The organism is Flavobacterium frigidimaris (assembly GCF_002217275.1).
Classification (GTDB): Bacteria; Bacteroidota; Bacteroidia; order Flavobacteriales; family Flavobacteriaceae; genus Flavobacterium; species Flavobacterium aquidurense.
Genome location: NZ_MUGV01000016.1, coordinates 1 through 230,686 on the forward strand (window position 1 = coordinate 1; position 230,686 = coordinate 230,686).

Consider the following 230,686-nt stretch of genomic DNA (forward strand, 5'->3'; position numbering starts at 1 on the left):
TTGAATGCTTCCCGCTACTAAGACAAAACTTCAGAGAAATCTGAAGCTTTTTTTGTTTTACACCACTTTGTTTAAACAAAATTGCGCAAAGTCTAAGAGACATTTGCGCCATTTCAAACAAATGTAATTGAAAAACGAAAACTTCTCAAAGTCTCCGACTTTAAAACTAAATCTAATATAAATTATAAAGAGTTATTGAACTCGGATCGAATACATTTACAATTCGATTATCAAATTTTTCAATTTGCAGCAATAGCCAATCATTATATACACGCAACGAAAATCTATCAATTAGCGGTAGTTTTTATTCTATTTTAAAGGTGTCGTTATCCTTGTCTTCAGTCCAGTTATATTCTATTTCAAATGCAATTCGCCTTGCGAATTCAATGCCGTGTCGGTCACTTATGAAACCCAATGCCATGTCTATTCCTGCACTTACACCAGATGATGTATAATATTTATCGTCAATTGTCCAACGTGCTTTTTTGTTCCAATTTACATTTATCCCATTTGTTATTACCCAGGCAAAAGCTCGTTTATTTGATGTTGCTGTTTTATTGTCTAAAAGTCCAGTCCTTGCAAGTAGCGCACTTCCTGTGCAAACTGTCAACACGAATTTGCTTACTGTTGCTATTTCTTTTATTTTGTCTATGAGTAATTTGTTTTCAATTTCTTTTCTTGTACCCAAGCCACCAGGAACTATAAATATTTCTAAATTGTCGCTGACGTCTTCCATTTTCTCGGTCAACACAGAAACTCCATGTCTGTTTTTTATTTGGCCACCATTTAACGAATAAAACTTAATAGTGTATAAGTCTACAAGTCGTCCAAAAACTTCTACTGGCCCATAAACATCTAAGGTTTCAAAGTCGTCAAATAGTAAAACTGCTATATTCATCGTCTGGTATCTTTTAAAATTATCTTTAACGTTCTGGAACTTGGTTAAGTTGGTGAAAAGAAGAATAATTTTTCGGTTAAATACAATTTTCCAAATAAAAAAATATCCCCGACTCTCCTTAGTGTTGCTTATTAACGCTGTGCAATACCGAAATCTTCGGGACTGATTTTGCACAGTTTTAAACAAATATAATTGAAAAAGGAAACCTGTCAAAGTCTCCGACTTTAAACTAAATTTTTAGAATGTTTTTCCTGTTTCTAAAAAGTCGTCCAAAACAATATTAAAGAACTAATCGTAAAGTTGGAAAATTTTTAGCAGTCTTATAATTAATTTAAGAAGCTCCGCTTTGTAGACAAGCGTAGAAATAAATAAGTCATAAAAGTGATTTTAACCTAAATCTCTTTTATTTTTGCCAAATGTTAGAAATTCTTTATCAAGACGAATATATTGTAGCAATCAACAAACCAAGTGGATTGTTAGTACACAAATCATTTTACGCACGCGATGCAAAAGTTTATGCTATTCAGGAATTGAGAAATCAAATAGGGCAACATGTTTATCCTGTTCATCGCTTAGATCGTAAAACATCGGGAGTATTATTATTTGCGTTGGATAAAGAGATTTTGAAAATTATGAATGATCTTTTTGCCACACGCGAAGTCGAAAAAAAATATTTAGCCATTTTACGTGGTTGGTCACCCGAAGAACTCACGATTGATTATGATCTAACCAATGATGATGATATTAAACAAAATGCAATTACATACTTTCATCGTTTACAAAATGCCGAAGTTGAATTAGAATTTAATAATCAACCAACATCACGTTACTGTTTGGTAGAAGCGATTCCTGAAACAGGACGTATGCATCAATTGCGAAAACATTTCAAACATATTTTTCATCCCATTTTAGGAAGTCGTCCACATGGTTGTAACAAACAAAATAAATTATGGCTGGAGAATTATGAACTGAAAGGAATGATGCTTCATGCACATCAATTAATTTTCAATCATCCAGTAAAAAAGGAACAACTAATCCTGAATGCAAAGATTAATGAAGAGTTTAGCAGAGTAGGTACTATTCTGAATCTAGATTTGAGTAAGTATAAATAGAATAATGATTTATCAAAAGCATGTTAGTTCAAATCTATTAATTCTCAAATCTAATTACTTATTTTCTTCAGCTCTTTATATCATCTATAAAACAAATTAAAAATTATTCTTTTAGGGCTAAGGTTTATAATTTCTCAGAAACAAAAAATGCGCAAAGTTCATATAGACATTTGCGCACCTTTTCATGAGAACTCTTTATAGAGTATAAAAGTATTAAAAAGCATCAACTGTTAATTTACATGATTATGATTTTCTATTAATTTCATAATTTAGTTCGATAATTAACAATCTTAACACATACATTCTCCGGTTTCATAACCGTCTACAACTACCGTACATTCGCGTTTGCATTTTGGTAATTTAGGTACGTACCCGCCATTTGTGTTTTTTTGCTCTTTTGTAGTTAATTCTTCAATTCCTTCTAATTTTAGAATGTTTTTTAACATGATTTAAGGTTTTAAGGTTTTGTTAATAACCAATCATTTAAAGACATTTGGTTTTATGTCTATCCTTGCGCAAGAATTTTTTATATATTTTAATAGCTATAATATATCGAACTGACACTGCTTTTATGACGCATAATTTTAGTTTACTCATGCAATAAGAGTAAATGATTAAATCTTTTAAACCCCTCTTTTTTAAAGACTACATACCTCCAATTAAATTTGTAATATGACTCGATTTACTTCAAGACATACCATCCTTCAATGGATTTATCACAATAAAATAACACCTTCACTTACAAATATCATTAAAAATAGTTAAATATTCTTACGTAAAACCACATTCCCAAAACTTTAACATTAGTGAGATATAAAAATAGGAGATGCTTGGAAAAGTAATTTTTTGCAAAAGACTACTATTTTTCCTCTTCTAACGACGAAAAAAAAATTTCATCCACAATCTCCTTTCGCATGGTACAAAAACATACATAGCAAGGCAGTTTTAAAGTGATTTACATTCTTAATTGAATAAAAAAACATACGAAATCAATACTATTTTGCTGTTTTACGCCATAATTTTTAAAAAAGTATAAGCTGTAAATACTCACAACTTATTAAATCATCAACTTTTCCTATTCTTTTTCAACGGATTAGAAATACAAAAGCCAAATCATCAATTTCAGAAGACACCTTAACAATTAAATAATATGTTTTCTTAAGAAGTAGGTTTGTATTCGTAAATGATTTTATAAATTTGCAGTCAAATTTTTAATACTATTTCGCAGTATTTAAGACCTGTTAACCAACTACTTTTCCAAGGCTTTACTTAAAAATAAATAATACCATAACTACAATTAAACACAATGCTTAAAAAAAACAAATCCCAAATTTTATTTTTTATTCTTTTTAATTTATTTTTTTCAATCAACTCCTTTGCTCAAAAAAGTCTTTATGCCGGAATTGAAATTGGACGAAGAGCTATAAAAGTTTCAGTCCTGGATGTCAATAATATCAGGAAAGCGGATTACGATATTTTGTACTTCGCAACGGAACGCTTTAGTTTTGCCGACCACATTACTGCCAACGGTGAACTTACGCAGGACGACATTGACAAAGCCAGCATTACAGTTGCTAATCAATTGAAAAAAATAAAAACAGATTTTAAGCTTCTTGAACAAAACATATTTATTGTTGCTGCCCCGGTCTTCTCATCTGCCCGCAACATTGATGTTTTAAAAAATAAAATTACTACTTTAACTAACAAAAATCTTGATATCCTTAATGTTAACGAAGAGCCTAAAACGTTAGTTAAAGGTGCGATTCCGCCTGTAGATTATGCAAACGCTTTCTTGCTTGACATTGGTGCTCAAACTACCAAAGGAGGATACATCGATGAACTTGAAGATGATAAATTAGCGTTTATACCTCTTGAGCTTGACTTCGGTACCATGACACTTACTGATGCTGTACAAAAAACGGTTGCCAACCAAAATCAGGTTAATGATATGTCAGTATATCAGGAAAAATCATTTGATTTTAACTCTGTACTGCGTAAAAAAATCAAAGATTTGCTTGACAAAAATCCTCTTTTATTAAAAAAAGATAAAATCTATTTATCAGGTGGAGCTGTGTGGGCATTTGCAACCTTGTATTATAATGAAAACGTTAAAGAGCACTATGTTTCTTTGAGTATGGAAGATGTTCTTAATTACGATGCAATCTTAAAAAATAATTTCATCAAGTTTACAACTCTTGCTAAAACAAATAAAGAAGCGGCCCGGGTTTTAAGCACGTATGACCAGAAATACCTTATTTCGGCAAATAATATACTTGTTAGCTGTCTGGAAAGCATTCCAAACTTAGAGACAAAAAAAATATACTTTGTAAAAGATGGGCAAACAATATGGCTTATCTCACACATTGCAGATCGTTCTAAAAAAGTAAATACTAATTTTTAAAGTATTAAACTAAAAAGTTCTATCAGACTACTACGTAAAAAAAACACCACTTGAAGTGGTGTTTTTTTTTACTTACAATCTTTTCTTTTAAGAATACACAATCCTAAAATCCTGATTTTTCAATACCAATTCAAAATACTGATAAAGATTACTCTCCAAAAACATTGACCCCTTTTCCTGTAGTTATGCGACTTAATAAACTTTCTTCTATAAGTTTTTTCCAGGCATTGGAGCAGTCTCCGTAACATTCAAATTCGGGAACCAAACCCAAATGACTAAAACGGACTTGCGTTTTATTATTTACTTCAGCAATTTCGAATACGATTTTTGTTCCTGTCCATTCTGTTTGGTCTTTCACAAAACTTAATTTACTATCTGTAATAAGCCATTTGATTTTCTCATTTGGAATAATCTCAATTATTTTTTGTTTTGAAAAATGAATACCAGGCACACTGTAACTAAATTCGTCATTTAGCACATTTGTATTTCCTTCTACTTCACCTTGCCACCAACTGCGAACATCATTAATTGCATTAAAAACTTCTTCTTTAGAATTATCGACCAGTAGGATGGTACTAAAATTTGATACTCCCATTTTATAGTTTTTTAAATTATTTAAGTAATCGCAGTTGTCCCAAGTGGTATTGCAAATGAGATGTTCTTGTTACGACAATATTCAATTTATTGCGATGTGGCTCTTTTTCGAAATCTTCGGCATTTACAGCTGTATGTTTTTCGAACCATTCTTCTGGTTTCAAGTTATCGAATTTTTGTTTTATCGCTTGAGACTGTTGTACCCAAAAGCTTCTCAATTCTGATACTGCGGGTAATTGTTGTACCGTTTTATCTGGGGATTTGATGAAGGGTTCATTTAATTCAGGATAGAGTTTTTCGCCCATATCCAATAGAACCAACAAATCATCATGTACCGCAATAAGATGTCCCAGCAAATAAATGCCACGATTTTTTCCAGGAGCTATTTCTTTTTGCAAAGTTTCGTCGCTTAAGGAATTTAATAATGTATCGCAATTTGCTATAGAGGCATCCCATCTGTCCAATATCATTTTTACAAATAACGCGGGTGCTATTGTTGTTGCTGTTGTTGTCATTTCATTTGTTTTAATAGTTATAAAATTTTTATGTATCAGGTATTTTTTGATTCGTAAACATAAATCTGAACTTCGTCGTCGCTAGCAAAAATCATTCTGTCAACTGCACATTGCTGTCCTATATCTGACTTAAAAGATTCCATCATTACTTCAAGAGAGTCAAAGTACAAATTGGCCACACGATAAACATCATTATGTCCGGTAAGCGATACTACAGGGCCATCATTAACTTCATATTTTAGTAATCCGGGCAATTGTTTTGCGAGCGGAACATGTACTTCAAAATAATGTTTTTCAAAAAATTCCTTATCCTTTGGTGTTGTGTAAATCACTGTCATTTTTGCCATACTCATTTTTTATTTAGATTGTTACAGATAATGCTGAGAAGTTTGGTTTTGTAAAATTACCACCTAATAATCAAAACATTGAGGTGTTTATTAGACATTGTGATGGGGCATTTTGGACAAAAACATTTATTATCTTTACTTAAAAATAAAAACAAAAACGATGAAACATCTTACCATTATAGTTCCAAATGGAGATAATAATCTTCCCAGCATCACGGGCGCTTACGAAATCTTTTGTAGAGCAAATGCCTATAATAAGGCTAATGGCAAAAAAGAGTTGTTTAAAATAGAATTAGCCGGAATTTCTGAAGAAATAGATTTTAATGGCGGATTATTTACTGTAAGACCACACCTTAACATCTCGTCAATTACTAAAACTGATCTTATCATTATACCTTCATTAAATCATAATTATAATGTAGCATTACAAGATAATGAACAATTGTTACCCTGGTTAAAAAAACAATATCAAACCGGTGCCGAAATTGCCACCATTTGTACCGGTGCATTTATGCTTGCAGCATCCGGATTATTAGACGGGAAAAATTGTTCTACCCATTGGTCTGTAACTGAGAATTTCAGGCAAATGTTTCCAAAAGTAAATTTACAAGTTGACGAATTAATTACGGATGAGCAAGGAATTTACACCAATGGCGGAGCCTATTCATTTCTTAATTTGATGATTTACCTGATTGAGAAATATTACGACAGAAATACTGCTATATACTGTTCAAAAGTATTTCAGATAGAAATGAACCGAAACACACAATCGCAATTTGCGATTTTCACAGGTCAAAAAAAGCACGATGACGAACTGGTTCAGCAAGTTCAGTTGTACATTGAAAAAAATATTGAAGAAAAAATATCGGTTAGCGAGTTATCTACGAAGTTCAATGTTGGAAGAAGAAATTTTGATCGACGATTTATAAAAGCTACCGGAAACACTCCAATTGAATATTCCCAAAGGGTTAAAATAGAAGCTGCTAAAAAAGCATTTGAAACAAATCGCAAAACAATTAATGAAATAATGTACGAAGTTGGTTATTCTGACGTAAAAGCATTTCGCGAAGTATTTAGAAAAATTACAGGTATGTCTCCGTTGGAATATAAAAAGAAATATTACAAAGATGCTGTTTTTGTAGCGTAATGCAAAAGCAAAAAAAACCGTTCTCACGAACGGTCTTTTTACTATTTTTAGTGTTATAAAAAGCTTACGCTCTAAACAAAGCGTATTTATTGTAGTTGAACAATACCTGATCATAAGGCACAAAAAGTGATTTTATTTTCTCTGAAGAAGCATTAAATGCGATTCCGTTATGTTTTCTGAACAAATAGATTTCTTTCAGACAGTTCGACAAACTTTGGTGTATTTCTGATGTAAAAGTTGGTAATTGTTTATCTCCTACTAATAAATCTATCTGATAATTAGAACTACTTTTAGACAAGTTATTTCCAATAATTCTTATTGTAAAAGTGGTCGCTTTTCCATGTTGTTCACCTTGATACTGTACTACCATAATTTTAGTATTAAAAGTTTTAAAATTAATTTTCTCATCACTTCAACCTAATTTCAGTTGAATCGAATATTAAAGTTATGAAAAAATATAAGTTGTTTTACAAACTGATCTTAAATTATCAATTTGAGACAAAGTTATATAAAATTCTATTTTCATAAATTCTTTATTCTCCTGTTTTAACAGAAATTTAATCCCACTTTCCAGCTAATACTTTATTGTGGATATCAGCAGCAAACAAAGGTGTTTCTTCATTATTATGCGCTTCAACATTTTGCAGCATCTGGCTCTTTACCATTTCCAGATTTTAAATATTAGCTTCTTTTAATATTGCTAAAAATTCAGGTGTTGAAGTGACCAAAACCTTATTTACAAACTCGCAGCTATTTGCTGTTACGGGAATAATTTTAATTTCCCAGGTTATTCCTAATTTAGTTATTCCCATATCAGAAATCGAATCTGAAACCGAATTAAGTTTACAATGATTTCGCTCACCAACTTCTTCAACATAATGTTGCACACTTCGAAATATCCAAAAAAAAAATACCAAAATTTACAGGCACAAAAAAAACCGTAATGACTTACGGTTTTCAGCAATTAACTAAATATATTTAATCAACTTGTTTAACGAGAGTAATTTTCATTCATAAGCACGATTAATTTTGGGTAACAATTGTAGTTTCTTTTTCAGTATTAATTTCTAATAAAAATGGGATTCCCTCTTCATCAAACATAGTCATATTAAGTGGATCTAATAAGGCCAGGTTTTTAGAAACTGTTCCTTTAAATTTATTATAAGAAAGATTCATTTCAGATAAATTATGTAATTTTTCAAGTCCTTTCGGAATTTCGCCTTCAAAACTATTATCAAACAAACTTAAGTTTTGCAAGGCATGAAAATTTATTATTTCAGTACTTAATGTTCCTGATAACTTATTACTGTTTAAAAGCAATACTTTCAATGTCGAAATTTGATATATCGAACCCGGTAAATCGCCCTGAATTTCATTATTAAATAATGAAAGCACTTCGAGTTGCTTTAATTTTCCAATCTCGACAGGCAATTTTCCCTGCAAATTATTTTTATGCAAATCGATAGTGACTAAATTTATCAGATCAAAGAATTCAGCAGGTATCTCTCCTACCAGATTATTATCTTCTAAATAAAGACCAATTACTTTTCCATTTTCTGCCTGAACACCGTACCAGGTTGACACAGAAAGAGATAAATCCCATTTAATTTTCCAATTTGCTCCATTTGTCGCATAGTAAAATTTAATTAAGGCATCTTTTTCTTTATCTGAAACGGTATCTGCATAAATATTCAATGAAAAAATAAAAGCTATAAAAAATGAGGTTAAGCTTTTCATAACAAAATTTGGGATTTGTTTACGGTTTAAAATTATACATTTTCCGGATATAAAGCAGTAAATGTCGATAAAGTGTTAATAAGTAAATATTTAACACTATTTATACTACTTAATAAAATCGACAAACTGAATTGTTTTTTGATTAAATTTGACCAACTAATTCTAAAAACCTCATATTATGGAAATTAACTTTATTGCATTATTACTTGCTGCAGTTGTCACGCTTGTCACTGGTTTTATTTGGTACAATCCAAAAGTCTTCGGAACCATCTGGATGAGGGAAAACAATTTCACACAAGAAGAACTTCGAACGGGAAATATGCTTAAAATCTTCGGATTTACGTACCTCTTTTCTTTGATGATTACCGTAATTTTGATGAGCTTAACCATCCATCAATCAGGCGCGGTTGGTATGGTAGGCGGGCCACCTTTGTTAGCAAATGCAAAACCTTCATTTGCCGCTTTTATGGCAGATTACGGAACGGCATACCGTACTTTTAAACACGGAGCACTTCATGGCTTCATGTCGGGTTTGTTTTTTGCACTTCCGATTATTGGTATTAATGGTTTATTCGAAAGAAAATCATGGAAATATATTTTTGTTCATGCCGGATACTGGATGTTAACACTTACTTTAATGGGAGGAATTATCTGCGCATTTGCATAAACTTACACATATAAAACCCGTTTGTTCTTCAATTTCAAACGGGTTTTTCTTAATAATAACTTAAACCAGATTAGTTATTATAATTATTATCTAATTTTGAAAAAATTAGCTCTCACTTTTGACTACAACTTATTCTTTCGAAATATACAATAGCGCATCATTACTGCCTCTGGAGTGGAATTCGCTAACAGCTGACAACATTTTTTTGACTCGGGAATATCTCACGGTTCTTGAAAATTCATGTCCTGTAAATATGATTTGCCATTTTATTGGAATTTTCGAAGAAGAAAAATTGGTTGGAATTACCATAACTCAATTTTTATTTGCAGAAAAACTAGAATCTTTTGGTGATCGTGATCAGTGTTTAAAAACTTCCGTTCGCAATTTTGCTTTTAAGAATTTTGCTTCACATGTCTTATTTGTTGGCAATAATATGCTAACAGGTCAGAATGCTTTCGCTTTTGCTGAAAATATCAAACAATCAAAAGCGATTAAAACACTTCACAAAGCGATTAATCAGCTTAAAAAAGAGTTGAAGGCAAAAGGAAAAAAAGTTCATATTACCAGTATAAAAGATTTTACCGAAACAGAAATTAAACCACTGCAAGCTGAATTCAAAAACAATTATACGTTTTCGACACAGCCCAATATGATTTTTGAAATTAATGAAAACTGGAAAACGGAACAAGATTATATTGATGCTTTATCTAAAAAATATCGTGATCAATACAAGCGCGCCCGCAAAAAAGCAGACGGAATTGTAAAACAGAAAATGTCTTTAACTGATATCTTAAAATATGAAGACATCATTTATGACCTATATTTTCATGTGGCAAAAAATGCCCCTTTTAATACTTTCTTTCTAGCCAGAAACCATTTTAGTTTTTTTAAAGAAATCATGAAAGATAATTTTTTACTGTACGGTTATTTTTTAGATGGAAAACTAATTGGCTTCAACACCTTAATAAAAAACGGAGCCATAATGGACACGTATTTTCTTGGTTATGACGAAAGTATTCAGCGAGAGAAAATGTTGTATTTAAACATGCTTTACGACATGATTGCATACTCTATTAATCAGGGCTTCCGAGAAATTGTTTTTGCCAGAACTGCACTTGAAATCAAAAGCTCTGTTGGTGCAAAACCACTAAAAATGTACGGTTTAATTACGCACAGCAATACTTTAATCAACCATAATATTGCCCGATTTTTTAATTACCTGGAACCTAAAACAGAATGGCAGGAACGTAATCCGTTCAAATAGTAACTTTGACAAAGTTTTTAAGGAATGGCAATTTTCATCTGCTTGTGCAGAATGTGAATTTCTAAGTCCGTTTGCGCTCCGCAATATTCTCCGTCAATTTGAAAACTCACCGGATAATCTGTCTTTATAGTAGCTTTTTCTGTTGAAATAATTACAACATCATCCGAATCAATTGGCATGTTACCCGTTATAATTTTTCCAATTAAAAATAAATCAAGATTTTTTAAAACGATTAACTCAAATTTCCCGTCATTCATAGCACCATTCGGATTGATAACCACACCCGTTCCGTATTTCTGAGAATTAGCAATCACAATCATTCTTGCCGTATGTTCGACAATTTCATTATTTGCCGAAATTGTGGCTAAAAAAGGTTCATTGGAATCTTTTAAAGTGGTAAAAGCCTGTAATGCATAACCCCAAATTCCACGTAAATCGCCCTCTTCATAATTCTTTACCAAATCAGCATTAAGACCAATATCGCTTAAATGAATACTTTTTTTACCGTTGATACAAATCATATCCATTTCGATATAACGATTCAAAAAAGCAATTTTAAGATTCTCTTCAATAGTTACAGGCAAATTCAAATCGACTGACAATCCGTTTGCAGAACCAGCGGGCAGAATTCCGATAATTACATCGAATTCTTCCATTGCTTCTGCGACCGTTTTTATGGTTCCGTCTCCGCCAGCCACCACAATTCGTTCCGGTTGGTATTGATTATAAAGCGCTTGTAGGTTTTTCTGATCACTTTTACCAGTAGTTTCATAAACCTCCAGTACAAAATGATTTGTTGTTGCAAATTCCTGAACAGCCTCGATCAAATCTGATTTATCAAGGTCTCCGGATATAGGGTTTACAACGAATATGATATTCTTTTTCAAAATTTTATTTTTAAAGTCAATTAAAATAATTAATTTACAACATATATAAATATACGTAATTAATGAAACCTATACTACAATTATATCGCGGTTATGCCAATGAAGAAGAATTAATTGTGATGGGGCATGTTTTCAAAAGAACGTATAACTATGATTTTCAAAAGAAAAACTTCAAAAATGCCCGTTCAATTATTAATCAGTTCAGGATCAAAACCCTTCAAAATTTTGATATTTATCTTAAACTTGGAGATCAGGAAATCCATACCAAAACGCTGGATGACGGTTATTTTAAGTTTTGTATTCCGCTTGAAAAAGAATTTGATTTTGGATGGATGGAATATGAAGTCTTTATAAAATACAAGTCCGAAATTATAACAGCAAAAGGCAGTTTTATAAAACCACACAAAGGAAATCTTGGAATCATTTCTGACATTGATGATACCTTCCTGATTTCTCACACCCAAAATTTCTTTAAAAAAATATACATCCTGCTTTTTAAAAATGTAAATGACAGAAAGGTTTTTAAAGATGTTGTACCACATTATCAAGCCCTAAGTTCAGCAGGTCGCCATAATAAAGAAGAAGAAAATGCCTTTTTTTATGTTTCAAGCAGTGAATGGAATCTGTATAGGTTTATTGTGAAATTTACCAAAATACATCACTTGCCAAGAGCGGTTATTCTACTGAAAGATATCAGACGCGGCATTACCGATTTTTTTATGAGTGGCCGTGGTAATCACGATCATAAATTTGATAAAATAAAACATGTTCTGGAATTCTATCCCAACCTTAAATACGTTTTGTTAGGAGATGATTCTCAGCACGATCCTATGTTGTATGAGAGAATTTGCAAAATTTTTCCCGTCACTGTAAAAGCTGTTTATATAAGACAAACAGGTAAATTTCAAAAAAAATCTACAAAAGCTATTTTGAAAAACTTAGAAAATTTAGAAGTTTCGGTTTGCTATTTTAAAGATAGCAGTCAGGCGATTATGCATTCTAAGTCTATTGGGATTATTAAGTAGTTTGTTTCAGGTTTCAGGTTTCAGGTTTCAGGTTTCAGGTTTCAGGTTTCAGGTTTCAGGCTACGATAGGAACCTGAAACTTGAAACCTGAAACAAAGAAAACTAAAAATTAAGCATTAAAATTATCGATCTCTTCCTGAACGATTTCCCAGTCTAAAAGTAATTGATCTAAATCTGCTTTCTTTTTATTGTATGCAGTAAAAAATGAAGCATCTTCGATATGTTTATCATAATTAGAAGCCAGCATTTTGTCATCGTGCTGAATGTCTTTTTCCAATTGTTTGATTTGACTTTCGATTTTGCTTAATCGGTTTTGAAGCGATTTTCCTTTTTTCTGATCTTCGTATGACGCTTTGTTCGTCTCCTTTGGAGCAGCTGCTTTGGCAACATCTTTTTTCTCGACTTCACGCATGTTTTCAAGGTTGCGCTGTTCTAAGAAATAGTTGATGTCACCCAAATATTCTTTGATTTTTTGATCTTTGAATTCGTACACGATATTCGACATTCCCTGAAGAAAATCCCTGTCGTGCGAAACCAGTAATAAAGTTCCGCCAAATTTTTGAAGTGCCGCTTTTAATACATTTTTAGATTTGATGTCCAGGTGATTTGTAGGCTCATCCATCAGCAAAACGTTGATTGGCTGTAGTAATAATTTACAAAGCGCCAAACGGTTACGTTCACCACCAGAAAGTACTTTTACCTTTTTCTCCACATCATCACCACGAAACAAAAATGAACCTAACATGTCGCGAACTTTAGAGCGGTTCGTGTCCATTGCAGCATCTTCCATTGTTTGCAACAAAGTAATTTCGCCATCCAGATATTCAGCCTGATTTTGAGCAAAATAACCTAACTGCACATTGTGTCCCAGTTTTATATTACCCTGATATTCAAATTCATTGACTATGGCTTTAATAAAAGTGGATTTTCCTTGACCATTCTGACCCACAAAAGCAATTTTACTTCCGCGTTCTACTAATAAATCAATATCTTTTAAAATAACTTTATCACCGTAAGCTTTTGTTACGTGTTCTGCTTCAACCACTACTCTTCCCGGTTCTTTTGAAACTGGAAAAGAAATATTCATTACCGAATTGTCGTCTTCATCAACTTCGATTCGTTCTACTTTATCTAATTTTTTAATCAATGATTGCGCCATAGAAGCTTTTGAAGCTTTTGCACGGAATTTCTCGATTAATTTTTCTGTTTCTTCAATTTTCTTAGCCTGATTCTTTTGAGTTGCCAATTGCTTTTCACGAATTTCGTGGCGTAACTCTAAATACTGAGAATAGGGCTTATTGAAATCATATGCTTTTCCTAATGAAATTTCAATCGTACGATTGGTAACATTGTCCAGGAACATTTTATCGTGCGATACAATTACCACAACTCCGGGATAATTACGAAGGAAACTCTCTAACCAGATGATACTCTCGATATCTAAGTGGTTGGTTGGCTCATCCAGAAGCAATACATCATTGGACTGTAATAATAATTTAGCCAACTCGATACGCATTCTCCAACCTCCTGAAAACGTTTCGGTTTGGTTATTAAAAACTTCTCTTTTGAAACCAAGTCCTAAAAGAATTTTCTCTGTATCTCCCACATAATTATAACCTCCAAGGAGGTCAAAACGATGGGTATAATCAGATAAATCTTCAATAATTTGACTATATTCTTCACTCTCATAATCGGTTCTGGTAACCAATTGATGATTGATTTCTTCTAGTTTTTTTTCTACAATCTTAATTTCAGTAAAAGCTTCATAGGCTTCTTCTAATACAGTTCTTCCTCGTTCAAAATCAATATCCTGACGTAAAAATCCCATTTTGATATCTTTCTCCTGAGAAATAACTCCAGAATCAGGAGCAAAATCTCTTGCTAACATTTTAAGCATTGTCGATTTACCCGCTCCGTTCTTACCAACAAGACCAACCCGGTCTCCGGCGCCCAAACGAAAAGTAACTTCTTCAAATAAATAGGTTCCACCAAAAGAAACTGAAAGATTGTGTATATTAAGCATAATTTGTGACTATTGTTACAAGCAGTAAAGGTTTAAAAAATGTACCTTTGTTTAAATTTTTTGCAAATGTTAAAAAAAGGATCCAAACTAAATAGTATTTTAACAGGAAGTTGTCCAAAATGTCAAAATGAGAGCATGTATTCGGACAAAAATCCGCTTCATTTGACTAAAGTTCTCAAAATGAACGAAAATTGCAGTCATTGCGGATTAAAATATCAAATCGAACCGTCGTTTTTTTATGGCGCAATGTATGTAAGTTATGGATTAAATGTTGCAGTAGGAATTGCAGCCTTTATTGTCTCATTTCTGTTTTTTGGAGCTTCTATAGAGCAATCCTTTTTAACAATCGTAATCGCTTTGATTGTATTATTTCCCTTCGTCTTACGACTTTCAAGAAACTTGTATATTAACATGTTTGTTTCGTACGATCCAAACGCCGGAAAAAAATAATCCTATTTCCTTTTTTTATAAAATCGTTCAATATCGATTGTAGGATCCAAAGGCTTATTATTTTCAATATAATCAAATAAGTCCTTTGCCATTGCAGGCCCAAGCATGACTCCACGGGTTCCTAAGCCATTTAATAAATGCAAAGGATGATACTTATGGTGTGTTCCGATAATAGGCCTTCTATCACGAACCGTTGGTCTTACACCTCCAAAATGAGAAACGATTTCAAAATCGCAGTTGATAATTTCCTGAATACGTTCAACTAATTCCGTTTTTCCTTCTTCCGTCGGATTATCTGTTTTGTCTTTCCAATTGTATGTCGCGCCAACTTTAAACAAATGATCCCCTAAAGGCAAAATAAAGACACTGGTATTGACAATTACATCTAAATCTAGTTCTGGTGCTTTTATAATAAAGAGTTCTCCTTTGGTACCATCTAAAGGCAAATCCTGAAAAAATGGATTTGCATGCAAACCAAAACCTTCTGCAAAAATTATGTGCCTGGCTTTAACACCTTTATATTCAACAAAATCATCGTTTATAATTAAAACATCATATAGAAACGATTCTTGCAGTAATAATTTATTTTCTATTAAATAATTCTGATACTGATCCAGCAAAAGTGAAGTGTCGACATAACCGGTATGCAAAACTTCGCCATAATCAAAAGGAGAATCTATTCCGAAATACTTTTTAAAGATTAATTTGGTTGAAAGAAACGGAGCCAGCAATGGTTTATCTGAAGCTGCAAACCAGTTATTCTGCTCTTCGATGGAGAAAAACTTTCTAAGAATAGGTAATTTAAAATTAACTTTCGTTTGCAGTTTAGCTTCAATCTGATGGTAAAAATCTTCCATTAAAACCAATTGTTCTTCTGCTTTCCAAACCTCACTAAAGCGCTTTAAAATAACAGGATTATATAGTCCGCCAGCAACTCTGGATGATATTTGAGATTTATCATCTATCACTAAAATAGATTTATTGTTTTTAAGGGCAATCTCAGCAAAAGAAATCCCAGCCAATCCAGATCCGACGATTATATAATCTAACATGTACTATAGGTAAAAAATAAAAAAACTCTTACTACAAAGGTACTAAGAGTTTTTGTTATAATGTAATTTACCTACTTAGTAGTTCCACATATCTTCTTCAAAATTACGAATCTTCTCTTTTACTCTTTCAGCTTCTAATAATTGGTTCTGTGCATTATCTTTCATGTATTCTTTGATCTCACGATCTCCATACATATTTTCCTCTTTGTAGATGATTGCATTAAAACGTCTGGAATTTAAAATCTGATCAAAAGAAATCGGCATCGCTGAATTACTATCATTAAACGCTTTCGCTTCATGAAGTACTTCTCTTGCATTAGGGAAGAAAACCCAAAATAACTCGATATAATCTTTTTCGTCACTGTTCATAGTATAGACATCAGGTGTTACGGGACAAATACCCAGTAAGCGATATTTTAATTCACTTTGACGTTTGTCAAAATACCAATATCCCTTAATTTTATATTGTGTAACATCCTGAGCTGTTAAATCTTGTTTTAAGATGTATTCTGAAGGAACTGTTCTTGACGCTCCCACTGTTTCATCAACATAAGTTACCACTTTCTTTTTGCCAGTACCCGTAACTACTTTTTTCTTCACAACGTGCGTTTTGTAATCATCCGGATATTGGTTGATGAGTTCTCTACCAGCATCAGTAGTATCGACACGAGACAAAGAGCCTTCGATATCTTTCATAGATTTTTTAGTGTTGAAATAACTGTCCGTATATACTTCAGTTACTTTACCACTTTTGATGGCTTTCGTCAAAACGTCATAGAGAGAACGTCTATCCGGACCAATATTAGCTGTATCTACTGGAAAATACAATGGGAAGTTAATTTTTTCATTCAAATCAATAATCTCCCAAGTTGTTTTTCCCATCAAAACATCTCTATCATCTACATAACCATAAGCCAAAGGCTTATCATTGTCCGAAATAAGTTGGGCTGGAGTCTTAATTCCAATCTGATCAGCTGTTTTTGCATTAAGCAGATTTGATTGCGCATTTGAAACTAAACCCGTTGCTATACTAGCAACTACAATTAAAAAATTCTTCACTTTCATCATTATATAATTTAAATAAACAAACGCGAATTTTTCTATTATATTATTATTTTTCCTACAATAATGTTTGTTAAAATCTAACCAATCCTGTATCAGTGATTATAGCTATCTTAAATCTCCTTACAACCTTTAAAGAACTGAAGCAAACACCATAAGTCTAACAACCGTTTTTAAAGATTTTTATAAAATAAAAAACTCTTACTACAAAGGTAGTAAGAGTTTCTGTTAAAATGTAATATAGAAACTTAGTAGTTCCACATATCTTGTTCAAAATTACGAATCTTCTCTTTTACTCTTTCAGATTCTAATAATTGGTTTTGTGCGTTATCTTTCATGTATTCTTTGATCTCACGATCTCCGTACAAGTTTTCTTCTTTGTAGATTACTGCATTAAAACGTCTTGAATTTAAGATCTGATCGAATGAGATTGGCAATGCTGAATTATTGTCGTTAAAAGCTTTTGCTTCATGTAACGCTTCTCTAGAATTAGGGAAGAAAACCCAGAATAACTCGATATAATCCTTCTCATCACTGTTCATTGTATAAACATCAGGAGTAACCGGACAAATTCCAAGTAAACGATATTTCAATTCACTTTGACGTTTGTCAAAGTACCAGTATCCTTTAATTTTGTATTGTGTAACATCCTGAGCTGTTAAATCTTGTTTCAAAATGTATTCTGAAGGAACTGTTCTTGATGCTCCAACTGTTTCATCAACATAAGTTACCACTTTCTTTTTACCAGTACCTGTAACTACTTTTTTCTTCACAACGTGAGTTTTGTAATCATCAGGATATTGGTTAATAAGTTCTCTACCAGCATCAGTTGTATCAATACGAGATAACGATCCTTCGATGTCTTTCATAGATTTTTTAGTATTGAAATAACTATCAGTATAAACTTCAGTTACTTTACCACTTTTGATGGCTTTCGTCAAAACATCGTAAAGCGAACGTCTATCAGAACCAATATTAGCTGTATCTACAGGAAAATATAATGGAAAGTTGATTTTTTCATTCAAATCAATGATCTCCCAAGTTGTTTTTCCCATCAAGACATCTCTATCATCTACGTAACCATAAGCTAAAGGCTTATCGTTGTCTGAGATAAGTTGTGCAGGAGTCTTAAGTCCTATCTGTGCCGGTGTTTTTGCATTAAGCAGATTCGATTGCGCATGAGAAGCAAAACCTCCAGCGATAGAAACAATAGCTATTAAAAAATTTCTTACTTTCATCATGATATCATTATAAGATATTGAATGTAGTCTTACCTACTTTATTATTGTATTTCGTAAATTACCGGAGCAGTACGTGGTAATAAATAACTACCAGCTCCAACAAGTTTAGTTTTAATTTCAGAAATAGTAACCTGATCACCTCTTCCAGCTTTAGCAAGAACTGATTTACATTGTGCACTTAATTTATTACCAGTAACAACAACTGTAGGCTGTCCTGCAATTTTTAAATTAAATCCAACAACATCTAAACCAACTTCAAAATCAAAATCAAGTAATTTAGCACCAATAGTAGCAATTTCTAAGTTAGATTTAGGTCCTTTAACAACACCCATTTCACCTCTAATTGTACCTGTTGGACCAGGAATACCTTTAATTCTGAATGATTTCTTATCTGTAACTTTGTCACCGTTTGGTAAAGTTCCAGTAACAGAAATAGTAGCTTCAGTACCTGAACCAGGGCTCATGTTATATTTACCAGGTTTTCCAGCAGAAGCCAGACCTGGAGCACTTGCAACAATTTTGTTAGCATCAACACCAGCAAATGAAACAGAGATTGGGTTAACAACACCTCTATAAACCACATTCATTTTATCAGCAGAAATAGTAGCTGAATTTGGTTTTGGTACTACAACGTAAGTTCCTTTAAATTTCAAAGGAATGTTTTTTCCATCCTCTAAGAACGTAAATTGTCCATTGATATCCTGTTCTCCAACACCACCAGCAGTTAATGAAATAACAGCTTGTCCGTTAACGATTTGTCCAGGACCCTGGAAAGAAGTTGGTTTAGTATTTTCATCATAACGACCTAAAACTACCTTACCTGTAACTTTCTCACCTTGGAAATAAGCATTTTTGTCTAAAACAACAATCGCTTGATAGTTACTGTAAGAAGCAGCAGCTACCGCAGCTTTTCCTAAAGCAGCACTGTATACATCAGATTCTGCTTTTTGAACGTCATTTTGCCAAGCCGAAAGTTTAGCTAATGAAGCAACTGCAGGGAAACCTTTAAAGTGGTAAGCTAAATACTTATCTTTTAAACCTTCTTTGTTTTTCACATCCGAAACATCAAATTTCTTTTCAATCTCAGCAACAATAGCAGCATATTTTTTATCTGCCAAAGCAGCTTTCATAGCAGCTTTATAAGCCTCAATATGTGCGATAATGTCATTTCCTTTAGCAGTATATCCCTCACCAGTAAACCAGTTGTCGATATTATCACCTTTGTCCATAGACTCATAAGGTAATTTTCCTGTTTCTTTATCAGATTCGAAACCTTTTAAAACATCACCTTTCAAAGATCCGATGTATGCATAAAATTCTTTCGAAGCTGTTTCAACTTTATGAGCTGTAACTGCAGCAATAGCGAATTCTCCTTTTGCTTCAGCAGCTTTTTGATCTAACGACATCAATAAACCAGCATTTGATTGTTCTGAAGATGTGTTAGCGCTTTCAAATTTTTCATTCATTAATCCAAAAGCAGATAAAACTTCTTTGGACATATTCATTGCTAACATTGCGATGAAAACCAGATACATCAGGTTAATCATCTTCTGTCTAGGGGTTAATTTTCCTCCTGCCATTTTTTTCTAATTAGTTCTTATTAATAATTTTAATATAATAGTTAAAAACTAATTATCCTTTGTTACTCATTGCAGAAAGCATACCACCATAAACACTGTTTAAAGAAGCAATGTTTGCAGTCATTGATTGCATTTGTTCTTTTAATTTAGAAGCATTATCAGCGATTTCGCTGTTTGCTTGTGCGTTTCTTGAAGCACTCTCTAATTGTACTTTATATAAGCTGTTTAATGATTCCATTTGTGCAGCAGCCATAGACATTTCTTCAGCATATTTCTTTTGTCCTGCGATAGAATCTACAGTTGGAGAAATTGCTTTAGCAGCTCCTTCGAAATTTTTGATGCTATTTCCTAAGCTTGACATTAATTCTCCGTCAATTTTAGCTTCTTTCAACATTGCATCTAATTTTTGAGACAACAACCCTTGGGCATCAGTTGGTGTTTCAACTTTGTCAGCTTTTTTTCTAGCCTGACCATTCGCTAATTCCGGGTAAACAAGAGTCCAGTCTAATTCTTCATCTACTGGTTCGAAAGCAGAAAGAGCAAAGATTAACGCCTCAGTTACTAATCCAACAGAAAGCATTAACGTTCCTGTTAATGGTCCGATTTCAAAGTGAGTAATTTTGAATAATGCTCCAATAATTACTACTGCCGCTCCCATACCATAAGCGAAATTCATTGCTTTTTTACTTAATAATGCCATAATACTTTTTTTTAGGTTTTAATAAAATAGATTGATTTGGATATTGAATTTAATTATAATTTACTTTTTCTTTTTGCTTCCTGTTACCTGAGTTCCCATGTAATCCTGTACAGTTCTGAAACCAATATAACTTCTTGCTGAGTCAGCATATTCGTGATCACGTGTACTTACCTGTAGGAAATAAGCAACATCTTTCCAAGATCCACCACGAACCACTTTTCTTTGATTGTTTCCATCAATTACGTTAGGGTTCATTGTAGAAACATATTCGTATGCATTTGGATTGTAAGCCGAGTCAGTCCATTCTGAAACATTTCCTGCCATGTTATATAATCCGTAACCATTTACTTCATAAGATTTAGCCTCAACAGTATACAAAGCCTCGTCAGCAGCATAGTCTCCTCTGCTTGGTTTGAAGTTTGCTAAGAAACAACCTCTGTCACTCTTAGTATAAGGACCTCCCCAAGGATAAGTTGCAGATTCCAGACCTCCTCTTGCAGCATACTCCCATTCCGCCTCTGTAGGTAATCTGAAAGCATTTACTAAGTCACGTCCTTTTTTCTTAGATTTAATATAACTGTTTTTGTTCAAAGTTCTCCATGCACAAAAAGCTTTAGCTTGTTTCCATGTAACACCAACTACAGGATAATCTCCGTAAGCTTTGTGCCAGAAATAATCATTGTGCATTGGCTCATTATAAGAATAAGCAAAATCTTTAATCCAAACTGTTGTGTCAGGATAAACACTTACCTGTTCTGTTTTAACGAAGTCTTTTCTTTTTCCTACTTTGGCTTTTGCAGCAGCCTGAATATCCATCCAAGAATAACGGAATTTCAATTTATTTACGTCAATTGTTCTTAAACCATTGTATGATTCTTCAATTGGCAAATACATAGAATCCATTACTTCAGTGTAATACTCATCCGGATAAGCTTTTGTATCTTTAATTAACTTAACTTTTTTGTTTAATTTTCTACCAGCATATGGATCATCTTTCGTTCCAACACTATAGTAGTTATCATACATGTATTTATCATAAGCCGTCATTTTATCTGGCTCAGAATCATTAAAGGCATAATCAGCGATACTACCGCCTTTTTTACCTTTATCACCAGTAGATTTTTGTCCTGTTTCATCAGCTAAAATAGCCAAACGAACTCTCATTGTAGAGTCTTTTACCCACTCTACAAACTGACGATATTCACTATTTGTGATCTCAGTCTCATCCATATAAAATGAACGAACAGTTACCGTTTTAGTAGGAGCGTCTTCTACATTAGCTAAATCAGCATCTGATTTACCCATAATAAAGGATCCACCAGGAACTAATGCCATTCCATAAGGTTTCTCAGGATGCCATTTCCCTCCTGTAACACCAACTAACTCACCCTTGTCACCTGACTTACCACAGCCGATTACTAGTGATAACATTGCTGCAAATGCAAAAAACTTCTTCATATAAATTTGGGATTATCTATTCATTATTATAAGTCCGTAAACGTATTTATTATTTATCTAAAAAACAATACTAGTTGCGAAATTTATTTTACTGTTCAAAAATAATGTTAAATAAAATAAAAAAAAAATATTTTATCGACAAACTAGCACAAAATATCGACGTAAAACGTTAAATTTTAGATTATATATTTATTTTCCTACTAAATTATCTTAAATTATTTTTGATAATTTCAAAAAATTAAGATTTTTTCTAAAATTATCTTTTATAAAGCATTTTTTCTTTGTGCTTTCCACCATCTTTCTGGCAATTCTTGATTACAAGCGCACAAATATTCGTCGTACGAACACGGTAATAACGTATTTCTTTTCAATTTATTGTTCCCATTCGACACAAACGGAATTTCGATCCACCAACGGTCTGTTTTATCACTTTTGTAAAAAATCAGTTCCTCATCTTCCAGTGGCACAATGTATTTCAAATAGTTAGTTCTGCTACCAAACGGATATTCTTTAGAACGATAATGATATCCTTCAATGAAATACCAAACAATCTGAGCAATCATAGCTGACTCATGTAAGGTACTATTGTGATTAAAGATTCCAAACGATGAAACTTTATCACTAATTCCTGCATATCTTGCTAAGGAACAAATCTCTTTTCCGTTAAAACCATTAGGTTCAAAAGTAACATTATTTCCTGAAGCTGAAGACTTTACCGAATTTAAATCAATACTTACCAAATCAGCATCTCTAAAAACGGGTTCAGCCAAAGCAATCTTATTCGAAATCTCACCTAAACGATACGCATCAAAAAACAACTTTTCAATCAAATCAATTTCTTCCTGCGAATTATAGTAGGTCTGATACCCTATATTACAATAGTTAAAAAGGTTATTTGGCTCATCTATAATGATTTTAGTCAGATAAGAATTAGCTGAAACCGTTTCATTTTCTTTTCCAAAATCAAATCGATTATCAACCGCCACCATGTTTACCATTTGCTCTAAATCATCGTAAGCACGATACAAAGCATAGGTCAAATCCTGCGAACCTCCCAGGACTATAGGAATCACTTTATTCTTAATTAAAGCGGCCGTTACCTTTTTTAATGCGAAGTAAGTATCGTCAACAGAATCACCTGCAAGTATATCGCCCAAATCAGCGACAGAAGCATCCCAGTTACCGGGAAACATACTATACAACTTTTTACGAACAGCCATAAGGTTAACTTCATTAACCATATTAATGTTCCTGCGATCTTCTAAAACACCTACTATAGCTATCTGCACCTTGCTAATATCAGGAAACTGATCCTGAGTATGCAAAACAATCTTGCTACCCAATTCTTGTGAAGACAACGAACTAATGAACTGTAAAATTCCGTCGTTAACTGGTTCTAGAAAATCAAATTCCATTTATTATTTCTTTTTAGCAGCTGGTTTTTTAGCCGGAGCTTTCTTTGCTGTTGTTGCTTTTTTTGCTGGTGTTTTTTTTGCCGGAGTCTTTTTGGCGATCATTTCCTGAACTTCAGCCAATGTTAATTTCGTTGCATCAACATCTTTGCTTAATTCAATTTTGATTTTACCTTTTGTAATAACAGAGCGCCCCCAACGTGCTTTCTCAACCAGAATTCCTTCGTCTTCCCAATTGTGAAGCACTTTATCTATGTTTTTCTGTAATTTATCTTCAATCAATTCCTCAACATCAGCCTGCGATAAATTATCAAAATTGTATTTTTTGCTCACATTTACAAAAAGACCATTCCATTTGATAAACGGACCAAAACGTCCCACACCTTTTTGAACTGATTCTCCTTTGTAAACTGCAATTGGCGCATCAGCAAGTGCTTTTTCATCAATTAACTCCTGAGCTCTTTCTTTTGTAACAGCTAATGGATCTTCCCCTCTTGGCAGTGAAATAAAAACACTTCCATGACGTACATAAGGTCCGTAGCGCCCATTACTTACTTCAACTTCTTCTCCTTTATATTCTCCTAAGTTTTTAGGTAATAAAAATAAATTTAAAGCATCTTCTAAAGTAATATTTCCAATATTTTGGTCTGCCATTAAGCTGGCGAACTTTTTATCTTCATCATCCGCTTCTCCAATTTGAGCCATTGGACCAAATTTTCCTAAGCGAACAGATACTTGTCTTCCATCTGCATCTTTACCCAGAATTCTTTCACCACTTTCTCTCTCAGCATTTGCTTCAACATCTTTAACATTTGGGTGAAATTTATCGTAGAATTCCTGCATCATGGTTGCCCAGTCAATATTTCCTTCTGCAATTTCGTCAAAATCCTGCTCTACTTTTGCAGTGAAATTATAATCAAGTATGTTTCCGAAATTCTTAACAAGGAAATCAGTAACAATTGTTCCGATATCTGTAGGAACCAATTTTCCTTTATCAGAACCTGTATTTTCTTTCAGCAACTTCTCACCAACTTTATCAGCCTGCAAAGTAAGTTGTGTATAATTACGTTCCTGACCTTCCAATGTTCCTTTTTCAACATAATTTCTGTTGATGATCGTCGAAATAGTTGGTGCGTACGTAGACGGACGTCCAATTCCTAATTCTTCTAATTTTTTCACCAAAGAAGCCTCTGTATAACGTGCCGGTGGTCTTGAATATCGTTCTGTAGCTGTAATATAGTTGTTAGCCAGTTTTTCGTTTACTTTCAACGCTGGCAACATTCCTTCTTGTTCTTCCTCGTCATCATCGTGTCCTTCAAGATATACTTTAAGAAAACCTTCAAAAAGTAAAACTTCTCCTGAAGCTGTAAAAATTTCACTGTGATTATTCGCTTCAATTTTTACGTTTGTTCTTTCTAATTGTGCATCGCTCATTTGAGAGGCCAATGTTCTTTTCCAGATCAAATCATACAAACGAGCCTGATCACGGTCAATGTTTACTGTGTGGCGCGACATATCAGTCGGACGAATTGCTTCGTGCGCTTCTTGTGCTCCTTTACTCTTGTTTGCAAAAGTTCTCGGTTTCGAAAATTCTTTCCCGTATGATTTTATAATTTCAGCTTCAGCGGCATCCATTGCATCTTTAGAAAGGTTCACACTATCCGTTCTCATATAAGTAATAAGTCCGGCTTCGTATAAACGTTGTGCAAGCTGCATGGTGATTCCTACTGGCAAATACAATTTTCGGGCTGCTTCCTGCTGAAGAGTTGAAGTTGTAAAAGGTGCTGTTGGAGATTTTTTGGTAGGTTTAGTTTCTAAATCGGCTACCTTATATTTAGATCCGATGTTTTGTTTTAAGAAATCTTCGGCTTCTTTTTTAGTATTGAAGTTTTTTGGCAATTTAGCTTTGAAAGCTTTTCCTGCTTCATTCACAAATTCTGCTACAATTGAATAACTCGCTATGGCTTTAAAATTCTGAATTTCACGTTCTCTCTCTACAATCAGACGAACAGAAACAGATTGTACACGTCCGGCAGAAAGTCCGCCTTTAATTTTTCTCCATAAAACCGGAGACAATTCGTAACCTACTAAACGGTCTAAAACACGACGTGCCTGTTGTGCGTTTACTAAGTTATAATCAATTTCTCTTGGATTGTCGATTGCTTTAAGAATAGCTGACTTGGTAATCTCGTGAAAAACAATTCTTTTGGTTTTTTTTATATCTAGTTTTAGTTCTTCCGCCAAGTGCCATGAAATAGCTTCTCCTTCGCGGTCCTCATCACTTGCCAACCAAACCATTTCGGCATTTTTAGATAGTGTTTTTAGTTTACTTACCAGGGCTTTTTTATCAGGAGAAACTTCGTATTTAGGTTTAAATCCATTCTCTACATCTACTCCTATTTCCTTTGATGGTAAGTCGGCTATATGTCCATAACTTGACTCGACCTGAAAATCACTTCCTAGAAATTTCTCTATCGTTTTCGCCTTTGCAGGTGATTCCACTATTACTAAATTCTTTGCCATTGATCTATTTTTCTGCAACAAAAGTAGAAGTTTTTTTTAAATATCAACCTTGATAATGCATTTTTGAGTTATTTTGATATTATGTTTCTAAAAATTGCAGATTTATCTGTATTCTCACCTATTATATATATAGGTATAATTTTAAATGGATTATGTATCAAGAATGTGCTTTTATTTAGAATTTTAGATTTCAGACTTTAGATTTTAGATTATTTAATCTACATGTATTTCGTGTAGTAAATTTAACCGCAAAGGTCGCAAGGGTTTACGCAAAGGTCGCCAAGCTTTAGTTAAACTGAACAATTTCAGAGGAGGAATTGCACAAAGCTTTGAGATGATTTTTACTTTTAATTTATGGATAAACATCTTAGATTTTAGGGTTATTTCTAGCCCAGATTGCAGTGGAAAGCCCGGAATAAAAAAAGCTGATTTTTCTTGCCATAAAACAGCGACCGGAGGAAGCTCGTTTTGTGGCTTAGAAAAATAGCTTGTTTTATGTCCCGATAACTATCGGGATGAAACGGAAAGCTGGAATAGCTTCTTAAATAAAAATTTAACCACAAAGTCCACAAAGATTTATACAAAGTTCGCTAAGTTTTAATTTAAGCTGAAAAGTTTCAGAGGAAATTCACAAAGCTTTGAGAATTACTTTGAGTTTTAATCTTCTGGTTAATATATTTTAAATTCCTTACTTACATTAAAAAAGATCTTTTGCGGCTCCTACAGGTAGATCTAAAATCTTAACTCTAAAATCTAAAATCTTTTCTCTGCCATCTTGTCATATTTATACCTTTTGCGTTATCTTTGCACTTTGAAATTATACAATGGAAAAGATTATTGAAGAAAGCAAACAGGGCGAAAGTCTTGTTTTAGAGAATAAACCTGAGAATACAAAGAAACTTTTTATAGAAAGTTACGGTTGTGCGATGAATTTTTCGGACAGTGAAGTCGTAGCTTCTATTTTATCAATAAACGGATATAACACTACACAAACCCTTGAAGATGCTGATTTAGTTTTAGTTAACACCTGCTCAATTCGAGATAAGGCGGAGCAGACTATTCGTAAGCGTCTGGAAAAATATAATGCGGTAAAACGTATTAACCCGAAAATGAAAGTAGGCGTTTTGGGCTGTATGGCCGAGCGTTTGAAAAGTCAGTTTCTGGAGGAAGAAAAAATAGTCGACCTTGTTGTTGGTCCTGATGCTTACAAAGATTTACCTAATTTATTGGCAGAAGTTGAAGAAGGCCGCGACGCCATCAATGTAATTTTATCAAAAGACGAAACGTACGGAGATATTTCGCCGGTTCGTTTGATGAGTAACGGAATTACCGCGTTGGTTTCGATCACACGTGGTTGCGATAATATGTGTACGTTTTGCGTTGTACCTTTTACACGTGGCCGTGAGCGTAGTCGTGAACCTCAAAGTATTATGACTGAAATTCAGGATTTATGGGATAAAGGTTTTAAGGAGATTACACTTTTAGGTCAAAACGTTGACAGTTATCTTTGGTACGGAGGCGGTTTGAAGAAGGATTTTGTAAATGCTTCTGAAATGCAAAAAGCAACTGCAGTTGATTTTGATCAATTGCTTGAAATGGTTGCGGTTGGTTTTCCTAAAATGCGCATAAGATTTTCGACTTCTAATCCGCAGGATATGCACGAAAGTGTTTTGCATGTTATTGCGAAATATCCAAATATCTGTAAACACATTCACTTGCCCGTTCAATCTGGAAGTAACAGAATTTTAAAAGAAATGAATCGTCTGCATACTCGTGAAGAATACATGACTTTGATTGATAAAATCAGGACTATTATTCCAAATGCTTCGATTTCGCAAGATATGATTGCCGGTTTCCCAACCGAAACGGAAGAAGATCACCAGGACACTATGAGTTTGATGGAATATGTAAAATATAATTTCGGTTATATGTATTCGTATTCTGAGCGCCCTGGAACTTTGGCAGGAAGAAAAATGGAAGATGATGTTCCGGAAGAAACCAAAGCCAGAAGATTACAGGAAATTGTCGACTTACAACAAAAACACGCCTGGTTTAGAAGTGAGGAATACGTTGGGCAAATTGTAGAAGTTTTGGTCGAAAAAGTTTCTAAAAAATCAAAAGATGAATTTTCAGGAAGAAACTCTCAAAGTATTACGGTTGTTTTTCCAAAAGAAAACTATAAAATTGGAGATTTCGTAAATGTAAAAATTATAAGTTGTACTAGTGGAACCTTAAAAGGTGAAGCTGTAGGGCTGAGTAGCATGAATTAATTTTTTTTGCCACAGATTTAACGATTAAAATGATTTTTTTGTATTATTTTTCTTATTTTAAATTTAATGGTAAAAATAAATTTATATATGCAATATTATAGAGAAAAAGAAACTTATAAGATTATTGGATTATGTATGGAGGTTCATAAAAATCTTGGACCTGGATTATTAGAAATAGTCTATAAAGATGCTTTAGAAATAGAATTTAGAGAAAACAACATTCCGTTTGAAAGAGAGAAGGAATATTCTATTGAATATAAAGGCAGAATCTTAACTCATAAATTTTATGCGGATTTCATAGTTAACGAAGACATTGTTCTAGAGGTAAAAGCGATAAAAGAATTTTCGAGTGAACATATTGCTCAGATTTTAAACTATATAAAATTGTCACATTCAGAATTAGGGTTACTTATTAACTTTCAAACAAAATCTCTTCAATATAAAAGATATATTTTATAATTTAGAGAATCTGAGTTAATCTTTTAATCTGTGGCAAAAGACAAAAAACATACATGGAAACAGTTCAAGCAATAAAACAACGATTTGAGATTATTGGCAATGACCCAAAATTAAATCGCGCCATCGAAAAAGCCATTCAGGTTGCTCCTACTGATATTTCGGTAATGGTGACTGGGGAAAGTGGTGTTGGTAAAGAAAATATTCCGAGAATTATCCATTCGCTTTCGCACAGAAAGCATGGCAAATATATCGCTGTAAACTGTGGAGCTATTCCGGAGGGAACAATTGACAGTGAACTTTTTGGCCACGAAAAAGGCGCTTTTACAGGAGCTACAAGCACCCGTGAAGGTTATTTTGAAGTAGCCGATGGCGGAACCATTTTTCTGGATGAAGTTGGAGAATTGCCATTGACAACTCAGGTTCGTTTGCTTCGTGTTCTTGAAAATGGAGAATTCATAAAAGTTGGTTCGTCTCAGGTTCAGAAAACGAACGTGAGAATTGTAGCAGCAACCAATGTGAATCTTTTTAATGCGATTGAAAAAGGAAAATTCCGCGAGGATTTGTATTATCGTTTAACGACTGTCGAAATCACTTTACCACCTTTACGTGAAAGAAATGAAGACATTCATTTGTTGTTCCGAAAGTTTGTAGCCGATTTTGCTCATAAATATAAAATGCCTCCGTTGAAATTGGATGATGATGCAGTTCAGCTTTTGCAAAAATTCAGATGGAACGGAAATATTCGTCAATTGCGAAATGTAGCCGAGCAAATTTCGGTTTTGGAAACGAATCGTGATATTACATTAGCTACTTTACGATCGTATTTACCTACTGAAGGAAGCAATTTACCTTCTGTAATTAGCGATAAGAAAAAAGATGATTTCAGTACAGAACGAGACATTCTGTATAAAGTTCTTTTTGATATGAAAAGTGATTTGAACGATTTGAAGAAGCTGACATTAGAATTAATGAAAAACGGTAATTCAAAAGTACAGGACATCAATCCGAATTTGATTCAGAAAATATACGGTTCTCAGGAAAATGACAGCGAAATTGATTTTGAAGAAGAACCAAGAACAGCGGTTATGACACCTGCAACACGCGAAGATAATTACCGCGTACAAGATGATAATAATTACTTAGATGCCGAAACCATTGAAGAAGAAGAAATTTTACGTTTAGAACAAAAAGAAATCGAAATGATTAAAAAATCATTAGAAAAAAATAAAGGAAAACGAAAAGCGGCGGCTGATGAATTAGGGATTTCGGAAAGAACTTTATATCGAAAAATTAAGCAATTTGACCTATAAATAGGAAATTCCAAAAAAATAAATTCCAAATTCCAACGCTTAAAAAAATCCAAAGAAGGAAAATCCAAATTCCAATTTTGAAACGGCAAACTTCAAAATAAATCCAATTTCAAATTAGTATATTTGAAAAAAAATAGATTCCAATTGGAATTTGGAATTTATAAATTGGAATTTCCTTCCAAAGATTGGAATTTCCCAACTATTGATTTATGAAAAAAATATATTCTTTATTAGCCTTTATCAGCCTCTTTTTATTAAGTGGTTGCAACGTTTACAACTTTACCGGAACCGGAACAATCGATGCCAAAACTTTTCAGGTTAACTTTTTTCAGAACAATGCTGATTTGATTGAGCCTGGAATTGACAGACAATTTACACTGGCTTTGCAGGATTTAATTATGAATCAAACCAACTTAAACCTGGTTAGTAATAGTGGTGACTTAACCTACGAAGGTGAAATTGTAGATTACAGAATTACGCCAATGACTGCGACTGCAGATCAGCAGGCGGCACAAAACCGTTTGACGATTCGTGTAAATGTCAGATTTTCGAACAGAAAAAAAGAAACTGATGATTTCGAGAAAACATTTGAATTTTATTACGACTTTCCCGGAGCATCACTGCCAACAGGTTCTGTTTTAAATACAGCGATTACGACTATTTTTGAAAGAATCACTCAGGATATTTTCAATGAGTCATTGGCTAAATGGTAAAGAAATGTTGATTTGTTGAATCGGTTAATCGTTAAATCGGTTTTAGAAAAAAACGATTCAACAGTTAAACAAATAAACGATTAAACAAAAAAGAAATGAATGTAACTGATTATACATACTTAATGAACAAACCCGATGCTATTACAGAAAAGCAGGCGGAAGCATTAGGCAATGTTTTGAATGAATTTCCGTATTTTCAAAGTGCACGGGCATTGCGATTAAAAGGTCTTTATAATCAAAATAGTTTCAAGTATAATTTTGCTTTAAAAGTTACAGCGGCTCACACAACAGATCGTACAGTCTTATTTGATTTTATTACTTCAGAGACTTTCACTTCTATTCAAGGTGAATATTATGATAAAAAACTTCAGGATCTTTTAAATATTACTGTTTTTGACAGCGAAATTGTCTTAGCAGAAGAAAAAAAGAAATTAGCCGAAGTTCGCGTTGATCCAATCGAGCAGTCCATTTTAAATTCTATTAAAGAAGCTACAGGAGTTACTTTTGAAGATCCTTCAAAAATAGAAGAAAATCTCATTGATCCTGTTATTGAAGAACCTTCTTTAGATTCTTTTAGAGAACCAACAAATGATACTGTTGAAGTTCCTCTAACAATTGAAGAAAACTCAGTTGATGCAGTTACAGAAGAACCAATTTTAGATTCTTTTACAGAAGCGACAAATGTTACTTTTGAAGAGCCTGTAAAAATTGAATACAAACCGATTGATACAATTATACCTACTTTAGATTCTTTTGAAGAAGTAGTTACTATTACCGCTGAAGAACCTGTAGAAGTTGAAGAAAACCCAATTGAAACAGTTACGGAGCAAGCTATTTTAGATTCTTTTAAAGAAGTAACAGCAGTTACACTTGAAGAATCTTTAGAAGTTGAAGAAAAAATAATTGAGGCGATTATCGAACAGCCGACTTTAGATTCTTTTGAAGAAGTGGCACCCACTACTTTTGAAGAACCTTTAAAAGTGGACGAAAAACCGATCGAGCTGGTTATCGAAGAGCCGACTTTAGATTCTTTTGAGGAAGCAACGCCAACTATTGAAGATACTCCAATTATTGAAACGAATCCAATTATTGAAACTACACCTATTATAAAGGAACCGACTCCAACTTTCTTTGATGAAATTGTAGAGGAAGAAATACCGAGCATAAGAGTTGAGCCAATTGAAGAGTCCACATATAATTCACTACAAGAAGCTACGACAGTTGTTTTTGAAGAGGTACCTGTAATTGACGAACCACAAGCGAGTGAAGAGCCAGAAGAAATAGAAGTTTCAGAAACAGTAAAAACAGCCGAAGAAAATCTGGAAATCGGAAAACCTTTGGATTTTTCTGCTAATGAAAAACACTCTTTTCAGGAATGGCTTCAGTTAGCCAAAACAGAACCTATTGACCGGACAAAAGACGCTCCTGAAGAAGCAGAATCAATTGAAAAAGTAGAAAACACGATTGAAAATGTAACTGAATCTGAAACAATTGACGAAGAGAAGAAGAAAAAAGCAGAAATAATCAATAAATTTATTGAGGCAAACCCGAAAATTTCTCCGATAAGACAGACTGCAATAACGCCAGCGGTACAATTAGACAGTGATAAAGAAGAGAATTCTTACCTAATGACTGAAACTTTGGCCAGAGTATATTTGGAACAAAAAAAATATACAAAAGCCATACAAGCATATGAAATATTAATTTTGAAATATCCAGAAAAAATTAGTTTCTTTGCAGACCGTATTTCGGATATTAAGATTTTACAACAAAATAACAATAATAATTAAGCAATGAGCACATTTTCAATTTTTTTAGTTTTAATCACAATAGTTTGTTTTCTATTGATCGTAGTAATCATGGTTCAAAACCCTAAAGGAGGCGGATTATCGTCTACAATTAGCGGAACTCAAATGTTAGGTGGAGTACAAAAAACAACTGACTTTTTAGATAAAAGTACCTGGACACTAGCTACTATTCTGATTGCTTTAATTTTGCTTTCAAGCTTAAGTTTCACAGGATCATTAAGTGATACTGATTCTAAACTTATTGAAAAAACAGAAGCTCCTGCAACTACACCAGCTGCACCAGTTCAACAAACTCCTGCTCCGGCAACGCCAGCAGCGAAATAATAGTTTTGAAATAAAATATACAATGCCAGCCTGTCAAAGCTGGCATTTTTTTTAAGAAATAATGTCAGTTTTACTAGCATGGCACAATTTCTGAAAGTTTATTGAACATTAAAAAACGTATAACTTATAACATTATAAAATCATGGCCTTAAACATTAAACCGCTTTCAGATCGCGTACTTATTGAGCCTGTTGCAGCTGAAACAAAAACTGCGTCAGGTATTTTTATTCCAGATACTGCCAAAGAAAAACCACAAAAAGGAACTGTTGTGGCAGTAGGAAACGGATCTAAAGATCATACAATGACCGTAAAAGTTGGCGATACTGTACTTTATGGTAAATATGCAGGAACAGAATTAAAATTGGAAGGAACTGATTATTTGATTATGCGCGAGGATGACATTCTTGCAATAATATAGCCCCCTAACCCCCAAAGGGGGAACAAAAAACTTGAAACTTGAAACTTTCAAACTTGAAACATAATAAAACAAAAAACAAAAATGGCAAAAGATATAAAATTTGATATTGAAGCACGTGACGGATTAAAACGTGGTGTTGATGCATTAGCAAATGCTGTAAAAGTAACTCTTGGACCAAAAGGTCGTAACGTAATTATCGGAAAATCATTTGGTGGACCAACTGTTACTAAAGATGGTGTTTCTGTTGCAAAAGAAATCGAATTAAAAGACCCATTAGAAAACATGGGTGCGCAAATGGTTAAAGAAGTAGCTTCTAAAACGAATGATTTGGCGGGTGACGGAACTACAACTGCTACAGTTTTAGCTCAGGCAATCGTTAAAGAAGGTTTGAAGAACGTTGCTGCAGGTGCAAATCCAATGGATTTGAAACGTGGTATCGATAAAGCGGTTGAAGCTATCGTTGCTGACTTAGCTAAACAAGCTAAAGTGGTTGGAAGTGATTCTGATAAAATCAAACAAATTGCTTCTATCTCTGCAAATAACGACGAAGTGATTGGGGAACTAATCGCTACAGCTTTCGCTAAAGTAGGAAAAGAAGGTGTTATCACTGTTGAAGAAGCTAAAGGAACAGACACATACGTGGACGTTGTTGAAGGTATGCAGTTTGACAGAGGATATCTTTCTCCTTACTTCGTAACAAACCCAGAGAAAATGGAAGTTGAATTAGACTCTCCATACATCTTATTATACGACAAAAAAGTTTCTTCTTTAAAAGAATTACTTCCGGTTTTAGAGCCAGTTGCACAATCAGGAAAACCATTATTGATTATTGCTGAAGATGTTGACGGAGAAGCTCTTTCTACTTTGGTAGTAAACAAATTAAGAGGTGCTTTGAAAATTGCTGCTGTAAAAGCTCCTGGTTTTGGAGACAGAAGAAAAGCAATGTTAGAAGATATCGCAATCTTAACTGGTGGAACTGTAATCTCTGAAGAAAGAGGATACACTCTTGAAAATACAACTATCGAAATGTTAGGAACTGCAAAAAAAGTTTCTATCGATAAAGACAATACTACAATTGTAAGTGGTGCTGGCGAAGCTGACATCATCAAAAACAGAGTAAACCAAATTAAAGCTCAGATGGAAACTACTACATCTGATTATGATAAAGAAAAATTGCAGGAGCGTTTGGCTAAATTAGCTGGTGGTGTTGCCGTTCTTTATGTTGGTGCTGCTTCTGAAGTTGAAATGAAAGAGAAAAAAGACAGAGTTGACGATGCGTTACACGCAACTCGTGCTGCTGTTGAAGAAGGAATTGTTGCTGGTGGTGGTGTTGCTTTATTAAGAGCAAAAGCGGCGCTAGCAGATCTTAAAGCAGATAATGCTGACGAAGCAACCGGAATTCAAATCGTAGCTCGTGCTGTTGAATCTCCATTAAGAACTATTGTTGAAAATGCAGGTCTTGAAGGTTCTGTAGTAGTAGCAAAAGTTGGTGAAGGTTCTGGTGATTTTGGATACAATGCTAAAACTGACGAATATGTAGACATGCTAAAAGCTGGAATTATCGATCCTAAAAAAGTAACTCGTGTTGCATTAGAAAATGCTGCATCTGTTTCTGGAATGATCCTTACTACAGAATGTGCATTAATTGATATTAAAGAAGAAAGTGCTGGCGGAATGCCAATGGGTGGCGGTATGCCAGGAATGATGTAATCGTTCTTTTCTTAAAACTTAAAACGCCAGATTTTTATCTGGCGTTTTTTTTAGCCACGAATTCACGAATTAAGTATTCAAATCTTTGTGCTTAATTTTTTGTGCTACAGATTACACAGATTATAATCCTTTTAATCTGTGAAATCTGTGGCTACTAATTTTTTTCAAACAAAGCATTTGCAAAAAATTCGTGAATTCGTGGCTATTTTTTTATTTAACATTCTCTTTTTCTTTAAAAAATCTCTTATCTCTACCTTTGCGGTTCTATTAAAATTGCAAAATGAGAAAATTCACTACTCACCTATTATCTTTTACTTTATTACTTCTTTCCACTTTTTCTTATTCACAATCCAGTAAAGACGCGTATGTCGTTTTGGTTTCGATGGATGGATTTCGTTGGGATTATGCCAAACATTTTAAGCTTCACAACCTCAATAAAATAGCCAAAGAAGGTGTTCACGCCAAATCAATGAGACCTTCTTATCCAAGCAAAACTTTTCCGAATCATTATGCGATTGTAACGGGACTTTATCCGGATCATCATGGGATCATTAATAATGTTTTTTATGATAGCGCTTTGAATGAATCATTTTCATTGTCGACAAATGCTAAAAATGATTCCCGTTTTTATGGAGGAAATCCGATTTGGAATGTAGCGGAACAACAAGGCGTAAAAAGTGCTTCTTTCTTTTGGCCGGGATCAGATACGGATAAAAAAAGACCGGGTATTTACAAAAACTATGATGATAAGATTCCGTACGGAAACAGAATTGATACCGTCATAAAATGGTTAGAACTTCCTGAAAAACAACGCCCGCATTTGATTACTTTATATTTTGACGAACCAGATCATACAGGACATAATTTTGGACCACTTTCTCCAGAAAACGAAAAAATGGTCATCAAAATGGATTCGGTTATGGGACAATTATCATCCAAACTGGATCAATTGGCCATTGGAAAACAAATTAATTTAATTATTGTTTCTGATCACGGAATGGCTGATATCAGCAATGATAAAAAAGTAGCCATTTTAGATTATCTAAAACCGGAATGGCTGGGTTACAAAGACGTAATTAACCCAATTATGAGTTTACAGGTAAAACCGGGCTTTCAGGATTCGATTGCTAAAGCCCTGAAAAAAGTACCGCATATCAAATTCTGGAGATCCACCGAAGTACCGAAGAGATTGCACTACGGAACAAATCCGCGTGTGCATGATTTTGTTATTGAAGCCAAAAAAGGATACAGTTTAGTAAACAAGAAGACGCAAAACATAAAAGGCGGAACCCACGGTTACGACAATAAAGAAAAAGACATGCACGCTATTTTCTATGCAAAAGGCCCGGCGTTCAAAGTAGATAAAGAAGTTAAAACCTTTCAAAACGTTTCAGTCTATCCTTTAATTGCACATATTTTGGGATTAAAAATCGAAGAAGTTGATGGTAAGTTCAGTGAAGTGAGCAACATGCTTACAAATTAGATAATGTGCCAATTAGATAATTAGATAATTATTATACGCAATCTATAGCATTATCCAATTACTACATTGACAAATTAAGATTGGCATCTAATTTTTATACTCTTATTTACTACTACATTTTAATAATATTTAAAAGCATTATATATTTTTTTAACTATTACAGATTAATATTATAGCTAAATTTATAACTTTAATTACAATATCAAAATTGCCTTTAATATTTTCTCTGTATGAAATTAATCATCACGTTTTTTAGTTTTCTATACTGTTTACAATCTTTCGCACAGACTACTTCCAATCAGGATAAAATTACTAAATACCTTAATGATTATTTCTTTCAGGACCGTGAGATTATCCATATACAATTCAACAAAAGCCTTTTTACAAATGATGAAGATATTGCCTTTAAAGGATACATTCTCAGTAAAAACAATAATATCCCAAACAGCAACACTACTAATGTTCAATTAGTTGTTTATAATGAAGAAGACCAAATCGTTGAGAAACAACTACTCTTTGCACAATATGGCGTTTTTTCTGGTGGGATTCATTTAAATGAAAAATTTAAGTCTGGTAAATATCACTTTCATTTCTATACAAACTGGATGAATAATTTTAAAGAAGATGATTCCTTTAATCAGACGATTGAAATTATTGATAAAAAAACACGCTATACATTTGAAACCAAAGAACCTGATTGGAAAACAGCAGAAATAAGCTTATTCCCCGAAGGCGGAATTATATTAAATGATATCGTTAATACGATTGGTATTAAGATTACAGACTGCAATAAAACAGGTATAGAAATAGCGGATGGTATTATTTTGGATTCCAAATCAAATGAAATTACGCACTTTCATACCAACCAAATGGGATACGGAGTTTTTTATCTAAAAGCCGATTTAAGCGAAAAATACACTCTTAAAATTAATAATGACAAATTAAAAATAACACAACCTCTGGGGAAAATTGCAGAAACTGGACTTATTTTAAGTGCTCCTAATAATCCGGCAAACCTCAATTTACTTGTTATTCTAAAGACAAATGAAAAAGGGCGTCAATCTTATCAAAATAAAAAATTTACAGTCCTTATTCAACAAAATGGAAATTCGATGCAGCAGGAAGTTACCTTCAACAATAACAAAACGGAACAACCATTTTATTTTGACAAAAAATATTTATCAAATGGAGTAAATGCCATTAGGGTATTGGATGAAGATCTAAATGAAATCACAGAAAGGTTAACGTATATTGAGGAGGGGGGAAATCCGTCTACGACATTAAATGCAAAAACAATGTCTAACGACAGCATTATATTATCCGGAAAAGCTGACGTGAATAAAGCATATTTAAGCATTAGTGTTCTTCCTGAAAAGAGCGTCTGCCTCAACCTAAAAAAAACAATTTTAGGCACTTTTTACCTAAATGCCTATTTAGAAAAACCAGAACCCGATACTTATTTTTATTTTAATCCGGACAATAAAACCCGAAGAAAAGACATAGAGCTATTATTGCTTAATCAGAACAAAGGGAAATATTTATGGGAGAATATTAAATCAGGGCCGCCAAAAATCAGTTTTGAATTTGAAAAAGGAGTTACTATAAATGGCAAAGTAGAGAAAGAACTAAAGCCGAATTCTAATAACAAAATTTCTCTTGTTGCATTAAAAAATAATCTATTTGAGCAAACAACTATCGATCAGAATAATGATTTTAAATTTGAACATTTTTTTGTTCAGGATTCGACTGTTTTAGCTTTACAAATGACGAATGAAAAAAACATTACTGTAACAACTAAAATAGAAGCCCGAATTGCCCGAAATGAACCTCGATTTGTTTTGGGACCATCATTCGAAAAAACATTTTGTCCTGTAATAAAAAGCGCTGATAATGTTTTTGATTTCCAGCCACCTAAAGTAAAAGCTAGTGAATTAAAAGAAGTAGCAATAAAAAATACCTTCAAAAAAGAAGTTTTTACTCATAAATCGGACATGAGTCTTATGGCTAAAGCCTTTAAATTTGATGGCAAAGAATACAGAAGTGTCTTGAGTTTTCTGTCTTCAAATGGCTATAATGCAGGTGTTAGCCCAACTGACTTTACTGTATATGTAAAAGAGAAGAGAAGTTCTTTTCTTGGTGAATCAGCGAGTTCTCCAAATATTTACATTGACAATTTTCTGGTATTCGATTTTAATCAGCTTTTCAATATAACGTTAGATCAGGTAGATGAAATCTACATTGATCAGACTGGAAGTTCTGATACTTCAATTACAGGGCATGGAACAATTAAAATTTTCATGAAAACCGGACAAAGTAACAATTATTTCAAACCAAAATTTACAACGCTAATCGTAACAAAAGGTTTCGCAAAAAACCTCAATTACAAAACTGCTCCATTTGAAAATCAGGATGAATTTAATTATTTCGGCACATTGAACTGGTCGCCAAACATCGAGCTAAACGACCATCAGGACTTTCAAATTAAAATTCCAAAGAATCAGCAAAAAGAAATACAGGTTTTAATTGAAGGTTTTACTAATGATGGACAATTAATATCAGAAGTTAAAAAAGTTTCGGTTGGAGGAATTTTTTGATTTATCAATTAAAAATTAAGAAACCACTTTATACGTAGGATCTTCGATCACATTTACTTGTATAACTGCTTCGGCATTTTTGAGTAAGGTTCTGCAGTCTTCACTTAGATGTTTGAGTTCGACAACTTTATTAAGCTGATTGTATTTCTTAGTTAAATTGTTCAATGCTTCTATGGCCGACATATCAGCAATGCGACTTTCTTTGAAGTCTATAATAATATGATTTGGGTCGTTTTGTATGTCGAATTTCTCCATAAAGGCGGCAATCGAACCAAAAAACAACGGTCCATAAATTTCATAATGTTTGATTCCGGCTTCATCGATAAAATGACGTGCACGGATTCTTTTTGCACTTTCCCACGCAAAAACCAAAGCTGAAATTATCACTCCAATTAATACTGCCAAAGCCAAATTGTGAAGTAAGATAGTCACAACTGCAACCAGGATTCCAACGAAAATATCGTGTTTTGGCATTTTGTTGATGACTTTGAAACTCGCCCATTCAAAAGTTGTAATCGCTACCATCATCATAACGCCCACCAACGCTGCCATAGGTAATTTTCCGATTATTGGCGCTCCAAAAAGGATAATCAATAAAATAGTCAACGCAGCAATAATTCCCGAAAGTCTGGCTCTTGAACCTGCTCCAAGATTTACTAAAGTCTGTGCGATCATTGGACAACCTCCCATTCCGAAGAAGAAACCGTTTAAGATATTTGAACTTCCCTGCGCAATACATTCTCTGTTGCTGTTTCCACGAGTTCCGGTGATTTCATCAACTAAATTCAGCGTAAGCAAACCTTCTGTTAAACCAACCGCAGCAACGATTACAGAATAAGGAAATATCACTTTAAAAGTTTCAAAAGAAACTGGAATATCCGGAATATGAAAAGGTGGAAAACCGCCTTGAACAGAAGCAATGTCTTCAACAGTTTTAGTTTCGATATTAAAGATAATAACCAAAGCAAAAACAACCATAATTGCCACTAAAGACGCTGGAACTGCTTTTGTTATTTTAGGAAAAATCAAAACAATTGCAATCGTCAGCGCGACCAGTCCCAACATAATATAGAGTGGTGTTCCCTGAAGCCACGAAACCTGACCGTTCACAATGGTTTTAAACTGCTCCAGCTGCGACATAAAAATCACAACTGCCAAACCGTTTACAAAGCCAAACATTACAGGCTGCGGAACCAACCGAATAAATTTTCCGAGTTTAAAAAGTCCGATGCAAATTTGCACTACGCCGCCCACCGCAACGGCTGCAAAAACATATTCAATTCCGTGCGATTTCATCAAAGCAATCAAAACAATCACAGTTGCTCCTGCTCCTCCCGAAATCATTCCTGGTCTTCCTCCAAAAATTGCTGTTACCAAACCCGCAATAAAAGCGGCATACAAACCCACCAAAGGCGGAAATCCAGCCAAAATAGCAAACGACAATGATTCTGGAATCATGGTCATGGCAACAGTTAATCCGGCTAAAATTTCGTTTTTATAATTGACTTTTTGGGTAAAGTCGAAGAGTTGGAAAGCTTTTTTCATAAGTCGCAAATTTAGGGAATTTGGGAATTAGAAAATAAGATAATTTGAGAATTAGATAATTGAAAAAATGTGGCAATTAGATAATTAAACAATGGGTATCCACAATCTATAAATTTTTCTAATTAAAGAACCTCCATTGTCACAACTCAAAGAAGATAGCCCAGATTTGCTAATCCGAGTAAGAAAAATTGTCTCGTACTAAAAAAATATATCTTTACAGATATTTCCTAAGTATAAAGACATGAAAAAAACAGAAGCACCAAATAAAAAGAAAAACTGGCTTAAAATAATTGTTGAAACCATATTAGATTTTATTTTAATGTCGAAATAATCTCCTCCTCTAGCGCGAGCGTAAGAGAAAAAATAAAGTAAGAGTAGACTAAATTTTCTTTTTCAAAAAAGCCAACGCCCCCGTACTCCACAGAGCCCACAAAATCAAAACAGGCTGAAAAAACAAACGAATCAATCGGGCCTGATCCGTGTTCATGCCCAGAGCGTCTGTTCCGTTTAGATATTGAGCAATATTTCCAGGAAAAACCAGCACATAAAATACAGCAAGCCCAATACCTATTTGTACTTTATAACGGGTTAGAAAAATCAGCGTCAGGCCAATTGCCAATTCTACAATTCCCGAAAGTACTACTACAAGATCTTTATCCATCGGAACCCAATTCGGAACTTGTGCCTGAAAATCAATTCGCTGAAAACTAAAATGCCCCATTGCTGCGGTAATCATAAAGAGTCCTAAAAGTATTCTGAAGAAATTTTGAGTTTTGGTAGTGGTTGTATTTTCCATATCTATTATGATTTTGTTTAAAATGATTGGATTACTTGTCAAATCATGTCAATCAAATTTACAACAATAAGGAATAAACCTATTGCAGGATTTTTGATGTTACGTTGCGTAATATCCATGTGATGAGTCGTTCCAAAACTATTTTTTCACTTTAAGCAATATGCTCCAACCCACCAGGAAATGGCCTGTAAGCATAATAATGCAAAACTTCTTCAATCGCTATTTTCAAAGCATCATTTATGGGAAGCAAGGTAACGCCCATTCTAAGATCAATTTGCGCTAACTGCATATAATAATGGGTAAAAACAGGAATAGCTGTTCCTTTGTTAATCGATTCTTCTGCTTTCATAAAGTTTTCTTGCTGTTCTTCTTTTATAATTTTGCACGTGGCTAATCTTAGTTTTCCAAATTTATCTGTCGTGGCACCGTAACCAAAAAGACGGCAAATTAAACCGCGATAACGGTAATTACTGCAACTTCCTTTGTGGTATTCCAGAATGGAAAGTGAGCGGTATAAAAAACAATTTTTAGCAGCAATGCTGTTTAACTCTTTTAAGGTTTCTTCGGCTTTGCCATTCAAAAATAAATGAAATGCCCACGGTAAAAACTCTAATGGAGAAGCATCAATACTAGGCGTCGAACAGCATTTGCCACAACCAGCATTACAATGTAAATCTGTTTCAGACTGAAAGGTTTTAATTTCAATTTCAAGACGATCAAACAGTACTTCTACGCTCCTAACCTTCTCTTCTATGCCCATTTGTTTTTTTGTAAGGTAGGCTAATAGAAATAGCTCCTGTCACAATTGTAGTTTTATTAAGAAGAGTTTGACGAATGAGATTCTACTTTTGCCAGTTGTAATTTTTAAGAAGAAATATAAACAAGAAAAAACAATACTTACTAAATAAAAACCCGTATAAATACCTGATGCTTAGTTCTTATTAATTCCTATACTTGCATCCATATGGTGGAACATATTTTATCATGGTTTTCAGTAGGTAGAAGACCTTGATTGTTTAATACTATTTTTTGGGGCAAAAGTGAGACGATCGGTAACGATAGGTTCTCACTTTTATTTTTTTGAACTTTAACCGTTGCCAAATAGTTTTTTTTTAAGCGCAAGTATCCTGGTATTTGCGCTTTTTTTATATCTAAAATTGAGAATTAATTTTAAATCTAAAGATAATAAGCAGATTTTTGTACCAACTTCTTAAGGACAATTCTATGTTTCAAGTCCTCTTTGCTTCAAACTGACGCTTATATATACTATCAGATCTTTTTTATTTAAACCTGATACTACCTACTAACACTCTTATTTTAAGTAATTTAAAACCAAAATAAAATAACCCTATTCTATTATAACTTAAACTTTCTCAGACAAAAACCCCCGCATTAACACATTAATTTTGCACTGATTTTTACGACTTAAAACTAAAAAATTTTATTCCTGGTATTTGATCATTAAAATTCTAAAAACAGCTAAATTATTTAAAATGAAAAAATTAATATGCTTATTGTTATTAATCCAATGTGGATTCATAATAGCTCAGACAAAAACAGTAGTAACACAATATGGAGAAAAATTAAATATTAGTCCTTACGCAAATAATGGTTTGACAGCAAGCGATGGTTACATCCAATTAGGAGGCACTTTAATGAAATCTTCTGTTCTAACCACAACTTCTGCTTATACTCTCGCCATTCAAGGATTGCAAGCAGGTGCTGCTACTGATAATGTATTAGTAAGTGATGCTAATGGCGTTTTAAAATATGTGTCACGAGCAAACTTTGGTGGTGATAACTTAGGAGATCATTCTGCAACAAAAGATTTGTTAATGAATGGGAAAAATATAAATAATGCCGCAAATATCACGGCAACCGGCAAAACAAGTACACAAACAGCACAAATTAGTCAAGGTCTTGATGGTCTAGCACCGGGAACTGGTTATGTTGCCACGTCTGCAGATAATGCAGGAAATATAATCTGGAAACCTTTAGCAAATATACCAGGATCTTCTAGTATTGCATTTTTTGTACAAAGTTCAGGCAAAAGCTCAGCAGGAGCTCCAACATCATCACCATCTGCTGTTCCTGGCCTTACTAATATCAGTTATACAGCACCTGCAACGGGAAAATTAATACTGCAGTTAGCAGCTTATACCTGGCTAAGTTATACTTCATACCAAATGTCAGCTACACTTGCATTTACAAATACACAAATTAATTTGCTTTCAAATGGATCAACAATTGCGACAGGTATGTCAACACCAATGGGGTCTTTTAATATCGGAACTAATCCTGAGTGTACAACCTTACTTACCCGAATAAATGTAGTTAAGGGCACTAAATATAATTTTACAGTAAGTATATCTGATTTCTATAATTCCGCAAATACTCCAGGATCTTGTGGAGGTACCTATTCATGGGAAGGAAATACTTGTCCATCAACATTAATGGGCACATTAATCCCTGATTAAATCATAACTGTTTAATTGAACAATACTAACAGTAAATAAATAATGAAAAAATATATCTCAGGATTACTGTTTTTTTGTGCAACAATAACCATAAAGGCACAAGAAATAAAAATTCACAACAGTGACGATGTCTATAAGTATACTGATTTAACGACAAAACAGGTTAGTGCAATTAGGTTGATAGAAAAGCAATGGCAAGAAAATCTAAATTATAAAAAAAGCAAACAAGCATATTTAGTGGCTGCTGTCCAGCAACAAACGGCTATAGATAGTATCTTAAAACCGACTCAGCAAAAGCAATATCATCAATATACAATGATGAAAGCAATAACTGACGAAATGAAACAAATCGTTTCTTTATCAAAACAACAAGAAAATAAAATAGCAAAAACATGTTTTTCATCTTACGCAAAAATGGACAAGTTATTTACTAATTCTGCACTAAATGATGATGATAAAAAAACTCAATATACCCAATTATCAACACAGCTTTCTGAAAATGTAAAAGCATTTTTAACCTCTGACCAAAGAAAACAACTTGATGCAGCAAATGAAAGCAGCTTTATAAAGGTTAATAAAAGCAACCAACTATAAAGATACTGTCTCTTTAAAACTAAAAAAAATCAAATTTACCACCCAAAAATCAAATTTCGGGTGGTATTTTTTTGCGTTCTGTAAATGCCAGGATAATCAAGCCCAAATTGATATGACACTAGAATGTTATATTCCCTTTAATAAGGAATCCTTACACGAACAACAAATTTCTACTTTCTTTCAAGATCCACATATTGGCTAATTTTGAGCTGGAAAAAGAATAAATTAAGATAATATAATCTCCGAATTTTTATGCAAATCATCTTATAATCAATATATTATTCTTCTCACAATCCATTAAATCTATGTTAAAAGTGTAGATGTATTTTAATATTATTGTAAACTTTGTATTACTGTTTAACCTAAGTAAAGATAATTATGGAAACGCAAATTATTGAACTGGAAAAAAAATACTGGCAGGGAATGGAAAATCACGATTATGAAACGGTAAAAAATCTTACTCATTTTCCTTGTATAATAGCTGGCAAAACGGGTCTGCAAAGTGTAGATGAAGCCACCTTTAAAAAGATGTTTGAATCAACTGATGGTAATAAAATAAAAGTATTGACTATTTCTGATGTAGAAACGCAATTACTTACTGAAAATACAGCAGTGGCAGCATACCAAATAGAATTAGAAATGGCGGACAATAAACAAAACACCTCCATGAAATGTGTTTGTACTTCCACCTGGATTAAAGAAAATAATAATTGGGTTTGTGCATTACATACTGAAACAGAACTATCTCTACAGTAGAGTGTAATTAGTTAGTTAGCTTTTAATCTCATGATAACAAACTAAATATAACCTTTAAATCTTTAAGAAAAAACCTTTGCACCTTTGTCACTATGAACCTATGAACCTTTAAAAAAGATGTATCTTTGAACCTTAGTACCCCAAGAAACACAAAACATGACACGAGAACATTATATTCCCTTTAATAAGGAATTCTTACTCGAACAACAACTTACTGCTTTTGCCCAAGATCCTAAAAAGGCTGATGATTTTAAAAAATTATTCGATATTATCGAGCATTATTACCATTACGAAGCTTTTAATCTAAATCGAAACCTGAAACAAAACTACGCTTTGTTCGATCCGGATTTAAGCAATAAAGAACGTAAAAACTTCATAGGAAAAAGTGATTTTTTGGTTTTCAAAAAAACACTTTTAACCGTTTTAGAACTCGGAAATTATACACGTATTGATCAGGAAACTTTAGATATTGCTTTTAAGGAATCAGATTTAATTGGCCTAAATCTTTCTATTGATTTTAATGCTTTTAAAGATTATGAATTCTATGTTCGCGGGCAGCATACAGCAAAAGAAAAGGTAAAGAAATATTTTTTTTGGAAGAAAGAAGTCGAAATCGAATATTACGATCGTGTACTGATTTACCTGCATTACAACGACACTAATTTTCTAAAAGAAAAGAAAGTTAAATTCGGCAAAATGCCAATTGAACCGGGTTCGGTTGTTTTGAAAATCTTTAAACGTGTTCCTAAAAATGATTTGGAAACCATTTTTCCAAACGCCATTCCGAGAATGTCTCTGAAAGATAAAATGTTGCTTTGGATTCCGGGAATTTTTGGTGGAATTTCATTGTTAAGTGCGAAAGTAATTCCGGCATTGATTAATATGTATGGCGCTTATGAAACTGGCGAAGCGATTGATTTGTTGAACAGTAAGACTTCCTTAAATCAGGGATTAATCGCATTAGGAATTCTATCTCTTTATTGTTTTCGTCAATACAACAATTTTGTAAATAAGAAAATTCGATACTCGAAAATACTTTCAGACAGTTTGTATTTTAAAAATCTCGGAAATAACAGTGGTGCTTTTTATTCTCTTTTAAATTCATCTGAAGAAGAAGTACTTAAGGAAACCATTTTAGCGTATACGTTTTTATACAAAAGCGAAAAACCTTTAACTACTGAAGAACTTGATGATCAAATTGAATCCTGGTTTAAAGACACGTTAAATACAGATCTTGATTTTGATGTTAAAGATGCTTTAGATAAACTAACAAACATTGGTCTTGGCGTTGAGACGAATGGAAAATGGGAAGTTGTTTCGTTAGACAAGGCTCTTGTCACGATTGATGCTTTATGGGATGGGGTTTTTGAGTATAATTATCAATTGTAAATTATTAATTGTTAATTGTCTCCGGCAAACTTAGCTAATAATTATATTTTTTAAACAAAAAAAGAGGACCCAAAAAAGTCCTCTTTATAAATTTATGATCTTGATGGATTACTCACTATCAGCTTCAACCAAATCTTCAATACTTTCGCCCATATCACCTACTGCTACTAATTCTGGTTTTGAACCTTTAAGCGCATTGAATCTTTCGATTTGTTCTAAATCTCCTTCTTCTCCACTGAAATACGGGAAAACATCCATAATTGGCGATTCTGATATAGCCGGGATTGTATAATCGCCCATTGTACCTTTCATAACCGAAACAGTATTATCGTAGGCTTCTTTTACATCGTTCGCCTGCACTAATAAATACATATTCGTTTTGCGTTCTTTGCCACTTTCTTCATCAAAAGCAATTAAAGAAACTTTTGATTTAAACCAACGATCCGCATTTTCGAACGGATGAATCTCAGCATAATTCGCCACTTTGATGTTCGTGATTTTAAATTCTTCACTTACATACGCCGCCATTTCTTCGTTGATTCTACTTTCTGCTTCTGTATAAGATATGGCATCTACCAAATAAGGTTCTGTCGTAACCTTTTGTCCACCAATATCATCTGTTTTTCTATATTTTACTTTGCATTCGTACCAAACTGCGCTCATTTCTATTTAATTTAAGGATGTCAAAGATAGATTTTAACGCAAATAAAATCGATTAATTGCGAAATAGATATTCACAATTTCAAATAAATTTTGGCTTTGATTTTTGTGCATTTTTCAAGTTGCTATTTATCAGTTAAATCACCTCACTATTCTTTGTTAAATTTGCTTTTTTCAAGAAAAAATGCAAAAACATTTTGTAAAAATCAAGGTTTGTATTTGAATTTGCAATTCTTTCAGACTGCGAAAAAAATGAAGCAAATTTTATTAGATTTACATACCTAAATCAAAAAAAATGAGAACATTAGACCAATGGTTTGCAGAATATGCCGTAAGTCATCAGAACCCGAAAAACAAAGCGATTCACTATGTTTGTGTGCCGGCAATTTACTTTTCGATAGTGGGTTTATTGATGAGTATTCCAAGCGGAATAATTGCCAATACATTAAAACTGAACGCTCCGATTATCGAAAATTGGGCTGCTGTCGTTTTAATTTTTGTACTCATTTTTTACATTCGATTATCAGTTGCAATGGCAATTAAGATCGCTATCTTATCTGCTCTTTGTTTAGTTGTAAACTATTATATCGGACAGTTTGTACCGTTGTGGATATTCTCTATCGGCGTGTTTGTCATCGCCTGGATTGGACAATTCTACGGACATAATATTGAAGGCAAAAAACCTTCATTCTTGAAAGATCTTCAGTTCTTAATGATTGGCCCGGCTTGGGTTGTAGAGAATTTGTTTTCTAGAAAATAAGATTTTGAATACTGAAACTAATGGCACGCGGATGACGCGGATTTAGGCGGATTTTTTTATTTTGTTTACTCTTCTGCGCAAACTTGTCATTCTAAGGAATGAAGAACCACACTAGAAACTCTACAAAGATTGGCAACTTTTACGGTAATAGCTGTACTTAAATATTTTTTCACGCAGATTGTAAAAAGGTTTAAGCAGATATGTGCGGATAAATTATCCATATTTAAATCTGCTCAAATCTGCGAAATCTGCGTGAAACAAAATCTTTTTAATTCTTAAAATCTCTGTCTACTATTTTTTCCATGGAGAAATATCCTCAAACAAGGTTCGGAAAAAACGGCTTAAAACCTTTTAGCATTTAATTATCAACTACTTAAAAAATAATCTCTTAACTTTATCTTTCTAAAAAACCAAATCGATTGGCTATGAAGATAAACAACAAAGAGGTTAAAATTGAAAACTTTGATATTTTTACCTATCGCAGAATCAGGCGTGCTATTGGGTATTTGGGTATCAGTCTGCCAATTCTTTTAGTAGGTTTATCTTATATCTCTTTTTTTAAAACACCATTGCAACCTTCAATCAGTAATTATTACTACACCAATTTTCGGGAAATCTTTACCGGAACTTTGGCCGCTGTCGGGTTATTTTTAATTCGTTATAAAGGTCATGGCAATCCTTCAATTTGGAAAAATGACAATCTGCTAACCAATATTGCCGGGATTATGGCAATTGGTGTAGCACTGTTTCCTATGAATCCGGAAGATTCTTTCAATAAAACTTACACCTTGATTCCATACGCTGAGAAGTGGCTGGGCTGGCTTCATTATAGTTTTGCAGCTTTACTTTTCTTAATCATGGCTTTACTAGCCATCAACGTTTTTACGATTGGTCAGGAAAATGAAACACAAGATTCAAAAAGTATGTTAAACGAAAATAACATTTATCGCTTTTGCGGTTATTCGATTATTGTTTTTGTGATTCTGGTTCCCATTTCTGAAACTTTTAAATGGTTCCATTATTCTACTTTAATTCTCGAGGCTCTTGCCCTATTTGCTTTTGGAAGCGCCTGGCTGATTAAAGGTCGTGCTTTGGGCGACAGTGGTGAAATTGGTAAAAAACTGTATCAGGAAAACAATCCTGTTGATACCGAAAAGGTTTTTGAAGAATAGTTGTTTGATCATTAGATAATTGAAAGTAAATTTCACTGGTATATTTTTTGGATAAGAGAAGACAACTAATTCGATTATAAGTCATTATTAATTTATAAATCTATTTTTATCATGAAAGTAACTTATTACGGGCATTCCTGTTTCTCTGTCTATGCCAATGGAAAAAACATTCTTTTCGACCCTTTTATTACGCCAAACGAGTTAGCAAAAGATGTTGATGTTGACGCCATAAAAGCCGATTATATTTTTATTTCACACGCACATTACGACCATATTCAGGACGTTGAAAGAATCGCCAAAAATACCGGAGCCAAGGTTTTGGGAAATTTTGAAATCTACGGCTGGCTTTTAAAAAATGGAATCGAAAACGCGCATCCTATCAATCCGGGCGGGAAATTTGACTTTGATTTCGGGAGAGTAAAATGCGTGATTGCGCAACATCCGAGCAGTTTTTCAGATGGAAGTTATGGCGGAATTGCCTGCGGTTTCGTGCTCACGACTTCAGACGGAAACTTCTATTACAGCGGCGACACAGCCCTGACATTAGACATGCAGCTTATTCCAAAATTTACCAAACTTGATTTTGCCGTTTTCCCGATTGGCGACGGACTCACCATGGGAGTTGAAGAAGCTATTGAAGCTTCAAGATTGGTTGGTGTCAATAAAATTCTGGGAGTGCATTATGATACTTTTGGTTTCATTGTAATGGATCATGAAAAAGCAATGAAAGATTTTTCAAACGCCAATCTGCAACTTTACTTACCTAAAATTGGTAGTACAATTGAAATATAATTTTTCTAAATATCGCTAAAGTACCTTTCCCTTAGCGAAATAAAATAAAAACCAAAACTATTAAACCGCTCCAGATCTCAAAAAACACAGGATTATAAATATTTTAACCAAGGCATCAAAATTGTTTCTGAATTTGTCGTAAAACAAAATTCAAAAACAAGAAAAACATTAAAAACCTCATTTGATTTTTGATGCTTATAACAAATTTATCTATTATGAATGCACAAAAGAGTAGCGCGCTGAATTCGACAACCGAATTTGCCGATGTTCCGGGCCGAAAAATTGCCTACCGTTCTATCGGACAAGGGAGCCCAATTATTTTAGTAAACAGGTTTAGAGGAACTCTTGATACCTGGGATCCTTTGTTTTTAGATCAATTGGCAGAGAATTATCGTGTCATCACTTTTGATTACAGCGGAATTGGTTATTCCACCGGAACTTTACCAACCGATTTAAAAGAGGTTGCCCAAGATGTAAAGGATCTGGCTGACTTCCTGAAAATTAAAAAAACGATTATCATGGGTTGGTCTTACGGAGGATTGGTAACTCAGGTAGCCACACTCCTATTTGAAGACCTAATTACCCAAACGGTTTTATTAGGAACAGGGCCTCCGGGCGAAAGAGTTGTTCCGTTGGAGCAGGCTTTTCTGGATGCTGCCTTAAAACCTATAAATGATTTTGATGACGAAATTGTGCTCTTTTTTGAACCGCTATCAGAAGCAAGTAAAATTGAAGCCAAAGCATCGCACGACAGAATCGCACAAAGAATTGACGTTTCTAAAATTCCGTCGACTATGGATGTTTTTCAGCTTTACTTTCAGGGTAGTGCCGGCTTAACCGAAGACAAAGATGGTTTTCTGGAAAAACTTAAAACGACCAAAACTCCAATATTAATTATTTGCGGAGATCATGATATTAGTTTTGCAGTCGAAAACTGGTATCCATTAACCAGAGAGTTACCAACCGCGCAACTTATTGTTTTACCACAAACAGGGCATGCGCCGCAACATCAACATGTGACATTGACAGTCAATTATATCAATGCTTTTCTGGAAAATTCGAAATAAATCGAAATATTATAAATAGGTAAATGATCTTCTTTTGAAAACGAGTGCCCTAGCCCAGACAGGAGCGGCATCCTTTTGTTGTGGGGTTCACAACAAAAGATACAGCGGATAGCTGGAAACAGCTCCTAAAAAAACTACTAAAATTAAAACAAACTTCTTTATAAGTCTTTTTATGAAGAAGTTTTTTTATTCGTCCCAACCTTTTTATAAAAATAGTACTCTATAGTAATAGAGAAGTTTCTTCTGGAAAACTTAAAACTATATTTTATGAAAAACATACTTCTAATTTCGCTGTTATTCTTCGGATTATTTACTCAGGCGCAAAGTCCGCAATTGAATGTAAAAGGAAAAGATTCTTCTTTAGTCCGACTAAACCAACTTAAGGTTGCTGTGAAAATCGTGGGCAATATTGCGTACACGACCACTGAAATGCATTTTTATAACGGAACCAATCGCCAGATGGAAGCCGAATTGCTATTTCCGTTACCGGAAGGGGTTTCGGTTTCGAGATACGCGATTGATATTAACGGAAAAATGCGTGAAGCAGTTCCGGTAAATAAAAACAAAGGAAAACAAGTTTTTGAAGCCGTTGAGCATCGTCGTGTCGATCCGGGATTACTCGAAAAAGTAGAAGGAAATAATTTCAGAACCCGCATTTATCCTTTAATGCCGGGCAAAGAACGTATTGTAATTATTGGTTACGAACAGGAGTTAAGCAGTTTTGATGCGACACATTTGTCCTATCAAATGTTGAGTAGTTATTCCGGGAAACTGGATGCTTTTGAGTTGAATGTCGCGGTTTTGGGGGCAACCGCGGCACCAACTATTGCAAATGATGAAGGAATTCTGTCGTTAGAAAATCAGAATCAGTCTTATGTGACTTCGGTTAAAAAAGTGAATTATCAGCTTAAGGATAAATTAGTAATTACGATTCCGATTCGTGCTGAAATTCCGAGTGTTGTGGCTCAGAGTGTCAATGATCAGCATTATTTTTATGCCAATACTATTTTGGATAATCCTAAAATTCTAAAGAAAAACCCAGCTACTATTGGTTTGATTTGGGATGTTTCGCTAAGCTGTAAAAACCGAAACATTAAGAAAGAACTGCAATTGCTTGCAGCCTATTTTAATCAATTAAAAAACGTGTCGGTGACTTTGTATTTTGCCGGTTATAACTTTGATAAAAAGAATACTTATACGATTCAAAATGGCGATTGGGCTTCTCTAAAATCAGTTTTAGAAAATGTGGTTTACGATGGCGGTACCCGATTTTCAAAAATCAAATTGCCGGTTCATGACGAGTATTTATTCTTTACAGATGGATTATCTTCTTTGAGTGCAAACGTGTTAACTACGACCAAAAAACCTATTTATACCATTAGCTCGCTTGGCTCATCAGATTATGCTTTTTTGAATTATAACGCGATCAAAACAGGCGGTAATTTCATTAACCTAAATGAATTAAAAATTGAAGATGCTTATGATAAATTAATGTATCAGAGTTTAAAATTCTTGGGAATCAAAGAAAATTATCTGGTAACCGATTTGTATCCAATGGCAGGAACCCCGGTTTCAGGAAGTTTTAGCGTTGCCGGAATTTCATTAAAAAGCAAAAATGAGGTGGTATTGCTTTTTGGTTATGATGAAAAACCTGTTTTAGAAAAAACAATTCATATTGATGCTACAATTCCGGTTTCGGGCGAAATTAGTATCGAAAAATTGTGGGCGCAAAAGAAAATTGCCAATCTTGAAATTCAATACAAAACAAACGCTGACGAAATTGAAGCGCTAGGAAAACGTTACGGAATTGTAACGCAAAATACTTCGCTCATTGTTTTAGAAAGTCTGCACGATTATATTCAATATGATATTATTCCTCCTGCCGAATTAAGAGCAGAGTTTGATAACGTCATGAAGCAGCAAATGGCAAGCGCTCAGGCAAAGAAGTTTAGCAATTGGGAAAATGTAGCCAGCTATTACGAACAGCTTAAAACGTGGTGGGATAAGAATACTAAATATACTATTCCGAAACCTGTTCCTGTGCCGAAAACTCCAAAAACCGGAGCTAATGTAAATGGGAATGTGAGAGGTATTGTCTTAGATCAAAGTGGTATTCCGCTGCCTGGTGTTAATGTGAATATAAAAGGCACTCAACTTGGTACAGCGACAGATTTTGATGGGAAATTTAGCCTTAACGCAGCTTCCGGGCAAATTCTTGTCTTTTCTTATATCGGAATGAATACTCAGGAAGTTACAGCCGGAAGAACCCGAAATTATAGAATAACCATGACGGATAATTCAGGGGCTCAATTAGAATCAGTTGTGGTTACTGCTATGGGAACAAGCCGCAGTCGACGAGATGATGTTGAAGAAGACGAAGAATCAGATAAAAAAGAAAAAAGAAGTTATACTACTTCTTCTGCCATGATGGTACGCTCTGAGAGTGTTTCAGCAAATATGACTATTGAAAAAGCTTTGGCAGGAAAAGTTGCCGGTGTTGCTGTAGGTACTGGTACCGCAATCGCTGCTGATAATGCTATTCAGAATCAGAATGTGGTAGATTCCAATATGGATGTTGTAGTGGGTTATTCCAGTTTTAATCAAACAAAAACAAATACCTGGAATCCGGACCGAATTTATTTGAAAGCATTAGCCAATGCTCCGGCAGAAAAAAGATACAGTGTATATCTTGAATTGCGTGCCGACCAAATCAACAATCCGAATTTTTATTTTGATGTCGCCAACTACTTTTATGACAATGGCGACAAAGAAAAAGCATTATTAGTATTGAGCAATATTGCTGATTTAGGCTTAGAAAATCACCAATTATACAAATCCCTGACTTATGTATTACGTCAGTGGGGAACATATGAAGATGCTTTATTTACCGCCTGCCAGGTTGCAAAATGGAGAGAACAGGAACCACAGGCGCATCGCGATTTGGCATTGACTCTTGAAGACAACAAACAATATCAGGCTGCTTTTGATGAGTTGATCAAAGCCTTAGAAGTAAATTATTTCGGTGAAATGAGCGGGCAATATTCTGGTGTAGAAGATATTATTTTAATGGATTTAAACAGAATGATGCAGGAACACAGTGGCATTAAAACAGAAAAGCTGGACAAAAAATATTTGAACAAAATGCCTGTTGCGATTCGTATTATCCTAAACTGGAACCAAATGGACACGGATATCGATCTTCATATCATAGAACCAACCAACGAAGAATGTTATTACGGACATCGCGACACCGAAATTGGCGCCCGTTTCTCTAAAGATTTCACAGAAGGCTACGGTCCGGAACAATATTTATTGAGAAATGCTGTTAAAGGAAAATACATCATCAAATCGAATTATTTTGGCGAAAGAACCTTAACCGAAAACGGCCCAACAACCGTTATGGTTGAAGTGTATACGTCTAAAAACGGTATTACAGAACGCAAATTACAAACGATTCAGCTTGGTAAAATCAAAGAAAATCAAAACTTAGCAGAGGTTGTGATCGATTAATTATATAATTCATTTTACTGAAAAAGGTTTTAATTGACATAGTAAAATATGTTTATTAAGACCTTTTTTCTTGTCTGTGTTTTTTATTTAGAGCAGACGATTTTCGTTTTCAAAACACGTTTTGTCCCGCTATCCGCTATATTCCCAACTAACAAAAACTACGGCTAAAAAGCCTTGTTTTTCTAAATCGGGAGATACCGCTGCTATCGGGGCTAAATTACAAGTTTTTGTTTTTTCGAGAAATGCATATCCAAAAAAAACATAAATAATCTCTTATTCTTTCCTATCTTCGTTATTAATTATTTTTTGAATCTGTAATAAAAATGATAATTAAAAAGCTTATAAAACACTGAAAATCATGGAAAATAAAAAAGTAGTCAACTTTATCTTTTGGATTGTTGCCATCATCTTAGGTGTAACATTATTCAAGCAATTCGATTTTGAAACTTTCAAATTCGAGAAGCCGGTGCTGGCGGTTATATACTTCTTGTGTTTTGCATTTGCAGTTTTTATTTTGGTGAAGAATTCTAAGAAGGAGTCTGAAAAATAAAAATATCCTACTTGACCCGATCTTTATTTGAAAGACATATAAAATACTTTAAAAATCAACAACGAAAATGGGATATTGGCGTACCTTACATTTATTTGACGACCAGATATTTTACAAAAAAGTGGTTCGGGAACTAAAAGGAGAAAACGGTGATTTAACTCAAGCCTGCCGGGAATTTTTAAAATATTATGTTACTGGAGGTATTTCTCATTTATCTAACGAGAAAATCAATAGTCTTGTTGAACAGAATATTCGAAGAATTATTTCAATTTCAAACTCACTTGACGAAACTTTCAAAATCCATCATGAATTCCATAAAATTACGAACTATGATAGTCAGAATCTTTTTTTAAGCAACTTAGACGGTCATTATGAGTTTTGTAAATTTCTGGAATACTATTTATTTAAGACCTGCGCTGATTTCAATCCACATCTAGGATTGGGTAAAGGTGGCGTAGCCCGAAATTTTAATATACCTATAAAAACACTCTCTTATAATATTATTGAAGAACTTGACGATTGGAATGATTTTTTATCTGAAGATCGAATGGGAATTACAAATTGGATCACACATGAAGATGTTGCACTTCTTTTTCTTGACAAAGAAAATTTACATTTTGAAGACAATGAACTGGCAGAAGCTTTCCTAAGCTTGCTTGATATTGCATATAAAAACAAACTTGGTTTTATTATGGGGGTAGACATGAGAGAAAATCAATTGGAATTGCTATCAAAAAACAAATTATTAGTTAACGATTTATTGTAGGATAAACAATTCATTCGTTTAAAGATAGAAACAAACCTATTTCATTAAGAAATAGGTTTTTGTTTTAGACCCTGGCCGATTTTATACATTTTATCAAAAATTTCTTTTAGCAATCTCAGGATCTCAATGATAATCATTAGAGCATCCCATAATTGCGAGCTCACAAATAACAAAAATTCTCTCTGCTATTTGTCTTTAGACTATTTTGTTAGAACATAACCAACAATTATTTTTTTTACAACATCTTCATTAGTAACGGTTGTGTACATATAATGGTTAACAGTAGGGAAATAATCATAACTTGAAATATTACTATAAAGAGCGGTTGTTTTTGGTTCTTTTGTGACATAAACATATCCAAGAACTACATCTTCAGCTGACTTTTGTATTGTACTTAATTTATGATCTTTAACAATAGTACCATTAAGTGATCTATACAGAGGAACAGTTCCTGAAATTGGAGTAGAATGCAAATAACCCGCATCGCCATCAAAAATATACTCATTCTTATCTGAGATTATTTCACAGGGATCAGTTGTGTAGAAATAATACTGATTTTTCTTATACCTATATAATTTTGTAGTACCTTCCAATAAAGGATACATCACACTAATTGCAACATTGTCATAAACAGTAATTCCGGTTCTCCATACATCATGTAGCGGAAACATTATAGAACTATTATCTGAAAGTGGAGTACAGGGCACATATGTTCCACTCGTGGTGTCAGAATGCAGAAGCCCTAAAATATGACCAATTTCATGAGTCATTACGCTAGTTTTGCTGTCTGCGTCTAAATTATTGTAATATGTATTTATCTCAATGTATTGTCCTGCTTTACCCCCTGGAAGACCCGCACTTGCAATAGCCGATACATTTCCCTTTAGAGCAGCTGTAATTTTTGTTTGTGCCTCTGCTGCAGAGTTTACAATGTGTAAAGTGATTCCTGTGTTTGTAGTATTCCAATTATTTATTGCATTATTTATTGCAATTTTCCATTCTGACGAAACTTCGAAAGATATGAATATCGTAACGAACCTATATTCTGGCCATATCTTATTATAATAATTTTGAGTAGTTTTATTTGTAATTTTTAACAACTTTTTATTATACTGTTGCCTTACTTGATCTAAAGAAATCATCATGTCTTCTTCAATTATAAATCTACTGTCTATCACATCGTAAAAGATGTGTTTTACATCAACAGACATAGTCTTTGCAATGAAATCTTTCAACAGTATAATTTCTTCGGTAAGTTCCTCTGAAGCTTGTTTGTCTTCAATAACATTATCATTGCTACATGAAAATAGCGAAATTACCAGAACTACAAATAAGATTTTCTTCATTTGATTTTAATTTAAATGATTCAATAATTTTTATCATCTGGAAAAAAGCATAAAACAAACCAAGTTTTAAATCTCAATTATTACAAAAAATAATCTGCATTGAAATAAATCGTGTAAACATCCAAATGAACCATAAAGAAAGGCAAGTCAAGATCAAGTCACATACTAAATAAGACTTATAAAAGACAGAATAAGACATTTATACAAAAAAAGTGCAAATCATCCCCGTTGATTTAAGCGCTTTTTGTATTCAATAAAATTCGAAAACTTTAATAATTACAACAAAACTATCATGATAAAAAAATTTGTTCAATCAATTTTTCCTGCATTTTTATAAATGATTTTCAAAATCATACTATCATGGAAATTACCATTTTTTCTATAATTTTGTTTATTAGAAAATTTGCTGCTTTAAATTTCGCATTGAAGATGAGAGCATTATACACTAAAACGGCAGCAAGCACAACCCACAATAATTTAAAAGAGTAATCCAACCAAATATTAACATTATGAAAAAGTTACAATTTAAAGTAAGCATCAAGGCACCTGTAACCAAGATATATGATTTTATGCTTGGCACAACCAATAAATCAACTTATGAACAATGGACTGCCTTGTTTAACCCCACGTCTACCTATGAAGGAAGTTGGGATAAGGGAAGTAAAATACTGTTTATTGGTGTAGATGAGAAAGGAGAAAAAGGAGGCATGGTTTCCAGGATAGCTGAAAACATTCCAAACCAATTTGTTTCTATTCAACATTATGGACTTTTAAAAGCCGATAAAGAAATAACAGAAGGACCAGAAGTAGAAAAATGGGCAAACGGATTTGAAAATTATACCTTCGAAGAAAACAATGGCACCACAACCGTTACTGTCGACTTAGACACAGTAGAAGAATTTTTAGATTATATGAACGACCACTATCCAAAAGCTCTTGACAAGTTGAAAGAAATTTGTGAAAAATAGCAATTAAAAAAAGCCTGAGAATTTAGATTCTCAGGCTTTTTTTGTGATATTTCATTTAGAAGCTATTACCTCTTTAATCAGGATCTATAGTTATTCCTATTCTAACTGCATATTTCATTGCTATTTCAGTAAGCTTTATAGTTTTAGTAATCTGATTTTGAGTTTCCTCATTTAGGTCATTGTAAAAATCGCTCAGCACAATTTTATTCAAAAAATCATTTAACAAATATGGATTTATTGTATTCTCCCATGAAGATAAGAATACCCTGCGGTCTTCAGGATTCGATTTTTCATAATAAAAATTAAAAGGAAATTTTTCTATATCTTCCTCTCCGTAGAATTGTTTTAATTCAACGCTCTCATTTGTTATTAGGTCATGAAATTCCCAAGACAATTCAAACAGATAATTATTATTCTTGTATAACTCATCATAATAATTCCAGTGAAATTCATCCCCGGGAATGATAAAATCTGCGATTGATTTTATATCTTCTAAATCGTTTTTAAAGACATAAAATTCTTTTTGTGGTAATTGTAAATTAAGTGTTACTGGCATAAAATTCGATTTAGATCAATCATATCTTTTTTTCTTTTTAAAAGTTTTTTATTTGTTATAATGTCCGTTATATTTAAATAATTTACATTGTTATTATTAACAATTATAGTTCCTTTATTCTCAAAACACTCCTTAAAAAGCAGACCATTCATTTGTGATATCAATTCTATCTTGCAATTATTCTTCACAATTTTAATATAAAAATTATCTTCTATAACTGTATCAGATATAATTCCTGATTTTTGTAATTTTTCTATATTTTCCTTTTCGTTTTCAATCCAAATATCTAAATCATTAGGAAGTCTTTTAAATCCATTAAATAAGATTGCCCACCCACCAACCACTAAGTAATTAATGGAATAATTGGATAAATTTTCGATAATTACAATATGTTCTTTTCTCATAAGAATAGTGATGATATGTAAACAAAAAACAGAGTGAAATTTACGAATTATAGTATCTCTCCCTTGATTTAAAAACAATAAATTATTATGCAGAAATTGAAGCCCCATGATGGCGTTCCAACCAAAATTAACTGTAAACACAGTTTTGTAAAAATAAAAAAAATATCAAATGGATCTTCTAACTATAAAAAAGAAAAAGCCNNGGCTTTTTCTTTTTTATAGTGACCGCGGAGGGGTTCGAACCCCCAACCCTCAGAGCCGAAATCTGATATTCTATCCAGTTGAACTACGCGGTCGTTTTTATTGTAGATTGTTGATTTTAGAGTTCAGATTCAATCTAAAATCTGAACTCTAAAACCTAAAATTCTTTATACTAAAAGTTTCTTCACAATTGCAGAAATGGTTTTTCCTTCAGCAGTTCCGCCTAATTGAGCAGAAGCCAATCCCATCACTTTACCCATTGAAGCAATTCCAGAAGCTCCGGTTTCAGCAATGATTTTTGCTACAACTGCTTCTACTTCTTCTTCGCTTAATTGAGCTGGCAAAAATTTCTCGATTACAGCAACCTGAGCTAATTCTGGTTCAGCTAAATCAGGACGATTTTGTTCTGTGAAAATTCTTGCGCTTTCTTTACGGGTTTTAACTAGTCTTTGAAGTAATTTAACTTCATCGTCTTCTGTTAATTCTTCTTTTGATCCTGAAGCCGTTGCAGCCAATAACATTTCAGATTTGATAGCTCTTAATGCTTCTAATGCAACGGTATCTTTTGCTCTCATGGCCGTTTTAATTTCGTCCATGATTAATGTTTGTAAACTCATCGTTTTATTTTATTTAAATAAGCCAGGCTTATATATTGTTATGATTATTTGAATATTCCCGACTTCACTTCAAATGACAATAAGATTCACTTTAAAAGTATATTAAAGAAGTCAAATTTTAAAATTCTGTGCGAAGATAAAAAAAATAACCCGAAAATTAAATCCAATTTTCGGGTTATCCTAATATTATGAATGTAAAATTAATCTACGTTGTCGTGCAAAAATGAATTGTTTGAACGCAATTGCAAATCGTTATTACTATCAGTACCAACAGATATTCTTGAATTGGTTGTATTCGACTGATTATTTGAAAGATCGATTCCTAATCTTTTGTAAGCAGGCTCTTTTTCAAGTTCATCAATTCTCGAAACATTATTATGGAATTTATAGTTAAACTCCTTTAGTTTCTTTCTTCTTTCTTCTGCTCTTAAACGTAACGTTTCTTCGATTGTTAATTCCATTGGAGAAACATTTGAAGTTGTAGAATAATCAGCTTCTATAGCAAAATCAACTTTAGGTTTTAATTGAATATTCAATTCAGCCGGAACAACATCTTCTACCACTTTTTCAACTGGTTTTGATGCCATTAAATTGTCCTCAACCTCCATATATTCTTCTAAAGAATATTTGATAACTCCGTTTTCAGCAACTTCTGTTACCGGTACAAATTGTACTGGATCGTTAACTTTGATATTACGTGTTTCGTTTGATAATTCGAATAAAATTTTAGTCTCCTCAACAACCGGTTCTTTTTTCACTTCTGGCTCAGATCTGAAAAGAGGTAAATCAAAAGAGAAAGTCGTTTGTTCTTCTCTTTCAAAAATTCTTTGCTGAACTGGTTTTACTTCCTGAACAAATTCTGCCGCAGGAGCTGTAATAGTAAAATCAATATCTGTAATTGGCGAAACGATTTCAAAAGTTACATCAAGATTTTTGATAAACTCTGACATCACCACTAATTCTTCCTGATTGATAGTTGGAGCAACTGCAACTGGAGCAACAGGAGTTGGAACTACAGGATTATGAGTATTAGCAAAAGGCTCATCTTCCATTAAATCAAAAACAACTTTTTCTTCTGATTTTGAAGTAGGTGTTTCTGCGTTTAAATCAAAAGAAGTAACCGATTTATTCGTTAAATTATGAACACTTCTTTGCTCGTCTTCTAACGTATGAATGATTTTTTTAGGTTCTGTATTTACAATTTCATTTTGTTGTTCAACATCAAAACCAGTCGCAATAATAGTTACCGCAATAGCTTCGCCAAGAGTTTCGTCTTCACCAACTCCCATGATAATATTAGCGTTGTAACCTGCTTCTGCCTGGATATGATCGTTGATTTCTCCAATTTCATCAAGCGTGATTTCATTAGATCCAGAAACGATAAGCAACAATACGTTTTTGGCTCCTGTAATTTTGTTGTCATTTAATAACGGAGAATCCAAAGCCGAAACAATAGCTTCCTTCGCTCTGTTTTCACCTGTAGCAACAGAAGATCCCATGATCGCAGTTCCACTGTTTGACAAAACAGTTTTTGCATCACGTAAATCGATATTTTGAGTATAGTGATGCGTAATTACTTCAGCAATACCTCTTGAGGCTGTTGCTAATACTTCATCCGCTTTAGAGAATCCTGCTTTAAAACCAAGATTTCCGTATACTTCTCTTAACTTATTATTATTGATAACGATTAACGAATCGACTTGTTTACGTAATTTTTCGATTCCTAAAAGAGCCTGTTCCTGACGAACTTTACCCTCAAACTGAAATGGAATTGTTACAATACCAACCGTTAAAATCTCTCTTTCTTTTGCTAATTGCGCAATTACCGGAGCAGCTCCAGTACCTGTCCCACCACCCATACCAGCGGTAATAAATACCATCTTAGTACCACGGTCCAACATTTTTTCGATATCAGCGATACTCTCAATAGCAGATTGTTGTCCTACATCAGGATTTGCTCCTGCTCCAAGACCCTCTGTTAAGTTCATCCCTAACTGAATTTTATTTGGTACTGCACTATTCTGCAATGCTTGCGAATCTGTATTACAAACGATAAAATCTACCCCTTTAATACCTTGTTTAAACATGTGGTTGATTGCGTTACTTCCGCCTCCACCTACACCTATTACCTTGATTACATTTGATTGGTTTTTTGGTAAATCAAATGAAATACTTCCAAATTCTGAGTTGCTCATCATCTTTTTGGTTTTGAAATTCTTATTAAATACATTTTTTACTTCTTGACTTGGGGCCAATAGTAATCCTTTTCGTCTATTATTATTTTATTCTGCGTTGTCTAAAAAATCTTTGATTTTATCGACATAGCGATCAAAAAATGATCTTCTAATTTTTGTTTCGGTAGATTCTGCTTCAACCTTCATGTTACTTCGAACTTCTCTTTGTTGTTCAATAGTTTCTACTCTTTCAACGTAGTTTTCTTCAACTTCGTATCGTTGCTGAACTGGCTGTTGTTGCTGTGGTGGCACATTTCTGTAAACCACTTTTGGCTGTTCGTTAACCAACTCCATTCTAACAGCACTTTGTGTACTATTTTCGATGCTGTTCATTACCAAACCAACTGCAGTTGCAAACAACGGACTAGAAATTTCTTCGCTTGAATTTCCTGCCAAATGCTCATTTGGATATCCAATTCTGGTGTCCATTCCGGTAATATACTCTACTAATTGTTTAATGTGCTTTAGTTGAGCTCCACCACCTGTAAGAACGATTCCGGCAATTAATTTTTTACGAGGATCTTCGTGTCCATAAGCTTTAATTTCTGCAAAAACCTGCTCGATAATTTCCACCACACGGGCATGGATAATTTTAGATAAGTTTTTAAGCGAAATCTCTTTTGGTTCTCTGCCTCTTAATCCAGGAATAGAAACAATTTCGTTGTCTTTATTTTCTCCTGGCCAGGCCGATCCGAATTTTATTTTTAAAAGCTCAGCTTGTTTTTCAATAATTGAGCAGCCTTCTTTAATATCATCTGTAATTACATTTCCTCCAAAAGGAATTACTGCAGTGTGACGAATGATTCCATCTTTAAAAATGGCTAAATCTGTTGTTCCACCACCAATATCGATCAATGCAACACCCGCTTCTTTTTCTTCCTGACTCAAAACTGCATCTGCCGAAGCCAAAGGCTCTAATGTCAATCCGGACAATTCGATTCCTGAACTCTGAATACATCTTCCGACATTTCTGATAGAAGAAGCTTGTCCAACCACTACGTGAAAACTAGATTCCAGTCTTCCACCATACATTCCGATTGGCTCTTTGATTTCAGACTGTCCGTCGATTTTAAATTCCTGTGGCAAAACGTGAATGATTTCTTCTCCTGGTAACATGGCCAGTTTATTCACCTGGTCAATCAAAAGCTGAATATCTTTTTCGCCAATTACTTCCTCCGGATTACTACGGCTGATGTAATCTGTATGCTGAATACTTCTGATGTGTTGTCCGGCGATACCCACAACCACATCTTTAATTTTATAACCTGAATTATTTTCTGCTTCTAAAATAGCTTGTTGAATTGATTGGATCGTTTGCGTAATGTTGTTTACAACACCTCTTGCAACACCCAAACTTTTGGATTTCCCAATACCCAAAATTTCCAACTTACCATACTCGTTCTTCTTGCCTATCATGGCAACGATTTTGGTGGTTCCAATATCTAGACCTACTGCAATGTTATCTTTTTCCATTTTCTATTATTTTGTGCAAACTACTTGTTCCGTAAACCTAAGGTCAATTTTATTGTATTTGTATAACGAACTATCTAAAACTGCTTTTTGAAAAAAAGCTTTATAGTTTCTAAATTTCTTATCAACATGCATCGTTCTTCCAAAATCGATGAAGTAATTATAATTTCGATTAAACATTTTTAGGCTGCCATTAGGCATAATTTGTATTGCAATGATGTTTTTTTTCAAAAACGCATCGTCATAAATTGTGCGAAATAAAGCAGCTAAATCTTCGTTATTTTTTTCATTTATTGCCCCCGAAACAAGAGGAACCCGAGCTGTAAAATTGTCTGATAAAGGCATTTTATGTCCTTCATAGTCAATATAAAAAGAGTTATCACCATCATAAACTCTCGCTATTGGTGTCTTCTGTTTTACTCTCGCTTTTAGAACTCCATCGATACTTACAAAAACGTCTGACTTCTCAATCATGTCTTGCGTATCAAGGGTTTTTTCTATCTTATTCAAATCTACTTCATCTTTTCGGATACTGGAAGCGTCTCTTTTATTTTCTATTAACAATTTATTAACCGATTCCGGCTTAACAAACAGCGTGTTTTCTCCTACAAAAACAACCATAGATTTCTTCAGTTTTCGATCCCCATTTCGATGTTGAGCGAAAGAATATAAAAAAAGTACAAGCCCAAAAATGAGTATTAATCGAATATTTGCCCAATTAAATATTTTCATTTAGCATTTTTTTAATTGATGGAACCATTTCACCAATATCTCCAGCTCCTATTGTTACAATTATTGGCGCATCACTGGCTTTGATTTGCGCTAATAAATCATTTTTTGCAACAATTTTCTTGTTCGAACTTGTCATTTTCCCTAATAACCAATCCGATGTAATCCCTTCCATCGGTAATTCGCGGGCCGGGTAAATATCCAATAAAAACACTTCATCAAATTGCGATAAACTCTCTGCAAATCCATCAGCAAAATCTCTTGTTCTACTGAATAAATGTGGCTGAAAAATCGCTAAAACTTTACGTCCAGGATACAATTCACTAACAGCTTGATAAACAGCGTTTATTTCCGTTGGATGATGTGCATAATCATCTATATAAACTAAATTTTCAGACTTAATCTGATAAGAAAAACGTCTTCTGATTCCGTTGAATGAAGCAATGGCTTTTGCAATTAAGTCGGTCGGGGTGCCAAAAGTCTTAGCCATTGCAATAGCCATTAATCCATTCATTAAATTGTGTTTTCCAGGCAAGCCAAAATGCAAGTCTTTCATTATTTCTGATGGCGTCTGCACATCAAAAACATAACTTCCATCTTCTATTCGAACATTAAACGCCTTATATACAGCATCTTCATTTATAGCACATTGTACTCCTTCAAGAGGTAATTCTTTGGTTATAAACAATTTGCTTTTATCTTCAACTTTCGAAGCAAATTCTACAAACGAAGCCTCAATAGCATCGCTGGTTCCATAAATATCTAAATGATCAGCATCCATAGAAGTGATACAGGCAATATTTGGGTGTAAGTGTAAAAACGAACGGTCAAATTCATCTGCTTCTACAACCGTTACCGTTTTTCCGGTTCCAATTAAATTAGAATTGTAATTCTCAACAATTCCTCCCACAAAAGCAGTTACATCTGCTCCACTTTCATATAAAATATGCCCTAGTATACTTGAGGTTGTTGTTTTTCCGTGTGTTCCGGCAACTGCGAAACTAAAAGTGTCTTTCGTAATGATGCCTAAAACTTCTGCACGCTTTTTAATTTCATAATTTCTTTCGATAAAATAATTCCATTCTGAATGTGATTTTGGAACAGCAGGCGTAAAAATCACCAACGTATTCTCTACAAAATAATCATTTGGAATCAAATCAATATTATCTTCAAAATGAATATCAATTCCACTTTCAATCAATTCATTAGTTAGTATTGACGGCGTTTTATCATAACCAGAAACCTGTTTCCCGATGTATTTAAAATAACGGGCCAGAGCACTCATTCCGATGCCTCCAATACCAATAAAATAAACGTTCTGTATTTGATTTAAATTCATTTTAATTTTATTTTTTGAGCTATTTATTTCTAGTCCGATTTTGTAAAAAACTAGTAACTAAGCCTTTGTAATTTTTCTTCTTTAATAACCCAAAATGCCTAAAATAGCATTCTGTTTTCTTTTTTGCGTTGTATAATTTTAGCCAAACTTTATATTATAACAACCTTTTAATTTGTTCAACAATAACTTTTGTCGCATTTGGCATCGCCAATTTTTTAATGTTGGCACTTAATTGTTTCTGCTTTCCATCATCTTTTAATAAAGCTTCAAAAACAATACTAAACTGACTGTCTAATTCAGATTCCTTCAACAAAATAGCGCCTTTTGAATTTACAATCGCCAGTGCATTTTTTGTCTGATGATCCTCGGCAACATTTGGTGACGGAATAAAAATTACTGGTTTACCAACAATGCACAACTCTGATACCGATGATGCTCCTGCACGTGAAATAATCACATCTGCCGCAGCATAAACGAAATCCATTCTTTCAATGAAATCAACTACTCTTACGTATTGCTGATTGTATTTTTTATAATCTTCAAAATATAATTTCCCACATTGCCAAATAATTTGAACATCTTGCGTAAGCATGCTGTGCAATTCCTTCTCAATCAACTGATTTACTCTTCTGGCTCCTAAACTCCCACCTAAAACCAGCAGTGTTTTTTTATTTGGATCAAGACCATAAAAAGCAATTGCTTCGTCTTTTTTACTTTCAATATCAATTAAATCCTGACGAACTGGATTTCCTGTCAAAACAATTTTTTCTTTTGGAAAAAAGCGTTCCAAATTATCATAGGCAACACAAATTGCATTGGCTTTTTTACTCAACAATTTGTTTGTAATACCCGGAAATGAATTTTGTTCCTGAATCACTGTTGGAATCCCCGCCGAACCTGCTGCTTGTAACAAAGGTCCGCTTGCAAAACCACCAGTTCCAATTACAACATTGGGTTTAAATTGCTTAATGATTCTTCTTGATTCTAATAAACTTGTAGCTAATTTTAAAGGAAACATCAAATTTTGCAACGTCAGCTTTCTTTGTAAACCAGCGATCCACAGTCCTTTTATTTCATAACCTGCCTGAGGTACCTTTTGCATCTCCATTTTATCCTGCGCACCTACAAAAAGGAATTCAGCATCAGGAAATTGTAACTTTAATTCATTCGCAATAGCAATCGCAGGATAGATATGTCCTCCTGTACCGCCACCACTTAATATGAATTTATAATTTGTCATATTTTTAAAAGTTTTACGCTTTAAAAACTATACTGTTCTTAACTTATTTATTTAAAACTGCATTCATCGGATTTCTGGAATTATCCTCAATTGAGTACATCAATCCTTCTTCTTCATATATTTCATCAACTGGTAAATCTTCTTCTGACAATTCTTTATCAATCAATCTTTGAAGTGCTTCTTTCCTTCTTTCTTTCTCTTCTTTTTCCTCCGCAATTTCTTCCTCTTTCTTGGTTACACTGATGATAATTCCTAGTGAAAAACATGTCATCCAAATCGAACTACCTCCACTACTAATCAAAGGAAGTGTTTGTCCTGTTACCGGTAATAGTTCAACTGCAACAGCCATATTGATCATCGCCTGAAATATCATCGGAAAACCAAGTCCGACGACGACTAATTTCCCGAATAGCGTAGTGGCTTTATGTGAAGCAATTACAAATCGGAATAATAACAATAAATACAAAATCAATATCGAAACTCCTCCCACTAAACCATATTCTTCCACTACAATAGCATAAATAAAATCGGAAGAAGATTGTGGTAAAAAGTTCTTCTGAACGCTTTTCCCCGGACCCAAACCTCCAAATCTTCCAGATGCAATTGCGATTTTTGCTTTTTCGATCTGGTAATCATCTTCATCAGGTTTATCTGTGGTAAAGTTTGCTATACGACTTTCCCAGGTTGATACCCTGCTAAAGAATCTCGAGTCAGGAAAAGCTTTGGCTACCAAAAGGAAAAACGCCAACATTGCAACTCCTGAACCGATAATAAAACCAATGTATTTTAATGGATATTTACCTATGAACGTTAACATCATAACCATAGCAAAAATCAATGCCGTGGTTGAAAAGTTTGCTGGCAATATAAGGGCCAATGTGATAAAAACCGGCAACCAAAGCTGTATCAGTGAAACCTGAAAAGGTTCGTTTTCTTCTTTCGTTTTAGACAAATAACGCGCCACAAAAATAAACAGCACGATAGAAGCCAGTGTCGAAGTCTGAAACGTGATTCCAATAAAGGGCACCTGAATCCAACGACTCGCATTTGCTCCGGCAATTACAGTTCCTTTCAATAAAGTATAAAGTAATAAGAACCATACTATTGGCAAAGCAATTTTTGAAATCGCCCTGAAATAATGATACGGTACTCTATGAACCCAATAAATAATTAAGAAACCGATACAAATGTGCGCCAGATGTTTTACCAAATAGCCCAATGTATTCCCCGTTCCATGACCGATGTAAGCCAAATTACTACTCGCACTAAAAACAGGCATAAACGAAAACAGCGCTAATAGAGCCACGAATGACCATATTACTCTATCTCCTTTTAATTTGTTTACTAGCTCTTTCATAATCTTTAATTTGTTTCAAGTTTCTTTTGTTTCAGGTTGCAGGTTCCTTCTAACGTGAAACCTGAAACTTGAAACTTTTTCTCTACAAGTTGTGCACCGCTTGTTTGAATTGTTTTCCTCTGTCTTCGTAGTTTTCGAATAAATCGAAACTTGCGCAGGCTGGAGACAATAAAACAGCATCACCTTTTTCTGTTAATCTTTGTGCTGTTTTCACAGCATCGCTCATGTTGTTCACTTCAACCATGATATCAACTACGTTGCCAAAAGCTTCGATAATTTTACGATTATCGATTCCTAAGCAGATAATTGCTTTCACCTTTTCACGAACCAATGACATCAATTCATTGTAATCGTTTCCTTTATCAACACCTCCAACAATCCAAACAGTTGGCACATTCATACTGTCTAAAGCAAAGAAAGTAGCATTTACATTTGTTGCTTTTGAATCGTTGATATATTGAACATTCTGAATTTTTAATACTTTTTCTAAACGGTGTTCTACACCTTGAAAATTAGATAAACTTTCGCGAATTGTTGCATTTCGAATTTGCATCAATTTCGCTACAGAGCTTGCTGCCATTGCGTTTTTCATATTATGTTTTCCTTCTAACGCAATGTATTCTGTTTCCATTGTAAACTCTTCTTGGTTGATCTTTATTTCCATTTTGTTGTTATTTATAGAAGCTCCTTCGTCAAAACTCTTTGTCAGTGAAAAAGGAATTAATTTTGCTTTTGTTGTGTTGTTCTTTAACCATTCTGCGCTTGCCTCATCGTCTGCATCATAAATAAGATAATCGCTTTCGGTCTGATTCATTGTTATTCTGAACTTTGAATCGATATACTTTTGATATTTATACTCGTATCGGTCTAAATGATCTGGACTAATATTCGTAATTATGGCAATATCCGGCCGGTATTCTATAATTCCGTCAAGCTGAAAACTACTTAATTCCAGCACGTAGGCATCGTATTTATTTTCGGCAACCTGCCATGCAAAACTTTTTCCGATGTTTCCTCCCAAACCCACATTCAAACCTGCCGATTTCAACAAATGATACGTCAGCATTGTTGTTGTTGTTTTACCATTACTTCCGGTAATTCCAACTGTAAGTGCTTCTGTAAAAGGTTTTGCAAATTCGATTTCCGAAATCACTTTAACACCAGCTTCAATCAGCTTTTTTACTATGGGAGATTTCTCAGGAATTCCCGGACTTTTCATGACCACATCGGCATTTAAAATCAGTTCTTCCGTATGTTGTTCCTCTTCCCAGGCAATTTTATTAATGATCAGGACTTCTTTGTAACTCTCCTTTATCTTTCCAAAATCCGATACAAAAACATCGTATCCTTTTTTCTTCCCAAGAATAGCAGTACCTACACCACTTTCTCCTCCTCCTAAAACTACCAATCTCATCTATCTTAGTTTTAAAGTAACGATTGATAATATGGCTAACATGATGGCAACAATCCAGAATCGGGTAACAATTTTACTTTCATGATATCCCTTTTTCTGATAATGGTGATGCAGTGGCGACATCAGGAAAATCCTTCGTCCTTCGCCGTATCTCTTTTTAGTAAATTTAAAATAACTCACTTGTAAAACCACAGAGAAATTTTCTACTAAAAAGATTCCACACAATAACGGAATCAACAATTCCTTACGAACTGCAATTGCTAAAACTGCAATGATTCCACCAATAGTTAAACTTCCTGTGTCTCCCATAAAAACAGATGCGGGATAAGAGTTATACCAAAGAAATCCAATTAAAGCCCCCACAAATGCGGATATAAAAACCGTCATCTCACCTGAATTTGGGATATACATTATATTGAGATAATTCGAGAAAATAATATTCCCCGAAACGAAAGTGAATATTCCGAGCGCGAGGACCGATACTGCAGACGTTCCTGCGGCGAGACCATCAATCCCATCTGTTAAATTAGCTCCATTAGAAACTGCTGTGATAATAAAAATAACTACTGGAATAAAGATCAACCAAGCCCATTTTTCATATCCTTCACCTGTCCAGGCTAATATTTCAGCGTAATCAAATTCGTTGTTTTTTACAAAAGGAATTGTCGTTGCTGTCGATTTCTCTTCCATCGGAGCTGGCAAAACTACTGTAGTATTTGTTGATGCTTTAAATACATCCGTTCTTCCGGTATCAGTTCTAACTGTTACAGCTGGATTGAAATACAAAACAGTACCTACAATTAATCCTAGTCCAACCTGACCAATTACTTTAAAAATACCTTTAAGACCTTCTTTATCTTTTTTGAATATTTTAATATAATCATCAATAAAACCAATTGTTCCCATCCAAAGTGTGGTAACAATTAACAATACGATATAAATATTATGCAGACGAGCAAATAACAAAACAGGCACAAGTGTTGCAAAAATGATAATCAATCCACCCATTGTTGGTGTTCCTGCTTTTTCGTTTTGCCCTTTAAGACCAAGCTCACGAACAGTCTCACCTACTTGTTGATTTCTCAAAAAGTTAATGATACGCTTTCCGTAAATCGTCGACAATAGCAACGAAAGCATTAATGCTAAAGCTGATCTAAAAGTAATATACTGAAAAACTCCTGTTCCCGGCACATCTAATGTTTTGTCTAAATATTCAAATAAATAGTATAGCATATATCTTTTATTTTAAATTCCAATTTTGAATTAAATTCTAAATTCCAACATCTAAATTGGAATTTGGAATTTCCTTTTTTGTTATTTCTTTAGTTGATCTAAAATATCTTTTACCGTTTCCATATCATCAAAATGATGGCGAACACCATTTACTTCCTGATACGTCTCGTGACCTTTTCCTGCTATTAAAATAATATCATTTGGCTGAGCCAATTGACAAGCTGTTTTTATAGCTTGCTTACGGTCTGTAATTCTCAACATTTTTTTATAATTATGAGCTTCAATTCCTTTTTCCATTTCATCCAAAATCACTTCCGGATCTTCGTTTCTTGGGTTATCAGAAGTTAAAATTGCTTTATCACTAAGATCTGCGGCAATTTTAGCCATAATGGGTCTTTTCGTTTTATCTCTGTTTCCACCACAACCCACAACTGTAATCAATTGCTCATTTTTGGTACGGATATCATTAATTGTTTTTAATACGTTATCCAATGCATCTGGCGTATGGGCATAATCTACAATTGCAGTAATGTTTCCTTCCGAAACAATATATTGAAAACGACCCGAAACACTCTCTAAATCAGACAGTAAACGCAACGCCTCAAGACTATCCATTCCTAATTCAATAGCAGTTCCATAAATCGCTAAAACATTGTAAGCATTAAAAGTTCCGATCAGTTTTACCCAAACTTCATTTTCATTTACTTTCAATAATAAACCAGACAATTGGCTCTCTAATATTGTTGCTTTAAAATCAGCATACGATTTTAAAGCATAGGTAAATTTTCTGGCAACTGTATTTTGAAGCATGACAGTTCCATTTTTATCATCACTATTTGATAAAGCGAAAGCTGTTTTTGGCAATGAATCAAAAAACGATTTTTTCACATCCCTGTATTCTGCAAAAGTTGGATGATAATCTAAATGATCGTGCGAAAGATTCGTGAAAATCCCACCAACAAAATGCAATGCTTCTGTTCTCTTTTGATGAATTCCGTGAGAACTCACTTCCATAAAACAATGTGTCACCCCTGCCTCGATCATTTCATTTAAATAATAATTGATCGTAATGGAATCCGGCGTTGTATGTGTCGCTTTATATTCCGTTTCATCAACCATGATTTTTACTGTTGACAATAAACCAACTTTAAAACCTGCTTTTTCAAACAATTGAAACAATAAAGATGCAATTGTTGTTTTTCCATTTGTACCTGTCACACCCACTAACTTTAATTTTTCAGAAGGATTTCCGAAAAAATTAGCTGCCATAAAAGCCAGTGCGGTATTGGTATCTTTTACTTTTATATAGGTAATTCCTTTTTCAATGTTTTCTGGTAACGTATCGCAGATAACCGCAATCGCACCTAACTGAATCGCTTTTTCTATATAATCATGACCGTCAGAAAGTGACCCGCGAATGGCTACGAAAACATCATTTGCTTCAATCTTTCTTGAATCAAAATCAATTTTGTGTACGTCGATTTCTGTCGAACCTGTTACAGATTCAATCGCTACTTTATATAATATGTCTTTCAGTATTTTCACGATAATTCTAATACTATAGTTGTGTTTTTACTAATATTTTGTCCTGCTTGCAAAGACTGTTTTTTTACTTTCCCAACCCCGTTTACTTTTACTTTCAAACCTAAATTTTCTAGTAAAGCAATCGCATCCATTCCTGGCATTCCTTTTAGATCCGGTACCTGATTTGATTTTTTATTAACTTCGGCAGTATATTTCTCATAGCTGGAATCCTGTTTTGGAATTCTTGAATCCAGTTGTTTGATTTTATTAGTTGAAGGCGCGTCTGTAAATATCTTTTGAGCTATTCTTTTAAAAACCGGCCCTGCGACGTCTGCTCCGTAATAATTATTTTTTGATGTATTTGGCTTATGAACTACCACAATACAAGAATATTTTGGATGGTCTGCCGGAAAATATCCAACAAAAGAAGAAGCGTAATACATTCCTTCTCTTCCTGCCTTACTATAATTTACCATTGCTGTTCCAGTTTTTCCTGCCATAGGAAAATCTTTCGAATATAATTTAGAACCTGTTCCTTTTTTAACCACGTTTTGCAAAACTGCTTTTACTTTTTTAAGCGTTTCAGGAGAACAAACCTTTGAATTAATCACCTCTTTATCAAACTTTTTAATCGTATTATTCCATTCTTTAATTTCTGATACAAATTGAGGTTTTACCATTACACCATTATTTGCAATTGCATTGTATAATGTTAAAGTCTGCATTGGTGTAACTGAAACATTATATCCAAAAGCCATCCACGGAAGTGTAGTTCCTGACCAATGTTTGTCTCCCGGCTGCGGAATATAAGGTCTTCCTTCCCCTTTAAAATGTAATCCTAATGTCTTATTTAATCCGTAACTATTAATATGATTTACAAACTTTGAGGGATTACTTTTGTAATTTTCATAAACCGCCTGAACCATTACTGTATTTGACGAAAGTTCGAATCCGCGGGCTAGTGAAACTTTTCCATAACCACCTTTATGTGAGTCACGAACTGCACGTCCATAGTATCTGATTTCTCCACCGTGACTATCGTAAACCGTGCTTGTATCTGCTACTTTATCTTCTAAAATTGCCATTAAATCGACTAATTTAAAAGTAGAACCTGGCTCGTGAGATTCTGCAACTGCGTAATTTGTGGTTTCATAATACGATCCGTCTTCTGCTCTCCCTAAATTCGAAATCGCTTTTACATGACCTGTTTCCGTCTCCATTACCACAACACAACCGTGATCTGCTTCGTAATCTTCTAATTGTTTCAACAAAGCGTGATGTGCAATATCCTGTATAAAAACGTCTATAGTCGAAATTACATCGTAACCATCTACAGGATCAACTTCATTAACATCACGAATAGGTTTCCATTGTCCTTTAGCGATTTTTTGTTTTAGAATTTTACCATCTTTTCCGTTCAGATAACTTTTAAAAGCCCATTCAATTCCTTTTCCAACTTCAACTCCTGTTGCCGGGTCAATTCGATCATATCCAATTGTTCTTTCAGCTATTTTTCCAATTGGGTGTTTTCTAACCGTTTCCTGTTCAACGATAATTCCACCTTTGAAAGCTCCTAAATTGAATAATGGAAAACCTTTAATTTTCACATAATCCGTATAGCTCAAATTGCGGGCAATCAAGTAATAGCGGTTTTTATTGGCTCTGGCTTTTCTTAATTCCTGTTCGTAATAACCTCCCGGTCTGTCTAAAACAGTAGCTAAGGAATCTGATAATGCTTTTACGTGTTTCTCAAAAGTTTCTGTTTTTGGTGCTTTTGCATCAAATCTAATTTCATAATTAGGAATTGATGTTGCCAGTAAACTTCCATCAGCCGAATAAATATTTCCTTTGTTTGCAGGAATCACAAAATTTCTAACTGTACGCTGTTTTGCCAGTTTTCTATAATAATCTCCTTCAACCCATTGAATATTGGTTAATTTAACGACAATAGCAATTGCCATCACGAAGATGAAAACTGCTACGAGGTAAATTCTGTAGGATATATGTTTATCGTCTACTGCCATATTCTTTTAAAGAAACTTTTTTCTTCTTCTTTTTTAACTTCTATTTTTACTGGAGGAACTGTCGATGGAAAAATTTGTTTTTCTAACATTTTATCCGATATCGTTGATTCCATTTTTAATTTCATTAGTTCTGAACGTCGGTCTACAAATTCAGATCGCAATTCTTTTACTTCATTGTTCAGCTTTGCAATTTCAAAAACCTTTTGTTCATATCGCTGTGTATTGGCAATCATTATTATGGCAAGCAAAATGATAAAAACAATGAATCGCCAGTTTTTGACTGCGTCATCATTTATAAGAAACCTTGCTTTTAATATGCCAAATACTCCACCTTTCATTTTTTCTACCTTTATATTATATCTTTTCAGCAATTCTTAATTTTGCACTTCTTGCCCTGTTATTGATTTTGATTTCAGCATCATCAGGAACAATCAATTTTCCGATAGTTTTAAATGGAACAGAAAAATTTCCATAAAAATCACGTTCCGGTTCTCCTTCAAACATTCCGTTTTTTATAAATCTTTTAACCAGTCTGTCTTCTAAAGAATGATACGAAATCACTGAAAATCTTCCTCCCGGATTTAAAATCTCTAATGACTGCTCAATAAACTCTTTTAAAACATCCATTTCCTGATTTACCTCAATTCGAATCGCCTGATAAATCTGCGCCAATATTTTATTTTTAACTCTTTCCGGTAAATATTTTGCCAAAACCAATTTTAATTCGTCGGTCGTTTTGATTGGATATTTCTCTCTGGCTTCTACGATTGTTCTTGCCAAAACGGGTGCATTTTTCAACTCCCCATAATCAAAAAAAACACGACGTAAATCCTGTTCTTCATATTCGTTAACCACCCGATAAGCATTTAAATCATTTTTCTGACTCATCCGCATATCCAGTTCGGCATCAAATCTTGTAGAAAATCCTCTTTCCGGAACATCAAACTGATGTGATGAAACTCCTAAATCACCAAGGATCCCATCTACTCCTTTAACACCATGAAAACGTAAAAACCTTTTTATAAATCTAAAGTTCTCATTAATTAAGGTAAACCTTTCATCCGGTAATGCATTTGCAAGTGCATCCTCATCCTGATCAAAAGCAAATAATTTACCGTTTGGCCCTAATCGTCTCAAAATTTCTTTTGAATGCCCACCACCTCCAAACGTAACATCTACATAAATGCCGTCAGGTTTAATATTTAAACCATCAACTGTAGGATGAAGTAAAACCGGATTATGATATTCCATTGTCGTCGTCATTAATATTTCCCATTACTTCTTCGGCCAGATCTGCAAAATCCATATCTTCGCCGCTTATTGATTTTTCATATAAATCCTTATCCCAAATTTCCACAATATTAACCGCAGATGAAAAAACCACATCTTTAGCAATACCTGAAAAAGCAACTAAATCTTTTGGTACCAACAATCTTCCTAATGCATCAATTTCTACCATTTTAACTCCGGCAGTAAATCTTCGAATGAAATCATTGTTCTTTTTTACAAAACGATTCAGCTTGTTGATTTTTTGCATCATCAGGTTCCATTCTTCCATCGGATACAACTCTAGACACGGTTGAAAAACAGAGCGCTTCAAAACGAATCCGTCCTGAAGAGAAGAAGCCAATTGCTTTTTCAAAGGCGCAGGCATCATTAGCCTCCCTTTAGCATCGACTTTACACTCATATGTTCCAACAATTGTATTCAAGAAAAATCAATTAATATGTTATAGGACAAAAATATAAAAAATATTACCACATTTTACCACAATATACCACTTTGTTAATAAGTTTAACCACTTTCCTACCACCACGCCTAATTAACAACCAATCAATACATTAGCTAATTATTACTGAATTTCTAATTACACTAATCAATCAAAAAAATTATGCACCATTTTTCTTAAAAAAATGCCTATTATGCAGATTTCTTAACATTTGACAGTTTCACTAAAAACACCTCTAAAATCTGATTTTTAACCACTTAGATATTCTACAAAAATTATCTAGTTAAAAAACGGTAGCAAAAATTCATTTTTATTTATTAAACCCTATATTTGTCCAAATTGAAATTGGCATTAAATTAGATGGACAAACACTACAAAAAAGAAGGCAAATACAGCTATTATGAAGCTGGAGAAGGAACTCCTATCGTCATTTTACACGGCTTAATGGGAGGCCTTAGCAACTTTGATGCTGTAGCCGAATATTTCCCAACAAAAGGATACAAGGTTGTCATCCCTGATTTGCCAATATACACGCAAAGCATTTTAAAAACGAACGTAAAAAGCTTTGCGAAATATGTAAAAGACTTCATTACCTTCAAAGGTTTTGATAAGGTAATTTTATTAGGTAATTCACTAGGAGGACATATTGCACTTTATCACACAAAATTATATCCTGAAAAAGTAGCAGGACTTGTAATTACCGGAAGTTCTGGTCTTTACGAAAGCGCTATGGGAGATAGTTACCCAAAAAGAGGTGATTATGAGTACATAAAAAAGAAGGCTGAAGATGTATTTTACGATCCTGCAATTGCCACTCCGGAACTTATTGATGAAGTTTATGCCACGGTTAATGATCGTATCAAATTAATCAAAACCTTAACGATTGCCAAGAGCGCAATTCGTCATAATATGGCTAAAGATTTACCAAAAATGACAGTGGAAACCTGTATTATTTGGGGTAAAAATGATGCCGTCACACCACCAAATGTTGCAGAAGAATTTGATAAATTATTGCCTAATTCAACTTTGTATTGGATAGACAAATGTGGACACGCTGCTATGATGGAACATCCTCAGGAATTCAACAAACTTCTTGAAGAATGGCTCGTTAAAAAGAATTTATAGCATCTAACTTTCAACTTTTAGGAGGTTTTAAAAACAAAAAACATGAAAATTACAACCGCCGAATTTATTGTCAGCAATTCTGAAGTTGCAAAATGTCCTGCGGAATTTTTGCCGGAATATGCTTTTATCGGAAGATCAAACGTTGGTAAGTCTTCGTTGATCAACATGCTTACCAATCACAAAAATTTAGCAAAAACTTCGGGAAGACCTGGAAAAACCCAATTAATAAATCACTTTAAAATCAATAACAATTGGTTTCTGGTCGATTTACCGGGTTATGGTTACGCGAAAGTATCAAAAAAAACAAAGTCAGTTTTCCAGCAATTTATTACGGACTATTTTGAAACAAGAGAGCAATTAGTTTGCGCTTTTGTTTTGATTGATATTCGTCATGAAGCTCAAAACATAGATATTGAATTTATGTCTTATATGGGTGAAAGCGAAATTCCGTTTTGTATTATTTTTACGAAAGCAGATAAAATCAGTAAAACAAAAATTGATTCTCATATTGCAGCATACAAAAAACAAATGTTTGCTAACAACTGGGAAGAAATGCCTCAATACTTTGTAACCTCGTCAACAGAATCAACCGGAAAAGAAGAGCTTTTATCTTATATCGATGAAGTAAATCAGGAAGTATTTAAAAACAACTCACAGTTTTAAAAAATAAATTCCAATTTTTTAAATTCCAAAAAAAGGAAATTATTCAATAAAAAATCCCAAATTCCAAGTATAAATTGGAATTTGGGATTTTTTTATTGTTGAAATTTTATCAATCTGAACTTTTAGAATATTAAAATATTAACGTGGAATTCTCAATCTATCTTTTACGGTTAAAGCTTTCCATTCTTTAAATATTAAAAATTGATATAAGATATAAAACAAGGAATTAAAAAACCAAAAATCAAGCAGAAATGGCTCAGTAAAAATTACTGAATCAGTATTACCAGTCAAAAAAATACTCAAACTACTGATGAGATAAATTACCAATCCATTAGTAAAATACAAATAATTAGATTTATTTTTTTTAAGGTTTTGTATTAAAAAAATTAATCCGTACAAAATTAACAACGCTGAAGTAACACCAATTTCAAACAAATTAAATTCCCAATACAGATCCGGTTTTCTATAATATTGCATCGCTAATAAAATTAAAACCAGTATCAGAAAAAAAAGTATTCCCCTCTTTAAAACTACATTAGAAAATAAATTTCGAAAAAACATACTTAAAGCAATGAATTGAAAAATAAAATAGTAATGCGAAAGAAAAAAATTAGATCCCGGATTGTAGAATCCAATAATATTACAAAACAATTCCTCCACAAATAAACAAATCAGATAAATTGTAATTATAAAATACTGGATACTTTTGTTTTTTCGTGTCCTATAAAAAAGAATACTGTTTACCAATAAAAAAAACAACCCAACAAGACTTACAAGAAATGGAAATAACATATAGGCAAATTTTATTATACTAAAATAATCTTTAAAAATAAATTCCTTATAAAATTTACCTTTAAATTTATTCTAAAACGAAAATTAGATTCAGCATTGTATTTTACTTTTCTTTCCATAAAAATGCCCCCAAATTGTGTCTAACATTTTGGGGGCAGTTCAATTTGGGATTTTTTATTTGAATTTTTAAAGAAATTTACTTTGTCAACTCCAGTTTTTCGGCAAAATAATCGCAGAAATCCTTCATTGTATCCGACATTTTTTCGTCGTCAGTTGCACGTTTAAAAGTATCCGACATTGCTACTAAAGTCTGATGAAAGAAAATTTTCATTTCATCAACCGGCATATCTTTTGTCCATAAATCAATACGCATTGTTTCTTTAGCTTTACTGTCCCAAATAGACAACATAATCGCCTTTGCTTCTTCGGCCTGCACTCCACCATCTTGCGCACTCCAGGTTAATTTTTCCGGAACACGATTTTCATCTAATTCTATATTGAATTTAATTTCTGAATTTATTGTATCTGACATTATTTCTTAGGTTTATATTTTGACTTCTCGAATATCTCTTTACTATCTGTTTTTAATAATTCCGGCAAAGTAACATTGTTATTCTTCATATACGAACGTACCATTTGCCATCCAATCCATGCTCCAACTCTTCCTGGTGTATCATTATCGATTTCCAGATAAAACTTAGAAAACGGTGCCGGTGTCATAAATCGGGTTGTTAATTTAGGATCATCGCTGTAGAGCATTTCTTTTTCAAGAAAATAACGCCACATATACGCTTCGTTTTCTTCACACCATTTTATCTGCTCAGGTGTATAACCAATTTTATCAGCATCTGTATATTCTGGCAATAATAAATCTTTTGCATACAATTGTTTTCCTTCAAAAATCATTTGAGAAACTAAATTTCTATCAGGAAAAGCCGGAATATTTCTGTAGGCAAAACTTGAAACCACATCTGGCATAATTTGTTTCTCTTCAAAATTCTGCTTCAAATAATTGGGAAACTCATAAAACTTATGGTCTTTCCCTAAATACAATTCTAAAGATACAATTACCAGACTATCTGCATAAATTGCTTTCGCATTATAATCCATTTCTCCAATTACCGTTATTACTTTTGGAATTTTAGTTTTAGGAAAATAGTACTTAACATGTTGAAAAAGCGAATTAAACTCCTGACGTACAGGTTCAAAATTCGAATACTTTTTCTGTACCTCTTCATATACTTCTCTCCAAATTGGCTCCTGCATTTTCTGTAACCAAACTGAATCGTCATTGCCTGCAGGAAAAAAGAAAGGATACTGCCTTTTTACTTTTGCTAAGTCCTCAGGTTTTGTTTCAAAAAATACTTTATCAAAACGTTCTACTTTAATATCAACCGGAATTTCTTCAACTTCCTTTTCAACTTTACTTTTTTGATCACAAGACAAAAAAAACAGAGACAGAACCACTATAAAGCGATATATTTTCATTTTATTTTAATTAGATTTGTGTTGCATAAATTTAAATACAGACATACTTAAAAATATTTGTGCAAATATACATCCCTGTATCTTAAAACTTGAACTATTATGGCTAAAAAAAGTACAATTCAGACAGAAAAAGTAAATACCTACATTGTAGATTGGTTAAAAAATTATGCTAACAGTGCAAAAGTAAATGGTTTTGTAATTGGAATTTCTGGCGGAGTTGATTCTGCTGTAACGTCTACATTATGTGCCCAAACCGGTTTACAGGTTTTATGTGTTGAAATGCCAATTCACCAGGCTGCAAATCAAGTTTCAAGAGGAAGAGAGCATATTGAGCAATTAAAAAAACGTTTTTCAAACGTATCAAGTACAGAAACTGATTTAACGGCTACTTTTGAAGCTTTTAAAGGCTCCGTTCCAAAAACAGATGACGAAGCTAAAGTAAGCTTATCTTTAGCCAATACGCGCGCTCGTATACGAATGACCTCTTTGTATTATTTAGCGGGCATTCACGGACTTCTTGTAGCGGGAACCGGAAATAAGGTTGAAGATTTTGGAGTAGGATTTTATACTAAATACGGAGATGGTGGAGTCGATTTAAGTCCGATTGCTGATTTAATGAAATCTGATGTTTATGCTTTGGGAGAATTTTTAACAATCCCGAATTCAATTTTAACAGCAGCACCAACTGATGGATTGTTTGGTGATAATCGTACCGATGAAGATCAATTAGGAGCGAGTTACGACGAACTTGAGTGGGCTATGTTAGCGGCGGAGTCAGGAAAGACGGCAGCTGACTATAATGGGAGAGAAAAATCTGTCTTTGAAATTTATAAACGATTAAACACCAGCAACAAGCACAAAATGGATGCTATACCTGTTTGTTTAATACCAAAAACGTTAAAATAAAACTTTTTAACATTTGACTGCGATTAATTACAGAATTTATTTATTAATTTTACCGTTCCAAAAACATGATAAAACAATTCTAAAAAGGTAAAAATTATGATTAAAGTATGTCTTGCAGACAATCATCCTGTGACTCACTTTGGCGTTAAGTCTTATTTTAAAGACCACGATCAAATTTCAATTGTTGCCAATGTTGGCAATTTTTCAATGGTTAGAGATATTCTTCAAACGAAGGAAATTGACATCCTGATTCTAGATTTAGAGTTAGAAGGTCTTTCTAGTATCTTTGAAGTTAAATCGATCCTGAAAAACTTCCCAAAAACAAAAATTGTAATTTTTAGTGACCTCGCTGAACAAATGTATGCTCCAAATGCAATTAAAGCAGGAGTTTCCGGGTATGTGCACAAAACTGAAAAACTTGAAACTTTAGGTCTTTCTATTATTAAAGTACATGAAGGAAAAATTATCATCAACGAGACTGTTCGTAAAAACATGGCTCTAATTGCTAAACAAAGCAAAAGCGAACGTTTGTACAGAAAACTGTCAAATCGCGAGATTGAAGTTTTACGTTACTTAAGTGATGGTAAGAAAAACAATGAAATCTCTAAAATCTTAAATCTGAACGAAAAAACGATCAGTACTTACAAATTAAGATTATTGACTAAATTAAATGTTACAAATTTAGTTGACTTAGTTAACAAAGCGAAGACTTTAGAAATTATTTAATGGTATCTCGACATTACTCTTCCGAGTTTTTTCGAGAATGAATTAACCAATTTTGAGTAATCGACAACCATAGACAAAAGCTCTGTATTATCTGAATTATCAGGTTGTATAGAGCTTTTTAATTCTTCGATAATTTTATCTACCAAAAACCAACGCATAGACATAATCGTTTCAGTAACGTATTGCGCAATCGTTTCATGTTTCATTTTCGAAAAAATATTCTGTCCTTCCCAATTGTGAAGCGCCAATCGCTCATCTTCCATTAAAATATCGGTAACTTCCTGAGCAAAATCAGGTTCTAAACGCATTAAATATTGTTCCAGATTAAATTTTTCATTTTGATGATAAAAACCAATTAAATCGGTAAAAATATCACGAAATAAATTATTCGAAAGTTCTACCTCATCTTCCTGCAAACTCAAATAAATGCGCTGAAAAACTTTATATTCTCTCTTTTCAGAAACCATTTCAATTTCACCTTCTTCATTATTTTTCAAAAGAACATCTTCAAATTCTTCTGTTTTATCTCCATAAAGCAACAAAATTTCAATTACTTTTCGTTCCAGACGATATAATATATCAACCTTTTCAGCTTGTTGTTGTTGCGGATATCCTGGCTCTTCAAAATATCCCTCAGGAGGTCCTGTTCGTGGATCATCCGGATCTCCTCCTGAAAAACCAGTATTAGGGTTTTGGTTTCTATAAACCTGAAAAGGTTTTTGTTCCTGCTTTTGTTTTTTATTAGACTCTGTAAGATCCTTTTGAAGCAACTGTGCCAATGTACTAACCAAAACCTGCTCCGATATATCCATTATACGGGCACATTCCTGTGTATAAACTTCACGCTGAATACGATCTGGGATTTTCGAAATGCTCGTTACCATATCCCGAATCAAATCGGCCTTTTTTATAGGATCGTTGTTGGCTTCTTTCATCAAAATTGAAGCTTTGAACTGTATAAAATCCTTGCTGTTTTCTTCCAAATAAGCCACTAAATCATCATGAGAATTTTTTCGGGCAAAACTGTCAGGATCTTCTCCGTCAGGAAAAGCACAAACACGCACATTCATTCCTTCTTCCAGAATCAAATCAATTCCGCGAATAGCAGCACGAAGCCCTGCAGCGTCGCCATCAAAAAGCACGGTAATATTTCTCGTCAGACGATTGACTAAACGAATTTGGTCTGGCGTTAAGGCTGTCCCGGAAGATGCCACAACATTCTCAATTCCGGCCTGATGAAACTGAATCACATCTGTATACCCTTCAACTAAATAACAATTATTTTGTTTGGCAATTGCTTGTTTGGCCTGATAAATCCCGTAAAGCACTTTACTTTTATGGTAAATATCACTTTCTGGCGAGTTTAAATACTTCGCCGCTTTTTTATCATTCGTTAAAATACGTCCTCCAAACCCTAAAACTCGTCCCGACATACTTTCTATCGGAAACATTACGCGTCCTTTAAAACGGTCAAAGGGACGATCTTCTCTCGCGATTGTCAAACCTGTACTCTCTAAAAATTCCAGTTTATATCCTTTACCCAAAGCTTCTTTGGTTAAAGCATCCCAGGTTTCCGGAGAATAACCCAAACTAAACTTTTTGATCGTTTCATTTGTAAAACCTCTTTCCTTAAAATAAGAAAGCCCAATTGCTTTTCCTTCCTCTGAATTTAAAAGTGTTTTATTAAAATAATCTTTTGCAAATTCTGAAACCAGGTACATACTTTCACGAACATCTGTGATTGCCTTTTCAGCATCTGTCTGTTCGGTTTCTTCGATCTCAATATTGTATTTTTTGGCTAAATAGCGAATGGCTTCCGGATAGGTAAACTGCGAGTGTTCCATTAGGAATTTAACCGAGTTCCCTCCTTTTCCTGTACTAAAATCTTTCCAGATTCCCTTTGCAGGCGACACCATGAACGACGGAGAGCGCTCATCTGAGAAAGGACTTAAACCTTTAAAATTACTTCCTGCACGTTTTAAATTAACAAAATCACCAATAACCTCCTCTACACGAGCAGTTTCAAAAACAGAATCAATTGTACTTTGTGAGATCAAAACGTAAAATATTTTTAAAGTTGAAAGCTTGTAAAAATACACAAATCCATCCTGAAATTTGTCGATTTTTTGCATAAAAAAAGCACCTCTTTTAAAGTGCTTTTTCTACTAACTAAACTCAAACTTTAATATTAGTTTATATCGAAACGTAATCCTAAGGAGATATTTTTTTCATCCACTAAATTATCCTGAAATAATGGATTCAAATCGTATTTTACATACAAACTCAAAGCTTTGTAACCCACGTAAGAACTAAGTCCATAAATAAAATTATTCACATTATAATCTCCTTTAACTGTTGTTTTATAATCTAAATCGTCCTGATCGTATTTTAGGATTTGCTTCGATTTTACATTGATTCCTGCATACCCTCCAATTCCGAAACGGAAGCTTTCATGTGTTCTGAAATAGGTTTTCCCGTTACTTACTTTAGGCTTTGTAAAATCAAATTCTAAATGAACCGGCAATACAATATATACGTTACGGAAACGAGATTCATCCAGATTGATAGTGTTTACTTCTAAGTTTGTCTGCTCGCCATTGACTACAAAACTACGATTGTCTGTTGGACGAATATTATTATACATCAGAGAAAGACCGTATTTAGCATGCAATAAATTGTCATTTTTCATTAATCTTGAATTATAAGTAAAACCCCATTCGTAAAAATGCGAACCTATAAAACTATAATTCGAATCCTGAAGTTTTCCGTCTACCATCATATTATTCAACCCCATTGCAAATACGAATTGTGATGTTGTTCTTTTTTCACCGTGAATCGAATCTTTATCGCAATCTCTTTTGTGCCAACGAATAGTATAGGTATGTGTCGAATCTTGTTCTTTAATTTTTCCGTCTACTTTTTGCTGTACTAAATCGTTCAGTTCGTTTTGTGCCAAAGTCACTTTTTCTTCAATAATCACGGCTCTTGCTTCGGCTAATTCTTTTTTGCGTTTATCCGCTTGTTCCTGCGTAATTTTCCCTTCAGACAATTGCACATTTACAGCTTCAACTTCTTCTTTTAAAGTTGCTTTTTCTTCCTTCGTAATCTTCTCTATTTTGTTGGCAATTTTTTTTGCTTTCGATTCAAAAGTTTCCTGCCCTAAAACCTTACTTACAAATAAGAATATCAGAATTACGAGATAAATGGTAAAATTTTTCATGATTGATTGTTTTAAATTGATTGTTGATTGATGATTTTTTTAGTTGTGAATTGTAAATTGTTAATTATGAATTGTTGCTTGTTTTATTATTGACATTGTCATTTGAAATTGATATTGCCATTGATTACTCCTGCTGATTTCTATTTGCCAAAGCCACTTTTACGGTTTGATAATTTTTATTGACTTTAGTAATTACTTTTTCCCTGAAGGAAAGTTCTAGTTCGCCATCGACCTGATTTAGCAAATCGTTTGCATTGACTTTTACTTTTAATTTTGGCTTAGCCGAATTCTCTGCAACGACTGTTTTTTCAGCCGAATTGAGCAATTGATCTACAGTTGCGTTTTTTGATGTTTCGACAATTAAAGTTTGATTACTGATTGATTGTTTTTCCTGATTGTTTTTGATGATGACTGAAGACTCCGCTACTTGATTTGACTCATTTTTAATAGTTTTATATGATTTTTGGTTTGAAATTTTCTTTTCTTTTTTATTTGAGTTTTGAGTTGTCGGTTGTTCTAACACTGCAACATCTGTTTTAGCAGAATCTATTATGTTTAAAATTGGTGCGACAGTTGAATCTTTCTTTTGAACATCTTTAATAACAATAGTATTTTTTGGAGTTTCAGCTTTGCTTTGCTTTTGATTAAAAAAGAAAGTTCCCACTAAAACAAACCCAACAAAGCTTGCTGCGATGTATAACCATTTGTTTTTCTTTTTAGGTCGTTCCTTCTCTTCAGCAACACTCAACATCGCATCCAATCGATCCCAGGCTTTATCACTTGGTTCAATTTTGCGCTCGCTTAGTTTTTCACGGAAATCCTTTTCAAAATTATTCGGTTCCATTATCTTGTTTTTTTAAAATAGTAATTTGTGTTTGCAGCATTTTTCTGGCGTGCGATAATTGCGATTTAGATGTTCCTTCATTGATTCCTAACATCTTGGCAATTTCATTGTGTTTGTATCCTTCAATGGCGTATAAATTGAAAACCATTTTATATCCGTCCGGTAAAGCATCTATTAAAAACTGAATCTGATCAATTGAAAACTGACTGTCAATGGCATTAAAACTTTCTTCGACATAAATTTCATCTTCAGTAAATTTTACTTTTTTCTGAACTCTTAAATAGGAGATGCATTCGTTCACCATAATTCTGCGAATCCAGCCCTCAAAACTTCCTTTATGTTCAAATTTGTTTAAGTTCGTAAACACTTTCATAAAAGCCGTGATCATTACATCTTCTGCCAATTGAATGTCTTTTATATATTGCCGACAAACACTTAACATTTTTGAAGAAAACCGACTGTATATCTGCTGTTGCGCCTGCCGATTATTTTCGATAGCCAACTTTATAAGTTTGGTTTCTTCTTGATGCAAATGAATAATTTTCATTTATAAGCTTTTGGTTTTGGTTTACTAAGAGACTTCTATTAGCATAGACGAGTTAGGTTGAGAAATGGTTGCATGGAAATTGAAAAATTTAAAAATTAAATGATTGAAAAATCAAATAAAAAATACAAACAACTAATTTACAACTAAGTAAACCAATTATCTAATTGACAAATTTTCTAATTATCTAATTATTTTTTTCTCTCAATAACGTAATTCACCATCAAAATAAGGGCAGCTTTAAACTCAGAATCAGGGTAATTCTCTAAAAGTAAAAGTGCTTCGTGCTGAAATTGCACCATTTTATTTTCGGCGTAAGCCAAACCATTATTATCTTTTACAAAAGCAATAACTTCTTTTACGCGTTTTTTATCTTTGTTGTGGTTTTTGATGGAGTTGATTAACCACTTTTTTTCTTGCGGAGTACAAGTATTTAAAACGTGAATTAAAGGCAAAGTCATTTTTTGCTCTTTAATATCGATTCCGGTTGGTTTACCTATGGCTTCTTCACTATAATCGAACAAGTCATCTTTAATTTGAAAAGCCATTCCGATAAGCTCGCCAAATTTTCGCATATTCTCGACCTGAATATCATCTTCAATTACCGATTTTGCACCAAGCGCACAACAAGCCGCGATAAGTGTAGCGGTCTTTTTTCGGATAATTTCATAATAAACATCTTCGGTAATATCAAGTCTTCGGGCTTTTTCTATTTGAAGCAATTCCCCTTCGCTCATTTCACGAACGGCAACGGAAATGATTCTAAGTAAATCGAAATCACCATTATCTATAGAAAGCAATAATCCTTTTGACAATAAATAATCTCCAACTAAAACGGCAATCTTATTCTTCCAAAGTGCATTAATCGAGAAAAAACCGCGACGGCGATTACTGTCATCAACGACATCATCATGTACCAAAGTTGCCGTGTGAATTAATTCTATAACAGAAGCTCCACGATAGGTTCTCTCGTTTACAAGGCCATCTGAAACCATTTTTGCTGTCAGAAAAACAAACATCGGACGCATTTGTTTTCCCTTTCGGTTTACAATATAGTACGTGATACGGTTCAGTAAAGCCACCTTTGAAGTCATCGATTCATGGAACTTTGTTTCAAAAAGTTCCATCTCGTTAAAAATGGGCTGTTTTATTTGAGAAGTAATATTCATTTCGATTCCAAATATACTATTTTAAATAAAAAAACGTTGTGTATTTTAAGTTAGTATATCAACAATTGTGTACTAATTTAAAAAAATCACCAAAAAAACATAATCTGATTAAAGCCTAATTTGAATTCATTAATTAAAACTAATCACGAAAACGAATTATTATGAAAACAAAAATTTTATTTATTGGAACATTAGTGGCTTTATCTTTTTTTATCAGTTGTAATTCTGATGAAAAAACAAATGACGGATCATCTGCAGCAATTACAAAAGATGAAATAGTTACAAATTCTAAAATTGATGCCTCAATCGATGATGTAACAAATATTGCTGAAGAGCAATTTAGTGCGCAACAAAACGTAACTAGTAAACCTAGCGGTCCGGTAAAAAACTTCCTTCCGAGTTGTGCTACAATAACAACAGTTTTAACTAATAACACCTGGACCAGAACTGTCGATTTTGGTGTTGAAGGCTGTACACTGGAAAACGGAAATATAGTAAAAGGAAAAATGGTTATTTCTTTTTCTAATGACTTTTCGGCTTCAACACAGACTATTAGTTATACTTTTGATGGATTTTATCACAATGGCAAAAAACTTCAAGGTAGTAAAAGCATCGTTCGAACTGTAAAAACAACAGATTTACTGGCAACAGCACATCCGGTTTTTACTGCAGCAATTGATATGACTATTACTTTTGATGATGGAGGTGTTTACACTAGAAAAGGTTCTTTAGTAAAAGAAATGGTAGAAGGCTACGATACCTGGTTTAATTGGGAAGACAATGCTTATTTGGTAACCGGTAGTGGTACAACCACTTTCCCAAATGGCGATACTTTTTCAGCTGAAATCACGACACCCTTACAATTTAAAGCAATATGTAAAAAATCATTTGCTGTAAAAGGAATTGTATCTGTAACTAAAAATGGTGCATCAGCAGTTATTGATTATGGAGACGGAAGCTGCGACACACTTGCTAAAATCACAAAAGACGGAGTAACGGAAGAAATCGATTTGAAAAAATAATCCTTTTTGCCCAAGAAAAAAAGCATTAAAAACAGGAAGATCTCTCGTTTTTAATGCTTTTTTGTTTTTTAATATTTCAAATTCAGATATAGTCCCTACGGGACATTCTCACTTTAACTTCATTAATTTTCTACCAACATTTAATTCCTAACGGAATAATTTATTCGTAACGAATATTTTTTTATATCTCGGAGGGATTATATATTGGTAGAAAAATATTCATTAAACGTATTTATCCCATAGGGACTATATACATTATTCTATTGATCCTTCTTTATTGGCCAATTGTCCACAAGCTGCATCAATATCTTTTCCACGACTGCGACGCACTTTCACCACTACGCCAATGTTTTCCAAAGCTTTTATGTAAGCCATAATAGATTCTTCTGAGGCTTGCTGAAACTCACCGTCATCAATTGGGTTATATTCAATTAAATTGACTTTACAAGGCACATATTTACAGAATTTTACCAAAGCATCAATCGAAGCTTTATCATCGTTAATACCTTTCCAAACTACATATTCATACGAGATTTTGGTTTTAGTTTTTCTATACCAATATTCTAATGATTCTCTCAAATCTGCTAAAGGGAAATTTTTGCTAAAAGGCATTATTCGCGCGCGAATTTCGTCAATAGCCGAATGTAATGAAACTGCCAATTTGAATTTCACATCATCATCAGCCATTTTCTTAATCATTTTCGGAATTCCGGAAGTCGACACCATAATACGTTTTGGCGACATTCCTAATCCTTCTGATGAAGTAACCATATCAATTGCTTTAATGACATTATTATAATTCATTAAAGGCTCCCCCATTCCCATAAAAACAATATTCGAAAGGGGGTGATTATGATACAAACGACTTTCTTTATCGATTGCCAAAATCTGATCGTAGATTTCTCCCGGCTCCAGATTACGCATTCTTTTTAATCTTGATGTCGCACAGAAGTTACAATCTAAACTACACCCAACCTGGCTGGAAACACAAGCCGTTGTTCTGGTATCAGTCGGAATCAAAACGGATTCTACCACCAAACCGTCGTGTAAACGAACTGCATTTTTAACTGTTCCGTCACTACTGCGCTGCATGGTATCAACCTTAATATGATTGATAACAAAATTATCTTCTAGCATAGAACGTGTTGTTTTGGCAACATTTGTCATATCCTCAAAGCTATGTGCTCCTTTGCTCCACAACCATTCATAGACTTGATTTCCACGAAAAGCTTTGTCATTATTTGCGACAAAAAAATCTCGTAATTGATCTTTTGATAAGGCTCTTATGTCTTTTTTCTCGATTTGCATAGTGCAAATTTAACGATTTGTTCATTTCTAATGGTATAAACCGCTATACAATCTTAAAAATTGATGAAAGAGCTATCCTAAAAAAGCTAAATCTATAAATTTTAACACGCATTAATACAATTAAAACCTATGAAAAAATTAGTGAAATCGATGTAGTTATAAATATCATTTTAATAAAATTTTAACAATGATTTTTATCAGTAAAATCTTCGGATATGAGAGATAAATTTGGTTCAAGTTAACAAAGCATGCTATTAGTACTAAGGCATAATTGGCTCAAAAGTCAAAAACATTTCAATAAAATATTATCAAAATGAAATCAGGAAAAATAAAATTACTTGCAGTTGTAATTTCCATTTTTGGAATTACATCATTCGCCGCTGCGCAAAAAAGTTACACTCTGGATAACAAATCTACATTTTCAGTTTCAGGAACTTCAACATTACATGATTGGGAAATGAAATCCAGCTCAGGAACCGGAACAGCCAATTTTACGATCGTTAATTCAAAACTAACTGAAATTGAATCACTATCCATAACACTATTAGCAGAAAGCATTAAAAGTGAGAAAAAAAGTATGGACAAAGTAGCTTATGAAACTTTAAAAACAGACAAGCAAAAAAACATTAAATACATTTTAAAATCTGCTGAAAAAGTAAACGAAACTACTTGGGAATTAACAGGTAATTACATGATCGCCGGAGTCGGTAAAACTGTAAAAACTACTGTAAAAACAATTATCACCAAAGATGGGGTAAATATGCAGGGATCAAACAAAATCACTTTTGCTGATTTTGGAATGAAGTCTCCTACGGCCTTGCTCGGCACCATTAAAACCGGTCAGGATCTGACCTTAAAATTTAATTTAAACTTTAATTTATAATCGCCATGAAAAAAATCTATATTCTATTTATAGCCCTAGCAAGTACGTTTGCTGTAAATGCACAAGTCAGTTTTGGACATATTCAAAACCAAATCCCGAGGAGCCAGAAAGGTATTAATCAATTCGATGTTAAAAAAGACACTGTCGCTTATAAAGGACTTAGTGTTGATATGGGTGCGGCCTTTGCGCTTCAATTTCAAGCTTTAAACTCCTTTAATGATCAGAAAAATTTAGCTATTGCTCCAGGTTACAGATTAAATAATCTCGAAAATAATTTTAATTTACCAAATGCCAATTTCACTATTGGAGCTCAATTATATGATGGAGTACGTGTAAATCTGGATGTATATCTGGCTTCAAGACATCATAATGAAACCTGGGTAAAAGGTGGTTACCTGCAAATTGACAAACTGGACTTCATTAAAAAAGATTTCTTAGCCAATTTCATGCAATATACCACGATCAAAATTGGTCAGATGGAGAACAACTATGGTGATGCGCATTTTAGGAGATCAGACAATGGAAATGCTTTTATGAATCCGTTTGTTGGTAACAATATCATGGATGCTTTTATTACCGAAATGGGAGCTGAACTTTACTATAACAGATCTGGTTTTGTTAGTATGATTGGTGTTACAAATTCTAAACTAAATCAAAGTGTCGCCGAAATTGTACCTGCAACCCCTACCGCAGCAAAACCGGATGTCAACACTACTATCAGCCCATCAATTCTTGCAAAATTAGGTTGGGATAAACAAATTAATCCAGATTTGAGAATCAGGCTTACCGGATCATACTATCACACAGCAAATTCAAGTGGAAACTTATATGCATCAGACAGAGCAGGAAGTCGTTTCTATGGCGTAATGAGTCATGCTGATTATAATATAATAAATCCGACTACAGGAAATGTAATTACAGCTGTTGCCAATAATTTTGATCCGACGGCAAATAAAGATACAGGAAGATTTAATCCTGCATACGGAAATTGGGCAACATCTTATATGGTTAATCCCTTTATTAAATATAAAGGTCTTGAGTTTTTTGGAACTTTAGAATTTACTTCTGGAGGAGATTTTAAAGGAACTGATGACACCCGTAAGGTAAATCAATACGTTGGGGATTTAGTGTATCGTTTTGGTGAAGGAGAACGATTTTATGTGGGAGGAAAATACAATTTAGTTGATGGAAAACTTTCAAATGCAAATGCTGAAGCTATCCAAATAAACAGATTTGAAGGCGCAGCTGGTTGGTTTATGACAAAAAATGTTTTGGCTAAATTAGAATATGTTGATCAAAACTATAAAAACTTCGCTCAATTTAATGGTGCAACTCCAAATGACCTTTTCGGAGGCAGCTTTAAAGGAATAATGTTCGAAGCAGTAATTTCATTCTAATAAGATGAAACGTTTGTTTTTAAATTTAATTTTGGGTTTAGTAATTTTCTTTTTCTTAGGAAGTGCTAAACCCACTTTTTTAGCAGATGATTCTGTTTTAGTAATTACTAAAATCAAAATTGAAATTACAGGAAACTCAACTGTTGGAAAGTATAATTGTTCTAATTTTTTCACTAAAAAAGATACTGTATACTTAAATTCAATCAAAAAAAACATATTTAATACTGAAATCAAGATGTCAAATTTTGATTGTGGAAACAAAATAATGACAAAAGATCTACAAGGAACCATAAAAATAAAACAATTTCCAAATAGTATCGTGTGCATTAGAGATATCAGACAAGTTGGGAAAAATTACAAATGCAACCTTAACTTCTTAATTACCAATAAAACACTTCAATACAAAGACTTTATATTATATAATGACGATAATAAAATTCAAGGCTCTCTTAGTCTAAAATTTTCTGATATCGAATTAGAACCGCCCACAAAAATGGCGGGCTTAATTAAAGTAAAAGATGAAATTGTGATCAATTTCAGTTTGTACAAAAACTAAAAAAAAATAGAGTATCTTTCTTCATTAAAGAATATAAGAACTTTAGCAGCAAACTTTCAAAATCAAAAAAATTGGCACGAGAATTGTCTTGCTCTTCACAGGAAAATAATCTTACAAAGAGCGCTTAATTTTAAAATTTGTATTTTTATTTTTTCAGCTTTATAACCTTTATATTTTATCAACTTTTAAAAAGAATTTAATCATGAAAAAACAAATTTTAAGCTTAGCTGTTGTAGCTTTATTAGCATTCGCCGTTCAATCTTGTGAGAAGAAAGAACCAAAACCCGCAGATGATGAATTAACTCTTGGAAACAAAGTTGACACATTAACTACAGATATCGAACAGGCAAAAGATAGTGCTGTAATTAAAGCTGAAAATGCTGCCACAAATGCAAAAGAAGCTTCTGAAAATGCTGCTCAGGATGTAAAAGACGCTACAACCAAAGCTGCACAAGATGTAAAAGAAGCCACTAAAAAAGCGGCAGACAAGGCAGAAGCTGCTGCTAAAGCTGCTAAAGACGGAACCGTAAAAACTGCTAAAGACGTTAATGACGCATTGAAGAAATAATTTTCTTTTGAATTTACAAAACTGAAACCATTCGTTACAACGAGTGGTTTTTTTTATGCAAAAAAGCGAGCCGATATTTTTTGTATTTTTGCTCTCAAATTAGAAGATACTACAAGATGCATTTTATTTCACAAGACCTAGAAGATTATATCGAACAGCACTCTGAAAACGAACCAGAGTTGTTAGCCAAACTTAATAAAGAAACATACCAAAAAATCCTTTTACCAAGAATGCTAAGCGGACATTTTCAGGGACGTGTTTTAAGTATGTTGTCAAAATTAATTCGTCCGGTAAATATTCTGGAAATTGGAACTTATACAGGTTATGCCGCTTTATGCTTGTGTGAAGGAATGCAGGAAAATGGTCAGTTGCATACTATAGATATTAAAGAAGAATTAATTGATTTTCAGCGAAAATATTTCGATGCCTCGCCTTGGGGGAAGCAAATTTTTCAGCATTTAGGTGAAGCAGTTAATATTATCCCGACTTTGGAAGTAAAATTTGATTTGGTTTTTATTGATGCCGACAAAGAAAATTACCTGAATTATTGGGAAATGATTGTTCCTAAGATGAATAAAGGTGGCATTATTTTATCTGATAACGTTTTGTGGAGTGGAAAAATCCTTGAACCGGTTCATCCAAACGATCTTAGTACGAAAGTACTTTTAGAATACAATTTACTTTTGAAAAATGATCCAAGAGTAGAGACGGTTTTGTTGCCTATTCGTGATGGACTTACTGTTAGTCGTATTCTTTAGAAAAAAAAGGCTCTAAGGTGCTGAGACGCTAAGGTTCTAAGTTTATTTTAAACATCTGTAATTAAAATAACAATTATTTTCAAAATGAATTCTTTAAACGAAATAAACTCTGAAGGGTTTACAATTATAAATACTGTTTATACTGAAAATGAAATTGAAAAATTAATTTCGTTAATTGAAAATCAGACCGAAAATGATAGTACAAATGTGACATTCAGAAAATCCCAGGATTTGTTTGCCATCAGACAATTTCATAAAGAAATCCCTGAAACTTTGCCTTATATCTTCAATCAAAATTTAAAAGATATTATTGCCCATACTTTTGGAGAAGGCTACTTTATAACAAAATCCATCTATTTTGATAAACCGGAGAAATCAAATTGGTTTGTTGCTTATCATCAGGATTTAACCATTTCTGTTGATAAAAAAATTGAAATCCAAAATTTCGAAAACTGGACTATAAAACAGAATCAATTTGCAGTTCAGCCTCCAAAAGAAATTCTGGAAAATAATTTCACTATCAGAATCCATCTTGACAACACAACCAAAGATAATGGCGCTTTAAAAGTGATAAACGATTCACATTCAAAAGGAATTTTTAGAGTTGAAAACCTGGAAATTGAAAATGAAAAAGAAACTATTTGTGAAGTTAAAAAAGGCGGAGTTATGATTATGAAACCTTTACTTTTTCATGCTTCAAACAAAACCACAAATAACGAAAGAAGAAGAGTTATTCATATTGAATTTAGCAACCAAATTCTTCCAGATGGACTAGAATGGAGCGAGAAAATAGCTACTGAGATACTAAGCAGCTAAGCCACTAAGATTATACTAGCAGAAAACTCAGAACCTTAGAATCTTAAAAAAATTATCCCGGAAAATATTGTGGTTTTAATTTTCGATACACAAGATAGATCAACGATCCAAAAAGAGCTCCGAAGAAATATCCTGTAAGAATATCTCCAGGGTAATGCAATCCTAAATAAATCCGGCTATAAGCAAAGACTAACGGCCATAAAAACAAGAATCCCAAATACTTGAATTTACTTCTTAGCACCAAAAATAAAAATGTTGCTACTGCCATGGTATTCGCCGCATGACCAGAGAAAAAACTATACGAAGTTCTAACCTGAACTATACGAATAATTGATTTAAGATCAGGATTATTGCAAGGACGCAAACGTTGAAAAGTATGTTTAAATAAATTACATGTCTGATCTGTAAAAGCAATTAATACTGCAATGAAAAGAAGTATATACAAGGTTTGCTTTATACCTACCTTTTTATAAATAAGATAAAACAGGAATAAAAAAAAGGGTGTCCAATACAATTGATTGGTGATAATCAGCCAAAGTTTATCGTATGTTTCAGAACCTAAACCATTAAGATACACAAAGAGATTGATATCTAATTCTTGTATTTTTTCAAGCATAATTACATTTGACGTTTTACAGGTCCGGAGATGGTATCGATATCTTCTTTTACTTTGTCGATTTCTGTAGCGGTATCCCCTAACAGATTACCAGTCAAGTTAGTGGTATCGCCTAACAAATTAGTTTTTGCTTCGTTAATTTGGGCATTGATATTACCCGTGATATCTGTGAGAGCTCTTGAATCAAGACCATTAGCCTCTGCTCCTTTTTGAATTTCACTTTTAATATCGTTGGTCGCGTTTTTTAATTGCGCCATAGCTTTTCCCATTGTACGAGCTATTTCAGGCACTTTGTCAGAACCAAAAAGCATAAGTACTATAAACAGTATGAAAACTAATTCTCCTCCTCCTATACCAAACATATCTTATATTTTTATGTGCCACAAAGATATTAAATTTTGCAGCCGACTGTTTTAAAATTTACTTAAAAAAAAAAGACTCTTTTCAGAGTCTTCTTTTTTATTCTTAATCAAATTTTGACTTTTCTTCTACTTTTGGCCAAGAATTATTGGTCACATCAATATCAGCTGTCATTAATTTTGGATCTACCTGTATGCTTTTGATTGCTTTTTCAGTTGCATAAACTTTCTTAGCTGTATCATTATTTTTTCTCCAGATTTGAGCCGGATACTGGAAGTTTTGTTTTGAACCATCTTCGTAAGTGATCTCTACCAAAATTGGCATAATCATTCCGCCTGGTTTATTAAACTCTACTTCATAGAAATATTTAGGCGATTTTAAACTTGCTTTTTCTTCAGCAGTAAAACTTTGATTTACATAATCAGCCAATAATTTTACGTCGTCTACTTTCAAAGCTTTTTTCTTTGAAGCATTAACTTCCGCATTATCACTTGCAACTAAATAAACGAATGGTCCTTTATCGAATCCGAAACGTCCTTTCCTAACTTTTACATCTTTTAGATCAGCTGTTGGCGTATCAGAAACATAATATTGTTTTACGTCTTTAATTCCGATATCTACAAAATCTGTTGAATAAAACCATCCTCTAAAAAACCAATCTAAATCTACTGCAGAAGCATCTTCCATCGTTCTGAAGAAATCCTCAGGAGTTGGATGCTTGAACTTCCATCTGTTTGCATACGTTCTGAATGCATAATCAAACAATTCTCTTCCCATAACTACTTCTCTTAAGATATTAAGACCTGTAGCCGGTTTTCCGTAAGCGTTATTTCCAAATTGTGCGATCGTTTCAGAGTTAGACATAATTGGCTCTAAAAACTTTTGATCTCCACTCATATAAGGGACAATATTTTTTGCAGGTCCACGTCTTGAAGGAAAATTTGGATCTAATTCCTGCTCTGCCAAATATTCTAAAAATGAATTCAATCCTTCATCCATCCACGTCCATTGACGCTCATCTGAATTTACGATCATTGGAAAGAAAGTGTGTCCAACCTCGTGAATTACAACACCAATCATTCCGTTTTTAACTTCCTTGCTTGTTACTCCATTTTCATCAGGACGACCAAAATTCCAACAAATCATCGGATATTCCATTCCCTGATCTTCAGCTGAAACTGAAACTGCTTTTGGATAAGGATAGTCAAAAGTATGTGATGAATAGCTTTTTAGAGTATGAGCAACTGTCATTGTAGAAGTTTCTCCCCAAAGCGGATTTGCTTCTTTAGGATAAACAGATTCTGCCATAACAATTTTACCACCCAATTTTACAGCCATTGCATCGTAAATGAATTTTCTTGAAGAAGCAATACCGAAATCACGTACGTTTTTAGCACTAAATTTCCATGTTTTCTTCTTTTCAGAGAAACCTTTTTCAGCCGCTTCAGCTTCCGCCTGCGTAACGATTACAACCGGTTTATCAAATGATTTTTGAGCTTGCTCGTAACGTTTTACCTGTTCTGCAGTAAAAACTTCGCTTCTGTTTGTTAATTCTCCTGTTGCATCAATAACGTGATCTGCAGGAACTGTAATGTTTACGTCGAAGTTTCCGAAAGGAAGAGCAAACTCTCCGCTTCCCCAGAATTGCATATTTTGCCATCCTTCAACATCGTTATAAACTGCCATTCTTGGGTAGAATTGTGCAATTACATATAATTTATTTCCGTCTTTTTCGAATAATTCGTAACCAGAACGTCCGCCTTCTTTTCTATAATTATTGATGTTGTACCACCATTTTATAGCTAATGAAATTTTTTCTCCGGGTTTTAAAGGAGTTGCCAAATTAATACGCATCATCGTTTCGTTGATCGTATAGGACATAGGGCTTCCTTTGGCATCTTTTACTTGTTCGATATTAAAACCACGCTCTAGATCTTTTTTCAAATATTTGCTTGAAAAACCATCTAATGGCAGCACCTGATTGATTTTTTCGCTTTCAGCTAATGGCGCCTGAGTATTTGCTTTAGCCTGATTTTGATCCAACTGAATCCATAAATACTCTAAAGTATCAGGAGAATTATTTGAATACGTAATAACTTCAGACCCGCTTAATTTTGAATTTTTATCATCTAATTCGATATCAATTTTATAATCTGCCTGTTGTTGGTAATATGCAGGACCTGGTGCTCCTGAAGCCGTACGAAACATATTTGGAGTTGCCAGCAAATCATACATTTGACTGAATTTGTTGGTATCGTACTTACCTTGTTGTTTTGGGGCAACTGTGGTATTTTTTTCCTGCGCCATTAATAAGGCAGGAAAAATTAATAATAATGAAAGTTTTTTCATAAAAAGTAATGGGTAATTTTATCAGGGTGTGAAAATAACAATTAAAATGATAATTATATCCATTCATTAATACTTTAACACTTCTTTCCTTGAAGATTCTGTAAAGAGAACACTCTTTTTAGTGCCAAATGCTGAAATATGTGTAATGTTTTGCTGCTCAGCATTCCAATCTACTAAAATGGTGTTTGAAATCTCAAGTGTCTTAAATTTATCGATGTCTTTTATTCGGGAATAACAGACCAGTACATCACCAGCTTCAACCTCTTTAGACAAAAAAGTAATTGATTTTGGTTGCCCGTTTACTTTTATTGTAAAATTTTCCGAGAGGTACTTTTTAAACAATTCTAAATCTTCGGGTGTTTCTTTTTCTGTTCCAACAAAGGTTTTCTTATGGTATTTTTTCTCCATTCCGTTATTCAAATCATCGATAAAAATACGAGATGTAATTTGAATCATTTTTTTTTCGGCTGCATAATTCACCTGAAAAACCCCCATATAAAATTTATGAAAAGCAAACGAGGACAAGGATAAAAATAAAACCCCAATTAAGGGGTAAATTAATTTATTTTTCATTTTTGGAAACCGTAATATTCTTAAAATCTTTATTCTTGTTAATCATAAAATCGATTAACTGAAATTTATCATCTGGTTTTAAATATCGCTTAGATTCAGGATCATTGGAGCAATACATTAAAAACAACTCTATTTCATCATCTTTTAGATTTAATGTTTTATTGAAAAAATCGGGAGTGAAATTATCTTTTGCATAAGCCGTAAAAGCAATATCACTTATAACTTCTTCCTGAACCTCGTCATTTTTACGTAGAAGCTTCTTAACATCCTTAAATATTCGAACAAAATCTGTTCCGTATTTAATTGTCTGGTCAGAATACATTACATTATTCTTTGCTGTAGATTGTTTGTCATCTTCAAACTGCATATCTACTATTCCCTGAGAACCACTTGTAAGTGTTTTATCCTGTATGTCTTTATGAACCAAAACTTCTTTAAGCTGATTGTTTACTAAATCTAAAGGAACAGTAAAGAGAATTTGAGCACAATCTTTTTCTGTCAAAACAATCTTTCTGGATTGAAATGCCATTCCGGTAAAGAGCAACGTGTCTTTTGGCCTTGCCATAATATCAAATAATCCGCCAGAACCAATAAAAGTTCTAACATTGGCATTTATGTTCATTACATATCCGCTTTCGATAGCAAGCGATGTATTGGTCACTTTCCCGTGTAATGACCTTCTGGTTGAATTTTGTCCGAATGAGATTTGACAAAGCAGGCACAAAACGAGTATTCTTAGGCTATTTTTCATTTTCAAGGATTTTAAGATATTTTCTGGCTAATTCAGTTATTAAAAACATACTCATTGTTTTGTTTTTACTATTCAAAGATACGGCAAATTCAGAATCCTCTACACAATATAATTGAAATCCTTTAATATCTTCTAACGAAATCCTTAATCTTTCAGTATAATAATTGTCATCAAAAAGATATTCGAGCTTTCTAAAAAGCATTTCTTTCTTCTCTACTTTCACTTCTTTTTTAAGCATAGAAGTTCGCCCTGACATTGCATTTATTATTTTATCAACCGATGTTGATTTGGCTGTATAAAGTTTTCTTTCAGCCGGCGTATACGTTTTTTGACCGTGCGGCACAATTCCGAGATTTTCAGCGTTAATGCCCGCATTTTCATTCACAACAACCTCTTTCAGCTCGATTTGTTTCGCGGTCATCCTTATCTGAATTGAAACAGAATTTAAATCTTCTGTTGTAATTCTATGCTTTAAAGGTTCCATATTAACAGAAGAAAACACCAGAACGTCTCCTTCCTTTGCTACAATAGAAAACATTCCGCTTTCATCTGTAACAGCGGTAATTTGAGTATTATTATTGATAATATTCACACCTTCAACCGAGGATGATTCTTCAAATACCTGCCCAAGAATTTCTTTAGCACCAAAAGTTTGTCCAAATGAAATTTGAGCAATTAATAAAAATAGAATTAACAATGTATTATTTGTTCTCACCAGCCAATATTTCTTTGTATTTAACAGCTAATTCAGCTAACAAAAATTCCGTAGAAGTTTTATTTTTCGAATTTAAAATAACCGTAAACTTATCATTTTCAACAGCATAATACTCAAATCCTTTCACATATTCATTCGGAATTTTCAATCGGTTTACAAAATGATCCAGACTGAACATATTTTCCAGAAGCTTCATGAAAAATTCCTTTTTCTCTACAATCAATTCCTTTTTAAGCATTTTTGTTCTTCCTGATAAAAAATTCAGAAAAGGATCTGCAGAAACTGAACCACCAGCCATTCCACTTGCAGTAGCAGTAGCATCTAACGCAGTAGCAGTACGCAATTTTCTTTCACTTTCTGTATATGTTTTTTGATTAGAAGGAACAATCCCCAAAGCTACAGCATTAATATTATCGTATCTCCTTATAATTACTTCTTGCAACTGATGCATTACCAAACTAAGTCTCACAGTAAAATTAAGGTCCGTAAAATTTTCAGTGGTCAGAAGAACTCTGTTTTCTTTGAATTGAATAGAAGAAAAAACGAGTGTATCTCCAGGTTTAGCCTTGATTGAAAAAGATCCGTCAGCAGTTGTAGTTACCATAACTTCAGTTTGCGCATTTACCACATAAACACCTTCTAAATCGTTTGTATTCGAAACGACCTTACCGTTTACAATAGCGCGATCCTGATCTTGTGACCATGCAGCCTGACTTAAAACAACAACCAAAACGCATAAAACTTTGTTGATCAAAATGAAAAAATTATAATTACCGTTAAAAGTGTAAAAATATCTTAATGTGTTGCAAAATTAGTATTAACGGCTTGGTAAAAATATGTTAATTAAACGCTGTTTTTTTAGTCTGAAAAAAGAGTTTTTAATACCTTTAACCTAAACAATTTGAGTACAAAATTTATGAAAAGCATTATTATTGCCAGCACCTCAACCCTTCACGAAGGCAGTTATTTAGAATATGTATTACCTACTTTAACAGAACATTTTAAAAATTGCAAAAGCATCTTATTTATTCCTTTCGCGCGTCCGGGCGGCATCTCTCATAACGATTATACTGAAAAAGTAGCACAGGCATTTGCAACAATTAACATTTCAGTAAAAGGAATTCATGAGTTTGAAAATCCTGAAGAAGCAATAAAAAATGCAGAAGGAATATTTACCGGTGGCGGAAATACTTTTTTATTGGTTACACAATTATACAAACACAATATTATGCAGCTTCTTTCTGAAACTGTAAAAAACGGAACACCTTATTTAGGCACCAGCGCAGGCAGTAACATTTGCGGATTGTCTATGCAAACTACCAACGATATGCCAATTGTTTATCCGCCAAGTTTTCAAACTTTAGGATTGATTCCTTTTAATTTGAATCCACATTACTTAGATCCGGATTTACAATCAAAACATATGGGAGAAACGCGCGAGACAAGAATCAAAGAATTTCATGCTTTTAATGCAATCCCGGTTTTAGGCTTAAGAGAAGGAAGCTGGCTTGAAGTAAGCGGCAATAAAATTACTTTGAAAGGAAATTTGACTGCACGATTATTCAAACAAAACCAAAATCCGACAGAATTAGAAACAGAAAGCGATTTGAGCAACTTAAAATAGAAATTCCAAGTTTTAAAATTCCAAATTCCAAATCTTTACATTCATTTGTCTTAAACCTGGAATTTGGAATTTCAAAATATTGGGATTTACAATAACGGCTTAAAAGCAAAAATCCCCAAACAAATTGTTTGAGGATTTTGAAGAGCGAAAGACGAGGCTCGAACTCGCGACAACCAGCTTGGAAGGCTGGAGCTCTACCAACTGAGCTACTTTCGCATTAACAGGGTGCAAATATAAATAATTAAATCATTTAAAAAAATAAAAATCAATAAATATTTAACTTTGATAAAAAAACCGAAACAATTAAGTTCCGGTTTTTAGAGCGAAAGACGAGGCTCGAACTCGCGACAACCAGCTTGGAAGGCTGGAGCTCTACCAACTGAGCTACTTTCGCATTACTGGTGCAAATATAAAAAATAAGTTCAGTTCAAAACAAGCTTTTTTTCAAAAAAAATCAATTAAAAACAACAATTTCTTATAACCTATTTAAAACTAAAAAGTTATACACTCAATTATTTTTCATAAATTATGATTCAAATTAAAGAAATACCTTCAAAAGAAACTTATATCGTTCGCCAAGCTGTTCTCAGAAAAGGAAAACCGCCAGAAAGTTGTATCTTCGAAGGAGACGATTTAGAAACAACACATCATTTTGGTCTTTTTGATAATGAATATTTAACAGGAATTATTTCGTTATTCGATAAAATCAATCCTATATTTGCCGGGCAAAATCAAGCACAAATTCGCGGGATGGCTGTTTTAGAAACGCATCTGAAAAAAGGATTTGGAGAGACTTTAGTCAAATATTGTGAAACCTACTGCAATGAGAACAAAGTCGATTTGATTTGGTTTAACGCCAGAACCGCCGCTGTAGGCTTTTACAAAAAAATGGAATACCAACCCCTGGGTGCTCCATTTGATATTAAAGATGTTGGCGAACACTATTTGATGTTTAAAAAATTATAAAATGAAGAAACTTTACTTTCTTTTAATAGTATGTATTTTTATTAGTTGTAAAAAACAGGAACCGAAAGTCATTCCTGTAAAAAAAACAACACCACCTCCTGCAATTATACTTACTGATGAAAGAACAGTTTCTGTTGACACTACCCTGATAGGCGTTTTTAAAAGCAAAACACTTCAGGAATTTTACAACTCGTCAAACAATAAAACGGTTTGGGGAAATCTCAAAAAAAGGACTTATGTTTTAACTCAATTAAAAAATTCCAAAGTATTAGGTTTAGATCCGGACGATTACAAATCTGCAACACTTGAGAATTACGAAAAGAGAATCAGCAAACTTAGCGATAAAGAATTAGCAACTTTTGATATTTTGCTTACTTATAACTTCGAATTATATCTGAATCATTTGCACAAGGGCAAGCTGGATCCTAAAAAACTATACACAGATTGGGATTTGGAAGAGAAAAAGCTGGATGTCAATAGTGTGTTGATAAAAGCCTTTAACAAAAACAAATTAGACAGCATTGTTGAAAACATCCAACCAAAATCAGAAACCTACAAGCAACTTTTAAAAGCACTTGAAATTATTGATACATTTCCGGAAGACGACATCGAAATGATTACTACGGATTCTTTGACAAAGAAAATAACATTAAATGACAATAATCCCGCTTTAGTCAATATTAAAAAAAGGCTTTTATTTTGGGGAGATATGTCCGGAAAAGATAGTTTAAGTATAAACTACAATCAAAAGACATTTGAATCAGTAAAAAAATTTCAGGAAAGACATGGCTTAGCAGCTGATGGCGTAATTGGTCAGGGAACAATAAGTGCTTTAAATTATTCCAAAGAAAAAAGGAAACAACAAATCATTGCTAATTTAGAACGCTGGCGATGGTATAACAGTGATTTTGCTGAGAACTATTTCATCATCAATATACCAAATTATAGCCTGAACGTCGTCGAAAGCCAAGATACCACTCTGGTTCGCAATATTGTTGTTGGTACTAGTAAAAGAAAAACACCAATTATTACTTCGGTACTAAAAACGGTTGTTTTTAACCCAACCTGGACTGTTCCGCCAACCATTTTAAAAGAAGACGTGGTTCCTGCCATGAAACGCAATCGTAATTATTTAAAAAATAAAAACATTACGATATATGACACTACTGGTAAAGAAGTCGAGCCAAGCAAGTGGAATGAAAATAAACCCGGAAACTATAAATATGTGCAAAGTCCGGGATATAATAATTCATTAGGGTTAATGAAAATTCTTTTTCCAAACCACCATAGCGTATACTTACACGACACCAATCATCGTACTATTTTTGGAAGAAATAATCGTTCGTTAAGTTCAGGCTGTGTTCGTATTGAAAATCCGCTAGAGCTTGCAGAACACATTTTAAATGATAGCATTTCGACAAAGTGGCCGAAAGAAAAAATCGATTCAATTATTGAAACTAAAATCACGACTAATATCAGGATAACAAAAAAGTACGCTTTATACCAATGGTACTGGACAGCATGGAGCAAAAAAAATCAGCTCATTTTCAGAGCTGATATTTATAATTTAGATTCGGATTTGTATGCTAAACTAAGAAATTAGTCTTTCTTCCATCGCAAAACTCCTTGACGGATGGTAGATGAACAAACACGATTTATTTTTTATAGTCTCGATTATTTTATCTCTCAATTCAAAGGGAATTGCCGGACAACCCTGGCTTCTGCCTAATCTTTTATTATTTCTAATGAAAGATTCTGAAACGTAGTCTGCAGCATGCATTACAACGCCTCTTTCACGAGCATTGTCATTTACACCATTTTCCAAACCATCCAATCGAAGAGAAACGCCGTGTTTTCCCTGATAAATTTCGCCTGTAGCATAAAAACCAAGACTACTTTTATTAGAGGAATTATTGTTTGAAAAAGCAGATGCATATTCTTCGCCTGTATTTCTTCCGTGAGCAACCAAAGATTGAAACAAAACGGTGTTTGTAGCCAAATCAATTACCCAAAGGCGTTTGGTATTGGATGACAAACTAAAATCAATCAACGTTAGGATATCTTTTTGGATAACTCCTTTTTCTTTCAATAAATAAAATCCTTTTAAGGCTTCAGAGAAAGTCTTCAATTCAGGCAACTGATAGTTGTTAGGATTCAAGGTATGGTAGACACCTTCAATCTTAGCTTCGACACTTAGTTTTTCAACTTTGGCGATACTTTTAGTTACTTCTTTTTTAGTTTCGGGAGTGCTTTTTGAATCTTTACCAAAAGATAATAACAAAAACACGAACAGTGGATAAATTTTGTAAATCATTGAATTTCTTTAGGTTAATAACAAATTTGGGTTTGACAAAAGTATAAAAAAAATATGCCGCACAAAATAAATCCCTGCAAATCAAGCCTGTTTTGTTTAAATTTTAACAGATCAAAAACAAAAAATTAGCATCTTGACGTAAAAATCCTATTTTTGCCTATTATTTTAACTTTAATTACGTAACCATATACTTACAATATTAAAAAGATATAATTTTCACCTTTTAAAGTGTAACATTTAACAGAAATGAATGTCTATATTATCTCAAGTATCTTTCATCATACAAAATGAAAAAAGTAGTTTTCCTTTGTTTTCTGTTCTGTCTATCTTTCGGCTATAGCCAAAAGAAAGCCCTGCAAGCACAATCTACTTCGCAGTCCATTACTATTGATGGAAAACTAGATGAAACAGCCTGGGAGAACGTTCCAATTGCTTCTGACTTTATAATGTTTGAACCTGATAACGGGAAACCAATTCCCGAATCCCAAAAAACAGAAATCAAGGTTATATACAACAATGACGCTATTTACATTGGCGCTATGATGTATGATCATGAACCTAACAAGATTCTAAAAGAAATTTCGCAACGTGATAATTTTGGAACTGCTGATATTTTTGGCGTCTTCATTAACGGCTTTAATGACGGCCAACAGAATTTCGAGTTTTTTGTTTCTGCAGCTGATGTTCAGGGAGATTGTATTATGACAGATGCTATTGGCGAGGATTATTCCTGGGATGCAGTTTGGATTAGTAAAGCAAGAATAACGGATAAAGGCTGGATAGTGGAAATGAAAATTCCGTACGCCGCCTTGCGTTTCTCCGCAGAAAACAAACAAACCTGGGGAATTAATTTTTTCAGAGAAGTAAAAAGAGAACGTCGAAAATATACATGGAACTTGATTAATACCAAAATAGGAACATTCACCCAACAAAATGGTGAATTAACCGGAATTGAAAATATCAAACCTCCTACCCGATTATTTTTTATGCCTTACGCTTCTTATTATTTGAATGCTGCAGATGGCCAAAAAACGTACGGCACCATAAAAGGCGGTATGGATATCAAATACGGAATTAATGATGCCTTTACACTCGACGCTATTCTGGTTCCCGACTTTGGACAAACCAAATACGACGATCAGATTTTGAATTTGAGTCCGTTTGAACAACAGTTTAATGAAAACAGGGCTTTTTTTACTGAAGGAACCGATTTGTTTAATAAAGGAAATATCTTTTACTCGAGAAGAATTGGAGGCGCGCCTACCATTGATCCTGAATTAAACGACCATGAAGAAGTCTATGAAACAGTTCAGAATGTGAACCTAATTAATGCCTTAAAAGTTTCGGGAAGAACCAAAAACGGATTGGGAATTGGAATTTTGAATGCCGTTACTGAAAAAACTTTCGCCACTATTAAAGATACTATTTCAGGCGATACAAGAAAAATAGTTGTTGAGCCCTTAACCAATTATAATGTATTAGTTTTAGACCAGCGTTTCCGTAAAAATTCTTCGATAACCTTTATCAATACAAATGTTACAAGAAACGGACATTACAGAGATGCCAATGTCTCCGGTTTAGTTTGGGATTTAAATACCAAAGCAAATACCTACAATTTATCCGGGAATATAAAATACAGTACCATCAATCTTGATGAAAACAAAACCGGAGTTTTCTCTACAATTGGTTTTGCTGAAACCAGTGGAAAATACCGTTACAGCATAGGTAGTGATTTTGTGACAAAAGGTTACGACCCGAACGACCTCGGAATTAATTTTTACACCAATTATTATAATTTCTACGGAAATGCAAATTATAGAATCCTAAACCCAACAAAACTTTTTAATAGTTTCAAGGTCAACTATAATATGTATGCTGAATTCAATAAAGAATCCGGCAAAGTACAAGACAATAATATTGAGGCAAATGTAAACCTGAGTACGGTAAAAAATAATTATTACGGCGGGGGCATTACCGTATTTCCTTTGGTATCTCATGATTATTATGAACCTAGAGCTGATAATCGTTATGTTATTATCCCGAGAAGAATAGAAGCCTGGGGAAGTATTTCTACCAATTACAACCATAAATTTGCTATCGATATAAATCCTTCAATCGCTATTGCTGATGAACCTGGAAGAATGGCATATGGTTTTGATATTGGTCCAAGATATCGCTTTAGCGATAAACTTTTAATGGTTTATACCTTTAGTTTTTTCAGAAAAAACAACAATAAAGGTTATATCGACGGCTATGATGATGATGGCAATGAAAGCACTCCGGAAACTATTGTTTTTGCTAATAGAAATGTAATTACCTACTCTAATACCATTACCGGGAAATATGCTTTAAACAGTGCAATGACTTTAAATTTAGCGCTTCGTCAATATTGGTCGTATGCTGAAAATAACGACATACTTGAATTGCAGCAAGACGGAACTTTAACGCCTTATCCTCAATATACAGAGAACAAAAATTCGAGCTTTTATTCCTGGAATGCTGATTTATCGTATTCATGGTGGTTCGCACCTGGAAGTCAGGTTTCGGTTTTATATCGTAATAGTGCATCTAATTTTGAGCGCATTATCGATAAAGAATTTAAAGGCAATGTAAATGCATTACTCAACAACGATGCTTTAAAACATATTTTTTCAGTCAGCGTAAAATATTTTATCGACTATAATGCTGTCAAAAATAAGTTCAGAAAGAGAGCTTAGCGTGAATTAATTTTAAAAAATAAAGACTTCTGTAATTAAATTATTATTTTTTCATACGCTTCATTTTATTAAACATAAATGTAACATAGCTTTCTTTGCACATTTTAGAAATGGCTTATCTTTGTAGAAAACAAGAAATAATGAACAAGAAAGTTATCCTTATGATTTTAGACGGTTGGGGAAAATCTCCTGACCCTAAAGTATCCGCAATAGACAATGCAAATGTTCCTTTTATAAACAGTCTTTACAAAAATTACCCAAGCGCTCAACTTCGCACCGACGGATTAAACGTAGGTTTACCTGAAGGTCAGATGGGAAATAGCGAAGTGGGACATATGAATCTTGGTGCCGGAAGAATTGTGTATCAGGATTTAGCCAAAATTAACCTTGCCGTTGCACATCAAACATTAGCCAAAGAACAAGTTTTGGTTGATGCTTTTACATACGCTAAAGAAAACAACAAAAAAGTACACTTTTTAGGATTAGTTTCTGACGGAGGTGTTCACTCGCATACTTCTCACTTACGCGGATTAATTGATGCTTCTCAGGAATATGGTTTAGATCAGGTTTACGTTCATGCCTTTACAGACGGACGTGATGTTGACCCAAAATCAGGAGCAAAATACATTCATGATTTAGAAGAGCATATTAAAGATACTCCTGTAAAAATTGCTTCAATCATTGGTCGTTATTACGCCATGGATCGCGACAAACGTTGGGAACGTGTGAAATTAGCTTATGATTTAGTAGTTAACGGAACCGGAACTCCATCAAAAAACGCAGTGGCAAGTATTCTTGATAGCTACGCACACGATGTTACTGACGAATTTATTACGCCAATTGTTATGGTTGATGAAGAACAGAAACCTTTGGCTACAATTGTTGAAGGTGATGTTGTTATCTTCTTTAATTTTAGAACAGACAGAGGTCGCGAACTTACAGAAGCGCTTTCGCAACATGATTTCCATGAGCAAAACATGCACAAATTAAACTTGTATTATGTAACGCTTACCAACTACGATGAAACATACCAAAACGTAAAAGTCGTTTACAATAAAGATAATATTACTGAAACGCTGGGTGAAGTTTTAGAAAAAGCGGGTAAAACGCAAATTCGTATTGCTGAAACAGAGAAATATCCACACGTTACCTTTTTCTTTTCTGGTGGAAGAGAAACTCCTTTTGAAGGTGAATCAAGAATTTTGAGAAATTCTCCAAAAGTTGCTACTTATGATTTACAGCCAGAAATGAGCGCCTATGAGTTGACTGCTGCTCTTGTTCCTGAATTAAATAAAGGCGAAGTAGATTTCGTTTGTTTGAATTTTGCAAACGGAGACATGGTTGGGCATACCGGAATCATGAGTGCTGCAATTCTTGCGTGTGAAGCTGTTGATGCTTGTGTAAAACAAGTTATTGAAGCGGCTCTTGCCAATGATTACACTACAATTGTAATTGCCGATCACGGAAACTGCGAAACTATGATCAATCCTGATGGAAGTCCTAACACAGCGCACACAACGAATCCTGTGCCGATTATTTTAGTTGACAAGAATTTGAAAAACATTCAAAATGGTGTTTTAGGAGATATTGCCCCAACAATTTTAGAATTAATGGGAGTTCCTCAGCCAAATGCAATGACTTGTCATTCATTATTATAGAAAAACCACTTTTTTTAATACAAAAAGAGACAAGTCTGAAGACTTGTCTCTTTTTTGTTTTTATTGATTTTCATATAAGTCTTAAAAGTTCATTTAAAAAGAACACTTAAAAGCATCCCCTATGATTAATTATATGCCCTATGGTTTAAATTAATCACATTACAAAATAATGATAGGTCCATTCGACTGCATAAATCACAAGTCCAATTAAGCCTCCAACTAAAGTTCCGTTTATTCTGATATATTGAAGATCCTTTCCTATTTCTAATTCCAATTTTTCAGAAACTTCCTTTCCGTCCCAGCTTTTAACGGTTGATGAAATTAAATCTCCAATTACTTTTTTATTATTCAGGAGCACTGCTAATAAATCATTTTTGATAAAATTATTGATTTTGTCAATCATTACAGGATCTTCTTTGATTCCATTTCCGAAACCCTGAATCAAACTTGAAATACTATTTTTGATGGAAGATGCATCGCCTTTTTCTAAATCATTTGAAATTGACAATTTTATTTCGTCCCAAATTCCGTTAATGTAATCCTGAACTTCTTTTTTGCCTGCAAAACCAAGAATTAGATTATTGATTTTGATTCTCATTTCTTCGGAGTTTTTTACTTTTTCGAGGAAGTCAGCAATGTATTCGTCTATCTTAATTCTAATTTCACTTTCCGGTTTTTTAGCTTCATCCAAAAACTCTTGCAATCCATTAAAAACACCTTCTGAAATGCTCTTATCGGCCAGACCAAAACTCAAAAAAGGCGTTGATGCTTTTACTTTTTTCCGAATCAGATCTTTATTATTAGCCAATTCTGAACTCATAACTTCAAGAAGATTTGTCAGTAATTGATCTTTTACATTTCCTTTCTGTAAAGGTTCTAACGCCAGCGCGACCCAATCTCCAAAATTAATTGCTTCTAATTTCTCTTTGAATTGAAACTGAATAAAACGTTTTATATCTTCATCTTTTATCGTTTTTAAAACACCCGGAATAATATTTACGGCAACCAAATTGGCAATTTTATTAGCGTTTTCTTCTTGTGAAAGCCAATCTGAAGCCTTTGTGGCAAAGTTGAATTCTTCTAATTTAATTTCTAATTTCTCCCGATTCAGAAATTCTTCTGAAACAAAATTTCCGAGATTTTCACCAATTTCATTTTTCTTAGTGGGGATAATTGCGGTGTGCCAAATCGGAATTCCGAGTGGATGGCGGAATAAAGCCACAACTGCAAACCAATCGGCGATTCCTCCCACCATTGCGGCTTCGCTAAAAGCCTGCAACATTGGAATCTTAAAATAAATAGCAATTATAAATAGTAGTACCGCAACGCCTAAAAGCGACAAAGCATTTGCCTTCATTTTCTTTAAAGCTTTTACTTTGACTATATCCTGATCTGTAGAAATTTCCATGATTGTAATCGTTTTTACTACTAATTTACGTTTTTTAAGTCAAATACTAAGCTGAAAAACGTTGAAATCAAGAAGTGCAAAAAAAGGTTTGCCACGAATTTTACTAATTTTCACTAATTTTTTCCTCCGAAAACTTTAAAAACAATGAACTCTCAAAATTCAATTTTTTTATTAAAATTGAATTCATGCTAATTCGTTAAATTCGTGGCGAAAAATTTGTATAAATATCGTACTTTTGCGAACTGAAAATCTGAAAAATATGATTATCCAAAAAAGTAGAGAAGAGATTGAGTTAATGCGCGAAAGTGCTTTGATCGTATCTAAAACATTAGGAATGATTGCTTCTGAAATTAAAGAAGGAGTTACCACATTATATCTTGACAAATTAGCCGAGGAATTTATTCGCGATCATGGTGCAGTACCAAGCTTTCTTGGATTGTATGATTTCCCGAATTCTCTTTGTATGAGTCCGAATGCACAGGTGGTACATGGAATTCCAAACAATACTCCTTTGAAAAGCGGAGACGTTATTTCAGTAGATTGTGGTGCATTCAAAAATGGATATCACGGTGATCATGCTTATAGTTTCGAGATTGGAGAAGTTGCTCCGGAAGTTAAAAAACTTTTGCAGGTTACTAAAGAATCGCTTTATGTTGGAATCAGGGAATTTAAAGCTGGAAATCGCGTAGAAGATGTTGGAAATGCGATTCAAAAATATACGGAATCTCACGGTTACGGTGTTGTTCGTGAATTGGTAGGTCATGGTGTAGGACAAAAAATGCACGAAGAACCAGAAATGCCTAATTACGGAAAACGTGGTCGTGGAAAACTTTTTGTTGAAGGAATGGTGGTTGCAATCGAGCCTATGATCAATATGGGAACCAGAAACATCAAACAATTAAAAGATGGCTGGACAATCTTAACTGCGGACGGAAAACCAAGTGCGCATTTCGAACACGACGTGGCATTAATTGATGGAAAACCAGAATTATTATCAACTTTTCAATACATCTACAAAGCATTAGGAATCGAAAGCAATGAAGAAGATGAATTCAGAAGAGTGCCGTTAATTTTATAGTTATTCCACAGAGATTCACAAAGATATACGCCAAGATTCACAAAATTTTTTATTTACCAGCCTTTTAAAATGTTTGAGGAAAACAATGAATCTCGTAATAGATTAGATGCAATTACATATAAAATTATAGGTTTAGCTATTGAAGTACATAAACAGCTTGGTCCAGGTTTATTAGAGTCAGCTTATCAGGAATGTTTGTATTATGAAATTGTAAATTCTGGTTTGATTGCTGAAAAAGAGAAAATTTTACCAAATAGTTTACAAAGACATAAGACTTGATCATGGTTATAGAATTGATTTGCTGATTGAGAATACAATTGTAATAGAATTGAAAACTGTCGAAGCTTTTACGGATGTACATTTTGCTCAGATATTAACCTATTTAAAACTTGGCAATTATCCATTAGGCCTTCTTATTAATTTTGATTCAAAAATTTTAAAAAACAACATAAAAAGATTTATAAACACTTTGTGAGCCTCTGTGTCTCCTTTGTGTAACTCTGCGAAATAACCCCCAATGAAAAAACTATTCAAACTAGTACTTAATACAATACCGCGTCCCTTATTAATTCGTTTGAGTTATGTGGCGCGTCCAATTTTGGCTTTATCTTTAAAAGGAGATAAATTTACTGATCCTATTGATGGGAAAAGTTTCAGATCGTTTTTACCTTACGGATACGGAAAGCAACGTAATAATGTGCTTTCTCCAAGTACACTTTCGTTAGAAAGACACCGTTTACTTTGGTTGTATTTAAACGATCAGACTGATTTTTTTACAGCGCCAAAAAAAGTGCTTCATTTTGCACCGGAACAAGCTTTTTATAAATTATTCCGCAAGCAAAAAAATCTGGATTATACCACAACCGATTTGTTTTCGCCTTTGGCAGATGTAAAAGCAGATATCTGTAATTTACCATTTAAAGACAACGAATACGATGTGATTTTATGTAATCACGTTTTAGAACATATTCCGGATGACACAAAAGCAATGCAGGAATTATTCAGAGTCTTAAAACCAGGCGGAATGGCGGTTTTGCAAATTCCACAGGATTTATCGAGAGAAGTTACTTTTGCTGATGATACGATTACAGATCAAAAAGAACGTGCTAAAATATTTGGACAATACGATCACGTACGTATTTATGGTCGTGATTATTTTGACAAATTAAGAAGTATCGGTTTCATCGTAATCGAAGAAGATTACACCAATAAAATTGCACCAGAATTGGTAGAGAAATATTGTTTAGCAAAAGGAGAAATTATTCCACTTTGCTTTAAACAGGAAAACTAAAGTTTTCCAACCTATAAGTTCATTTAAAAAGTTTTCAAATTATTAATTATTTTGAAAACTTTTTACTTTTTAGCCTATCCCAAATTACAACCAAACCACAGCCCTACTCTTGGAACCAAAATCATTTCAATTTTGTTTTGACGTCAGTTTTGATAAAAATCTGAATACTTATATTCCAACATCTTATATAGTTGAGAATACTACTGATATTAAATATTTAGACAAAAAAGCAAGTAAAAATGTACTTGAAAGTTTTGGAATTGTTTTTGAAAATTTAGATTCCAATGCAAAAAAAATACTGACCGCTTGCGAATCCTTAAAGCCTGACTTTATTTTCAAAAAATTCAGCGCCAAAATCAAATCAGCAAAGACAATTTCGGACTTGCAAAAAGATTCCAAAATTGATTTTGCCATTCGTCAGCACTTAAAATTTAATTTAGAATCCTTTTATAATTTAATTGTACAGGAACAATTTCCGTTATCCCTTGATATGGGAATCGAAAAGGACTTTTATCGTTCAAGAATCAATATTGATCCATTATATTTTGAACCTCAAATTCAGTTTGACAAACACTCCGAAGGCATTACCTATACTTTATCTTTAAAAGAAAACGAAACTACATTTTTACCAATGAACAGTAGTGTTGATATTCTTTTGGATGAACCTGGCTGGTTAATAATTGATAAAAAATTAGGAAAGCTAAAAGACCTGAATTCCAAGAAACTTTCTCCTTTTTTAAAGAAAAAATCAATTGAAATACCATCAAAATTAGTTGATGATTATTTTAAAAGTTTTATTCCTGAAATAGCTAAAAAAATTGACATTGAAGCAAATGGCTTTGAAATTGAACTTCGTGATAAAATTATTTCCTGTACGATTCAGCCTGTTTACGATTTCTTCAAAAACTGTTATTATCTCAATCTTTATTTTGATTATAATGGCCATTCATTTGATGCCAGTAAAACTAAAAAGACACATTCGTTTGTTGATTTCAGCGTTGTCAATGAACCTAAAATAATTCAGTTTAAACGAAGCTCTGAGGAAAGTTTATATACAGACAAATTGCTGGAACTTGGTTTAACAAAAATCAAAAACGAATTATTTGGGTCAAATTCAGACGCCGAACTTCATGATCCTTATGCCAATATTCAATTTGTTATTGACCATAAAGAAGAGCTTGAAAATTTAGGTTTTACTATCCAAAATTTAAAACTGGAAAGCAAAGAAATCATTACCGAAAGTCATACTGTTTTAGCTTCAAAAGAAGAAACAAAAGAAGATTGGTTCGACATTAAAATCATGATTACGATTGGAGTTTTCACTATCAATTTCAGCGAAATTATTCCGAATATAAAAAGCAAGGAAAGGCTCTTTTTGTTGCCTGATGGAAACTATTTTCTGATTCCGCCAGAATGGCTCAGTAAATACAGTTCGCTGGCAAAATTAGCTAAAACAGAAAACGAAAATCTTCTTTTGCGCAAAAGTAATTTTACGGCTTTGGATACAATTCCTGAAATCAAAAATGATGTAATTCAAAAAGCAGAATATACCGCTTCTGATTTACTAAAAGCAACGTTGAGACCGTATCAAGTTGAAGGTGTACAATGGCTTTTAGGTCATTTCAACTCCAATTTAGGTGCTTGTCTGGCTGACGATATGGGACTTGGTAAGACATTACAAACCCTTGCCGTTCTGGTTGCCGTACAGGAACAATTAGGTTTTACAACTAAAACCACGAATTTTGATTTGTTTGCAAACGAAACAACTATTGAAAGAGAACCTTTAAAAACCCTGATTGTTTTACCTTCTTCATTGGTTTTTAACTGGTATAACGAATCTTCAAAATTTACGCCTCATTTTTCAAAAATGCAGTATGTTGGTAATGATAGAAAACTGTTAGCAAACAGATTAGCATCAACAGATTTAATTTTTACGAGTTACAGCATTGTACATCGTGATATTTCAATTTTAGAAAAATACAATTTCCGTTATTTAATATTAGACGAAAGTCAATACATTAAAAATAAAAATTCTAAGATTTTTAAAGCCATTAATAAAATAAGTACGGCGCATAAAATTGCCTTAAGCGGTACACCTATCGAAAATTCGCTGGACGATTTATGGTCACAAATGCAATTTATAAATCCGGATATTCTTGGAACTTATACTTTTTTCGCAGAAAACTTTAAAATTCCGATTGAGAAAAAGCAGGACGAAAACAGTTTATCTGAATTAAAAAATTTGGTTCAGCCGTATATTTTGCGACGAACAAAAGAACAGGTTTTAAAAGATTTACCGGAATTGACAGAGCAGATTTATTATTGTGATATGGATCCTGAACAGGAAAAATTATATGAACAAGAAAAATCAAAAGCTCGTAATTTTCTATTAAAAACAGACGGATCCAGTCCTGATAAAATTAGCATTATCAACACGCTGATGAAGTTAAGACAACTGAGTAACCATCCTAAAATGGTCGATCAGGAGTCGGAAATTGATTCCGGGAAATATATTGCAGTTACTAATTATCTGGAAAATTTAGTTAAAGGAAAACAAAAGACTATTATTTTCAGCTCATTTGTTACCAATCTGAATTTTTACACCGATTGGTGTAAGGAAAATAAAATAAAATATTGTGAAATTACAGGCGAAACTCCGGCCAGTAAACGAGAACAACAAGTAAAGCAGTTTCAGGAGAAAGAAGATCCTTTGTTGTTTTTTATTTCGCTTAAAGCCGGTGGTGTTGGTTTGAATATAACCAAAGCTTCTTATGTTTTGTTTTTAGATCCGTGGTGGAATCCTTTTGCAGAAAAACAAGGAGTTGGAAGAGCGCACCGAATTGGACAATTAAATAAAGTAAATGTGATCCGGTTTATTTCTAAAAATACGGTAGAAGAAAAAATAATCAAACTACAGGAAAACAAAAAGCTGTTATCTGACTCACTTTTAGAGGAAAGTTATATCAATGATGAAATCGAAGTTAATTTGAAATACATTTTGGGGTCCTGATAAATTGTTCTTAAAACCAATAAAATGCCTTATTTTTCGTTGTATAAATTGTTATATTTACAATCTTACAAACACGTTGCGTATAGTTTAAATACATAAAAACATAGGTTTTATTAAGTGTTTAAAAGAATGCAAAAGAGAAATATATTGCTATCACATAGCCAGCTTTGTGTCTTTTAAATTAGTGAAACGCCTTTTTTGAGATTGCATCTATGTTTCTGTGTGTTTAACAAATTATGCGTAACGAGTTCATACAATTTAATAAGATGTCAAAATTTTTGTTTCAAAGTTTACTTTTACTTTTCATTTTTACTTCGGCGAAAGCCCAGGAGGTACAAACCGAAGTTACTCCTCCCTATAACATTAAAACCGTTTCATTTGTGCAGAATGGAAGTAATGTAGTGCCGATTTTCGAATTAGGATCTTTATTTGAATTACAATTTGATGATTTGTTTGGGAATGAAGCCAATTATTATTTTGATGTAATTCATTGTGATTATAACTGGATTCCGACTGACATTCCGAAAACAGATTATGTTCGTGGTTTTGACAATCAAAGAATAACTGATTACTCGAATTCTTTTAATACGTTACAGTCTTTTTCGCACTATCGTCTTTCTTTTCCAAATCAGTTTACAACCCAATTGCGAATTTCAGGAAATTATATGTTAAGAATTCTAAATGAAGACAGAGAAGTCGTTTTCTCTAGAAAATTCATTTTATTCGAAGATCATTCAACGGTTGGAGCTTTAGTAAAACGAAGCCGTAACCTCAGCAATATTGATTACAAACAAAATCTTGAATTTACAGTACTCTCTAATGACATTGTTTTTCAGACCCCTTTGCAAAACGTAAAAGTGTTATTAATACAAAATGGAGATTTTAACACCACTATCAAAAATATTGCTCCACAATATACTATTGGAAACCAAATGGTTTACAAATACGATAAGGAGACACAGTTTTGGGCTGGAAATGAATTTTTATATTTTGAAAATAAAGACATTCGTGCTGCCAGCAATAATGTTGCAAAAGTAGGTTCAGCGAATGATATTTACAGTTCTTTTTTATATACAAATGGAGCGAGAGCCAACCAGATTTATACCTTATACGAAGATGTAAACGGAAACTTTGTTGTAAAAAACATAAACGCCTCTAATAATGAGATCGAAGCAGATTATGCCTGGGTTTATTTCAGTCTTTCGGCTCCGGCTTTCCAATTAAACAAAGACATTTATATTGTTGGAATGTTCAACAACTACAGCTTATCTCCGGAATACAAAATGGACTATAATGAAAAGAAAGGAATTTACGAAAAAGCAGTCATGATCAAACAGGGTTTTACTAATTTTGAGTATCGTGTAGCCGATAAAAAAGGCGTGATTGACTATGAAAATGCTATCGATGGAAATTTCTATCAGACAGAAAACGAGTACACTATATTGGTTTATTACAAACACAGTTCAGATCGCTACGAGAGAGTAATCGGAAAAGGAAATGCAAACTCAATAAATATCACCAATTAAAACATTGTTAAAGGATTTCTTTGAACGATTTTTTTTCGTAAGTTTGCATCTATAACACTCACATATATACTACGTTAGTATGGTTTCTCAGATTACAAGAGGCATAAAAATATCAGTTTTGACTAGTTTTGAAGGTACTTACTTCAAGAACTACAAGATTCATTTTGCTTTTAGTTACGTAGTTACAATTGAAAACCATAGCAAAGATTCAGTACAATTAACTTCTCGTCACTGGGAAATTTTTGATTCTCTTAACGACTTAGAAGTTGTTGACGGAGAAGGTGTTATTGGCAAAAAACCCGTTTTAAAACCGGGAGAAAACCACACTTATAGCTCAGGCTGTTTATTGTCATCTCCTTACGGAGCAATGAAAGGTCATTTTAATATGATCAATTTTACTACTACCAAAACATTCAAAGTTATTGTTCCGACTTTTAGAATGTGTGCTCCTTTTGCCTTGAATTAATTCAGCGTTTTATTTCTATTACTTCTTCTTTTGTAATGGCATATATTTGGTCATTTTCTTCGGGAATGATATAAAAATTACCTGTAAATTCGCCAAATGCAGGAAAAATCATTTGATTTGGTTTTCTAAAAAAACACGATAAACTCAAAAACTGCCTGCCCATTCCCTTTAATTTAATTCCGGGATGAATGTGTCCACAAAAATTAAACAACTTTTCTCTTTCTGATGGATGGTGCGTCAGCAAAAAATCGTGAATAATCAATTCCTGACTAACTTCGATATTCAAGTCTAAATAATACTGTTTCGAAATGATATCGTGATTCCCTTCAATCAAAATAATTTTCTGAGAGTGTATTTTTGTCCATTCTGAAAAAAAATTCCATTCTTTATTAATTTTGCTGTGAAATAAATCTCCTAAAAAAATAATAGTTTCAGAATCGAATAAGTCTAAAACAACATTCAATCTGGCAAAATTTTCTAATATCGCTTTTTCAGGAATAGCCATTCCGTGTTTTCTAAAATGGCCAATCTTTCCTAAATGCAAATCCGAAATGAAGAGTATTTTTTCTTCTTCCCAAAAAGCAGCACCGGATTGATGTAAAACGAAATTTTGATTTTTGATTGTAATCTTCATATTGAATTCCTTATTTCATATAACTCGCTGTCATTTTTTTAATTCTTTCCTGCAACGTTTCGCTGGATAATTTTTCTCGCAAACGATCGGTAATTATAGGGAAACTAAATGGCGTTGGCTTTTTACATTGCTTCCATACAATTGATTGTCTACTAATTCTTTCTAAAGACTGAATCAAACGTCCTTCTTCTAATTGATGTTCGAAGGTTTCTGTAAAAGCCTGCTGCAGCAATAAATTGTCAGGTTCGTGATCCCGAAAAACTTCAAAAAGCAATTGCGATCCGCTTTGCAAATGTCTGGTTTTTATTGGTTTTCCCGGCATTCCGGTAAAAACTAATCCTGCGATGACCGCAATGTCCCTGAATTTTCTTCGAGCCATTTCAGTCGAATTTAGGCTTTTTTGCAAATCATGATGCACATATTCTGTAGTAAATAAATCATTATCAAAAACTTCCTGCATGTCAATTTCCTGATCCGATAATAATTCGAATCCGTAATCATTATAAGCCAAAGAAAAAGTAATCGGCGAAAGCAAACTAATGCGATACGAAATTAAACTTGCCAATGCTTCGTGAACATAACGCCCTTCAAAAGGATAGAAAATAGCATGAAAACCTTCTCGCGTTTTAAAAGTTTCAATTAAGAACTGATCTCCATTTGGGACAATGCTTTCTTTTCGTTGTCTTTCAAAAAGTGGTTTTAATGCTTTTAATTCGGGTGTTAAATTTTCTGTATTTGCAGCATATAATTCCTCTCTTAATAATTCACTCATTTGCGCAGATAATGTCATTCGTCCGCCCATCCAGCTTACAACACGAGAGGCTTTTTTCGGATCTGCTTTTCGAACCAAAACCTGCATATTCTTTACGCGAAACAATTCGAGTCTTTTTCCGGCAAAGGTAAAAACATCTCCCGGTTGCAATTTTGAAGCAAACCATTCTTCAATCGAACCAATATAACCACCGCTTAAAAACTTAACGTTTAATGCAGCATCGCCAACAATAGTTCCAATTTGCATTCTGTGATGCATCGCAATCAATCTACTATTGATTTTAAAACGTCCATCTTCTTCAATTTCTACTTTTTTGAATTCGTCATAGGCTTGTAAACTCTGGCTTCCGTTGGTGATAAAATTCAAAACCCAATTCCAGTTTTCTTTTGTAATATTCTGAAAGCAAAAGGTTTGTTTGACTTCTTCAAAAATTTCATCGGGGAAAAATCCATCTGAAACTGCCAGCGTATTGAGATATTGCACCAAAACATCCCAACTGTTCAAATACGGCATTCGATCTTCGACAACGGTTTTGGCAACCGCTTTTTTTAAGGCCGAAGCTTCTATGAGTTCCATAGCATGTGTGGCCAAAAAATAAATGACACTTTCTTTTCCGGGTTGATGGCCGCTTCTTCCAGCTCTTTGCAAAAAGCGCGCTACACCTTTTGGTCCGCCAACCTGGATAATCGTTTCAACTGGTGCAAAATCAACACCCAAATCTAAACTCGATGTACAAACAACCACTTTTAATTCTTCCTCCCGAATAGCATTTTCCACCCACAAACGCGTTTCCCGGCTGATACTTCCGTGATGCATCGCCATATCTCCGGCAAACTCCGGATATTTTTCCAGGAGAGCCTGAAACCACATTTCGCAGGCAGAACGAACATTCGTAAAAATTAAAGTTGTTTTACTTTTTCTGATAATTTTTGCCACCTCATCAATCAAATGCAAACCCATATGTCCGCGCCACGGATAACTTTCCATTTTTTCAGGAAGAATGGATTCAATCTTTATTTTTTTATTGATATGTGCTTTTATTAAAACTGAATTTTCATAAGCTTCTGAATTGACACCTAACAAAACCTGTTGTGCCAATTCGAGATTTCCAATGGTAGCTGAAATTCCCCAAATTTTCATTTTTGGCGCAACTGTTTTTAATCGGGACAAAGCCAGTTCCATTTGCACACCTCGTTTTGTACCTAATAATTCGTGCCATTCATCAACTACAATAGCGCCGCAATTCGCGAAAGTTTTTGCAAATTCTTTGGAGGCAAGAAGCAACTGTAAACTTTCAGGAGTTGTAATCAACAAGTCAGGCATTTTTTTGCTTTGCTTCGTTCTTTCGCTTTGCGAAGTATCTCCGGAACGAATTCCTGCGGTCAGTGGCAAATCTAAATCGGTAATAATTCGTTCAGCAGCTTGTTTTATTTCGACAGAGAGCGCTCGCAAAGGCGTAATCCAAATTGCTTTTAATCCGGATTTATGTTTTGTTTTATAATCAGGATTTTTTTTTATGTAATCCAGAACGATAGGAAACCATAAGGCATAGGTTTTCCCGCTTCCGGTTGGTGCGTTTAATAACCCGTTTTTGCCTTGCAGAAAAGCAGTCCACGTCTGAGTCTGGAACGGAAAAGATTTCCATCCCTGTTCTTTAAACCAGTTTTCTGCAATTGTGTATAGTTCTTCTCTGTTCATCTTTATATAAGGTTCAAAGTTGCAAAGGCTCAGAGGTACAAATTTTAGCTGTTCCAAAAGTTTTTTTCTTTGAAACTCTGTTACTTTGTCCCTTTGAACCTTTTACGAAATCATGCTTTTTAAATCTTCAATCGAATTGGCATCTTCAATTTTTTTATCGTGTCGCCATCTCAAAATTCTTGGAAAACGAGTTGCAACGCCACTTTTATGTCTTTTTGAAAGTGCAATTCCTTCAAAACCAATTTCGAAAACTAATTTTGGCGTGACACTTCGAACCGGACCAAAACGTTCTAAAGTATTTTTTTTGATAAAATCATCTACTTGTCTAAATTCAGCATCGGTTAAACCGGAATATGCTTTTGCAAAAGTTACTAATTCTTTTTCGTCTTTCTCATTCGTTTGCCAAAGCGCAAAAGTATAATCGGTAAACAAATTCGATCTTCGTCCGTGGCCTCGCATCGCATAAGTCAAAACGGCATCTATTACTAAAGGTTCTATTTTCCATTTCCACCAATCCCCTTTTTTTCGTCCCACCTGATAAGTTGAATCGTTGCGTTTTATCATCAAGCCTTCGCTTTTCATTTCGCGGGCACGCATTCTTTCGGCTGCGACATCTTCCCAGGAATGGAGTAAAACTCTTTCTGATAATTGAAAATGTTGTGTTTTATCTTTTATCGAATCGTATAATTGTTCTAATAATAATCTTCTTTCAGAATAAGGTAAATTCCGAATGTCCTGCCCTTCCCATTCTAAAATATCATAGGCTTTTAATATTACGGGAACCTTTTCAAGTAAACTTGCTGATATTGTTTTACGTCCAATTCGAGTTTGCAAATCGTTGAATGTTCCAATTTCTCCTTCGGGAAAAGCTAAAATTTCAGCGTCAATAACAGTTCCGTTTGGAATTAAATCAACCAAAGATTGAAACTCGGGATATTTATCGGTTACCAACTCCTCACCTCTTGACCACACATAAATTTCGCTTTCGCGGATGATCGTCTGTGATCGAATTCCATCCCATTTATGTTCGATGGACCAATCTTCGGGATTTCCTAAATTCTCAACTTCGCCTTCAATTGGATAGGCCAGATAAAACGGATACGGTTTCGATAAATAATCACTACTTTTTTCATCCAAAATCAATTCCTGAAACGTGATCGTATTCGGATCCCAGTTTCCCATTAATTTATACGCCAAAGCATCTTCATCAACATCTTCTGCTTTAGAAAGTGCCCTTGTCATTAATTTTTGACTTACGCCGATTCTTAAACTTCCGGTAATTAATTTCGTAAAAACAAAGCGTTCGTAATAATTTAATGCCAGCCAATTTTGATGTAAATATTCCTTTTTTTCAATATCCGTTTTCTTTTTTAAGGCAATTATTTCCTGAAGATATTCAGTTAAACTTTTATCCGAATGTTCTTTTGTAGTTGGAATAATCAAAGCAATCGTTTCAGCCAAATCGCCCACAATATGATAACTTTCCTCAAAAAGCCATAGCGGAATATTCGCCAATTCATTTGCCCAAATTCGCAATAAAGTTGTATTAACCGGTCTCGGTGGTCGACGGTGCGAAAGAATGGCAATAGTCCAGACTTTATCTTCCGGCGATGCATTTTTAAAATACGTTGTCAGGGCGTCGACTTTTACGTTCGTTTTATTCGAACTGTCCAATGTCTTTATTAGTTGGGCGAAATTTTTCATTCCTGGATTTCTTTCTCAGTTTCAACTTCCTTTTCCATTTCGGCCGTTTCGCCTTCGTATTGCGTTTTTTCCGTTCTGGCATCATAACCCAATTCTCTTAAATATTTAGAAAAAATATCGGTATAACCGTGTGTGCAAATTATTTTTTCTGCTCCGGTCGCTTTTACACTATCCAATAAAGAAAACCAATCGCAGTGGTCGCTTAAAACAAAACCTTTGTCAATAGCGCGTCTGCGTCTGGCTCCGCGAAAAGCCATCCAGCCGCTTGCAGAACCTGTCACAAAAGGAGTCATTTTTCTAATCCAGATACTTCCATGCGCACTTGGTGGTGCGAGAACAATATTGCCTAATAAATCTTCTTTTTTGGTTTCCCGTGTCACTAATGTAGTAAGCGGAAAATCAACCATTGGTCGTAAAACATTTGTCATATTTTCGATCGCTCCGTGTGTATAAATAGTTCCAATATCGGTGTCAAGGTATTTTAAAAGGCGTTGCGCTTTACCCAAAGAATATCCAAAAAGAATAGATGTTTTTCCCTCTGCTTTATTTTCTGCCCACCAATTGTTGATTTCTGTAATTACTTCAGCTTGCGGTGTCCAGTTAAACGCCGGTAATCCAAAAGTACATTCGGTTATAAAAGTGTTACATTTTATGACTTCATAAGGAACTGAAATTCCGTCATCTTCGGTTTTGTAATCGCCTGTAAAAACCCACACTTCTCCTTTATGTTCCACCCGAATTTGAGAACTCCCAATAATGTGTCCGGCAGGATGCAACGAAAATTTCACATTATTGATGACGAAGGTTTCTCCCCATTCTTTTCCTGTTACATTTATTTCGCCCAGGCGATGTCTAATTATTGGAATATTGGTATGATGTGTAATATAATTTTGATTTCCCCAACGCGAATGATCAGCATGTCCGTGCGTAATAATAGCATTTTTCACGGGTTTCCACGGATCAAGATAAACGTCGGCCTGTTGGCAGTAAATACCTTTGTCATTAAAAGCTAAAAGTGGTATTTTCATAATAATACATTTTAAGAAAATGATGCAAACACGCAACGGATTGACCTCAAATTTAAATCTTTATGGAAATAAATGTTTTACAGCTTAACTGAATTACTTTATTAAATTACAACTTTTTAATATTGTATTGTGATATAATCAAATTATCATTTGTACTTTTGTGATTAATTAAACAATTCGTAAATTTTAAAATAATTTATCCCATGTTAAAAGGATTCTTTCATGTACCAAAAGCGGTAAACGAGCCTGTAAAAAGTTACGCACCGAACTCGCCAGAAAAAGCAGCTGTTCAGGCAGCTTACACAACAATGTGGAACTCAAAAATTGATGTTCCATTATACATTGGAAGTGAAGAAATCAAAACTGGAAATACAAAAACCATTTCAGCTCCACACGATCACAAACACATTGTGGGAACGTATCATTTGGCTGAAAAACAACATATCGAAAAAGCGATTGCGAATGCACTTGAATCAAGAAAAGCATGGGCAAATATGGCATGGGAACAACGTGCTGCTATTTTCTTAAAAGCGGCTGAACTTATTGCTGGTCCATACAGAGCGCGTATTAACGCTGCAACTATGATTGGACAATCTAAAAACATTCACCAGGCAGAAATTGATGCTTCTTGCGAATTAATTGACTTTTTACGTTACAACGTAGAATTCATGACGCAGATTTACAACGATCAGCCAAAATCTGATTCTACTACATGGAATCGTTTAGAATACAGACCTCTTGAAGGTTTTGTTTATGCTATTACTCCTTTCAACTTTACTGCTATTGCTGCAAATCTTCCTGCAAGTGCTGCTATGATGGGTAACGTTGTAATCTGGAAACCAAGTGATAGCCAGGTTTTTTCTGCAAAAATCATTATTGATGTTTTCAAAGAAGCTGGTGTTCCTGATGGCGTTATCAACGTTGTTTTTGGAGATGCTTTAATGATTACGGATACTGTTTTGGCAAGCCGCGATTTCGCCGGAGTTCACTTTACAGGATCAACTCACGTATTTAAAGATATCTGGGCTAAAATTGGTGCCAATATCAACAACTATAAAACTTACCCAAGAATCGTTGGAGAAACTGGTGGTAAAGATTTTATTATTGCACACCCAAGCGCTAATGTAAAACAAGTTGCAACAGGAATTACTCGTGGTGCATTTGAATTTCAGGGACAAAAATGTTCTGCAGCTTCAAGAGCTTATATTCCACAAAGTTTATGGCCAGCTGTAAAAGAACAATTAATTGCTGATGCAAAATCTATGAAAATGGGTTCTCCGGAAGATTTTGGAAACTTCATTACAGCAGTTATTCATGAAGGTTCTTTTGATAAATTGGCTAGCTATATCGATCAGGCTAAAAAAGATGCTGATGCTGAAATCATTATTGGAGGAAATTACGATAAATCTGTAGGTTACTTTATTGAACCAACGGTTATTGTAACGACAAACCCAAAATATACTACAATGGAAACCGAATTATTCGGACCCGTAATTACTATTTATGTTTACGAAGATGCAAAATGGGAAGAGGCTTTAGAATTAGTGGATACTACTTCTGAGTATGCTTTAACTGGTGCTGTTTTCAGTCAGGATCGTTATGCTATTGAAGTGGCTACTACGAAATTGCAAAATGCTGCTGGTAACTTCTACATCAACGATAAGCCAACAGGAGCTGTTGTAGGAATGCAACCTTTTGGTGGAGCAAGAGCTTCAGGAACTAACGATAAAGCAGGTTCTGCATTGAACTTATTGCGTTGGGCTTCTCCAAGAACGATTAAAGAAACTTTTGTTACTCCGGAAGATTATAAATATCCTTTCTTGGGTTAATAATTTGTTTCAAGTTTGAAGTTTCAGGTTTGAAACTTTGTCTATATAAAAAAGCCGAATCTACATGTAGATTCGGCTTTTGCTTTTTGTTTTATTTCCAAATTGGAATTTTCACAAAACTGTTGTTGTACCATTTTACTTTTAAGGGTTCTTTTGCGTCTTTAATGGTTTCTTCTGTAACTGTTTTTCCGGTTCCGTAATTCAATTCCGAAAAAGGGTTTTTATTTACATTAAGAACAACAACTAAACGACTCCCTTTACTTAACTGTTTACTAACCAAATGTGTATTCGAAAAAGGAATGGCTTCTATTTGATTGGGGTTTAATAAATTTCTTGTTGTACTATCTTTTGCATAACTGGCCCGGCCTAAAAAATAAGACAAATGAAAATATTCTCCATTTGGTAATAACTCATATAAAGTAACGCCAATATCCATATCTTTTTTATTGATACTTGCTTTTATTTCTCCTAAAAAGGAACCGTTAATTAGTATCGATTCTTTTAGCGGATCACTAATAAAAATATATCCGTTAGTTGTATCAATTTCTTTTTTGATAATAGGATCCGGATAATACTCATTATTTTGCGTTTGTCTGTCTGCAAAATTTACTTCTTGCGACAGGTAATTGATTGTACCTGGTTTTTTAGGATTCAGAGAATAGAATTTTCCTGATTTGTTGTTTGTCAGATAAAAAGTCAAAAAGCCATTGCTCATTTTGTTAAGAGACGGAGCGCTTCGCCACTCATTTGCTCCCATTACTTCATAATTTATTTTATCTTTTAGCATTTCTGGTTTTGATCCATTTTTCAGGATATAATCAAACCATTGATAGGTTATTTTTTTAATATCAATTATTGCTTTTGAATCAACTTTATAATCATATAAAATAGCTTCACCTCCAACCTGAGTACCAAAATGACCGTAAGGGCCTATTATTAAATATGCCGGCGTTTTTGGATTGTACTTTTGAAGTTCTCTTATATAATACAAACCTGAATTTTGAGAATCGTTATAATAACCATCAAAAGCTAAAACAGGAATATTGATCCGGGCAAACTCTTCTTTAAAAGGGGTCATTTTTTGCCAATATTCATCAAATGAAGGATGTTCTATCCACCTTTGAAAATGTCTGTTTGGATAACCATCAATGCTGTCCATTTTTTTATAAGCAACTCCGGTTTCCCACCATTTAATTTGCATTTTTCTAAAACGCTGCCTGTCATTTCCCGCAATAGTATCCAGATATTTGTTATTCCCCACGTAAAATGACCATTCGTAATTGGGATTTACAAAAATGTTATTTTCCATTGGTAATCCCATTCCCGGTCTATTGGCTACATAGGGAACTATCGTTTTCAATGCCGGATGCATTTTTTTACAAGTTGCCCACTGTGTATATCCATTATAGCTTCCACCGTACATCCCGACGCTTCCGTTGCACCATTCTTGTTTACTGATCCAATCTATTACATCATAAGCGTCATTGGCATCGTTTTCATAGGGAAATATTTCATCCGGACTAAACCTTTTGCCACGCGAATAAGCAATAACACCAACATAATCCTGATCTGCCGCTTCTTTTAGGGATTTAATATCTCTTCCTTTATCTCTCACATAAATAGTGTATTGAAGTATCACTGGTTTTGGAACAGCAACTCCTTTTTTCCGAACAACAATTGCCGATATAAAAGCACCATCACGAGTTTTGATCATCACACTATCCTGAATAGTATAAGCGCTTTTTAAATCTTCTGATTTTGTTGCACTTGTTTGCTGTGAGAATGTATTTGATACTAGTAAAATAAGAAATACAAAATTTAAAATTGTTTTCATTGAATGGTTTTATAGCTCGTTTTCACTAAATCTCGTTATTGTTTTTGAATTTTACCGATTGACGATTTGAAACCTTTAATAATTGACCTGTCTTTAATCTTAATTCCAGCCCGCCTCCCTCTTTCTTTTTTACTTCCCGGATGTAATTTACATTTACAATTTCGGTTCTGTTTATTCTGAAAAAAACAGCTTCCTCTAACATTTCTTCCCATTGCCGAAGAGAACGTCTTTGAAGTGCTTTTTTTCCCTGAAAATAGAGTCTGCTATAATTTTCAAGTGATTCGATTAAATAAATTTCATCCAAAGGAATAAAGAATCTTTTCTCTCCATCCTTAATGAAAATTCTACGATTGCTTAGTGATGAATTGTTCGAAGAAGATTTTAAGCTTATCGTATTTCTAATTTTTTCAATTGCTTGTGCAAACCGTTCTTCCCGTATAGGCTTCATTAAATAATCTAATGCATTTACTTCAAATGCCTGCACGGCATATTGATTAAAAGCCGTAGTAAATAAAACTGCTGGTACATAATCCAGCGATTCTAATAAATCGAAACCAGATTTCTCGGGCATCTGAATATCTAAAAAAATTAAATCCGGTATCTTTGTTTCGATTAAATCTTTTGCATCATCTGCATTTTCAGCCTCCCCTATTACAACAAAATCTTCATACAATAATAAAGCTCTTTTCAGTTCTTCTCGTGATAAACGTTCATCGTCTACTATTATAACTTTTATCTTTTTCATTTTGCTGGAAGTAAAATTGTTGCTAAAACCGTATCATCATTCATCTCTGCAATTTCAAAAGAAGCATTTCCGTTATACTGTAAAAACAATCGTTCTTTTAGGTTAGACAACCCTATACAGGAACCGCTAATCTCCGTACTTAACTTACCTGAATTTTGAACACTAATTTTTATAAAATTGTTCTCCTTTTCAACTTTTACAGTAATAAAACCACCCCTTTTTCTCTTTTCAATACCATGTTTTATAGCATTCTCAACCAAAGTCTGAATGCTCAAAGGCAAAATCAAATGTTTTGATAAGTTGACACTTGTTTCAATTTTCGTCTGCAAACGTTCCTCAAACCGGATTTTCTCTAATTCCAGATAATCCATAACGAGATCCATCTCTTCCATTAATGGTATTACTCTTTCAACATTCTTATTTAAAGAATTTCGCAACAACTCAGACAATAAATCAATTGCCCTTCTGGCCGAATCCGGGTTCTCTAAAATCAAAAATTTTATATTGTTCAGTGAGTTAAAAAAGAAATGCGGATTTAGCTGTGCACTCAAATTGTTCAATTGTGCCTCTTTCATTATAAGCGACAATCGGGCATTTTCTCTTACTGTTTCTATTTCAAGTCTTGAATAATGATAAAGATGATAAGCTAATAGCCAAATTGCCATTAACCTGGTACCCGTTATAAAAACCTGTAATTGTGTGGCTTTTAGAAATATTATAAATGAAACCGGACTACTTTTCAAAAAAACGAAACGAACCAAATAAAGTTTACCTATAATTAAAAGCATGTAAAATAATGAGAGTACTAAAACACTAATTGCTAGTCTCGGAACTAAACTTTTCAGACTTAATTTATTCCAGCTTTTTTTTAAAGCAAAATTTCTATACATATGTGTGAGCGCAATACCAATAATCACATCAAGTATTAAATCGGCTATACCCATTTTCCATATAAAAGTACCGCTAAAAAAAGCCGACAATCCCCAATATAAGGAAGTTGTAGTCCAGGCTATTAATTGAATTGCCCAATATGTTGATATTCTGCCAACTGTTTTCAAACAAATAGTTTTAAGTGTTGTAGTAAAGATATTCGTCTCTTACAGATTGAGCAAATAAAAGTACATGAACGAAAAATAATAGTCGTTGAATGTGTTTTTTTTGTTTCAGGTTTCAGGTTTTGCGAGACTAAATAACAAAGCCGAATCTAAAAATTTAGATTCGGCTTTTCTTTTATAATTATTGCTTCTATTTGGCTTCTTCAAGATATAAACTGGCTATTTTTTCTAAATAATCTTCTGAGCGAAACCCTTTCGAGTCAGTCAAAATAATTGCGGTAACAGCATCTTTATGATAAATAATTAATCCCGATTTTACATTAGCTTGCGAAGCAATGATCGCACATGAATCCTTTTGAGGTATCATTAATTTTATCAATTTACTAATTAATACACTATTACTTTCTTCTTTTTCAAGTGAAGCCAGCTTGGTAGCATCAGGAAAAGAACTCTGATTTTTAGTCGGAATTCGTTTATCATGAACTTGAGAAGTTTCGGCTTTGCCTACAGCTAAAGGCGATTCTATAAATCTTGAAGGTTCTTCATACACTATATCCTGCTTCCTTTTTTGCGAAGATACATGGATCGTATTCATTAAAATCAGGATACAGATTACATTTTTAATTGTTGTTTTCATTTCGGTTATGTTAGTTATTACAAAAAGGATTTTACTTTAGTACATTGGTTAGAAATGCAACTAATACAAGAATAAATTTGACCATAAATTATTTTTAAGCGAAAGTAATTCCAGAATGATTTCACAATTACACCCGCCTATAGAAAGGCAGTTTCAGCATTCAAATATCAAAAATCGGATCAAAAATAAATTCGTATGCCGAAATGAGGTTTTTATAAGCAAAAACGCATTATTTATCGTCAGCAATAAAGCTTGCTTCTATATTTTATTACCTTGCTCCCAATTATAATACCTTATGAATTTTATTAAAAAACTTGATTTTAAAAGAATAGCACTTCATTGTTTCTACTGGGTTTTCTTTTTATTCTTTTACGTTTCAAATGAATCTGATAGTGCCAGTTATCATGACTTAATTTTTATTTATACATGTAAAATTTTAGCTCAGGCAGCTGTTGGCTACGGCTTAATTTATTGGATTATTCCGAACACTTTAAATAAAAAAAAATATTTGTTGTTTATTGTTTCGGCTTTGGGTTGCCTTTATTTTGTTTATGCACTTTTAATGACTTTAAAATTCTATTACCTCGAACCTAAATTCCCTGCTTTTTTTGCAGATTGGTACGGTCATAAAATGACAGTCCCTGAAAGACTTATTTCTATCCAGCTGATGTTTCGAGAATTCTCTTTTATTACTTATCCGGTTATTATAATGGGTTTTATAAGTTTTAACCGCAAACAGCAGCGTCTTTTAAAACTCGAGGAAGAAAAAAAATCAATGGAATTAAAGGTTTTGAAAAACCAATTGAATCCACACTTTCTATTTAATACTTTAAATAATTTATACACTTTAACGCTAAAAAAAGATGATAAGGCACCTGAGGTAATTGCAAAGTTATCTGAAATCCTTGATTTTGTTTTATACCGATGTAATGAAGATTATGTTTCAATTGAAAAAGAAATTGCATTAATCGAAAATTATATTGCTCTGGAAAAACTTCGCTACAGCGAAAACCGATTAGATATTTTGTTCACCAAAAACATTCAGGAAAACGCCAAAATTTCTCCTTTAATTATTCTGACATTTATAGAAAATGCCTTTAAGCACGGTGTAATTAACGAAACAGAAAAGGCAATAATTCGTTTGAATTTGGAAAGTAACAAACAACAAATTATTTTTAGTATTGAGAACACAAAGCCTAAAAATGAATTTTCAGGAATTTCAGACGATTCTAAAATTGGATTAATAAATGTTCAGAAACAACTAAATTTATTGTATCCCAAAAAGCATCAATTAGAAATGAAAGAAACTCAGACTAATTATACCGTAAAACTTTACCTTACGCTTTAAATCAGATTTTTAAATATTTATTCTTTTTTGAATGAAATACAAATGCATAATTGTTGACGACGAGCCTTTGGCAAGAGAATTAATTGCTTCGCATTTAGCGCATTTCGAAAGTTTTGAATTAATTGATTCTTTTGACAATGCGCTTAAAGCCTATACTTTTCTGGAAACAAACACTGTCGATTTAATTTTTCTGGATATTGAAATGCCTTTGTTAAAGGGAAATGATTTTTTGAAAAAATTAAAAAATCCGCCTAAAGTAATTTTTACAACGGCCTACAGAGAATATGCAATCGAAGGATATGAGCTCAATGTAATTGACTATCTTTTGAAGCCTATTACTTTTAATCGCTTTTTTGTTTCGATTGAAAAATTCAAACAGTTGCAGATTTCTAAAAAGGAAATTGTGTCTCCAGCTGAAAATCACACTTTTGTGACAAGCGGCAATAAAAACATTAAAATTATTTTTGATGAGATTTTGTACATCGAAAGTTTGAAAGATTACATTACGATTCATCTCGAAAACAATAAATCTCACCACATCAAACAGAATATTTCGGTTTTTGAAAAATTATTAGATTCCAATTTTATTCGCATTCATCGTTCTTTTATCATTCAGACTAAAAAACTAACGGCGTATTCTAAAAATGAGGTAGAAATAAATACAGTAGAAATTCCAATTGGCAATAGTTATAAAGAAAACTGGTTAGACTATTTAAATACTGCTGTTTTAAAATAAAAAGAAAAAAGGCCGAATCTTATCTTTATTCTTTTTTCTTTATTCTTTATTCTTTATTCTTTACAGAAAAATTACTTCTCCCGAATGAAGGTTATAATAACCTCCAATAATTTTAATCTCGCCCTTATCTTCCATTTCTTTTAAAATCGGGCTTTGAGTTCTTATTGTTTCAATAGTTTGAAGCACGTTATTTTTGGCAACATATTCTACAAATTCGGCATTCTTAGATTTTTTTTCTCCTTTAAAATCTTGTGACTTTGCTACGGCAGGTTTTATTTTAGAAAGCATTGCCGTTATATTTCCCATTTTAACATCATCAATTGCCGATTTTATTGCTCCGCATGATTCGTGTCCTAAAACCAAAACCAGTTTTGCTCCTGAAACTTTACATCCGTACTCGATACTTCCTAATAAATCTTCATTCACAAAATTTCCCGCCACACGTCCAACGAAAAGATCACCAATTCCTTTGTCAAAAACATCTCCTACAGGAACGCGACTGTCCAGACATGAAATAACAACAGCCTTTGGATATTGCCCCTGTGATGCGTCGCGAACTAATGCCGAATGATCTCTCAAAGTCAAATCATTTTTCATATAGCGCTTATTACCATCTTTCAAACTCTTAATAACATAATCTGGTGTTAGCGCTTTTTGCTCTTCGGCTGTCAAAACTCTTTCTTTTAAAGGAACGAGCTTAGAAACGGTGTCTTTTGTATCATTTTTCTCTATTTCTTTTGATACTTTATTTTGGCAAAACACATTGGAAACAGCTAGTACAGTCATAAAAGCAATTTTGCAAAACGTATTTTTCATATTTTAAAATTTTAGATAGGAACTAACAATATTTAAAATTAAACAAATAAATCTGCATCGAAAACATTCTAAAAACAAAAAATCCGAATCTTAATAAAAGATCCGGATTTTCTATTTTTAACAAGTCCCAACAACCTGAAACCTGAAACTTTTTAAACATGAAACCTTTCTTAAGGTTGAAACTTCAAAGGTAAATGCACGACTTTTTTTGTTTCAAAAAACTCATCTTCAAAAATCTCAGCCAAATCATATAGCGTTGCTTTCGGGAAAGCCGCTAATTCCTCTGTTAAATCTCCACCTTTTAAATATAGAATTCCATTTTTCAAAGTGTGTTTGTGCTGTTTTTTGATTTTATCTTTTATCCACGAAACAAAATCCGGCATGTTGGTTACGGCGCGACTCACGATAAAATCGAAATCGCCTTTTACCAATTCGGCACGTTTTTGCTCTGCTTTTACATTTTTTAATTCTAATGCATCAACAACACCCTGAACCACTTTTATTTTCTTTGCAATAACATCAATCAGATAAAAACGGGTTTCCGGAAAAAGAATCGCTAACGGAATTCCGGGAAAACCTCCTCCGGTTCCAACATCCAAAACAGTAGCTCCGGGTTCGAACTTCATGATTTTTGCGATTCCAAGTGAATGCAAAATGTGTTTTGTATATAAGGCATCAATGTCTTTTCTTGAAATAACATTGATTTTTTCATTCCAATCGTGGTATAAAAAGTCTAATTTTTGAAATTGTTCGATTTGAAGATCGGTCAAATCGGGGAAATATTTCAATATCTCATCCATTGCTCTAAATTTTTAACAAAAGTACTACTTTACGATTGAAATATTTAACTCAATTTTGCAAATTGAGAATTTATAATAATTACCTTTGAAACCTATTTAAAATAATTATGAATAACACTGCGCCTACATTTGCTAAGCAAGACAATCTGAAGTTTTTCAGAACACTTAACTCACGAGTAAACAATTACTTCAAGGAGAATAACATTCAGAAAACCGGGAACTGGAAGCTGCACTTAAAAGCCGTTATTCTTTTCGCCATTTTTCTAACGCCTTACTTTTTGATCTTAACTCTTAATATGCCTTTTTGGGCACAATTATTATTAAACATTCTGATGGGAGTTGGAATGGCCGGAATTGGAATGAATGTGATGCACGATGGAAATCACGGATCTTATTCTTCTAAGTCCTGGATTAACAAAATTATGGGTGGAAGCATTTATATTTTAGCAGGAAATGTACACAATTGGCAAGTACAGCACAATGTACTGCATCATACTTATACTAATATTCACGGTCACGATGAAGATTTGGATGCGGGAAGAATTATTCGTTTTACACAAAATGCGGAATGGCACCGTTTTCATAAATTTCAACATTATTATTCTTTTTTCTTGTACGGACTATTGACTTTTAATTGGGCTTTAACAACCGATTTCAAGCAAATGAAAAATTACTTAAGAAGAAAACTATCATACGGAGCTCCTCAAAATCCAACTAAATTATGGACGGTTTTAGTGATAACAAAAATAATTTACGTACTAATCTGGATCGCTTTACCAATGATTTTAGGTGTAACCTGGTGGAAAGTGGTTATTGGTTTTTTCGTAATGCATTACACTGCAGGGCTAATTTTGAGTATTGTTTTTCAATTGGCACACGTAGTTGAAGAAACTTCAAACCCAGTTCCTAACGAAGAAGGAGAAATAGAAAATACATGGGCGATACACCAATTGTATACAACCGCTAATTTTGCTCCAAAAAACAAAATAATCAACTGGTTTACCGGAGGATTAAATCACCAGATTGAACACCACATTTTTCCAAACATCAGTCATATCCATTACGGAAAAATTGCTGAAATTGTAAAACAAACTGCAATTGAATGCAATTTGCCTTATCATGAATTCAAAACCATGAGAGGTGCTGTTATTGCACATTACAAGCACTTAAAAGATCTTGGAATGAAACCTGAACTAGCATAAAAAAATCTATTAATAATTAACCTTCCTTAATTAAAGTTGAAATTAAGGACATTCAAAATTTTTATAATGAATCATATTCTTTCGGACAGAATCAACAACTTAGCGACCTCACAAACTTTGGCTATGGCCGCTTTAGCACGCGAATTAAAAGCACAAGGAAAAGACATTATCAGTTTAAGTTTAGGTGAACCTGACTTCAATACACCAGACTTTATTAAAGAAGCTGTTAAAAAAGCAGTTGACGAAAATTATAGCACCTATTCTCCGGTAGAAGGTTATTTAGAATTGAGAGAAGCAATCTCAAGAAAATTCAAAAGAGACAACGGATTAGAGTACAAACCAACTCAAATTGTAGTTTCTACAGGAGCAAAACAATCTTTATACAACATTGCGCAAGTAATGTTAAACGATGGTGACGAGGTTATCTTACCAGCACCATACTGGGTTTCTTATTTCGAAATTGTAAAACTTTCAGGCGGAGTTCCGGTTGAAGTTCCAACTTCTGTAGAAACTGATTTCAAAATCACTCCAGAGCAATTAGAAGCGGCTATCACACCAAAAACAAAAATGATGTGGTTCAGTTCTCCTTGTAATCCTTCAGGATCTGTTTACAGCAGAGAAGAGTTGACAGCACTTGCAAAAGTTTTAGAAAAACACCCAAATATCTATGTAGTTGCTGATGAGATTTATGAACACATCAATTTCTCAGGGACTTTCTGCAGTATTGGTTCAATCCCTGGAATGTTAGAAAAAACAATCACGGTAAACGGAGTTGCAAAAGCATTCGCCATGACAGGATACAGAATTGGTTACATTGGAGCACCGGAATTCATTGCAAAAGCATGTACAAAAATTCAGGGACAAGTAACTTCTGGAGCAAATTCAGTAGCACAACGCGCTACAATTACGGCTGTAGATGCTGACCCAAGCGTATTAAACCACATGGTTCAGGCTTTCCACACTCGTAGAGATTTAGTAGTTGGATTATTAAAAGAAATTCCTGGTGTAAAAATCAACGTTCCTGAAGGAGCTTTTTATGTTTTCCCAGACGTTTCTTCTTTCTTCGGAAAGACCTTAAGAGGAACTGAAATTAAAGATGCAAACGACGTTTCAATGTATCTTTTAGCAGAGGCTAACGTAGCAACTGTAACAGGTGACGCTTTCGGAAATCCAAATTGCATTCGTTTTTCTTACGCGACAAGCGATGATATTTTAAAAGAAGCATTACGCAGAATCAAAGAAGCTTTGACTGCATAAATTATAAAGAGTTTTATTAAAACGGCTTAAGGTTCAAAGTTTCATCACTTTATACTTTAAGCTGTTTTTTTTATGTTTATTTTGGGTGTGTCCCTCCGGGTCGGGCTATCCGCTACAAGTCCTCGCCTGTTCGTTCCTCACGGCTGTGGGCTTTTCACTTCTATCCCTCACGCAAAACGGTTAACAAGAAGTTTCATTTCAAAAATAAGGTTTCAAGATCTGTCTAAAAGAAATCTTCTTTCAAAATTCCCATTCTACAATCTTATAAAATGACACTATAATTCTATAAGACATACGGCTGATTAAAATCCCAACTTTGTATTATACATTAATTTAAAATTAAAAGTTATGATACATACAGAAGAAACCACAACAGAAGCAGTTAATACTTTAGAAGGATTAATTTCTATTTTGGAAGACGGAAAACTAGGATATACCAATGCAGCTGAGCATGTAGAAAACTTATCTATTAAAGCTGAGTTTCTGGACTATGCCCGCGAAAGAGCTTTATTCATAGTTGAATTGCAAGACCAAATCAACAAATTGGGAAAATCTACAGATACTTCCGGCGGAGGACCATTAGGAACGCTACACAGAGCCTGGATTGATATTAAATCATCTTTCACTGGCGGAGATACAGAAGCAATAGTTAATGCTTGTATTACGGGTGAAGAAGCTGCTGTTGAAAAATACAAAATGGCGCTTGAGAAAAACGAATTAGACGGAAGTCAAATTGCCATTGTTTCAAAACAATTAAACAGTATCCAAAGTACATTGGATAAAATTAAAGCAAAAAGATCGTCATAACAATTGATGCTATTTTTTTTGAGAAGAAAGCTACCTGGTTGATAAAACTGGGTAGTTTTTTTGTTTTATAACAAATCCAAAAAAAACAATTTGCAGAGTTCGAGAAATTGGCAACATAATTATGTAATAAATCAATTTTACTATTCTATAAACTTTTTTTTATACTTTTAAAAAACGAAATTTCTCATAGCATATTATCACATCAACCATTATATACATGAAACAATTATTTTTTACAATAATAATCTTTTCAACTATTAACTTTTATTCACAAAGTACATTAACATCATTAAATTTTGGAAAAAACAATGATTTTCATTCCTCAAAATTAGTTTCCGAAACCATAACAAATACTACTTTTTATAATTCAAATAATACAATTGAACAAACCAAAGAAATTACTTCATATAATGTTCAAAATAATGTTCTCGCTGAACTTAGATATGATGGTGAAAATAATCTAAAACAAAGACTAATAAGAATGTATGATAGCACAGGAATACATTGTACTATGAGAAAATTTGAGAATTGGCATCCATATTTAGGACATACAATCGAAATCGCTTCGTACAATTATGACTCAAAAGATTATTTAATAAATTCTACTGATAAAGATCAAAATGGAAAAATTTTTCGAACAACCGATTTTATTAATAATGAAAAAGGAGATCCTATACAAATTATAAATTTTATTGGGAAAGAAATTATTGGAAAAGAAAAAAACGAATATAATTACGACAAAAATGAGGTAGTTATTAAATACTACAATAAGAATGATGAGCTTGTAAGTTCACAAACTAGTAACATCGATTCATCAAAAATAAATCCTGACGATATTGTAAATGAATATGGAGATATTATCAAATCGACTAATTATGAGAAGGAAATTAAGTACGACAAATTTGGTAATTGGATTAAAAAGAAATATTCCACCGTTAAAAACGGGAAGCTTACAAAGCAATCCGAAACAACTAGAACTATTAAATATCGTAAATAATTTAAAAACACCTTAACCATCATCATTCCATATTAGTTAACTATTTCTAAAAAAATCCCTTCAGCATTAGTAAACTCAAAATATTTATAAGAACTTTGCAGACTTTTTTGCGTGAATACCACAAAAGCCTAAAGTACTAGAAATGAAGAAGAAGATTGAAATATTAGCTCCAGCAAAAGATTTAATTGGGGGAATGGCTGCCATAAACAGTGGAGCCGATGCCGTTTATATTGGTGCGCCACAATTTGGTGCCCGTTCAAATGCCAACAACTCTATTGAAGATGTTGCCGCTTTAGTGCAATACGCGCATTTATTTAACGCTCAGGTTTTTGTCGTTATGAATACCATTTTATACGACAATGAATTGGAAACGTGTCGCTCAATGATTTGGGAATTATACGATATTGGTGTCGATGCTTTGATTATTCAGGATATGGCGATTATGGAAATGGACTTACCTCCTATCGTACTCCATGCCAGCACACAAGCCAATAACCGTGACGCAGACAAAATTAAATTCTTAAAAGATGCCGGTATCAAACGTGTGGTTCTAGCCCGCGAATTGAACCTGCATCAAATTAAAACAATATACGACGAAGCAGATGTTGAGTTGGAGTTTTTCGTAACCGGAGCTTTATGTGTTTCTTTTAGCGGAAACTGTTATATGAGTGTAGCCAACGGAGAACGCAGCGCCAATCGTGGTTCTTGCGCTCAAAACTGTCGTTTACCTTATAACTTAATCGACGGAAACGGAGAAACTTTAATCAAAAACAGTCACTTGCTTTCGATAAAAGATTTAGACATTTCAGAACAGATTCCGAATTTGATTGAAGCTGGAATTGTTTCTTTTAAAATCGAAGGACGATTGAAAGATGTGGTTTATGTAAAAAATAACGTTTCGTATTTACGTCAAAAACTAGACAGTTATTTAGAAGGACCTGGCAGCGAAAAATACACGAAAGCTTCATCAGGAACATGTACCTATACTTTTGATTCGTCTTTGAACAGAACGTTCAACCGCGGTTATACCGATTATTTTGTAAACGAAAGACACAGTTCTATTGGTTCCTGGGAAAGCCCAAAATCAAAAGGGCAATATATTGGTAAGTTAATCAGGACTATTGGAAACGCTTACGAAATCGAAAACGGCGAATTCTTAAACAACGGTGACGGACTTTGTTTCATCAACGAAAACAACGAAGCGGACGGAATTTATGTAAACAAGGCAGAAAACGGTAAAATTTACCCGAACGTTCTAAAAGAAATAAAAGACGGAACTTTTATCTACAGAAATAATGATGCTGCTTTCATTAAAATTGTAGAAAGAGAAGACAGTGCCGTTCGAAAAATCAGCACGACTTTATTACTTACAGAAAATGAAACTGGTTTCGAATTAATCGCTACCGATGAAGACGGAAATGTAAGCATCGTAAATTTAGAACACACAAAAGAGCAGACTAAAACTGGCGAATCAATAGAAGAAAATATTAAAACACAATTAGCAAAAACAGGTTTTACACCTTATATTGCTAATGAAATCAATATTATGTTTTCTCAAAACTGGTTCCTTCCTATTTCAAAAATCAACGAAATGAGAAGAACGGTTTACGATCAGTTAACTGAAATTCGTTTGAAAAATTACAAACGCGAAGAACACCAATTGGTAAAAACCTCACATCCGTATCCTGAAACTAAATTAGATTTCATGTACAATGTTTCGAACAAAACCGCTCGTAAATTCTACGAACGCCATGGTGTTACTGAAATAGAAAAAGCATTTGAATTACAATGGGATCCCGGAAAATCTCGTGTAATGACAACCAAATATTGCATCAAATACGAATTAAAAAAATGTCCAATACACCAAAAAGATATTGTTGGTGTCAAGGTAAAAGAACCACTGGTTTTAAAACAGGGCGAATTAGAATACAAACTAAAATTCAACTGTAAGCCTTGTGAAATGGAAATTTGGGAAAAAGATGCCGAATTTGAAATTGAGGAAGATCATTTTCACTAGATAGTTTAACCGCAAGGTTCGCAATCCCGATAGCTATCGGGAACGCAAGGTTCGCAAAGATTATTAAAATCTTTGCGAACCTTTTGTTTTACTTCAAAAAAAAGCTTTGCGTTCTTCGCGTAAACTCTTAGCGTACTTTGCGGTTAAATTAAAATCTGCTGAATCCCCAAAATCTGCGTGAGAATAAAATCCATTTTTTTATCTTTACTCTCAAAACTTATTTAAATGGAAACAAAAAGTAACATCCATATATATTCAATTATTGCTGGACTTTTTGTGTGTTCTATTTTTCCGTCTTTAATATTCTCCGTAAACTCTTTTGTCTGGCCACTAAAATCAATAGCTGATTTTGGTATTAATGGAAGTCCAGTTTTTTGGGGAGGTTTATTTCCAATTTTTATTGTATTTGTTTTTTGGCAGTCCGGTAAAAACATAAGTTCTTCTTTAACTCAAACAACTAAATATGAAGCTTGCTCACAATTTACATTTGAAGTAAGTTCTAAAATAATCATAGCACTTTTTACAATTTATATTATTGGATTATTAATTAATGGAATGTCCGTTGCTTTACCTTCACAATTTTTGTATGAAATTCTATTTTCATTAATAATGATTTTATCCGTGTCGATTACATTAATTGTATTAACCATTTTAACTAGTATCATAATTGTAAAACAAAGCTTAAAATCTCAATATTAAACTAGACAAAATGAAAATACTACTCCTCGGTTCAGGCGAATTAGGCAAAGAATTTGTCATTGCCGCACAACGAATCGGACAAACTATAATCGCTGTTGATAGTTACGAAAATGCTCCGGCAATGCAGGTTGCTCACGGTTTTGAGGTCATCAACATGCTTGACGGCGAAGCGCTGGACCGCATCGTAGCCAAACACAAACCTGATTTTATAGTTCCCGAAATAGAAGCCATTCGTACGGAACGTTTTTACGATTACGAAAAACAAGGCATAACCGTTGTTCCTTCAGCGAAAGCGGCCAACTTTACCATGAATCGTAAAGCCATTCGTGATTTAGCTGCAAAAGAATTAGGTTTAAAAACAGCCAAATATCAATACGCCACTTCGGCTGAAGAATTACAAAAAGCAGTTCAGGAAGTCGGAATTCCGTGTGTTGTAAAACCATTAATGTCTTCTTCCGGAAAAGGACAATCGACAATTAAAACCGAAAGTGATATCGAAAAGGCATGGCAATATGCCGTTGCCGGTTCACGTGGCGATGTAATCGAAGTGATTGTAGAAGCATTTGTTGATTTCAATTCAGAAATCACACTTTTAACGATAACGCAGAATAATAATCCAACCTTATTTTGTGCTCCAATTGGACACAGACAAGAACGCGGCGATTATCAGGAAAGCTGGCAGCCGGCTTTAGTTTCAGAAAAAGATTTATATGAAGCACAAGATATGGCAGAAAAAATTACAGAAGCGCTTGGTGGCGCAGGACTTTTTGGTGTTGAATTTTTCTTAACCAACGAAGGCGTTTATTTCTCTGAACTTTCTCCCCGCCCACACGATACCGGAATGGTAACTTTGGCGGGAACTCAGAACTTCAATGAATTCGAATTGCATTTACGTGCCATTTTAAGTCTGCCTATTTTCGAAATTACTTTAGAAAAAGCCGGAGCAAGTGCCGTAATTTTAGCTTCTGAAGATTCAGCGAACCCAAGTTTTACCGGAATCGAAAAAGTAGCGGCATTGCCAAAAACTGATTTCAGAATATTCGGAAAACCTACTTCAAGACCCTATCGCCGAATGGGAGTCGTTTTAAGTCACGATTCATTAGCAACACCAATCAATGAAATCGTTGAACGCGCCAAAACCACTTCTAAATTAATAAATGTAAATTCTTAAAAATGAAAAAAGCACTATTTATACTATTCCTATTTGTTGGAATCGCAACTCAGGCTCAGGATAAAAAAACAACTGAAAAACCTCAAATTGTAGAAACCGCTTGTGGTGAATGTCAATTTGGAATGAAAGGCAAAGGTTGTGATTTAGCCGTTCGTATTGATGGGAAAGCTTATTTTGTTGACGGAACTACAATTGACCAACATGGCGACGCACATGCAAAAGATGGTTTTTGCAATGCGATTCGCAAAGCATCTGTTACCGGGAAAGTAGAAAATAATCGTTTTAAAGCGACTTCATTCACTTTGATAAAAGAAAAATAATGGAGTTAATTCTTGAAAATATTGCCAAACACGTTTCGCTGACACCTGAAGAACAGGCTCATTTTTTATCTAAATTAGAAACCAAAACCTACAAGACCAAAACCATTTTATTAAATGCCGGCGAAGTTTGCAAACATTCTTATTTCGTAAATTCCGGAATTTTAAGAAGCTTCAATATCAACGATAATATTGTCGAACATGTTTTATCCTTTGCCTGCCAGGGCTGGTGGATGAGCGATATGTACAGTTTCTTTTCGCAAAAACCGGGACAGCTTTTTATCGAAGTTTTAGAAGATGCTGAAGTGGTTTCGCTTTCAAAAGAAAATCAGGAACAACTGTATCACGATATTCCAAAATTAGAGCGTTTCTTCAGAATTTTAATTGAAAACTCTTTAGTTGCCAATCAGCAGAGATTAATGGATAATCTGAGTTTAACTGCCGAAGAACGTTTTGAAAAATTTACGACCAAATACGGAACATTAGTTCATAAAGTGCCTCAAAAACAAATCGCTTCTTTCATTGGTGTCACACCAGAATTTTTCAGCAAAATGAAAGCAAGGCTTTTGAAAAAATAAGATTTTCCGCCACGAATTCACGAATTATTTTTTACAATCTTTAAGAGTGAAAATTCGTGAATTCGTGGCGGAAAAAAATTAAAATTGCTCAACCTCCGTAGAATGTTTCATCGCTGTAGTTGAAGACCTTCCTATTGTTACCGTATTTTGAACTGCGTCGAAATAAGAAGTCCCAACAAAAGCCTGATGTTTTACCGCTCTGAATCCATTTTTCTGTAGCGCAAATTCTCTCTCCTGCAATTCAGAATAGCCCGCCATACCGCGTTCTTTGTACGCTTTAGACAATTCGAACATACTTGTATTTAAAGCGTGGAAACCTGCCAAAGTGATGAACTGGAATTTATATCCCATAGCAGCCAAATCTTCTCTGAACGTTTCCATTTCAGCAACTGATAATTTTGCTGCCCAATTGAATGACGGAGAACAATTGTATGCCAACATTTTATCCGGAAATTCTTTTCGCATGGCATCCGCAAACTTTTTAGCATAAACCAAATCAGGATTACTGGTTTCCATCCAAATCAAATCAGCGTAAGGTGCATAACTCAAACCTCTTGCAATTCCCTGATCGATACCGCTGTTTACATAGAAAAAACCTTCGTTCGTTTTTTCACCCGTAATAAATTTATGATCTCGCGGATCAGCATCGCTGGTTAATAAATTAGCCGCATCGGCATCGGTTCTTGCAACAATTAAAGTCGAAACTCCCATAACATCTGCAGCCAAACGAGCTGCAATTAGTTTATTAATTGCTTCTTGAGTTGGTACCAAAACTTTTCCTCCCAAATGCCCGCATTTTTTAGCAGAACTCAATTGATCTTCAAAGTGAACTCCGGAAGCTCCGGCTTCAATCATTGACTTCATTAGTTCAAAAGCATTTAGGTTTCCCCCAAAACCAGCTTCGGCATCAGCCACAATCGGAACTAAATAATCTTTTTTATCTTCCACTTCATTTACTACCTGAATCTGATCAGCTCTCAATAAAGCACTATTAATTTTTTTTACCACCATTGGCACACTATTTACCGGATAAAGCGATTGATCCGGGTACATTTCTCCCGCCAAATTTGCATCGGCCGCCACCTGCCAGCCGCTCAAATAAATCGCTTCTAAACCAGCATCGACTTCCTGAATCGCCTGATTTCCTGTCAATGCGCCCAAACCAGCAACATAATCCTGACTTTTTAACTTTCTCCATAATTTTTGCGCTCCCATTTTTGCTATAGAATGCTCAATTTGATACGAACCCTGAAGTGTAACTACTTCTGAAGCCGTGTAAGGACGTTCAACACCTTTCCATCTTGGGTTCGTAATCCAATCGTTAATCAATTCCTGAATTCTGTCTTCTGTTGTTTTCATAAATAATATAGTTAAGTTGGTTAGTAAGTAAAGTTTGCAGTCTCAGTTTTCAGTTTGATCTGCGAATATTTTCTGTTTTCATTTTATCTGCTAAATCTGCGTGAAAAATTGTTAGCTCGCAGATTTGGCAGATTAAGCAGATTTTTTTATAATTAAACTGCTTATTATAAATATTTGTAACAAGGAATCGTCAAAAAGTCAACGAAATCAGTATTTACTACTAATCTTTCTAAAACTTTTTCTGCTAAAGGAAATTGACGTTTTTCGTAATTTTCCTCTCCTAATTCCGCTTTGATCTTTTTATATTCATCTAAAGCCAATTCGTGATAGTAAGCTAAGTCTAACTTTCGGTCATTATCCAAAGTGACTTTATTTTGAAGCCATTGCCACAATTGCGATCTCGAAATTTCAGCCGTTGCAGCATCTTCCATCAAATTATGCAATGCCGCGGCACCTTGTCCGTTCAGCCACGACGCCAAATACAAAACGCCTACGTTGATGTTTTTTCGAACGCCGTTTTCTGTTATGATTCCGATTGGCGGTTCAAGCAAATCTTCTTCGGTTATTTTGCGATGTTCTCTTTTAACATGAATTTGATTTGGAGTTGGCATTCCGGCATCAAATACTTTTTTCGCAAGCGAAACCAAATCCGGATGTGCTACCCAAGTTCCGTCGTGACCATTTCGAACTTCTCGTTCTTTATCGGTTTTTACTTTTGCGAAAGCAAGTGCATTGGCTTCTTCATTGTTTTTAATCGGAATTTGCGCTGCCATTCCGCCAATTGCATGAATCCCTCTTTTATGACATCTCTGAATTACCAAATTTGAATAGGCATTCATAAAAGGCGAAGTCATGTTTACCTGATCACGATCCGGAACGATGAACTTTGGATTTTTACCGAATTTCTTGATATAAGAGAAAATATAATCCCAACGCCCGCAATTCAAGCCAACGATATGTTCTTTCAATTCGTAAATAATTTCATCCAATTGAAAACTTGCCGTTATCGTTTCAATTAAAACTGTCACTTTTATAGTCCCTCTTTTCAATTTTAGATAATTCTCACTAAAATCGATTACAGTATTCCACCAACGTGCTTCCAGATAATGTTCTAATTTTGGAATATAGAAATACGGTCCTGAATTGTTTTCTAAAAGCTTTTTATGATTATGAAAAACATACAATCCAAAATCTACCAAAGAACCTGAAACTTCTTTTCCGTCAACTGAAAGATGTTTTTCAGGCAAATGCAATCCTCTTGGGCGAACGATTAGCGTTGCGATTTTTTCATTTAATTGATATGATTTGTTTTTAACCGAATCTGTATAAGAAATCGTTTTGTTTACAGCATCAATTAAGTTCATTTGTCCTTCCATCAAATTTTGCCAGGTTGGAGAAGTACTGTCTTCAAAATCGGCCATAAAAGTTCTGGCTCCCGAATTCAATGCATTGATAATCATTTTACGATCAACTGGTCCGGTAATTTCTACTCTTCGATCCAATAAATCTTTCGGAATTTCTCCAGCCACCCAATTACTTTCTCTGACGGTTTTGGTTTCTGAAGGAAAAGAAGGCATTATACCAAGATTCAAAGCGACTTGTTTTTGGTCACGCTGTAATAACAGCAATTTGCGTTGCGCTTCGAATTTTCGATGCAATTCTGTTATAAAAACAATTGCTTCTTCTGTCCAAATAGTTGGATAAGAAAGGTTCTTTTCGGCTAAAAATTCCATTGCCGTCTCGGTAATCTCTAATTGGTTTTTCATAGCTGTGGTTTTATTTTCTATTAGAATAAATCTTATCGATTACATCAACTTCAATTCCTTTTTAGAATATTTAAGTCATAACGATTTGATATCTAATAATTTCTATACCACAATATTAGAAAAAAGTTTTTTACAAAACAAGCGAACGTTCGCTAAATATTAAAAATAATTTTTTGGCGATTATTTTTTAAATAGTTATATTTGATTTATGGATATCGAAAAAGACTATATAAAGCTGATATTTGGGCTAAAACTGAAGCAAGTTCGAACTCAAAAAAACCTTTCCCTTTTTGGCTTAGCCAAATTGACAAATCTTTCAAAATCGTATTTAAACGAGATTGAAAAGGGAAAAAAATATCCAAAAACAGATAAAATTTTGCTTTTGTGTGAACATTTGGACGTGTCTTACGACCAAATGGTGTCTTTAAAACTCGACAACAACCTCGCTCCGATTGGCGAAATCTTAAAATCCGGAATTCTAAAAGAGATTCCTCTTGAGCTTTTTGGCATCCAGGAAGCCGATTTAATCGATATTATTGCCAATGCTCCAGCCAAAGTCAATGCCTTTATCAGTACGATTATCGAAATTGCCCAGCATTATAATTTAAGTCGAGAAAGCTTCTTCTTGGCTGCCTTGCGCTCGTATCAGGAAGCGCACAGTAATTATTTTGAAGATTTAGAAGAGAAGGTAATTGAATTTTCGAAATCTTTTCAGATCAATTTAGATTCAAAAATTACAATTGAAGAATTAGAAGCAATTCTTAAAGAAGAATACGATTATACAATCAAGGAAATCGCTTTTACAGATCAGGAAGCTTTGGGCGATTTGCGTTCGATTTATGTCCCGAAGAGCAAAACGCTATTACTTTCAGCAGAAATTGATGATCCGCAAAGAGCTTTTATTTTAGCTAAAGAAATTGCTTATAATTATCTTAAAATATCTGATCGCTTGCTGACTTTCAGCTGGATCAAATTTGACAATTTCGATCAGGTTTTGCATAATTTTTACGCTTCTTATTTTGCCGGAGCTTTATTATTACCGAGACAATTGGTTGTTGACAAAATCAATGACTTCTTAAACAATGAAAAACCAAATCCGGAAGAATTCGTGGCGCTAATAGAAAGTTTCGAAGTTTCCCCAGAATCTTTTTACCAAAGATTAACCAATTTATTACCGAAAGATTTTCATCTTAAAAATTTATTTTTCTTAAGAATGTCGCATAAGATTGGTTCCGATTTCTATCAAATTAAAAAAGAATTACACATTACCAATCAGCAAGAACCGCACGCCAACGAAACCAACGAGCATTATTGCAGAAGATGGGTTTCGGTAAAAACCATAGACGAAGCGATCAAACAAAACAAACCTCATTTTTTTGATGCTCAAATTTCGAGTTACGTTCATAGCGGAAATGAATATTTGGTTTTTTCATCGGCTACAAAAGATCCTTTTATGCAGGATACTATTCGAAGTATTTCGGTTGGAATTTTAATTAATCCGACCATGAAAAAGAAATTCAAATTCATCGAAGGAAAACCGCTTGTTAAAAGAATTGTAGGCGTAACGTGTGAAACCTGCGATGTAAAAGATTGCCTCGAAAGAGCGTCGCCTCCAATTGAATTGGAAAAGAAAAAACGCCATGACAATACGGATGCGGTTGTTCAGCAGTTTATTAATCAATATAGTTAGAAATCATGAAATATTTACTTCTAATAATAACCCTTCTTTCTGTTGGCTTCAACCAGAAAACAGAGAAACTTAATGGCCGTTATAATTATTTAATAGAAGACGACAATTCGTATGTCCAAAAAGACAAAATTACTTTTAACGATAGTACTTTTGCATTTGACAGCAAGTATATGCCCAAAGGAAAAATTTCTTATGGCAATGTAATTCTATTGGAAAACTTTATAAATACAGATTTAATTATAAGCATTTCAAAAGATCAAATCACAAAAGATACTATCCCATTTTATATGCATGATAAGCAAAGTACAGCTGCGAATTACCTTGATGAAGTCGTTGGAAAAGGGAAATTGATTCGGATTAAATAAAATAATACGAGTTTCTTTTAATCTCGCAATCCCGATAAGTATCGGGAGCAAAGTCGCAAAGTTTTATTTGACTTTGAATATAATTTTTTAAACACAATCTTGTCATCTCCACGAAGGAGAGATCACACAAGCAGCTCGACAAAGATTGTCGATTATAGGAACGGAATTACTAGTGTAATCCTTCGTTCCTCCAGGATGAAAAGATTGCAAAAAAACCTCTGTACCCTTGCACCTTTGCACCTTCTTTTAAAAATAAAATTTCTCATCTAGCCCCGATAGAACTGGAAATCCTTTTATGCTGGGGTTCAGCATAAAAGATTGGAAGGGATAGCGGGACTATACGTCTTTTGAAAAACTAATTTTCTGCTTCAGAAAAAACCTTACAAACGCCCAAACTAAGATCAAAGCTCCATCGGAGCGATATTTTTCTATTTTCCTATTATAAACATTTCGCTCCGCTGGAGCTTTGGTGAACCACTTCAATCATTTTCTATAAACATATAGTCCCGCTGGGACTTTCTTTATTTCTATCATGTTTTCGATCAAAACAAAAACCTTAGCAACTTAGTCCGAACCTCAGCATCTTTTCTTAATCTATATTAAACAGATTGCAGATTTTTGCTCAATATAGCTAAAGCTTCAGCGGAGCATCATATTTATAGCTAATCCACAAATTCAGTAATAAAAGCTCCAGCGGAGCGATATTTTTCTATTTTCCTATTATAAACATTTCGCTCCGCTGGAGCTTGATAATTCGGTTAAATTATTTTCTATAAACATATTGTCCCGCTGGGACTTTTTCCTTTTATTTCAATCAACAAAAAACCTTAACACCTTAGTTCCTTAGAACTTCAGAACCTTCAAAAATCTTTTCTTAATCTACATTAAGTGCTTTTCTTCCATGTTGATCGTAAATTTGTACTATAAAATAACAAAACACACAGATCATGGAAAATATAGTATTGCACAAAGCAGAAACAAGAGGAAATGCAAATCACGGATGGCTTAATGCTTACCATAGTTTTAGTTTTGCCAGCTGGTACAATCCTGATAGAATTCAGTTTGGTGCGCTTCGTGTTTTGAATGACGACACGATTGCAGGCGGAATGGGTTTTGGAACCCATCCTCACGATAACATGGAAATCATAAGTATTCCATTAGAAGGCGATTTAGCACACAAAGACAGTATGGGAAATACTGAAATCATCAAAAATGGCGATATTCAGGTAATGAGTGCCGGAACTGGGGTTCAACACAGTGAGTTTAACCCAAATGCAGATCAGCAAACAAAACTATTACAAATCTGGCTGTTTCCAAACAAAAGAAATGTGGCGCCTCGTTACCAACAAATTACTTTGGATGTTGCTGACAGACATAATAAATTAGCTCAAATTTTGTCTCCAAATGCAGATGACGAAGGTGTTTGGATTCATCAGGATGCCTGGTTTAATATGGGGAATTTTGATGCCGGAATTACGACTGAATATAAAATTAAAAAAGAAGGAAACGGAGTTTACGCTTTCATTTTAAAAGGAAACGTAACGATCAATGGTCAGGAATTAAACACTCGTGATGCTGTTGGAATTTCAGGAACTGATATTTTAACTATAAAAGCAAATACGGATGCAGAATTCTTATTGATGGACATCCCGATGAACTATTAATTCATAACACACAACTAATACTTTTTTTTCAAGAAACGGTAATCAATCTGAAATTCAGATTATTATCGTTTTTTTTTGTAATTTCAGTAAATAAATCCAACAGTTCTTAAAAGCACGCACTTAGTTTTTTGCCACAGATTAAAAGATTAAAATGATTTTTTAGTTTCGAATTAATAATCAGTGGAAATCTTGTAATCTGTGAAAAAAAGATATTCAAAAAATCATCACATTTTTATTTCTTAATCTAGGTTAAGTGCGTTACGGTTACTACCACCGTAACTTTGTCCTATCAAAATGAAATTAATTATTTAAAAATAAAAATTATGGCAACTACAAAATGGTCAATTGACCCAACACATTCAGAAATTGGTTTTAAAGTTAAACACATGATGTTTACAAATGTTTCAGGTAAATTTGGAACTTACGATGCAACAATTACTACAGAAGGAAATGATTTTGAAAACGCAGCAATCGAGTTTTCTGGCGATATCGCTTCTATCGATACTGCAAATGCAGACAGAGACGGTCACTTAAGAAGTGCTGATTTCTTTGATGCTGAAAACAATCCAAAATTAACTTTCAAAGGTTCTTCTTTCAAAAAAATTGATGACGGAGATTATGAATTAACTGGAGATTTAACTATCAAAGGTGTTTCTAAAACTGTAAAATTTCCAGTAGAATTTAGCGGAATTATGACTGATCCTTGGGGAAATACTAAAGTTGGTTTAAATATTGAAGGTAAAATTAATCGTAAAGATTGGGGATTAAACTGGAACTCAGCTCTTGAAACCGGTGGAGTTTTAGTAGGAGAAGAAGTTCGTTTGAACATTGAATTACAATTTGCAAAACAAGCTTAATCTTATAAAATAGGTTTTAATTTGGTTGGTTAAAAACCCTGTACTTTCTAGGAAGTGCAGGGTTTTTTCTTTTTGAATAAAGGAAAAATCGCCACGAATTCACGAATTATATTTTTCCAAACTTTGCGCAATGAAAATTCGTGAATTGCCTCACCTGTTCGCTATCGCTCGAGTCATGGCTAAAAAAAATTATCGCACAGTATTTCGAAATTCAGTTGGAGACATTCCGGTTTGTTTTTTGAAGAATCTGGAGAAATAAGAGTAATCTTCATAGCCGACTGCAAAAGCGACTTCGTTTATTGCTAATTGTTTGTCGATTAACATTCTTTTTATTTCCAGAATTACGCGATCCATGATGACTTCTGTGGCTGTTTTTTGCAGAATTTCATTGCAAATTCTATTCAAATGTTTTAGTGTAATATTTAATTTCTCTGCATAAAAAGAAGGTAATTTTTCTTGTTTGAAATATTGCTCCAAAAGCAATTCAAATTTATCAATTTTGATATTATAAGAATGCGCTTGATGCGAATAGGTTTCACTGTATTTTCTGGAAATCTCAATGTGAATACAATCTAATAAATTCAGCATTTTATCTAATTGCAATTTGTTATTCTGATTGTTTTCCTCAATCAGTAAATTAAAATAAGGCAGGATTTTCAATATTTCATTCTCTTCAAAAACCATTTCCGGGCGATTATGAATGGAATGGTAAAAATTATATTCGTTGATTTTTTTCTGACCGAAATATAAATTGTAAAGTTCCTGCGAAAAGATAATTACAAAACCTTCAATATCTTCAGACAAACTCCAATGATGCATTTGTCCTGGCTGCAAAACGAATAAACTTCCTCTTTTTATTTCGAATTGATCAAAATCAACTTCATGCAATCCCGAACCATTTGTAAAAAAAACCATTAAATACGAATCATGCCGATGCGGTTCTTTGACAAAACTGTGGCTTTTTAAATGTTCTGCAAAAGTATTCACATAAAAATCACGATAAACATCGTTACAACTAAAATTCTGAACACTATAAACAGGATACTTTTTCATACGCGATTAGATTGTAGATTTCAGATTTGGAATTTAGATTTGGAATTTAGATTTTTTTTATTGGAATTTTAAAACAAAATGTCTTTATTATGCTATAAGTAGCGAAGATATAAAAAAGACTTATAATAGATTCTAAAATACCTTTGTATAAATAAAAAATAATAAAATCATGTCAAGTGCATTAACTCATATTTTAAGCAACGAATGTCCTGTTTGTCATAAAGGAAAAGTATTTACAGACAAGAACATCTTCCTGAATTTTGGTTTACCAAAAATGAACGAATATTGCAGTCATTGTAATTACAAATTTCAAAAAGAACCGGGGTATTTTTTTGGAGCCATGTATGTAAACTACGGATTAACAGTTGCACAGGGAATCGCAACGTATTGCATTGCTCAGTTTTTCTTTGAAAAAAATTTCGACTTAAGAATTATCCCAATTATCGCGCTCGCCATAATTTTACTCACTTCTTTCAATCTTCGCTTTTCAAGATTAGTGTGGATTTATATGTTTAAGGATATATAAAATAAAAAAATGCTATTTTTGCCGTCTAATTGAAACTAATTTTCAATATAAAAATCAAATTTAAATTAGACAAATGAAAGCATACGTATTTCCGGGTCAGGGCGCGCAGTTTACAGGAATGGGCAAAGACTTATATGAATCATCGGCTTTAGCCAAAGAACTATTCGAAAAAGCTAATGAAATTTTAGGTTTTAGAATTACAGATATTATGTTTGAAGGCACTGCCGAAGAACTAAAAGAAACTAAAGTAACGCAACCAGCAGTATTTTTACATTCTGTTATTTTAGCTAAAACTTTAGGAGAAGATTTCAAACCAGAGATGGTTGCGGGACACTCTTTAGGTGAATTTTCAGCTTTGGTTGCCAACGGAACTTTATCTTTTGAAGATGGTTTGAAATTAGTTTCACAACGTGCTTTAGCAATGCAAAAAGCTTGCGAAATTACGCCATCAACAATGGCTGCTGTTTTAGGATTGGCTGATAATATCGTAGAAGAAGTTTGTGCTTCTATTGACGGAATTGTTGTTGCTGCAAATTACAACTGTCCTGGACAATTAGTAATTTCAGGAGAAACTACAGCAGTTGAAAAAGCTTGCGAAGCAATGAAAGCTGCGGGAGCAAAACGGGCGCTGATTTTACCTGTTGGAGGAGCATTTCACTCCCCAATGATGGAACCGGCAAGAGAAGAATTAGCAGCTGCAATTGAAGCTACAACTTTCTCTACTCCTATTTGCCCGGTTTATCAAAACGTTACTGCAAGCGCAGTTTCTGATGCAAACGAAATCAAAAAGAACTTAATTATACAATTGACTGCTCCAGTGAAATGGACACAATCAGTTCAGCAAATGATCGCTGACGGCGCTACTTTATTTACTGAAGTTGGACCGGGAAAAGTATTGGCTGGTTTGATTAATAAAATTGATAAGGAAGCGGTTACGGCTAATGCTTAATTAGTTTTCAGTCGCAGTCGCAGTTTTCAGTTACTGATTATATAAATAAAAATCCTCATGAACCATTCGCTCATGAGGATTTTCTATTTTAAAGTTCCTTTGCTTCAATACAGTAATTATTTATAATACCAGTGATCAAATAATTTTGATTTCTTTTTTCAAAGAAGATATACCAAGTTGTTCTGGCATTAGTTTTATAAAAAATATAATTTGAACCTAAATATTGGAGAGATTTTGGCGTTTTCTTTTGAGGAGATTTTTTAATTCTTTCAGGAACTGCATCATAAATATTAGAAACATATTCTTCCGCAGATTCAATAAAGCCAAAATATTCTTTTTTATATAATTCGATTGCTAAATCGTCAAGATACTGAATTACTGGAGGCGTAAAATAACTTCTATTTTCCCCACCATTCTCTAATTCTTCTTTTCGCTTCAGCTTTTGCTTCCTCCGGAGTCAATCCTTTTGCAAACTCCGCATCAAAATCAAAAGTCTCTCGATCTATTCCTTTAAATTTAGGTTTCTGAACTTCATATTCAACTCTAGGCTCTTCAACCTTATCATTCTTTTCATTTTCTTTTTCCGAATCCATTATTCCTACATTTTAATCTTACAAATTTACAAAATAAATCAAATCAAAATAAAAATCCCAAACGAATATTCATTTGGGATTTTTATTTATATAACCAGTAACTGAAAACTGCGACTGCGACTGAATACTAAACTAAGAACGAACTTTCTGTTCCCACTTCCAGGCGCTTGCCATTGCTTCGTCTAAACTCAATTCAGCTTTCCAGCCTAAAACATTATTTGCTTTATCTGTATTCGCATAGGCTTCAGTAATATCACCTTCTCTACGTGGTTTAATAATGTAAGGCAGTTTTTTATCGCTTACTTTTTCAAAACTATTAATCACTTCAAGAACTGAACTTCCAGTTCCGGTTCCTAAATTAAAGGTTTCTACTTTTTGTAAATTCTTTTTATTGAACAAACGCTGTAATGCAATTACGTGTGCTTTTGCCAAATCTACTACGTGAATATAATCACGAACTGCAGTTCCATCAGGAGTTGGATAATCATCTCCAAAAACAGATAATTCTTTACGTAATCCTACACCCGTTTGGGTAATAAAAGGCACTAAGTTTTGAGGAACACCTAGTGGTAATTCTCCAATTTGATTGGATGAATGCGCTCCAACCGGATTGAAATAACGCAATAAAATTGCGTTTATATTAGTTACTTTCGTAGTGTCTGTTATAATTTCTTCTCCAATTTGTTTTGTATTTCCGTAAGGAGACATTGCTGCCTGTACAGGAGCATCTTCTGTAATTGGCATTTTTTCGGCCTGCCCGTAAACTGTACAAGACGAACTGAAAATAAAACTTGCTTCCGGTTTTTGCTGTAATTCCTGTAAAAGGTAAACCAAAGTACTGATGTTGTTTTCGTAATACAACAAAGGATTTTCAACGCTTTCTCCAACCGCTTTTGAAGCTGCAAAATGAATTACTCCTGTAACATCGCTATGTTTTTTAAAGAAATCCTGAACTGACGCTTTTTCTCTTAAATCTAACTTTTCGAATAAAGGTGTTTTTCCTGTAATGTTTGTAATTCCTTTTAAAACATCTTCTGAAGAATTCGAAAGATTATCAATTATCACAACTTCAAAGCCTTCATTTTGCAATTCGACTACGGTGTGAGAACCAATAAATCCTAATCCTCCTGTTACTAATACTTTCATTTTTTTGGTTGTTTTTTTATGTAGTTAATTTATAAGCCTGCCTTGCAATTAGAATCCAGTTATTCTTTTGTTTTTGCCAAACAAGCATTATTCCGATTTTAATATCTTTATCAACACCACCATCTTTGGTATGTGCTGCCAAAACATGCCTCACGATCGCAACATCATTTTGAATTGTTATGGTTTGATCCTGAAATTCAATAGTTACAAAATCTGATTTTCCGCTAACTATTCCATCGACAAATTCTGCCTGATTTTGCACAACGCCACTAGAATGAACATACGTTAACTTTTCAGAAGTCAGTGATTTCAATTTACCTCCATCAGCATCAATCATTGCCTTACGCAAAATTTCAACCTGATTATTAACAGCTGTTTCTTCTTTAGTATTTGATTTTTGGGCAAAACCCGAAAACTGAACAAGAACTATCAAAATTAAAACACTTAACTTCTTCATTATTTATTTGTTTAAAAATTCTAAAACAGAATCTGTAATAAATTTAATTTGCTCATCATCCAATTCAGTATGCATTGGTAAAGCGATAACTTCTTTCACTAACTGATTAGTTACCGGAAATTGCTCTTCTTTATAACGGGTATCAACATAAGCTTTCTGTGAATGCAAGGGAATTGGGTAGTAAATTGCACACGGAATAGCTTTATCTAATAAATGTTGCATCAAAGCATTTCTGTCTGCATCAACAATTCTCAATACATATTGATGAAAAACGTGGTCATTTTCGTTTGCATCAAATTCTGGTGTAATAATGTGTGCGTTCCCTGCAAAAGCTGCATTGTATTTTGAAGCTGCCAAACGACGCGCTGCATTATATTCATCCAAAAGTGGTAATTTTGCATTTAAAACTCCTGCCTGAATACTATCTAAACGAGAATTTACACCTACAACATCATGATGGTAACGCTCATACATTCCGTGATTTACAATTCCGCGGATAATGTGTGCCAATTTATCATCATTTGTAAAAATTGCTCCACCATCTCCATAACACCCTAAGTTTTTAGAAGGGAAAAATGACGTTGCCGCAACGTGACCAATTATACCTACTTTACTTTTGGTACCAGATTTAGAAATATAATCTGCTCCAATTGCCTGTGCATTATCTTCAATTACATATAAATTATGTTCGGCAGCTATTTCCATAATCGCATCCATATTAGCGGCACGGCCAAATAAATGTACGGGAACAATTGCTTTTGTTTTTGGTGTGATTGCTTTTTTAATTGCCTCGATATCAATGTTCATATTCGTCATATCGACATCAACCAAAACTGGTGTCAATTGCAATAAAGCAATAACCTCAACTGTAGCAGCAAAAGTAAAATCGGCAGTAATTACCTCATCGCCTGGTTTTAAATCCAGACCCATCATGGCAATTTGCAAAGCATCAGTACCATTTGCACATGGAATTACGTGTTTTACTCCTAGATAATCTTCAAGATTTTTTTGAAATTGATGAACCAATGGTCCGTTTATATATGTATTGGTATCTAAAACTTCTTGAATTGAAGCATCAACGGTAGTTTTTATTTTCTCGTATTGACTCTTTAAGTCAACCATTTGAATTTTTTTCATTTGTCTTTATTTATTTAAAACTTTGAGATTAGATTTCAAAACCAATCTCGAAAACGAAGAACAAAAATAGTTATTTAATAGCTTTGGGCAATGAAAATAATTGAAAGAAGCGTAATTTAGCCCCAAAATTACATATATGCTTTTTCTATACAATTTAGTTGTTTCTATTGCGGGGTTTTTTCTGAAAATTATAGCACTTTTTAGTCCGAAAATCAAGCTTTTTATTGAAGGAAGAAAAAATGTTTTTGCTATTTTAGAAGAAAAAATAAAACCAACAGACAAGACCATTTGGTTTCATTCTGCTTCACTTGGCGAATACGAACAAGGCCTGCCTGTCATCGAAAAAATAAAAGAAAAATATCCTTCGCATAAAATTATTGTTACTTTTTTCTCTCCATCAGGTTACGAAGTCCGCAAAAACAATACTGTTGCCGACGTCACAATATATTTGCCTTTAGATACTAAAAGTAACGCGAAAAAATTCATGAGATTAGCACATCCGGAATTGGCCTTTTTTATAAAATATGAATTCTGGCTTAATTATCTAAAAGAGCTGGAAACAAATAAAATTCCAACTTATTTAATTTCTGGTATTTTCAGAGACAATCAGATGTTTTTTAAGTGGTACGGTGGTTTTTACAGAAAAGCACTAAAAGCCTTCACTTATTTCTTTTTACAGAATCAAAAATCAAAAGAAAAAATAGAAGCTATCGGATTTAAAAATGCAATTGTTTCCGGTGATACCCGTTTTGATCGCGTTGCAGCAATTTTAGAAAGAGACAATACCGTTGATTTTATTGAACAATTCAAGAACAACACTCCAACTATTGTAATTGGAAGCTCGTGGCCAAAAGATGAAGCTCTATTGGCAGAATATATCAATCAATCATCTTCTACTGTAAAATTCATTATTGCACCACATAATATAAAGCAAGACCAAATTTTAAGCTTAAAATCACAAATTACAAAATCAACAGTCTTATTTTCTGAAAAAGACAATATTACTGACTTATCAAATTATAATGTCTTTATTATAGACACTGTAGGCCTATTGACTAAAATATACAGTTACGGAACTATAGCCTATGTTGGCGGAGGGTTTGGAAATCCGGGAATTCACAACATCCTTGAGCCAGCAACCTTTGGTATTCCAATTGTGATTGGCCCAAATTATTCGAATTTTGCAGAAGCAGTTGAACTGGTTAAAATCGGAGGATGTATTGTAATTTCAAATGATACAGAATTGAAACAAAGCTTTGACCGTTTACTTTTAGATGAAAATTACCTGAAAGAAAAAAGCCAGATCTGCAAGTCATACATTCAGGACAATAAAGGCGCCACAGAAAGCATAATGAAAATCGTTTTGTAAGAGCTTAAAAGCATCAAAAACAAATTCATATAGCGCACTTAGGATAAAAATCGCTTAAATCGCATTATTTTATCCTTAGCAGCTTACGCAATAATCAACCAAAAGCAAAATAAAGTGCAAATAAGAGAATCAAAACAGCCAATTCTCTTATAGAATATTCAACAAAAAATAATTTAGACAAAAAAATCAATAATATAACATTTTTTTAGTATTTTGGCATATTATTTGATAAATAAGATAATCGTGAGCAAGGAAAATATTTTAAAAAAAAAGTGAAAAAATATTTTACATATTAAAAAATTTATATCTTTGCCACGAATTAATAATTAACCTTTTATAATAAAGTAAGATGAAAAAAGTATTTTTAAGTTTAGCTGTTGTTGCTGTTTTAACTGTTGTTTCTTGTAAAAAAGCTGATGCTGCTGCTGAGCCAGCTGTAGATTCTACTGCTGTTGCTGTTGATTCTGCTGCTGCTGTAGTTGATTCTGCTGCTGCAACTGTTGATTCTGCTGCTGCTAAAGTTGACTCTGCTGCTGCTAAAGTAGAAGAAGTAAAAAAATAATTAGAACCTAAGTTCTAAAAATTTTAAAACCATCCTTGAGATGGTTTTTTTTTGCTCAAAATTGAAAAAATTCCAAAATAAAAAATTCCAAATTCCAATCATACACATTGTATTACGGAATTTGGAATTTTTATTTATTATTTCACACAAAACAATCGACTACAGGCTATTGGAATTTGGAATTTAAATATTGGAATTTCTTTTATCACTCCATTTCATCTTCAACCACTTCTTCATCTTCAAAAATTAAATCATTTGATGAAAAATCCAATATCTCTGATTTTGAAGCATAGTTCACAATTTCTTTTATTCCCTTTTGCAGAAGCAATTCTGTCGTGTATTTTCGACTTGTAGCAAAATGCAACTCACCCAACATCAATTTAAAAAAATACTTTCCCCCAGAACCTTTAAACTTCAAAAACTTAGCCTGATCAATATTTACTTTAAATTTCTCAATATCTTCCTCACATTCAAATTTCAGTTCATAACTCAAACTAGTAAAAATCACTTTCCCTTTCCTGGAAGTAAACACAAATTTATATTCATCATTAAATCGCCTACTAATTACGAAAGCACCCATTTATAATTTTAGATTTTAGATTGTTGATTTTGGATTCTTAGATTCTTAGATTCTTAGATTCTTAGATTCTTAGATTCTTAGATTCTTTAAAATAAATTTACTTCGCAAAATTTATTTTCAGTACTTGAATTTATACAATAAAAAAAGCCTCTTCAAAAGAAGAGGCTTTAGTACTCAGAGCGGGACTTGAACCCGCACGAACATTGCTGTTCACTGGATTTTAAGTCCAGCGTGTCTACCAATTTCACCATCCGAGCATTATATGGTTTTGAGCGAAAAACGGGGCTCGAACCCGCGACCTCGACCTTGGCAAGGTCGCGCTCTACCAACTGAGCTATTTTCGCCTTTCAAATTCTTGTAAGAACTACAATACTTGATTTGTTCTGTATTGCGAGTGCAAATTTAGGACATTTATTCAATTATACAAGCCTTTTTTGAAAAAAAATAATACTTATTTTATAACCTTCTGATAACCTAAACTTTAAATCTGAAAATTATTTCTTAACGATCATCCTTTTAATCTCATTCAGTTTCATCAGGGCTTCAACCGGTGTGATCGAGTTTATATCAAGACTTAAGATCTCTTCTTTTATCTCCTCTAACAAAGGATCATCCAAATTAAAGAAGCTCATTTGCATTTCATCATTAGCCGATTTGATTCCGTTTAAAGCATCGCTTGAATGGTTTTTTTCTAGTTTCTTTAAAAGTTTTTGTGCTTTCAAAATTACAGTTTGAGGCATTCCGGCCATTTTAGCCACGTGAATTCCGAAACTGTGCGCACTTCCTCCTTTTACCAATTTACGAACAAAAAGAACGGTATCTTTTAATTCTTTTACAGCGACATTATAATTCTGAATTCTTGGAAGCGATTCTGTCATTTCATTCAACTCATGATAATGCGTTGCAAACAATGTTTTCGCTCTTCCCGGATGTTCGTGCAAAAACTCTGCAATAGCCCAGGCAATCGAGATTCCGTCATACGTACTCGTACCTCTTCCGATTTCATCCAATAAAACTAAACTTCTGTCTGAGATATTATTCAAAATAGAAGCCGTTTCGTTCATCTCTACCATGAAAGTAGATTCTCCCATCGAAATATTATCAGAAGCTCCTACTCTTGTAAAAATTTTATCTACAATCCCCATTCGAACACTGTCTGCAGGAACAAAACTTCCCATTTGAGCCAACAATACTATTAAGGCCGTTTGTCTCAAAATAGCAGACTTACCAGACATGTTAGGCCCCGTAATCATAATTAATTGCTGAGTCTCTCTGTCCAGATAAACATCATTGGCTATATAAGGAGTTCCAACTGGCAATTGTTTTTCAATTACCGGGTGTCTTCCGTTTTTGATATCTAATTCAAAAGTTTCGTCAATTTCCGGACATACGTATTTATTCTCAACTGCTAATTGTGTAAACGAACACAAACAATCTAATTGTGCCACCAAATTAGCATTCATCTGAACCGGCTTAATATAAGTCGCAATCCAGGCTACTAGCTGCTCAAAAAGATCGGTTTCAATTTTATGAATTCTTTCTTCGGCTCCTAAAATTTTGGTTTCGTACTCTTTTAATTCTTCGGTAATATAACGCTCTGCGTTTACTAAAGTCTGCTTACGAATCCATTCTGTTGGAACTTTATCTTTGTGTGTATTTCGAACTTCAATATAATATCCAAAAACGTTGTTGAAAGATATTTTTAAAGACGAAATTCCGGTTCGTTCTGATTCTCTTTTTTCAATTCCTTCTAAATATTCTTTTCCAGAAGTTGAGATCGCACGCAATTCATCTAATTCCTCACTAATTCCTTTTGCTATCGCATTTCCTTTTGCAATGGCAACCGGTGCATCCTGATTTAAAGTTACTTTGATTTTCTCTCTTAATAAATCGCAGGCATGCAAACTGTCTCCAATTACTTTTACCGCTTCCTGTGGACTTTGCAATGCTAAAGTTTTAATTGGAATAATAGCATCAAGCGATTCTTTCAAATAAACAATTTCACGCGGTGAAACTTTCCCGGCTGCGATTTTAGAAATCAAACGTTCTAAATCTGAAATTTGTTTAATCTGATATTGAATATTATGTAAAACCTCCGGATTCGATTTCAAATAAGAAACTACATCATGACGACCTTTTATTTTATTACTGTCTTTTAGCGGTAAAGCCAGCCAACGTTTTAACAAACGCCCACCCATTGGCGAAAGTGTTCTGTCAATTACATCTAAAAGTGTAACAGCATTTGGGTTATAACTGTGGTATAATTCTAAATTTCTAATCGTAAAACGATCCATCCACACATACGCATCTTCTGCAATACGCTGAATCGCCGTGATATGCTGCACACGATTGTGTTGTGTTTCTGATAAATAATACAAAATCGCTCCGGAAGCAATAATTCCTTCTTTTAATTCTTCAACCCCAAAACCTTTTAAGGAAACGGTTTCAAAATGCTTTGTCAATGTTTCTAAAGCATAATCTTCTTTGTAAATCCAGTCTTCCAAGTAAAAACTATGAAAATCTTCTCCAAAGGCAGCTTTAAAATCGCCTTTATTATTCTTCGGAACTAAAACTTCACTCGGATTAAAATTCTGCAAAAGTTTATCAATATATTCTGCATTTCCCTGAGCTGTTAGAAATTCTCCTGTAGAAACATCCAAAAAGGAAATTCCGATATTTTTATTCGCAAAATAAACTGATGCTAAAAAGTTATTTGATTTAGATTGTAAAACCTCATCGTTTAAAGAAACTCCCGGAGTTACCAATTCAGTAACACCACGTTTCACGATAGTTTTGGTCATTTTTGGATCTTCAAGCTGATCGCAAATGGCAACACGAAGTCCGGCTTTGACTAATTTTGGCAAATACGTATTAATAGAATGATGCGGAAAACCGGCCAAAGCTGTTTCAGTTTCAGAACCCGCACCTCTTTTAGTTAATGTTATTCCAAGAATTTTAGAAGCTCTAATGGCGTCTTCTCCAAAGGTTTCGTAAAAATCACCTACTCTGAAAAGCAGACAGGCATCAGGATATTTTCTCTTGATTTCGTTGTACTGTTTCATTAAGGGTGTTTCTTTCACCACTTTTTCTTTCGCTGCCAAATTGTAATGTTTTAGATGAAAATTTATGACAGCGAATTTATAATATTTTAGCGGCATATAGAAGGGCATCAAAAATTAAAATATTTTTAAGAAATTTTTGAGTTGACATATTAGATTTTTCTATAGATTTGTTCATAATTAAAACAAAGACTCTTAAAGATGAAAAAAATAATCTTAATCGCTATGTTAGCTGTAGTTGGAATTACAGCTTCTAATGCTCAAACTACTAAAAAAGCAAAAGTTGCTAAAATTGAAGGAGCCGGAATGGTTTTTGAAAACGAAACTATTGATTACGGAACTGTCGCTCACAATGCTGATGGTAACCGTCAGTTTGTTTTTGTAAACAACGGAACAAAACCATTAATCATTACAAACACTCAGGGATCTTGTGGTTGTACGGTACCTACAACACCAAAAGAGCCAATTGCTCCAGGTGCTAAAGGAATTATTGGAGTAAAATATGCTACTGACAGAGTTGGTGCTTTTACAAAAACAGTAACTGTTACTTCAAACGCTGAAGGACAACCTACAAAAGTACTTACTATTAAAGGTACTGTTTTACCAGATCCAGTTAAAAGCTAATCTGAAAAGAAAATAAAATAATCGAAAAAGCTTCCTTATCTTTGGAAGCTTTTTTTATGACCTGAATACAACACCAATGAGAAAACTTGAAAATAGCGAACTGGATCGCAAATCGATTGAAGATTTTAAAAAATCAGACAAAACACCTCTAATAATAGTTTTGGATGATATTCGCAGTTTGCACAATATTGGCTCTGTATTTAGAACTTCTGATGCCTTTTTGGTTGAAAAAATTATTTTATGCGGTATCACAGCAACTCCTCCAAACAAAGAGATTCATAAAACCGCACTTGGCGCTACAGAAACCGTAGCCTGGGAACATCATGAAAATGTTTTGGAAGTTATTGAAAACCTAAAAAAAGAAACTATAATGACACTTGCTATTGAACAAGTGGAAAGTTCTGTTTTTCTTCAGGATTTTAAAGTAGTGAAAAATCAAAAGTATGCTTTAATTTTTGGCAATGAAGTTTACGGCGTTGCACAAGAAGCTGTGGCTATTTGTGATGGTTGTATTGAAATCCCGCAATTAGGCACTAAACATTCCTTAAATATTGCAGTAAGTGCCGGAATTGTAGTTTGGGATTTATTCCAAAAATTAAACTGGCCAAGTGTGGATTAAATGTTATTTTTCAGTACATCTTGCCGTTAAATGTTAGAAATTGAAATATATTTTTTTATTATTATAAAATTGATACTTTTATAAAATGAAAACTATTAATTTCTTCAAAATAACCATTTTATTTTTTACTTTATGTTTTAACCAATCTCATGCAAGTGAAGGTGGTAAAACATTTGATTATTCTACTACAAAAACGACAAACGATACTCTTAAATCAAAAAAAAGAAAAGATACAGAAATTGCCCTTGCTGATCCTCTTAAAATAGAAGCCACGGGTGATCAACCGTATTGTCCGCAAACCAACATAAAGATTGTTCAAACCTTTTCTATATCGCACGATCCTACAGAACCAGGAACTGCAGCTATGTTCATTCAGGTTTCCTCCGGTTATTCTGCGGGTTTAGACAAATTGGAACTTTCAAATCCTGCAGCGCATTCTACTATTACAACTTCTTGGGATCCAATTGCCGGAAAACTAATGTTGTCAAGTTTAACACCGGGAACAAACGTTCTATATTCTGATTTTGAAAATGCCATAAAAGATGTTGTATTTTCTAATTCTTCAGCAACTGCTTCCGGAAGCAGAACTTTTTCAATAACGATAGGCCAAGCCAATTATTTACCTTCTACAGGACATTATTATCTTTACGTACCCAGCATTGGCATCTCTTGGACTGTTGCAAAATCTGTATCAGATACAAGTTCATATTTCGGACTTAAGGGTTATTTAGCCACTATCTTGTCCTCTGATGAAGCTAAATTGATTGGCGAACAATCATTAGGAACGGGTTGGATCGGAGGAAGTGATGCTGAAACAGAAGGTGTATGGAAATGGGTTACAGGACCTGAGGCCGGAACGCTAATGAGCTATACATTTTGGAATACTGGAGAACCAAATAATCAGGGAGACGAAGATTATGCACACATTACACAACCGGGAGTCGGAATAAGAGGCTCATGGAATGATTTATCAAATAATGGGGATCCAAGTGGTAATTATCAACCAAAAGGATATGTTGTTGAATTTGGCGGATCACCTGGTGACCCAATTATTCAAATAGCCACAAGTACTAAAATCACAATCCCAGAAGCTAACGTACTGACGCCAATTCCTATTTGTGATTCAGGAAGTTTTACTATAAACGCAACTGCAACTGCTGGCGCTACAGTTAATTGGTACAGTCAGGCAACTGGAGGAATCCCTTTGGCTACAGGAAATTCATATACAACTCCGATAATAAACACCAGTACAACTTATTATGTTGATGCAGGTTGCGAATCGAATCGCAAATCGGTTATTGCTGTTGTTAATAAAACTCCGGCAAATCCGTCTGTTACTTCATCAAACGTTTCAAGATGTGGCCCCGGAAGTGTAAATTTACAGGCAACTACAGCTGTTGGTTTGATAAACTGGTATACGACTGCAACTGGCGGTTTAAGTATTTTTACCGGAAACAATTTTGCAACACCGACAATTTCATCTAATACTATATATTACGCTGAAGCTTCAAATAACGGCTGTCTCAATACCAATCGTACACCTATCAATATTACGATCTATACTCCACCAATTGTAACGGATCAAGATGTTCCTCTATGCCAAAATCAAAAAGCAACATTGGATGCAGGAATTTCAGGAATGAACTATTTATGGTCTACAGGAGCTACTTCTCAAACTATTGAAGTAACTTCTGGCGGCACTTATACTGTTGATGTGACAAGTCAGTCACCAGAGAGTTGTACCAGTCGAAAAACAATTAAAGTTGATGAGCACGAAATTCCACTAATAGATCGTATTGATGTCAATGGTACCAAAGTTGTTATTTATCTAAACAAAGAACAAGATTATTTTGAATATTCTGTCGACGGAACTAATTTTCAGGATTCTAATATCTTTTATGATGTGCCAGGAGGATTGCAAACTGCTTATGCAAGAGAGGAAAACGGATGTGGAGGTACTGCCAAAAACTTTGTTGTATTAGTTTTTCCAGCATTCTTTACTCCGAATAATGACACTTTTAATGATGTTTGGGAAGTAACCGGAATGGAAAATTACCCACAGGCGCAAGTCACAATTTTTGATCGATACGGAAAATTAATCGCACAGTTAACAGCCTCTAAAATGAGCTGGGATGGCACTTTTAACAAAGCCCTTCTACCCGCTTCAGATTATTGGTATTCTTTAAAAATTGATAATACACAACCTGTTTTAAGAGGGCATTTTTCTTTAAAAAGATGATGCTAATTAGATGATACTAATTAGACAATGTGTCAATTTGATAATTAGATAATGACCTTGAAAAACATAAAAAATAATTATCTAATTTTCTAATTGGCACATTGACACATTATCCTATTTTCTTCTGAACTTCATCCAAAATAAAAAGATAGTCTTCGTGTTTCTTTACAAAATCACGATCCGACACATCAATGATTAAAACATTTAAATCGGTTTGTGATTTAATATAATCCAAATATCCATTGTTGATTTTATCCAAATAGGCTGCTTCAATATTCTGTTCGTAATTTCTGCCGCGCTTTTTGATATTTTGAAGAAGGCGCTCTGTATTCTGATATAAATAAATATACAAATCAGGCTTTGGCATTTCTTTGTAAATAATATCAAATAAGTTTCTGTACAAACGATATTCATCCTCTGCCAAAGTGATTTTGGCAAAAATCAATGATTTAAAAATATGATAATCGGCTACGACAAAATCTTTAAAAAGATCAAATTGTGCTAAATCATCGGATAATTGCTGATAACGATCGGCCAAAAAAGACATTTCAAGCGGAAAAGCATATCGATTTTGATCTTTGTAAAATTTGGGCAAAAAAGGGTTATCTGCAAAACGCTCCAAAACAGTTTTAGCATTAAAATCGTCAGCAATTTTATTTACCAAAGTTGTTTTTCCTGCCCCGATATTTCCTTCAAAAGCAATATAATTAAACTTTTCTAACGGAATTTCCTGCAAAGGATTTTTCAACTCCTGAACTACCGTGCAAATACTATCATCTGCTGTAACGGCAATTAACTCTGAAATAGATTTTTGTAAAACAGGATGTTTCCAGTTTAATTTTAAATCCTGCATGGGCAACAATACAAATTTTCTGTTTTGCATTAAAGGATGTGGAACCTGAAGTTTCTCTGAATCAATAATTTCATCATCAAAAACAATCAAATCAACATCGATAATTCGGGATTGATAACCTTGCTGATTAGAACGAATACGACCTAATTGCTTTTCGACTTTTAAAACCTGATTTAGTATTTTTTGCGCCGATGAAGTACTGTGAAGCAACAAGGCACAATTATAGAAAGCATCACTTTCGAAACCCCATGCAGGAGTTTCGTATAATTTTGAAACCTGAATAACCGTACCTACTTCCTGATGTATCAGAGCAATACAACTTTCAATATTTTCGAGTCGATTTCCCTGGTTACTGCCAATAGATAAAACGATTTGATGCTGTGACTTCATAATGCAAATTAACTAAAACTATTTCAGAATTACTCACATTATTTCTCACAAGAATTAGAAGTTTCCAATTATTTCAAACTCCTTTTTTATCATTTTTATACAGAAACCTTTCTTAAAAAAAACGTACTTAATCTAAAAATACCATATCTTTATTTTAGAGAATTTAAAAATGTATAAACTACAACTATTTTATAAATCATGTAAGAGAGTTACCTGTGATTTAAATTATATTTGTAACAAACCAACCTTTTTTACGACTTATTAAAAAAATATAATTATGAAGTTTTTAGGAAATGTAATTGCCACAGTGATTGGTATTTTTGTATTCATTATGTTATTCTTCTTTGGAGTAATCCTAATTGGGGCTATTTTTGGCGGAGATGATAAAGTTTCCGTTAAAAGTGATTCGGTTATCGAACTAGACTTAAAAAAGATACAAAATGATTATGCCGGAAAATACAAAGACCCTTGGGTAACTGTTTTTTCTGATCAGGAAGGAGTTGGTTTAAGCGATGTTATCAATGCTATTGAAGCTGCAAAAACAGATGACAATATTAAAGGGATTTCGATCTTAAACGATGAATCTTCTTTAGGATTGGCTCAATATAAAGATTTAAGAAACGCACTTGAAAGTTTTAAAAAATCAGGAAAATTTGTCTGGGCTTACGCCAATACTTATTCGCAAAAAGAATATTATCTAAATTCAGTTGCCAACACTGTTTATTTGAATCCTGCAGGAGATTTAGATTTTAAAGGACTTTCTTCTGAAGTAATGTTCTTCAAAGATTTCCAGGATAAATCTGGTATTCATATGGAAGTGATTCGTCACGGAAAATATAAAAGTGCCGTTGAACCCTTTTTAGAAAACAAAATGAGCGATGCCAACAGAGAACAGGTTACAGCTCTTTTGAACTCTATCTGGACAACCGTTTCTACTGATATTTCAAAAAGCAGAAATATTCCGCTTCCGAAATTAAATGAGATAGCAAATGGCCTTTTGGCAAGAACTCCTGAAATGGCAAAAAAAGAAGGTTTAGTTGACATTGTTGCTTACGAAGACGTTTACCACAATGCCATCAAAAAAGCTTTAAAAGTAACTGGTGACGACGATTACAATAAAATTTCAATCTTAGATTATACACAAAATAATGTCACTACAGCTTTAACCAATACGGCAAGCGATCAAATAGCGATTATTTATGCACAAGGTGAAATTACCGGTGGTGAGGGAGATGTTAACGTAATTGGCGAAGGTGCAATGCGTCGCTCTTTGCAGGAAGCCAGAAAAAATGATGATGTAAAAGCAATTGTGCTTCGAATTGACAGTCCTGGAGGAAGTGCTTTAACTTCTGATTTGATCTGGAGAGAAATTGAAATAACTAAAAAAGTAAAACCGGTAGTAGTTTCTATGGGTAATTATGCAGCATCCGGCGGCTATTATATTGCTTGTAATGCCAATAAAATTTTTGCTGAAAGCAACACGATTACAGGATCTATTGGCGTTTTTGGAATTTTACCTAATTTTTCACCATTGGCTAATAAGTTAGGCATCAATACTGAACAAGTAAAAACACACGAAAATTCGGCAAATTATAGTCCGTTTGTGCCTGTTGACGAAAAATTTAAAGCTTTTACTCTTGAAGGTGTTGAACATATTTACAACACTTTTGTAACGCATGTGGCTCAAGGCCGAAAAATGACATTTGCACAAGTAGATGCTATTGCTCAGGGAAGAGTCTGGTCTGGAAGTGAAGCTCTAAAAATTGGTTTAGTTGATAAAATTGGAGGATTGAATGATGCTATTGCTGAAGCGGCAAAAATTGCAAAAATAAAATCATATAGCACACAGAATTATCCTGAATATGAAAAAACATTTAGTGATCTTTTAGCAAATCTGCCTTTCGCACAATCTAAAGAAGCTTTTATAAAAGAAGAAATTGGAGAAGAAAATTATCTTATGCTGGAACAGGTAAAAAGATTCCAGAGACAACAAGGTGTTCAGGCGATGCTTCCTTTCGGAATAAACATTAAGTAATTACATTTAAAAAAATGAAAAAGATAGTTTTATTTTTCAGCGTTTTGTTTATGAGTATTGTAAATGCTCAGGATAAAAATGCAGTTACTTTTAAGGAATCTCCGATAATTTTAAAAATTAATACGGATCAGCTTTTTGGAACATTAACGACTCCGAATTTAACCAAGAAATATCCCGTCGCCCTAATTATTGCCGGTTCGGGTCCAACAGACCGAAATGGCAATAATCCAATGATGAAAAACAATTCATTGAAAATGCTGGCTGAAGTTTTGGCAAAAAATGGAATCGCATCATTACGATACGACAAAAGAGGAATTGGAGAAAGTAAAGCTTCTGCTATTTCAGAACAAAGTTTGGTTTTTGAAAATTATACCGAAGATGCCAAAAGCTGGATTAATTTACTAAAACAAGACAAACGTTTTTCAGAAGTAGTAATTATTGGCCACAGCGAAGGTTCTTTAATTGGAATAATCGCCGGTGCAAAAGCCAACAAATTTATTTCTATTGCAGGTCCTGGAGAATCTGCAGATAAACTCATTAAAGCACAAATCACATCAAAATCAAACAAACAAATCGAGGATATGACTTTCCCGATTATCGATAGTTTGAAAAGCGGAAATCAGGTAAAAAAAGTAGACCCAATGCTTAATTCTCTTTTTAGGCCGAGTATTCAACCTTATTTAATTTCGTGGTTTAAATACAATCCACAAGTAGAAATTAAAAAACTAAACGTGCCCATTTTAATTATTCAGGGAAACAACGATTTGCAAGTGACTGTAAAAGATGCCGAAACTTTATCTCAGGCAAATAAAAATGCTGAACTTTTAATTGTAGACAAAATGAATCATGTTATGAAAATTGTTGAAGGTGACAAACAAGCCAATTTAGATAGTTACAATAATGAAAGTTTACCTCTTTCTGAAACCATGACAAATAAGATAGTTTCATTCATTAAAAAATAATTGAAACATCATAAAATCATTAAAAATCCGTTTGAATATAGACTCAAACGGATTTTTTAATTTTAACAAACATCAAATATATCCTTACATTATTGTGAAAAAATTATTACTAAACTCATATAAAAAAAATTATTTTTGCAACCAGTTAATAGCAATGTAACCCCTCAAATCTATAATAATTATGTTTAAGAAAATTTTAAAGATTACCGCCATTGTTCTCGTGGCATTTGTTGCGGCATTATTTGCCATCCCTTATTTTTTTAAAGATCAGATAAAAGCAAAAATTGCTGAAGCGATCAACGAAAGTGTTGATGCCAAAGTGAGTTTTGCTGATGCCGATTTAAGTTTATTTAAAAATTTCCCAAATGCGACAGTTGGAATTGAGAAATTGGTTATCATCAACAAAGCACCTTTTGAAGGAGATACTTTGGTTTCATTGGGTCAATTGAATCTTAAAATGAGTATCAAAGAAATTTTTAAAGGAAAAGAAGAACCTATGAATATTCAGGGAATAACTTCTGAGAATGGATTAATCAATATTATCTTTAATAAAGAGGGTGTCGGGAATTTTGATATTGCGCTGAAAGATAAAAAAGAAGACACTAAGGATGACAAAAGTAAACCGCTTTCCTTAAAAATTCAAAATTACAAAATCGAGAATTTCACTTTCAGATATATTGATCAGGGTTCTAAAATTAAGATGGTAATTGATAGTTTAAATCATGAAGGAACTGGTGATTTTACGAATTCAAAACTGGATTTAACTACAAAATCTACTGCAAAAGTATCTTTGGATATGGATAAAATCAATTACATGAAAAATGTAAAACTAACCTTAGATGCTGTTTTAGGAATTGATTTAGAGCAAAGCAAATATACTTTTAAAGAAAATAAAGCTTTGATCAATCAATTGCCGTTGGAATTTGACGGATTTATTCAGATGGTTGACGCTGGTCAGATTTATGATTTGAAATTTAAAACTCCAACCTCCTCTTTTACTAACTTCTTAGGCTTAATTCCTTCAGCTTATGCAGCTGGCTTAGATGGTGTACAAACAACTGGAGACTTTACTGTTTCAGGTTTTGCAAAAGGACAATTGACAGATACTACTGTTCCTAAATTCAATATTGCTATTGCTTCTAATAATGCTTCTTTTCAATATCCGAACTTACCAAAATCAGTTCAGAATATTGTAATAGATACTAAAATCATCAATGAAACCGGAATTCTAAATGATACCTACGTCAATTTAGATAAACTTTCATTTCGTATTGATCAGGATGTTTTTAATGCAAAAGCAAATATTAAAAACATAACGGTAAATCCATTCGTAAATGCGGCTTTGAAAGGAACTATCAACTTAGCTAACCTTTCAAAAGCGTATCCAATCAAAATGGATAAACCTTTGGCAGGTATTTTAAAAGCGGATGTTACTACAGAATTTGATATGGCTTCAGTAGAAAAAAGCCAATATCAAAACATAAAAAATGCAGGAACTATGAGTTTATCAGGATTTAAATATACTGATGAAAACAATAAATCGATGAACATTAGCACGGCTTTAGTTGAATTCAATCCGAGTAAAATCAACCTGAAACAATTTAATGCCACTACAGGAAAATCGGATCTTGCGATCAATGGAGTTTTAGAGAATTTCTACGGTTTTATGTTTAAAAAACAAGAATTGAGAGGAAACTTCAATATGAGTTCTAATCAATTGGCTGTTGATGATTTTATGACTTCAGGAGCACCAGCAACGGAAAAAACTGCGGCAAAACCAACAGAAGCCATGAAGATTCCCGCTTTCCTCAACTGTACGATAAATGCTAAAGCCACAACAGTTCTATATGATAATTTAAAACTAAAAGATGTTTCGGGTAAACTGATCGTGAAAGATGAAAAAGCAACTTTAGAAAACTTTAAAACATCTATTTTTGGAGGAACCATTGGTTTAACAGGAGCAGTTTCTACCAAAGAAAAAGTACCCACTTTTGATATGAATTTAGGCTTCAATCAGGTTGATATTGCACAGACTTTTACGCAATTAGAAATGATGAAAAAGATTGCTCCGATAGCAGGAATTATCAACGGAAAGCTAAATTCAACAATTAAATTAAATGGAAATCTCGATGCTAAAGAATTAACTCCGGACCTGAAATCAATTTCAGGAGATTTATTAGGCCAATTACTTTCGACAACCATAAATTCTAAAAACTCAACCTTATTGAATGCTTTAGGTTCAAACATTAAATTCATTGATATGAATAAGGTGAATTTGAATGATATAAAAGCAGCGTTGACTTTTGAGAACGGAAAAGTAAATGTTAAACCATTTGACATTAAATATCAGGATATAAAAATTACGGTAGGCGGAACTCACGGTTTTGACCAAACAATGAATTATAACCTAAAATTAGATGTTCCGGCTAAATATTTAGGAAGTGAAGCGAATGCATTTATTGCAAAGATGTCTCCGGCAGATCAGGCAAAACTGCAAAACATTCCAATTAATGCGATGATTACCGGTAACTTTTCAAATCCGAAAGTTTCAACTGATATGAAAAGCGCTGTTAGTAGTTTAGCTTCTCAGGTTGCGAATCAGCAAAAGGAAAAATTAACTCAAAAAGGAGCATCAGCTCTTAGCGATCTGATTAATAAAAACACAAAAGCAAAAGATACAACGCAAGCTGCAAAGACAGAAAAAGAGCAAAAAACTCAGGAAACTACTAAAAAAGCAACCGATTTGATAAATGGTTTGTTTAAGAAGAAAAACTAATCTTTTGATGCTATAAAAAAATCCTGCATTTGAAAACAAATTCAAATGCAGGATTTTTTATTTATAATATAATCTGATTGATTAACTTAATTTTCTATATGTAAAATTCGATTTATTGCTTTAATAAACACAGGAAAATCATTTACATTCGTATCAATGCCTAAACTGTTGTTTCCGTAAGGCTCATATTTTTTTAAATTGGAAATAGAAAACAATCCAACTGTTGGCATTTTTGAAGCACTTGCCAAATGCATAATACCGCTATCGGCTCCAACAAATACATCTACATTAGCAAGAACAGAACCAATTTCACGAACATCTTTACTATAAAATGTAGGTGCCTGAAAATTTATTTGAGATACATTTTCCACCGGTAAAACTTCAAAAATATTATAATCAGGATATTCTTTTTTCAGAATTTCATAAAACTCCTCCCACCACTCTACGCAATAACATTTTTCGCCGGTTGCAAATGTAAAAATAGCAATTGTTCTTTTATTCTGATCGATAACGTCATTCAGGATCTTTTTCCCATTGGTAATTTCGTGCGCAGATAATTTTAAATCAATCAATGCCACTGGTTTTTCATTATTTGGTATTCCAGCCTGAGCTAGCGTATATCGCAAATTATAAACAGGATATTTTGCAATATGCTCATAATCTCCATAGGGTAATTGAATGTTTTCTGGTAAATCTCCAAAAATTTTATACTTTGCATTTGAAAATTTTACCGCCAAACGACCAGACGATGAGTTTTGATCGACATTAATTACAATATCATAATTCTGTTTTCTAATTAATGTCCAGACTTTTAAATATTTAATCAATTCCTTAAAAGGCTTTTTAGGCAAAGGAATTATTTTATCAATATTGTCATAATTTTCAAAAACAATTGGTGCCAATGTTCCTTTAACAAATAAATCGATTTTACAGTTCGGAAATGTTTCGGTAACTTCCTGAATTAAGGGTGTTATTAAAAGTAAATTCCCTAATCTTTTATTGGGTCTGCAAATTAATACCTTATGGATTTTGCCTGGATCGATTGGTCCCTTTTTACTTAAACCTGAATCACCAATATTCTTTGTCAGGTTGCGCATTAGCCCCCTTCTGAATACATTAACTTTTTTTAAGTTACTCATTTGTGGTATTTGTTTTTGGTATATTTTTTTGCTTCAAAAAAATAAAATTCCCAGCTTCAAAAAGTTCAAAGCTAGGCTCTTTTTTTTTTCTAAAAATATATTTCTTACAATAAGTAATTATTACAAAATTGTAATGAAATGTATCAATATTCACATCTCTAAAAAGAAATAAAAATACGAAAAATAGTATATAAAAAACAAAATACTAGACAGTTAGCCAATAAAAACAGACGAATACCCAATAACCCTAGACGTTTATATCAACGACATAGCCTTCTGATCCGCGAACATTAAAAACGGTTCCGTCTTCGAAAATCAAATACTGGCCTTTAATTCCAACAAGCTTTCCGCTAAAGGTTGGTGTCTTATCCAGATTTAAACTGGCAATTTTTGAAGGGTAATTTACAACAGGATAATTTAACTCATATAAATCATCACTCTTTGTATAAAAATATTCCTGAACTTGTAGTGGCAGTAAATTTTCGACTTTTGCTTTTTCAGCAATCAAATCAAAAGCGACTTCAGTATCCTGAAGCATTTTTCTCCAATTGGTTTTATCTGTATAATGATTTTTTAGGGCGACTTCGGTAATTCCTGCTAAATATCGGTTTGGTACCTCAACAATAGCAATAGCACGCGTTGCACCCTGATCGATCCAACGTGTTGGAACCTGAGTTTTGCGCGTTACTCCTACTTTTATTTCGGTAGACAATGCCAGATAAACGATATGAGGCTGTAATTGTACTTTTTCCTCATAAGCTAAATCACGATCTGCAATACCCAAATGAGCGGTACTCAATTCTGGTCTCATAATCCAATCGCCCACAGCAGGACTTGAATAAAAGCAATCATAACAAAAACCTTGTCGGTAGATTTTTTTCTTTTTACTACAATTTAAACATTGAAAACCGGTACAATTAATTTCGATTTCCTTATTCAATAACTGATTCATACTAAGAAAACTATCTTCAAAAACCAGGTAGTACTGAATTGGATTTCCGATTTCTGTTTGCATTTTTGTAAGTACTCCTTGATATTGCATAATGTTTTAGATTGCTGATTTTAGATTTTAGATTTGCTCAGGATAGTGAACTTTTATTGTTAAAATTCCTCTTTCGAACAGGAATCTTTACTTCAAATACAATTGTTTTTTACAAAAAAACACTATTTTTGATACAAAGGCAAAGTTAATCTTTGTCGAATGATATTCAAATTTTAAATTCTTGAATTTTATAACACCATAAAATCAGCAATCTAAAATCAACAATCTAAAATCTAAAATTATTCATGCCCGTATCTATCATTAACTCTTTCGCATCTTGGGTCCTTAAACAAAGGATACATCAAATAGAACTTTTTCTAAAATACCCGAATGAAGTTCAGGAAGAGCTATTGCATAATTTATTGACATCTTCAGAAAATACTATTATTGGAAGAAAATATGATTTTGCATCGATAAATTCCTACCAGACATTTTCTGAAAGAGTACCAATTGCGACTTATGAAGAATTACAACCCTTAATAGAAAGAACACGCCAGGGTGAACAGGGTGTTTTTTGGGAAACACCAATAAAGTGGTTTGCCAAATCAAGCGGAACAACGAACGCGAAAAGTAAATTTATTCCCGTAAGTAGTGAAGCTTTAGAAGATTGTCATTATAAGGGAAGCAAGGATTTACTTTGTTTGTATTTGAATAATAATGAAGATTCGGAGTTGTTTTTAGGGAAAAGTCTTCGTTTAGGCGGAAGCTCTCAGATTTATGAAAACAACAATACCTTTTTCGGAGATTTATCAGCAATTTTGATCGAGAATATGCCGATTTGGGCAGAATTTAGTAGTACACCAAGCAGCAAAACTTCATTGATGAGCGAATGGGAAGCAAAAATTGCGGCGATTATAAACGAAACCAAAAATGAAAATGTTACAAGCTTTGCCGGCGTTCCGTCCTGGATGTTGGTCTTAATGAATAAAGTTTTAGAAAATACCGGAAATCAAAATTTATTGGAACTTTGGCCTAACCTTGAAGTTTATTTTCATGGTGGTGTAAGTTTCTCTCCTTATAAAGAACAATACAAGAAAATCTTACCAAGTAAAGATTTTAAATACTACGAAATATACAACGCTTCTGAAGGTTTCTTTGCCATTCAGGATTTAAACAATTCCAGCGATTTATTGCTGATGCTGGATTATGGTATTTTCTACGAATTCATTCCGATGGATACTTTTGGAGCACCAGACCAAAAAGTGATTCGTTTAGCTGATGTTGAATTGAACAAAAACTACGCAATTGTAATTACGACTAATTCTGGTTTATGGCGTTATTTAATTGGCGATACCGTTCGTTTTACATCTTTAAATCCGTACCGCATTAGAGTTACAGGAAGAACCAAACATCATATTAATGTTTTTGGGGAAGAATTAATGGTTGAAAATACAGATCAGGCGATTGCAAAAGCGTGTCTGGTTACTCAAACTGAAGTTATTGATTATACGGTTGCTCCTATTTTTATGCAGGACAAAGAAAAAGGTGCGCATGAATGGATGATAGAATTCAAGAAAAAACCAGCCGATGTCGGCCTTTTCCAAAAAGTTCTCGATGAAAGTTTACAGACTTTAAATTCTGATTACGAAGCCAAGCGTCACAATAATATGACCTTAAATCCTTTGGTGATTAATGTTGCTCGTGAAAATTTGTTTTATGATTGGCTGAAGGAAAGAGACAAATTAGGTGGACAACACAAGATCCCTAGACTTTCTAATCAGAGAGATTATTTGGAGCAGTTGAAGGAGATGTCTGCAGTTAAAAGTTAGCCACGAATTCACGAATTAATTTGCTGGTAATAATCCTAAAAGATGAACAATCAAGATAAAATATCAAATGAGAAAAAGAATTGGTATATCGCAGAAATAATCGAAAAATGTGAACCAGTTAAACGAAATGAAGAACAAGATTTAAGAAGAGTAAAAACTTGGGGAAATTTTCATCTGATAAAAGCTAAGGATGCTAAAGAAGCTTATGACAAAGCAATTAATATTGGAAAATCTGGAGAATACATTTTTTTAAATTCTGATAATTTAGAAATGGAATGGGCTTTTGTCGGAATAGCAGATTTAATTCCGATATATGATGACAATATTGAAGATGGTTGTGAAATAATGTTTGAAGATTATGGATTTATAACTAATAAAAGGGCATTAAAATTTGCTTTACCCGAAAACGAGCTCTTAGAAAAAATAGAGAAATCAAAAGAAATCAGATAGTTCAAATCATTTGTAATTTATAAAACGATAATTCCACTAAACCGCATGAGGGATAGAAGTGGAAATCCTTTTGTGCCGGGGTTCGGCACAAAAGATTGTAACGGATAGCCCGACCCGGAGGGACATGCCCATAAAAAAACCTTAATTCAGATTATGAACTAAGGTTTTATTTTATTTTGATTGTCGAGCTACTTGCGAGGATTTACTTCGCCAGTCGCTAGCGCTCTAGTCTCCTGCGTCGAAAATGACAAACTTTACGATTATTTGATATGTTACATCATATCAATGTACCTGTCATGATATCCTAGTAGGTATAAAACTCCGTCGAGACCAAGGCTTGAAATTGATGTCGAAGCACTTTCTTTTACTTTTGGTTTGGCATGAAAAGCGATTCCGAGGCCGGCTAAGTTTAGCATTGGTAAATCGTTTGCTCCATCACCAACTGCGATTGTTTGGTTGATGTGAATTCCTTCTTTTTCGGCAATGGCTTTTAAGTGTTCGGCTTTTTTTAAACCGTCTACGATATCGCCTATATATTTTCCGGTTAGTTTACCGTCTTTGATTTCTAATTGGTTGGCATGAACGTAATCGATACCCAATTCTTTTTGCAGGTATTCTCCAAAATAGGTAAATCCTCCAGATAGAATTGCAGTTTTGTAACCGTAGTATTTTAAGGCTTTCATTAAACGATGTGCACCTTGAGTGATTGGCAAATTTTCGGCTACTTTTTGCAAAACGTCTTCGCTCAAACCTTCTAACAATGCCATACGTTGTTTAAAACTTTCGTTAAAATCAATTTCACCATTCATTGCTGATTCGGTAATTGCGCGAACCTGATCTCCCACTCCATTTAATTCTGCTAATTCGTCGATAACTTCTGTCTGGATCAAAGTCGAATCCATATCGAAGCAAACCAAACGTCTGTTTCTTCTGTAAATGTTATCTTCCTGAAATGAAATATCGACATTCAGAGTTCTTGAAATTTCCATAAAACTCGCTGTCATCAGGATTTTATTGACAATTTCTCCAGTTACAGATAATTGAATGCAAGAACGTGGATATTCTTCTAAATCAACTACTGACGTTCTTCCTGTTAAGCGAATAATAGAATCGATATTCAGGTTTTGGTCTGACATGATTTTAGTCACTGCAGCCAATTGTGAAGCGGCTAATTTCTCACCTAAAATATTGATGATGTATCGTTGTTTTGATTGTGATTTTACCCATGTTTCGTAATCTTCAATAGAAATTGGAATAAACTTAACCTTTATTTCCAGTTCGTAAGCTTTAAACAATAAATCTTTTAAAACGGGTGCAGAAGAAGAACCTGCTTCAATTTCGAATAAAATTCCTAAAGAAAGCGTATCATGAATATCAGCCTGGCCGATATCTAATATATTAGCATCATACGTCGCCAATACAGCTGTTAAACCTGCTGTAACCCCTATTTTATCGTGTCCTGAAACTTTTAATAAAATAATCTCTTTATCTTCTATTGCCATTTTATGCTTATTGTTTTTGAAGCGACAAAAATCGGCAATCTATCGTTGATAAAAAAGTATAATGCTTGTTTTTTTACAAGCAAAAAGCACATTATCATGTGCTTTTTGAATTAATTTAACAAATATGTTCCGCTATTAAAATAACTTAACTATTATATTCTTTATGTGGTTCTGATTCATCAAAATTAACCATCCAGCTCACACCAAATTTATCTTTGAACATTCCGAAATATGCCCCCCAGAAAGTTTTACCCATAGGCATATAAACTGTTCCGCCAGCTGAAAGTCCGTTGAAAATTCTGTCTCCCTCCGCCGTGCTTTCTACATTGATTGAAACTGAAAAATTGCCTCCAAAAACTACATCTCCAGATTGTTCATTACTATCGCTTCCCATCAAAATGGTATTCCCAATTGGCAACGAAACGTGCATTACTCTGTTGGCGTCTTTCTCTGATACTTCAGGACAGCTTCCGCTTTCATCCTTCGGCATGTCTTTAAATTTTCCGATATACGGAAATTCTCCTCCAAAAACTGATTTGTAAAATAGAAAAGCTTCTTCGCAATTTCCATTAAATAATAGATACGGGTTTACTGATGTTGCCATGATATTTTGTTTTTTTGTTTGTTATTATAAATCTATTCCCTTCATTCTATACTCTCTATTCTATTTTCTATACTCTTTATTCTATTTTCTATTTTCTATATCCTATTCTCTTTATTCTATTTTCTATTTTCTATATCCTATTCTCTTTATTCTATTTCTCAGAAAGCTCTTTTACTGTTTCCATAACTATGACAATTTACTAAAATCCATATATAGAACATTCCAGCGATGACCGTCTAAATCGGCAAAACCACAGCCATACATCCAGCCTTGACTATCCGCTGGCGGAGCAAAAACGTTTCCGCCCGCTTCTTCCGCTTTTTTTGCCAAATCATCAACTTCTTCTTTGCTTTCTGCATCAATCGAAATCAGAATTTCCGAGCTTGTCTTTGTATCAGTCAATTTATTTTGAGAAAAACTGGCAAACAAAGATTCTTCAAAAAGCATTATTACAAATTTTCCGTCACCAACCACCATGCAAGTCGAGCTTGGCGTGTCATGTTCTTCGTTAAAAGAGAAACCTATTTTCGAGAAAAAAGCTTTAGATTTTGCCACCTCTTTTACCGGCAAATTCAGCCATATTTGTTTTGTCATCTTTTAATTTTTTATGTTAAACATTTTTTGCCACGAAGGCACTAAGACACAAAGTTTTTTTTAAGCCTTTGAACCTTTGCTTCTATGCCTCTTTGCACCTGAGAAGCTAATTAGCTTCTGCATAACTTTTAAAATTATCCAGAATTGTCTGCCAGCCTCCCCGTTGCATTTCTTCCGGATTTTGTGTTTCAGGGTCAAAACTCTCAATTACTTCAACTCCGTTTGCTGTTTCTTTGAAGATGATTTCTACTTTTCTTCCATCTGCCATTACATATTCAATGGCTTCATTTTGTTTTACCAAAGTATATTCTCCTTCAAAATCAAAACTCATACTACCGTCTTTTGCTGCCATAGTCGATTTAAATTTTCCACCTTCTTTCAAGTCATTTTCTGCGTATGGAGTATGCCAATCTGGCGAAGCAAAACTCCATTTTGTAATGTGTTCCGGCAATGTCCAGAAATTCCATACTTTTTCTATTGATGCATTGATTGTGTTTTGTACTGTGATCATTATTTCAGTTTTATTGTTTATCCTTTATTTGTTAATTGAATTACGCTTTAAATTTTCAGCATAGCTTTTAAAATTCTGAATAACAGCACGACAAAATTGTTCTTGCAATTCTTCAGAAATCTTTGTTTCCGGTTCAAATGTTTCAGTAATTTTTACTTCAGAACCATTACTTTCAAAACGAACATTTGCCGTTCTATTGTCTGTAAGCTTATATTCTATCAGTAAAAATTTTTCGATTTTAGTATAGATTCCTTCAAAATCGAATCCGTCACTTCCATCTTTTGCCGCCATGGTAAATTTGAATTTGCCGCCCACTTTCAAATCATTTTCTGCATATGGTGTATGCCAATTTTCAAAAGGAACATTCCAGTTCATAATATGTTCTGGCGATGTCCATAAATCCCAGACTTTTTCTATTGATGTGTTAATTGTGTTTTGTACTGCTATCATCTTTACATTTTATCTGGAATCTGACTTTCATCCATAAAGAAAATTTCCCAATGATGTCCATCCAAATCAAAAAAGTTCCTTTGGTACATCCAGCCATAATCTTTAGTTTCACCATGTGCTGCACCGCCAGCTTTAACAACCGCTGTCATAATTTCGTCTACCTTCTCCTTACTTTCAACAGAAATAGCGGCAATCATTTCTGTGCTTGTGGTTGTATTGCAAATTTCTTTTGGAGTAAATGTTTTAAAAAATTCTTCTACCAAAAGCATTGCAAATATATTTTCACCAATTATCAGGCAAGTTCCTTTTTCATTTGTGAATTTTGAATCAAATGAAAAACCCAACTGCGTAAAAAATGTTATCGATTTATTTAAATCTTTTACAGCAAGATTTAAGAAAATTTTTGTTTTCATAGCATTAAAATTACAAATTATCTGAAACAAATTTAGAATTTTAGAACAGGCTTTAAATTACAATAAAAGTCAACTTTAGGGTCATTTAAGACAAATTGCTTATTTTTGTCAAGATGTTAACTTTTCAAAAAGAGCAAACCATGAGCAAGAAAATCGCATTAATTGTACCCCATGATTATAAATTGCTAAGTATAGCAGCAATTTTAGAAGTTTTTGAAACTGCTAATAAATTACATAAAGGCACTCAAAAACCTTTTGAAATAATGGTTTTTCAATCAGAAGAGCAAATTGAGCAGAAACATTTATTTGGCTATGAAGTGAATGCGATCGAAACTTCAGATAAAAATCTGGAGCTCATTTTGATTCCGGCTTTTACGACCGATAATATGAGCGAAATGATATCGAAGAATAAAAATTTCATTCCGTGGTTACAAAAGCAACATCAATCCGGGGCTGAATTGGCCAGTTTTTGTACGGGTGCTTTTTTGTTTGCTGCTTCTGGTTTATTAAACGAAAAACTAGCCACTACACATGTTGATGCCTGCAGCGCTTTCACAAAAGCTTTTCCTTTGGTAAAATTAAAATCAGAAGAAACCTTAACCGCAGACGGAAGTTTATACACCAGTGGCGGATCAACCTCAACATTTCATTTACTCATTCTTTTGGTTCAGAAGTATTGCGGAAATGAAATTGCGGTGCAGATTGCTAAAATTTTCTCGATTGATTTAAACCGATACAAACAGAGTTATTTCAGCACTTTCAGACCAAATCATTTACACAATGATACTTTGGTGGCCATGTTACAGCAAAAAATAGAAAGCAATTATAATACGATTGAAAAACTGGAAGAAATCACAAAAGACATTCCGACAAGTGCCAGAAATATGACGCGAAGATTCAAGCAAGTAACCGGAATTCCGCCAATTGAATATTTACAGAATATAAGAGTGGAAAGTTCTAAGAAATATTTAGAACAAACCCAGCTTTCAATTTCGGAAATTATCGAAAAAACGGGATATAATGATCCCAAGGCTTTCAGGAAAGTGTTTTATAAAATGGTTGGTATGAAACCTATTGAATACCGCGAGAAATTTAGAGTGCAGTAAGAGTTATTTGTATCTAAATAATCAGGAGCAGTACTTCTCGTTTTCAAAATAACGATCAGTCCCGCTCTACACTAAATCTTTTGCTGTGAACCCCACAGCAAAAGGATACCGTTTCGATCAGGGCTAAAATAGAAATTTAGTTTTCATAATTCACCAAAGGCCTGAAAATTGAAAAGTGTAATTATGTCTTTATTACCCATAATAAAACATTCTTATTTTGTTTTAAAAGAGCATCAATTTCTCTCATACTTTCATTAGAAACTGCAGGACAACCCCAGCCTTCAGGAGTACCCGCAGGATAAATTTCATTATCTGAAATAGCTTCCCAGGAATGCAAAACGATCGCCCGATTTAAAGCATTTGAATTTGTATTGTCTTTGCCTTGCAATATATAATTTACTTTTATTCCCCATTCACTTACGCCTCTGTCCGAAACAATAAATTTACCAATTGAAGAACAATGCGAATCGAATTCGTTACTTACAGGAGCATTTTCTTTTGAAGAAGTTTTTCCCCATTGATTATGACCACAACCATGACTTACGATATAAGATTTTAAAATTTTCTTTTGTTGAAAATCATAAATAAAAAATCTTTTTATGCCTGAATGCAATCCTAAATCAATCAGTATAAATTTGTCCTGATTTAGCTTATTGCTTTTACAATATTGCTTTGCTTCCTGAAAATATGACGTATAATCAACCGCTTTGATATCACTACGCGGTTTCTCAATTGAGATGGAATCTGTTTTATATTTTGTTTTCGAAATACTCGTTTGCTGAACATCTTTGCTCTTATTACACGAGAACAAAAGAATCGAAATTACTCCAAAGATTATTTTTTTCATGCCTACAATTTACATAAAAATAAAAACGAAAAACAGATTCAAAATGATATAAAAAAAACCTGTTCAAATAAATGAACAGGTTTTAAATATTATAAAAGTCAATTGCTAATTAAGAAGCAATTTCCATTCTTTTCAATAAGTTTTTATTCAAAGTATGTCTTGCATAATCTTCATCTATTGTAAGTACTTTATCGTCTGAACTTGGCAATTCATACATGGCGTCTGTTAAAATTGCTTCACATAATGAACGCAATCCACGAGCACCTAATTTGTATTCTAAAGCTTTATCAACAATAAAATCTAATGCTTCGTCTGTTATATTAAACTCAACATCATCCATTAAGAATAATTTTTGATATTGTTTTACCAAGGCATTTTTCGGCTGAGTCAGGATGGCACGCAAAGTTTCTTTATCTAAAGGATCCATGTGTGTCAAAACTGGCAAACGACCAATAATCTCAGGAATTAATCCAAAGTCTTTGATATCTTTTGGAATAATATATTGCAATAAATTGTCTTTGTCGATGTTGTCTACATTTTTAGAAGTAGAATAACCAACTGCCTGACGGTTTAAACGTTTTGAAATAATACGCTCAACGCCATCAAAAGCACCACCTGCAATAAACAAGATGTTTTGGGTATTTACTTCAACAAATTTTTGATCCGGGTGTTTACGTCCTCCTTTTGGTGGTACATTAACAACAGTTCCTTCTAATAATTTCAATAAAGCTTGTTGCACTCCTTCACCAGAAACGTCACGAGTTATAGATGGATTATCGCTCTTACGGGCAATTTTATCAATTTCATCAATAAATACGATTCCTCTTTCTGCTTTGGTTACATCATAATCAGCCGCCTGTAGCAAACGTGTCAAAATACTTTCGACATCTTCTCCTACATAACCAGCTTCAGTAAGTACCGTTGCATCAACAATAGCCAAAGGAACATCTAACATTTTTGCGATAGTTTTTGCTACCAATGTTTTTCCGGTTCCGGTTTGACCTACCATAATGATGTTACTTTTTTCAATCTCTACTTCGTCGTCTAATTGCTGTTGCATTAAACGTTTGTAGTGATTGTAAACCGCAACTGACATTACTTTTTTTGTCTGATCCTGACCAATAACATACTGATCTAAGAAAGCTCTGATTTCTTTTGGTTTCTTTAAAATTAAGTCTCCAACTAATTTTGCGCTTCCGCTTGATTTTAATTCCTCTAATACAATTCCATGTGCTTGTTCAATACACTTATCACAGATATGTGCATTTATACCAGCAATTAATAAATTAGTTTCTGGCTTCTTTCTTCCACAAAACGAACATTCTAATACTACTTTAGCCATTCTTTTTTAGTTACTAAGCGGCAAAGTTACTAAGTTTTTGAGATTTATCACTAAAACCTCAAAAACTTAGTAACTTATTAACTTATATTTTTGTTTCAAGTTTTTAAAAAAGGTTTCAAGTTTCAGGTTTGCTTCGCCAGTTCGGCTTGCAGCCTCGGGTCAAGGTTGCTATTGTTAACTTAAAACCTGAAACTTGAAACATATAAAACTATTTTTAGCTTCTTCTTAAAACTTCATCAATCATTCCGTATTCTTTAGCTTCATCAGCTTTCATCCAGTAATCACGCTCACTGTCTTTGTGCACTCTTTCAAAAGTTTGTCCTGAATGTTGAGAAATAATGTTATATAATTCATCTTTCAGTTTCAACATTTCACGTAAGTTGATTTCCATATCAGTTGCAACTCCCTGCGCTCCTCCTGATGGCTGGTGAATCATTACTCTTGAATGTGGCAAAGCAGAACGTTTTCCTGCTGCTCCTGCACATAATAATACAGCTCCCATTGAGGCTGCCATACCTGTACAAATTGTCGCTACGTCTGGTTTGATGTATTGCATGGTATCGTAAATTCCTAATCCTGCGTAAACGCTTCCACCAGGAGAATTTAGATAAATTTGAATATCTTTTGATGCATCAGCACTTTCTAAAAATAATAACTGCGCCTGAACGATATTAGCGATTTGATCGTCGATACCAGTTCCTAAAAAGATAATTCTGTCCATCATTAATCTTGAAAACACATCTAATTGAGAAACATTCAACTGACGCTCTTCGATAATGTATGGAGTCATGTTTGTTGGGTTCATCGCTGCTACGATTTTATCGTAATACATTGCGTTTACTCCTTGGTGCTTTGTAGCAAATTTTTTGAATTCTTTACCGTAGTTCATATTTTAAGTGTTCTAAGTTTTACGTAATATCTGTATATTCTTCCATCAAAGGTTGTACCTCTTTATAAAGGATGTCAATTTGTCTTATTTAAAAAAAGTTTCAGGTTTCAGGTTTCAAGTTTTTGAAGTTCGAAAACTTGAAACTTGAAACAAAATAAAACTTGAAACAAAAAAAGAAGCGCCAAGAAAAATCTCTTGACGCTCAAATATAACTATTTTTTATCTTTCAATATCTGTAATAAAATCTTAAAATTTGAAATAAAACTAATGGGCTGTATTCCTAACTTTTGACTCTATAACTTTTGACTTTTAGACAGAAATTATTCTCCGTAAGACGCAGCGATAAATTCTTCGTAAGTTACTTCTTTAGTTGTTGGATTTGCTTTTTCTTTGAACACTTCCAATAATTTTTCAGCAACTACTTGCTCAGATAATCTTTTCACCTCTTCCTGGTTAGATAAAACTCTGGCAACAATTCCCTGAACTTCTTCGTCAGTTGGGTTTGTTTGACCAAATTGAGCCATTTGTTGTCTGATCGCGTTTGTTGTAAAAGCTTTCAAATCTTCAAATGTAATTTGGATATTACTTTGAGCCATTGCTTTTCCTTCGATTAATTGAAAACGTAATCCTTTTTCAGATCTTGCGTATTCAACTTCAGCTTCTTCTGCAGAAAGTTTTTTCTCTCCAACAGTTTGCAACCATTTTTTCAAGAATTCAGCTGGTAAATCAAATTTTGTGCTTTCGATCAAGAAATCCTGAACGTCTAACAATAATTTTTGGTCAGCTTGCTGTGCGAATTGCGCTTCAGCATCTTCTTTAATTTTAGCTTTCAAATCTTCTAAAGAAGCTACTTTACCTTCTCCAAAAAGTTTATCAAATAAATCCTGGTTTAATTCAGCCAATTCAGCTCCGTTGATAGCCTCGATTGTAAAGTTTACTTCGATATCTAAACCGTGAACATCATCATGACCTACTTTTAAGTAATCCATTAATTGGTGATCATCTTCGAATAAACCTTTAGTACTTACGGTTACAACATCACCAACTTTTTTACCGATGAATTTATCACCTGCTTTTTTGTTGAATGTAGCAACTGAAATTGTAGTTGTATTGTTGATACCTTTTTCTTCGTTAGAGAAAGTTCCGGTTAAATCAGAATCTGCAGCAACTACATCTTGTGGAATTGCTTTTCCGAATTGTTTTTGGATACGCTCTACTTGTCCGTCGATTAATTTATCATCAGCAGTAACGATATATTTTACGATATTATTTTTTGCTTCTAAATCAATTTCGAAGTTAGGAACCAAACCAATTTCGTATTCGAAAGTTAGTTCTTCAGCATCCCAATCAAAATTTTCATTTACTTTAGCAAGAGGAGTTCCTAAAAGATTTAATCTTTCAGATTGAACAAAACGCTCTAAAGCCAAATCAACTACTTTTTGAACTTCTTCCTGCTTAATAGCTTTTCCGTATTGTTTTTCAACAAGATCTTTGGGAACTTGTCCTTTTCTAAAACCTTTTACGGTAGCCAATGGCATTTTTTCGTTTATTCTTTTTGCTACCTGACCTTTATAATCCATGTGAACAACTGTCATTACAATCGTTTCATTCACAGCGTCTATTGCTACTCTTTTAATATCCATCTTCTTCTTTAATTTACATAATAAAATTGGGTTGCAAAATTATAAAATTTTTGCAACCCAACCAAGTTTTTAATGTATTGTATTTGAAGCTGTTTTTGAGCTCCTTTTATTTCAATTTATTTATCGTCTCCTAATATTTTATAAGTAATAGACTGAAGGATAGATAAGATGATACTAAAGAATAAAGCTGTCCAGAATGAATCGACCGCAAAACCTCCAACTATATTAGTACACAGCAGAATTATAATGGCATTAATTACCAATAAAAACAAGCCTAAAGTAACGAATGTTACTGGCAATGTCAGAATTACCAAAATTGGTTTTATAAAAAGATTTAATAATCCCAGAACTATTGCAACGATTACAGCCGTGGCAAAACTGGCAACATGAACTCCCGGCAGAAGATTGGCAATTAACAAAACCAGCGCTGCAGTAACAAGAAGTCTGAGTAATAATTTCATATTTTTTTGATTTAAAGTTTTAATAAAAGTAATGAATTTTATATTTACCAACTATTGTATTCTTATTTTTTGCCACAGATTAAAGGATGATAAAGATTTTTAATCCTTTAATCTGTGGCTATAAAAATTACTCTTTTAAAAACTCCGTTGTCATCTCAAAAAACATTTTAGGATTTTCTGCATGAAGCCAATGTCCGGCATTTGGTATCGTTTCAAATTTTACATTTGGAAAATGCTGACGAATTGCATCAAAATCTGAATCTAAAATATAACCTGATTCTCCTCCTCTAATAAACAAAGTTGGATTATTAAAAACTAAATCTTCTGCCAAAGCTTTTCCGATAGCATCTAAATTATTATTAAAGACTTCCAGATTAAATCTAAAAGCCAATTGTCCCGGTTCTTTCCAGTATAAATTCTTCAATAAAAATTGTCGGGTTCCAAAATCAGGAACATACTGCGCCACAATTGCTTCAACATCATTTCGGCTTGGTTTCACAGAAAAGTCAACTGCATTTAATCCTGCCAAAATATCCTGATGATGTTGTTTGTAAAATCTGGGGCCAATATCTGCCACAATCAATTTATCTACAATTTCAGGATGTGTCGTTGCAAAAAGCATGGCTACTTTTCCGCCCATCGAATGTCCTAAAATATCAATTTTCGTCAATTGATTCGCCTGACAATATTCGAAAACATCTTTTACCATTGCTTCGTAACTCCATTCATCAGAATGAAAACTACGTCCGTGATTTCTTAAATCTAATATATGAACCTGAAATCCGGCTTCCACATATTGTCCGGCAAGTGTTTTCCAATTGTCAGACATTCCAAGAAAACCGTGCATGATGATAAATGGTTTTCCTTCGCCTTCTATTTTTGAGTATAACATTTTATATTATTTTTTATTGAAAAAAAACTTCCACAAAGATCCACAAAGGTGTTGCACAGAGATACGCGAAATTTTCTTTGAGACTCTCTGCGCTTTTTTGTGTATCTCTGAGAAATAACTTTTAACAAATCTTACTTCAATTTATTTAAATACATATTCACCACATTATCTAAGCCAAGATAAAGGGCTTCAGCAATCAAAGCGTGTCCAATTGAAACTTCTAATAATCCCGGGATATTTTGTTTAAAAAACTGAATATTATCCAAACTTAAATCATGTCCGGCATTAATTCCTAAACCTAGTTCGTTTGCTAATTCTGCAGCTTTAACATAAGGATCGATTCCGTTTTTATTCCCTAAATCATATTGATGTGCAAAAGCTTCTGTATATAATTCAATTCGCTCAGTTCCGGTTTTTTTTGCCCCTTCGATCATTTCCAAAACCGGATCCACAAAAATCGAAGTTCTGATTCCGTTGCGCTGAAACTCCTGAATAACTTCGGCTAAATAATCCTGATTTTTTATAGTATCCCAACCTGCAGAAGAGGTAATTGCTCCAATGGCATCAGGAACTAAAGTCACCTGAGTTGGCTTGCACTCTAAAACCAAATCAATAAAATTATGCTGAGGATTTCCTTCAATATTATATTCGGTATAAACAATAGATTTTAAATCTCGTGCATCCTGATAACGTATGTGACGTTCGTCTGGACGCGGGTGAATCGTAATTCCTTGTCCACCAAATTTCTGAATATCGGTTGCCACTTTTAATAAATCAGGAACATTTCCGCCTCTCGCATTACGTAAGGTTGCAATTTTATTGATATTTACACTTAACTTTGTCATATAAATAGATAATTAATTCTAGTAACACTATATTTGTTACGACAAAAATACAAAGTAAAACGTAGCAGTTTTTGCTATTTTTTGATTATTTTGCATCAAATATTTCCAACTGATTTATGACAGAAATTACCAACTATATCACAAACGATTTTCGAGCAATTGATAGTCAGGAAACGATAGCCTCGGTTCAGGACTTTTTTGCCGATGTTAATTTTTCGCATTTTCCGGTTTTGGAAAACAGCATCTTCATTGGAAGTATTGCTTCTGATGATGTGGAAACTTTTGATACTGACAAAAAAGCGATTGACTACAAATATACTTTAGAACGTTTTTTTGCCAGAAAATCGATGATGTGGCTTGATGTTTTAGAAGTTTTTGCTAAAAATCACACCAATACAGTTCCTGTTATTGATGAAAATAATACCTATATAGGTTATTATGAGATGGAAGACATCATGAAATTTTTTCAGGAAACCCCATTTTTAAAAGAACAAGGCGGTATTATAATTGTTCAAAAAGGACTATTAGATTACTCTATGGGACAGGTGACTCAAATTGTAGAAAGTAATAATGGTAAAATTTTGGGTTGTTTTATCTCTGAAGCTGACTTAGAAAATGTTCAGATAACAGTAAAAATAGGTGTTGGGCCAATGAACGAAATTATTCAGACCTTTAGACGATACAACTATGAAATTATTTCAGAACATCAGGAAGATGCCTATATTAATAGTTTAAAAGAACGTTCTGATTATTTAGACAAATACCTTAATATATAAGAATTAGAAAATTAGATAATGTGTCAATTAGATAATTCTTAACACTGATACATTTATCTGTTTTTTTTAATTGACAAATTATCTAATTGACACATTATCTAATTAAAAAGAATGAAAGTAGCCATATACGGACAGTATTACCAAAACAGTACAGAACCTATTATTAAAGATATTTTTCAGTTTTTCAAGTCCAATAATGTAGAAATGGTAATTGAAGAAACTTTCCTGAAAATGCTTTATGAAAAAGAGCTGATAAAAAAAGAATACAAAACTTTTTCATCCAGTACTTCCCTAGACAGCAGTTTTGAAATGCTGATTAGCATTGGTGGAGACGGAACGATCTTGAGAGCAGCAACTCTTGTTCGGAACTCTGGCGTTCCAATTTTAGGAATCAATGCAGGAAGATTAGGTTTTCTGGCTACTGTTCAAAAAGAAAAAATCGATAGCTTTTTACAATTTGTAATTGACAAAAAATATACTACTTCAGAACGAACATTATTAAGTCTAACTTGCGAACCACAGAATGATGCCATTGCAGAGTTAAATTTCGCCATGAATGAAGTTACAGTAAGCCGAAAAGATACTACATCGATGATTACTGTAGAAACTTATTTAAATAATGAATATTTAAATTCTTATTGGGCAGATGGATTAATCATTTCGACGCCAACCGGTTCTACCGGATATTCATTAAGTTGCGGCGGTCCAATATTAACTCCTAATGTGGCAAGTTTGGTTATCACACCAATAGCACCTCACAACTTGACCGCAAGACCACTAGTAATTCCTGATGATACCGAGATCAAACTTCGTGTTTCCGGAAGAGAAGATCAATACTTAATTTCTCTGGATTCCAGAATTTCTTCTGTAAAAAATGAATCTGTTTTAACTATTAAAAAAACAGATTACAAAATAAAAATGGTCGAAATTCCAGGCGAAACTTTCTTAAAAACCCTTAGAAATAAATTACTTTGGGGAGAAGATAAAAGAAATTAAGCTTATTTCTTATTTCATACTATACGATAATACCACATTTTCTCGTTCTGCATGTAGTGAATCATCATTAAATGTCTCAAAATCATATCGTAAATTGAAAAAAAAGCACATTTAACTAAAGGAACGTTGATTCGTATCGATAATTATTATATTTGCACGCAATTTTGAATTAAATGAAGAAAATTTTTAATTTATTGTTATGTTTTTTCCCCTTTATCACACTAAATGCTCAAATCAATGAGATTGGTGTTTTTCTTGGCGGAAGCAACTTTGTAGGAGATGTAGGAAGCACAACTTATATTGCTCCTGAAAAACTAGCTTTTGGCGTTTTGTACAAATGGAATAAAAGCCCACGCCACGCGTATCGCTTCTCTTACATGCAATCTACAATTGCAGGAAACGACAAAGATTCAGATGAAACTGGCAGAAGCAACAGAGGTTATAGCTTTGAAAATACTATAAAAGAATTTTCTGCTGGATTAGAATTCAATTTCTTCGATTTTAATCTTCACGATTATCATACAAAAGTTACTCCTTATATATATTCAGGATTAAACTTTTTTATATACGACCAGCTGTATCGATATACAACTAGTCCGAATGTTAATCAATCAAGCAGATCGAGCTCATTTGGAATACCTATAATATTAGGTATAAAATCAAACATATCGCCACATTTTGTTTTAGGTCTTGAAGCAGGAGCACGCTATACCTTTACAGATGCTATTGACGGAAGTAATCCGAAAACAGATAGTGCGAATATATTGAAATTTGGAAATTTAAATAATAATGACTGGTATGTTTTCTCTGGTATTACTTTAACCTATACCTTTGGACAAAAACCTTGCTATTGCGCAGAATAATAAAATGAACTTACTAGACTCTATAGATCAAACAAATTTACCTAAACATTTAGCCATTATCATGGACGGAAATGGGCGTTGGGCAAAGCAACAAGGCTTTCTACGTGCCTTTGGACATGAAAACGGAACCAAATCGGTAAAAAAAACAATTACTACTTGTGCCAAACTTGGTATCGCGTATTTAACTCTCTATGCTTTCTCGACAGAAAATTGGAATCGTCCTAAACTCGAAGTCGAAGCACTAATGAAAATATTAATCAATTCATTAAAAAAAGAGCTTGGTACACTACAGGAAAACAATATCAAACTTAACGCTATTGGGAATCTTGAAAAGCTGCCAAAATCAGCTCAAAAAGAACTTTTGGACGTTATCGATAAGACAAAAAACAATACTCGTCTCACTCTAACTCTCGCCTTAAGCTACGGATCACGGGAAGAATTGGTAAATGCTGTTAGAATCATCAGTGATAAAGTTAAAAATAATATAATTTCATTAGACACTATTGACGATTCAATTATAAATGAGCATCTTTACACGCAAAATTTACCTGACGTAGATTTATTAATACGAACAAGTGGAGAACATAGAATAAGTAATTTTTTGCTGTGGCAGATTGCCTATGCAGAATTATATTTTACTAATGTCTTGTGGCCAGACTTTAAAGATCAAGATTTATATGAGGCTATTATTAGTTATCAAAAAAGAGAACGTAGATTTGGAAAAACCAGTGAACAAATTAAATAATTTTTTAGTGTTACAAAAAAGAATACAAATAGTACTTACCCTACTTCTTTTGGGGAGTTTTTCACAAATAAAAGCACAGGAAAGAGTTCCTTTTGATCAAGGAAAAAAATATATTCTTGCTAAAGTTTCTGTTGTTGGTAAAATAAGCTTCAATGAACAAACTGTTGTTACTTTTTCTGGTCTTCAAAAAGGACAGGAAATAACCGTACCAGGTGAAGAAATCAGTGGTGCTATTAAAAAATTAGGTAAACTTGGCCTATTCGATGAAATTTCTTTTTATGTAAATAAAATTGAAAATGACAGTATTTATTTAGATCTGGATATTGTCGAACTTCCTAAATTAAATGAGGTTAAATTTGTTGGTATAAAAAAGAGTAAAGTAGAAGGATTAATTAAGGATAACAACCTGACAAAGAATAAAATTGTCAACGAAAACTTAATTACAACTACCAAAAATTATATCGAAAACAAATACAAAAAAGAAGGTTTTTATAACACCAAAGTTACAATAACAAATACTCCTGACACTATTGGCGGGCATCAGGTAAATATGCTTGTTCGGGTAGATAAAGGTGATAAAGTAAAAATCAGCAGTATTGATTTCATAGGAAACAAACAACTTACTGACGCTCAATTGAGAGCTGCAATGAAGGATACAAAACAAAAAAATGTTTTTCGTGTTTTAAAAGCCTCAAAATTCATTCCTGAAAAATACAAAACTGACTTAGAGAAAGTAATCGCTGCTTATAAAGAAAAAGGATATCGTGATGCTCGTATTATTTATGACTCTGTTACGTATAACAAGGACAAAAATATGCTAGCCATCAAAATTAATATGGAAGAAGGTAACAAATACTACTTTGGAAATATTAAGTTTTTAGGAAATACTGTTTACTCTGACCAGCTTTTAAACCGTTATTTAGGTATTAAAAAAGGAGAAGTATATAATGGAGTTTTATTAGAAAAAAGGATTGCCGACAATACAAAACCAGATGCAGAAGATATTACCAACCTGTATCAAAACAATGGTTATTTATTCTCAAAAATTAACTCTGTAGAGGTAAGAACAGCTAACGACACAATTGATTTTGAGATCAGAGTTACTGAAGGCCCAATTGCATACTTCAATAAGATTTATGTAACTGGAAATGATAAAACAAATGACCACGTTATTTACCGAGAATTAAGAACCAAACCAGGTGAAAAATACAGTAAAGAACAATTGGTTAGAACTATTCGTGAAATTGGTCAGTTAGGATTCTTTGATCCTGAGGCTATCAAACCTGAATTCAGAAATGTTGATGCAGGAGCAGGAACAGTAGACATCGAGTACCAGGTTGTTGAAAAAGGATCGAGCCAGGTTGAACTTCAGGGTGGTTATGGTGGAGGTGGTTTCATTGGAACCTTAGGACTTTCGTTCAATAACTTTTCTGCACGAAACATGTTCAAAAAAGAAGCCTACAAACCGCTACCAATGGGAGATGGTCAAAAAGTAGCGCTTCGTTTACAAGGAAGTACTTATTTTCAAACCTATAGTTTATCATTTTCTGAACCATGGTTTGGAGGTAAAAAACCAGTACAATTTAGTTCATCTATCTCTTATAGTACACAGTACTTAAATAATTACATTACAAGAGATGTAGACAAAAGCAAAAGTTTTAATATTTTTACTGTACAAGTTGGGTTAGCAAAAAGGTTAACTGTACCGGATGATTATTTCGTTCTATCACAATCGGTAAGTTACCAACATTACGATCTTAATAATTACAACACCGGTCTATTTACCTTTGGTAACGGAGCATCGAGAAACTTAGCGTATACAATTGGACTTTCAAGAAGTAATAAAGGGGTTAATCCAATATTCCCAACTTATGGTTCAGAGTTTAGTATCTCAGCGAAGGTAACTCCTCCCTATTCATTGTTTAACGGAATTAACTATGCTGATTTACCAAATCAGAAAGAATATAAAATGCAATACACCGGAGAAAATACCTCTGGTGCTGACGGACAACCTTTAAACAAAGGTGATTATATGAAGGCAGTTGGTACTAATTCATCAGGTCAAATTTTATATGATAGTGTTGGATCTGATTATGCAAGTGCTGATACCGATCAGGGTAAAGTGGATCAGAAAAGATACAATTGGTTAGAATATTATAAAATTAAGTTTAAAGCAGATTGGTATACTAAAGTATATGGAAAATTAGTTTTAAGAACATTAACCGAATTTGGTTTCTTAGGAGCTTATGATCAGGCAAGAGGAGTTGTACCTTTCGAACGTTTTTACTTAGGTGGAGACGGAATGGCAAACTACTCAATGGATGGTAGAGAGACGATTCAGTTGAGAGGTTATCCTAACAACTCTTTAACTCCGGTAAATGCTAAAGGAGAACAAATTGGAGCAACAATTTATAACAAATTCTCAATGGAATTACGTTATCCAATTACATTGAAATCATCAGCCTCTATCTATGCATTAACCTTCTTAGAAGCAGGTTCATCATATCCAACTTTTAAAGATTACAACCCGTTTGACTTAAGTCGTTCAGCAGGTTTTGGTTTACGTGTATTTATGCCGGCATTTGGATTACTAGGGATTGATTTAGGATATGGATTTGATGCACTTCCTGGATCTGTTACCAATAAAGCAAACGGTTGGGAAACGCACTTTATCATTGGTCAACAATTTTAGTCCAATTTTTAGTACATTTGGCTAAGGATTTGAAAATAAAGTAATGTTATGAGAAAACAATTTTTATTTATATTTTTAGCCCTGATTGTAGCAAATGCAAGTCAGGCTCAAACAAGAACGACTCGAATTGGCTACATCGACATGGAATACATTTTGGAAAATGTTTCTGATTACAAAGAGGCTACCGCTCAATTAGAGTTGAAAGCACAAAAATGGAAGCAGGAAATTGAAGCCAAAAAAATAGATATAAATACGCTTAAAGAAAGCCTTAAAGCAGAAAAAGCTTTATTGACTAAGGAGCTTATTGATGAAAGAGAAACGGAAATTAAGTTTCTTGAAGATGAAATGCTGGATTATCAGCAAAAACAATTTGGCGCTAATGGGAATTTAATCCATCAGAAAGCGGCGTTGGCAAAACCAATACAAGATCAGGTTTTTACTGCCGTTCAGGATATTGCTGAAGCTAAAAATTATGACTTCATTTTCGACAAATCATCAGATTTGACAATGCTTTTCAGTAATAAGAGATTTGACATCAGCGACCAGGTTATTCGTGTTTTAAACCGAACTGATAAACGTGAGCAATTGACTAAAAAACAATTGAAAGATCAGGAAGCTAAAGAAAGTAAAGAAAATGCAATTGACGAAAACCCGGCAATGGCAGACAGACAAAAAGTGCTTGATGATAGAAAGGCAGCCAGAGAAAAGCTAATTGAAGACAGAAGATTAGAACAAGAGGCCAAGAAAAAAGAGTACGACGACAGAAGAAAAGCAATTTTAGCTGAACGCGAAGCCAAAAAAAATGGCACGGTTTCTGAACCTGCAAAAACAACTGAAGCCGCAAAAACAACAGAGACTGGTAAGACAGACGCTACAGCTAAACCAGCTGCAACAAATGAAACAACACCACCAGCAGACCCTGCTGTAAACAAAGCAGAAGAAAGACAAAAACTTTACGAACAGCGTAAAAAAGAATTAGAAGAAAGAAGAAAGAAAATAATAGAAGAAAGAGAAGCGGCTAAAAAAGCAAAAGAAGCCGAAACACAAAAATCAAATACGACCAATAATTAATTAATATTTTAAAAATGATGAAACAAATCAAAACTTTACTAATTGCTGCCATACTAATTTTAGGAGCAAGTAACACAATGAACGCACAGGCTAAGGTAGCCCATGTTGATGTTAGCGAGATTATGTCGAAAATGCCTGCAATGCTTGATGCTCAAAATCAACTACAAAAATTAAGTGCTACATATGATGCTGAATACAAAAAAATGATTGACGAGTACCAAACTAAAATCAAAAAGTATGAAGCTGAAGCAGCAACTGTAACTGAAGCAGTAAACGGAGAACGTTCTAAAGAAGTTCAGGATATGCAAGGTAGAATTACTTCTTACAGAGATAATGCTCAAAAAGAATTACAACAAAAAGATTCTGATATCGTAAAACCAATCATGGAAAAAGTAAAAGCTTCTATCCAAAAAGTTGGAAAAGCTAAAGGATACCAATACGTATTAGATGGTTCTACTTTAATCTTAGCAGATGGTCCAAACATTACTGCTGATGTAAAAAAAGATTTAGGATTCTAAAAAAACGAATTTCTTAGTATAAACTGCCCAAATTTTTAAAAAAAGTTTGGGCAGTTTTTTTGTATATTAAATTATGATTAAAAAACAATAGTATTCGATAATTTCAGTTTACTAAGGATATAAATCTATTTCAAAAAATACTAAATTTGCAGTATGACGAACAATAATCCTATAGGCGTTTTTGATTCCGGTATTGGAGGAACTTCCATTTGGAGCGCCATTCATGATCTACTTCCAAATGAAAAAACGATCTATTTAGCAGACAGCAAAAATGCTCCTTATGGCCAAAGAACCAAGGATGAAATTGTAGCTTTAAGTAAAAAAAATGTTGATTTTTTACTGGAGCAAAATTGCAAAATAATCGTCGTAGCCTGCAATACTGCCACAACAAATGCTATTCGTGAACTTCGCGCTACCTATGACATTCCGTTTATAGGAATTGAACCGGCCATAAAACCGGCAGCTAATAATTCAAAAACACAAGTAATTGGAATTTTGGCCACTAAAGGAACATTAAATAGTGAATTGTTCAATAAAACTGCCGAAATGTTTCAGCATACTACGATCATTGAACAAGTTGGCCATGGCCTTGTTCAGCTTATTGAAGACGGAAACCTGAACTCGCCAGAAATGACTCAATTATTAGAATCCTATTTGCAACCTATGATTGATGCTAATATCGATTATCTGGTTTTGGGGTGCAGCCATTATCCTTACTTGATTCCACAAATTAAAAAAATCCTTCCTGACCATATTCAAATTATTGATTCAGGGGAAGCCGTAGCCCGTCAGACACAAAATGTTTTGCGCGAAAAAGTGGGTTTCTCTGAAAACGAAAAAAGCGAGCCTGAATTTTATGTCAATTCAGATCCCGCAGTTTTAGAGTCGATATTAAATTACAAATATCCCGTGATAAAAAAGGACTTTTAAGCTTCTTATTCTATTTTTCTTTTGACGAACCAAATTCCGTCAAGTGATAAATTAAGAGATATCTTATGGTAATTTTCTTTGATTAGATTATCTGAAATCCTGCCTCTTTGCCCGTAGGAATAAGATATATTTAAAGCTGAATACGTGTTTTCTATTGGTAAAGAAAGTCCAATAGAGATCGCGGCATTATTTACACGTTTACCATCAACTTCAAGATAACCAGTGTCAAAATTTGCTCCTGCTGCATATTCAACGCTATCCCAATATTTTCGAATGTTTCTTTTACCTCTATAAGTAAATCCAAGCGCAAATCGATCCTGATTTACAAAATTTCCGTACAATTCAGATTGATTGGAATCACTCCATAAACTTTTTTCATAATCTAATGTCATGCTCAAATTATTTTTAAAACGCTTGTTAATCCCTACTCCAATTTCCAGAGGCATATAATAATCATCTGTATCTGAAGCAACATCTGATTCTACAGTAGTCACAACCTCATCTGAAATGGTCTTAACCGTTTGGACTTTAGATGCTTTAATTTGAGTTGGTACTTTAAATGTTGTACCAATCGTTAAAGTAGAATCAATTTTATATTGTGCTCCTATTGTGGCACGCACACCATTATAATCTGTTTTTTTATGAATGGTTGTAATTGAATTTATTACTAAAAAACTTCGATCATCGACTGTGTTTCCAAACAACAAGGCTGCAGAAACACCAGCAGATACTTTCTTTCCAAATCGATACCCATAAGAGAAATCAAAATTATTTAATCCGCCTGAACCTGTAGCTGTCATATAATAATATTCCTGGCTATTTTCGATGGGCAACTTTAAATTAGAAATTTTAAATGCTGCACTCGAATACGGCCTTAAAGCCACACTAAAACCAGAATTCTTAGTGACTGGAAAAGCAAAAGCAATATGCGAAAATTGAAAATTATTACGATTCTCTGTTCTGGAGCCACTTTGATAAGTTGTTGCGATAGCTTTTCCTCCAATATCAAACATAAAATGATTTTGAGGTAAGTAACCTAACGACGACGGATTTAAATTATTAATAAATGTAGTTGAAGGCAAAGCAATTCCCGAACCTCCAATAGATGGAATCATACCAAAATCAGAATCATATACGCTCCCTACACCGTATAACGAATAAGGAGAACTGGAAATACTTTGTGAAAATGAAGTCAGAGACATCAACAGCAAACAACTTAAAAAAACTATTTTATTTTTCATTTAATAAGAGATGTAATAAATTTTCAATTGAATTTTATTGTTAGGATGCTTTTGATCTCCCAAAACAATTCTGTTTACCGCCTTCGAAATGACGGGCAATGTCAGAATCAAAGAAGATCTTGAATCAGACTGTTTCCACATTTCTTTTTGTAGAAACCATCCAATAGGAATAGTGTATCCAACATTCTCATTAAACTCGTCTGTCTTTTTGTTCAAAAGACCATAAACAGTTGCTCCGGCAGAATTTACCAAAGAGCCACTCATTCTATTTAAATTATCAGCTATATAGACTTTCAGCGAATCGGCCAAAGGATATTGTTCCGAGTACGAATTATTAACCGGCTTTAGAATTAATTGTGCATCAACAATGGCGCCCTTCTCTGATATATTTTTAAGTTGCTTAATATTTGGAAAGTCAATTCGGCAGGCGACTCCTGTACCAGACTGAATAAATCCTTGCCGATTGGTGAGTGAACTTGATAATTTACTACTGAAGGCTGGTAAATCCTGAATTAAAGTTCCTGTTTTATCCAAAGAAATAGAATTAAACTGCCTTGTAACATCTGAAATTGTAAATTCAACCACATAAGGTTTTTCTTCAATATCTTTAGGAGATCTCGAATAATACATTCTAATCATGCTCTTTGAGGTATTAAAACCAATAACACTCGACGAGTTAGAATTTGAAGGAACCAATACAAGTCCTTTTAAATATTCTGTAAAACTATCAAAGTCTGTAACTTCTCTTTTTTTCATTTTTTGAAAAAGTGCAGCTCCAAAAGTATCGTTCATTTTGATTGTGATAGAATCTTTTTCGATTGGCCGTGGCTTATATGACATTGATCCGACACTCTCATCATCATAAGTCAAAGTAGAATTATTATAAAAGCTTTTGTCTTCTACATTAGGCTTAACTTTCTGAGTCAGACGATGAATATCGAAAGTTTGCACTTTTGTCGTATCACCATAATGGTAGTTATCATATTTCAGTGTCATGACGATAGAATCAAAAACATAGCTTACTGTTTCTGTATCTGAGCCACTGGTATTTAAACTATAAACATTAGGCACAACCTGAAAATAACTATCCGATTTTACTTTTCCAAAAATAGGATCATCGTAGTTTCCAATTAAAATACGACTTTGATTAGAAGTAACAAGTGAGTCAAAATTTATTGTTGACATATCTACCGTTAAAGTATCAATTAAAACGACTTTGTTATTTAAAGCTAAATAGTCTGATCCTACAACAAATTCGCCAGCATCTGTATCTGTGCCGCATGAAAATAGAGTTACAGCGAAAAACAACATCAATATAAACTTGTGCATAATAAAATTTTTGAACAAATATAAAATGCACTCTTCTGCACCACACTATAACATATACAGCCGAGCATTTTTGAACTATAAATAGCAACAAAACATCTACAACACCCTTACAGTAGCAAATACTTCATTCAGCTATAAAAAGAGCTCTTTTGTCTATCAAAACACACCATACATATATCTTCTTTTTTTTAAAAACATTAGGAACATACTTTTGAGCCAATATATAAGTAATGAAAATACCGTTTTTAATATGTTCGCTTTTTACAATTTCATTTTACAGTATGAAAGCACAGGATAAAATAGCTGTAGATATAAATTTAAAAACAGAGCCTACTGATAAAATTAATTTTACCGAGACTAATATTCAATTTAAGATCAATAAAGAAATAGATACTGAAAGGAAGGTAACGAATACATTAGAATATTCTCATTTGAATATCAATTATGAATTAGGCAGTTTTGAATCATTTGAAAATTCGGATCATTTTAATCAATTACAAAACCAATTTGAATTTTCACAAAATGTTTCAAAAACAACAGGATTAAAATTTGCTCTGACACCCACTGCCAATTTTCAGCAAAATTTTGGCATTTCAGATATAACAATTTTAGGCAGTATTGAAGTTTATCAAAAATTGACCTCTAAGACAGAGTTAAATGTTGGTGTTGCCAGGACAACCGTTTTTGGATATCCTAAAATCATACCTGTTTTATCTTTAAACTTTAGAATTAATGATAAAAGTACTATGCTGATTGGGTTTCCTGATTCTAAGTTAGAATATTCAAATAATGTCCGGAACAAGTTAAGCCTGACCAATAGTTTTAATGGTAATTTTTACAATTTAGACTCACAAATGGCTCTAAATAAAGAGGCAACAAAGGTGAACTTATCGCAAATGACATCTGCTTTTGAATACGAAAGAAATGTAGACCACAATTGGTTTTTAAATTTTAAAGGAGGCTACAATTTTAATAAAAAGTACACACTGATTGATAACGAGAATCATGAGGTATATGACTATAATACGGGCAACGGATATATTTTAAGCATTGGCATCAAATACAAACAATAAATAAATTTAATACACTATGAATAATTTGAAAAAAGGAATATTATTCGCGACACTATTATCGAGTCTCTTTTTTATAAGCTGCAGCAATGATGATGAGGATGATGATTTAATAGGGAACTGGGTTAAAAAATCAGCATTTGATGGACCTGCAAGATCTAGTGCTACTAGTTTTGTTATTGGGGATTATGCATATGTGGTAACCGGTTATACTGGCGATGTTTATTTGAAGGATTTATGGGCCTACAATTCTAATGGTGATTATTGGGAACAAAAAGCTGATTTTCCAGGAGTTGCCAGAAGTTCTGCTTCTAGTTTTACCTTAAATGAGAAAGGATATGTTGGTCTTGGTTATGACGGAACTAACAAATTAAAAGATTTTTATCAATATGATCCAACAAGCAATAGCTGGAATCAAAAAACAGATTTCGGAGGAACTGGCCGTTATGGAGCATTAGGATTTCAGGTTGGTGGAAAAGCTTACTTTGGCACTGGATACGATGGAAATTATCTTAAAGATTTTTATCAATATAACGATCAGGCTAATACCTGGACACTTGTAAATGGATTTAGTGGAAATAAAAGACGTAATGCTGCCGTTTTGGTAATTGGTGACAAAGCTTACTTAGGAACCGGAATTAATAACGGAGTTTATCAGGAAGACTTTTGGGAATTTGATCCTTCAACAGAAGTGTGGACAAGAAAACGAGACATCGATAAAGACGATGATGATGATGAAACATTCAATGACGATTATGCACTTGTTCGTGCAAATGCTTCAACTTTTACCATGAATGGACTAGGATATCTTGTAGGTGGAGAAAATATTAAAACCGTGTGGGAATACAATCCATCAACAGATTTATGGGTAGAAAGAACACCAATGGAAGGCGCAACCAGAACAGATGCTGTAGCTTTTGCAATAAACAATAGAGGTTTTTATATGTTGGGAAGAGTGAGCTCTACTTATTTTGATGATGCCTGGGAATTTAAACCGTTAGAGGAACAAAATGATGATGACAATTAATACTAAAAATCAATTCTTCTGGATCTTAATCCAGAAGAATTTACTCTTTCTTTTACTCGCTTTATTATTGACAGCTTGTACAACAAAGACCCCTTTTAAAATCGAATCATTTAAAACAACAAACGGTTGGGGTTATACAATTATCAACAGGGACAAAATACTTATCAAACAATCTATTATACCGGTAATAACCGAAACCAAAAGCTTTACAACTCAGGAAGATGCTTTAAAAGTAGGCAATTTGGTTATCGAAAAACTCAATAAGAACTTATCACCGACGGTAACAAAAAATGATTTAATTTTATTAAAAATAAAATTCTAAATGAATATAGATACCATCAGAAGTACCAGCTCAAACAAAATTTTATTCCATAGTATTATATGGACTTTCTTTATTTTGACGTCATTAATTCAATTTTACGAAAGCCCTTTTAGAATCAACAATGATTTTTATGTACAATGGATTACCGGAATCATTCTGTTTTATCTGAATTATTTTTATTTGGTACCTGTATTACTTTTAGAAAAAAAATACTGGCTTTATTTTGTTTTTGCTTTAGCACTAATTCTTCTTTTTATGGTAATCAGGATTAATTATTTTATTCCTGATTTTAATCATGTGAGGCCACCAAACATGTTGCCTCCCAAAATAATGCCAGATGGTTCAACTGATTTTATGAGAGGAGAAAGACGCATTATAATGGCAAGAAGACAACCCTTGTTTTTTAAAATTGGCCCTTCATTATTTTACATTTTAATCTTAACCATAAGCGCTATAATTAGAACACTAACAGAGTTTTACAACAATCAACAAAACAAATTAATTGCCGAAACACATCGAACAAATACTGAATTAATTTATTTGCGTAAGCAAACTAATCCGCATTTTTTATTTAATTCTTTAAACAGTATTTATTCATTGGCACACAAAAAATCTGATTTGGTCCCTGATGCCATCGTAACATTATCGGAGTTAATGCGGTATATGCTGTATGAAACTGATAATAAAACGGTGGCTTTAGAAAAAGAAATTAATTATATCCAAAATTACATTGAGCTACAAAAATTACGACTTAATGACATCGAAGACATTGTAATAAATGTTCATGGTGATACCCGAAATAAATTTATAGAACCACTTTTGCTGATTTCATTTGTTGAAAATGCATTCAAATACGGAACAGATTATAAAGGTGCCGCTCACGTAAAAATAAAAATCTTCATACACGAAAACAGTCTGGATTTTTGGATAGAAAATACTATTGAAGATTACAGAAAAGATCCTGAAAATTCAGGAATCGGACTGGTAAATATAAAAAACCGTCTCGATTTACTGTATCCAAACGCTCATCAATTAGATATAACGCAAGACAATCAATATTACCGTGTGCATTTAAATTTAAAATTAGATGAAATTCAAACACCAATTAATTAATAACGATTGATTATGGACAGAAAAAAATTCATACGAAATGGTATTTTAGGAATTGCTTCTCTTGCTACAGCTTCAAAGTTATTAGAATCCTGTTCTAAAAGCGACAATGATGATAGGGGTTCAGATTCTTCAGGTGATGGAAGTTGCTCTGTTTCTCCAGCCGAGACAAAAGGTCCGTTTCCTATAAAAACACCAAGTCAATTGGTTTTGGAAAATATAAAATCAGACCGAATTGGAGTTGCCTTGCTTATTAATTTAACCATCGAAAATAAAAATAAAAATTGCGTCGCCTTAGAAGGTGTTCTGGTCGATGTATGGCATTGTGATAAAGATGGAAATTATTCTGAATATGGAGGAACTTCTATGCAACAAACCAATTATACAACGGTTCATTTTTTAAGAGGAAGGCAAACTACCAATGCCAAAGGAGAAGTATCCTTTATTTCTATTTTTCCTGGTTGGTACCAAGGCAGAGCCCCGCATGTGCATGTCGAAGTTTTAGCGGCGGGTGGTTCTTCATTATTGGTAACTCAAATTGCTTTTCCTGAAAATGTTTCGAGCGAAGTATATTCCAGCACCAATTATGTTGCTCACGGCCAGGCCGACACTTTAAACACAAAGGATAATGTTTTTTCAGATAGTTTAGCTGATGAACTTGCCACATTAACCGGAAATCTAACGGATGGTTACACTTTAAGTAAAACAATAACGGTAAGCGCTTAATTTAAATTTAAGCCAGTAATTTATGAAAATTTTAAAACTTAATTTACTGGTTTAAAACTACTTTTGAAGACCCAAACGAATTTAACATTCTAATACTGAAACAGATGAAATGCGTAATTATAGATGATGAACCTCTAGCGGTTGAATTATTAGAGGATTTTGTCCAAAAAGTAGATTCGCTGGAATTGGTTAGTACTTTCAATAATGCTATTGATGCCGTTTCATTTATCAATCAAACAAATATTGATTTGATTTTTTTAGATATTCAGATGCCTCATTTTTCAGGGATTGAATTTTTAAATACTATTGAAAAAAAACCTTTGATCATTTTTACAACAGCTTATTCTGATTATGCGGTTGAGGGATTTAACCTTGGCGCTGTTGATTATTTGGTAAAACCAATACCGTTTCATCGTTTTTTAAAATCAGTAGTTCGCGCTCAGCAAATTTTTAATCCTGCAGCAGCGGTGCAGGCTATTTCTGAAAATACCACAGCGCCCGAATTAGAACAGGATTTTATGTTTGTGCGAGCTGAGTATGAAAATGTAAAAATGAATTTTGCAGATATTCTATTTATTGAAGGATTAAAAGATTATGTAAAAATCTATACCACAGACAATAAATTTACACTAACATTAATTAGCTTAATAAAACTAGAGAATTTACTTTCCAGCAAAGGATTTTCAAGAATTCACAGATCTTATATAATCAATATAAAACATGTAAAATCAATCCAGAAAAACAAGGTTTTAATTAGCGATAAGCGAATTCCGATTAGTGAAAGTTATAAAAATACTTTCTTCGAAAAGATCAACTTATAATTTATATTTATAATTTATTCTTCGTTTTTAAACCAGCCTGAATACATTACGTAATTGTTTGAAATACGCTCGATTTCACCTGCAAAGTCAGATTGATCAATATCTTTTACTTTTTTAGCGGGAACACCGGCGTAAATACTTCCTGAAGTCACAATAGTATTTTGTGTTACAACTGCTCCGGCGGCTACAATTGCATTACTTTCAACCACACAATTATCCATTACAATTGCTCCCATTCCTATCAAAACATTGTCATGAATAGTGCAACCATGAACAATTGCATTATGTCCAATTGAAACATTGTTTCCTATAATAGTTGGGTGTTTTTGATAAGTACAATGAATAATGGCTCCGTCCTGAATATTAACTTTATTTCCAATTTTAATAAAGTGAACATCTCCGCGAATAACAGCGTTAAACCAAACACTACAAGATTCACCAAAGGTAACATCACCAACAATGGTAGCATTTTCGGCAACATAACAATCCTCTGGGATTGAAGGCGATTTTCCGTTTACAGATTTAATCAGCATAAAAAATTAATTAATTGCCGGACAATTACAATCGTAACGTTCCTTTTTACAAAATAAATTGATCCCTAAAGTAATTTGATGATACCCTCCGGTATCAAATTTTACATCGCCCATTACTTGTGAGTACGTGTAAGCAAACATAAAGTTCTTATAATTTATACCAATAATTGGTGTGAAATATTGCAGTTTTTGAGATGAAACACCACTTCCAGAAACATATTGTGCACCATCAAAACTTCTTCTATATGACAATGCTGCCCATAAACTTCCAAAATCCATGTTTTTGTAAGCTTTCATATTTAAATCTATTGTTTTCTCTTTAGTCTGATCAAATATTTGAAGTAATACCGAAGGTTCCCAGGTAATATTTTCTCTTTTACCAAAAACATACCCCGCACTTAAAAGAAATTTTCTCAAATTATCACTTTCATAATCGGTATACAATTCTCTTCTGGTTTCAAGTAATCCCTGAACAGTAGCATGAGCATAAAAATTTAAATAATTATAAGAGGCACCAACATCAACATTAAAATAAGAATCTTTTTGAATCTGACCGGAAACAATTGGGTCAAACGTTGTTCCAAATGATGTTTCGTCCAGCTGATTTTGAATTACTCCCCCACTAATACCAAAAGAAAGCTGATTCAAATCAATCTCGTCTCTTGAAAACATAATATGATGTGCGTAAGTAAGTTTTACTCCTTTTTGAGAATGATACCCATTTTTGTCATTAAAAACTATAATTCCGGCTCCTGATCGCTCTCCTATTCGACCGTTAAAACTTAACGTTTGAAGTGCTGGCGCATCATCTTGGCCAAACCATTGTTTTCTTGCTGTTAATCTAATTTTGGCACAATTTGCCGCTCCTGCCATAGACGGATGAATCAAATAATAATTATCTGATAAATAGTCTGAGTAAACAGGAATACCTTCTTGGGAAAAAGAGTAAAATGAAGTTAATAAAAAAATAAATAAAACCCTGATTCTAAATTTCATAAAGGCAGCTTTGTTTAAATAAATTATAGACTCCCAATTTAATCCGATTAGTTATAATAAGAATCTTAATTATTTTATTAAAAAACCAAATATAGCCATTAGTAGAAAATAACTTTACTAAATTTGTGAAAAATTACAAGTCATGACAAAAATCACCATAAAGGAAACTCAAAATCCGACTATATTAAAGTTTGAATTTGAAGATTTCATCACTCAAAACCAAAACTTTGAGTTTAAAAATATTGATGAGGCACAAGAATCACCATTAGCACAACAATTATTTTATCTTCCGTTTGTAAAAACAGTTTATATTTCAGGAAATTTTATCGCTATCGAAAGATATAGTATCGTAGAATGGGAAGATGTACAAGACGCTGTTGCAGAACAAATTACAGCATTTATTGATAAAGGTGGCGTTATTATTAAAATCGACGAAAACAAGGCTAAAAAACAACCTATTACAGTGTATGGAGAAACAACTCCAAATCCTGCAGCATTAAAATTTGTCGTAAGCAGAATGTTAACCAGAAATCCGGTAGAATATAAAAATATTGACCAGACGGCTTCTTCTCCATTAGCAAAAGAATTATTTAAATTCCCTTATGTTAAAGAGGTTTTTATTGATGAAAATTACATTTCAGTAACTAAATATGATATAAACGACTGGGATGAGATCACTTTAGAAGTTAGAACGTTTATCAAACAATTTATTGAAAACGGAGGAACAGTTCTAGATGAAAGTTTAATTGAAGTTGCAACAAAAAATGATGTTACAAAAGATGAAGCTTTTGATAAACTGGATACAACTTCACAACAAATCATCAACATCTTAGAAGAATATGTAAAACCTGCAGTTGCTGCTGACGGAGGAAATATTGCATTCGATTCTTATAACGAAAATGACAAAACAGTAAAAGTTATTTTACAAGGTGCTTGTAGCGGATGCCCATCTTCTACTTTTACTTTAAAAAGTGGAATAGAAAACATGTTGAAAAGCATGTTAAATGATGAAGCTATTAAAGTAGAAGCTTTAAATGCATAAAAATAATTTTGAGTAAATACCGAAAGCGTTCACTATAGTGAACGCTTTTTTTATTAGGCACTATCTGTCTATCTTTCAATAAATTATTCTCACAATAACACTATAATTCTGTAAAAAAGTTTAATATTGTATTCTTAACTAATCAATTATAAAAACCATGGGATTATCGTCATTTTTCAAGAATTTATTTGGCACAGCCAAAGAATCTGCAACAGACTTAGCCAATCAGGCTGAAACTACTTTTGAGCAAGCAAAGGAAGCTGCAACTCCTTATATTGAAAAAGCAGAAACTTTTGCAGAAGAGACAATCGCCAAAGCTAAAGAAGCTTCAGAACCAATTCTTGAAAGTGCCGCAGAATATGCACACCAAGCCAAAGATATTGTAAGTGAATATGTGGAAAAAGCTTCAGATTCTATAAGTGACGTAATTGATTCTGTAAAAGAAAAAACAAGTGATATCACTGCCGATACAAAAACAATTGCATCTGAAACTGTAGTTGACGCAAGTGAAACAGCAGCAAAGATTGAAAATAAAACCGCTGACGAAATTGCTGATAAGGAATAGGTACTTATTTTTCTTATAAAGGAAATATCTTTATATTTGCACCACTAATACACCTTCTCGTTTTGAGAAGGTTTTTTTATTCAATAAAACATGATGAGTCCAGAACAAATAAGCACTTACGCCACTAAATTCATTGACGTACTAGTTGATTACGCGCCAAAATTAGTTTCAGCATTTCTAATTTTATTTGTTGGTATATATGCCATCCGATTAATAAATAGGATTATTATAAAAGTAATGGTTCAAAGAAATTTAGATCCTACACTGACAAAATTCCTTTCAGATATCTTGATATGGGCGCTTAGAATTTTGTTGTTTGTAACCTTTATTTCAAAATTGGGTATCGAAACTTCTTCCTTTGTTGCCATTTTAGGAGCAATGGGACTTGCAGTTGGTTTATCATTACAAGGTTCACTTTCTAATTTTGCCGGCGGAATGTTAATTATCGTTTTCAAACCTTTTAAAGTTGGTGATACAATCGAGGCACAAGGGGTTATAGCAACTGTAAGTGAAATCCAGATTTTTGTCACTAAAATGCTTACTGCGAATAATCAAACTGTTTTTGTACCAAACGGTGCATTATCTAACGGAACGATTATTAATTATTCGATGCAGGGAGAAAGAAGAGCCGATTTGACTTTTGCAGTTTCATATGATTCTGATATAAAAAAGGCAAAAGAAGTTCTTTTAGATGTCTTAAATAAAAACCCTAAAGTACTTAAGAAACCTGCACCTGAAGTTTTTGTTAAAAATCTAACAGCTAGCGCTGTAGAATTTTCAGTGCGCCCGTGGGCTAAAAATGCTAATTACGGAGCTGTTTTTTCTGAAACTTTAGAAAATTGCAAAACCGCTTTAGATGAAGCCGGAATTTCAGTTCAACCCTATACTCTTCAAAAATAAAAAGGTTTTTATTGTTTCTTTGAAGGAGGTGCCATCATAAAATCTTTTAAATAATAAGGTTCAAAATAAGCGACATCGACAATGTCGCTTATTTGATATTTATCAAAACTGATTTTACTCATAGCTGAAGCTGAAGGATATTTTATATCTTCCAGAAAAATAAAATTATCTTTTGTCAAAACTGGTTTGCATTTCTCTGCACAATCGCCAACAAAGTAAAGCACATCGGTGTATGCTGAAAAAGAATCTTCTGTAATTACTTCTGCCTGAATTTCTCTTTCAACTTCGAGATTGAAATTAAAAACTTCACTGTAAACTTCCATTCTTCTGGCATCCAACATTGGAATTATTTTCCCATCAGACACTTTGGCCTGAGAAGCCAAAGTTTGTAATGTATCAACCGCTATCAGTGGAATATTTAACGCGAAACATAAACCTTTTGCCGCCGAAACTCCAATTCGCAAACCTGTGTAAGAACCTGGTCCCTGACTTACTGCAATTGCAATCAAATCCTGAACTGTTATTCCTGCTTCGGCAATTGCTTCTTCAATAAAAACATGGAGTTTTTCGGCATGCGAATATCCTTCTTCTGCAATTTCCTTACATAAAATTGTTTCACCATTTTTTGCTATTGCTACAGAACAATTTTTTGTAGCCGTTTCGATATTGAGAATAAAAGACAAAGTATTTATTTTTAGATTATTATATTTATTTCTTTATAACGTCCGCTTTTTTAAGCTTAACCTTATCGCCAGAATTCAATTCTTTTGAAACTGTTGTGTAAGGTCCTGTTATCACAACATCACCAGATTTTAATCCCGACATTACTTCAATATTAGTATCATCCTGAATACCTGTTTTAATGATTCTGATTTTAGCTTTATCCCCTACTTTCACAAAAACACATTCGAATTTTTTGTCGCTTTTTGGTACTACTTTTTTATCATTAGGATCCTCTACTTTAAAATCCTTAACGGCCGCAGTATCTGATTTTACAACTACTGAACTTATCGGCACAGCTAATACATTTGCTTTTGTTTTGGTCAAAATATCAACAGTAGCAGTCATTCCAGGTCTAAATGGAGAATACGAAGCAGATTGGCCTTCTAACAAATCCTGGTAAGATTCTTTTAAAATACGCACTTTTACTTTGAAATTAGTAACCTGATCTGATGTTAAGGTAGAGCTTGCCGAGTTAGAAATACTTGTTACGGTACCTTTAAATTTCTTTTTTAAATAAGCATCGACTTCTACATTGGCTTCATCTCCAATTTTTACTTTCACGATATCATTTTCATTTACATCAACTTCAACTTCCATATTGTTTAAGTTGGCCACTCTCAAAAGCTCTGTTCCTGCCATTTGTTGCGTTCCTAAAACACGCTCTCCTAATTCAACATTTAAAACCGAAATAGTTCCATCTGCCGGAGCATAAATCAAAGTACGACCCAAATTATCTTTTGCCTCCGTTACAGAAGCCGAAGCACTCTGAACATTGTAATACGAACTTTGTTTCGTCGCCTTGGCAACTTCAAAAGTCGCAATTGATTTATCCCAATCCGATTTTGAAATTACGCCCTTATCATATAAGGTTTTATTACGTTCGTAACTCGCTTTTGCTTCTTTAAAATTTGCTTCAGATTGTGACAAACTCGCTTTGGTACCAGATAAATTAGCAACAGATCTATCCAATCCGGAGGTGTACAAATCCGGATTTATTTTTACTAATAAATCTCCTTTTTTAACAACCTGACCTTCTTTTACATTTAATGCAATAATTTCACCTGAAACCATTGATGAAAGTTTCACTTCAATTTCCGGCTGAATTTTCCCTGTTGCCGAAACCGTTTCGACAATAGTTGAAGCCACTACTTTTGAAATCTCTACTTCTTTTCCTTCATCCTTATTTCCTATTACTCCCGATTTCGAAAGACCAACTAAAATTGCAATAATAACTACCGCACCTCCTATTAAGAAATAAACTGTTTTTTTTGACATAATAAATTATTTTGAAATAATTGGGACAATTGGAATTCCAAAGTAGAATTCAAGTATTTTTATTTTAAAAATATAATCATATTTCGTTCTGATAACATCAGACTGTGCATTCGTCAACAGTGTTTGAGCCTGTGTAAAATCAAAAGAATTCATCAAACCAACATCATACTTTTCTTTAGCATAATTATAAGCTTGTTGTCTTGCTTCTAAAGTTACAGTTGATGACTCATACGTATTTAACGCTCCTTTTGCATTTGTAAAAGCAGTATAAACGTTACGTTGCAAATCTAAACTTTTTTGTTCTAAATCTATTTTAGATTTCTCTAAACTAACTTTATTTCTTTCTACATTGTTTCGAACTGCAAAACCGTTAAAAATTGGAACATTTAACTGAAAACCAAAATTGTGTCCTTTATTATCACTAAACTGTTGAAAAACTGGATCCGGACCTGCTAAAATAGGATTACCATTTCCATCTACTCCTACTACTTTATCACTATAACTAGCTCTTGTATTAAATCCGTAAAAACCAGAAAGTGTAGGCTGATAAGCACCTTTTGCAATGGCAACATTTTTCTCAGCAATTTCAAGATTAGTCTGTGCCAGTTTTAATTCTGTTCTTGTTTCTTTTGCTTTATTGTAAATATCAATTGGGCTTTGTGCCATGATATTATTCTCGTCTTTTGCATTTGTATCATCTATTACATCAAAATCTGCAAATTCTTTTAATTGCAAAAGTTGCGCTAAGCTTAATTTTGAGATCAATAAATTATTCTCTGAAACAGTAATTGCCTGTTGATCTGTTGCAATAGTAGCTTTTAGATCGTACAAATCTCCTCTTGGTATTGTTCCGGCGTTTACCATTTCTTCAGATCGTTTGAAGCGTTTCTCATCAATTGATAATTGCTCTTTTTTTACTTTTAACTCTTCCTTATAAGATAAAATTTGGAGAAATGCATTGGCAACATTTAGCGAAATATCTTCCTGCATCTTTAATAATTGAAACTGAGATGCAATAATAGAAAGTTTAGTTCTGCGATACGTATTTTGTATCTGCAAACCTTTGTAAATATCAATTCCGGCATTTAAACCAACAGATGAATACTGAGTCGTCTGGTTACGCAAAAGACCCGTTGTAACATCCTGATTTAAACCAATGTTCCAGGAGTGTGAAGCATTTCCGTTTACTGAAGGCAGATAATTACCAAATGCATCCTTTTTATCGATATCGGCATTTTTCACATCTAGTTCAGATAATTTTATTGTTATATTATTATCAAGTGCATATCGCACACATTCTTCCAATGTCCATTGCTTTGTTTGCGCCTGGGCTGTCAAACCGAACCCGAAAAGTATAGCAAAAACAAGACTATTATATTTATTTATTTTCATATATTTTGAATGAAAGCATAGCATGAACACTACGCAAATTTAACATTTTTTAAACCCAAAAACTCCTTTTATACTTTCAAATTATTTCTTTTCTTCTCCTTCACTAATCAAGCCCTGATTCCAGATTTTGATTTTATCTGAGTCCTTAATTCCACTTTTAACTTGAACGTATATTCCGTCGCTAACTCCCAGAATTAAATCTTTTCTTTGAAATTTCTGAGGAGCTGTTTCGATTTCAACATAAGGCTTTTGAGTTTTTTTGTCAAATTGAACTAATGATTCCTTGATAGCTAAAGTTTTGTCGGCTTTCTCTAAAATAATAGAAGCATTTGCGCTTAAACCAGCTCTGATAAAAGTCGCATCTCTGTTTTCTAAAGAAGCTTTTATTTCAAACTGAATGGCACCATTTTCTACTACTCCTTTTGGGGCAATATCTGTCAAAATTGCATCAAATTTTTTATTCTCGATTGCGCCAACGGTAATTTCGATTGGCATCTGAACTTTGATTTTACCTACTTCAGATTCATCTATTTTTCCAATAAAAATCATTCTGCCAACATCGGCAACGCTTGCAATGGTAGTTCCTTCATTGAAATTATTACTTTCAATAACCTGATTCCCCACTTTTACCGGAACCGCCAAAACCATTCCGTTTACTGTTGAGCGAATTAAAGTATTAGCATAACTTCCTAATGAAGTTGTAGTTCCTGTTTTAACGATATCCAAACTTTGTCTTGCAGCTAAATAATTTTGCTTTGCCTGGGTATAAGCTAACTGAGCAGCATCAAAATCATTAGCCGAAATTACCTCTTTTTCGAATAAGGTCTTTTGTCTTTTATAGATTTTTTCCTGATTATCTAATGCAATTTTAGCCGTTTGTACTTGATTTTGGGTACTACTTACATTAGATACATTGGCAACAACTCTAATTTTTGCAATCATGTCACCCGCTTTAATTTTCTCACCAGCCTTGATATAAACTTCTTCAATAATACCTGAGATGTTTGGTTTGATTAAGACCTCTTCATCAGGCTGAATATTACCAGTTGCAATGGTGGTTTTTACGATCGTTTTAATCTCTGCTTTCTCTGTTTTAAAAACGATTGGAGACTCTTGATTTTTAGCATACAAATAGTAAAGTGCGCCAAAGAAAACTATAGCAATAAAGATTAAAATGGTTACGGTTACTCCTTTTTTCATTTTGTTTTTGGTTTAATCGATTATATTTTGATTGATAATTTATTCTGTTCGTAAAGCATCTACCGGCTTTACATTAATTGCGGTCTGGGCCGGAATAAATCCTGCCAACAAACCAGATCCTACTAATATTAATAAAGCAACAAATACTACTCTTAGATCTACGCTCGGGTTAGCAAACATAGTATTACTTCCGGGGGGCATTGAATCCAGCGCCATATTCAACAGTGCTATAATTCCGGTTGCGACTGCAATTCCAAACATTCCTGAAATGATAGTCAAAAATATAGATTCAGATAAAATTTGACTGCGAATAGCACCGGGCGTTGCTCCCAAAGCTCTTCTGATTCCAATTTCCTTAGTACGTTCTTTAACTACAATAAGCATAATATTCGAAATTCCGATAACACCTGAAATCAATACCAGCGTTCCAACAAAATAAGCAATGATTTTTAAGATGTTAAACAAACTCTGCACTTTGTTGAATTGTTCATATAAATCGAAATTCCCCACAGCTCTGTCATCTTTGGGATTAATCGAATGAAGTGATTTTATAAGTTCCAGAATTTTTGGTTTCAAATCGGTTATTGAAGTTTCATCCTTTGCTGTAAGTGCCATCCAGCCTACTTTATCTCCATAATTAAAAGCTTGTTGAAAAGTAGTAAACGGAACAAAAATATTTTTCTGCTCCTGCTCAGCATTTCCACCTTGCTGTTTAGAGTGATAAACACCAACTACCATAAAATTAATTCCGTTTACTTTTATGTAAGTCCCAATGGCTTCTTCTTCTTTCCCATACAATTCACTGATAACTCCTTTTCCAATCACAGCAATTTTTCTTCTTTCCAAAATATCTTGCTGATTAATAAAACGTCCTTTTAAGATATCCATTGGCTGTTGTTTTATCAACTCCGGATAATCACCATAAACAGTAAATGCTGAAGTTTTTGTACCACGAACCACATTATTAGTTCCGTTAAAATCTCCTAACTGGTTTCTTGGCGAAACGTATAATAAATCTGGCAACGCTGCTTTTAATGCCGCCACATCACTATTTCTAAAATCATAGCGACGTACTTTTGGTAATCCTTTATAAGCTTTTGTAGTGGTTTGACTCCACATAAACATTGTATTTGTAGCAATTCCGTCAAATCCTTTTTTCACACCATTTTCTAAACCTTTACCAGCAGCAAGTAATATTACCAAAATAAAAATTCCCCAAAACACCCCAAATGCAGTCAGGATTGTCCTGAAAACATTAGCTGTTAAAGCTTGTAAAATTTCATCCCAATTATCTTTTTTAAACATAATTATTCGTCTCTAAGTGCTACAATAGGTTTAATTTTGGCTGCTCTGTATGCCGGAAAAAATCCTGCCATAGCCCCAGCAAATACAAGTAAAGCAAGTGTTGTTAAAGCCACACTAAAATCTACTTCCGGATTTCTAAAATATTCACTTTGTACCATTGGCCCAACAAATTCTAACAATAATAAACTTGCCAACAAACCAACAAATCCGGCAATAGTGGTAATAAAAATTGATTCGTGAAGTATCATAGAAATGATGGAAAATGGCGACGCTCCTAAAGCCTTTCTAATTCCTATTTCTTTAGTTCTTTCTTTCACAATAATTAGCATAATATTACTTACACCAACAACACCAGCAATAATAGTACAAATACCAACCCACCAGAAAAACAATCTGATATAAAGATTTAAATCATAAAACTGTTTTGCATCTTCAACAGAATTATAAACTCCAATCGCACTATCATCATCCGGAGCTACAATATTTTTACTTTTTAAAAGCTCTTTTATACCTTCTGCAAATCGTTTTGATTGTGCCAAAGCCTGATCGTAATCGACTTTTTTATTTAAAACAAACTGCATTGCATTTATTTTATCACCAGCCCCAAAAGCGCGCTGATTGGTCGTTATAGGCATATAAACTCTTGACTCTTCTCTTTCTCCCGAAGGGTCAGTAAAGACCCCTACTACTTTAAAATTTATATTATTAACCAGAATCTCTTTTCCTATCGGATCCTGTTCTTTAAACAAATCCTGTTTAACTTTTAAACCAATAGCAACAACTTTCTCGTTATTTACCATATCGCTATTATTTATGAAACGTCCGTTAATAATAGTCGCATTTTCAAGAGACAAATAATCTGGAGAAATACCTCTAAACTGATAATTTCCAGATTCTTTTCCGTAACTAATAATCCCTCCCCAGGTACTTCGCACTGGAGATTTTTTATTTATCTCGTCATTAAACTTCATAACCGGAAGATCATAATCACTATTTCTCAATTGAATTTCCCTTCCCGGATTTAATCCTTTATATCCTTTGGTTGTCACATTCGACCAAACTTCAATAATTCCTTCTGCATCATTTTCGAATTGTTTTTCAATTCCATTCTGAAGCCCTTTACCTGCACCGAGCAAAATCACTAAAATAAAAATACCTGAAGCCACAGAAATTCCGGTCAGGAATGTTCTTAGCCTGTTTTTAGAGATTGCTTCGAATATTTCTTGCCAACGCTCAATATTAAACATAAGATGAAGCTCTAACTTGTTCTACCTTTTTATCATCGATAATTAATCCGTCTTTCAGGACCACATTTCGTTTGCACATTGCAGCAATATCGGGTTCGTGTGTAACGATTAAAATGGTTTTTCCTTCATCGTTAATTCCCTGAATAAGCTCCATAACCTCATATGAAGTTTTTGTATCCAAAGCTCCTGTTGGCTCATCTGCTAATAAAACTTTTGGATTTGAAGCTAATGCTCTCGCGATTGCAACACGCTGTTTTTGACCGCCCGAAAGTTCGTTCGGTAAATGATGTGAATGTGAACCTAAGCCCACTTTCTCCAAATACTTCATAGCGATTTCGTAACGCTCTTTTCTCTTTATTCCCTGATAATATAACGGCATTGCCACGTTATCAAGTGCAGTTTTATAATTGATCAAATTGAAAGATTGAAAAACAAATCCTAAAAACTTATTTCTGTATTTAGAAGCAATCGTTTCATTTAGTTTTTTAATAGGTGTTTTATCTAAAATATAACTACCTGAATCTGCCTCGTCGAGAATTCCTAAAATATTAAGAAGCGTAGATTTACCTGATCCTGAAGATCCCATGATTGCTACTAGCTCGCCTTCTTCAATATTAAAATTTATCCCTTTTAACACATGCAATTCTGAATTTCCCATTTTATAGGACTTGTGTAAATCTTTGATTTCGATCATGGTATTGTTAAATTTTAAAACAATAATAACATTTTTATTAAGTAATTTATGGTAAGAAAACGTTAATAATTTCGTTTTGATATTAGAATAAGACTCTATTTGTTATCAAATGTTACACATTTTTAAGATAATATAATTGTTTTCTTAATTTTGCATTACTCAAAAAAATCTTAATGATGAAGTTTTTTTCAATTTTCTCTTTATTCACGGTACTTACGGTACTTTCAGGATGTTCAGTATCGCAAAAATTAGAAACCTTAAAACCCGAACCAGACGACGCAAGTCCGTTGGTTTATGATGCAAATCCATCCTTTATCAACTTACCAATAACAGTAAAATTGACGGATATTGAGAATCAAACCAACTCGATTTTAACAGGATTAATTTATGAAGATAATAACATCGAAGATGATGATATTGAAATGAAAATTTGGAAACAATCTCCGATAAAAATTCAAAATGATCCTGCAAATCCGGATAAGAAGATAAAAACAATTCTGCCTTTAAAAGCAACTATTAAATATCGAATTGGAACAAAAAAACTGGGCGTTGAACTTTATGACACTCGTGAGTTTAATTTGAATGGAGTTATTACTTTATCCAGCGAAGTAGGCTTGACTAATTGGAAACTAAACACCAAAACTGCATTCAAATCATTAGATTGGAACGAAAGCCCGACAATGCTTGTCTTTGGAAAAAGTATGCCCATCACGTATTTAGTAAATCCGGCCATTTCAATTTTTAAATCAAAAATTGAAAAGAAGATAGATGAAGCGATTGAAAAATCAATGGATTTTAAGCCAAATGTATTATCCGCTTTAGAAAAAATATGCACACCATTTCAAATGAGTGACACTTATGAAAGTTGGTTACGAATTACTCCTGTTGAAATTTATTCGACCAATGCAAAACTTAAAAATGATTTATTTCTATTGGATATGGGAGTGAAGTGTAATATGGAAACTATTGTTGGCAAACAACCTGAATCTAAATTCAGCGCTACTAAAATTGTTCTAAAACCTGTTGCCAAAATTCCAAATCAGATTTCAGCTAATATTGCAGCCATTTCAACTTACATTGATGCTTCTAAGATAATGACAAAAAATTTCGCAGGCCAGGAATTTGGTTCCGGAAGCAAAAAAGTAACAGTAAAAAATGTCACAATTTGGCATAAGGATGGCAAAATGGTTATTGCGCTTGATGTACTAGGCTCCATAAGCGGAACACTTTATCTAAATGGATTTCCGCAATACAATCCACAGTCAAAAGAAATTTATTTTGACAAACTCGATTATGTTTTAGACACCAAAAGCAAATTAATGCGTACTGCAAGCTGGTTAGGACAGGGTTATGTTTTAAGAAAAATGGAAGAAAGTTGTCGTTATTCTATTCAGCCTAATTTAGAAGAAGGCAAAAAAAGTATGGCTACCTATCTTAAAAACTATTCTCCGATGCCAGGTGTATTTGTAAATGGAAAAATAGAAGACATTCAGTTTGACAAAATTCAGTTGACGAATCAGGCTATTATTGCTTTTATAAAAATAAACGGAACAGTAAATGTTTCCGTTGATGGATTGAAATAAACCTAAATCTAAAAAGAAAAAAGCANNTGCTTTTTTCTTTTTAGATTGATACATTCTATAAATCAGAACACCTATAATTGCAACCAATAAATACGGAACTACCATCAAATAAACGATTCCATCATTTACGGCTTCTGCTTTTTTTACATTAGAATCTCCCGCAAGTGCAGCACGACACATCGCGCATTGAGCATTTGCACCGAGAGAAACGAACATAGAGAAAAGAATATAGAAGTATGTTTTTGAGATTAAATTCTTAAATCCGCTTCTATTTTCGATTCTATTTTCTTTATTCTTTAGTCTATTTTCTATTTTATGCATAATAAGGGGAAATCATTAAGTAAACTACAACACCAGTAACCGCAACATATAACCAAAGCGGGAAAGTTATTTTAGCAATTTTTTTATGTCTGTCAAAACTTTGTGCAAGAGCTCTAACGTAACTAATCAATACTAAAGGAATAATTGTGATAGACAATAAAATGTGAGTAATAAGAATAAAGAAATAAACATAACGCAATGCCCCAACTTTGGCAGTCTCTGCCAAATCCAGGATTCCATCATGATTTAGATCTCCAAATTTAGTAGAATCAGCTGTCATATGATAGGCGACGTACATTGCCAAAAAAGCAAGTCCTAATGCAATAGCTAAAGTCATTAAACGCTCGTGTAATTTTCGCTTTCCCTTTTTTATAGCTATTACTGCCCAAACCAAAACTATAGCACAAATTCCGTTTACTGTCGCATAAATTGGAGGCAAAAATGAAAGAGGTTCTACATTAATCCCAAAGTCTTTTAATTTAATTGCGAATAATATCGCAACTAAAGTTGGTACTACAATTGAAACCGCAATAATATATTTATTGTATTTTTTTTCTAATGAATGATCTTCCATTTTATTCTTCTAATAATATTTTAATATCTTCCTGAATATCTCTAACTCCTTTTTTGTCTAATCCGTCGTAATATAAAATTGGGTTTCCAAAATCATCCTTACGACAACGAATATTCCCATCTTTATCAATTAAGGCAAACAAACCTGAATGCTCAAAACCACCATTTACCTTGGCATTTTCACCGGCATATAAATTAAATCCTTTGTTTGATAAATCCATTATTGTTGCTTTATCACCCGTTAAAAAATTCCAGTTTGATGATTTTGCTCCTAATAATTTTGCATGATCTTTTAAAACCTTTGGTGTATCATGAGCAGGATCGATTGTAATAGATACAATTCCGAAGTTTGGATTTCCGAAAAAAGTTTTCTCAATCTCCAGCATGCTTAAATTCATCTTTGGACAAATAGAAGGACATGTTGTAAAGAAAAACTCCAGAACGTATACTTTTCCTTTATAGGTTTGATTTGATACTTTCACATTATCCTGATTGGTTAATTCAAATTTAGGAGCTGGACCGATAGTCAATAATTTAGCATCCGATTTTGAAGATTTTAAACCTACATTATCCAACCGGTTTCCTTTTACAACTTCTCCATTTTTTATTCTGTCGACAATTTTTGGAACTGCATAAATTCCGAAGATCAAAATAATAAACGAAATTCCGATATATGATTTGTTTTTAAACATATTTAAAAAATTAAAGTTCTTTTGTAGCGTTATGGTTCTTTTTTAAAGCGGCGCGATATTCATACAAAATGATCTTAAAATCATCCAGCATTTCATTACTCAACTCAGACGGATGAAAAGTATCATACCCTTCCTTATACTCATCTTTCTTATCTTTAGAAACACCTTTTCTACCTCTTAAATTTCGTTCTTTATCTACGATATAAACATTTGATGTTCCCAGATTTTGATCTAGTTTCCCTTTCAAATGCAATTGATTATAAAAAGTTTTGATTTCCTGAGGAGAAGCAAATACAAAATGCCATCCGGATACATCTGTAAAAGCACCCAAAGACGCTTCGATCTTCTCTGCGTCATTTTCTGTTCCTAAAGGACAAACTACTACAAATTGCAAATCCTTAAAACCATTGTAGCGTTGATAAATTTTTTCGTTTAGATTAAAAAAGTTTCCTCTGTTCTTTAAAATTTCAGAACCTGAAAAACCAAGAATAGTTATCTTGTTGTTTAAAGTTACTTTTTCTCCTTTTAGGGATTTCCAATTACCAAAGTCAGCAATTTTAGGAGTTATTGTTGGAAGTTTAGTAAAACTGTTTACTCCCGAAGCAAAAAACAAGTAAGCTACAATGGGCAGAACAAAAAGTACAAAAAGAACTATATTTTTTTTCATTATATTAATGGAAGTTATTGAAGTACAAAAATAAAAAAAGCTCCGTTAAACGGAGCTTCTTTTCGAATTAATATCATGTTAAAAATTCCATTTAATAGTAGAATCTTTAAAAACCCCATAAATATAATGCCCTTCTGTCAATAGAATAAACAATAAATATAAAACTAGGAAAATAACTGGTGATACAACAGACCATCTAAGGCTGCTTTTTTCACCTTCCATGTGCATAAATGCCCATACTATATAATAAGCTTTGAAAATTGTAAGGATATAGAAAATCCAGTTCAACAAATTCAAACCTACAAAATGATTAAATTCTAAAAACCCTGGCTTAACAATTCCCAGGAAAACTTCAAATGTTGTTACAACTGACAGTAATCCAAAAACAAACCAGATTCTTTTTGTATTTGATACGTATTCGTGATCGTGTGACATAATGATAAATCTTAAAAATTAAACTAAGTAGAAAACTGTAAATACAAATACCCAAACTAAATCGACAAAGTGCCAGTATAAACCAACTTTCTCTACCATTTCATAGCTTCTTCTTTTCTCGTAAGTCCCTAATAATACATTAAAGAAAATGATTATATTGATGATAACTCCAGAAAATACGTGGAATCCGTGGAATCCAGTAATAAAGAAGAAGAAATCAGCAAATAATTTACTTCCGTACTCGTTTCTTGTTAAGTTAGCTCCTTCTACAACATATTTTGCAGTACCTAAGCGAGCCTCAGACTCTGCTCTTGTCAATACTGTTTTTTTCTTTTTATCAGTAAGCTGTTCCGTTCTGATTAGCAATTCAGGATGCGCTTTAAAACCAGCCTGTACTTCAGCAACTGAATAAGTTGATACCGTTTCAGCACTTTCCATAAACCATTTACCTTTGGCTCTTGTAAGTTCTTGTGGTTGTTCCGGTAATTTTACAGCAAACGCCTCAAGCGCTACTCTTTTACCATCTTTATCAACAAACTGTAATAAACTTCCACCTGCTGTTTCAACTGCACCATATTCTCCTTTAATGAAGTTTTTCCACTCCCAGGCTTGAGAACCAACGAAGATTAAACCTCCAATAATAGTTAAGAACATATAAATAGCAACCTTTGTCTTTTTCAATTGGTGACCCGCATCAACAGCCAAAACCATTGTTACAGATGAAAAAATCAAAATAAAAGTCATTAAGGCTACATAATACATTGGGGCCGAAACGCCATGCATAAATGGGAAGTGAGTAAACACTTCATCAGCCAATGGCCAAGTTTCAATAAATTTAAATCTAGAAAAACCATAAGCCGCCAGGAATCCAGAGAATGTCAGGGCATCTGATACGATAAAAAACCACATCATCATTTTACCATAACTTGCTCCTAATGGCTCATTGCCGCCTCCCCAAGTTTTTTCTTCGTTATTTGCAGTAGTAACTGTCGCTTCCATAAAAGATATTCGTTAAAAAGTTCCCAAATTTACGTTTTTTTCTTATTTAAAGAAATATAAAAATAAAAATAAATATACCCATAATAAATCCAAAAAGTGCCAATACATCGCACCTAGTTCTATACCAAGAGTTTGAGTCGAATTGTATTTTTGTTTAAAATGATTATAAATTATAATTAAAAGTGAAATTAACCCTCCAGCCAAGTGTAATAAGTGTGTAACCGTTACTACGTAAAGAAAAGTTGTAGTAATTGAGCTACCTTCTCCTGTAAAATAATACCCGCTTTCTACAATTTGACCAAAACCTTTGAATTGTAAAACTACGAATAAAATACCCAAAGCCAAGGTTCCTAAAAGAAAAGATGTAGTAGCGCTTCTATTGTCTCTTTGAATCGCTTTTTTAGCCAGATAAAAAGTAACACTACAAGCAATTATCACCGCAGTACTATAATAAAATGCCGATGGAAGTTCAAAATTCTTCAACCAGTCTGCTCTTGATTTACTTACCACAAATGCACTTGTAAGTCCGGCAAACATCATGGTCATACTTACCATGGCGAATAACAAAATCAGTTTTGCCGATTTTGATTTCCTCACTTGTTCCTCTCCTGTTGTCATTGTCATTTCCATAACTATCTTAAAAATTTATCTATTATAAATACAATCTGCAATAATGAAATGTACGAAACACTAACCAACATTAATGTTCTTGCAGATTTTGCTGTTCGCAATTGATACAAACGAACCGCATAAAACAACATCCATAACCCCAATAAAAACACTAAAACGGCCGCAATTGGAGAAATATATAACTGACCTGTATATCCTAAAACCGGCAATAGCGAAGCTATTATCAGCCAAACAGTATACAAAATAACCTGTAAAGCTGTTTTTCTGTCTTTCTTTCCTGTTGGAAGCATAAAAATTCCCGCTTTTGCATAATCGTCATACAAAAACCAGCCAATAGACCAAAAATGAGGAAATTGCCAGAAAAACTGAATCAGAAACAAAGTTCCGGCTTCAATTCCAAATTCTCCTGTTGCTGCAACCCATCCCAACATAAACGGGATCGCACCAGGAAAAGCACCAACAAAAACCGATAAGGAAGTTACCGTTTTTAAAGGTGTATAAATACTTGTATATAAAAATATTGAGATTGCAGCAAACATTGCCGACTTTGCATTTATGGTATACAACAGCGCGATACCAATAATAGTTAAAAGACTTGCAATAATTAACGCGGTCATTGGCGACATTCTGCCTGAAGGAACCGGACGATTTTTTGTTCGATCCATTAAAGTATCGATGTCTTTTTCAATTACCTGATTGAATGCGTTTGAAGCACCAACCATGCAATATCCTCCAATTATCAATGTCAGCAAAGTAACCCATTTAAAAGGATTCGCATCATTTACACCTAACAAATATCCTGCAATTGAAGAAAATAAAACACTAATAGCTAATCCTGCTTTAGTTATTTCTTTGAAATCTTGAAATATTGATTTAAATGAAAATGTATTTTTTGTAGTATTCAAACCGTTATTGTTTGTATGTTTTTTTTGAGTGGTGCAAATGTACAAATTAGATTGTAGAATTCCTGACTATAAAATTAGATTTTTTTCAATAAAGCCTTTATAAAATAAGGACTTGCAAATCTTTAACACAATTATTTCGAAAAATCTTATTAAATACTAGTAATCAAAATACCAATTAAAGACATCAGTACGTAATCCGATAGTGAACCATGTTGTACTTTGTTTAAAAGTTGTAGCCGTTTCTTGTGTCGGATCAAAATTTCTATAAATAAAACTACCAAACAACTTAAGGTTAGTCATTGGATTTATAACATATCCTCCCTGAATATCTGCAATAAAAACACTTGTTTTATTACCCTGACCAACCTCTACTCCTTTATCATAAGGTCGTTTTACATCATAGCTTTTATAGATATTTCCTCCATAATTATAACTATCCTGAGCAGTATCAAAATCTAAACCTCTGGTACCAACAGAAATTTTTCCGTCAGCATAGTAACGTCCTTTGTGATAACGTCCAATTGCAACAAATTCTTCAAAATTACCGCCCCACTGATGGCCAATACTTTGATTATTATGCCCGTAATTCGTAATCACTGCGCTATGTGAATACACATAAGGACGGACGTGATTGTACTCTAATTGCAACAATAAATCTTTTACTTTAAAAGCATTGAAATATTTTGCTCCTAATTGATAACCAAACTTATTTTTCCAACTCTTATCACCGGCTGCCATCTCTCCTACCGAAAATTCATCCAGTAAAAACTGACCGTATAAATTAACATTATTGTTCCACTTATATTTACCCGTAAATCCTAAGAGTGCATTTCCACTTTTAGAAGATGAATTAAACTCAACTGTGCGATAAAAAATAATTGGGTTTACAAAATTGACATCAAAACCTCTATTATTGCTATCAGTCCATACTACCGATTCGAAAAAACCTAAATTTAATTTATTCGAAACATTCCAGCTTAAATAATGATTTGCCATGAATTTTGACGCATATGTTTTTTCAGCTGTAACTTCAGGACGAACGTCTTTCAACCACATGTACGTGTTTGTGTATTTAATTTTCCAAAAAGTTGTATTGATTTTAAAATAAGGATACGGACTTGCTCCATCACTTTCTAGCAATGAACGATAACCATCCCCAATGAAATTTCTTCCATACCCTAACTGTAAGTCAAAAAATTTACTTGGCACATAGGTAATATTGGCTTCTGCCAAAGGAAAATCGTATGCATCTGTTTTAAATCTTTTTGCAATACCAACTCCTGGAATAATAGCAGGATTTCCTCCTGATGGTTTTAATGTTTCAGCATAATCATTAAAGTAACCTGCAAATCTTCCCTGACTCTCAAAAACTGTAGTTGTAAAGTTGATCTGTTTTCCTAAACCTCCCCTAAAATTAAGCGCTCGTGTATTTACATAGGTATATGACGCATCAAGATCTGAAGCCTTACCCATTTGCAAATCGACAATAGGATTTAAAGACAGCCAATAATCCTCACCCTGAATCTGAACCAAATTTTCATTCCACCACTTTCTTCCCAACCAGGTTGAAACATTTTTTTGAAGTGATTCGGTAACCGCTTTCAAATTATAATATTTTGAAACTTCTGCGTACGTATATGGTTTTGAAGCGGTATGATTGTTACTTCCAACCTGATTCATTGCACCATCAAATTGCGCATAATAGCTATGAGAAAAGGGGATATTTAAATGACTTTCGAACTCAGGATTGTTGTATTTTTTATAAACTATACTATCGAGTTCTGTCATTGGCTTTTCGACAGGTTTTAAAATTTTGGCAGCTGCTAAAGCTTCAGATTCGATTTGTTCGGCACTTTTTAACGGAATTCCAATTGTAATTGTATATTTTGAATACGTTGGTCTTCCATTATAAGTTGATGGTTTAATCTGTGGAAACTGACCAAAAACCCTTTTTGCTTCTTCAGACAATTCATCATTTGCAGTGTTTACATAAATCACTTTAAATACACCTTTAGCATCAACCTCAAAAAGTACTTTTACCTCACCTTTATAATTGGTTTGCTTTAAATTTTCAGAAATCTGAAAATTTTTATAAACGAAATCCTGAACTTCTTTGTAAAAGCAATTTTCTAATTTTTTAGATTCCGAATTTTCGCAATTTGGAAAAACTGGAAATTGCTCTGTTGTAAAACCTGGCTTTACAGAAGAATTATTAGTTTCTTGAGCAAAGACAAATAGTGTAGTTATTGTAAAAATAAAAGACAAAAAAATCTTATTCACGTAAATTTGGGTTTTTATTTAATATTCATTTGGGGCATTCTCTCCGTTTGCAATTTCTTTTGCTGCCGAAGTTCCGATTCGTTTAACTCCTAAACCAATCATTTCAATTGCATCTTTATATGACTTTACACCTCCCGCTGCTTTTATTGGCAAAGGTGATGCATTTTCTAACATCATTATAATTGATGGGATAGTCGCTCCGTTTGGCAAATCATTTTCAGTTTTATAAAAACCTGTTGATGACTTTACAAAAACAGAAGCATAATCCTCTTCTTTAAAATTCGATATAACTACATTTTTTATTAATGCAGAAAGTTGCATGATTTCTTTATCGGTCAAAGCTGCAACTTCAATTATCCATTTTACTGTTTTATTATGTGCTAATCCGATTTGTGTACCATAAACAATTTCCTGTTTCACTAAAGCAATTTCACTACTTTTAAAAGCTTCATAGTTACAGACAAAATCTAAATCATCTGCACCATCTTCTATTGCCTGATTCGCTTCTTTAATTTTATCTTCAATTGACGATTTACCTTCAGGAAAGTCTATCACTGTACCCACAAGTAAACTCGAATTGGCTTTCAAAATTATATCTTTAGCCAAAGAAACATGTTCAGGCCTAATCATAATCAGTTTAAAGCCTTCTTTAATTGCTTCTCTGATTGCTTTTTTAACAACCTCAATGTTTTCCACTTCTGAAAGTCCCGCCTGAGAAGGAGTTTTCAAATATGTTGAATCTAAATATTGCTTTATATTCATGACTTTGATATTACATCGAATTTTGACAAAAATACATTTTAAATTCTAAAAAAAACATTGCTATTTAAGCTTGATTTTTTGAAATAAAAAAACCCACCGAAGTGGGTAATTATATTCCTATTATTTTATCGATTTGCTTCCTAAAAGCTATCGCCGAAAAAACACCTATGGTTGCACCAATTGTGTTTGCCAAAACATCTGTTACATCCGGAGTTCGGGTTGTCGTTAATACACCTTGCAAAATTTCGATTGTAATTCCAAAGAAAACAGAAAATATAAACGAAATAAGGTAAGCTTTATAATCATTAGCCTGTTTTCCTTTTAGTTCTTTTTTGAAAAACAAAATCCAGGAAATCGTAAATCCACAATGAAAACAAAAATGAACAATTTTATCTATGCTCGGGAAATTTATCGCCGGAATGTTACTTGAATTTGTTAAGCAAAAATAAGTAATGATACCTGAACAAATAATTGCCCAAATTAAAAGAAGTTGTTTAGGCACCGATAAGTTGTTTATAAGCTTCATCAGACAATAAAGAATCTATTTCCGATGCATCTGCAATCTTAATTTTAATCATCCATCCAGCTCCGTAAGGATCAGAATTAACTGTTTCCGGTGCGCTTTCTAAGCTATCATTAAAAGCAATAATTTCTCCTGTTAAAGGTAAGAACAAATCAGAAACTGTTTTTACAGCTTCAACAGTACCAAAAACCTCATCTTTATCAAGTGTTTGATCTAATGTTTCTACTTCAACATACACGATATCCCCAAGCTCTTTTTGAGCGAAATGAGTAATTCCTACAGTTGCAACATCTCCTTCGATGCTAACCCATTCGTGATCTTTTGTGTACTTTAAATTTGCTGGTATGCTCATAATACTATGTTTGAAATTGATAATTGAATTTTGAAGCCACAAATGTAACAATCTTCTAATGAAATCTCCTTTAGAAAATGAAAAAATTAATTTCCGAAATTATATCGAAGAGTAAAACCTGAGCGAATGTTAGTTAACGGAAATGAAGTTGATATTACAGCTTTTGAGAACGAGTGGTCGTAATAAAATATGGCAGTCAGGTTTTTACTAAATGCATAATCAGCCGTAAGTTTTAATGACCAAATATTTTGACCCGCTGCCAGCTGATTATTATCATAATCAAGATAACGTACTAAAGTTTGATTATTTCTATAAGAGAAATCAGCCTTAATATTAATATCACTTTTTATAATTCCAGTTGGATTATCTGCCAGTCTTGAAGAGAAGATAACATCTTTAAAACGATATCCTAAACCAACAATATACTCCAGGCCTTTAACTTCTGTCAATAAATTATTATCAAAACTCATTGATAATGCCCTGTCTTTTTTAACCTCTGTCAAAACTCTTAAAGAACTTTTCAATTCAAAATCCATTCGGATAAGCGGGCTAAATTGCTCCACTAAATTGACATTAGACATAATCGTCTGATTATAGAAATTGGTATTCACGTCCTGCCCGCCCGGGTTTTCATGATAATCAAAGTTAGATCTAAACTGGTTTATAGTATAAGATGCCCTGTAATTATGCTGTAATGAAAAACGTCTGAATTTATCTTTAAAATACTTATATCGCATTAAACCGTTGTATTTTATACTCCAGTTTGGAATCGGAAAACTTCTAAAAATATCTGTCGAAGCACTTGAAGCATTTCCTCCTGAGTAAGCTGCTAAAAATGATGGCAACAAAACAGCCTGATTACTTTTGGTAAAACCTATTGGATATCCCTGATTAGCCACATAAACTGCATACTTTGGATCTGTTTCTGCCGGTATAGGATTGTTTATATCGCCATACCTCGGAATTGCAGTTCCTGCACCATAATGTTCTTCAGCAAGACGATTTGCAATAATCAGACGATTACTTCTGAAATCATCAAACGCTGCAGATTCAACTTCATTACTAGTAGAAAAAGAAGTTTTTATCAATACCGTTGAAATCGAAAACATTCCATAAGTGTACGGAGATAAAGGCATATATTCTCCATCTACAACGCTATACTGTTCTGATGAATTTTGAGAATAAGCGCGATCCATTGCTAAATCAACCTTTAAGTCAGGCAACAAATCAATATTGGCTGTTATTTTTAAAAGCTTGTTGGTTACTTGTGTAAAGTTCTGGTTGAAGTTATCATAATTTGTCAACCAGCCATTTTTTGCTGCTTCGTAACGCACATCATCCTGACTTCCAAAGATGAATCCCAAAGTTGGCTTAGATGTACCAAAGAATCCAACACTTGGCGTATAACCTGGCAATACTGTTCCACTATTTTTAGTATAATTAACCTGAATATTTTTTACACTTGTCAAAATACCAATCATACCGTCATAAAACGGACTACTATTATTAGTTATCGGTTTGGCTGTATTAACAATTTTCTCACCCGGTTTTGGCGGAGCGGTACTTTTAGGCCTTGCAGCAGATTTTGCACCTGGAGTCAAACCTAAATACTTATACAGCATATTCATATTAAGAGTCGTCGTTAATGTATTTGAGTTAGCATTTTGAATTGTATTTCCTAAATCAAACATATTACCATCCGGATCAACATATTGAGATAATGCCGTCGAAGATCTTTGCCAACTATAATCAGCTGTATACGAATAACTAGCTTTAACAAAACTTAAAAGTGGAATTTTGTTAATTGGAATTTCATAGTTCAACACCAATTGTTGCAAATGTTGATTTGGCGTTCCTACATCCCAATAACTGTCCCAAATATTAAAATCTTCTTTAGGCGTATTATCTTCATTCAAATAATTTTTCACAATATTATTTGAAGCTGCGTTGTAATTTATTTTTAATGATTTCGTCAGATTATAACCAAATCCATATTGATAATTAAAAGCAAAATTTCGTCTAAAAAGTGGATCCAGGCCAATTCCCTGGGTCTCAACATCTCTATATTGCTGACGATTACTTTGCCTTAAAACATTTGTATTAAAAGTTATATTTGATGGTAAATAATTAAAATTGAAGTCGCTTAACATCTTCCAGTAATCACTTTTCTTCATGAACTTAGTATTCTTCAAAGGAACTATTTCTTTTGGCTGAAAAGTGTAAGCGTAATTTACAGCTGTATTTGACTGTTCATCCTGATAATCTTCAACTTCGTAGTCATGGCGCTCCACCTGATTATATGATTGTGAAAATGTAAAATTTTCGACATCATAAACGTGAGGTTTCTGTTCTGGCGAACGATCTTTTCTAACACCAATAAAATTGATACTTTTTCGCTTAGTATAATCTACAGCACGAGTTCTGATATTATCTTT

The 230,686-nt window shown here is 33.5% G+C and carries 213 protein-coding genes and 5 tRNA genes (1 of these 218 cut by a window edge); 99 read left to right on the top strand and 119 right to left on the bottom strand.

The window, feature by feature from the left end; all coding sequences use genetic code 11:
• Positions 1-304: 304 nt before the first annotated feature.
• Positions 305-898: a DJ-1/PfpI family protein gene (locus tag B0A65_RS09005; protein ID WP_074659896.1), complete on the bottom strand. Its 594-nt coding sequence runs from the start codon at positions 896-898 to the stop codon at positions 305-307.
• Between the two features lie 416 nt (positions 899-1,314).
• On the opposite strand from B0A65_RS09005, the gene B0A65_RS09010 reads away from it, so the two are divergent.
• Positions 1,315-2,010 (top strand): pseudouridine synthase, encoded by a 696-nt coding sequence (locus B0A65_RS09010; RefSeq protein WP_074659895.1) that lies wholly within the window; start codon positions 1,315-1,317, stop codon positions 2,008-2,010.
• A gap of 290 nt (positions 2,011-2,300) precedes the next feature.
• Here the strand turns inward: B0A65_RS09010 and B0A65_RS23250 are convergent, their stop codons facing one another.
• Positions 2,301-2,456, bottom strand: a complete 156-nt coding sequence (locus B0A65_RS23250; protein WP_207556417.1) for a hypothetical protein — start codon at positions 2,454-2,456, stop codon at positions 2,301-2,303.
• An 860-nt stretch (positions 2,457-3,316) separates the two neighbouring features.
• Here B0A65_RS23250 and B0A65_RS09015 point away from each other — a divergent pair.
• Positions 3,317-4,411 (top strand): exopolyphosphatase, encoded by a 1,095-nt coding sequence (locus B0A65_RS09015; RefSeq protein WP_074659894.1) that lies wholly within the window; start codon positions 3,317-3,319, stop codon positions 4,409-4,411.
• Positions 4,412-4,559: 148 nt separating this feature from the next.
• On the opposite strand, the gene B0A65_RS09020 is transcribed toward B0A65_RS09015, so the two are convergent.
• From B0A65_RS09020 to B0A65_RS09030, 3 genes are read right to left on the bottom strand one after another with little or no spacing between them, the layout of a single operon-like run.
• Positions 4,560-5,006, bottom strand: coding sequence for an SRPBCC family protein (locus tag B0A65_RS09020; protein WP_074659893.1), 447 nt, complete (start codon positions 5,004-5,006; stop codon positions 4,560-4,562).
• Positions 5,007-5,022: 16 nt separating this feature from the next.
• A complete protein-coding gene (locus B0A65_RS09025) occupies positions 5,023-5,520 on the bottom strand; it encodes a DinB family protein (protein WP_074659892.1) in 498 nt (165 codons plus the stop codon).
• A 35-nt stretch (positions 5,521-5,555) separates the two neighbouring features.
• Entirely contained in the window at positions 5,556-5,867 is a 312-nt protein-coding gene (locus B0A65_RS09030) for an EthD family reductase (RefSeq protein WP_074659891.1), read from the bottom strand.
• Between the two features lie 160 nt (positions 5,868-6,027).
• On the opposite strand from B0A65_RS09030, the gene B0A65_RS09035 reads away from it, so the two are divergent.
• Positions 6,028-7,014, top strand: a complete 987-nt coding sequence (locus tag B0A65_RS09035) for a GlxA family transcriptional regulator (RefSeq protein WP_074659890.1) — start codon at positions 6,028-6,030, stop codon at positions 7,012-7,014.
• A 64-nt stretch (positions 7,015-7,078) separates the two neighbouring features.
• Here the strand turns inward: B0A65_RS09035 and B0A65_RS09040 are convergent, their stop codons facing one another.
• The 3 genes from B0A65_RS09040 to B0A65_RS09050 form a co-directional block, all read right to left on the bottom strand.
• Entirely contained in the window at positions 7,079-7,384 is a 306-nt protein-coding gene (locus B0A65_RS09040) for a hypothetical protein (RefSeq protein WP_074659889.1), read from the bottom strand.
• Between the two features lie 304 nt (positions 7,385-7,688).
• Positions 7,689-7,901 (bottom strand): hypothetical protein, encoded by a 213-nt coding sequence (locus B0A65_RS09045; protein WP_123890307.1) that lies wholly within the window; start codon positions 7,899-7,901, stop codon positions 7,689-7,691.
• A gap of 136 nt (positions 7,902-8,037) precedes the next feature.
• Positions 8,038-8,751 (bottom strand): leucine-rich repeat domain-containing protein, encoded by a 714-nt coding sequence (locus B0A65_RS09050; protein WP_074659887.1) that lies wholly within the window; start codon positions 8,749-8,751, stop codon positions 8,038-8,040.
• A gap of 178 nt (positions 8,752-8,929) precedes the next feature.
• Here B0A65_RS09050 and B0A65_RS09055 point away from each other — a divergent pair, with 178 nt between their 5' ends.
• Together B0A65_RS09055 and B0A65_RS09060 are read left to right on the top strand one after the other, a co-directional pair.
• Positions 8,930-9,418: a DUF1761 domain-containing protein gene (locus B0A65_RS09055; RefSeq protein ID WP_074659886.1), complete on the top strand. Its 489-nt coding sequence runs from the start codon at positions 8,930-8,932 to the stop codon at positions 9,416-9,418.
• Positions 9,419-9,536: 118 nt separating this feature from the next.
• Positions 9,537-10,682 (top strand): peptidogalycan biosysnthesis protein, encoded by a 1,146-nt coding sequence (locus B0A65_RS09060; RefSeq protein WP_074659885.1) that lies wholly within the window; start codon positions 9,537-9,539, stop codon positions 10,680-10,682.
• A 17-nt stretch (positions 10,683-10,699) separates the two neighbouring features.
• Here B0A65_RS09060 and B0A65_RS09065 read toward each other — a convergent pair whose 3' ends face one another.
• Entirely contained in the window at positions 10,700-11,569 is an 870-nt protein-coding gene (locus tag B0A65_RS09065) for a diacylglycerol/lipid kinase family protein (RefSeq protein WP_074659884.1), read from the bottom strand.
• Between the two features lie 62 nt (positions 11,570-11,631).
• Between B0A65_RS09065 and B0A65_RS09070 the strand changes: the two genes are divergently transcribed.
• Positions 11,632-12,594, top strand: coding sequence for an App1 family protein (locus B0A65_RS09070; protein ID WP_074659883.1), 963 nt, complete (start codon positions 11,632-11,634; stop codon positions 12,592-12,594).
• Positions 12,595-12,703: 109 nt separating this feature from the next.
• Here B0A65_RS09070 and B0A65_RS09075 read toward each other — a convergent pair whose 3' ends face one another.
• Positions 12,704-14,617, bottom strand: a complete 1,914-nt coding sequence (locus B0A65_RS09075) for an ABC-F family ATP-binding cassette domain-containing protein (protein ID WP_074659882.1) — start codon at positions 14,615-14,617, stop codon at positions 12,704-12,706.
• Positions 14,618-14,683: 66 nt separating this feature from the next.
• Between B0A65_RS09075 and B0A65_RS09080 the strand changes: the two genes are divergently transcribed.
• Positions 14,684-15,067, top strand: a complete 384-nt coding sequence (locus B0A65_RS09080; protein WP_074659881.1) for a DUF983 domain-containing protein — start codon at positions 14,684-14,686, stop codon at positions 15,065-15,067.
• A gap of 2 nt (positions 15,068-15,069) precedes the next feature.
• On the opposite strand, the gene B0A65_RS09085 is transcribed toward B0A65_RS09080, so the two are convergent.
• From B0A65_RS09085 to topA, 8 genes are all read right to left on the bottom strand, one after another.
• A complete protein-coding gene (locus tag B0A65_RS09085) occupies positions 15,070-16,119 on the bottom strand; it encodes an NAD(P)/FAD-dependent oxidoreductase (RefSeq protein WP_074659880.1) in 1,050 nt (349 codons plus the stop codon).
• A gap of 75 nt (positions 16,120-16,194) precedes the next feature.
• Entirely contained in the window at positions 16,195-17,184 is a 990-nt protein-coding gene (gene porN / locus B0A65_RS09090; RefSeq protein WP_074659879.1) for a type IX secretion system ring subunit PorN/GldN, read from the bottom strand.
• A 245-nt stretch (positions 17,185-17,429) separates the two neighbouring features.
• Complete coding sequence (gene porN, locus B0A65_RS09095; RefSeq protein WP_074659878.1) at positions 17,430-18,419, bottom strand: type IX secretion system ring subunit PorN/GldN; 990 nt, start codon at positions 18,417-18,419, stop codon at positions 17,430-17,432.
• A gap of 44 nt (positions 18,420-18,463) precedes the next feature.
• Positions 18,464-20,002 (bottom strand): type IX secretion system motor protein PorM/GldM, encoded by a 1,539-nt coding sequence (gene porM, locus B0A65_RS09100; RefSeq protein WP_074659877.1) that lies wholly within the window; start codon positions 20,000-20,002, stop codon positions 18,464-18,466.
• A gap of 52 nt (positions 20,003-20,054) precedes the next feature.
• Positions 20,055-20,702 (bottom strand): type IX secretion system motor protein PorL/GldL, encoded by a 648-nt coding sequence (gene porL, locus B0A65_RS09105; RefSeq protein WP_074659876.1) that lies wholly within the window; start codon positions 20,700-20,702, stop codon positions 20,055-20,057.
• Positions 20,703-20,762: 60 nt separating this feature from the next.
• Positions 20,763-22,160, bottom strand: coding sequence for a T9SS ring complex lipoprotein PorK/GldK (gene porK, locus B0A65_RS09110; protein ID WP_074659875.1), 1,398 nt, complete (start codon positions 22,158-22,160; stop codon positions 20,763-20,765).
• 263 nt (positions 22,161-22,423) lie between these two features.
• A complete protein-coding gene (locus B0A65_RS09115; RefSeq protein ID WP_074659874.1) occupies positions 22,424-23,575 on the bottom strand; it encodes a formimidoylglutamase in 1,152 nt (383 codons plus the stop codon).
• Between the two features lie 3 nt (positions 23,576-23,578).
• On the bottom strand, positions 23,579-26,095 hold the full coding sequence (gene topA, locus B0A65_RS09120) for a type I DNA topoisomerase (protein WP_074659873.1): 2,517 nt from the start codon (positions 26,093-26,095) through the stop codon (positions 23,579-23,581).
• 824 nt (positions 26,096-26,919) lie between these two features.
• Here topA and miaB point away from each other — a divergent pair.
• The 10 genes from miaB (at position 26,920) to B0A65_RS09170 (ending at position 39,184) form a co-directional block, all read left to right on the top strand.
• Positions 26,920-28,365: a tRNA (N6-isopentenyl adenosine(37)-C2)-methylthiotransferase MiaB gene (gene miaB, locus B0A65_RS09125; RefSeq protein WP_074659872.1), complete on the top strand. Its 1,446-nt coding sequence runs from the start codon at positions 26,920-26,922 to the stop codon at positions 28,363-28,365.
• Between the two features lie 87 nt (positions 28,366-28,452).
• Entirely contained in the window at positions 28,453-28,824 is a 372-nt protein-coding gene (locus B0A65_RS09130; protein ID WP_074659992.1) for a GxxExxY protein, read from the top strand.
• Between the two features lie 53 nt (positions 28,825-28,877).
• Entirely contained in the window at positions 28,878-30,134 is a 1,257-nt protein-coding gene (locus tag B0A65_RS09135; RefSeq protein WP_074659871.1) for a sigma-54 interaction domain-containing protein, read from the top strand.
• Positions 30,135-30,343: 209 nt separating this feature from the next.
• Positions 30,344-30,847, top strand: a complete 504-nt coding sequence (locus B0A65_RS09140; RefSeq protein ID WP_074659870.1) for an LptE family protein — start codon at positions 30,344-30,346, stop codon at positions 30,845-30,847.
• A gap of 95 nt (positions 30,848-30,942) precedes the next feature.
• Positions 30,943-32,637 carry a tetratricopeptide repeat protein gene (locus B0A65_RS09145; protein WP_074659869.1) on the top strand — a complete coding sequence of 565 codons (1,695 nt, stop codon included), beginning with the start codon at positions 30,943-30,945 and terminating at the stop codon, positions 32,635-32,637.
• A 3-nt stretch (positions 32,638-32,640) separates the two neighbouring features.
• Entirely contained in the window at positions 32,641-32,979 is a 339-nt protein-coding gene (gene secG, locus B0A65_RS09150) for a preprotein translocase subunit SecG (protein WP_026985706.1), read from the top strand.
• Between the two features lie 142 nt (positions 32,980-33,121).
• Complete coding sequence (locus B0A65_RS09155) at positions 33,122-33,397, top strand: co-chaperone GroES (RefSeq protein ID WP_012023920.1); 276 nt, start codon at positions 33,122-33,124, stop codon at positions 33,395-33,397.
• An 81-nt stretch (positions 33,398-33,478) separates the two neighbouring features.
• Entirely contained in the window at positions 33,479-35,107 is a 1,629-nt protein-coding gene (groL, locus tag B0A65_RS09160) for a chaperonin GroEL (protein ID WP_074659868.1), read from the top strand.
• A gap of 280 nt (positions 35,108-35,387) precedes the next feature.
• Positions 35,388-36,590 carry an alkaline phosphatase family protein gene (locus B0A65_RS09165; RefSeq protein WP_074659867.1) on the top strand — a complete coding sequence of 401 codons (1,203 nt, stop codon included), beginning with the start codon at positions 35,388-35,390 and terminating at the stop codon, positions 36,588-36,590.
• Between the two features lie 230 nt (positions 36,591-36,820).
• Positions 36,821-39,184 (top strand): hypothetical protein, encoded by a 2,364-nt coding sequence (locus tag B0A65_RS09170; RefSeq protein WP_074659866.1) that lies wholly within the window; start codon positions 36,821-36,823, stop codon positions 39,182-39,184.
• 15 nt (positions 39,185-39,199) lie between these two features.
• Here B0A65_RS09170 and B0A65_RS09175 read toward each other — a convergent pair whose 3' ends face one another.
• From B0A65_RS09175 to B0A65_RS09185, 3 genes are all read right to left on the bottom strand, one after another.
• Positions 39,200-40,729: a SulP family inorganic anion transporter gene (locus B0A65_RS09175; RefSeq protein ID WP_074659865.1), complete on the bottom strand. Its 1,530-nt coding sequence runs from the start codon at positions 40,727-40,729 to the stop codon at positions 39,200-39,202.
• Between the two features lie 379 nt (positions 40,730-41,108).
• Positions 41,109-41,525: a DoxX family protein gene (locus B0A65_RS09180; protein WP_074659864.1), complete on the bottom strand. Its 417-nt coding sequence runs from the start codon at positions 41,523-41,525 to the stop codon at positions 41,109-41,111.
• A 151-nt stretch (positions 41,526-41,676) separates the two neighbouring features.
• Positions 41,677-42,285 (bottom strand): YkgJ family cysteine cluster protein, encoded by a 609-nt coding sequence (locus tag B0A65_RS09185; protein ID WP_074659863.1) that lies wholly within the window; start codon positions 42,283-42,285, stop codon positions 41,677-41,679.
• 754 nt (positions 42,286-43,039) lie between these two features.
• On the opposite strand from B0A65_RS09185, the gene B0A65_RS09190 reads away from it, so the two are divergent.
• From B0A65_RS09190 to B0A65_RS09205, 4 genes are all read left to right on the top strand, one after another.
• Positions 43,040-44,002, top strand: coding sequence for a hypothetical protein (locus B0A65_RS09190; RefSeq protein WP_123890309.1), 963 nt, complete (start codon positions 43,040-43,042; stop codon positions 44,000-44,002).
• Between the two features lie 42 nt (positions 44,003-44,044).
• Entirely contained in the window at positions 44,045-44,596 is a 552-nt protein-coding gene (locus B0A65_RS09195; protein WP_074659861.1) for a hypothetical protein, read from the top strand.
• Between the two features lie 378 nt (positions 44,597-44,974).
• The gene (locus B0A65_RS09200) at positions 44,975-45,352 is read left to right on the top strand and encodes a nuclear transport factor 2 family protein (protein ID WP_074659860.1); all 378 of its coding nucleotides are present in this window, start codon (positions 44,975-44,977) and stop codon (positions 45,350-45,352) included.
• A gap of 156 nt (positions 45,353-45,508) precedes the next feature.
• Entirely contained in the window at positions 45,509-46,741 is a 1,233-nt protein-coding gene (locus B0A65_RS09205) for a TMEM143 family protein (protein WP_074659859.1), read from the top strand.
• Between the two features lie 108 nt (positions 46,742-46,849).
• On the opposite strand, the gene B0A65_RS09210 is transcribed toward B0A65_RS09205, so the two are convergent.
• Positions 46,850-47,404, bottom strand: a complete 555-nt coding sequence (locus tag B0A65_RS09210) for a DUF4494 domain-containing protein (protein ID WP_074659858.1) — start codon at positions 47,402-47,404, stop codon at positions 46,850-46,852.
• Positions 47,405-47,696: 292 nt separating this feature from the next.
• Here B0A65_RS09210 and B0A65_RS09220 point away from each other — a divergent pair, with 292 nt between their 5' ends.
• From B0A65_RS09220 to B0A65_RS09250, 7 genes are all read left to right on the top strand, one after another.
• Entirely contained in the window at positions 47,697-48,161 is a 465-nt protein-coding gene (locus B0A65_RS09220) for an Mpo1 family 2-hydroxy fatty acid dioxygenase (RefSeq protein WP_074659856.1), read from the top strand.
• Between the two features lie 425 nt (positions 48,162-48,586).
• Positions 48,587-49,333 carry a hypothetical protein gene (locus tag B0A65_RS09225; RefSeq protein ID WP_074659855.1) on the top strand — a complete coding sequence of 249 codons (747 nt, stop codon included), beginning with the start codon at positions 48,587-48,589 and terminating at the stop codon, positions 49,331-49,333.
• A gap of 111 nt (positions 49,334-49,444) precedes the next feature.
• Positions 49,445-50,125: a metal-dependent hydrolase gene (locus B0A65_RS09230; RefSeq protein WP_074659854.1), complete on the top strand. Its 681-nt coding sequence runs from the start codon at positions 49,445-49,447 to the stop codon at positions 50,123-50,125.
• A 215-nt stretch (positions 50,126-50,340) separates the two neighbouring features.
• Positions 50,341-51,192, top strand: coding sequence for an alpha/beta fold hydrolase (locus B0A65_RS09235; protein ID WP_074659853.1), 852 nt, complete (start codon positions 50,341-50,343; stop codon positions 51,190-51,192).
• Positions 51,193-51,459: 267 nt separating this feature from the next.
• Positions 51,460-54,702 (top strand): VIT domain-containing protein, encoded by a 3,243-nt coding sequence (locus tag B0A65_RS09240; RefSeq protein WP_083370441.1) that lies wholly within the window; start codon positions 51,460-51,462, stop codon positions 54,700-54,702.
• Positions 54,703-55,060: 358 nt separating this feature from the next.
• Positions 55,061-55,252, top strand: a complete 192-nt coding sequence (locus tag B0A65_RS09245) for a hypothetical protein (RefSeq protein ID WP_074659851.1) — start codon at positions 55,061-55,063, stop codon at positions 55,250-55,252.
• A 67-nt stretch (positions 55,253-55,319) separates the two neighbouring features.
• Entirely contained in the window at positions 55,320-56,018 is a 699-nt protein-coding gene (locus tag B0A65_RS09250) for a hypothetical protein (RefSeq protein ID WP_074659850.1), read from the top strand.
• A 200-nt stretch (positions 56,019-56,218) separates the two neighbouring features.
• On the opposite strand, the gene B0A65_RS09255 is transcribed toward B0A65_RS09250, so the two are convergent.
• Positions 56,219-57,364 carry a M57 family metalloprotease gene (locus tag B0A65_RS09255; protein ID WP_074659849.1) on the bottom strand — a complete coding sequence of 382 codons (1,146 nt, stop codon included), beginning with the start codon at positions 57,362-57,364 and terminating at the stop codon, positions 56,219-56,221.
• Between the two features lie 509 nt (positions 57,365-57,873).
• Here B0A65_RS09255 and B0A65_RS09260 point away from each other — a divergent pair.
• A complete protein-coding gene (locus B0A65_RS09260) occupies positions 57,874-58,332 on the top strand; it encodes a tungsten formylmethanofuran dehydrogenase (RefSeq protein WP_074659848.1) in 459 nt (152 codons plus the stop codon).
• A 73-nt stretch (positions 58,333-58,405) separates the two neighbouring features.
• Here B0A65_RS09260 and B0A65_RS09265 read toward each other — a convergent pair whose 3' ends face one another.
• The 17 genes from B0A65_RS09265 to mraZ all read right to left on the bottom strand — a co-directional run bounded on the left by B0A65_RS09265 (position 58,406) and on the right by mraZ (position 76,385).
• On the bottom strand, positions 58,406-58,888 hold the full coding sequence (locus B0A65_RS09265; protein WP_074659847.1) for a hypothetical protein: 483 nt from the start codon (positions 58,886-58,888) through the stop codon (positions 58,406-58,408).
• Entirely contained in the window at positions 58,879-59,433 is a 555-nt protein-coding gene (locus tag B0A65_RS09270) for a hypothetical protein (protein ID WP_123890311.1), read from the bottom strand. Before B0A65_RS09270 ends, B0A65_RS09265 begins: the two co-directional genes overlap by 10 nt.
• 81 nt (positions 59,434-59,514) lie before the next feature.
• Positions 59,515-59,588: transfer RNA gene (locus tag B0A65_RS09275), tRNA-Arg, on the bottom strand.
• A gap of 72 nt (positions 59,589-59,660) precedes the next feature.
• Positions 59,661-60,110 carry a GatB/YqeY domain-containing protein gene (locus B0A65_RS09280; protein WP_074659845.1) on the bottom strand — a complete coding sequence of 150 codons (450 nt, stop codon included), beginning with the start codon at positions 60,108-60,110 and terminating at the stop codon, positions 59,661-59,663.
• A gap of 200 nt (positions 60,111-60,310) precedes the next feature.
• Complete coding sequence (gene ftsZ / locus B0A65_RS09285) at positions 60,311-62,308, bottom strand: cell division protein FtsZ (RefSeq protein ID WP_074659844.1); 1,998 nt, start codon at positions 62,306-62,308, stop codon at positions 60,311-60,313.
• A gap of 84 nt (positions 62,309-62,392) precedes the next feature.
• Positions 62,393-63,817, bottom strand: coding sequence for a cell division protein FtsA (gene ftsA, locus B0A65_RS09290; protein ID WP_074659843.1), 1,425 nt, complete (start codon positions 63,815-63,817; stop codon positions 62,393-62,395).
• 6 nt (positions 63,818-63,823) lie between these two features.
• A complete protein-coding gene (locus tag B0A65_RS09295; RefSeq protein ID WP_074659842.1) occupies positions 63,824-64,546 on the bottom strand; it encodes a cell division protein FtsQ/DivIB in 723 nt (240 codons plus the stop codon).
• On the bottom strand, positions 64,533-65,882 hold the full coding sequence (murC, locus tag B0A65_RS09300) for a UDP-N-acetylmuramate--L-alanine ligase (protein ID WP_074659841.1): 1,350 nt from the start codon (positions 65,880-65,882) through the stop codon (positions 64,533-64,535). The genes B0A65_RS09295 and murC overlap by 14 nt, the downstream gene beginning before the upstream one ends.
• 154 nt (positions 65,883-66,036) lie before the next feature.
• A complete protein-coding gene (murG, locus tag B0A65_RS09305; RefSeq protein WP_074659840.1) occupies positions 66,037-67,122 on the bottom strand; it encodes an undecaprenyldiphospho-muramoylpentapeptide beta-N-acetylglucosaminyltransferase in 1,086 nt (361 codons plus the stop codon).
• Between the two features lie 43 nt (positions 67,123-67,165).
• Entirely contained in the window at positions 67,166-68,479 is a 1,314-nt protein-coding gene (locus B0A65_RS09310; protein WP_074659839.1) for an FtsW/RodA/SpoVE family cell cycle protein, read from the bottom strand.
• Positions 68,480-68,561: 82 nt separating this feature from the next.
• The gene (murD, locus tag B0A65_RS09315; protein WP_074659838.1) at positions 68,562-69,893 is read right to left on the bottom strand and encodes a UDP-N-acetylmuramoyl-L-alanine--D-glutamate ligase; all 1,332 of its coding nucleotides are present in this window, start codon (positions 69,891-69,893) and stop codon (positions 68,562-68,564) included.
• Positions 69,894-71,126 (bottom strand): phospho-N-acetylmuramoyl-pentapeptide-transferase, encoded by a 1,233-nt coding sequence (gene mraY / locus B0A65_RS09320; RefSeq protein ID WP_074659837.1) that lies wholly within the window; start codon positions 71,124-71,126, stop codon positions 69,894-69,896.
• Positions 71,127-71,207: 81 nt separating this feature from the next.
• Positions 71,208-72,671 (bottom strand): UDP-N-acetylmuramoyl-L-alanyl-D-glutamate--2,6-diaminopimelate ligase, encoded by a 1,464-nt coding sequence (locus B0A65_RS09325; protein ID WP_074659836.1) that lies wholly within the window; start codon positions 72,669-72,671, stop codon positions 71,208-71,210.
• Positions 72,668-74,674 (bottom strand): penicillin-binding protein, encoded by a 2,007-nt coding sequence (locus B0A65_RS09330; RefSeq protein WP_074659835.1) that lies wholly within the window; start codon positions 74,672-74,674, stop codon positions 72,668-72,670. Before B0A65_RS09330 ends, B0A65_RS09325 begins: the two co-directional genes overlap by 4 nt.
• Entirely contained in the window at positions 74,665-75,012 is a 348-nt protein-coding gene (locus B0A65_RS09335) for an FtsL-like putative cell division protein (RefSeq protein WP_029273288.1), read from the bottom strand. The genes B0A65_RS09330 and B0A65_RS09335 overlap by 10 nt, the downstream gene beginning before the upstream one ends.
• Positions 75,013-75,028: 16 nt before the next feature.
• Positions 75,029-75,937 (bottom strand): 16S rRNA (cytosine(1402)-N(4))-methyltransferase RsmH, encoded by a 909-nt coding sequence (rsmH, locus tag B0A65_RS09340; RefSeq protein WP_207556418.1) that lies wholly within the window; start codon positions 75,935-75,937, stop codon positions 75,029-75,031.
• Positions 75,912-76,385, bottom strand: coding sequence for a division/cell wall cluster transcriptional repressor MraZ (mraZ, locus tag B0A65_RS09345; protein WP_026985666.1), 474 nt, complete (start codon positions 76,383-76,385; stop codon positions 75,912-75,914). The genes rsmH and mraZ overlap by 26 nt, the downstream gene beginning before the upstream one ends.
• Before the next feature lie 378 nt (positions 76,386-76,763).
• Here mraZ and B0A65_RS09350 point away from each other — a divergent pair, with 378 nt between their 5' ends.
• Positions 76,764-77,528: an alpha/beta fold hydrolase gene (locus B0A65_RS09350; RefSeq protein ID WP_074659834.1), complete on the top strand. Its 765-nt coding sequence runs from the start codon at positions 76,764-76,766 to the stop codon at positions 77,526-77,528.
• A gap of 42 nt (positions 77,529-77,570) precedes the next feature.
• Complete coding sequence (gene yihA / locus B0A65_RS09355; protein WP_056194695.1) at positions 77,571-78,191, top strand: ribosome biogenesis GTP-binding protein YihA/YsxC; 621 nt, start codon at positions 77,571-77,573, stop codon at positions 78,189-78,191.
• 988 nt (positions 78,192-79,179) lie between these two features.
• Here yihA and gldC read toward each other — a convergent pair.
• Together gldC and gldB are read right to left on the bottom strand one after the other, a co-directional pair.
• On the bottom strand, positions 79,180-79,515 hold the full coding sequence (gene gldC / locus B0A65_RS09365; RefSeq protein WP_026985662.1) for a gliding motility protein GldC: 336 nt from the start codon (positions 79,513-79,515) through the stop codon (positions 79,180-79,182).
• Positions 79,515-80,471, bottom strand: coding sequence for a gliding motility lipoprotein GldB (gldB, locus tag B0A65_RS09370; RefSeq protein WP_074659832.1), 957 nt, complete (start codon positions 80,469-80,471; stop codon positions 79,515-79,517). The genes gldC and gldB overlap by 1 nt, the downstream gene beginning before the upstream one ends.
• 99 nt (positions 80,472-80,570) lie before the next feature.
• Here gldB and nadE point away from each other — a divergent pair, with 99 nt between their 5' ends.
• Entirely contained in the window at positions 80,571-81,377 is an 807-nt protein-coding gene (gene nadE / locus B0A65_RS09375) for an NAD(+) synthase (RefSeq protein ID WP_074659831.1), read from the top strand.
• Positions 81,378-81,473: 96 nt separating this feature from the next.
• Complete coding sequence (locus B0A65_RS09380) at positions 81,474-82,103, top strand: response regulator transcription factor (RefSeq protein ID WP_026730588.1); 630 nt, start codon at positions 81,474-81,476, stop codon at positions 82,101-82,103.
• Here the strand turns inward: B0A65_RS09380 and dnaG are convergent.
• The 5 genes from dnaG to B0A65_RS09405 all read right to left on the bottom strand — a co-directional run bounded on the left by dnaG (position 82,100) and on the right by B0A65_RS09405 (position 87,880).
• A complete protein-coding gene (dnaG, locus tag B0A65_RS09385; protein ID WP_074659990.1) occupies positions 82,100-84,160 on the bottom strand; it encodes a DNA primase in 2,061 nt (686 codons plus the stop codon). The genes B0A65_RS09380 and dnaG overlap by 4 nt on opposite strands.
• A gap of 131 nt (positions 84,161-84,291) precedes the next feature.
• Positions 84,292-85,323 carry a hypothetical protein gene (locus B0A65_RS09390; RefSeq protein WP_074659830.1) on the bottom strand — a complete coding sequence of 344 codons (1,032 nt, stop codon included), beginning with the start codon at positions 85,321-85,323 and terminating at the stop codon, positions 84,292-84,294.
• Between the two features lie 124 nt (positions 85,324-85,447).
• Positions 85,448-86,167 (bottom strand): hypothetical protein, encoded by a 720-nt coding sequence (locus tag B0A65_RS09395; RefSeq protein ID WP_074659829.1) that lies wholly within the window; start codon positions 86,165-86,167, stop codon positions 85,448-85,450.
• A complete protein-coding gene (locus tag B0A65_RS09400) occupies positions 86,154-86,714 on the bottom strand; it encodes an RNA polymerase sigma factor (protein WP_074659828.1) in 561 nt (186 codons plus the stop codon). Before B0A65_RS09400 ends, B0A65_RS09395 begins: the two co-directional genes overlap by 14 nt.
• A 188-nt stretch (positions 86,715-86,902) precedes the next feature.
• Positions 86,903-87,880, bottom strand: coding sequence for a polyprenyl synthetase family protein (locus B0A65_RS09405; protein ID WP_074659827.1), 978 nt, complete (start codon positions 87,878-87,880; stop codon positions 86,903-86,905).
• 161 nt (positions 87,881-88,041) lie between these two features.
• On the opposite strand from B0A65_RS09405, the gene B0A65_RS09410 reads away from it, so the two are divergent.
• Positions 88,042-88,902, top strand: a complete 861-nt coding sequence (locus tag B0A65_RS09410; protein WP_074659826.1) for a hypothetical protein — start codon at positions 88,042-88,044, stop codon at positions 88,900-88,902.
• A gap of 255 nt (positions 88,903-89,157) precedes the next feature.
• Here the strand turns inward: B0A65_RS09410 and rlmN are convergent, their stop codons facing one another.
• Positions 89,158-90,210 carry a 23S rRNA (adenine(2503)-C(2))-methyltransferase RlmN gene (gene rlmN, locus B0A65_RS09415; RefSeq protein WP_074659825.1) on the bottom strand — a complete coding sequence of 351 codons (1,053 nt, stop codon included), beginning with the start codon at positions 90,208-90,210 and terminating at the stop codon, positions 89,158-89,160.
• 313 nt (positions 90,211-90,523) lie between these two features.
• Here rlmN and B0A65_RS09420 point away from each other — a divergent pair, with 313 nt between their 5' ends.
• From B0A65_RS09420 to B0A65_RS09445, 6 genes are all read left to right on the top strand, one after another.
• On the top strand, positions 90,524-91,093 hold the full coding sequence (locus tag B0A65_RS09420; protein WP_242670258.1) for a YceI family protein: 570 nt from the start codon (positions 90,524-90,526) through the stop codon (positions 91,091-91,093).
• 5 nt (positions 91,094-91,098) lie between these two features.
• A complete protein-coding gene (locus B0A65_RS09425; protein ID WP_074659823.1) occupies positions 91,099-92,490 on the top strand; it encodes a hypothetical protein in 1,392 nt (463 codons plus the stop codon).
• A gap of 4 nt (positions 92,491-92,494) precedes the next feature.
• The gene (locus B0A65_RS09430; protein ID WP_074659822.1) at positions 92,495-93,046 is read left to right on the top strand and encodes a hypothetical protein; all 552 of its coding nucleotides are present in this window, start codon (positions 92,495-92,497) and stop codon (positions 93,044-93,046) included.
• 202 nt (positions 93,047-93,248) lie between these two features.
• Positions 93,249-93,614 (top strand): hypothetical protein, encoded by a 366-nt coding sequence (locus B0A65_RS09435; protein ID WP_074659821.1) that lies wholly within the window; start codon positions 93,249-93,251, stop codon positions 93,612-93,614.
• 116 nt (positions 93,615-93,730) lie between these two features.
• Positions 93,731-94,372, top strand: a complete 642-nt coding sequence (locus B0A65_RS09440) for an O-methyltransferase (RefSeq protein ID WP_074659820.1) — start codon at positions 93,731-93,733, stop codon at positions 94,370-94,372.
• Between the two features lie 84 nt (positions 94,373-94,456).
• On the top strand, positions 94,457-95,188 hold the full coding sequence (locus B0A65_RS09445; protein ID WP_074659819.1) for a phytanoyl-CoA dioxygenase family protein: 732 nt from the start codon (positions 94,457-94,459) through the stop codon (positions 95,186-95,188).
• 52 nt (positions 95,189-95,240) lie between these two features.
• On the opposite strand, the gene B0A65_RS09450 is transcribed toward B0A65_RS09445, so the two are convergent.
• The 7 genes from B0A65_RS09450 to B0A65_RS09480 all read right to left on the bottom strand — a co-directional run bounded on the left by B0A65_RS09450 (position 95,241) and on the right by B0A65_RS09480 (position 101,306).
• Positions 95,241-95,804, bottom strand: a complete 564-nt coding sequence (locus B0A65_RS09450; RefSeq protein ID WP_074659818.1) for a phosphatase PAP2 family protein — start codon at positions 95,802-95,804, stop codon at positions 95,241-95,243.
• 2 nt (positions 95,805-95,806) lie between these two features.
• The gene (locus B0A65_RS09455) at positions 95,807-96,166 is read right to left on the bottom strand and encodes a Sec-independent protein translocase subunit TatA/TatB (RefSeq protein WP_074659817.1); all 360 of its coding nucleotides are present in this window, start codon (positions 96,164-96,166) and stop codon (positions 95,807-95,809) included.
• Positions 96,167-96,269: 103 nt separating this feature from the next.
• Positions 96,270-98,513: a M1 family metallopeptidase gene (locus tag B0A65_RS09460; RefSeq protein ID WP_074659816.1), complete on the bottom strand. Its 2,244-nt coding sequence runs from the start codon at positions 98,511-98,513 to the stop codon at positions 96,270-96,272.
• A gap of 66 nt (positions 98,514-98,579) precedes the next feature.
• Positions 98,580-99,086, bottom strand: coding sequence for a DUF6702 family protein (locus B0A65_RS09465; RefSeq protein ID WP_074659815.1), 507 nt, complete (start codon positions 99,084-99,086; stop codon positions 98,580-98,582).
• The gene (locus B0A65_RS09470) at positions 99,076-99,837 is read right to left on the bottom strand and encodes a hypothetical protein (RefSeq protein ID WP_074659814.1); all 762 of its coding nucleotides are present in this window, start codon (positions 99,835-99,837) and stop codon (positions 99,076-99,078) included. The genes B0A65_RS09465 and B0A65_RS09470 overlap by 11 nt, the downstream gene beginning before the upstream one ends.
• Positions 99,827-100,552, bottom strand: coding sequence for a carboxypeptidase-like regulatory domain-containing protein (locus B0A65_RS09475; RefSeq protein ID WP_074659813.1), 726 nt, complete (start codon positions 100,550-100,552; stop codon positions 99,827-99,829). The genes B0A65_RS09470 and B0A65_RS09475 overlap by 11 nt, the downstream gene beginning before the upstream one ends.
• A complete protein-coding gene (locus B0A65_RS09480; protein WP_074659812.1) occupies positions 100,539-101,306 on the bottom strand; it encodes a carboxypeptidase-like regulatory domain-containing protein in 768 nt (255 codons plus the stop codon). Before B0A65_RS09480 ends, B0A65_RS09475 begins: the two co-directional genes overlap by 14 nt.
• A 162-nt stretch (positions 101,307-101,468) precedes the next feature.
• Between B0A65_RS09480 and pepE the strand changes: the two genes are divergently transcribed.
• Complete coding sequence (gene pepE / locus B0A65_RS09485) at positions 101,469-102,176, top strand: dipeptidase PepE (RefSeq protein ID WP_074659811.1); 708 nt, start codon at positions 101,469-101,471, stop codon at positions 102,174-102,176.
• 143 nt (positions 102,177-102,319) lie between these two features.
• Here pepE and B0A65_RS09490 read toward each other — a convergent pair.
• Together B0A65_RS09490 and B0A65_RS09495 are read right to left on the bottom strand one after the other, a co-directional pair.
• A tRNA-Gly gene (locus B0A65_RS09490) sits at positions 102,320-102,392 on the bottom strand.
• A 105-nt stretch (positions 102,393-102,497) separates the two neighbouring features.
• Positions 102,498-102,570 (bottom strand) — tRNA-Gly (locus tag B0A65_RS09495).
• 134 nt (positions 102,571-102,704) lie between these two features.
• Between B0A65_RS09495 and B0A65_RS09500 the strand changes: the two genes are divergently transcribed.
• Positions 102,705-103,142 (top strand): GNAT family N-acetyltransferase, encoded by a 438-nt coding sequence (locus tag B0A65_RS09500; RefSeq protein WP_074659810.1) that lies wholly within the window; start codon positions 102,705-102,707, stop codon positions 103,140-103,142.
• 1 nt (position 103,143) lies between these two features.
• The gene (locus B0A65_RS09505) at positions 103,144-104,745 is read left to right on the top strand and encodes a L,D-transpeptidase family protein (RefSeq protein ID WP_074659809.1); all 1,602 of its coding nucleotides are present in this window, start codon (positions 103,144-103,146) and stop codon (positions 104,743-104,745) included.
• Here the strand turns inward: B0A65_RS09505 and B0A65_RS09510 are convergent.
• Positions 104,734-105,456 carry a murein L,D-transpeptidase catalytic domain family protein gene (locus tag B0A65_RS09510; RefSeq protein ID WP_074659808.1) on the bottom strand — a complete coding sequence of 241 codons (723 nt, stop codon included), beginning with the start codon at positions 105,454-105,456 and terminating at the stop codon, positions 104,734-104,736. The two genes, B0A65_RS09505 and B0A65_RS09510, sit on opposite strands and share 12 nt — an antisense overlap.
• Positions 105,457-105,743: 287 nt before the next feature.
• Between B0A65_RS09510 and B0A65_RS09515 the strand changes: the two genes are divergently transcribed.
• Together B0A65_RS09515 and gpmI are read left to right on the top strand one after the other, a co-directional pair.
• Positions 105,744-108,173, top strand: coding sequence for a DUF5916 domain-containing protein (locus B0A65_RS09515; protein WP_074659807.1), 2,430 nt, complete (start codon positions 105,744-105,746; stop codon positions 108,171-108,173).
• A gap of 140 nt (positions 108,174-108,313) precedes the next feature.
• Entirely contained in the window at positions 108,314-109,831 is a 1,518-nt protein-coding gene (gpmI, locus tag B0A65_RS09520) for a 2,3-bisphosphoglycerate-independent phosphoglycerate mutase (RefSeq protein WP_074659989.1), read from the top strand.
• A 154-nt stretch (positions 109,832-109,985) separates the two neighbouring features.
• Here the strand turns inward: gpmI and B0A65_RS09525 are convergent, their stop codons facing one another.
• On the bottom strand, positions 109,986-111,239 hold the full coding sequence (locus B0A65_RS09525) for a DUF445 domain-containing protein (protein WP_074659806.1): 1,254 nt from the start codon (positions 111,237-111,239) through the stop codon (positions 109,986-109,988).
• A 259-nt stretch (positions 111,240-111,498) separates the two neighbouring features.
• Here B0A65_RS09525 and map point away from each other — a divergent pair, with 259 nt between their 5' ends.
• The 7 genes from map to apaG all read left to right on the top strand — a co-directional run bounded on the left by map (position 111,499) and on the right by apaG (position 118,610).
• The gene (gene map, locus B0A65_RS09530) at positions 111,499-112,317 is read left to right on the top strand and encodes a type I methionyl aminopeptidase (protein ID WP_074659805.1); all 819 of its coding nucleotides are present in this window, start codon (positions 111,499-111,501) and stop codon (positions 112,315-112,317) included.
• Positions 112,318-112,386: 69 nt separating this feature from the next.
• Positions 112,387-112,596: a GxxExxY protein gene (locus B0A65_RS23645; protein WP_317044601.1), complete on the top strand. Its 210-nt coding sequence runs from the start codon at positions 112,387-112,389 to the stop codon at positions 112,594-112,596.
• 19 nt (positions 112,597-112,615) lie between these two features.
• A complete protein-coding gene (locus B0A65_RS23650) occupies positions 112,616-112,792 on the top strand; it encodes a GxxExxY protein (protein WP_317044602.1) in 177 nt (58 codons plus the stop codon).
• 42 nt (positions 112,793-112,834) lie between these two features.
• The gene (locus B0A65_RS09540; RefSeq protein WP_072975337.1) at positions 112,835-113,608 is read left to right on the top strand and encodes a class I SAM-dependent methyltransferase; all 774 of its coding nucleotides are present in this window, start codon (positions 112,835-112,837) and stop codon (positions 113,606-113,608) included.
• Positions 113,609-113,717: 109 nt separating this feature from the next.
• On the top strand, positions 113,718-116,618 hold the full coding sequence (locus tag B0A65_RS09545) for a DEAD/DEAH box helicase (RefSeq protein ID WP_074659804.1): 2,901 nt from the start codon (positions 113,718-113,720) through the stop codon (positions 116,616-116,618).
• A 266-nt stretch (positions 116,619-116,884) separates the two neighbouring features.
• Positions 116,885-118,144 carry a type IX secretion system plug protein gene (locus tag B0A65_RS09550; RefSeq protein ID WP_074659803.1) on the top strand — a complete coding sequence of 420 codons (1,260 nt, stop codon included), beginning with the start codon at positions 116,885-116,887 and terminating at the stop codon, positions 118,142-118,144.
• 79 nt (positions 118,145-118,223) lie between these two features.
• The gene (gene apaG, locus B0A65_RS09555; protein ID WP_008467225.1) at positions 118,224-118,610 is read left to right on the top strand and encodes a Co2+/Mg2+ efflux protein ApaG; all 387 of its coding nucleotides are present in this window, start codon (positions 118,224-118,226) and stop codon (positions 118,608-118,610) included.
• A gap of 1 nt (position 118,611) precedes the next feature.
• Here apaG and pdeM read toward each other — a convergent pair whose 3' ends face one another.
• The 4 genes from pdeM to B0A65_RS09575 all read right to left on the bottom strand — a co-directional run bounded on the left by pdeM (position 118,612) and on the right by B0A65_RS09575 (position 124,446).
• Positions 118,612-119,244 carry a ligase-associated DNA damage response endonuclease PdeM gene (gene pdeM, locus B0A65_RS09560; protein ID WP_074659802.1) on the bottom strand — a complete coding sequence of 211 codons (633 nt, stop codon included), beginning with the start codon at positions 119,242-119,244 and terminating at the stop codon, positions 118,612-118,614.
• A gap of 10 nt (positions 119,245-119,254) precedes the next feature.
• The gene (locus tag B0A65_RS09565) at positions 119,255-121,714 is read right to left on the bottom strand and encodes a ligase-associated DNA damage response DEXH box helicase (RefSeq protein ID WP_074659801.1); all 2,460 of its coding nucleotides are present in this window, start codon (positions 121,712-121,714) and stop codon (positions 119,255-119,257) included.
• A gap of 102 nt (positions 121,715-121,816) precedes the next feature.
• Entirely contained in the window at positions 121,817-123,418 is a 1,602-nt protein-coding gene (locus B0A65_RS09570) for an ATP-dependent DNA ligase (RefSeq protein ID WP_074659800.1), read from the bottom strand.
• Positions 123,415-124,446, bottom strand: coding sequence for a ligase-associated DNA damage response exonuclease (locus tag B0A65_RS09575; protein ID WP_074659799.1), 1,032 nt, complete (start codon positions 124,444-124,446; stop codon positions 123,415-123,417). The genes B0A65_RS09570 and B0A65_RS09575 overlap by 4 nt, the downstream gene beginning before the upstream one ends.
• Positions 124,447-124,649: 203 nt before the next feature.
• Here B0A65_RS09575 and pruA point away from each other — a divergent pair, with 203 nt between their 5' ends.
• Positions 124,650-126,275 carry an L-glutamate gamma-semialdehyde dehydrogenase gene (gene pruA, locus B0A65_RS09580; RefSeq protein WP_074659798.1) on the top strand — a complete coding sequence of 542 codons (1,626 nt, stop codon included), beginning with the start codon at positions 124,650-124,652 and terminating at the stop codon, positions 126,273-126,275.
• 91 nt (positions 126,276-126,366) lie between these two features.
• Here the strand turns inward: pruA and B0A65_RS09585 are convergent, their stop codons facing one another.
• From B0A65_RS09585 to B0A65_RS09600, 4 genes are all read right to left on the bottom strand, one after another.
• Positions 126,367-128,109, bottom strand: coding sequence for a CocE/NonD family hydrolase (locus B0A65_RS09585; protein WP_074659797.1), 1,743 nt, complete (start codon positions 128,107-128,109; stop codon positions 126,367-126,369).
• A gap of 25 nt (positions 128,110-128,134) precedes the next feature.
• The gene (locus B0A65_RS09590) at positions 128,135-128,854 is read right to left on the bottom strand and encodes a LytR/AlgR family response regulator transcription factor (RefSeq protein WP_074659796.1); all 720 of its coding nucleotides are present in this window, start codon (positions 128,852-128,854) and stop codon (positions 128,135-128,137) included.
• Positions 128,851-129,912, bottom strand: coding sequence for a sensor histidine kinase (locus B0A65_RS09595; protein ID WP_083370440.1), 1,062 nt, complete (start codon positions 129,910-129,912; stop codon positions 128,851-128,853). Before B0A65_RS09595 ends, B0A65_RS09590 begins: the two co-directional genes overlap by 4 nt.
• Before the next feature lie 187 nt (positions 129,913-130,099).
• Positions 130,100-130,546 (bottom strand): hypothetical protein, encoded by a 447-nt coding sequence (locus B0A65_RS09600; RefSeq protein ID WP_074659794.1) that lies wholly within the window; start codon positions 130,544-130,546, stop codon positions 130,100-130,102.
• Positions 130,547-130,841: 295 nt separating this feature from the next.
• Here B0A65_RS09600 and B0A65_RS09605 point away from each other — a divergent pair, with 295 nt between their 5' ends.
• The gene (locus B0A65_RS09605) at positions 130,842-131,894 is read left to right on the top strand and encodes a sensor histidine kinase (RefSeq protein ID WP_074659793.1); all 1,053 of its coding nucleotides are present in this window, start codon (positions 130,842-130,844) and stop codon (positions 131,892-131,894) included.
• 31 nt (positions 131,895-131,925) lie between these two features.
• Positions 131,926-132,630, top strand: coding sequence for a LytR/AlgR family response regulator transcription factor (locus B0A65_RS09610; protein WP_074659792.1), 705 nt, complete (start codon positions 131,926-131,928; stop codon positions 132,628-132,630).
• Between the two features lie 60 nt (positions 132,631-132,690).
• On the opposite strand, the gene B0A65_RS09615 is transcribed toward B0A65_RS09610, so the two are convergent.
• Together B0A65_RS09615 and rsmG are read right to left on the bottom strand one after the other, a co-directional pair.
• Positions 132,691-133,446 carry a carbonic anhydrase family protein gene (locus B0A65_RS09615; RefSeq protein ID WP_074659791.1) on the bottom strand — a complete coding sequence of 252 codons (756 nt, stop codon included), beginning with the start codon at positions 133,444-133,446 and terminating at the stop codon, positions 132,691-132,693.
• Positions 133,447-133,616: 170 nt separating this feature from the next.
• Entirely contained in the window at positions 133,617-134,246 is a 630-nt protein-coding gene (rsmG, locus tag B0A65_RS09620; protein ID WP_074659790.1) for a 16S rRNA (guanine(527)-N(7))-methyltransferase RsmG, read from the bottom strand.
• 107 nt (positions 134,247-134,353) lie between these two features.
• Between rsmG and B0A65_RS09625 the strand changes: the two genes are divergently transcribed.
• The 9 genes from B0A65_RS09625 to B0A65_RS09665 all read left to right on the top strand — a co-directional run bounded on the left by B0A65_RS09625 (position 134,354) and on the right by B0A65_RS09665 (position 143,291).
• Entirely contained in the window at positions 134,354-135,448 is a 1,095-nt protein-coding gene (locus tag B0A65_RS09625) for a fatty acid desaturase family protein (protein ID WP_074659789.1), read from the top strand.
• Positions 135,449-135,514: 66 nt separating this feature from the next.
• The gene (locus B0A65_RS09630; RefSeq protein WP_074659788.1) at positions 135,515-136,705 is read left to right on the top strand and encodes a pyridoxal phosphate-dependent aminotransferase; all 1,191 of its coding nucleotides are present in this window, start codon (positions 135,515-135,517) and stop codon (positions 136,703-136,705) included.
• Between the two features lie 348 nt (positions 136,706-137,053).
• Entirely contained in the window at positions 137,054-137,512 is a 459-nt protein-coding gene (locus tag B0A65_RS09635) for a ferritin-like domain-containing protein (protein ID WP_074659787.1), read from the top strand.
• A gap of 217 nt (positions 137,513-137,729) precedes the next feature.
• Complete coding sequence (locus B0A65_RS09640) at positions 137,730-138,509, top strand: hypothetical protein (RefSeq protein ID WP_074659786.1); 780 nt, start codon at positions 137,730-137,732, stop codon at positions 138,507-138,509.
• Positions 138,510-138,651: 142 nt separating this feature from the next.
• Positions 138,652-140,526 (top strand): peptidase U32 family protein, encoded by a 1,875-nt coding sequence (locus B0A65_RS09645; protein ID WP_074659785.1) that lies wholly within the window; start codon positions 138,652-138,654, stop codon positions 140,524-140,526.
• Between the two features lie 225 nt (positions 140,527-140,751).
• On the top strand, positions 140,752-141,225 hold the full coding sequence (locus tag B0A65_RS09650) for a hypothetical protein (RefSeq protein ID WP_074659784.1): 474 nt from the start codon (positions 140,752-140,754) through the stop codon (positions 141,223-141,225).
• 10 nt (positions 141,226-141,235) lie between these two features.
• Positions 141,236-142,396, top strand: a complete 1,161-nt coding sequence (purT, locus tag B0A65_RS09655; protein WP_074659783.1) for a formate-dependent phosphoribosylglycinamide formyltransferase — start codon at positions 141,236-141,238, stop codon at positions 142,394-142,396.
• Positions 142,397-142,398: 2 nt separating this feature from the next.
• Entirely contained in the window at positions 142,399-142,716 is a 318-nt protein-coding gene (locus B0A65_RS09660) for a DUF6370 family protein (RefSeq protein WP_074659782.1), read from the top strand.
• On the top strand, positions 142,716-143,291 hold the full coding sequence (locus B0A65_RS09665; RefSeq protein WP_074659781.1) for a Crp/Fnr family transcriptional regulator: 576 nt from the start codon (positions 142,716-142,718) through the stop codon (positions 143,289-143,291). The genes B0A65_RS09660 and B0A65_RS09665 overlap by 1 nt, the downstream gene beginning before the upstream one ends.
• 78 nt (positions 143,292-143,369) lie before the next feature.
• Here B0A65_RS09665 and aceA read toward each other — a convergent pair whose 3' ends face one another.
• Complete coding sequence (aceA, locus tag B0A65_RS09670) at positions 143,370-144,650, bottom strand: isocitrate lyase (protein WP_074659780.1); 1,281 nt, start codon at positions 144,648-144,650, stop codon at positions 143,370-143,372.
• Positions 144,651-144,814: 164 nt separating this feature from the next.
• Positions 144,815-146,416, bottom strand: a complete 1,602-nt coding sequence (gene aceB / locus B0A65_RS09675; RefSeq protein ID WP_074659779.1) for a malate synthase A — start codon at positions 146,414-146,416, stop codon at positions 144,815-144,817.
• A 208-nt stretch (positions 146,417-146,624) separates the two neighbouring features.
• Here aceB and B0A65_RS09680 point away from each other — a divergent pair, with 208 nt between their 5' ends.
• The 4 genes from B0A65_RS09680 (at position 146,625) to B0A65_RS09695 (ending at position 150,992) form a co-directional block, all read left to right on the top strand.
• Positions 146,625-148,106 carry a helix-turn-helix domain-containing protein gene (locus B0A65_RS09680; RefSeq protein WP_074659778.1) on the top strand — a complete coding sequence of 494 codons (1,482 nt, stop codon included), beginning with the start codon at positions 146,625-146,627 and terminating at the stop codon, positions 148,104-148,106.
• A gap of 5 nt (positions 148,107-148,111) precedes the next feature.
• Positions 148,112-148,471, top strand: coding sequence for a hypothetical protein (locus B0A65_RS09685; RefSeq protein WP_074659777.1), 360 nt, complete (start codon positions 148,112-148,114; stop codon positions 148,469-148,471).
• A 947-nt stretch (positions 148,472-149,418) separates the two neighbouring features.
• Positions 149,419-150,135 (top strand): pirin family protein, encoded by a 717-nt coding sequence (locus tag B0A65_RS09690; RefSeq protein ID WP_074659776.1) that lies wholly within the window; start codon positions 149,419-149,421, stop codon positions 150,133-150,135.
• A 323-nt stretch (positions 150,136-150,458) separates the two neighbouring features.
• Positions 150,459-150,992, top strand: coding sequence for a YceI family protein (locus B0A65_RS09695; protein WP_074659775.1), 534 nt, complete (start codon positions 150,459-150,461; stop codon positions 150,990-150,992).
• A gap of 189 nt (positions 150,993-151,181) precedes the next feature.
• On the opposite strand, the gene B0A65_RS09700 is transcribed toward B0A65_RS09695, so the two are convergent.
• On the bottom strand, positions 151,182-152,045 hold the full coding sequence (locus B0A65_RS09700; RefSeq protein WP_074659774.1) for a helix-turn-helix domain-containing protein: 864 nt from the start codon (positions 152,043-152,045) through the stop codon (positions 151,182-151,184).
• A 169-nt stretch (positions 152,046-152,214) separates the two neighbouring features.
• Here B0A65_RS09700 and B0A65_RS09705 point away from each other — a divergent pair, with 169 nt between their 5' ends.
• Together B0A65_RS09705 and fabD are read left to right on the top strand one after the other, a co-directional pair.
• The gene (locus tag B0A65_RS09705; RefSeq protein ID WP_074659773.1) at positions 152,215-152,571 is read left to right on the top strand and encodes a DUF983 domain-containing protein; all 357 of its coding nucleotides are present in this window, start codon (positions 152,215-152,217) and stop codon (positions 152,569-152,571) included.
• Positions 152,572-152,644: 73 nt separating this feature from the next.
• A complete protein-coding gene (fabD, locus tag B0A65_RS09710) occupies positions 152,645-153,520 on the top strand; it encodes an ACP S-malonyltransferase (RefSeq protein ID WP_074659772.1) in 876 nt (291 codons plus the stop codon).
• 398 nt (positions 153,521-153,918) lie between these two features.
• On the opposite strand, the gene B0A65_RS09715 is transcribed toward fabD, so the two are convergent.
• The 4 genes from B0A65_RS09715 to B0A65_RS09730 all read right to left on the bottom strand — a co-directional run bounded on the left by B0A65_RS09715 (position 153,919) and on the right by B0A65_RS09730 (position 156,853).
• Positions 153,919-154,113 (bottom strand): hypothetical protein, encoded by a 195-nt coding sequence (locus tag B0A65_RS09715; RefSeq protein WP_074659771.1) that lies wholly within the window; start codon positions 154,111-154,113, stop codon positions 153,919-153,921.
• Between the two features lie 132 nt (positions 154,114-154,245).
• Positions 154,246-155,259, bottom strand: a complete 1,014-nt coding sequence (galE, locus tag B0A65_RS09720) for a UDP-glucose 4-epimerase GalE (RefSeq protein WP_074659770.1) — start codon at positions 155,257-155,259, stop codon at positions 154,246-154,248.
• A 16-nt stretch (positions 155,260-155,275) separates the two neighbouring features.
• Positions 155,276-155,716, bottom strand: coding sequence for a nuclear transport factor 2 family protein (locus B0A65_RS09725; protein WP_074659769.1), 441 nt, complete (start codon positions 155,714-155,716; stop codon positions 155,276-155,278).
• Positions 155,717-155,719: 3 nt separating this feature from the next.
• On the bottom strand, positions 155,720-156,853 hold the full coding sequence (locus tag B0A65_RS09730; RefSeq protein ID WP_074659768.1) for a DegT/DnrJ/EryC1/StrS family aminotransferase: 1,134 nt from the start codon (positions 156,851-156,853) through the stop codon (positions 155,720-155,722).
• A gap of 136 nt (positions 156,854-156,989) precedes the next feature.
• On the opposite strand from B0A65_RS09730, the gene B0A65_RS09735 reads away from it, so the two are divergent.
• Positions 156,990-158,222 carry a 3-deoxy-D-manno-octulosonic acid transferase gene (locus B0A65_RS09735; protein ID WP_074659767.1) on the top strand — a complete coding sequence of 411 codons (1,233 nt, stop codon included), beginning with the start codon at positions 156,990-156,992 and terminating at the stop codon, positions 158,220-158,222.
• Between the two features lie 349 nt (positions 158,223-158,571).
• Complete coding sequence (locus B0A65_RS09740) at positions 158,572-158,784, top strand: PG1828 family lipoprotein (protein WP_026985591.1); 213 nt, start codon at positions 158,572-158,574, stop codon at positions 158,782-158,784.
• Positions 158,785-158,989: 205 nt separating this feature from the next.
• Here B0A65_RS09740 and B0A65_RS09745 read toward each other — a convergent pair whose 3' ends face one another.
• The 4 genes from B0A65_RS09745 to mutS form a co-directional block, all read right to left on the bottom strand.
• Entirely contained in the window at positions 158,990-159,364 is a 375-nt protein-coding gene (locus B0A65_RS09745) for a DUF1508 domain-containing protein (protein WP_074659766.1), read from the bottom strand.
• 171 nt (positions 159,365-159,535) lie between these two features.
• A tRNA-Leu gene (locus B0A65_RS09750) sits at positions 159,536-159,621 on the bottom strand.
• Positions 159,622-159,635: 14 nt separating this feature from the next.
• Positions 159,636-159,708, bottom strand: a tRNA-Gly gene (locus B0A65_RS09755).
• Between the two features lie 150 nt (positions 159,709-159,858).
• On the bottom strand, positions 159,859-162,465 hold the full coding sequence (mutS, locus tag B0A65_RS09760) for a DNA mismatch repair protein MutS (protein WP_074659988.1): 2,607 nt from the start codon (positions 162,463-162,465) through the stop codon (positions 159,859-159,861).
• Positions 162,466-162,624: 159 nt separating this feature from the next.
• Between mutS and B0A65_RS09765 the strand changes: the two genes are divergently transcribed.
• The 3 genes from B0A65_RS09765 (at position 162,625) to B0A65_RS09775 (ending at position 165,905) form a co-directional block, all read left to right on the top strand.
• Positions 162,625-163,047 (top strand): DUF1573 domain-containing protein, encoded by a 423-nt coding sequence (locus B0A65_RS09765; protein WP_074659765.1) that lies wholly within the window; start codon positions 162,625-162,627, stop codon positions 163,045-163,047.
• Positions 163,048-163,123: 76 nt separating this feature from the next.
• A complete protein-coding gene (locus B0A65_RS09770) occupies positions 163,124-163,666 on the top strand; it encodes an RNA methyltransferase (protein WP_074659764.1) in 543 nt (180 codons plus the stop codon).
• An 85-nt stretch (positions 163,667-163,751) separates the two neighbouring features.
• The gene (locus B0A65_RS09775) at positions 163,752-165,905 is read left to right on the top strand and encodes an Ig-like domain-containing protein (protein WP_074659763.1); all 2,154 of its coding nucleotides are present in this window, start codon (positions 163,752-163,754) and stop codon (positions 165,903-165,905) included.
• Positions 165,906-166,014: 109 nt separating this feature from the next.
• Here the strand turns inward: B0A65_RS09775 and folK are convergent, their stop codons facing one another.
• Positions 166,015-167,148, bottom strand: coding sequence for a 2-amino-4-hydroxy-6-hydroxymethyldihydropteridine diphosphokinase (gene folK / locus B0A65_RS09780; protein WP_074659762.1), 1,134 nt, complete (start codon positions 167,146-167,148; stop codon positions 166,015-166,017).
• Between the two features lie 277 nt (positions 167,149-167,425).
• On the opposite strand from folK, the gene sppA reads away from it, so the two are divergent.
• The 3 genes from sppA (at position 167,426) to B0A65_RS09795 (ending at position 172,921) form a co-directional block, all read left to right on the top strand.
• Positions 167,426-169,183, top strand: a complete 1,758-nt coding sequence (gene sppA, locus B0A65_RS09785; protein ID WP_074659761.1) for a signal peptide peptidase SppA — start codon at positions 167,426-167,428, stop codon at positions 169,181-169,183.
• A gap of 14 nt (positions 169,184-169,197) precedes the next feature.
• Positions 169,198-170,145 carry an alpha/beta hydrolase gene (locus tag B0A65_RS09790; RefSeq protein WP_074659760.1) on the top strand — a complete coding sequence of 316 codons (948 nt, stop codon included), beginning with the start codon at positions 169,198-169,200 and terminating at the stop codon, positions 170,143-170,145.
• A gap of 181 nt (positions 170,146-170,326) precedes the next feature.
• Positions 170,327-172,921: an AsmA family protein gene (locus B0A65_RS09795; protein ID WP_074659759.1), complete on the top strand. Its 2,595-nt coding sequence runs from the start codon at positions 170,327-170,329 to the stop codon at positions 172,919-172,921.
• An 86-nt stretch (positions 172,922-173,007) separates the two neighbouring features.
• Here B0A65_RS09795 and B0A65_RS09800 read toward each other — a convergent pair whose 3' ends face one another.
• Positions 173,008-174,060, bottom strand: coding sequence for a glycosyltransferase family 9 protein (locus B0A65_RS09800; protein WP_074659758.1), 1,053 nt, complete (start codon positions 174,058-174,060; stop codon positions 173,008-173,010).
• Positions 174,061-174,307: 247 nt separating this feature from the next.
• Positions 174,308-175,102 carry a DUF2797 domain-containing protein gene (locus tag B0A65_RS09805; protein WP_074659757.1) on the bottom strand — a complete coding sequence of 265 codons (795 nt, stop codon included), beginning with the start codon at positions 175,100-175,102 and terminating at the stop codon, positions 174,308-174,310.
• A 245-nt stretch (positions 175,103-175,347) separates the two neighbouring features.
• Between B0A65_RS09805 and B0A65_RS09810 the strand changes: the two genes are divergently transcribed.
• On the top strand, positions 175,348-176,871 hold the full coding sequence (locus tag B0A65_RS09810; protein ID WP_074659756.1) for a GH3 auxin-responsive promoter family protein: 1,524 nt from the start codon (positions 175,348-175,350) through the stop codon (positions 176,869-176,871).
• Between the two features lie 42 nt (positions 176,872-176,913).
• Positions 176,914-177,321 carry a DUF4288 domain-containing protein gene (locus B0A65_RS09815; RefSeq protein WP_074659755.1) on the top strand — a complete coding sequence of 136 codons (408 nt, stop codon included), beginning with the start codon at positions 176,914-176,916 and terminating at the stop codon, positions 177,319-177,321.
• Positions 177,322-177,593: 272 nt separating this feature from the next.
• Here B0A65_RS09815 and serB read toward each other — a convergent pair whose 3' ends face one another.
• The 6 genes from serB to B0A65_RS09850 form a co-directional block, all read right to left on the bottom strand.
• Complete coding sequence (gene serB, locus B0A65_RS09820) at positions 177,594-178,823, bottom strand: phosphoserine phosphatase SerB (RefSeq protein WP_026985577.1); 1,230 nt, start codon at positions 178,821-178,823, stop codon at positions 177,594-177,596.
• Positions 178,824-178,968: 145 nt separating this feature from the next.
• A complete protein-coding gene (locus B0A65_RS09825; protein WP_074659754.1) occupies positions 178,969-179,427 on the bottom strand; it encodes a VOC family protein in 459 nt (152 codons plus the stop codon).
• A gap of 186 nt (positions 179,428-179,613) precedes the next feature.
• Positions 179,614-180,021 carry a VOC family protein gene (locus tag B0A65_RS09835; RefSeq protein ID WP_074659752.1) on the bottom strand — a complete coding sequence of 136 codons (408 nt, stop codon included), beginning with the start codon at positions 180,019-180,021 and terminating at the stop codon, positions 179,614-179,616.
• A gap of 106 nt (positions 180,022-180,127) precedes the next feature.
• Positions 180,128-180,532 (bottom strand): SRPBCC family protein, encoded by a 405-nt coding sequence (locus B0A65_RS09840; protein WP_074659751.1) that lies wholly within the window; start codon positions 180,530-180,532, stop codon positions 180,128-180,130.
• Positions 180,533-180,556: 24 nt separating this feature from the next.
• Positions 180,557-180,982, bottom strand: a complete 426-nt coding sequence (locus B0A65_RS09845; protein WP_074659750.1) for an SRPBCC domain-containing protein — start codon at positions 180,980-180,982, stop codon at positions 180,557-180,559.
• Between the two features lie 2 nt (positions 180,983-180,984).
• On the bottom strand, positions 180,985-181,395 hold the full coding sequence (locus B0A65_RS09850) for a VOC family protein (RefSeq protein ID WP_074659749.1): 411 nt from the start codon (positions 181,393-181,395) through the stop codon (positions 180,985-180,987).
• Between the two features lie 140 nt (positions 181,396-181,535).
• Between B0A65_RS09850 and B0A65_RS09855 the strand changes: the two genes are divergently transcribed.
• Positions 181,536-182,501: a GlxA family transcriptional regulator gene (locus tag B0A65_RS09855; RefSeq protein WP_074659987.1), complete on the top strand. Its 966-nt coding sequence runs from the start codon at positions 181,536-181,538 to the stop codon at positions 182,499-182,501.
• A 181-nt stretch (positions 182,502-182,682) separates the two neighbouring features.
• On the opposite strand, the gene B0A65_RS09860 is transcribed toward B0A65_RS09855, so the two are convergent.
• The 7 genes from B0A65_RS09860 to B0A65_RS09890 form a co-directional block, all read right to left on the bottom strand.
• Complete coding sequence (locus tag B0A65_RS09860; protein ID WP_074659748.1) at positions 182,683-183,348, bottom strand: murein L,D-transpeptidase catalytic domain-containing protein; 666 nt, start codon at positions 183,346-183,348, stop codon at positions 182,683-182,685.
• A 109-nt stretch (positions 183,349-183,457) separates the two neighbouring features.
• Positions 183,458-184,690, bottom strand: a complete 1,233-nt coding sequence (clpX, locus tag B0A65_RS09865; RefSeq protein WP_074659747.1) for an ATP-dependent Clp protease ATP-binding subunit ClpX — start codon at positions 184,688-184,690, stop codon at positions 183,458-183,460.
• A gap of 214 nt (positions 184,691-184,904) precedes the next feature.
• Complete coding sequence (gene clpP, locus B0A65_RS09870) at positions 184,905-185,579, bottom strand: ATP-dependent Clp endopeptidase proteolytic subunit ClpP (protein WP_074659746.1); 675 nt, start codon at positions 185,577-185,579, stop codon at positions 184,905-184,907.
• A 320-nt stretch (positions 185,580-185,899) separates the two neighbouring features.
• The gene (locus B0A65_RS09875; RefSeq protein ID WP_074659745.1) at positions 185,900-187,222 is read right to left on the bottom strand and encodes a trigger factor; all 1,323 of its coding nucleotides are present in this window, start codon (positions 187,220-187,222) and stop codon (positions 185,900-185,902) included.
• A 116-nt stretch (positions 187,223-187,338) separates the two neighbouring features.
• A complete protein-coding gene (locus B0A65_RS09880) occupies positions 187,339-187,683 on the bottom strand; it encodes a phage holin family protein (RefSeq protein WP_074659986.1) in 345 nt (114 codons plus the stop codon).
• Between the two features lie 127 nt (positions 187,684-187,810).
• Entirely contained in the window at positions 187,811-188,575 is a 765-nt protein-coding gene (locus B0A65_RS09885; protein WP_074659744.1) for an alpha/beta fold hydrolase, read from the bottom strand.
• Between the two features lie 131 nt (positions 188,576-188,706).
• Positions 188,707-189,420, bottom strand: a complete 714-nt coding sequence (locus tag B0A65_RS09890; RefSeq protein WP_074659743.1) for a pyridoxine 5'-phosphate synthase — start codon at positions 189,418-189,420, stop codon at positions 188,707-188,709.
• A gap of 116 nt (positions 189,421-189,536) precedes the next feature.
• On the opposite strand from B0A65_RS09890, the gene B0A65_RS09895 reads away from it, so the two are divergent.
• The 8 genes from B0A65_RS09895 to murI all read left to right on the top strand — a co-directional run bounded on the left by B0A65_RS09895 (position 189,537) and on the right by murI (position 198,011).
• The gene (locus tag B0A65_RS09895; protein WP_074659742.1) at positions 189,537-190,196 is read left to right on the top strand and encodes a CBS domain-containing protein; all 660 of its coding nucleotides are present in this window, start codon (positions 189,537-189,539) and stop codon (positions 190,194-190,196) included.
• A 111-nt stretch (positions 190,197-190,307) separates the two neighbouring features.
• Complete coding sequence (locus B0A65_RS09900; protein WP_074659741.1) at positions 190,308-191,192, top strand: NAD kinase; 885 nt, start codon at positions 190,308-190,310, stop codon at positions 191,190-191,192.
• A gap of 173 nt (positions 191,193-191,365) precedes the next feature.
• Positions 191,366-192,055, top strand: a complete 690-nt coding sequence (gene porG / locus B0A65_RS09905; protein WP_074659740.1) for a type IX secretion system protein PorG — start codon at positions 191,366-191,368, stop codon at positions 192,053-192,055.
• Between the two features lie 4 nt (positions 192,056-192,059).
• Complete coding sequence (locus tag B0A65_RS09910; protein WP_074659739.1) at positions 192,060-192,800, top strand: isoprenyl transferase; 741 nt, start codon at positions 192,060-192,062, stop codon at positions 192,798-192,800.
• On the top strand, positions 192,733-195,492 hold the full coding sequence (locus tag B0A65_RS09915) for a BamA/OMP85 family outer membrane protein (RefSeq protein WP_074659738.1): 2,760 nt from the start codon (positions 192,733-192,735) through the stop codon (positions 195,490-195,492). Before B0A65_RS09910 ends, B0A65_RS09915 begins: the two co-directional genes overlap by 68 nt.
• 48 nt (positions 195,493-195,540) lie before the next feature.
• Positions 195,541-196,563, top strand: coding sequence for an OmpH family outer membrane protein (locus tag B0A65_RS09920; RefSeq protein WP_074659737.1), 1,023 nt, complete (start codon positions 195,541-195,543; stop codon positions 196,561-196,563).
• A gap of 14 nt (positions 196,564-196,577) precedes the next feature.
• Complete coding sequence (locus tag B0A65_RS09925) at positions 196,578-197,081, top strand: OmpH family outer membrane protein (RefSeq protein WP_198528484.1); 504 nt, start codon at positions 196,578-196,580, stop codon at positions 197,079-197,081.
• 153 nt (positions 197,082-197,234) lie between these two features.
• Positions 197,235-198,011: a glutamate racemase gene (gene murI / locus B0A65_RS09930; RefSeq protein WP_074659736.1), complete on the top strand. Its 777-nt coding sequence runs from the start codon at positions 197,235-197,237 to the stop codon at positions 198,009-198,011.
• A 5-nt stretch (positions 198,012-198,016) separates the two neighbouring features.
• Here the strand turns inward: murI and B0A65_RS09935 are convergent, their stop codons facing one another.
• Both B0A65_RS09935 and B0A65_RS09940 read right to left on the bottom strand, forming a co-directional pair.
• The gene (locus B0A65_RS09935) at positions 198,017-199,252 is read right to left on the bottom strand and encodes an aromatic hydrocarbon degradation protein (RefSeq protein ID WP_074659735.1); all 1,236 of its coding nucleotides are present in this window, start codon (positions 199,250-199,252) and stop codon (positions 198,017-198,019) included.
• Positions 199,253-200,581: a DUF4270 family protein gene (locus B0A65_RS09940; protein ID WP_074659734.1), complete on the bottom strand. Its 1,329-nt coding sequence runs from the start codon at positions 200,579-200,581 to the stop codon at positions 199,253-199,255. It abuts the gene before it with no gap.
• A gap of 230 nt (positions 200,582-200,811) precedes the next feature.
• Here B0A65_RS09940 and B0A65_RS09945 point away from each other — a divergent pair, with 230 nt between their 5' ends.
• The 6 genes from B0A65_RS09945 (at position 200,812) to B0A65_RS09970 (ending at position 205,657) form a co-directional block, all read left to right on the top strand.
• Positions 200,812-201,654, top strand: a complete 843-nt coding sequence (locus tag B0A65_RS09945) for a DUF6268 family outer membrane beta-barrel protein (protein WP_074659733.1) — start codon at positions 200,812-200,814, stop codon at positions 201,652-201,654.
• A 16-nt stretch (positions 201,655-201,670) separates the two neighbouring features.
• Positions 201,671-202,678 (top strand): Kelch repeat-containing protein, encoded by a 1,008-nt coding sequence (locus tag B0A65_RS09950; protein ID WP_074659732.1) that lies wholly within the window; start codon positions 201,671-201,673, stop codon positions 202,676-202,678.
• Complete coding sequence (locus B0A65_RS09955; RefSeq protein WP_242670260.1) at positions 202,665-203,000, top strand: DUF4907 domain-containing protein; 336 nt, start codon at positions 202,665-202,667, stop codon at positions 202,998-203,000. Before B0A65_RS09950 ends, B0A65_RS09955 begins: the two co-directional genes overlap by 14 nt.
• Complete coding sequence (locus B0A65_RS09960; protein ID WP_074659730.1) at positions 203,001-204,113, top strand: sensor histidine kinase; 1,113 nt, start codon at positions 203,001-203,003, stop codon at positions 204,111-204,113.
• Between the two features lie 12 nt (positions 204,114-204,125).
• The gene (locus B0A65_RS09965; RefSeq protein WP_074659729.1) at positions 204,126-204,836 is read left to right on the top strand and encodes a dioxygenase family protein; all 711 of its coding nucleotides are present in this window, start codon (positions 204,126-204,128) and stop codon (positions 204,834-204,836) included.
• 104 nt (positions 204,837-204,940) lie between these two features.
• Complete coding sequence (locus B0A65_RS09970; RefSeq protein WP_074659728.1) at positions 204,941-205,657, top strand: LytR/AlgR family response regulator transcription factor; 717 nt, start codon at positions 204,941-204,943, stop codon at positions 205,655-205,657.
• Positions 205,658-205,671: 14 nt separating this feature from the next.
• On the opposite strand, the gene B0A65_RS09975 is transcribed toward B0A65_RS09970, so the two are convergent.
• Together B0A65_RS09975 and B0A65_RS09980 are read right to left on the bottom strand one after the other, a co-directional pair.
• A complete protein-coding gene (locus B0A65_RS09975) occupies positions 205,672-206,190 on the bottom strand; it encodes a gamma carbonic anhydrase family protein (RefSeq protein WP_056188236.1) in 519 nt (172 codons plus the stop codon).
• Between the two features lie 6 nt (positions 206,191-206,196).
• Complete coding sequence (locus B0A65_RS09980; protein WP_074659727.1) at positions 206,197-207,186, bottom strand: PorP/SprF family type IX secretion system membrane protein; 990 nt, start codon at positions 207,184-207,186, stop codon at positions 206,197-206,199.
• A 142-nt stretch (positions 207,187-207,328) separates the two neighbouring features.
• Between B0A65_RS09980 and B0A65_RS09985 the strand changes: the two genes are divergently transcribed.
• From B0A65_RS09985 to B0A65_RS09995, 3 genes are all read left to right on the top strand, one after another.
• Positions 207,329-208,228 (top strand): NifU family protein, encoded by a 900-nt coding sequence (locus tag B0A65_RS09985; RefSeq protein ID WP_074659726.1) that lies wholly within the window; start codon positions 207,329-207,331, stop codon positions 208,226-208,228.
• 157 nt (positions 208,229-208,385) lie between these two features.
• Complete coding sequence (locus B0A65_RS09990; protein ID WP_074659725.1) at positions 208,386-208,793, top strand: hypothetical protein; 408 nt, start codon at positions 208,386-208,388, stop codon at positions 208,791-208,793.
• Between the two features lie 90 nt (positions 208,794-208,883).
• Positions 208,884-209,693, top strand: coding sequence for a mechanosensitive ion channel family protein (locus B0A65_RS09995; protein WP_074659724.1), 810 nt, complete (start codon positions 208,884-208,886; stop codon positions 209,691-209,693).
• Positions 209,694-209,701: 8 nt separating this feature from the next.
• Here B0A65_RS09995 and tsaB read toward each other — a convergent pair whose 3' ends face one another.
• The 7 genes from tsaB to B0A65_RS10030 all read right to left on the bottom strand — a co-directional run bounded on the left by tsaB (position 209,702) and on the right by B0A65_RS10030 (position 217,529).
• Positions 209,702-210,376, bottom strand: coding sequence for a tRNA (adenosine(37)-N6)-threonylcarbamoyltransferase complex dimerization subunit type 1 TsaB (gene tsaB / locus B0A65_RS10000; RefSeq protein WP_074659723.1), 675 nt, complete (start codon positions 210,374-210,376; stop codon positions 209,702-209,704).
• 25 nt (positions 210,377-210,401) lie between these two features.
• The gene (locus B0A65_RS10005) at positions 210,402-211,691 is read right to left on the bottom strand and encodes an efflux RND transporter periplasmic adaptor subunit (protein ID WP_074659722.1); all 1,290 of its coding nucleotides are present in this window, start codon (positions 211,689-211,691) and stop codon (positions 210,402-210,404) included.
• 6 nt (positions 211,692-211,697) lie between these two features.
• The gene (locus tag B0A65_RS10010) at positions 211,698-213,083 is read right to left on the bottom strand and encodes a TolC family protein (RefSeq protein ID WP_074659721.1); all 1,386 of its coding nucleotides are present in this window, start codon (positions 213,081-213,083) and stop codon (positions 211,698-211,700) included.
• Between the two features lie 81 nt (positions 213,084-213,164).
• Positions 213,165-214,283 carry an efflux RND transporter periplasmic adaptor subunit gene (locus B0A65_RS10015; protein WP_074659720.1) on the bottom strand — a complete coding sequence of 373 codons (1,119 nt, stop codon included), beginning with the start codon at positions 214,281-214,283 and terminating at the stop codon, positions 213,165-213,167.
• Between the two features lie 39 nt (positions 214,284-214,322).
• Entirely contained in the window at positions 214,323-215,588 is a 1,266-nt protein-coding gene (locus tag B0A65_RS10020) for an ABC transporter permease (RefSeq protein WP_074659719.1), read from the bottom strand.
• 2 nt (positions 215,589-215,590) lie between these two features.
• Entirely contained in the window at positions 215,591-216,835 is a 1,245-nt protein-coding gene (locus B0A65_RS10025) for an ABC transporter permease (RefSeq protein ID WP_074659718.1), read from the bottom strand.
• Positions 216,828-217,529 (bottom strand): ABC transporter ATP-binding protein, encoded by a 702-nt coding sequence (locus tag B0A65_RS10030; RefSeq protein WP_074659717.1) that lies wholly within the window; start codon positions 217,527-217,529, stop codon positions 216,828-216,830. Before B0A65_RS10030 ends, B0A65_RS10025 begins: the two co-directional genes overlap by 8 nt.
• 176 nt (positions 217,530-217,705) lie before the next feature.
• Between B0A65_RS10030 and B0A65_RS10035 the strand changes: the two genes are divergently transcribed.
• Positions 217,706-219,112, top strand: a complete 1,407-nt coding sequence (locus tag B0A65_RS10035) for a DUF4403 family protein (RefSeq protein WP_074659985.1) — start codon at positions 217,706-217,708, stop codon at positions 219,110-219,112.
• Positions 219,113-219,425: 313 nt separating this feature from the next.
• Here the strand turns inward: B0A65_RS10035 and B0A65_RS10045 are convergent, their stop codons facing one another.
• From B0A65_RS10045 to sov, 12 genes are all read right to left on the bottom strand, one after another.
• Positions 219,426-220,007: a DUF420 domain-containing protein gene (locus B0A65_RS10045; RefSeq protein ID WP_074659715.1), complete on the bottom strand. Its 582-nt coding sequence runs from the start codon at positions 220,005-220,007 to the stop codon at positions 219,426-219,428.
• A gap of 1 nt (position 220,008) precedes the next feature.
• Positions 220,009-220,698, bottom strand: coding sequence for an SCO family protein (locus tag B0A65_RS10050; protein WP_074659714.1), 690 nt, complete (start codon positions 220,696-220,698; stop codon positions 220,009-220,011).
• A gap of 10 nt (positions 220,699-220,708) precedes the next feature.
• Positions 220,709-221,365 carry a hypothetical protein gene (locus B0A65_RS10055; protein ID WP_074659713.1) on the bottom strand — a complete coding sequence of 219 codons (657 nt, stop codon included), beginning with the start codon at positions 221,363-221,365 and terminating at the stop codon, positions 220,709-220,711.
• A gap of 78 nt (positions 221,366-221,443) precedes the next feature.
• Positions 221,444-221,800 (bottom strand): cytochrome C oxidase subunit IV family protein, encoded by a 357-nt coding sequence (locus B0A65_RS10060; RefSeq protein WP_026985528.1) that lies wholly within the window; start codon positions 221,798-221,800, stop codon positions 221,444-221,446.
• A gap of 18 nt (positions 221,801-221,818) precedes the next feature.
• Positions 221,819-222,799, bottom strand: a complete 981-nt coding sequence (locus B0A65_RS10065; protein WP_074659712.1) for a cytochrome c oxidase subunit 3 — start codon at positions 222,797-222,799, stop codon at positions 221,819-221,821.
• 42 nt (positions 222,800-222,841) lie between these two features.
• A complete protein-coding gene (locus B0A65_RS10070; protein ID WP_074659711.1) occupies positions 222,842-223,429 on the bottom strand; it encodes a cytochrome c oxidase subunit 3 in 588 nt (195 codons plus the stop codon).
• A gap of 2 nt (positions 223,430-223,431) precedes the next feature.
• Entirely contained in the window at positions 223,432-224,334 is a 903-nt protein-coding gene (gene cyoE / locus B0A65_RS10075; RefSeq protein WP_074659710.1) for a heme o synthase, read from the bottom strand.
• A 156-nt stretch (positions 224,335-224,490) separates the two neighbouring features.
• The gene (locus B0A65_RS10080; RefSeq protein WP_074659709.1) at positions 224,491-226,614 is read right to left on the bottom strand and encodes a gliding motility protein RemB; all 2,124 of its coding nucleotides are present in this window, start codon (positions 226,612-226,614) and stop codon (positions 224,491-224,493) included.
• A gap of 18 nt (positions 226,615-226,632) precedes the next feature.
• Positions 226,633-227,376 (bottom strand): deoxyribose-phosphate aldolase, encoded by a 744-nt coding sequence (gene deoC, locus B0A65_RS10085; protein ID WP_074659708.1) that lies wholly within the window; start codon positions 227,374-227,376, stop codon positions 226,633-226,635.
• Positions 227,377-227,485: 109 nt separating this feature from the next.
• The gene (locus B0A65_RS10090) at positions 227,486-227,878 is read right to left on the bottom strand and encodes a VanZ family protein (RefSeq protein WP_074659984.1); all 393 of its coding nucleotides are present in this window, start codon (positions 227,876-227,878) and stop codon (positions 227,486-227,488) included.
• Positions 227,871-228,251, bottom strand: coding sequence for a glycine cleavage system protein GcvH (gene gcvH, locus B0A65_RS10095; protein WP_056188370.1), 381 nt, complete (start codon positions 228,249-228,251; stop codon positions 227,871-227,873). The genes B0A65_RS10090 and gcvH overlap by 8 nt, the downstream gene beginning before the upstream one ends.
• A gap of 86 nt (positions 228,252-228,337) precedes the next feature.
• Positions 228,338-230,686, bottom strand: the final stretch of a protein-coding gene (sov, locus tag B0A65_RS10100; RefSeq protein WP_074659707.1) for a T9SS outer membrane translocon Sov/SprA. 4,863 nt of this gene lie beyond the right edge of the window; 2,349 of the gene's 7,212 nt are visible here — the last part of the coding sequence; the start codon falls outside the window, past its right edge; the stop codon is at positions 228,338-228,340.

What these genes read in the sequence shown, in the direction of transcription:
- B0A65_RS09005 (WP_074659896.1), bottom strand. Translation starts at nt 898, where the DNA reads ATGAATATAGCAGTTTTACTATTTGACGACTTTGAAACCTTAGATGTT.
- B0A65_RS09010 (WP_074659895.1), top strand. Translation starts at nt 1,315, where the DNA reads ATGTTAGAAATTCTTTATCAAGACGAATATATTGTAGCAATCAACAAA.
- B0A65_RS23250 (WP_207556417.1), bottom strand. Translation starts at nt 2,456, where the DNA reads ATGTTAAAAAACATTCTAAAATTAGAAGGAATTGAAGAATTAACTACA.
- B0A65_RS09015 (WP_074659894.1), top strand. Translation starts at nt 3,317, where the DNA reads ATGCTTAAAAAAAACAAATCCCAAATTTTATTTTTTATTCTTTTTAAT.
- B0A65_RS09020 (WP_074659893.1), bottom strand. Translation starts at nt 5,006, where the DNA reads ATGGGAGTATCAAATTTTAGTACCATCCTACTGGTCGATAATTCTAAA.
- B0A65_RS09025 (WP_074659892.1), bottom strand. Translation starts at nt 5,520, where the DNA reads ATGACAACAACAGCAACAACAATAGCACCCGCGTTATTTGTAAAAATG.
- B0A65_RS09030 (WP_074659891.1), bottom strand. Translation starts at nt 5,867, where the DNA reads ATGGCAAAAATGACAGTGATTTACACAACACCAAAGGATAAGGAATTT.
- B0A65_RS09035 (WP_074659890.1), top strand. Translation starts at nt 6,028, where the DNA reads ATGAAACATCTTACCATTATAGTTCCAAATGGAGATAATAATCTTCCC.
- B0A65_RS09040 (WP_074659889.1), bottom strand. Translation starts at nt 7,384, where the DNA reads ATGGTAGTACAGTATCAAGGTGAACAACATGGAAAAGCGACCACTTTT.
- B0A65_RS09050 (WP_074659887.1), bottom strand. Translation starts at nt 8,751, where the DNA reads ATGAAAAGCTTAACCTCATTTTTTATAGCTTTTATTTTTTCATTGAAT.
- B0A65_RS09055 (WP_074659886.1), top strand. Translation starts at nt 8,930, where the DNA reads ATGGAAATTAACTTTATTGCATTATTACTTGCTGCAGTTGTCACGCTT.
- B0A65_RS09070 (WP_074659883.1), top strand. Translation starts at nt 11,632, where the DNA reads ATGAAACCTATACTACAATTATATCGCGGTTATGCCAATGAAGAAGAA.
- B0A65_RS09075 (WP_074659882.1), bottom strand. Translation starts at nt 14,617, where the DNA reads ATGCTTAATATACACAATCTTTCAGTTTCTTTTGGTGGAACCTATTTA.
- B0A65_RS09080 (WP_074659881.1), top strand. Translation starts at nt 14,684, where the DNA reads ATGTTAAAAAAAGGATCCAAACTAAATAGTATTTTAACAGGAAGTTGT.
- B0A65_RS09085 (WP_074659880.1), bottom strand. Translation starts at nt 16,119, where the DNA reads ATGTTAGATTATATAATCGTCGGATCTGGATTGGCTGGGATTTCTTTT.
- porN (WP_074659879.1), bottom strand. Translation starts at nt 17,184, where the DNA reads ATGAAAGTGAAGAATTTTTTAATTGTAGTTGCTAGTATAGCAACGGGT.
- porN (WP_074659878.1), bottom strand. Translation starts at nt 18,419, where the DNA reads ATGAAAGTAAGAAATTTTTTAATAGCTATTGTTTCTATCGCTGGAGGT.
- porM (WP_074659877.1), bottom strand. Translation starts at nt 20,002, where the DNA reads ATGGCAGGAGGAAAATTAACCCCTAGACAGAAGATGATTAACCTGATG.
- porL (WP_074659876.1), bottom strand. Translation starts at nt 20,702, where the DNA reads ATGGCATTATTAAGTAAAAAAGCAATGAATTTCGCTTATGGTATGGGA.
- porK (WP_074659875.1), bottom strand. Translation starts at nt 22,160, where the DNA reads ATGAAGAAGTTTTTTGCATTTGCAGCAATGTTATCACTAGTAATCGGC.
- B0A65_RS09115 (WP_074659874.1), bottom strand. Translation starts at nt 23,575, where the DNA reads ATGGAATTTGATTTTCTAGAACCAGTTAACGACGGAATTTTACAGTTC.
- topA (WP_074659873.1), bottom strand. Translation starts at nt 26,095, where the DNA reads ATGGCAAAGAATTTAGTAATAGTGGAATCACCTGCAAAGGCGAAAACG.
- miaB (WP_074659872.1), top strand. Translation starts at nt 26,920, where the DNA reads ATGGAAAAGATTATTGAAGAAAGCAAACAGGGCGAAAGTCTTGTTTTA.
- B0A65_RS09130 (WP_074659992.1), top strand. Translation starts at nt 28,453, where the DNA reads ATGCAATATTATAGAGAAAAAGAAACTTATAAGATTATTGGATTATGT.
- B0A65_RS09135 (WP_074659871.1), top strand. Translation starts at nt 28,878, where the DNA reads ATGGAAACAGTTCAAGCAATAAAACAACGATTTGAGATTATTGGCAAT.
- B0A65_RS09140 (WP_074659870.1), top strand. Translation starts at nt 30,344, where the DNA reads ATGAAAAAAATATATTCTTTATTAGCCTTTATCAGCCTCTTTTTATTA.
- B0A65_RS09145 (WP_074659869.1), top strand. Translation starts at nt 30,943, where the DNA reads ATGAATGTAACTGATTATACATACTTAATGAACAAACCCGATGCTATT.
- secG (WP_026985706.1), top strand. Translation starts at nt 32,641, where the DNA reads ATGAGCACATTTTCAATTTTTTTAGTTTTAATCACAATAGTTTGTTTT.
- B0A65_RS09155 (WP_012023920.1), top strand. Translation starts at nt 33,122, where the DNA reads ATGGCCTTAAACATTAAACCGCTTTCAGATCGCGTACTTATTGAGCCT.
- groL (WP_074659868.1), top strand. Translation starts at nt 33,479, where the DNA reads ATGGCAAAAGATATAAAATTTGATATTGAAGCACGTGACGGATTAAAA.
- B0A65_RS09165 (WP_074659867.1), top strand. Translation starts at nt 35,388, where the DNA reads ATGAGAAAATTCACTACTCACCTATTATCTTTTACTTTATTACTTCTT.
- B0A65_RS09170 (WP_074659866.1), top strand. Translation starts at nt 36,821, where the DNA reads ATGAAATTAATCATCACGTTTTTTAGTTTTCTATACTGTTTACAATCT.
- B0A65_RS09175 (WP_074659865.1), bottom strand. Translation starts at nt 40,729, where the DNA reads ATGAAAAAAGCTTTCCAACTCTTCGACTTTACCCAAAAAGTCAATTAT.
- B0A65_RS09180 (WP_074659864.1), bottom strand. Translation starts at nt 41,525, where the DNA reads ATGGAAAATACAACCACTACCAAAACTCAAAATTTCTTCAGAATACTT.
- B0A65_RS09185 (WP_074659863.1), bottom strand. Translation starts at nt 42,285, where the DNA reads ATGGGCATAGAAGAGAAGGTTAGGAGCGTAGAAGTACTGTTTGATCGT.
- B0A65_RS09195 (WP_074659861.1), top strand. Translation starts at nt 44,045, where the DNA reads ATGAAAAAATATATCTCAGGATTACTGTTTTTTTGTGCAACAATAACC.
- B0A65_RS09200 (WP_074659860.1), top strand. Translation starts at nt 44,975, where the DNA reads ATGGAAACGCAAATTATTGAACTGGAAAAAAAATACTGGCAGGGAATG.
- B0A65_RS09205 (WP_074659859.1), top strand. Translation starts at nt 45,509, where the DNA reads ATGACACGAGAACATTATATTCCCTTTAATAAGGAATTCTTACTCGAA.
- B0A65_RS09210 (WP_074659858.1), bottom strand. Translation starts at nt 47,404, where the DNA reads ATGAGCGCAGTTTGGTACGAATGCAAAGTAAAATATAGAAAAACAGAT.
- B0A65_RS09220 (WP_074659856.1), top strand. Translation starts at nt 47,697, where the DNA reads ATGAGAACATTAGACCAATGGTTTGCAGAATATGCCGTAAGTCATCAG.
- B0A65_RS09225 (WP_074659855.1), top strand. Translation starts at nt 48,587, where the DNA reads ATGAAGATAAACAACAAAGAGGTTAAAATTGAAAACTTTGATATTTTT.
- B0A65_RS09230 (WP_074659854.1), top strand. Translation starts at nt 49,445, where the DNA reads ATGAAAGTAACTTATTACGGGCATTCCTGTTTCTCTGTCTATGCCAAT.
- B0A65_RS09235 (WP_074659853.1), top strand. Translation starts at nt 50,341, where the DNA reads ATGAATGCACAAAAGAGTAGCGCGCTGAATTCGACAACCGAATTTGCC.
- B0A65_RS09240 (WP_083370441.1), top strand. Translation starts at nt 51,460, where the DNA reads ATGAAAAACATACTTCTAATTTCGCTGTTATTCTTCGGATTATTTACT.
- B0A65_RS09245 (WP_074659851.1), top strand. Translation starts at nt 55,061, where the DNA reads ATGGAAAATAAAAAAGTAGTCAACTTTATCTTTTGGATTGTTGCCATC.
- B0A65_RS09250 (WP_074659850.1), top strand. Translation starts at nt 55,320, where the DNA reads ATGGGATATTGGCGTACCTTACATTTATTTGACGACCAGATATTTTAC.
- B0A65_RS09255 (WP_074659849.1), bottom strand. Translation starts at nt 57,364, where the DNA reads ATGAAGAAAATCTTATTTGTAGTTCTGGTAATTTCGCTATTTTCATGT.
- B0A65_RS09260 (WP_074659848.1), top strand. Translation starts at nt 57,874, where the DNA reads ATGAAAAAGTTACAATTTAAAGTAAGCATCAAGGCACCTGTAACCAAG.
- B0A65_RS09265 (WP_074659847.1), bottom strand. Translation starts at nt 58,888, where the DNA reads ATGCCAGTAACACTTAATTTACAATTACCACAAAAAGAATTTTATGTC.
- B0A65_RS09280 (WP_074659845.1), bottom strand. Translation starts at nt 60,110, where the DNA reads ATGAGTTTACAAACATTAATCATGGACGAAATTAAAACGGCCATGAGA.
- ftsZ (WP_074659844.1), bottom strand. Translation starts at nt 62,308, where the DNA reads ATGATGAGCAACTCAGAATTTGGAAGTATTTCATTTGATTTACCAAAA.
- ftsA (WP_074659843.1), bottom strand. Translation starts at nt 63,817, where the DNA reads ATGGAAAAAGATAACATTGCAGTAGGTCTAGATATTGGAACCACCAAA.
- B0A65_RS09295 (WP_074659842.1), bottom strand. Translation starts at nt 64,546, where the DNA reads ATGAAAATATTTAATTGGGCAAATATTCGATTAATACTCATTTTTGGG.
- murC (WP_074659841.1), bottom strand. Translation starts at nt 65,882, where the DNA reads ATGAATTTAAATCAAATACAGAACGTTTATTTTATTGGTATTGGAGGC.
- murG (WP_074659840.1), bottom strand. Translation starts at nt 67,122, where the DNA reads ATGACAAATTATAAATTCATATTAAGTGGTGGCGGTACAGGAGGACAT.
- B0A65_RS09310 (WP_074659839.1), bottom strand. Translation starts at nt 68,479, where the DNA reads ATGAAAGAGCTAGTAAACAAATTAAAAGGAGATAGAGTAATATGGTCA.
- murD (WP_074659838.1), bottom strand. Translation starts at nt 69,893, where the DNA reads ATGAGATTGGTAGTTTTAGGAGGAGGAGAAAGTGGTGTAGGTACTGCT.
- mraY (WP_074659837.1), bottom strand. Translation starts at nt 71,126, where the DNA reads ATGCTATACTATTTATTTGAATATTTAGACAAAACATTAGATGTGCCG.
- B0A65_RS09330 (WP_074659835.1), bottom strand. Translation starts at nt 74,674, where the DNA reads ATGGCAGTAGACGATAAACATATATCCTACAGAATTTACCTCGTAGCA.
- B0A65_RS09335 (WP_029273288.1), bottom strand. Translation starts at nt 75,012, where the DNA reads ATGAAAGGTGGAGTATTTGGCATATTAAAAGCAAGGTTTCTTATAAAT.
- rsmH (WP_207556418.1), bottom strand. Translation starts at nt 75,937, where the DNA reads ATGACGACGACAATGGAATATCATAATCCGGTTTTACTTCATCCTACA.
- B0A65_RS09350 (WP_074659834.1), top strand. Translation starts at nt 76,764, where the DNA reads ATGGACAAACACTACAAAAAAGAAGGCAAATACAGCTATTATGAAGCT.
- yihA (WP_056194695.1), top strand. Translation starts at nt 77,571, where the DNA reads ATGAAAATTACAACCGCCGAATTTATTGTCAGCAATTCTGAAGTTGCA.
- gldC (WP_026985662.1), bottom strand. Translation starts at nt 79,515, where the DNA reads ATGTCAGATACAATAAATTCAGAAATTAAATTCAATATAGAATTAGAT.
- gldB (WP_074659832.1), bottom strand. Translation starts at nt 80,471, where the DNA reads ATGAAAATATATCGCTTTATAGTGGTTCTGTCTCTGTTTTTTTTGTCT.
- nadE (WP_074659831.1), top strand. Translation starts at nt 80,571, where the DNA reads ATGGCTAAAAAAAGTACAATTCAGACAGAAAAAGTAAATACCTACATT.
- B0A65_RS09380 (WP_026730588.1), top strand. Translation starts at nt 81,474, where the DNA reads ATGATTAAAGTATGTCTTGCAGACAATCATCCTGTGACTCACTTTGGC.
- B0A65_RS09390 (WP_074659830.1), bottom strand. Translation starts at nt 85,323, where the DNA reads ATGAAAAATTTTACCATTTATCTCGTAATTCTGATATTCTTATTTGTA.
- B0A65_RS09395 (WP_074659829.1), bottom strand. Translation starts at nt 86,167, where the DNA reads ATGGAACCGAATAATTTTGAAAAGGATTTCCGTGAAAAACTAAGCGAG.
- B0A65_RS09400 (WP_074659828.1), bottom strand. Translation starts at nt 86,714, where the DNA reads ATGAAAATTATTCATTTGCATCAAGAAGAAACCAAACTTATAAAGTTG.
- B0A65_RS09405 (WP_074659827.1), bottom strand. Translation starts at nt 87,880, where the DNA reads ATGAATATTACTTCTCAAATAAAACAGCCCATTTTTAACGAGATGGAA.
- B0A65_RS09410 (WP_074659826.1), top strand. Translation starts at nt 88,042, where the DNA reads ATGAAAACAAAAATTTTATTTATTGGAACATTAGTGGCTTTATCTTTT.
- rlmN (WP_074659825.1), bottom strand. Translation starts at nt 90,210, where the DNA reads ATGCAAATCGAGAAAAAAGACATAAGAGCCTTATCAAAAGATCAATTA.
- B0A65_RS09420 (WP_242670258.1), top strand. Translation starts at nt 90,524, where the DNA reads ATGAAATCAGGAAAAATAAAATTACTTGCAGTTGTAATTTCCATTTTT.
- B0A65_RS09425 (WP_074659823.1), top strand. Translation starts at nt 91,099, where the DNA reads ATGAAAAAAATCTATATTCTATTTATAGCCCTAGCAAGTACGTTTGCT.
- B0A65_RS09430 (WP_074659822.1), top strand. Translation starts at nt 92,495, where the DNA reads ATGAAACGTTTGTTTTTAAATTTAATTTTGGGTTTAGTAATTTTCTTT.
- B0A65_RS09435 (WP_074659821.1), top strand. Translation starts at nt 93,249, where the DNA reads ATGAAAAAACAAATTTTAAGCTTAGCTGTTGTAGCTTTATTAGCATTC.
- B0A65_RS09440 (WP_074659820.1), top strand. Translation starts at nt 93,731, where the DNA reads ATGCATTTTATTTCACAAGACCTAGAAGATTATATCGAACAGCACTCT.
- B0A65_RS09445 (WP_074659819.1), top strand. Translation starts at nt 94,457, where the DNA reads ATGAATTCTTTAAACGAAATAAACTCTGAAGGGTTTACAATTATAAAT.
- B0A65_RS09450 (WP_074659818.1), bottom strand. Translation starts at nt 95,804, where the DNA reads ATGCTTGAAAAAATACAAGAATTAGATATCAATCTCTTTGTGTATCTT.
- B0A65_RS09455 (WP_074659817.1), bottom strand. Translation starts at nt 96,166, where the DNA reads ATGTTTGGTATAGGAGGAGGAGAATTAGTTTTCATACTGTTTATAGTA.
- B0A65_RS09460 (WP_074659816.1), bottom strand. Translation starts at nt 98,513, where the DNA reads ATGAAAAAACTTTCATTATTATTAATTTTTCCTGCCTTATTAATGGCG.
- B0A65_RS09465 (WP_074659815.1), bottom strand. Translation starts at nt 99,086, where the DNA reads ATGAAAAATAAATTAATTTACCCCTTAATTGGGGTTTTATTTTTATCC.
- B0A65_RS09470 (WP_074659814.1), bottom strand. Translation starts at nt 99,837, where the DNA reads ATGAAAAATAGCCTAAGAATACTCGTTTTGTGCCTGCTTTGTCAAATC.
- pepE (WP_074659811.1), top strand. Translation starts at nt 101,469, where the DNA reads ATGAAAAGCATTATTATTGCCAGCACCTCAACCCTTCACGAAGGCAGT.
- B0A65_RS09500 (WP_074659810.1), top strand. Translation starts at nt 102,705, where the DNA reads ATGATTCAAATTAAAGAAATACCTTCAAAAGAAACTTATATCGTTCGC.
- B0A65_RS09505 (WP_074659809.1), top strand. Translation starts at nt 103,144, where the DNA reads ATGAAGAAACTTTACTTTCTTTTAATAGTATGTATTTTTATTAGTTGT.
- B0A65_RS09510 (WP_074659808.1), bottom strand. Translation starts at nt 105,456, where the DNA reads ATGATTTACAAAATTTATCCACTGTTCGTGTTTTTGTTATTATCTTTT.
- B0A65_RS09515 (WP_074659807.1), top strand. Translation starts at nt 105,744, where the DNA reads ATGAAAAAAGTAGTTTTCCTTTGTTTTCTGTTCTGTCTATCTTTCGGC.
- gpmI (WP_074659989.1), top strand. Translation starts at nt 108,314, where the DNA reads ATGAACAAGAAAGTTATCCTTATGATTTTAGACGGTTGGGGAAAATCT.
- B0A65_RS09525 (WP_074659806.1), bottom strand. Translation starts at nt 111,239, where the DNA reads ATGGAAATTTCTACAGATCAGGATATAGTCAAAGTAAAAGCTTTAAAG.
- map (WP_074659805.1), top strand. Translation starts at nt 111,499, where the DNA reads ATGATTATCCAAAAAAGTAGAGAAGAGATTGAGTTAATGCGCGAAAGT.
- B0A65_RS23645 (WP_317044601.1), top strand. Translation starts at nt 112,387, where the DNA reads ATGTTTGAGGAAAACAATGAATCTCGTAATAGATTAGATGCAATTACA.
- B0A65_RS09540 (WP_072975337.1), top strand. Translation starts at nt 112,835, where the DNA reads ATGAAAAAACTATTCAAACTAGTACTTAATACAATACCGCGTCCCTTA.
- B0A65_RS09550 (WP_074659803.1), top strand. Translation starts at nt 116,885, where the DNA reads ATGTCAAAATTTTTGTTTCAAAGTTTACTTTTACTTTTCATTTTTACT.
- apaG (WP_008467225.1), top strand. Translation starts at nt 118,224, where the DNA reads ATGGTTTCTCAGATTACAAGAGGCATAAAAATATCAGTTTTGACTAGT.
- pdeM (WP_074659802.1), bottom strand. Translation starts at nt 119,244, where the DNA reads ATGAAGATTACAATCAAAAATCAAAATTTCGTTTTACATCAATCCGGT.
- B0A65_RS09565 (WP_074659801.1), bottom strand. Translation starts at nt 121,714, where the DNA reads ATGAACAGAGAAGAACTATACACAATTGCAGAAAACTGGTTTAAAGAA.
- B0A65_RS09570 (WP_074659800.1), bottom strand. Translation starts at nt 123,418, where the DNA reads ATGAAAAATTTCGCCCAACTAATAAAGACATTGGACAGTTCGAATAAA.
- B0A65_RS09575 (WP_074659799.1), bottom strand. Translation starts at nt 124,446, where the DNA reads ATGAAAATACCACTTTTAGCTTTTAATGACAAAGGTATTTACTGCCAA.
- pruA (WP_074659798.1), top strand. Translation starts at nt 124,650, where the DNA reads ATGTTAAAAGGATTCTTTCATGTACCAAAAGCGGTAAACGAGCCTGTA.
- B0A65_RS09585 (WP_074659797.1), bottom strand. Translation starts at nt 128,109, where the DNA reads ATGAAAACAATTTTAAATTTTGTATTTCTTATTTTACTAGTATCAAAT.
- B0A65_RS09590 (WP_074659796.1), bottom strand. Translation starts at nt 128,854, where the DNA reads ATGAAAAAGATAAAAGTTATAATAGTAGACGATGAACGTTTATCACGA.
- B0A65_RS09600 (WP_074659794.1), bottom strand. Translation starts at nt 130,546, where the DNA reads ATGAAAACAACAATTAAAAATGTAATCTGTATCCTGATTTTAATGAAT.
- B0A65_RS09605 (WP_074659793.1), top strand. Translation starts at nt 130,842, where the DNA reads ATGAATTTTATTAAAAAACTTGATTTTAAAAGAATAGCACTTCATTGT.
- B0A65_RS09610 (WP_074659792.1), top strand. Translation starts at nt 131,926, where the DNA reads ATGAAATACAAATGCATAATTGTTGACGACGAGCCTTTGGCAAGAGAA.
- B0A65_RS09615 (WP_074659791.1), bottom strand. Translation starts at nt 133,446, where the DNA reads ATGAAAAATACGTTTTGCAAAATTGCTTTTATGACTGTACTAGCTGTT.
- rsmG (WP_074659790.1), bottom strand. Translation starts at nt 134,246, where the DNA reads ATGGATGAGATATTGAAATATTTCCCCGATTTGACCGATCTTCAAATC.
- B0A65_RS09625 (WP_074659789.1), top strand. Translation starts at nt 134,354, where the DNA reads ATGAATAACACTGCGCCTACATTTGCTAAGCAAGACAATCTGAAGTTT.
- B0A65_RS09630 (WP_074659788.1), top strand. Translation starts at nt 135,515, where the DNA reads ATGAATCATATTCTTTCGGACAGAATCAACAACTTAGCGACCTCACAA.
- B0A65_RS09635 (WP_074659787.1), top strand. Translation starts at nt 137,054, where the DNA reads ATGATACATACAGAAGAAACCACAACAGAAGCAGTTAATACTTTAGAA.
- B0A65_RS09640 (WP_074659786.1), top strand. Translation starts at nt 137,730, where the DNA reads ATGAAACAATTATTTTTTACAATAATAATCTTTTCAACTATTAACTTT.
- B0A65_RS09645 (WP_074659785.1), top strand. Translation starts at nt 138,652, where the DNA reads ATGAAGAAGAAGATTGAAATATTAGCTCCAGCAAAAGATTTAATTGGG.
- B0A65_RS09650 (WP_074659784.1), top strand. Translation starts at nt 140,752, where the DNA reads ATGGAAACAAAAAGTAACATCCATATATATTCAATTATTGCTGGACTT.
- purT (WP_074659783.1), top strand. Translation starts at nt 141,236, where the DNA reads ATGAAAATACTACTCCTCGGTTCAGGCGAATTAGGCAAAGAATTTGTC.
- B0A65_RS09660 (WP_074659782.1), top strand. Translation starts at nt 142,399, where the DNA reads ATGAAAAAAGCACTATTTATACTATTCCTATTTGTTGGAATCGCAACT.
- B0A65_RS09665 (WP_074659781.1), top strand. Translation starts at nt 142,716, where the DNA reads ATGGAGTTAATTCTTGAAAATATTGCCAAACACGTTTCGCTGACACCT.
- aceA (WP_074659780.1), bottom strand. Translation starts at nt 144,650, where the DNA reads ATGAAAACAACAGAAGACAGAATTCAGGAATTGATTAACGATTGGATT.
- aceB (WP_074659779.1), bottom strand. Translation starts at nt 146,416, where the DNA reads ATGAAAAACCAATTAGAGATTACCGAGACGGCAATGGAATTTTTAGCC.
- B0A65_RS09680 (WP_074659778.1), top strand. Translation starts at nt 146,625, where the DNA reads ATGGATATCGAAAAAGACTATATAAAGCTGATATTTGGGCTAAAACTG.
- B0A65_RS09685 (WP_074659777.1), top strand. Translation starts at nt 148,112, where the DNA reads ATGAAATATTTACTTCTAATAATAACCCTTCTTTCTGTTGGCTTCAAC.
- B0A65_RS09690 (WP_074659776.1), top strand. Translation starts at nt 149,419, where the DNA reads ATGGAAAATATAGTATTGCACAAAGCAGAAACAAGAGGAAATGCAAAT.
- B0A65_RS09695 (WP_074659775.1), top strand. Translation starts at nt 150,459, where the DNA reads ATGGCAACTACAAAATGGTCAATTGACCCAACACATTCAGAAATTGGT.
- B0A65_RS09700 (WP_074659774.1), bottom strand. Translation starts at nt 152,045, where the DNA reads ATGAAAAAGTATCCTGTTTATAGTGTTCAGAATTTTAGTTGTAACGAT.
- B0A65_RS09705 (WP_074659773.1), top strand. Translation starts at nt 152,215, where the DNA reads ATGTCAAGTGCATTAACTCATATTTTAAGCAACGAATGTCCTGTTTGT.
- fabD (WP_074659772.1), top strand. Translation starts at nt 152,645, where the DNA reads ATGAAAGCATACGTATTTCCGGGTCAGGGCGCGCAGTTTACAGGAATG.
- B0A65_RS09715 (WP_074659771.1), bottom strand. Translation starts at nt 154,113, where the DNA reads ATGGATTCGGAAAAAGAAAATGAAAAGAATGATAAGGTTGAAGAGCCT.
- galE (WP_074659770.1), bottom strand. Translation starts at nt 155,259, where the DNA reads ATGAAAGTATTAGTAACAGGAGGATTAGGATTTATTGGTTCTCACACC.
- B0A65_RS09725 (WP_074659769.1), bottom strand. Translation starts at nt 155,716, where the DNA reads ATGAAGAAGTTAAGTGTTTTAATTTTGATAGTTCTTGTTCAGTTTTCG.
- B0A65_RS09730 (WP_074659768.1), bottom strand. Translation starts at nt 156,853, where the DNA reads ATGAAAAAAATTCAAATGGTTGACTTAAAGAGTCAATACGAGAAAATA.
- B0A65_RS09735 (WP_074659767.1), top strand. Translation starts at nt 156,990, where the DNA reads ATGCTTTTTCTATACAATTTAGTTGTTTCTATTGCGGGGTTTTTTCTG.
- B0A65_RS09740 (WP_026985591.1), top strand. Translation starts at nt 158,572, where the DNA reads ATGAAAAAAGTATTTTTAAGTTTAGCTGTTGTTGCTGTTTTAACTGTT.
- B0A65_RS09745 (WP_074659766.1), bottom strand. Translation starts at nt 159,364, where the DNA reads ATGGGTGCTTTCGTAATTAGTAGGCGATTTAATGATGAATATAAATTT.
- B0A65_RS09765 (WP_074659765.1), top strand. Translation starts at nt 162,625, where the DNA reads ATGAAAAAAATAATCTTAATCGCTATGTTAGCTGTAGTTGGAATTACA.
- B0A65_RS09770 (WP_074659764.1), top strand. Translation starts at nt 163,124, where the DNA reads ATGAGAAAACTTGAAAATAGCGAACTGGATCGCAAATCGATTGAAGAT.
- B0A65_RS09775 (WP_074659763.1), top strand. Translation starts at nt 163,752, where the DNA reads ATGAAAACTATTAATTTCTTCAAAATAACCATTTTATTTTTTACTTTA.
- folK (WP_074659762.1), bottom strand. Translation starts at nt 167,148, where the DNA reads ATGAAGTCACAGCATCAAATCGTTTTATCTATTGGCAGTAACCAGGGA.
- sppA (WP_074659761.1), top strand. Translation starts at nt 167,426, where the DNA reads ATGAAGTTTTTAGGAAATGTAATTGCCACAGTGATTGGTATTTTTGTA.
- B0A65_RS09790 (WP_074659760.1), top strand. Translation starts at nt 169,198, where the DNA reads ATGAAAAAGATAGTTTTATTTTTCAGCGTTTTGTTTATGAGTATTGTA.
- B0A65_RS09795 (WP_074659759.1), top strand. Translation starts at nt 170,327, where the DNA reads ATGTTTAAGAAAATTTTAAAGATTACCGCCATTGTTCTCGTGGCATTT.
- B0A65_RS09800 (WP_074659758.1), bottom strand. Translation starts at nt 174,060, where the DNA reads ATGAGTAACTTAAAAAAAGTTAATGTATTCAGAAGGGGGCTAATGCGC.
- B0A65_RS09805 (WP_074659757.1), bottom strand. Translation starts at nt 175,102, where the DNA reads ATGCAATATCAAGGAGTACTTACAAAAATGCAAACAGAAATCGGAAAT.
- B0A65_RS09810 (WP_074659756.1), top strand. Translation starts at nt 175,348, where the DNA reads ATGCCCGTATCTATCATTAACTCTTTCGCATCTTGGGTCCTTAAACAA.
- B0A65_RS09815 (WP_074659755.1), top strand. Translation starts at nt 176,914, where the DNA reads ATGAACAATCAAGATAAAATATCAAATGAGAAAAAGAATTGGTATATC.
- serB (WP_026985577.1), bottom strand. Translation starts at nt 178,823, where the DNA reads ATGGCAATAGAAGATAAAGAGATTATTTTATTAAAAGTTTCAGGACAC.
- B0A65_RS09825 (WP_074659754.1), bottom strand. Translation starts at nt 179,427, where the DNA reads ATGGCAACATCAGTAAACCCGTATCTATTATTTAATGGAAATTGCGAA.
- B0A65_RS09835 (WP_074659752.1), bottom strand. Translation starts at nt 180,021, where the DNA reads ATGACAAAACAAATATGGCTGAATTTGCCGGTAAAAGAGGTGGCAAAA.
- B0A65_RS09840 (WP_074659751.1), bottom strand. Translation starts at nt 180,532, where the DNA reads ATGATCACAGTACAAAACACAATCAATGCATCAATAGAAAAAGTATGG.
- B0A65_RS09845 (WP_074659750.1), bottom strand. Translation starts at nt 180,982, where the DNA reads ATGATAGCAGTACAAAACACAATTAACACATCAATAGAAAAAGTCTGG.
- B0A65_RS09850 (WP_074659749.1), bottom strand. Translation starts at nt 181,395, where the DNA reads ATGAAAACAAAAATTTTCTTAAATCTTGCTGTAAAAGATTTAAATAAA.
- B0A65_RS09855 (WP_074659987.1), top strand. Translation starts at nt 181,536, where the DNA reads ATGAGCAAGAAAATCGCATTAATTGTACCCCATGATTATAAATTGCTA.
- B0A65_RS09860 (WP_074659748.1), bottom strand. Translation starts at nt 183,348, where the DNA reads ATGAAAAAAATAATCTTTGGAGTAATTTCGATTCTTTTGTTCTCGTGT.
- clpX (WP_074659747.1), bottom strand. Translation starts at nt 184,690, where the DNA reads ATGGCTAAAGTAGTATTAGAATGTTCGTTTTGTGGAAGAAAGAAGCCA.
- clpP (WP_074659746.1), bottom strand. Translation starts at nt 185,579, where the DNA reads ATGAACTACGGTAAAGAATTCAAAAAATTTGCTACAAAGCACCAAGGA.
- B0A65_RS09875 (WP_074659745.1), bottom strand. Translation starts at nt 187,222, where the DNA reads ATGGATATTAAAAGAGTAGCAATAGACGCTGTGAATGAAACGATTGTA.
- B0A65_RS09880 (WP_074659986.1), bottom strand. Translation starts at nt 187,683, where the DNA reads ATGAAATTATTACTCAGACTTCTTGTTACTGCAGCGCTGGTTTTGTTA.
- B0A65_RS09885 (WP_074659744.1), bottom strand. Translation starts at nt 188,575, where the DNA reads ATGTTATACTCAAAAATAGAAGGCGAAGGAAAACCATTTATCATCATG.
- B0A65_RS09890 (WP_074659743.1), bottom strand. Translation starts at nt 189,420, where the DNA reads ATGACAAAGTTAAGTGTAAATATCAATAAAATTGCAACCTTACGTAAT.
- B0A65_RS09895 (WP_074659742.1), top strand. Translation starts at nt 189,537, where the DNA reads ATGACAGAAATTACCAACTATATCACAAACGATTTTCGAGCAATTGAT.
- B0A65_RS09900 (WP_074659741.1), top strand. Translation starts at nt 190,308, where the DNA reads ATGAAAGTAGCCATATACGGACAGTATTACCAAAACAGTACAGAACCT.
- porG (WP_074659740.1), top strand. Translation starts at nt 191,366, where the DNA reads ATGAAGAAAATTTTTAATTTATTGTTATGTTTTTTCCCCTTTATCACA.
- B0A65_RS09910 (WP_074659739.1), top strand. Translation starts at nt 192,060, where the DNA reads ATGAACTTACTAGACTCTATAGATCAAACAAATTTACCTAAACATTTA.
- B0A65_RS09915 (WP_074659738.1), top strand. Translation starts at nt 192,733, where the DNA reads ATGAGGCTATTATTAGTTATCAAAAAAGAGAACGTAGATTTGGAAAAA.
- B0A65_RS09920 (WP_074659737.1), top strand. Translation starts at nt 195,541, where the DNA reads ATGAGAAAACAATTTTTATTTATATTTTTAGCCCTGATTGTAGCAAAT.
- B0A65_RS09925 (WP_198528484.1), top strand. Translation starts at nt 196,578, where the DNA reads ATGATGAAACAAATCAAAACTTTACTAATTGCTGCCATACTAATTTTA.
- murI (WP_074659736.1), top strand. Translation starts at nt 197,235, where the DNA reads ATGACGAACAATAATCCTATAGGCGTTTTTGATTCCGGTATTGGAGGA.
- B0A65_RS09935 (WP_074659735.1), bottom strand. Translation starts at nt 199,252, where the DNA reads ATGAAAAATAAAATAGTTTTTTTAAGTTGTTTGCTGTTGATGTCTCTG.
- B0A65_RS09940 (WP_074659734.1), bottom strand. Translation starts at nt 200,581, where the DNA reads ATGCACAAGTTTATATTGATGTTGTTTTTCGCTGTAACTCTATTTTCA.
- B0A65_RS09945 (WP_074659733.1), top strand. Translation starts at nt 200,812, where the DNA reads ATGAAAATACCGTTTTTAATATGTTCGCTTTTTACAATTTCATTTTAC.
- B0A65_RS09950 (WP_074659732.1), top strand. Translation starts at nt 201,671, where the DNA reads ATGAATAATTTGAAAAAAGGAATATTATTCGCGACACTATTATCGAGT.
- B0A65_RS09955 (WP_242670260.1), top strand. Translation starts at nt 202,665, where the DNA reads ATGATGACAATTAATACTAAAAATCAATTCTTCTGGATCTTAATCCAG.
- B0A65_RS09960 (WP_074659730.1), top strand. Translation starts at nt 203,001, where the DNA reads ATGAATATAGATACCATCAGAAGTACCAGCTCAAACAAAATTTTATTC.
- B0A65_RS09965 (WP_074659729.1), top strand. Translation starts at nt 204,126, where the DNA reads ATGGACAGAAAAAAATTCATACGAAATGGTATTTTAGGAATTGCTTCT.
- B0A65_RS09970 (WP_074659728.1), top strand. Translation starts at nt 204,941, where the DNA reads ATGAAATGCGTAATTATAGATGATGAACCTCTAGCGGTTGAATTATTA.
- B0A65_RS09975 (WP_056188236.1), bottom strand. Translation starts at nt 206,190, where the DNA reads ATGCTGATTAAATCTGTAAACGGAAAATCGCCTTCAATCCCAGAGGAT.
- B0A65_RS09980 (WP_074659727.1), bottom strand. Translation starts at nt 207,186, where the DNA reads ATGAAATTTAGAATCAGGGTTTTATTTATTTTTTTATTAACTTCATTT.
- B0A65_RS09985 (WP_074659726.1), top strand. Translation starts at nt 207,329, where the DNA reads ATGACAAAAATCACCATAAAGGAAACTCAAAATCCGACTATATTAAAG.
- B0A65_RS09990 (WP_074659725.1), top strand. Translation starts at nt 208,386, where the DNA reads ATGGGATTATCGTCATTTTTCAAGAATTTATTTGGCACAGCCAAAGAA.
- B0A65_RS09995 (WP_074659724.1), top strand. Translation starts at nt 208,884, where the DNA reads ATGATGAGTCCAGAACAAATAAGCACTTACGCCACTAAATTCATTGAC.
- B0A65_RS10005 (WP_074659722.1), bottom strand. Translation starts at nt 211,691, where the DNA reads ATGTCAAAAAAAACAGTTTATTTCTTAATAGGAGGTGCGGTAGTTATT.
- B0A65_RS10010 (WP_074659721.1), bottom strand. Translation starts at nt 213,083, where the DNA reads ATGAAAATAAATAAATATAATAGTCTTGTTTTTGCTATACTTTTCGGG.
- B0A65_RS10015 (WP_074659720.1), bottom strand. Translation starts at nt 214,283, where the DNA reads ATGAAAAAAGGAGTAACCGTAACCATTTTAATCTTTATTGCTATAGTT.
- B0A65_RS10020 (WP_074659719.1), bottom strand. Translation starts at nt 215,588, where the DNA reads ATGTTTAAAAAAGATAATTGGGATGAAATTTTACAAGCTTTAACAGCT.
- B0A65_RS10025 (WP_074659718.1), bottom strand. Translation starts at nt 216,835, where the DNA reads ATGTTTAATATTGAGCGTTGGCAAGAAATATTCGAAGCAATCTCTAAA.
- B0A65_RS10030 (WP_074659717.1), bottom strand. Translation starts at nt 217,529, where the DNA reads ATGATCGAAATCAAAGATTTACACAAGTCCTATAAAATGGGAAATTCA.
- B0A65_RS10035 (WP_074659985.1), top strand. Translation starts at nt 217,706, where the DNA reads ATGAAGTTTTTTTCAATTTTCTCTTTATTCACGGTACTTACGGTACTT.
- B0A65_RS10045 (WP_074659715.1), bottom strand. Translation starts at nt 220,007, where the DNA reads ATGGAAGATCATTCATTAGAAAAAAAATACAATAAATATATTATTGCG.
- B0A65_RS10050 (WP_074659714.1), bottom strand. Translation starts at nt 220,698, where the DNA reads ATGTTTAAAAACAAATCATATATCGGAATTTCGTTTATTATTTTGATC.
- B0A65_RS10055 (WP_074659713.1), bottom strand. Translation starts at nt 221,365, where the DNA reads ATGAAAAAAAATATAGTTCTTTTTGTACTTTTTGTTCTGCCCATTGTA.
- B0A65_RS10060 (WP_026985528.1), bottom strand. Translation starts at nt 221,800, where the DNA reads ATGTCACACGATCACGAATACGTATCAAATACAAAAAGAATCTGGTTT.
- B0A65_RS10065 (WP_074659712.1), bottom strand. Translation starts at nt 222,799, where the DNA reads ATGGAAGCGACAGTTACTACTGCAAATAACGAAGAAAAAACTTGGGGA.
- B0A65_RS10070 (WP_074659711.1), bottom strand. Translation starts at nt 223,429, where the DNA reads ATGGAAATGACAATGACAACAGGAGAGGAACAAGTGAGGAAATCAAAA.
- deoC (WP_074659708.1), bottom strand. Translation starts at nt 227,376, where the DNA reads ATGAATATAAAGCAATATTTAGATTCAACATATTTGAAAACTCCTTCT.
- gcvH (WP_056188370.1), bottom strand. Translation starts at nt 228,251, where the DNA reads ATGAGCATACCAGCAAATTTAAAGTACACAAAAGATCACGAATGGGTT.